The sequence below is a fragment of the Streptosporangium sp. NPDC006930 genome (genome assembly GCF_040635605.1).
Lineage (GTDB): Bacteria > Actinomycetota > Actinomycetes > Streptosporangiales > Streptosporangiaceae > Streptosporangium.
This window is the reverse complement of record NZ_JBEYID010000003.1, coordinates 1-230,686: the sequence shown is the minus strand read 5'-3', so window position 1 is coordinate 230,686 and position 230,686 is coordinate 1. Positions and strand designations below refer to the sequence as shown.

187 protein-coding genes, 1 tRNA gene, 1 other RNA gene and 2 pseudogenes (1 of these 191 cut by a window edge) are annotated in these 230,686 nt (G+C 69.5%); 82 read left to right on the top strand and 109 right to left on the bottom strand.

Annotated features, from left to right (window positions below; translation table 11 throughout):
• Positions 1–1,455, bottom strand: the 5' portion of a protein-coding gene (gene ctaD / locus ABZ664_RS07455; RefSeq protein ID WP_362505105.1) for a cytochrome c oxidase subunit I. 213 nt of this gene lie to the left of the window's left edge; 1,455 of the gene's 1,668 nt are visible here — the first part of the coding sequence; its start codon is at positions 1,453–1,455; its stop codon lies off the left edge, out of view.
• A 445-nt stretch (positions 1,456–1,900) separates the two neighbouring features.
• Between ctaD and ABZ664_RS07450 the strand changes: the two genes are divergently transcribed.
• The 6 genes from ABZ664_RS07450 (at position 1,901) to ABZ664_RS07425 (ending at position 8,318) form a co-directional block, all read left to right on the top strand.
• Positions 1,901–3,271, top strand: coding sequence for an NAD(P)/FAD-dependent oxidoreductase (locus ABZ664_RS07450; protein ID WP_362504459.1), 1,371 nt, complete (start codon positions 1,901–1,903; stop codon positions 3,269–3,271).
• 91 nt (positions 3,272–3,362) lie between these two features.
• The gene (locus ABZ664_RS07445) at positions 3,363–4,328 is read left to right on the top strand and encodes an LLM class F420-dependent oxidoreductase (RefSeq protein WP_362504456.1); all 966 of its coding nucleotides are present in this window, start codon (positions 3,363–3,365) and stop codon (positions 4,326–4,328) included.
• A gap of 249 nt (positions 4,329–4,577) precedes the next feature.
• The gene (locus ABZ664_RS07440) at positions 4,578–5,018 is read left to right on the top strand and encodes a hypothetical protein (protein WP_362504453.1); all 441 of its coding nucleotides are present in this window, start codon (positions 4,578–4,580) and stop codon (positions 5,016–5,018) included.
• Positions 5,015–6,226, top strand: coding sequence for a divalent metal cation transporter (locus ABZ664_RS07435; protein WP_362504450.1), 1,212 nt, complete (start codon positions 5,015–5,017; stop codon positions 6,224–6,226). The genes ABZ664_RS07440 and ABZ664_RS07435 overlap by 4 nt, the downstream gene beginning before the upstream one ends.
• A 31-nt stretch (positions 6,227–6,257) precedes the next feature.
• The gene (locus ABZ664_RS07430) at positions 6,258–7,088 is read left to right on the top strand and encodes a PRC-barrel domain-containing protein (protein WP_362504447.1); all 831 of its coding nucleotides are present in this window, start codon (positions 6,258–6,260) and stop codon (positions 7,086–7,088) included.
• Positions 7,089–7,169: 81 nt separating this feature from the next.
• A complete protein-coding gene (locus ABZ664_RS07425) occupies positions 7,170–8,318 on the top strand; it encodes an NAD(P)/FAD-dependent oxidoreductase (RefSeq protein WP_362504444.1) in 1,149 nt (382 codons plus the stop codon).
• A gap of 6 nt (positions 8,319–8,324) precedes the next feature.
• Here ABZ664_RS07425 and ABZ664_RS07420 read toward each other — a convergent pair whose 3' ends face one another.
• From ABZ664_RS07420 to ABZ664_RS07410, 3 genes are all read right to left on the bottom strand, one after another.
• A complete protein-coding gene (locus ABZ664_RS07420; protein ID WP_362504441.1) occupies positions 8,325–9,194 on the bottom strand; it encodes a sugar isomerase in 870 nt (289 codons plus the stop codon).
• A 97-nt stretch (positions 9,195–9,291) separates the two neighbouring features.
• Positions 9,292–9,921: a methyltransferase domain-containing protein gene (locus ABZ664_RS07415; RefSeq protein ID WP_362504438.1), complete on the bottom strand. Its 630-nt coding sequence runs from the start codon at positions 9,919–9,921 to the stop codon at positions 9,292–9,294.
• A gap of 239 nt (positions 9,922–10,160) precedes the next feature.
• Positions 10,161–10,736, bottom strand: coding sequence for a hypothetical protein (locus ABZ664_RS07410; RefSeq protein WP_362504435.1), 576 nt, complete (start codon positions 10,734–10,736; stop codon positions 10,161–10,163).
• A gap of 653 nt (positions 10,737–11,389) precedes the next feature.
• Between ABZ664_RS07410 and ABZ664_RS07405 the strand changes: the two genes are divergently transcribed.
• The 6 genes from ABZ664_RS07405 to ABZ664_RS07380 are packed head-to-tail and all read left to right on the top strand — an operon-like array spanning position 11,390 to position 16,566.
• The gene (locus ABZ664_RS07405; RefSeq protein ID WP_362504432.1) at positions 11,390–12,556 is read left to right on the top strand and encodes a glycosyltransferase; all 1,167 of its coding nucleotides are present in this window, start codon (positions 11,390–11,392) and stop codon (positions 12,554–12,556) included.
• Positions 12,553–13,872 (top strand): aromatic ring-hydroxylating dioxygenase subunit alpha, encoded by a 1,320-nt coding sequence (locus ABZ664_RS07400; RefSeq protein ID WP_362504429.1) that lies wholly within the window; start codon positions 12,553–12,555, stop codon positions 13,870–13,872. The genes ABZ664_RS07405 and ABZ664_RS07400 overlap by 4 nt, the downstream gene beginning before the upstream one ends.
• Positions 13,869–14,381, top strand: coding sequence for an aromatic-ring-hydroxylating dioxygenase subunit beta (locus ABZ664_RS07395; RefSeq protein ID WP_362504426.1), 513 nt, complete (start codon positions 13,869–13,871; stop codon positions 14,379–14,381). The genes ABZ664_RS07400 and ABZ664_RS07395 overlap by 4 nt, the downstream gene beginning before the upstream one ends.
• A gap of 7 nt (positions 14,382–14,388) precedes the next feature.
• Positions 14,389–15,615, top strand: a complete 1,227-nt coding sequence (locus ABZ664_RS07390; protein WP_362504423.1) for an MFS transporter — start codon at positions 14,389–14,391, stop codon at positions 15,613–15,615.
• Positions 15,612–16,016 (top strand): carboxymuconolactone decarboxylase family protein, encoded by a 405-nt coding sequence (locus ABZ664_RS07385; protein WP_362504420.1) that lies wholly within the window; start codon positions 15,612–15,614, stop codon positions 16,014–16,016. The genes ABZ664_RS07390 and ABZ664_RS07385 overlap by 4 nt, the downstream gene beginning before the upstream one ends.
• Positions 16,006–16,566, top strand: coding sequence for a hypothetical protein (locus ABZ664_RS07380; protein ID WP_362504417.1), 561 nt, complete (start codon positions 16,006–16,008; stop codon positions 16,564–16,566). The genes ABZ664_RS07385 and ABZ664_RS07380 overlap by 11 nt, the downstream gene beginning before the upstream one ends.
• Here ABZ664_RS07380 and ABZ664_RS07375 read toward each other — a convergent pair.
• The 3 genes from ABZ664_RS07375 to ABZ664_RS07365 form a co-directional block, all read right to left on the bottom strand.
• Complete coding sequence (locus ABZ664_RS07375; protein ID WP_362504414.1) at positions 16,509–17,165, bottom strand: NAD(P)H-dependent oxidoreductase; 657 nt, start codon at positions 17,163–17,165, stop codon at positions 16,509–16,511. The genes ABZ664_RS07380 and ABZ664_RS07375 overlap by 58 nt on opposite strands.
• 228 nt (positions 17,166–17,393) lie before the next feature.
• A tRNA-Arg gene (locus ABZ664_RS07370) sits at positions 17,394–17,468 on the bottom strand.
• Positions 17,469–17,709: 241 nt separating this feature from the next.
• A complete protein-coding gene (locus tag ABZ664_RS07365; RefSeq protein WP_362504411.1) occupies positions 17,710–18,129 on the bottom strand; it encodes a C40 family peptidase in 420 nt (139 codons plus the stop codon).
• A 1,206-nt stretch (positions 18,130–19,335) separates the two neighbouring features.
• Here ABZ664_RS07365 and ABZ664_RS07360 point away from each other — a divergent pair.
• Genes ABZ664_RS07360 through ABZ664_RS07350 form a run of 3 tightly spaced genes read left to right on the top strand, consistent with a single transcriptional unit; the run spans position 19,336 to position 22,182 of the window.
• Complete coding sequence (locus tag ABZ664_RS07360) at positions 19,336–21,282, top strand: hypothetical protein (protein WP_362504408.1); 1,947 nt, start codon at positions 19,336–19,338, stop codon at positions 21,280–21,282.
• Complete coding sequence (locus ABZ664_RS07355) at positions 21,282–21,875, top strand: hypothetical protein (RefSeq protein ID WP_362504405.1); 594 nt, start codon at positions 21,282–21,284, stop codon at positions 21,873–21,875. Before ABZ664_RS07360 ends, ABZ664_RS07355 begins: the two co-directional genes overlap by 1 nt.
• 4 nt (positions 21,876–21,879) lie before the next feature.
• A complete protein-coding gene (locus tag ABZ664_RS07350; RefSeq protein ID WP_350948481.1) occupies positions 21,880–22,182 on the top strand; it encodes a hypothetical protein in 303 nt (100 codons plus the stop codon).
• A 166-nt stretch (positions 22,183–22,348) separates the two neighbouring features.
• On the opposite strand, the gene ABZ664_RS07345 is transcribed toward ABZ664_RS07350, so the two are convergent.
• Positions 22,349–23,035, bottom strand: coding sequence for an SDR family oxidoreductase (locus ABZ664_RS07345; protein WP_362504402.1), 687 nt, complete (start codon positions 23,033–23,035; stop codon positions 22,349–22,351).
• Between the two features lie 85 nt (positions 23,036–23,120).
• Between ABZ664_RS07345 and ABZ664_RS07340 the strand changes: the two genes are divergently transcribed.
• On the top strand, positions 23,121–23,699 hold the full coding sequence (locus tag ABZ664_RS07340) for a TetR/AcrR family transcriptional regulator (RefSeq protein ID WP_362504398.1): 579 nt from the start codon (positions 23,121–23,123) through the stop codon (positions 23,697–23,699).
• A gap of 298 nt (positions 23,700–23,997) precedes the next feature.
• Here ABZ664_RS07340 and ABZ664_RS07335 read toward each other — a convergent pair whose 3' ends face one another.
• The 3 genes from ABZ664_RS07335 to ABZ664_RS07325 form a co-directional block, all read right to left on the bottom strand.
• The gene (locus ABZ664_RS07335; protein WP_362504395.1) at positions 23,998–24,483 is read right to left on the bottom strand and encodes a DUF5946 family protein; all 486 of its coding nucleotides are present in this window, start codon (positions 24,481–24,483) and stop codon (positions 23,998–24,000) included.
• Positions 24,484–24,837: 354 nt separating this feature from the next.
• On the bottom strand, positions 24,838–25,155 hold the full coding sequence (locus tag ABZ664_RS07330; RefSeq protein WP_362504392.1) for a hypothetical protein: 318 nt from the start codon (positions 25,153–25,155) through the stop codon (positions 24,838–24,840).
• Complete coding sequence (locus ABZ664_RS07325) at positions 25,152–25,445, bottom strand: hypothetical protein (protein WP_362504389.1); 294 nt, start codon at positions 25,443–25,445, stop codon at positions 25,152–25,154. Before ABZ664_RS07325 ends, ABZ664_RS07330 begins: the two co-directional genes overlap by 4 nt.
• A gap of 854 nt (positions 25,446–26,299) precedes the next feature.
• Here ABZ664_RS07325 and ABZ664_RS07320 point away from each other — a divergent pair.
• The 4 genes from ABZ664_RS07320 to ABZ664_RS07305 all read left to right on the top strand — a co-directional run bounded on the left by ABZ664_RS07320 (position 26,300) and on the right by ABZ664_RS07305 (position 29,275).
• On the top strand, positions 26,300–27,112 hold the full coding sequence (locus ABZ664_RS07320; RefSeq protein WP_362504386.1) for a GntR family transcriptional regulator: 813 nt from the start codon (positions 26,300–26,302) through the stop codon (positions 27,110–27,112).
• Between the two features lie 92 nt (positions 27,113–27,204).
• Positions 27,205–27,405 (top strand): DUF397 domain-containing protein, encoded by a 201-nt coding sequence (locus ABZ664_RS07315; protein ID WP_362504383.1) that lies wholly within the window; start codon positions 27,205–27,207, stop codon positions 27,403–27,405.
• 235 nt (positions 27,406–27,640) lie between these two features.
• A complete protein-coding gene (locus ABZ664_RS07310; protein WP_362504380.1) occupies positions 27,641–28,642 on the top strand; it encodes a serine hydrolase domain-containing protein in 1,002 nt (333 codons plus the stop codon).
• A 231-nt stretch (positions 28,643–28,873) separates the two neighbouring features.
• The gene (locus ABZ664_RS07305) at positions 28,874–29,275 is read left to right on the top strand and encodes a response regulator (RefSeq protein WP_362504377.1); all 402 of its coding nucleotides are present in this window, start codon (positions 28,874–28,876) and stop codon (positions 29,273–29,275) included.
• 120 nt (positions 29,276–29,395) lie between these two features.
• On the opposite strand, the gene ABZ664_RS07300 is transcribed toward ABZ664_RS07305, so the two are convergent.
• A complete protein-coding gene (locus tag ABZ664_RS07300) occupies positions 29,396–32,170 on the bottom strand; it encodes an AAA family ATPase (RefSeq protein WP_362504374.1) in 2,775 nt (924 codons plus the stop codon).
• Between the two features lie 168 nt (positions 32,171–32,338).
• Here ABZ664_RS07300 and ABZ664_RS07295 point away from each other — a divergent pair, with 168 nt between their 5' ends.
• Positions 32,339–32,959 carry a LysE family translocator gene (locus ABZ664_RS07295; RefSeq protein WP_362504371.1) on the top strand — a complete coding sequence of 207 codons (621 nt, stop codon included), beginning with the start codon at positions 32,339–32,341 and terminating at the stop codon, positions 32,957–32,959.
• Positions 32,960–33,053: 94 nt separating this feature from the next.
• On the opposite strand, the gene ABZ664_RS07290 is transcribed toward ABZ664_RS07295, so the two are convergent.
• Together ABZ664_RS07290 and ABZ664_RS07285 are read right to left on the bottom strand one after the other, a co-directional pair.
• Positions 33,054–34,514 carry an alpha/beta hydrolase gene (locus ABZ664_RS07290; RefSeq protein WP_362504368.1) on the bottom strand — a complete coding sequence of 487 codons (1,461 nt, stop codon included), beginning with the start codon at positions 34,512–34,514 and terminating at the stop codon, positions 33,054–33,056.
• A gap of 461 nt (positions 34,515–34,975) precedes the next feature.
• A complete protein-coding gene (locus ABZ664_RS07285) occupies positions 34,976–35,695 on the bottom strand; it encodes an alpha/beta hydrolase (RefSeq protein ID WP_362504365.1) in 720 nt (239 codons plus the stop codon).
• 110 nt (positions 35,696–35,805) lie between these two features.
• On the opposite strand from ABZ664_RS07285, the gene ABZ664_RS07280 reads away from it, so the two are divergent.
• On the top strand, positions 35,806–36,360 hold the full coding sequence (locus ABZ664_RS07280) for a TetR/AcrR family transcriptional regulator (RefSeq protein WP_362504362.1): 555 nt from the start codon (positions 35,806–35,808) through the stop codon (positions 36,358–36,360).
• 175 nt (positions 36,361–36,535) lie between these two features.
• Here the strand turns inward: ABZ664_RS07280 and ABZ664_RS07275 are convergent, their stop codons facing one another.
• From ABZ664_RS07275 to ABZ664_RS07260, 4 genes are all read right to left on the bottom strand, one after another.
• A complete protein-coding gene (locus ABZ664_RS07275; RefSeq protein ID WP_362504359.1) occupies positions 36,536–37,747 on the bottom strand; it encodes a hypothetical protein in 1,212 nt (403 codons plus the stop codon).
• Positions 37,748–37,778: 31 nt separating this feature from the next.
• Positions 37,779–38,165 carry a Rid family detoxifying hydrolase gene (locus ABZ664_RS07270; protein WP_362504357.1) on the bottom strand — a complete coding sequence of 129 codons (387 nt, stop codon included), beginning with the start codon at positions 38,163–38,165 and terminating at the stop codon, positions 37,779–37,781.
• A gap of 25 nt (positions 38,166–38,190) precedes the next feature.
• On the bottom strand, positions 38,191–39,300 hold the full coding sequence (locus ABZ664_RS07265) for an alanine racemase (RefSeq protein WP_362504355.1): 1,110 nt from the start codon (positions 39,298–39,300) through the stop codon (positions 38,191–38,193).
• 210 nt (positions 39,301–39,510) lie between these two features.
• Positions 39,511–41,034: an amidohydrolase family protein gene (locus ABZ664_RS07260; protein ID WP_362504352.1), complete on the bottom strand. Its 1,524-nt coding sequence runs from the start codon at positions 41,032–41,034 to the stop codon at positions 39,511–39,513.
• Between the two features lie 203 nt (positions 41,035–41,237).
• On the opposite strand from ABZ664_RS07260, the gene ABZ664_RS07255 reads away from it, so the two are divergent.
• The gene (locus tag ABZ664_RS07255; RefSeq protein WP_362504349.1) at positions 41,238–42,947 is read left to right on the top strand and encodes a glycosyl hydrolase family 8; all 1,710 of its coding nucleotides are present in this window, start codon (positions 41,238–41,240) and stop codon (positions 42,945–42,947) included.
• Positions 42,948–43,028: 81 nt separating this feature from the next.
• Here ABZ664_RS07255 and ABZ664_RS07250 read toward each other — a convergent pair whose 3' ends face one another.
• The 3 genes from ABZ664_RS07250 to ABZ664_RS07240 form a co-directional block, all read right to left on the bottom strand.
• On the bottom strand, positions 43,029–43,628 hold the full coding sequence (locus ABZ664_RS07250; protein ID WP_362504347.1) for a hypothetical protein: 600 nt from the start codon (positions 43,626–43,628) through the stop codon (positions 43,029–43,031).
• A 168-nt stretch (positions 43,629–43,796) separates the two neighbouring features.
• A complete protein-coding gene (locus ABZ664_RS07245; protein WP_362504345.1) occupies positions 43,797–44,498 on the bottom strand; it encodes a hypothetical protein in 702 nt (233 codons plus the stop codon).
• A 72-nt stretch (positions 44,499–44,570) separates the two neighbouring features.
• Entirely contained in the window at positions 44,571–45,725 is a 1,155-nt protein-coding gene (locus ABZ664_RS07240) for a hypothetical protein (protein WP_362504342.1), read from the bottom strand.
• A 330-nt stretch (positions 45,726–46,055) separates the two neighbouring features.
• On the opposite strand from ABZ664_RS07240, the gene ABZ664_RS07235 reads away from it, so the two are divergent.
• From ABZ664_RS07235 to ABZ664_RS07225, 3 genes are all read left to right on the top strand, one after another.
• Positions 46,056–46,286 (top strand): hypothetical protein, encoded by a 231-nt coding sequence (locus tag ABZ664_RS07235; protein ID WP_362504339.1) that lies wholly within the window; start codon positions 46,056–46,058, stop codon positions 46,284–46,286.
• Positions 46,283–46,600: a hypothetical protein gene (locus ABZ664_RS07230; protein WP_362504336.1), complete on the top strand. Its 318-nt coding sequence runs from the start codon at positions 46,283–46,285 to the stop codon at positions 46,598–46,600. Before ABZ664_RS07235 ends, ABZ664_RS07230 begins: the two co-directional genes overlap by 4 nt.
• Before the next feature lie 115 nt (positions 46,601–46,715).
• A complete protein-coding gene (locus ABZ664_RS07225; RefSeq protein WP_362504333.1) occupies positions 46,716–47,147 on the top strand; it encodes a hypothetical protein in 432 nt (143 codons plus the stop codon).
• A 139-nt stretch (positions 47,148–47,286) separates the two neighbouring features.
• On the opposite strand, the gene ABZ664_RS07220 is transcribed toward ABZ664_RS07225, so the two are convergent.
• The 3 genes from ABZ664_RS07220 to ABZ664_RS07210 all read right to left on the bottom strand — a co-directional run bounded on the left by ABZ664_RS07220 (position 47,287) and on the right by ABZ664_RS07210 (position 52,969).
• Positions 47,287–50,883, bottom strand: coding sequence for a DUF4153 domain-containing protein (locus ABZ664_RS07220; protein WP_362504330.1), 3,597 nt, complete (start codon positions 50,881–50,883; stop codon positions 47,287–47,289).
• Positions 50,884–51,105: 222 nt separating this feature from the next.
• Positions 51,106–51,795, bottom strand: coding sequence for a response regulator transcription factor (locus ABZ664_RS07215; RefSeq protein WP_362504327.1), 690 nt, complete (start codon positions 51,793–51,795; stop codon positions 51,106–51,108).
• Between the two features lie 193 nt (positions 51,796–51,988).
• The gene (locus ABZ664_RS07210) at positions 51,989–52,969 is read right to left on the bottom strand and encodes a GNAT family N-acetyltransferase (protein WP_362504324.1); all 981 of its coding nucleotides are present in this window, start codon (positions 52,967–52,969) and stop codon (positions 51,989–51,991) included.
• Between the two features lie 238 nt (positions 52,970–53,207).
• Here ABZ664_RS07210 and ABZ664_RS07205 point away from each other — a divergent pair, with 238 nt between their 5' ends.
• From ABZ664_RS07205 to ABZ664_RS07185, 5 genes are all read left to right on the top strand, one after another.
• A complete protein-coding gene (locus ABZ664_RS07205) occupies positions 53,208–54,056 on the top strand; it encodes an arylamine N-acetyltransferase (protein ID WP_362504320.1) in 849 nt (282 codons plus the stop codon).
• Between the two features lie 417 nt (positions 54,057–54,473).
• Positions 54,474–56,042, top strand: coding sequence for a serine/threonine-protein kinase (locus ABZ664_RS07200; RefSeq protein ID WP_362504317.1), 1,569 nt, complete (start codon positions 54,474–54,476; stop codon positions 56,040–56,042).
• Entirely contained in the window at positions 56,039–57,898 is a 1,860-nt protein-coding gene (locus tag ABZ664_RS07195; RefSeq protein WP_362504314.1) for a hypothetical protein, read from the top strand. Before ABZ664_RS07200 ends, ABZ664_RS07195 begins: the two co-directional genes overlap by 4 nt.
• Entirely contained in the window at positions 57,891–59,447 is a 1,557-nt protein-coding gene (locus tag ABZ664_RS07190) for a serine/threonine-protein kinase (RefSeq protein WP_362504311.1), read from the top strand. Before ABZ664_RS07195 ends, ABZ664_RS07190 begins: the two co-directional genes overlap by 8 nt.
• Positions 59,448–59,624: 177 nt before the next feature.
• Entirely contained in the window at positions 59,625–60,977 is a 1,353-nt protein-coding gene (locus ABZ664_RS07185) for a hypothetical protein (protein ID WP_362504309.1), read from the top strand.
• A gap of 74 nt (positions 60,978–61,051) precedes the next feature.
• Here ABZ664_RS07185 and ABZ664_RS07180 read toward each other — a convergent pair whose 3' ends face one another.
• Positions 61,052–61,972, bottom strand: coding sequence for a helix-turn-helix domain-containing protein (locus tag ABZ664_RS07180; protein WP_362504306.1), 921 nt, complete (start codon positions 61,970–61,972; stop codon positions 61,052–61,054).
• Positions 61,973–62,331: 359 nt separating this feature from the next.
• Here ABZ664_RS07180 and ABZ664_RS07175 point away from each other — a divergent pair, with 359 nt between their 5' ends.
• Positions 62,332–62,523 carry a hypothetical protein gene (locus tag ABZ664_RS07175; protein ID WP_350946588.1) on the top strand — a complete coding sequence of 64 codons (192 nt, stop codon included), beginning with the start codon at positions 62,332–62,334 and terminating at the stop codon, positions 62,521–62,523.
• Between the two features lie 201 nt (positions 62,524–62,724).
• Here the strand turns inward: ABZ664_RS07175 and ABZ664_RS07170 are convergent, their stop codons facing one another.
• Together ABZ664_RS07170 and ABZ664_RS07165 are read right to left on the bottom strand one after the other, a co-directional pair.
• Entirely contained in the window at positions 62,725–63,042 is a 318-nt protein-coding gene (locus ABZ664_RS07170; RefSeq protein ID WP_350946587.1) for a DUF3817 domain-containing protein, read from the bottom strand.
• A gap of 29 nt (positions 63,043–63,071) precedes the next feature.
• Positions 63,072–63,983, bottom strand: coding sequence for an SURF1 family protein (locus ABZ664_RS07165; protein WP_362504302.1), 912 nt, complete (start codon positions 63,981–63,983; stop codon positions 63,072–63,074).
• 137 nt (positions 63,984–64,120) lie between these two features.
• Here ABZ664_RS07165 and ABZ664_RS07160 point away from each other — a divergent pair, with 137 nt between their 5' ends.
• A complete protein-coding gene (locus tag ABZ664_RS07160) occupies positions 64,121–64,297 on the top strand; it encodes a hypothetical protein (RefSeq protein WP_350946585.1) in 177 nt (58 codons plus the stop codon).
• Positions 64,298–64,485: 188 nt separating this feature from the next.
• On the opposite strand, the gene ABZ664_RS07155 is transcribed toward ABZ664_RS07160, so the two are convergent.
• A complete protein-coding gene (locus ABZ664_RS07155; RefSeq protein ID WP_362504299.1) occupies positions 64,486–66,252 on the bottom strand; it encodes a gamma-glutamyltransferase family protein in 1,767 nt (588 codons plus the stop codon).
• A gap of 131 nt (positions 66,253–66,383) precedes the next feature.
• On the opposite strand from ABZ664_RS07155, the gene ABZ664_RS07150 reads away from it, so the two are divergent.
• From ABZ664_RS07150 to ABZ664_RS07120, 7 genes are all read left to right on the top strand, one after another.
• Positions 66,384–67,511, top strand: a complete 1,128-nt coding sequence (locus tag ABZ664_RS07150; protein WP_362504296.1) for a sensor histidine kinase — start codon at positions 66,384–66,386, stop codon at positions 67,509–67,511.
• Complete coding sequence (locus ABZ664_RS07145; protein WP_362504293.1) at positions 67,508–68,155, top strand: response regulator transcription factor; 648 nt, start codon at positions 67,508–67,510, stop codon at positions 68,153–68,155. The genes ABZ664_RS07150 and ABZ664_RS07145 overlap by 4 nt, the downstream gene beginning before the upstream one ends.
• A gap of 93 nt (positions 68,156–68,248) precedes the next feature.
• A complete protein-coding gene (locus ABZ664_RS07140) occupies positions 68,249–68,872 on the top strand; it encodes a Uma2 family endonuclease (RefSeq protein WP_362504290.1) in 624 nt (207 codons plus the stop codon).
• Positions 68,873–68,992: 120 nt separating this feature from the next.
• On the top strand, positions 68,993–69,511 hold the full coding sequence (locus ABZ664_RS07135; protein WP_362504287.1) for a sigma-70 family RNA polymerase sigma factor: 519 nt from the start codon (positions 68,993–68,995) through the stop codon (positions 69,509–69,511).
• Positions 69,508–70,713 carry a hypothetical protein gene (locus ABZ664_RS07130; protein WP_362504284.1) on the top strand — a complete coding sequence of 402 codons (1,206 nt, stop codon included), beginning with the start codon at positions 69,508–69,510 and terminating at the stop codon, positions 70,711–70,713. Before ABZ664_RS07135 ends, ABZ664_RS07130 begins: the two co-directional genes overlap by 4 nt.
• Positions 70,714–71,016: 303 nt before the next feature.
• Positions 71,017–72,189, top strand: a complete 1,173-nt coding sequence (locus tag ABZ664_RS07125; protein ID WP_362504281.1) for a sulfite exporter TauE/SafE family protein — start codon at positions 71,017–71,019, stop codon at positions 72,187–72,189.
• A gap of 295 nt (positions 72,190–72,484) precedes the next feature.
• Positions 72,485–73,894, top strand: coding sequence for a tetratricopeptide repeat protein (locus tag ABZ664_RS07120; protein ID WP_362504278.1), 1,410 nt, complete (start codon positions 72,485–72,487; stop codon positions 73,892–73,894).
• 94 nt (positions 73,895–73,988) lie between these two features.
• On the opposite strand, the gene ald is transcribed toward ABZ664_RS07120, so the two are convergent.
• Complete coding sequence (ald, locus tag ABZ664_RS07115) at positions 73,989–75,104, bottom strand: alanine dehydrogenase (protein ID WP_362504274.1); 1,116 nt, start codon at positions 75,102–75,104, stop codon at positions 73,989–73,991.
• Positions 75,105–75,208: 104 nt separating this feature from the next.
• Entirely contained in the window at positions 75,209–76,603 is a 1,395-nt protein-coding gene (locus ABZ664_RS07110; protein ID WP_362504271.1) for an aspartate aminotransferase family protein, read from the bottom strand.
• Positions 76,604–76,884: 281 nt separating this feature from the next.
• Between ABZ664_RS07110 and ABZ664_RS07105 the strand changes: the two genes are divergently transcribed.
• From ABZ664_RS07105 to ABZ664_RS07090, 4 genes are all read left to right on the top strand, one after another.
• Positions 76,885–78,231 carry a M20/M25/M40 family metallo-hydrolase gene (locus tag ABZ664_RS07105; RefSeq protein WP_362504268.1) on the top strand — a complete coding sequence of 449 codons (1,347 nt, stop codon included), beginning with the start codon at positions 76,885–76,887 and terminating at the stop codon, positions 78,229–78,231.
• A 243-nt stretch (positions 78,232–78,474) separates the two neighbouring features.
• Entirely contained in the window at positions 78,475–80,316 is a 1,842-nt protein-coding gene (locus ABZ664_RS07100) for a substrate-binding and VWA domain-containing protein (protein ID WP_362504265.1), read from the top strand.
• Complete coding sequence (locus ABZ664_RS07095; protein ID WP_362504262.1) at positions 80,316–81,047, top strand: hypothetical protein; 732 nt, start codon at positions 80,316–80,318, stop codon at positions 81,045–81,047. The genes ABZ664_RS07100 and ABZ664_RS07095 overlap by 1 nt, the downstream gene beginning before the upstream one ends.
• A 10-nt stretch (positions 81,048–81,057) precedes the next feature.
• Positions 81,058–81,804 carry a PspA/IM30 family protein gene (locus tag ABZ664_RS07090; protein ID WP_362504259.1) on the top strand — a complete coding sequence of 249 codons (747 nt, stop codon included), beginning with the start codon at positions 81,058–81,060 and terminating at the stop codon, positions 81,802–81,804.
• A 61-nt stretch (positions 81,805–81,865) separates the two neighbouring features.
• Here ABZ664_RS07090 and ABZ664_RS07085 read toward each other — a convergent pair whose 3' ends face one another.
• Complete coding sequence (locus tag ABZ664_RS07085) at positions 81,866–82,390, bottom strand: cysteine dioxygenase family protein (protein ID WP_362504256.1); 525 nt, start codon at positions 82,388–82,390, stop codon at positions 81,866–81,868.
• A 75-nt stretch (positions 82,391–82,465) separates the two neighbouring features.
• On the opposite strand from ABZ664_RS07085, the gene ABZ664_RS07080 reads away from it, so the two are divergent.
• The 4 genes from ABZ664_RS07080 to ABZ664_RS07065 all read left to right on the top strand — a co-directional run bounded on the left by ABZ664_RS07080 (position 82,466) and on the right by ABZ664_RS07065 (position 86,367).
• Positions 82,466–83,332 (top strand): LysR family transcriptional regulator, encoded by an 867-nt coding sequence (locus tag ABZ664_RS07080; protein WP_362504253.1) that lies wholly within the window; start codon positions 82,466–82,468, stop codon positions 83,330–83,332.
• A gap of 101 nt (positions 83,333–83,433) precedes the next feature.
• Positions 83,434–84,075, top strand: coding sequence for a heme ABC exporter ATP-binding protein CcmA (gene ccmA, locus ABZ664_RS07075; RefSeq protein ID WP_362504250.1), 642 nt, complete (start codon positions 83,434–83,436; stop codon positions 84,073–84,075).
• A gap of 80 nt (positions 84,076–84,155) precedes the next feature.
• Entirely contained in the window at positions 84,156–85,670 is a 1,515-nt protein-coding gene (locus ABZ664_RS07070; protein WP_362504247.1) for a DUF6297 family protein, read from the top strand.
• A 52-nt stretch (positions 85,671–85,722) separates the two neighbouring features.
• A complete protein-coding gene (locus ABZ664_RS07065; RefSeq protein WP_362504244.1) occupies positions 85,723–86,367 on the top strand; it encodes a LysE family translocator in 645 nt (214 codons plus the stop codon).
• Between the two features lie 142 nt (positions 86,368–86,509).
• Here the strand turns inward: ABZ664_RS07065 and ABZ664_RS07060 are convergent, their stop codons facing one another.
• Together ABZ664_RS07060 and ABZ664_RS07055 are read right to left on the bottom strand one after the other, a co-directional pair.
• On the bottom strand, positions 86,510–87,463 hold the full coding sequence (locus ABZ664_RS07060; protein ID WP_362504241.1) for an aldose epimerase family protein: 954 nt from the start codon (positions 87,461–87,463) through the stop codon (positions 86,510–86,512).
• Positions 87,460–88,431 (bottom strand): LacI family DNA-binding transcriptional regulator, encoded by a 972-nt coding sequence (locus ABZ664_RS07055; RefSeq protein WP_362504238.1) that lies wholly within the window; start codon positions 88,429–88,431, stop codon positions 87,460–87,462. The genes ABZ664_RS07060 and ABZ664_RS07055 overlap by 4 nt, the downstream gene beginning before the upstream one ends.
• 263 nt (positions 88,432–88,694) lie before the next feature.
• Here ABZ664_RS07055 and ABZ664_RS07050 point away from each other — a divergent pair, with 263 nt between their 5' ends.
• Positions 88,695–89,786, top strand: coding sequence for a Gfo/Idh/MocA family oxidoreductase (locus tag ABZ664_RS07050; RefSeq protein WP_362504235.1), 1,092 nt, complete (start codon positions 88,695–88,697; stop codon positions 89,784–89,786).
• A gap of 199 nt (positions 89,787–89,985) precedes the next feature.
• Here the strand turns inward: ABZ664_RS07050 and ABZ664_RS07045 are convergent, their stop codons facing one another.
• Positions 89,986–90,156 (bottom strand): hypothetical protein, encoded by a 171-nt coding sequence (locus ABZ664_RS07045; protein ID WP_362504232.1) that lies wholly within the window; start codon positions 90,154–90,156, stop codon positions 89,986–89,988.
• A 27-nt stretch (positions 90,157–90,183) separates the two neighbouring features.
• Between ABZ664_RS07045 and ABZ664_RS07040 the strand changes: the two are divergent.
• Positions 90,184–91,174, top strand: a pseudogene (locus tag ABZ664_RS07040) (transposase); the annotation flags it as partial.
• 222 nt (positions 91,175–91,396) lie between these two features.
• Here the strand turns inward: ABZ664_RS07040 and ABZ664_RS07035 are convergent.
• The 20 genes from ABZ664_RS07035 to ABZ664_RS06940 form a co-directional block, all read right to left on the bottom strand.
• A complete protein-coding gene (locus tag ABZ664_RS07035; protein WP_362504229.1) occupies positions 91,397–92,866 on the bottom strand; it encodes an aldehyde dehydrogenase family protein in 1,470 nt (489 codons plus the stop codon).
• Between the two features lie 265 nt (positions 92,867–93,131).
• Positions 93,132–93,677: a hypothetical protein gene (locus ABZ664_RS07030; protein ID WP_362504226.1), complete on the bottom strand. Its 546-nt coding sequence runs from the start codon at positions 93,675–93,677 to the stop codon at positions 93,132–93,134.
• A 97-nt stretch (positions 93,678–93,774) separates the two neighbouring features.
• On the bottom strand, positions 93,775–94,080 hold the full coding sequence (locus tag ABZ664_RS07025) for a hypothetical protein (RefSeq protein ID WP_362504223.1): 306 nt from the start codon (positions 94,078–94,080) through the stop codon (positions 93,775–93,777).
• Between the two features lie 298 nt (positions 94,081–94,378).
• Positions 94,379–94,951: a hypothetical protein gene (locus ABZ664_RS07020; RefSeq protein ID WP_362504220.1), complete on the bottom strand. Its 573-nt coding sequence runs from the start codon at positions 94,949–94,951 to the stop codon at positions 94,379–94,381.
• A gap of 92 nt (positions 94,952–95,043) precedes the next feature.
• Positions 95,044–101,079, bottom strand: coding sequence for a DNRLRE domain-containing protein (locus tag ABZ664_RS07015; RefSeq protein ID WP_362504217.1), 6,036 nt, complete (start codon positions 101,077–101,079; stop codon positions 95,044–95,046).
• Between the two features lie 216 nt (positions 101,080–101,295).
• Positions 101,296–101,523: a helix-turn-helix transcriptional regulator gene (locus tag ABZ664_RS07010; RefSeq protein ID WP_362505102.1), complete on the bottom strand. Its 228-nt coding sequence runs from the start codon at positions 101,521–101,523 to the stop codon at positions 101,296–101,298.
• Positions 101,524–101,577: 54 nt separating this feature from the next.
• Positions 101,578–102,324: a 3-deoxy-manno-octulosonate cytidylyltransferase gene (locus ABZ664_RS07005; RefSeq protein ID WP_362504214.1), complete on the bottom strand. Its 747-nt coding sequence runs from the start codon at positions 102,322–102,324 to the stop codon at positions 101,578–101,580.
• A 188-nt stretch (positions 102,325–102,512) separates the two neighbouring features.
• Positions 102,513–103,634 carry an adenosylhomocysteinase gene (locus tag ABZ664_RS07000; RefSeq protein WP_362504211.1) on the bottom strand — a complete coding sequence of 374 codons (1,122 nt, stop codon included), beginning with the start codon at positions 103,632–103,634 and terminating at the stop codon, positions 102,513–102,515.
• Positions 103,635–103,667: 33 nt separating this feature from the next.
• Positions 103,668–104,669 (bottom strand): NAD-dependent epimerase/dehydratase family protein, encoded by a 1,002-nt coding sequence (locus ABZ664_RS06995; protein WP_362504208.1) that lies wholly within the window; start codon positions 104,667–104,669, stop codon positions 103,668–103,670.
• A 31-nt stretch (positions 104,670–104,700) separates the two neighbouring features.
• Positions 104,701–105,540: an aminoglycoside phosphotransferase family protein gene (locus tag ABZ664_RS06990; RefSeq protein WP_362504205.1), complete on the bottom strand. Its 840-nt coding sequence runs from the start codon at positions 105,538–105,540 to the stop codon at positions 104,701–104,703.
• Positions 105,537–106,175, bottom strand: coding sequence for a histidine phosphatase family protein (locus ABZ664_RS06985; RefSeq protein WP_362504202.1), 639 nt, complete (start codon positions 106,173–106,175; stop codon positions 105,537–105,539). The genes ABZ664_RS06990 and ABZ664_RS06985 overlap by 4 nt, the downstream gene beginning before the upstream one ends.
• Positions 106,172–106,942, bottom strand: a complete 771-nt coding sequence (locus ABZ664_RS06980) for a phosphotransferase (protein ID WP_362504200.1) — start codon at positions 106,940–106,942, stop codon at positions 106,172–106,174. Before ABZ664_RS06980 ends, ABZ664_RS06985 begins: the two co-directional genes overlap by 4 nt.
• A complete protein-coding gene (locus tag ABZ664_RS06975) occupies positions 106,939–107,781 on the bottom strand; it encodes a class I SAM-dependent methyltransferase (RefSeq protein ID WP_362504197.1) in 843 nt (280 codons plus the stop codon). Before ABZ664_RS06975 ends, ABZ664_RS06980 begins: the two co-directional genes overlap by 4 nt.
• A gap of 34 nt (positions 107,782–107,815) precedes the next feature.
• A complete protein-coding gene (locus ABZ664_RS06970) occupies positions 107,816–108,334 on the bottom strand; it encodes a topology modulation protein (RefSeq protein WP_362504194.1) in 519 nt (172 codons plus the stop codon).
• 96 nt (positions 108,335–108,430) lie between these two features.
• Complete coding sequence (locus tag ABZ664_RS06965; protein ID WP_362504191.1) at positions 108,431–109,495, bottom strand: hypothetical protein; 1,065 nt, start codon at positions 109,493–109,495, stop codon at positions 108,431–108,433.
• A complete protein-coding gene (locus ABZ664_RS06960) occupies positions 109,480–111,204 on the bottom strand; it encodes a carbamoyltransferase C-terminal domain-containing protein (RefSeq protein ID WP_362504188.1) in 1,725 nt (574 codons plus the stop codon). Before ABZ664_RS06960 ends, ABZ664_RS06965 begins: the two co-directional genes overlap by 16 nt.
• Positions 111,205–111,209: 5 nt before the next feature.
• On the bottom strand, positions 111,210–112,154 hold the full coding sequence (locus tag ABZ664_RS06955; protein ID WP_362504185.1) for a thymidylate synthase: 945 nt from the start codon (positions 112,152–112,154) through the stop codon (positions 111,210–111,212).
• Positions 112,155–112,224: 70 nt separating this feature from the next.
• Complete coding sequence (locus tag ABZ664_RS06950) at positions 112,225–113,967, bottom strand: hypothetical protein (protein WP_362504182.1); 1,743 nt, start codon at positions 113,965–113,967, stop codon at positions 112,225–112,227.
• Complete coding sequence (locus tag ABZ664_RS06945; protein WP_362504179.1) at positions 113,964–114,665, bottom strand: HAD family hydrolase; 702 nt, start codon at positions 114,663–114,665, stop codon at positions 113,964–113,966. The genes ABZ664_RS06950 and ABZ664_RS06945 overlap by 4 nt, the downstream gene beginning before the upstream one ends.
• 42 nt (positions 114,666–114,707) lie before the next feature.
• On the bottom strand, positions 114,708–115,181 hold the full coding sequence (locus tag ABZ664_RS06940) for an ATP-binding protein (RefSeq protein WP_362504176.1): 474 nt from the start codon (positions 115,179–115,181) through the stop codon (positions 114,708–114,710).
• Positions 115,182–115,542: 361 nt separating this feature from the next.
• On the opposite strand from ABZ664_RS06940, the gene ABZ664_RS06935 reads away from it, so the two are divergent.
• Positions 115,543–116,355, top strand: a complete 813-nt coding sequence (locus ABZ664_RS06935; RefSeq protein WP_362504173.1) for an SDR family oxidoreductase — start codon at positions 115,543–115,545, stop codon at positions 116,353–116,355.
• 2 nt (positions 116,356–116,357) lie between these two features.
• On the opposite strand, the gene ABZ664_RS06930 is transcribed toward ABZ664_RS06935, so the two are convergent.
• A complete protein-coding gene (locus ABZ664_RS06930) occupies positions 116,358–117,740 on the bottom strand; it encodes a hypothetical protein (RefSeq protein WP_362504170.1) in 1,383 nt (460 codons plus the stop codon).
• Positions 117,741–118,218: 478 nt separating this feature from the next.
• Between ABZ664_RS06930 and ABZ664_RS06925 the strand changes: the two genes are divergently transcribed.
• Entirely contained in the window at positions 118,219–118,791 is a 573-nt protein-coding gene (locus ABZ664_RS06925) for a hypothetical protein (protein WP_362504167.1), read from the top strand.
• 103 nt (positions 118,792–118,894) lie between these two features.
• On the opposite strand, the gene ABZ664_RS06920 is transcribed toward ABZ664_RS06925, so the two are convergent.
• From ABZ664_RS06920 to ABZ664_RS06895, 6 genes are all read right to left on the bottom strand, one after another.
• A complete protein-coding gene (locus ABZ664_RS06920; RefSeq protein WP_362504164.1) occupies positions 118,895–119,617 on the bottom strand; it encodes a hypothetical protein in 723 nt (240 codons plus the stop codon).
• A 217-nt stretch (positions 119,618–119,834) separates the two neighbouring features.
• On the bottom strand, positions 119,835–121,421 hold the full coding sequence (locus ABZ664_RS06915; protein ID WP_362504161.1) for an acyl-CoA synthetase: 1,587 nt from the start codon (positions 121,419–121,421) through the stop codon (positions 119,835–119,837).
• 19 nt (positions 121,422–121,440) lie between these two features.
• Positions 121,441–122,592 (bottom strand): thiolase domain-containing protein, encoded by a 1,152-nt coding sequence (locus tag ABZ664_RS06910; RefSeq protein ID WP_362504158.1) that lies wholly within the window; start codon positions 122,590–122,592, stop codon positions 121,441–121,443.
• Positions 122,593–122,598: 6 nt separating this feature from the next.
• On the bottom strand, positions 122,599–123,618 hold the full coding sequence (locus ABZ664_RS06905; protein ID WP_362504156.1) for a thiolase domain-containing protein: 1,020 nt from the start codon (positions 123,616–123,618) through the stop codon (positions 122,599–122,601).
• Positions 123,619–124,530, bottom strand: a complete 912-nt coding sequence (locus ABZ664_RS06900; RefSeq protein WP_362504153.1) for an OB-fold domain-containing protein — start codon at positions 124,528–124,530, stop codon at positions 123,619–123,621.
• Positions 124,520–126,070 (bottom strand): acyl-CoA synthetase, encoded by a 1,551-nt coding sequence (locus ABZ664_RS06895; RefSeq protein ID WP_362504150.1) that lies wholly within the window; start codon positions 126,068–126,070, stop codon positions 124,520–124,522. Before ABZ664_RS06895 ends, ABZ664_RS06900 begins: the two co-directional genes overlap by 11 nt.
• A gap of 390 nt (positions 126,071–126,460) precedes the next feature.
• Between ABZ664_RS06895 and ABZ664_RS06890 the strand changes: the two genes are divergently transcribed.
• Positions 126,461–127,276 (top strand): crotonase/enoyl-CoA hydratase family protein, encoded by an 816-nt coding sequence (locus tag ABZ664_RS06890; RefSeq protein ID WP_362504147.1) that lies wholly within the window; start codon positions 126,461–126,463, stop codon positions 127,274–127,276.
• A 208-nt stretch (positions 127,277–127,484) separates the two neighbouring features.
• Positions 127,485–128,711, top strand: a complete 1,227-nt coding sequence (locus ABZ664_RS06885) for a cysteine desulfurase-like protein (RefSeq protein ID WP_362504144.1) — start codon at positions 127,485–127,487, stop codon at positions 128,709–128,711.
• A 148-nt stretch (positions 128,712–128,859) separates the two neighbouring features.
• Here the strand turns inward: ABZ664_RS06885 and ABZ664_RS06880 are convergent, their stop codons facing one another.
• The 4 genes from ABZ664_RS06880 to ABZ664_RS06865 all read right to left on the bottom strand — a co-directional run bounded on the left by ABZ664_RS06880 (position 128,860) and on the right by ABZ664_RS06865 (position 136,658).
• The gene (locus tag ABZ664_RS06880) at positions 128,860–132,201 is read right to left on the bottom strand and encodes a family 16 glycoside hydrolase (protein WP_362504141.1); all 3,342 of its coding nucleotides are present in this window, start codon (positions 132,199–132,201) and stop codon (positions 128,860–128,862) included.
• A 314-nt stretch (positions 132,202–132,515) separates the two neighbouring features.
• A complete protein-coding gene (locus ABZ664_RS06875) occupies positions 132,516–134,246 on the bottom strand; it encodes a hypothetical protein (RefSeq protein WP_362504138.1) in 1,731 nt (576 codons plus the stop codon).
• Between the two features lie 138 nt (positions 134,247–134,384).
• On the bottom strand, positions 134,385–135,500 hold the full coding sequence (locus tag ABZ664_RS06870) for a nitronate monooxygenase family protein (RefSeq protein WP_362504135.1): 1,116 nt from the start codon (positions 135,498–135,500) through the stop codon (positions 134,385–134,387).
• A gap of 243 nt (positions 135,501–135,743) precedes the next feature.
• The gene (locus tag ABZ664_RS06865) at positions 135,744–136,658 is read right to left on the bottom strand and encodes a DUF3068 domain-containing protein (RefSeq protein WP_362504132.1); all 915 of its coding nucleotides are present in this window, start codon (positions 136,656–136,658) and stop codon (positions 135,744–135,746) included.
• A gap of 112 nt (positions 136,659–136,770) precedes the next feature.
• Between ABZ664_RS06865 and ABZ664_RS06860 the strand changes: the two genes are divergently transcribed.
• Entirely contained in the window at positions 136,771–138,024 is a 1,254-nt protein-coding gene (locus ABZ664_RS06860) for an acyltransferase (protein ID WP_362504129.1), read from the top strand.
• Here the strand turns inward: ABZ664_RS06860 and ABZ664_RS06855 are convergent.
• The 8 genes from ABZ664_RS06855 to ABZ664_RS06820 all read right to left on the bottom strand — a co-directional run bounded on the left by ABZ664_RS06855 (position 137,945) and on the right by ABZ664_RS06820 (position 151,633).
• Complete coding sequence (locus ABZ664_RS06855; protein ID WP_362504126.1) at positions 137,945–139,081, bottom strand: DUF3068 domain-containing protein; 1,137 nt, start codon at positions 139,079–139,081, stop codon at positions 137,945–137,947. The genes ABZ664_RS06860 and ABZ664_RS06855 overlap by 80 nt on opposite strands.
• Entirely contained in the window at positions 139,078–143,391 is a 4,314-nt protein-coding gene (locus ABZ664_RS06850; protein ID WP_362504123.1) for an alpha-(1->3)-arabinofuranosyltransferase family protein, read from the bottom strand. Before ABZ664_RS06850 ends, ABZ664_RS06855 begins: the two co-directional genes overlap by 4 nt.
• On the bottom strand, positions 143,392–144,606 hold the full coding sequence (locus ABZ664_RS06845; RefSeq protein WP_362505099.1) for a glycosyltransferase family 4 protein: 1,215 nt from the start codon (positions 144,604–144,606) through the stop codon (positions 143,392–143,394).
• Between the two features lie 291 nt (positions 144,607–144,897).
• Complete coding sequence (locus ABZ664_RS06840; protein WP_362504120.1) at positions 144,898–145,029, bottom strand: hypothetical protein; 132 nt, start codon at positions 145,027–145,029, stop codon at positions 144,898–144,900.
• Positions 145,030–145,167: 138 nt separating this feature from the next.
• Complete coding sequence (locus ABZ664_RS06835) at positions 145,168–146,964, bottom strand: hypothetical protein (protein WP_362504117.1); 1,797 nt, start codon at positions 146,962–146,964, stop codon at positions 145,168–145,170.
• A gap of 23 nt (positions 146,965–146,987) precedes the next feature.
• A complete protein-coding gene (locus ABZ664_RS06830) occupies positions 146,988–147,758 on the bottom strand; it encodes an FkbM family methyltransferase (RefSeq protein WP_362504114.1) in 771 nt (256 codons plus the stop codon).
• A 110-nt stretch (positions 147,759–147,868) separates the two neighbouring features.
• Positions 147,869–150,094 carry an acyl-CoA dehydrogenase gene (locus ABZ664_RS06825; protein WP_362504111.1) on the bottom strand — a complete coding sequence of 742 codons (2,226 nt, stop codon included), beginning with the start codon at positions 150,092–150,094 and terminating at the stop codon, positions 147,869–147,871.
• A 228-nt stretch (positions 150,095–150,322) separates the two neighbouring features.
• On the bottom strand, positions 150,323–151,633 hold the full coding sequence (locus ABZ664_RS06820) for a hypothetical protein (RefSeq protein ID WP_362504108.1): 1,311 nt from the start codon (positions 151,631–151,633) through the stop codon (positions 150,323–150,325).
• 235 nt (positions 151,634–151,868) lie between these two features.
• Between ABZ664_RS06820 and ABZ664_RS06815 the strand changes: the two genes are divergently transcribed.
• Positions 151,869–152,981 (top strand): trypsin-like peptidase domain-containing protein, encoded by a 1,113-nt coding sequence (locus ABZ664_RS06815; protein ID WP_362504105.1) that lies wholly within the window; start codon positions 151,869–151,871, stop codon positions 152,979–152,981.
• A gap of 218 nt (positions 152,982–153,199) precedes the next feature.
• On the opposite strand, the gene ABZ664_RS06810 is transcribed toward ABZ664_RS06815, so the two are convergent.
• Complete coding sequence (locus tag ABZ664_RS06810) at positions 153,200–154,270, bottom strand: polysaccharide deacetylase family protein (RefSeq protein WP_362504102.1); 1,071 nt, start codon at positions 154,268–154,270, stop codon at positions 153,200–153,202.
• A gap of 343 nt (positions 154,271–154,613) precedes the next feature.
• On the opposite strand from ABZ664_RS06810, the gene ABZ664_RS06805 reads away from it, so the two are divergent.
• Both ABZ664_RS06805 and glpK read left to right on the top strand, forming a co-directional pair.
• Positions 154,614–155,444: an MIP/aquaporin family protein gene (locus ABZ664_RS06805; protein ID WP_362504099.1), complete on the top strand. Its 831-nt coding sequence runs from the start codon at positions 154,614–154,616 to the stop codon at positions 155,442–155,444.
• An 87-nt stretch (positions 155,445–155,531) separates the two neighbouring features.
• Positions 155,532–157,049 (top strand): glycerol kinase GlpK, encoded by a 1,518-nt coding sequence (gene glpK, locus ABZ664_RS06800; RefSeq protein WP_362504096.1) that lies wholly within the window; start codon positions 155,532–155,534, stop codon positions 157,047–157,049.
• 123 nt (positions 157,050–157,172) lie between these two features.
• Here glpK and ABZ664_RS06795 read toward each other — a convergent pair whose 3' ends face one another.
• Together ABZ664_RS06795 and ABZ664_RS06790 are read right to left on the bottom strand one after the other, a co-directional pair.
• Positions 157,173–157,541: a roadblock/LC7 domain-containing protein gene (locus ABZ664_RS06795; protein ID WP_350946534.1), complete on the bottom strand. Its 369-nt coding sequence runs from the start codon at positions 157,539–157,541 to the stop codon at positions 157,173–157,175.
• A gap of 283 nt (positions 157,542–157,824) precedes the next feature.
• Entirely contained in the window at positions 157,825–158,742 is a 918-nt protein-coding gene (locus tag ABZ664_RS06790) for a DUF4388 domain-containing protein (RefSeq protein WP_362504092.1), read from the bottom strand.
• Between the two features lie 478 nt (positions 158,743–159,220).
• On the opposite strand from ABZ664_RS06790, the gene ABZ664_RS06785 reads away from it, so the two are divergent.
• On the top strand, positions 159,221–159,589 hold the full coding sequence (locus ABZ664_RS06785; RefSeq protein ID WP_362505096.1) for a hypothetical protein: 369 nt from the start codon (positions 159,221–159,223) through the stop codon (positions 159,587–159,589).
• A 190-nt stretch (positions 159,590–159,779) separates the two neighbouring features.
• Here ABZ664_RS06785 and ssrA read toward each other — a convergent pair.
• The 5 genes from ssrA to ftsE form a co-directional block, all read right to left on the bottom strand.
• Positions 159,780–160,164, bottom strand: a transfer-messenger RNA (tmRNA) gene (gene ssrA / locus ABZ664_RS06780).
• Positions 160,165–160,480: 316 nt separating this feature from the next.
• The gene (locus ABZ664_RS06775; protein WP_362504089.1) at positions 160,481–162,370 is read right to left on the bottom strand and encodes a penicillin-binding transpeptidase domain-containing protein; all 1,890 of its coding nucleotides are present in this window, start codon (positions 162,368–162,370) and stop codon (positions 160,481–160,483) included.
• Between the two features lie 2 nt (positions 162,371–162,372).
• Entirely contained in the window at positions 162,373–162,840 is a 468-nt protein-coding gene (gene smpB, locus ABZ664_RS06770) for an SsrA-binding protein SmpB (RefSeq protein WP_344922291.1), read from the bottom strand.
• A 112-nt stretch (positions 162,841–162,952) separates the two neighbouring features.
• A complete protein-coding gene (ftsX, locus tag ABZ664_RS06765; RefSeq protein WP_350946531.1) occupies positions 162,953–163,861 on the bottom strand; it encodes a permease-like cell division protein FtsX in 909 nt (302 codons plus the stop codon).
• Positions 163,862–163,892: 31 nt separating this feature from the next.
• Entirely contained in the window at positions 163,893–164,582 is a 690-nt protein-coding gene (ftsE, locus tag ABZ664_RS06760; protein ID WP_012888192.1) for a cell division ATP-binding protein FtsE, read from the bottom strand.
• A 235-nt stretch (positions 164,583–164,817) separates the two neighbouring features.
• On the opposite strand from ftsE, the gene ABZ664_RS06755 reads away from it, so the two are divergent.
• The gene (locus ABZ664_RS06755; RefSeq protein WP_362504082.1) at positions 164,818–165,009 is read left to right on the top strand and encodes a hypothetical protein; all 192 of its coding nucleotides are present in this window, start codon (positions 164,818–164,820) and stop codon (positions 165,007–165,009) included.
• 272 nt (positions 165,010–165,281) lie between these two features.
• On the opposite strand, the gene prfB is transcribed toward ABZ664_RS06755, so the two are convergent.
• The gene (gene prfB, locus ABZ664_RS06750) at positions 165,282–166,400 is read right to left on the bottom strand and encodes a peptide chain release factor 2 (RefSeq protein ID WP_350946529.1); all 1,119 of its coding nucleotides are present in this window, start codon (positions 166,398–166,400) and stop codon (positions 165,282–165,284) included.
• Positions 166,401–166,465: 65 nt separating this feature from the next.
• Here prfB and ABZ664_RS06745 point away from each other — a divergent pair, with 65 nt between their 5' ends.
• Complete coding sequence (locus ABZ664_RS06745; protein WP_362504078.1) at positions 166,466–167,548, top strand: hypothetical protein; 1,083 nt, start codon at positions 166,466–166,468, stop codon at positions 167,546–167,548.
• 77 nt (positions 167,549–167,625) lie between these two features.
• On the opposite strand, the gene ABZ664_RS06740 is transcribed toward ABZ664_RS06745, so the two are convergent.
• The 3 genes from ABZ664_RS06740 to ABZ664_RS06730 form a co-directional block, all read right to left on the bottom strand.
• Positions 167,626–172,506 carry an NAD-glutamate dehydrogenase gene (locus ABZ664_RS06740; RefSeq protein WP_362504075.1) on the bottom strand — a complete coding sequence of 1,627 codons (4,881 nt, stop codon included), beginning with the start codon at positions 172,504–172,506 and terminating at the stop codon, positions 167,626–167,628.
• Positions 172,507–173,076: 570 nt separating this feature from the next.
• On the bottom strand, positions 173,077–173,280 hold the full coding sequence (locus ABZ664_RS06735; RefSeq protein ID WP_362504073.1) for a zf-HC2 domain-containing protein: 204 nt from the start codon (positions 173,278–173,280) through the stop codon (positions 173,077–173,079).
• Positions 173,280–173,819, bottom strand: coding sequence for a sigma-70 family RNA polymerase sigma factor (locus ABZ664_RS06730; protein WP_362504071.1), 540 nt, complete (start codon positions 173,817–173,819; stop codon positions 173,280–173,282). Before ABZ664_RS06730 ends, ABZ664_RS06735 begins: the two co-directional genes overlap by 1 nt.
• Before the next feature lie 309 nt (positions 173,820–174,128).
• Here ABZ664_RS06730 and ABZ664_RS06725 point away from each other — a divergent pair, with 309 nt between their 5' ends.
• From ABZ664_RS06725 to ABZ664_RS06705, 5 genes are all read left to right on the top strand, one after another.
• Complete coding sequence (locus tag ABZ664_RS06725) at positions 174,129–174,800, top strand: DUF4142 domain-containing protein (RefSeq protein ID WP_362504068.1); 672 nt, start codon at positions 174,129–174,131, stop codon at positions 174,798–174,800.
• Between the two features lie 5 nt (positions 174,801–174,805).
• Positions 174,806–176,320, top strand: coding sequence for a DUF1996 domain-containing protein (locus ABZ664_RS06720; protein WP_362505093.1), 1,515 nt, complete (start codon positions 174,806–174,808; stop codon positions 176,318–176,320).
• A 144-nt stretch (positions 176,321–176,464) separates the two neighbouring features.
• On the top strand, positions 176,465–177,304 hold the full coding sequence (locus ABZ664_RS06715) for a hypothetical protein (protein WP_362504065.1): 840 nt from the start codon (positions 176,465–176,467) through the stop codon (positions 177,302–177,304).
• Positions 177,301–178,758: an NADH-ubiquinone oxidoreductase-F iron-sulfur binding region domain-containing protein gene (locus ABZ664_RS06710; RefSeq protein WP_362504062.1), complete on the top strand. Its 1,458-nt coding sequence runs from the start codon at positions 177,301–177,303 to the stop codon at positions 178,756–178,758. The genes ABZ664_RS06715 and ABZ664_RS06710 overlap by 4 nt, the downstream gene beginning before the upstream one ends.
• A gap of 75 nt (positions 178,759–178,833) precedes the next feature.
• The gene (locus ABZ664_RS06705) at positions 178,834–180,354 is read left to right on the top strand and encodes an FAD-binding oxidoreductase (protein ID WP_362504059.1); all 1,521 of its coding nucleotides are present in this window, start codon (positions 178,834–178,836) and stop codon (positions 180,352–180,354) included.
• 219 nt (positions 180,355–180,573) lie between these two features.
• Here ABZ664_RS06705 and ABZ664_RS06700 read toward each other — a convergent pair whose 3' ends face one another.
• The 6 genes from ABZ664_RS06700 to ABZ664_RS06675 all read right to left on the bottom strand — a co-directional run bounded on the left by ABZ664_RS06700 (position 180,574) and on the right by ABZ664_RS06675 (position 187,770).
• Positions 180,574–182,553 (bottom strand): acetoacetate--CoA ligase, encoded by a 1,980-nt coding sequence (locus ABZ664_RS06700; RefSeq protein WP_362504056.1) that lies wholly within the window; start codon positions 182,551–182,553, stop codon positions 180,574–180,576.
• 238 nt (positions 182,554–182,791) lie between these two features.
• Positions 182,792–183,526, bottom strand: coding sequence for a haloacid dehalogenase-like hydrolase (locus ABZ664_RS06695; RefSeq protein WP_362505090.1), 735 nt, complete (start codon positions 183,524–183,526; stop codon positions 182,792–182,794).
• Between the two features lie 133 nt (positions 183,527–183,659).
• Positions 183,660–184,289 (bottom strand): HAD hydrolase-like protein, encoded by a 630-nt coding sequence (locus ABZ664_RS06690; protein ID WP_362504053.1) that lies wholly within the window; start codon positions 184,287–184,289, stop codon positions 183,660–183,662.
• A 360-nt stretch (positions 184,290–184,649) separates the two neighbouring features.
• Positions 184,650–185,156, bottom strand: a complete 507-nt coding sequence (locus ABZ664_RS06685; RefSeq protein WP_362504051.1) for a hypothetical protein — start codon at positions 185,154–185,156, stop codon at positions 184,650–184,652.
• A gap of 178 nt (positions 185,157–185,334) precedes the next feature.
• A complete protein-coding gene (locus tag ABZ664_RS06680; RefSeq protein WP_362504048.1) occupies positions 185,335–185,979 on the bottom strand; it encodes an HAD family phosphatase in 645 nt (214 codons plus the stop codon).
• 714 nt (positions 185,980–186,693) lie between these two features.
• Positions 186,694–187,770 carry a hypothetical protein gene (locus tag ABZ664_RS06675; protein ID WP_362504045.1) on the bottom strand — a complete coding sequence of 359 codons (1,077 nt, stop codon included), beginning with the start codon at positions 187,768–187,770 and terminating at the stop codon, positions 186,694–186,696.
• Between the two features lie 82 nt (positions 187,771–187,852).
• On the opposite strand from ABZ664_RS06675, the gene ABZ664_RS06670 reads away from it, so the two are divergent.
• Positions 187,853–192,478, top strand: coding sequence for an HAD-IC family P-type ATPase (locus tag ABZ664_RS06670; protein ID WP_362504042.1), 4,626 nt, complete (start codon positions 187,853–187,855; stop codon positions 192,476–192,478).
• A 66-nt stretch (positions 192,479–192,544) separates the two neighbouring features.
• Positions 192,545–192,670: a hypothetical protein gene (locus ABZ664_RS06665; protein ID WP_362504039.1), complete on the top strand. Its 126-nt coding sequence runs from the start codon at positions 192,545–192,547 to the stop codon at positions 192,668–192,670.
• Positions 192,671–192,702: 32 nt separating this feature from the next.
• On the opposite strand, the gene ABZ664_RS06660 is transcribed toward ABZ664_RS06665, so the two are convergent.
• From ABZ664_RS06660 to ABZ664_RS06630, 7 genes are all read right to left on the bottom strand, one after another.
• Entirely contained in the window at positions 192,703–194,079 is a 1,377-nt protein-coding gene (locus ABZ664_RS06660; protein WP_362504036.1) for a glycoside hydrolase family 3 protein, read from the bottom strand.
• A gap of 157 nt (positions 194,080–194,236) precedes the next feature.
• Positions 194,237–195,919 carry a phosphoenolpyruvate--protein phosphotransferase gene (ptsP, locus tag ABZ664_RS06655; RefSeq protein ID WP_362504033.1) on the bottom strand — a complete coding sequence of 561 codons (1,683 nt, stop codon included), beginning with the start codon at positions 195,917–195,919 and terminating at the stop codon, positions 194,237–194,239.
• The gene (locus tag ABZ664_RS06650) at positions 195,916–196,173 is read right to left on the bottom strand and encodes an HPr family phosphocarrier protein (protein WP_350946511.1); all 258 of its coding nucleotides are present in this window, start codon (positions 196,171–196,173) and stop codon (positions 195,916–195,918) included. Before ABZ664_RS06650 ends, ptsP begins: the two co-directional genes overlap by 4 nt.
• A gap of 28 nt (positions 196,174–196,201) precedes the next feature.
• Complete coding sequence (locus tag ABZ664_RS06645) at positions 196,202–196,873, bottom strand: HAD family phosphatase (protein WP_362504029.1); 672 nt, start codon at positions 196,871–196,873, stop codon at positions 196,202–196,204.
• Between the two features lie 71 nt (positions 196,874–196,944).
• Positions 196,945–197,400: a PTS glucose transporter subunit IIA gene (locus ABZ664_RS06640; protein WP_362504026.1), complete on the bottom strand. Its 456-nt coding sequence runs from the start codon at positions 197,398–197,400 to the stop codon at positions 196,945–196,947.
• 164 nt (positions 197,401–197,564) lie between these two features.
• Complete coding sequence (locus tag ABZ664_RS06635; RefSeq protein ID WP_362504023.1) at positions 197,565–197,801, bottom strand: glucose PTS transporter subunit EIIB; 237 nt, start codon at positions 197,799–197,801, stop codon at positions 197,565–197,567.
• Positions 197,802–197,865: 64 nt separating this feature from the next.
• Positions 197,866–198,900, bottom strand: a complete 1,035-nt coding sequence (locus tag ABZ664_RS06630; protein WP_362504020.1) for an SIS domain-containing protein — start codon at positions 198,898–198,900, stop codon at positions 197,866–197,868.
• A 159-nt stretch (positions 198,901–199,059) separates the two neighbouring features.
• Between ABZ664_RS06630 and ABZ664_RS06625 the strand changes: the two genes are divergently transcribed.
• The 3 genes from ABZ664_RS06625 to ABZ664_RS06615 all read left to right on the top strand — a co-directional run bounded on the left by ABZ664_RS06625 (position 199,060) and on the right by ABZ664_RS06615 (position 202,318).
• Positions 199,060–199,800, top strand: a complete 741-nt coding sequence (locus ABZ664_RS06625; RefSeq protein ID WP_362504017.1) for a GntR family transcriptional regulator — start codon at positions 199,060–199,062, stop codon at positions 199,798–199,800.
• A gap of 189 nt (positions 199,801–199,989) precedes the next feature.
• On the top strand, positions 199,990–201,510 hold the full coding sequence (locus ABZ664_RS06620; protein WP_362504014.1) for a PTS transporter subunit EIIC: 1,521 nt from the start codon (positions 199,990–199,992) through the stop codon (positions 201,508–201,510).
• A gap of 226 nt (positions 201,511–201,736) precedes the next feature.
• A complete protein-coding gene (locus ABZ664_RS06615) occupies positions 201,737–202,318 on the top strand; it encodes an Rv3235 family protein (RefSeq protein ID WP_362504011.1) in 582 nt (193 codons plus the stop codon).
• A 232-nt stretch (positions 202,319–202,550) separates the two neighbouring features.
• Here ABZ664_RS06615 and secA read toward each other — a convergent pair whose 3' ends face one another.
• Entirely contained in the window at positions 202,551–205,364 is a 2,814-nt protein-coding gene (secA, locus tag ABZ664_RS06610) for a preprotein translocase subunit SecA (protein WP_362504008.1), read from the bottom strand.
• 263 nt (positions 205,365–205,627) lie between these two features.
• On the opposite strand from secA, the gene ABZ664_RS06605 reads away from it, so the two are divergent.
• Together ABZ664_RS06605 and ABZ664_RS06600 are read left to right on the top strand one after the other, a co-directional pair.
• Positions 205,628–205,942 carry an HGxxPAAW family protein gene (locus tag ABZ664_RS06605; protein WP_362504005.1) on the top strand — a complete coding sequence of 105 codons (315 nt, stop codon included), beginning with the start codon at positions 205,628–205,630 and terminating at the stop codon, positions 205,940–205,942.
• Positions 205,943–206,176: 234 nt separating this feature from the next.
• Complete coding sequence (locus ABZ664_RS06600) at positions 206,177–207,370, top strand: crosslink repair DNA glycosylase YcaQ family protein (protein ID WP_362504002.1); 1,194 nt, start codon at positions 206,177–206,179, stop codon at positions 207,368–207,370.
• 87 nt (positions 207,371–207,457) lie between these two features.
• On the opposite strand, the gene ABZ664_RS06595 is transcribed toward ABZ664_RS06600, so the two are convergent.
• From ABZ664_RS06595 to mtrA, 6 genes are all read right to left on the bottom strand, one after another.
• Positions 207,458–208,162 carry a response regulator transcription factor gene (locus ABZ664_RS06595; RefSeq protein WP_362503999.1) on the bottom strand — a complete coding sequence of 235 codons (705 nt, stop codon included), beginning with the start codon at positions 208,160–208,162 and terminating at the stop codon, positions 207,458–207,460.
• A gap of 94 nt (positions 208,163–208,256) precedes the next feature.
• Positions 208,257–208,922, bottom strand: coding sequence for a ribosome-associated translation inhibitor RaiA (gene raiA, locus ABZ664_RS06590; RefSeq protein WP_362503996.1), 666 nt, complete (start codon positions 208,920–208,922; stop codon positions 208,257–208,259).
• Between the two features lie 537 nt (positions 208,923–209,459).
• A complete protein-coding gene (locus tag ABZ664_RS06585; protein ID WP_362503993.1) occupies positions 209,460–210,164 on the bottom strand; it encodes a phosphoribosyltransferase family protein in 705 nt (234 codons plus the stop codon).
• Positions 210,165–210,446: 282 nt separating this feature from the next.
• On the bottom strand, positions 210,447–212,192 hold the full coding sequence (locus tag ABZ664_RS06580) for an LpqB family beta-propeller domain-containing protein (protein ID WP_362503990.1): 1,746 nt from the start codon (positions 212,190–212,192) through the stop codon (positions 210,447–210,449).
• Positions 212,193–212,355: 163 nt separating this feature from the next.
• Positions 212,356–214,077 carry an MtrAB system histidine kinase MtrB gene (mtrB, locus tag ABZ664_RS06575; RefSeq protein ID WP_362503987.1) on the bottom strand — a complete coding sequence of 574 codons (1,722 nt, stop codon included), beginning with the start codon at positions 214,075–214,077 and terminating at the stop codon, positions 212,356–212,358.
• 27 nt (positions 214,078–214,104) lie between these two features.
• Positions 214,105–214,782 (bottom strand): MtrAB system response regulator MtrA, encoded by a 678-nt coding sequence (mtrA, locus tag ABZ664_RS06570; protein WP_030907316.1) that lies wholly within the window; start codon positions 214,780–214,782, stop codon positions 214,105–214,107.
• 341 nt (positions 214,783–215,123) lie between these two features.
• Between mtrA and ABZ664_RS06565 the strand changes: the two genes are divergently transcribed.
• The 5 genes from ABZ664_RS06565 to ABZ664_RS06545 all read left to right on the top strand — a co-directional run bounded on the left by ABZ664_RS06565 (position 215,124) and on the right by ABZ664_RS06545 (position 220,744).
• Positions 215,124–216,428, top strand: a complete 1,305-nt coding sequence (locus ABZ664_RS06565) for a hypothetical protein (protein WP_362503983.1) — start codon at positions 215,124–215,126, stop codon at positions 216,426–216,428.
• The gene (locus tag ABZ664_RS06560) at positions 216,413–217,054 is read left to right on the top strand and encodes a DUF4129 domain-containing protein (RefSeq protein ID WP_362503980.1); all 642 of its coding nucleotides are present in this window, start codon (positions 216,413–216,415) and stop codon (positions 217,052–217,054) included. The genes ABZ664_RS06565 and ABZ664_RS06560 overlap by 16 nt, the downstream gene beginning before the upstream one ends.
• Positions 217,051–218,343, top strand: coding sequence for a DUF4350 domain-containing protein (locus ABZ664_RS06555; protein WP_362503977.1), 1,293 nt, complete (start codon positions 217,051–217,053; stop codon positions 218,341–218,343). The genes ABZ664_RS06560 and ABZ664_RS06555 overlap by 4 nt, the downstream gene beginning before the upstream one ends.
• 110 nt (positions 218,344–218,453) lie before the next feature.
• Positions 218,454–219,377 (top strand): MoxR family ATPase, encoded by a 924-nt coding sequence (locus ABZ664_RS06550; RefSeq protein ID WP_362505087.1) that lies wholly within the window; start codon positions 218,454–218,456, stop codon positions 219,375–219,377.
• Positions 219,378–219,379: 2 nt separating this feature from the next.
• Positions 219,380–220,744 carry a DUF58 domain-containing protein gene (locus ABZ664_RS06545; RefSeq protein ID WP_362503974.1) on the top strand — a complete coding sequence of 455 codons (1,365 nt, stop codon included), beginning with the start codon at positions 219,380–219,382 and terminating at the stop codon, positions 220,742–220,744.
• 23 nt (positions 220,745–220,767) lie between these two features.
• On the opposite strand, the gene ABZ664_RS06540 is transcribed toward ABZ664_RS06545, so the two are convergent.
• The gene (locus ABZ664_RS06540) at positions 220,768–221,763 is read right to left on the bottom strand and encodes a stage II sporulation protein M (protein WP_362503971.1); all 996 of its coding nucleotides are present in this window, start codon (positions 221,761–221,763) and stop codon (positions 220,768–220,770) included.
• 37 nt (positions 221,764–221,800) lie between these two features.
• On the opposite strand from ABZ664_RS06540, the gene ABZ664_RS06535 reads away from it, so the two are divergent.
• On the top strand, positions 221,801–222,784 hold the full coding sequence (locus ABZ664_RS06535; protein WP_362503968.1) for an RDD family protein: 984 nt from the start codon (positions 221,801–221,803) through the stop codon (positions 222,782–222,784).
• Between the two features lie 156 nt (positions 222,785–222,940).
• On the opposite strand, the gene ABZ664_RS06530 is transcribed toward ABZ664_RS06535, so the two are convergent.
• Together ABZ664_RS06530 and ABZ664_RS06525 are read right to left on the bottom strand one after the other, a co-directional pair.
• Positions 222,941–224,272 (bottom strand): hypothetical protein, encoded by a 1,332-nt coding sequence (locus ABZ664_RS06530; protein ID WP_362505084.1) that lies wholly within the window; start codon positions 224,270–224,272, stop codon positions 222,941–222,943.
• 289 nt (positions 224,273–224,561) lie between these two features.
• Positions 224,562–225,977: a hypothetical protein gene (locus tag ABZ664_RS06525; protein ID WP_362503965.1), complete on the bottom strand. Its 1,416-nt coding sequence runs from the start codon at positions 225,975–225,977 to the stop codon at positions 224,562–224,564.
• Between the two features lie 403 nt (positions 225,978–226,380).
• Here ABZ664_RS06525 and ABZ664_RS06520 point away from each other — a divergent pair, with 403 nt between their 5' ends.
• Complete coding sequence (locus ABZ664_RS06520; RefSeq protein ID WP_362503962.1) at positions 226,381–227,043, top strand: DUF305 domain-containing protein; 663 nt, start codon at positions 226,381–226,383, stop codon at positions 227,041–227,043.
• Between the two features lie 441 nt (positions 227,044–227,484).
• On the opposite strand, the gene ABZ664_RS06515 is transcribed toward ABZ664_RS06520, so the two are convergent.
• Positions 227,485–228,000: a DUF305 domain-containing protein gene (locus tag ABZ664_RS06515; RefSeq protein ID WP_362503959.1), complete on the bottom strand. Its 516-nt coding sequence runs from the start codon at positions 227,998–228,000 to the stop codon at positions 227,485–227,487.
• Between the two features lie 450 nt (positions 228,001–228,450).
• On the opposite strand from ABZ664_RS06515, the gene ABZ664_RS06510 reads away from it, so the two are divergent.
• Both ABZ664_RS06510 and ABZ664_RS06505 read left to right on the top strand, forming a co-directional pair.
• Positions 228,451–230,220 (top strand): hypothetical protein, encoded by a 1,770-nt coding sequence (locus ABZ664_RS06510; RefSeq protein WP_362503956.1) that lies wholly within the window; start codon positions 228,451–228,453, stop codon positions 230,218–230,220.
• A 105-nt stretch (positions 230,221–230,325) separates the two neighbouring features.
• Positions 230,326–230,686, top strand: a pseudogene (locus ABZ664_RS06505) (hypothetical protein); the annotation flags it as partial.

Genomic DNA, 230,686 nt, shown 5'->3' with positions numbered 1-230,686 from the left:
GTACCAGAGGTTGTACAGGAACGGCAGCGTGGAGAGGCCGAGCAGGAGGGCGCCGATGGAGGAGATCAGATTGAGGGTGGTGAACCCATCGAGCGCGCTGTAGTCGGCGTAGCGGCGCGGCATGCCTTCCGCGCCCAGCAGGTGCTGGACGAAGAAGGTGACGTGGAAGCCGATGAACAGCGTCCAGAAGTGCAGCTTGCCCAGCTTCTCGTTCAGCATCTTGCCGGTCATCTTCGGCCACCAGAAGTAGAAGCCGGAGAACATCGCGAACACCACGGTGCCGAAGACCACGTAGTGGAAGTGCGCGACCACGAAGTACGAGTCGTGCACGTGGAAGTCCAGCGGCGGGGAGGCCATGATGACCCCGGTCAGCCCGCCGAACAGGAACGTCACCAAAAATCCCACGGCGAACAGTATGGGCGTGTCGAATGAGATGTGCCCCCGCCACATGGTGCCGACCCAGTTGAAGAACTTCACCCCGGTCGGGACCGCGATCAGGAACGACATGAACGAGAAGAACGGCAGCAGCACCCGGCCCGTGGCGAACATGTGGTGCGCCCACACCGTCATCGACAACCCCGCGATGGCGATCGTCGCGCCGATCAGGCCGATGTAGCCGAAGAGCGGCTTGCGGCTGAAGACGGGGATCACCTCGGTGATGATGCCGAAGAACGGCAGCGCGATGATGTAGACCTCCGGATGGCCGAAGAACCAGAACAGGTGCTGCCACAGGATCGGCCCCCCGGTCTGCGGGTCGTAGATGTGGGCGCCGAACTTGCGGTCGGCCAGCAGGGCGAGCAGCGCGGCGGCCAGCACCGGAAAGGCCATCAGCACCAGGACACCGGTGAGCAGCGTGTTCCAGGTGAAGATCGGCATGCGGAACATCGTCATCCCCGGGGCCCGCATGCAGATGATCGTGGTGATGAAGTTCACCGAGCCGAGGATCGTGCCGAGCCCGGACATCGTCAGGCCCACGATCCACAGGTCTCCACCGAGCTGCGGGGAGTAGGTCGCGTGGGAGAGCGGCGTGTACCCCGTCCAGCCGAAGTCGGGGGCGCCCCCGCCGGTGAGGAAACCGAAGCTCGCGATGATCCCGCCGAACAGGAAGAGCCAGAAGCTCACCATGTTGAGCCGGGGGAAGGCCACGTCGGGCGCCCCGATCTGCAGCGGCATGACCACGTTCGCGAATCCGGCGAACAGCGGCGTGGCGAACAGCAGCAGCATGAGGGTGCCGTGCATGGTGAACAGCTGGTTGTACTGCGCCGTGGTCAACACCTGCAGTCCCGGCTGGGCGAGCTCCCCCCTGATGACCATGGCCATCAGCCCGGCGAACAGGAAGAAGACGAACGACACCATCAGATACATGTAGCCGATGACCTTGTGGTCGGTGCTGGTGAGCCAGCGCACGACGATCGAGCCCGGCTCCTTCGCACGTGGCGCCAACGGTGAGGTCAGCGGCTCCTCGCGTGACTGTTCGGAGGTCGTCACGACCCACTCCCTTCGAGCCGGCTCGCCCTCGAACCCGCCCTCCCGGAAGACAGGCCATCCTCGGACCGGCCCATCCCCGAAGCGGACCCGCCCCCGAACCGGCCGTTTCAAGTCGGCCGATCCTCCAACAAACCGGATCATCCTCAAATCGGCGCGGCATCTGGATTCCACCGCCTTCTCCCGGCCATCCCCAGGGAAGGCGGCTCCCACTCGCCCGCCTCGCCATCTTGCCCGCGCGATGACCTGGCGATTAATCCTCCTTATCCGCTCCCCGATCATTCCGCGACCCGCGTCCCCCGCTCGCCGCGGCGTCCGTACGCGCCGCATGGGCAACATGGGACGGCCCATCACGCTTGACCCGGGGGCAGAGGGGGCACGCCGCTGGAAACGGAGTGCCGAAAGGAGCGACGTCATGGGTGAACGACAACGAGTCGTCGTGATCGGAGGAGGGTTCGCGGGTTTCACCGCGGTCCGTACCCTCTCCCGGATCGCGAAGGGCGCGATCGAGATCGTCCTGATCAATCCGACCGACTACTTCCTCTACCTGCCCCTGCTGCCGGAGGTCGCGGCCGGCATCCTCGACGCCCGCAAGGTGGCGGTCCCGCTGGCGGGCGACTATCCCGGCGTACGGTATCTGCTCGCCACGGCGGACAGCGTCGACATCGAGGCGCGCCGCGTGAAGTGCACCGACGCCGAGGGCAACCACCGCGAACTGGGCTACGACCGCCTGGTGGTCGCGGTCGGCAGCGTCAACAAACTCCTCCCCGTACCCGGGGTCGCCGAGTACGCCCACGGCTTCCGCAGCATCGTCGAGGCCCTCTACCTGCGCGACCACCTGATCCGCCAGGTCGAGCTCGCCGACGCGTCCGACGACCCCGAGGAGCGTGCGGCCAGGTGCACCTTCGTGGTCGTGGGCGCCGGGTACACCGGGACCGAGGTCGCGGCGCAGGGCCAGCTGCTCACGAACGCCCTCCGCAGGCACCGGCCGAGGCTGCGTGACCAGCCGATGCGCTGGATCCTCGCCGACATCGCCCCGCGTATCCTCCCCGAGCTGGACGAACGCCTGTCGCGGAGCGCGCACCGGACGCTGTCCGAGCGGGGCATGGAGATCCTCACCGATACGAGCGTGGCCGAGGCGACGGCTGAGGGGGTGAAGCTCTCCGACGGGGAGTTCGTACCGACCAAATCCCTGATCTGGTGCGTCGGCGTGCGCCCCGACCCGATGGTGGAGTCCCTGGGCCTGCCGACCGTGAAGGGGCGTCTGCGCGTCGACGAGTACCTGAGGGTGCCCGGCCACCCGGAGATCTTCGCCTGCGGCGACGCGGCCGCGGTCCCCGACCTCACCCGGCCCGGCGAGTACACGGCGATGACCGCCCAGCACGCCGGCCGCCAGGGCAGGCAGGCCGCCCGCAACATCGCCGCCTCCTACGGCCACGGACGGCTCAAGCCGTACAAGCACAGCGACCTGGGGTTCGTCGTCGACCTGGGAGGGACCGGTGCCGCCGCGAACCCGCTGGGCGTGCCGCTGTCGGGCATGGCGGCCAAGGTGGTCACCCGGGGTTACCATCTGCTGTCCATCCCGCGCAACCGGGCGCGCATCGCGGGAAGTTGGCTGCTGGACCTGCTGACGCCCCGCCAGACCGTCCAGCTGGACGTGGTCCGCGGCTCGGCGGTCCCGCTCAAGCACACCACCCCCGAGGCCCCTCACGCCCCGGACGGGGAGGCGTCGAAGGCGGACGCCTCACGAAAGGCGGGTGCCTCGTCGAAGGCGGGCGGCTCGTAGACGAGCGGCTCAAAGGCAGGCGATTCGTAAAGGACGGCGATGTTTTCGGCTCTTCCGGCGATGCTCGCGGAAAGCCGGGTAGGGGCGGAGTATGGCAAAGATCGGTTACACGATGATGTGTGAGCAGACGCCCGCCAGGCAGCTGGTCAAGGACGTCACGACGGCCGAGCGGGTCGGTTTCGACTACGCGGTCATCTCCGACCACTACTTTCCGTGGCTGGAGGAGATGGGCCACTCCCCGTACGCCTGGTCGGTGCTCGGCGCGGTGGCGCAGGCCACCCGGCAGCTGCCCCTGATGACGTACGTGACCTGCCCGATCATGCGTTACCACCCCGCGGTGGTGGCGCAGAAGGCGGCGACGATGGGCGTGCTGAGCGAGGGCCGCTTCACGCTCGGACTGGGCGCGGGGGAGAACCTCAACGAGCACGTGACAGGTCAGGGCTGGCCTTCGGCCGACACCCGGCACGGGATGTTCCGCGAGGCCGTGCAGATCATCAGGGAGCTGTTCGAGGGTGGGTACGTCACCTACCGCGGCGAGTTCTTCGACGTCGACTCGGCCAAGCTGTACGACCTGCCGGACCAGCCCATCCCGCTCGCGATCGCCGCCTCCGGCGGCCAGTCGGGGAAGATCGCCGCCGAGCACGGTGACGCGCTGGTCGCGACCGATCCCGACTCGGACCTGGTACGCCTGTTCGCCGGGGAGGGTGGCACGGGCAAGCCCGTCTACGGCCAGCTCGCCGTCTGCTACGACCCCGACGTGGAGGCCGCCAAGGAGCGGGCGCATCGGCTGTGGCGCTGGTCGGTGGCCGGATGGAAGGTGATGGCCGAGCTTCCGGGGCCCGTCAACTTCGCCGCCGCCACCGAGACGGTGCGGCCGGAGGACGTCGCGGCCAAGGTGCCGTGCGGCCCCGACGTGGACGCCGTGGTGGAGGCGGTGCGCGCCTACACCGACGCCGGTTTCACCCACGTCGCCCTCGTCCAGATCGGCCACGAGCACCAGGACGCGTTCCTCGACTGGTCGGAGAAGGAGCTCCTCCCCGCCCTGAGCAACCTCTAGCCACCGGTAGTCCCCTCCGATCCCCGACCACCGGCTTCCCGGCCCCTGGCCCGAGCGACCTCCGGTCACCGGCTCCCGCCCACCCCGGTTCCCCCTCCCTGGGGTGAGGGAACCGGGAGACAGGAATACGGCGGGTGTTCGGGGGCACAGGCTTCAGGTGATCGATGAGGGACTCGTGCTACTCATGGCGTGGGCGCAGCTGCTCGGCCTGCTGGGTGTGCTGGCCTACTTCCTGCTGCGGCCGGGCCGATGAGGAGGCCCGGCGCTCTTGGGACTCTCGGGATACTGGCGGCGCTGCTGGCGGGATGTGTCAGCCCGGCCTGGGACGACCACGACTACTCCCTGAAAGCCGCAGCGACCGCCGAGGCGGCCGCCTCCAGTCTGGAGATCGTCCGCCTCGCGGTCGCGAACGAGGCCAGGCTGACCACCCCGTACCTGAAGACGGTGCTGACCGAGGCAGCCGAGGAGACAGGAGGTCTCGGCACGCAGTTCGGCGGGGTGCAGCCGCCGACCGAGGCCGCCGACCGGGTCCAGGCAGAGGTGCTGGACCTGACCACGCGGGCCGAGGAGCAGGTGAGCGACCTGCTCGTCCAGGTCAGGCGGGACGGCGTCAAGGACCCCGCACGGGCCGCACGCGAGCTGGAGAAGCTGGCCGCGGAGCTGCGGAGGTTCGGGGAGGCGCACCGGTGAAGAAGCTGTTCGCCGTGACGCTGGGCATCCTCACCGCCTTCGGTGGTTTTGTCGACATCGGCGACCTGGTGGCCAACGCCCTGGTCGGGGCCAGGTTCGGGATGTCTCTCGCCTGGGTGGTGGTCGTCGGGGTGGTGGGCATCTGCCTGTTCGCCGAGATGTCTGGGCGGATCGCCGCGGTCTCGGGACGGCCCGTCTTCGACCTGGTCAGGGAGCGACTGGGACCCCGGGCGGGTCTGGCAAATCTGGGGGCGTCGTTCTTCATCAACGTCCTCACCCTCGCCGCCGAGATCGGCGGCGCCGCCCTGGCACTGGAACTGGCGACGGGAGTCAACTACCTGCTGTGGGTACCGGGTGTCGCGTTCGTCGCGTGGCGGGTGAAGTTCGAGACGATGGAACGGGTCTTCGGGCTGGCCGGACTCGCGCTGGTGGTGTTCGCGGTGGCGCTGTGGCAGCTCGGACCCGACTGGGGTGAGCTGGGTGCCCAGCTCACCCACCCGCCGCCCGACGAGGGCGTGCCCACCTACTGGTACTACGCGATCGCTCTGCTCGGTGGCGCGATGACGCCCTACGAGGTGTTCTTCTTCTCCTCGGGCGGGGTCGAGGAGCGCTGGACGCGCCGGGACCTGGTGACCGAGCGGGCCAACGTCTTCGTCGGCTTCCCGCTCGGCGGGTTCCTGTCGATCGCCATCGCCGCCTGCGCCGCGACCGTCTTCTTCCCGGTGCACGCCCAGGTGGACACGCTCGGGCAGATGCTGCTCCCGGTGGGACTCGGCCTAGGACAGGTGGGACTCGCCGCGGTGATCCTCGGGGTGTTCGCGGCCACGTTCGGGGCGACTCTGGAGACCGCGCTGTCGTCGGGTTACACCATCAGCCAGTACTTCGGCTGGCAGTGGGGCAAGTTCGTCCGCCCCCGGGACGCGGCTCGGTTCCACGCGGTCGTCCTGGCCGTGGTGATCGTCGCCACCGCGTTGATCCTGACGACCATCGACCCGATCAAGGTGACGGAGTACTCGCTGGTCTTCGCCGCCGCCGCACTCCCCCTCACCTACCTGCCCGTCCTGATGATCTCCAATGATCCCGACTACATGGGGGACCGGGTCAACGGCCGCCTCTCCAACACCCTGGGGACGGCGTACATGGTGCTGCTCCTCGTGGTCGCGGTGGCCGCGATCCCCCTGATGATCGCGACGAAGGCGGGACAATGACCTGGGCGACGGCTGCGAGGGGGGCGGGCCGATGACCGGAGCCAGGCGGATCCACGCCCAGCTGCACCTGCTGGACCGTCAGGTCGTACTGGCGGGCGACGGCCACCTGCTGTGCAAGGTCGACGATCTGGAGCTCGGCCACGACGCCGAGGGCCGCCCTTACCTGACCGCGATCCTGTACGGACCGCTCGCCCTGGGCCCGCGGATCGGAGGAGTCCCCGGACGCCTGATGGTCGCCGTGACCAGCCTGCTGAGACCCGAGACGCACCCCGAGCCCCAGCGCGTCCCGATGGTCCTGGTGACCGAGATCGGCAGCGCCGTCACCGTCGCGGGCCGGCAGGCGGAGCCCGCCCTGGAACGGTGGGCCAGGAAGAACATCATCGCCAAGATCCCCGGTAGCGGCGACGGGGACGGAGGCGAGGGCGGACGCGACGACGGGGACGACACCGGCCGAAGCGGGGGAGGTGGCCGGAGAGGCGGCGAAGGAGGCGAAGGCCGTCCGCCCAGGGTGAGCGACCTCATCGGCCGCCCGGTCGTCGACTCCGGCGGACGCCAGGTGGGCCAGGTCGCCGACGTGCGGTTCGACCAGGACGGGCCGCTGATCGAGGAGGTGAGGAACGCCTTCCGGCTCAACGGACTGATCGTGGTGCCCCGCCACACCGGCCGGTTGTTCGGCTACGAGCGAGGGCCCGGCGGCCGTGCCCCCTGGCTGGTCAGAGAGGTGATCCGCAGGCTGCACCGGAACAGCCGGTTCGCCACCTGGTCCCAGATCGCCACACTCGGCGGTGAGACCGTACGCCTGTCCGTACCCGTCGGCGAACTGTCGCCGCTCAGGGAGCTGTACGAACCCGACCCGAGCTGACCTCGCCCGGTCCCGCACGTACCGCCAGGAAGATCCACCGCGCGGCGGTTCCCCCCGGGCGTACGGGGAAGGCTCCCCGGGGTGGATGACGTCTGGGATCTGGTGGTCGTCGGCGGCGGGCCCGCGGGGGCGGCCGCGGCCCTGCGCGCGAGACAGCTCAGGCCCGAGGCGCGGGTCCTGCTGCTCGACAGGGCCGACTTCCCCCGTGACAAGGCCTGCGGTGACGGCATTGCCGCCCACGGGCGCGACGAGCTCGCCCTGCTGGGCGTTCCCGACCTCATCGCCGACTACCGGCCGACGCGGCGCCTGGCGGTGGTCTCCCCCGGCGGCGCCCGCGTCTCGGCCACCTCCGCCAGGTCCAACCACGTCGTGCCCCGCAAGGTCTTCGACGCCCGCCTCGTCGACGCCGCCCGCGCCCGCGGTGTCGAGGTCCGCCGTCACCAGGTCCGCGCGCTCGCCGCTCTCGGCGATCACGTGGTTCTCGACGGCACCGTCACCGCCCGCGCCGTGGTCGCCGCGGACGGGGCCAACTCGACCGTACGGCGCCTCATCGGCGTCTCCCCCTCCCCCGAGAAGCACACCGCGATCGCCGTGCGCGGCTACGCCGACGTGCCCGCCGACGACGACGTCCAGTCGATCTTCATGCAGCAGGACGGGTGGCCCGCGTACGCGTGGTCGTTCCCGATCGGCGACGGCACCGCCAACGTCGGCTACGGCATGCTCCTGCCCCGGCTGCACGCCACCGGCCTGCCGGGCAAGACGGTGCTGCACGGACGGCTCGCCGAGCTGCTGCCCCACGTGAACGCCCGTGACCTGCGTGCCCACCACCTTCCCCTCTCCCCCGGCCGCCCCGGGCCGGGTTCGGGGCGGGTGATGCTCGCCGGTGACGCCGCGGGTCTCATCAACCCGCTCACCGGCGAGGGCATCTTCTACGCGCTGCTTTCGGGCCGGCTCGCCGGGGAGGCCGCCGTCCAGGCGGCGGACGACCCGCTGCCCGCCTACCGGCGCGGCCTGAGAAAGGCCCTCGGCCGGCACCTGCGCACCACCGACGTGCTCGCCCTCGCCTCCCAGTCACCCGGCTTCATCGACGCCGCGATCGACACCGCCGCCCGCCGCAAGGAGGTGTTCGACCTGCTGGTCGACGTGGGACTGGGGGCGGGCACCGTACCGCTGCCGCTGGCGCTGGCCGTGGTCCGCCGCTGGCTGCTGAACGCCGCCCGGCGCCGCTGAGGGCGACTACCCGAGGATCACCGAGCGGGTCAGGTTGCGCGGGTTGTCCGGGTCGAGGCCGCGTGACCGGGCCAGCTCCACCGCGAGCCGCTGGGCCCGGATCAGGTCGGCCAGCGGGTCGAGGGTGGTGGCCGTGGTCAGGGCTCCGGTGCGGGCGACGTCGTCGAGCAGTTTCTCCTGACCGCCGAAGAACCACACCAGGCTGTTCTCGTCGGCGATGCTGATCGGCCCGTGCCGGTACTCCATCGCGGGGTAGGCCTCCGCCCAGGCGAGAGCGGCCTCCCTGAGCTTCAGCGCAGCCTCCTGGGCGAGGCCGTTGGTCCAGCCGCTGCCCAGGAAGGTGAACTGCCGCCGCGAGATCGCCCCCTCGGGGAGCGGTGTGGTGAGCGCGGTCTCGGCCTGGGCCGCGAGGTCGGCGGGGGCCTCCCCGACGTGCGCGCGGAGCAGAGCGAGAGCGCTGGTGGCGAACCTGGTCTGCACCACGGAACGCTCGTCGGCGAACTCCAGCGCGATCACCGTCTTGGCCAGGCCGGTCACCGGGGTCGCCGGGTCGGCGGTGATGGCGACCGTCGGGACGTCACCCGCCGCGTCGAGGGCGCGCAGCACCTCCGTCGTGGTCCCGGACCTGGTGATCGCGACCAGCCGGTCGTAGCGGCGCGCGGGCAGCTCGGAGGCGGGGAACGCGTCGGTCTCCCCCTGCCCGGAACGCTCGCGCAGCACCGCGTACGCCTGCGCCATGTACAGCGAGGTGCCGCAGCCGATCACGGCGACGCGCTCACCCGTCTCCGGCAGCCCCGCCGGACTCGCCGCGCCGAGATCCAGCGCCTGCCGCCAGCACGCGGGCTGGCCGGCGATCTCCTCCAGGACGTACGCCACGTGCGCCTCCTCATCGATGCCCGTTCACCCTCGTACCCCGCTCACGAGGGTCCAGCGCCTCACCGACGCCGGAATCGCACGGATGGACGGCGGCGGGTCACGGCCGGACGGCGAGCACCCGGAAGCTGACGCCGCGTGTCATCCGGGACACCGACTCGATCCGGAACCCCGCCTGCTCCAGGAACGGCCGGGGGTCGCGGGTGAGATAGTCGGCTTCGAACCGCACGAACAGCGGTTCCACCACCCGCATCCCGGCGCGGATGATCGGGTTGCTCGACGGCCCGTGCTCGGCCAGCACGAACCTGCCGCCCGGCTTGAGCACGCGGTATGCCTCGCGCGCCGCGGCCGCCGGGTCCGGGATGGTGCACATCGTGAACGTGGACAGCACGGTGTCCGCGTGGCCGTCGGGCAACTCCAGGCGCTGCACGTCACCCTGCCGCAACTCCACCCGTTCGCCGAGCCCTTCCCGCGCCACCCGCCGCCGCGCCAGTTCCAGCATCCGCTCGGACAGCTCGATCCCGACCACCGTGACATCGGCGTCGTACAGCGGCAGGTTGAGCCCGGTGCCGACCGCGATCTCCACCGTACGGCCGCGCGCCTGCCCGACGGCCCACTCCCTGCTCCCCGGAAACAGGCGCCGCTCCCAGACCCGCATCTGGTCGTCGTACCGATCCGCCATCCGGTCGAACACCCGCCGCACGTCGGCATCCGTGGTGGTACGACGCATCAAGACTCCTTCTGGAACGGGAACCCCGCGAGATCACTTCGTCGCCACAGGACGGCGAAGCACCGCCCTTGTCCGGGCGATGACCGTCATCCGGCCGAGACTCCGCCCGCCTGTCGTCGCACCCCGTCACCTCGGCCGGTCGCCTGGTTTCCCTGCCAACGAACCGGTCCCGGGTCCCGTTCCCGCGACATCCGCCGCGAACCTGGATCTTCGGTCCACGGCAATGCCCGAAATGCGCCCTACTGCACCCTGAACTTCTCCCAGGGGCCGATCTTCGAGCCGCGGGCGCGCAGCATCCCGTACTTGTCGCCCCTGTTGCCGAGTTCCGCCGACACGTAGTTCCGGGAGGGGACGGCGAGGTTCCTGATCGACACGCAGCCCGTCCCGCAGGAGGCGATGTGGAACCTTTCCCAGGTACCGGCCGAGGACGCGCGGGCGCGCAGCATCCCGCGGTCGCCTCCCGACCAGCCGAACTCCGCGGACACGTACCTGCCGTTCGCCAGGGACTTGATCGTGTAGTTGCGACCGTTGTAGCAGATCGAGAACCTCTCCCAGGGGCCGGCCTTCGTGGCGCGGGCGCGCAGCATCCCGTACTTGTCGCCCGGCCAGCCGAACTCCGCGGACACGTACCTGCCGTTCGCCAGCGACCTGATGCTGCGGGTCTGGCACTTCGCGACGGACGCCTCACCTCCCGTCGCCGTGACGAGCGACGACGCGGCCCCCGAGGCCGTCGACCGGGCCAGCACGGGCGCGGGCGCGGCCACCGTGCCGACACCGGCCAGGACGAGAGACGTGGCGACCATGAGCTTCTTCACAAAACCCCCTATTGATCGGCAAATGCCGTCGATCATTATGGGGCCCACCGGACCGGGACCGCCTCCAAGAGGTGAGCGCGGCCGAGGTGACGTCCACGGAAAGCCCTCACCCGGAACACGGTGAGGACCCCTTCCGTCACAGAGCGGAGGCACATTTCGGGCAGGTCTCCCACCCCTGCCGCGGAGAACGCCTGTGCTGCGGAGAACTCGCGTCGCCCTCGACCTCGCGACCCGATGTTCCGGGCTTCCCGCGCACCACCGCGGCGTGCTCCAGGCCTGTTTTCAGGAGTGTCTGAATCACATTACTCATCAGGAATGCCCTCCTTGATCAGGAGTTACCCCGAAAAACGTACAATCCCTATCAATTCATAAAATTCACGCCAAAAGCACGATTTAGACGTCGTTGACACGATGTGCCCCCTCGGCGATGGTGGGGAATGCATAGAGCTTCACAGCAGTGCCTGGACGTCGACGGTCCCTTTCGCCTGCCGGGCGTTTTCGCCTGTCCGGAAGCGGAGTTCCGCCGTTCGCGCGTCGCCGTCTCGACTCGTTTTCCGAAGGCAGGAGGATGTCGCGGTCGTAGCCGCTGTGGTGCATCCAGAGCCAGATTCTGAGTCGGCCTGGTCGTCTTCTTTCGATGGATCGGAGATTTGATGCGCGTTGCCCTCCTCACCACGACTCAGCACGGTCACCTGAACCCGTACATTCCGGTGGTCAATGCGCTCCGAACCGCCGGCAGTGAGGTTGCGCTGCTGCTGTTGTCCGCGGACGGTGGCGCGATCGACGAGCAGCGTCGCCAGGCCTTGGGCGAGACGCGGGTCCACACGATCGGGAAGGTCGAGATGGCGCCGTGGAGCGGCGACCCGGCGAAGATCGGCCCCATGCTCCAGTCGTCGCCGGTGGCGGAGCAGACGGCCAAGGCGCTCCGTGAGACGGCACCGGACTTCGTGCTCGTCGATTCGCTGCCGGTCACGGCGTCGGCCATGGTCGGCGCGGAGGCGTCCGGCGTGCCGTACGGGATGATCTGGGCCAACCTGGGCGGAGTATGCCCGAGCGAGCATCGACGAGGTCGCTGGCCGTACGACGAGCAGGTCGGCGCCTATCTGACCGGGCACGGGGTGTTGTGGTCGGCCCGGACCCATTCGGCGCGTTCGCCGATTCTCAACCTGATGCCGACGATTCCCGCTCTCGTCGGGGACGACGCGGTCACCGACGACGGTGTGCAGCTGGTCGGATTGCCGGGTGCGGCGGGGACCCGCGGCGACGAGGTCGCCTTCTCGGGCCTGGATCGGATCGACCCCGACCGCCCGCTGGTGTACGTCTCCTTCGGCACGATCTTCTACCGGCGGCCGGACCTGCTGCGCACGGTGATCACCGGGGCGGCGGCGACCGGTGCACAGGTGATCGCCGCGGTGGGAGATCTCGCCGAGGAGCTCGCACTGCCCGACGAAGTGCTCACCGCTCCCTATCTGCCGCAACGTGAGGTGCTCGAACGCGCCGACGTGTTCATCACCCACGGCGGCTACAACTCCGTGGCGGAGTCGATCCGGGCCGCGACACCGATGCTGGTGGTCCCGCTGGCCGTGGACCAGCCCATCCAGGCGTACTTCGTGGACAACGCGGGCTTCGGGACGATGCTGGAGCCGGCCGGCGTCACCGAGCAGGCGGTCGCCGACGCCGTCACCGATCTGCTCGATCCCGCCCGGGACTACCGGGCCCGGCTGCGCGCCGCGCAGCCGGAGTGCGGCGATTCCGCCGTGCGCACGGCCGAGCTGGTCATCGGCACGGTCGAGACGCTACAGCGAAAGAGGGAGCAGTGACGATCGAACCGCGGCGGCCGGTGGGCGACCCGATCGTGATCGATGATCTTGAGCGTCTCTCGTTCCGGGTGGATCGCCGCGCCTACACCGACGACGACCTGGCCGCACAGGAGATGGCCAGGATCTTCGATCGCTGCTGGTTGTACGTCGGGCACGAATCGGAGGTACCGGGGCCGGGCTCCTACGTGGCACGCGACGTCGGCGGGCGCCCGGTGGTCATGGCGCGCGGGTCCGACGGGGTGATCCGGGTGTTCGCGAACAGCTGCACCCACCGCGGTGCCCTGATCTGCTCGCAACCGGCCGGGCAGGCCAGATCGTTCCGGTGCCCGTATCACGACTGGACGTTCTCCAACCAGGGCGACCTGGTCGGGGTCCCGATCCCCGACGGGTACGGGCCGGGCTTTCGCAAGGCGGACTTCGGCCTGGCGCAGCACCGTAGTGACGGCTACCGAGGCTTCGTGTTCGTCACCTTCGATCCGGAGCAGCCGCGCACCTTGACCGAGTACCTGGCGGGTGCGACGGAGTACCTCGACCTGATCGACGACCAGTCGGAGGTCGGGATGGAGGTGATCCAGGGGGCGCAACTCCACGGGGCCCGGGCCAACTGGAAGCTCATGATGGAGAACAGCGTCGACATCTACCACTTCCGTGCCCTGCACAAGCGCTACGTCGGCTACATGGAGTCGCTGGGGTCGGTGCCACCACGACGACGAGGCGGCTTCGGCCGCGCCCTCGGACTGGGGCACGGAGCCAACGAGCTGCCACCGGCGGCGGCCCGTCCGCTCGCCTACTGGACGCCGATGTTCGGCACCGAGGTCCGGCCCCGGATCGAGGCGACGGCCGCGCGGTTCGTCGAACGGTTCGGCGCCGAACGCGCCGAACGGATCACCGGCACCAATCGCGCGGTGCTGATCTTCCCCAACCTGATGATCATCGACGCGATCGCGATCACGATCCGCAAGATCGACCCGGTCGGCGCAGGCCAGATGGCCATCACCTCGGTCGCCCTCGCCCCCAAGGACGAGGATCCGGACATCCGGGAACTCCGCAAGAGTCACTACCTGACGTTCCTCGGCCCCGCCGGCTTCGCCACCCCCGACGACGTCGAGATCGTCGAGTCGTGCCAGCGGGGTTATCTCAACCGCACGGTCCGCTACTCGGATCTGTCACGCGGCATGAACAAGGAGGTCCCGGAGACGACCGACGAGCTTCCCGCCCGCGAGTTCTGGCGGCAGTGGGACCGGTTGATGCACGGTGACGACGGTCACCTCGAAGTCGTTCACCGGGCCGAGATGCAAGGGGCGGAACCACGATGACCATCGAGCTGACGGTCGACGAAGCGGCCCAGGTGCGGTTGTGGCACCAGGTGAGCCGGTTCCTTTTCCGTGAGGCGCGACTGCTCGACGAGTGGCGCCTGCGCGAGTGGTACGACGAGATGCTGACCGGCGACATCCGCTACTCGGTGCCGGCCACCGACGTCCGCGGCGAGACGGCCGACGCGCTCGGGCTCATCGACGACGATGCCGCCCGGCTACGCCAGCGGATCGAACAGCTCCTCAACGGCGAGGTGTGGTGCGAGAACCCCCGGTCGCGGACAAATCGGATGATCAGCAACGTGGAGATCCTGACCGATCGGGGCACGCACCTCGACGTGGCGGCGAATGTCGTCGTGTACCGGTTCGGGCACGGACGCTCTGACACCTACGTCGGAAAATACCGGTTCGAGCTCGTCGTCGAGGGCGAGGCGTTCCGGATCAGGAGACGGGTCGTGGTGCTCGACCACGAGACGTTGTACGAGCACGGAAAGCTCAGCATCATCCTGTGATCGGACAGTGACGGCGGCCGGCCCCGGCAGCGTCCCACCCGTTGCCATCGCCCAGCCGAGTCTCCCCCGCGAGGTCTACGTCCTCAGTGTCGTCGGTGGCTGCGTCATGCTGGGCCTGGGACTGGTGCTCCCGTTGCTCCCGGTGTACGCGGCGACGTTCGGGGCCGGACCCACCCAGATCGGAGCGCTCGTCGCCCTGTTCGCGTTGACGCGGCTGGCCACCAGTCCGTTCTGCGGCCGGCTCGGAGTTCGTTTCGGGGAACGGCGGGTCCTCGTCGCCGGCCTGCTGCTGTGCGCGGTCTCCTCGGCCCTGACCGCGTTCGCCGGGTCCTACGGGCAACTGCTCGTGTTCCGCAGCCTCGGTGGCGTCGGCTCGGTGCTGTTCTCGGTGTCCGCACTGGCGACACTCCTGGCGATCGCGCCGACCGACCAGCGGGGCCGGGCCGGCGCCGTGTTCGAAGCGGGCTTCCTGCTCGGCGGGATCTGCGGACCGGCGCTGGGCGGGCTCCTCGCTCTCATCAGCCTGTCCGCGCCGTTCGTGGCGTACGCCATGCTGTTGCTCGCCGCCGCGATGCTGGCATCGGCGGTCCTCCACACCGGCCGAAGCGCCGGCGCGGAGCCCGGCCGTGACGTGGTCCGGCTACCGGTCCTGCTGCGGGACCGGCGCTACGTGGTGGCCTGCCTCGCGGCGTTGGCGCAGGGATGGGTCCTGTTCGGGCTGCGCGGCGCGCTGGTCCCCACGGTGGTCGTGGCGTGGCGACATGACGTGACGTGGGTCGGGTGGGCGTTCACGATATCCGCCGTCGTTCAGGCGCTGCTGATCATGCCGGCCGGCCGGGTCGTCGATCGGGCCGGCCGCCGGTCCGCCATGATCGCCGGCACCGGTGTGGCCGCGGCGGCGATCACGGCCCTGATGTTCGTGGACGGGTACGCCTGGCTCGTCGTCCTGCTCAGCGTGTACGCGGCGGGGTCGGCGCTGCTCAACGCCGCACCGGCCGCGCTGATCGGTGACGTCGTCGCCGGCCGGACCGGCAGTGGCGTCGCCGTCTTCTCGATGTGCACCGACGTCGGCGCCGTCGTCGGACCGGTCGTCGTCGGGCTCATCGCCGAGCGGGTGGGCGTTCCGGCCGCCTTCGGCAGCGGCGCCGCGCTGCTGGTCGTCGCCTTCGTGGCGTCGTGGACGTTGACAACTGTTCGACCGGTGTTCGACCAACACGAGGGAGTTGATCGATGAATCAGCCGTCTGCCCGGCACGAGCGGGGCGAGGCCATGTTCCAGCAGGTCTTCGGCCGCGAACCACGCCCGGGCTCCTACCCGGAGTTCCTGCGGATCACCGTCGACCACCTGTTCGGCGAGATCTGGACCCGCCCGCACCTGAGCGTCGAGGAGCGCGAACTGGTCGCGCTGACCGCGGTCGCGCTGGCGCGGACCGACTGGGAGTTGCGCGGCCACATCGGCGCCGCCCTGCACCTCGGGATGTCGCGGGAGAAGATCATCGAAGTCATCATCCAGCTCGCCTACTACGGTGGCTGGCCGGTCGCCAACAACGGGCTGCGCGTCGCCCAGGAGGTCTTCGCCGAACTGGACGACGCCACCGAGGACGCCGCCGGGAAGGACACGGACCATGACCGATGAACCGGCTCCTCTCGACCTGACTGAAATGTCTCCCCTCGACCCGGCCGAGAAGGTCGACCTGTGGCGCCAGCGGTTCTTCGAGGCCCAGGCGGCCGCGGAGGAGTTCATCCTGGGAGAGCACGGCGAAGAGGGGCTGACCGCGTGGATCCAGGCGAACTCCCGCATCACCGCTGAGCTACTGCGGGCGCAACGGCCCGCCGGAGTATCCGCCGCCGATCACTTCATGACCCGGCTGCGGCGTCAGCTGTTGCTGTACGACTCGGCGGTGACCAGTGAGCCCCAGCCCTCCGGAACCGTCCTGCGCAACGCCGACTGCGGCATCCTCCGGTACCGCAAACGGGCCGCCCGTGACGGCGTCGTACTGACGTTCCCTTCACCGTGCCCGTACTGCCAGGAACTCAACACCGCCATCGCCGCCCGCTACGTGGAACCGGACGTCACGGTGTCGTGCGAACAGGTGGGCGACGGGTGCACCTGGCGTGCCGAATCCCCTCACTCTCCGGGAGAGGACGCGGTCGGGTCACCGCACCGCGGACGAGCCGGTGACTGAACCAACGGCAGTGCCGTGCGGTCGTCGGCCGGCGACCGGCCGGCGTCGAGCGTCATGCCGAGTTGCCGGCCCACGGCCACGCACAGGTCGGGCGCCGCGGTGCGGGTCAGGTCCTGGTGATCGTTCTGGGTGAAGCACGCCGACGCCACGTTCTTGTTCCGTAGGCGCAGATACCAGGGGAACAACGACCCCAGGGCAGGCTCGGTCAGCATCGTGCGCGAATGCACGATCGTCCCCACCAGCAGGTTGCCGAACGGGCGTTGCCCGGCGTTCATGAAGCTCTTCAGGCGTTCCTGGAAGATCTTCAGCACCGCGGGCACGTTCCCCGCGTACACCGGCATGGCGAGCAGCATCGCCTGCGCGCCCTCGGCCAGACCGACGACGTGCTCGAAGTCGTCGTCGAGCGTGCACCGGCCCACCTCGGGATCGAGGCAGGTGTCCTCGCCCTCGCACATCGCGATGCGATGGTCGATCAACCGAATCCGCTGGATCTCCGCGTCACCGACCTCCCGGACGACGCCGGTGATCGCCGCCTCCAGCAGCTCGTCGGTCAGCGACGGGAGACGCTTCTGCGTGCAGGACAACGCAATGACCTTCATCCGAAGGGCCTCCCCTGTCCGCTCAGCGTCATCCAGGACCGGCCACCTGACGAAGCACCCACGGCCGCACACTGAGGCAGCCCTCAAACTACCCACAATCGACCACCACCCAAACGGGTTGAGCGCCGCTGGGCGAGGGCGAGACGGACTCCGCTGGAAGGACTCCGGAAAACAAAAAACGACCCGCGTCTCCGCGGGTCGTCTCCGGGTTTCCCTCTGATGGATCGCTGGTGCCCCCTGCAAGATTCGAACTTGCGCTCCCGGCTCCGGAGGCCGGTGCTCTATCCCCTGAGCTAAGGGGGCCAACGCGTGATTACATTACCAGCATCCTGGGGGGAACCGACACTCGGTTGGGCAGGCGAGTGATCTCCGAGACGGAGGCGAATCGAGTGCGGCCTGGGCCGGACGGGGCGAGTCGGCGCGCAGTGGAGCGGACGAGGCGGGGCGGACGGGGCGAGTCAGCGCGGGATGGGACGGATGAGGCAGGCCGGACGGAGCAATTCGGCGCGAGATGGGACGGATGAGGTAGGCCGGACGAGGTGAGTCAGCGCGGAATAGGGCGGACTGCGCCTCGGTAGCGGGAGAGATAGTAGGGCGAGGCGGTGAAGTCGATCGTCCTGACGACATCGCCGGTCTTGGGGGCGTGGACCATGACGCCGCCTTTGACGTAGACGCCCACGTGGGTGGGGTCTCCGCCACCTCCGCCGAAGAAGACCAGGTCTCCCGAGCGGAGCCGGGAGAAGGCCACTCGGCGGCCCTGTCTGAACTGGGTGCCGGTGTAGTGGGTGAGCCTGGCTCCCGCCCTGGCCCAGGCGTGCAGGGCGAGTCCGGAGCAGTCGAAGCCCCCGCCGGTCGGACCCGCGCTCGAACCGCCGCCCCAGACGTACGGCCTGCCGACCTGGCGGAGCGCGGCGACGGCCGCGATGCGGCCCCGCAGGCCCTGGGCACCTTCGCGCGAGGACACCGCTCTCCCTCTCGAAGGTGCCCGCCCACCGGAGAGGGCCTTCCCCCGGGAGGACGCCACCCCACGCGGGGGCGCCGCCCCACGGGAAGACGCCGCTCCGCGTGGGGGCACCGCCCCATGTGAGGACACCACCCCGCGATCGGAGGGCGTTTTTCGTCCCTCGGAAAGGCGCTGCGGCCGTTTGGCTCGCGACCGGGAGGACTCCGACCGGGAGGACTCTGGTCGGGAGGAGGTCCGGGGATCTCTCAGTCCCACCCAAGATGCCGGATTCATCCAGGAGGTCGAGGCGTCTCCCCTGTCACTTGAGTCGGCCACCGGCTCCACTGCCCCTCCCGCCTCCGGACCGGAAGGGTCAGTGGAGCCGGCATCCGCTCCCGGGAACTCGGGCGGCCATTCGCCGACCACACCCAGCACCGAGGCCAGGCCCGGATTCGAAGCCGAGGCAGGGAAGGGACCCTGCGCGGATGTCGATCGGCCGCCACCCGCATCCGGTGAGAGCGAGGCCCAGGGCGCGCAGATGGCGGCGAGAGCGGTGCGAATCTTCTCCGGCAGGAAATCCTCCTCCGATAGCCGGTGGTGGGTGCCGTCCGGCGGGGCGACCGGAGGAAAGGAGAGGAGGTGGCCCCAGGTCTCGCAGGCTTCCGGGGAGAGGCGGGGCGCGGGAAAGGGGGAGTTTCCCGCGAGGGCCGCCGAGAGGATGGTGACGGTGACGAGTGCCGTGATCACGCACGCCCTCCTTGGGCTCGATGAAGGATCGAGGTCCCAGGATCAGCGGGATGAAGCGATCACCAACGAGCCGAACCCGATTCTGGGGATAACTCGTGAAGCACCACCTCTCCGAGCATGGTGAAACAGTCCGTCCGAGCGGCGACACAAGCCGAGGACCTGTGAGTACTTGCACTCACTGGGCACCTATTTCAAAGCGGCACAATTATCAATTATGTCCATTTTAGGAAATATCTTTACGGGATAGATGGATTGAAATTAACATGTCCGCTGGAGCTGTCACCTTCACGGACCAAGCCGGAGTCCAGCGCCCCCATGACCCATCCGTATCCCACGCCCTCCCCCTCTCCCCAGTCCGCCCCTGAACTGCGGCCTCCCTCCCCACCGACCGACACCACCCAGCCGACCGGCACCGCTCAACCCGCTCCCGCTGTCCCCTCCCCCGCACCGCACAGAGCCCCGGCGACTCCGGCGCCGAGCGTGAACGGCGAGTACTCGGGGATCGACCCCGAGCGGATGAACGACTTCGAGCGAGGGCTCGGCCGGGCGCAGGACGCACTCGGACGCAACGAACCGCAGATCCGCCGCACCCTGCAACGGTTCGACCTGGACGCCTCGGGACTGGGCGCGCTGCGAGAGATGCAGAGCTGGATCGAGACCAGCCGCCCCGACCTGCGACGTCGCAACGAGACGATCAGCACCAAGCTCACCGAGTGGGGTGCCGCTACCGAGACACCCAGCGGGCTTGCCGCCTTCGACGAGGCGCTGTACGGCAAGGCCGGTCACAACCCGGACATCTATGCCGCGACCCTCGGCCTCGGCAAGACCGTCAAAGACGGCGAAATAGACGAGAAACTCCTGAAAGGGCTGGAGAAGCGGACGGGGGACGCGACGTTCGCCGCCGCGCTGATGAACACGCTGGGCACGGTGAGATTCCGCCAGTTGATGGTCGAGACCGCGAAGCGCAAGGACGACAAGAAAGCGAAGCGCCTGCAGGCCACCCTCGGAAAAACCCTGGGTACGGCGACCCCACGCTTGGGCGACGCCTGGTGGAAGGAACTCCTGTCCGACCTCGACGCCGCCCCGAAGGGAGGTTATGTCGGATGGGAGAAGGGCTACGCCGCCACACTGGCCCTCAAACACGGCACCTTCAGCACTGCCTTCCTCCTCGCCACCGCCAGGAAGATCGAGTCCATCGATCGCGAAAGGCCACTGGATCCGCGGGTCATGGCCACCCTGCTGGAAGGGCTCAGCCGTGATCCCGCAGCGGCCCAGGACTTCTTCGCGGGTGACCCGACCATGCTGAAACGCTTCATGACCGAGCGGGGCCTGAGCGACGACGGCGTGGCCCTTGGCGCGGCCCTGAAGGCCGCGACGCTCGTCTTCCGCGACCACGACGGCTCACCGCAGAACCCGTCACGCGGCTTCCTGTCCGCCAAACTCGCCTCGGAGCTCGTTCACCTGGAAGCCGTACGGATCAAGGACGGCAAATCCCCCGACTCTCCGGTGAGCCCCGCCGCGATGGGAAGCATCCTGGCCGGCTACATCAGCGACATCAACCGCGCCACTCAGGCGGGTGACAACACCGTCGCCCCAGGAGTCGCGGGAATCGACAATCCTGGCACACCCGGACCGGACCCCTGGGGCGCCCAGTTCAACAAGGGAGAGCTTCGTCAAGTGATGAAGGAGGCGTTCGCGGATTCTAAAGCATTTACCCCTGTTCTGACCGCTCAGACTGCGTTCACCAGTTTTCTCCTTGATCACGGAGCTGCGGAGATAGCTGCTGGACGGAGTGGCGAAACACTTCTAGCCAGCGCGAAAAGGATCGGGTCAGGTTTCGGAATGATCACTGATGCGGCAGGGTTAGCGAAGATCGAGGAAGGCAAGGATCTGGACGAGACCCAGCAGCGCAACATGAAGCTGCTCATGGCGGCGGTCAATACCGGTTTCGCCCTCCCACCGTTGAATGCCTGGTCAATCCCCGCCGATCTCGTTGGAGCCTGGAGCGGAATGGTGGAGGAAACAGCAAAGGGCAACGCGGAGGACAACGCCCGCATTGATGCCAATGCTGCCGTCGACAAGACCCGCGGACTCGTGCACGATCTCACTGCTCAGGCCATGCTCAAAAACGGACTCTTCGGTTCCGCCGAACCTGCCGACCGAAACCACCCCTGGGCCAGTCTAGAGGGCCTAAAGAAGGGGGATGACCCTCGTGACAACCCCAACAACTTCCTCAAGGATGACGGTCGAACTTTTATGACCATGGACGAGATGATCGACAAAACGGCGACAAACAGCACAGACCAGTATCGACGAGTTGAGGCCTACGATCGCTGGCTTTACGGGGGGCTATCAGGAAAACCTTGGCGTGAGACTTCGACTCTCCTAGACCAGGGCTTCTCTTATGGTTTCGCCCCATACCAATAATGATGAAAAACTCGCTCACCGTAATGGCCGCACTGGCTTTTGTTCTGACCATGTCAACGGCATGCCAGGGCAAGGAGGCTGAGGTCAATCGTAATCCGTTGCCGACAGAGGCCGCTCCGCCGTATATCTGCGATCACATTCCGTTGAAGGCGGTTGAGCTGATGACGGGGGTACGCAATCCCCAGGCTCGCGGCTCATTCGATCTCACCGCTGCTGGAGGCCTTGGCATTGGAAGCTGTGTGATCTCCCAGCGAGAGGGCGAGAAGCTAAATGTGCTGCTGGTCGACCTCACGCCGGGAGGACATCCGGGGCCGGTCGAGGAGCAGATCGAAGGCGGTGCCACACCCTTGCCGGAGATCCTTCCCGGGGTCACCGGCTACTACTTCAAACGGGCCAGCGGCGAAGACAACGCTGCATTTTCCACACTGGTGCGAAGCAAGGCGGAGATCAACATTCAGTTGGAGATCGGCGCCGAGGGGCGGGACAACGCCGCCGATGTGCTTGCGCTCATGAAGCTGATCGCCCCCAAGCTGCTCACCGACGCCAGCGCGCCGTCCCCGACACCGAAGTCCCCCACTCCGAAGAAGGACTGATCTGATGGCCAAGCTGGTGCCCAATCCGCTCCACGCGGCGTTGGGGGAGGCCCTCCGAACGGTCGAGCCGCTGGTCCAGGAGATCGAGAGCGGTATCGAGCCCCCGTACCGGGACTTCCACGAAGGCAGGGTGTGGACAGGACCGGCCGCCAAGAAGTTCGACGCCCAGCTCGTTCAGCACCGCACTCGGGTCCGGGGCGCGGGCGAGAAGATCATCTCCGACCTGCGAAGGACCTTGGCCGTCACCCCCCTCCAGGTGAGCGAGGAGGAGGCCAAAATGATCAAGCAGCGGTACGGCCTCCCCTGACGAGACCCGGAGAGCTCCGGGACCGGCCCCGCGACCCGTTGACTCGCCACCACTGAACCAGACCGGGCGTGCGAGCTCGACATGGACCCTGACAGCGCCTGGTAAGAGGCCGGGTTCCGAGTGATGCCACCAGGGACAACGCGTAACGGGCGCCGCGGGCTACGTCTCAGACCGGCGTCGGCGTCGCGGCCAGGTTCTGCTTGACCTGCCGGGTGATCTCGTCGGCGAGGATTTCGGGAAGGCCCTTCTCGATGGCGTCCAGGGCCTGGGCCGCGACCTCGGCCGGGTCGGTTTTCCGCTCGGCGGGAACGTCGGCGGCCATGTCGGTGTCCATGTACCCGACGTGCAGCGCCGAGACGGAGATGCCCCGGGGAGCCAGTTCCTCGCGGACCGCGTTGCTCTGTGCCCACGCGGCGGCCTTGGCCGCCGAATAGGCCCCGGAACCGGCCGGGTGCAGCCAGGACAGCACGGACAGGACGTTGAGCACGGCGCCGCCGCCATTGCTCTCGATGACCGGGGCGAAGGCCCGCGTCACGGCGAGCGGCCCGAAGAAGTTCGTCTCCATCTCCGACCGCACCGAGTCCAGGTCACCGGCGACCAGGGGGGTGCCGGTGAAGATCCCGGCATTGTTCACCAGCAGCGTCGCGTCGGAGGCGACGCGGGCCGAGGTTCGGATCGACTCCTCGTCGGTCACGTCCAGGCGGAGCGGGATAGCACCGGCTATGTCCACGCTCTCAGGGCGGCGGGCCGCCGCGTAGACCTTCGCTCCACGCTCCAGGAGCTGGATGACCAGCTGGCGACCCAACCCCCGGTTGGCGCCGGTGACCACTGCTACCGCGTCCTTCAGTTCCATGCTTGCTCCCAGCGTCGTGGACGGTTCCGATGACCGAGTCCTGAAATTAGATTACACCTATAATCTAAACCAAAGGGTAAGATAGATGTCAACCAACATCCAACTTGAGAGGTGGCCGATGGGCCGCGTGTCGCAGGCGCAAGCACAGGAGAACCGCAAGCGGGTCGTGGAAGCCGCCTCCCGGCTGTTCCGCGAACGAGGCACGCAGGTCAGCGTCGCCGACCTCATGAAGGAGTGCGGTCTGACCCACGGCGGCTTCTACAAGCAGTTCGCCTCCAAGGAGGCGCTCGTCGACGAGGCCACCGCCCACGCCTTCGACGAGTTCGGCCGGCGCCGCACGACAGGACCGGAGTCGCACGCCGCCCAGCAGGCGTTGATCGACACCTATCTCTCCATCGAACACCGCGACAACCCCGCGGACGGTTGCCCCGTCGCCGGGCTCGCCACCGACATGGCACGGGAGCTCGGTGATCGCGAGGCCCACCGCGTCTACGCCGAGGGCGTGAGCGACTTCGCCGAGCGGCTCGCCACCGAAGACCAGGACGGCCTCGCCCGGCTGTCAACGATGCTCGGCGCACTCGTCCTAGCCCGGGCCACCAAGGGCTCCCCTCTCTCCGAGGAGATCCTCACCGCCGCACGCGGGGCCTTGACGGCGAACAGCTGATCCCGGACACAGGGCCGGTCGGTACGCCGTGGCCATACGACCGGTTACCGACTCACGTCCAGGTCAGGCCGTATATGTCTACCCCTTGAAGGTCTTTGGCGGGGTGGCCACGAACGTTCACCGGGTAGCACTCCCGTCGCATTTTCATATGCGCACGTCGACTCCCAGGGTGGCCCTGGATAACGACAGGGCCGAGCCCGTGCTCGGTCGGCAAAGCCATTGGCAGCGACAACAACTCGATATCGGCAAGAGCGGCTGAAGCACTCGGCATGGATATACTCACACCGGCCTTCGAGCATCAGCTCTGAACGGATCTCCAGGACTCCACCGTCGCTTCGGCGATGGCTTTGATGTGATCCCCGTACGCCAGATGTCCGTCAAACACAAAACTGCCGTCCCTGAACGGCAACCCGCTGAACGAGGCGCGAAAGCCGGAAGGTTCATCCTTCGGGAGCGGCGCGTATGCCGCCAACAGTGTCATGTCGTAGCCCAGCCGTACCCGGTGGTTGTTTCGTGCCACCTGATGAGCCGACAGGCGGAGCAGCGCGTCAAGGCCATGCTCCACGTAGAGCTGCAACTGGCGAAACTGACCGTCGAGGTATTTCTCATGAGCTCTGGAAGGATGCTGCAGAAGGTACGTCATGACCACAGGCTCGTGCCACTTGTACATCTGCGGATCCGACTGCTCCTCGGCCAGGATCCCGTGGTAATAGTCCATGCACATGCCCAGTGGGCCGGCCGTCGCACCGCAGTCGCACCGATCCGTCATGGAGATATTCGCCATGGGCTGCAACATAGATGGCCGACCCCGACCTCGGCGACATGTTATCGGCGTCGGCTCGTGCTCTACCTACTGCCATGCGGAAATTCCCCATGAACGTGAACATCGATTTCAGACGGCAGGCTTCGGGCTACCTGACCGAACAGAAGATCCGCTGCGGCGCCCATAAGAGCGTCCGGGCTCTGGAGAAGAACATCCGCGCCCGGATCACCGACTGGAACGCCGACCCCTGGAGGGCGCAGGCGGGCCGGGCGGGCGACCCGCGTGACGCACCGCGGTTTCGTCCTCGCGCGGTAGGTCGTGGACGGCACGGCGGCCCCGGGACCGGGGAAGGGATGGGGCCGCCGTGCCCGTTCGTCAGAAGTGGCCGATGTTGACCGAGCTGGAGGTGAGCGCCCAGCGGTGGAGGACGGCCGTTTCGGCCTCGTACATCTGGGTCTTCAACCCCTCGAAGGTCCGGTCGCAGATGATGAGGGGTTCGGGGGTGGGCCAGGTGGCGATGGCGTGGAACAGGCGGCTTCCGGTGCCGTAGAGCACCGACCAGCCTGGGCGGGTGGCCTGCAGCATCGCGGCCTGGGCGCGGGCCTCGTGGTCCCAGGTGTAGCACGGGACCGCGATGACGGCCTGGCCGTCGCGGTGACGCCCCCGGGCGGCGGACAGACAGCGGCGGATCATGAGATCACCTGCCCGGCCTGCTCCCGCTCCGACGCCTGTCGCTCTCGCATCTGCGGTTCCCTCTCGTCCGGGGCAGGAGCCTGCCGCGTCCGCTGTTCGCGTGCCGCCTGCTCCTCCTCCGCTGCCTGCTCGTCCGCCTCCCGGGCGAAGGTCTCCTGGCGGTCGGTCTCGGCCCGCAACGCCTGCAGGTCGTCGGCGTCGACGGTCCGCTCGGCCCCGGCGTGGGTGGCCGCCAGGGAGAAGGGCTCTGCGCGGCTGGCCCACAGCCGTCCGGCGTCGCTGAGGATCAACCGCCAGCCGGGAATCGTCGCCGTGGAACCACTGGTGGGCTCTGGATGGGTGGAACTACCATCTGTCGCTGATTGGACCTCGATCCGATCAAGGGCCCGCCCGGTCGTTGGTAGCGTGGGGCGGGCCTGCCTCATGAAATGGAGGGGTTCGCCGTACCGGCCAGGTGACCGGCACGAAGACGGAGTGACCGCTGAGCGGTTCAGTGCGCAGGTGGTTCTTCGCCCGAAGCGGGACACCAGGTGGCGTCCACCCCCGAGCCGGGGCGGCCCGGTGAGAGCGGTCCCTGACGGCGACGCCGGGCGCGGGCGACAGGACCTCCGCCGAGGCGACGACACCGGTACGAGCCGTTCGGCGGCCGGGCTCCGCTCGGGACGACACCGCTCGGTTGTCGCCGCACCCCCCTCAACCGGGTCCGACCCGGCACACCGCCGAACGGATACCGACGCGACCACCTCGGCGGACCGCTGAACGGGGATCACGGCAGCCGAGGCCGCGGGGACGGGCTCGAAGCACGGCAGGGAGCGGTCTCCGGTACGACGGACCCGCAGCCGGACCTCCAGCAGGTCACCGGAGGGCTGGACGTACTCGTGATCGGCGGGCCGATCAGGGCAGCCGTGCGCGTAGGGGGCATGCCCGCAGGTCGCACACCCCATCGGCAGCGGCGGCGCCTCGGCGAAACAGCCGCAGCCGCTCTTCTCCAGCCGGTTGAGCACCGGAACGCCAGGATTGGTCACGGGCCGGAGAGCCTTTCTGATCAACGGCCTGTCCGGTGTGTTCCAGTGTCGGCCAGGCCTGCCGCAGAGTGTCGTACGACACTTGACGCCAGGGGATGCCAAGGTCAGCCGTTAAGAAAATGGCCTACGACACTTTGGGCATGGTGATGTACGTGCACATGGATTCGGATTCGCCCGCACGGCGTATAGCGACCGATCTGCGGGCTGATATCGCGGCAGGACGCCTGCTACCAGGTGAAAAACTGCCTTCTGTCCGAGATCTCGCCGAGCGCTACGAGGTATCCCGCACCACTGCGGGCAAGGTGTTGATCCTGCTCAAGACGGAAGGGCTGGTGACCACCCGACACGGCTCCGGCGCCTACGTACGTGAGTCGCACCCGATCCGGCGACTTGGTCCGGAGCGGTACGCGCGTCATCGCTGGGAACAGACCACTGTCCAGGCATTCGCCACCGAGGTCCCGGAGAGCGACACCACTCAGCAACAAGGGCACCAGACACAGGAAGTGTCCATAGTCGCCGCTGACGAATCTGTCGCTGCCGCGCTCGGCGTCGAGGTCGGGGCACCGGTGTACGAGCGGGCTCGCGTCGTGACCCGAGAGGGCAACCCCACCCACACGATGACCTCGTACTATCGCCCGGCCGATGTCGAGGGAACGCCCCTGGTCGACCCCTCACCGGGAATTGCCGGACAGGGCGGCGGATTTCGGGTGTTGGCCGATAAAGGGCTCTCCCCGCACGAGATCACCGAAGATCTTCGCGCTCGGATGCCGACCGCTGACGAGGCCCTGCTCCTCGACCTTCCACCTGGCGAACCCGTCGTCGAACTGTGTCGCGTCACCCGTACGGCCGACGGCCACGTGGTCGAATACGCCCGAGGTGTACACGCGGCGAGCCGCTTCGTCTGGTCCTACACCTTCGCCATCCCCAGCTGAGGTGGAACGGCTTCAACTAGATTTTTCACCGAAACAATCGGAGCCGTCCTTCGAGGAATCCGCGGCCTTCCTCGTCGCGGTGAGGAGCGAACATGATCTCCCCTGACCTGTTCGGTGCCGAGTTCCGCAAGAGCAGCTACTCGGGCACTGGCAACGACTGCGTCGAGGTGGCCACCAACCTGCCCGGCCTCGTCGCCGTCCGCGACAGCAAGGACCCGTCCGGCCCCGCGCCGACCTTCTCCCCGACCGCCTGGAAAAACTTCCTGACAGGCATCCGCAGCGGAGAAATCTAACTGAACAGTCGACTGCTCGTCACCGACACCCAATTCCCTCCTCCAAGCACCCAGCCCTTCGCCGAGAAAGGAAACTTCGCAGCCTACGAAGCTTGACCGTTCATTAAGAGAATACTCTCTCCCTTAATATTCGAATGGATAGCGCGAAGGTTAACCCAGGCAACCGGTGCGCATTCTGTAGCCGCAAGTTCGTATATCTATTGCCGCCAGGATGTGCGTCAATTATGGTTGACGAATGGACGACAGGCGATCAACGACCTCGTACGGTGACGAAACTCTCGCGGCGCGGCTCCGTGATCTCGTGGGTGACCGGCACCCCGTGATCGCGGTCGCGACGGTGTCCCCCAGGGGAGTGACGGTGGCGAGCCTGGACGCGTCCCTCAATGCGGATTTCGAGATCGGCTCGATCTCGAAGGGGGTCACAGGCCTGCTCTACGCCGACGCGCTCGCGCGCGGAGAGATCGGCCCGGCGTCGACCCTCGGCGAGTTCCTGCCGCTCGACGGGACGCAGGTGGCGGGGGTGACGCTGGCATCGGTCAGCACGCACCGTTCCGGCCTGCCGAGGCTGCCCAGGACGGCGGCGCCGTGGCGGCGAACCTTCGCGCTGTGGCGGTACGGGACGAATCCCTACGGTGAGAACCTTGAGCAGCTCCTCACCCAGGCTCAGGGGGTGAGAGTCGGCAAACCGAGACCCCGATACTCCAACTTCGGCTACGAGCTACTCGGCCACGCGATCGCACGCGCGGCCGGGACGAGTTACCGCGATCTCGTTCACAAGCGGGTCGCCGAGCCCTTGGGGCTCAACGTGTTCTACGTCCCCGCGACCCCGGACGAACTGCTTCCCGGCGCAGTCATCGGCAGGAACAGGTCGGGACGGACGCAGCAGCCGTGGACGGGCGAGGCGATCGGACCGGCCGGTGGCATCCGGGCGTCGATCGAGGACATGGCGCGGCTGACGTCCGCGCTGCTCGACGGCACGGCCCCCGGCATCGCGGCCCTCGACCCCGTGGCGGATTTCTCCGGCTCGGCGGTACGCATCGGCGCCGCGTGGATCACTCTCGAAGTGGACAAACGCCATGTCACCTGGCACAACGGCGGCACCGGCGGGTTCCGTACGTGGACCGGAGTCGACCGTGCGGCGGGGACCGGCGTGGTCGTCATGTCCGCGACCTCGGTCTCGGTGGACCGGCACGGGTTCGCCCTGCTGGCATGGCTCACCGGAGAAGAAGGCCGGTAGGCGCCGCAGCACCCTGGCTCACCGGAGAAGAAGGCCGGTAAGCGCCGCACCCCGGCTCTCGCAGCCGATACCCGAGGCTTCGCCCCGCTCTCCCGGTCTCCGCGATGTGTCCACAGAGAGCAGACCGTCGTTCCTCGCGCAGGAGAGGAAAACCCGTCACACGGTGACAGCTACGCGCACACATCTTCGGAAAGCCGCGCGTGGACGGGAGAGAGGAGTTAGCCTCACGCCGTGGGAGAGGTTCTGGGCAAGGTCTTGGTAGTGGACGATGACGACGTCATCCGGCAGCTCATCGCGGTCAACCTGACCCTGGAGGGGTTCCAGGTGGATACGGCCTCCGACGGGCAGGACTGCCTGGATCGGGTGCTGGACGTGATGCCCGACGTCATCACTCTGGACGTCATGATGCCCAGGCTGGACGGCTGGATGACGGCCACCAGGCTGCGGGGCGACGAGGGGACCAGCCATATCAAGGTGGTCCTGATCACCGCGCGGGCACAGGAGGACGACAAGCGGCGGGGCCTCGGAATCGGGGTCGACGCCTACCTCACGAAACCCTTCGACCCGGCCGAGCTGATCCAGGTCGTACGGGACCTCGCCCTGACCGCGCGCAGCGGCCAAGGCAGAACCTGACCTCACGGGACGGCGACGTCGCGGACCACGCCGGCCGTAGGTCACAGCAGCGCGAGTCACGACATCGGCCGGCCCTGCCGAGGCCACCTGAGCCATGCGGCCCACGCGGATCCACCCGGGTCAGACGAGACCGTCCCGGTGGGCCACGGCGGCGGCCTGGGTGCGGGAGGAGACGCCCAGCTTGCCCAGGATGTTGGAGACGTGCACGCTCACCGTCTTCTGCGCGATGAACAGTCTCTCGCCGATCTCACGGTTGGGCAGGCCCTCGGCCACCAGGGCGAGCACCTCCTGCTCGCGGGCGGTGAGCAGGGTCGACGACGTGGAGGTGAAGCGCGCCCTGCGTCCCAGCTCCGCCAGGGCCGCGCCGAGCGGCCGGGCGCCCAGTGACTCGGCGGCCTCGACGGCGAGCTTCCATTCTTTCAACGCGGCGGCGCGGTCGCCCTCGACGAGCAGCGCCTCGGCCAGCCGCCACCGCGAGCGCGCGACCTCGTAGACGAATCCGAAGTCGAAGGCCTCGACCACCGCTCGCCACGCCGCGACGTCGAAGCGGCCGTGCGCGCGGTGCCACTCGGCCTCGGCTTTGGCGAGCCAGGCCAGCCCCTCCGGACCGAGCGGGCCCCGCCGGACGGAGCCGGGGCCGACGGCGGCGGGCACCCTGGCCCGCTCCAGGAAGTCGTCGGCCTCCTCCGCGCGTCCCAGCTCCGTCAGCGCCCACAGGGCGGTGCCGCTGAGCCGGATCACGGCGGGGTCGTTGGGGAGGATGACGTCGAGTCCCACACGGGCGTGTTCGAGCGCCGACTCCGGGTCTCCGCGCCACAGGGCGTGCTCGGCGGCCAGGCCGCGGCTCATGGCGGCGATCGTCACGTCGTCCGGCCAGAAGGGCTCCAGCCACGACAGGCGGTCCTCGACGACGGGCAGGCCCCTGGCCACCTCGACGAAGAGCGCGAAGGACGACAGGAGTGCCTCCGAGGGGGTGCCGACGCGGACGGCGAACCCGGAGGCGACCTTCTCCGCCAGGTCCCACTCCCCCGCGACGTAGTGGATGAGGAGGCGCAGGAAGCGCAGGTCGGTGCCGTAGGTGCTCCAGTTGAGGCCGCTCTCACGTGCCAGCCGCAGCCCCCGGTCGGTGGTGGTCGCCGCCTCGGCGAGGTCACCGTTCTCGTACTGGACCCGGGCGTAGGTGAACATGGCCCGCAGGTCGATGGCGAGGTTGCCCGAGCTCTCCGCGGTCGCGCAGGCGAGCAGGTCCTTGGCGTGGGAGATGTCGTCGGCGAGCGCGGCGAGGGCGGCGAGGGTGATCAGCGCGCTGGTCTCGGCGTCGGCGGCGCCGCTCGCGCGGGCCGTCTCCAGGGCGCGCCTGGCCAGGGCCTCGACCTCGCCGTGCCGTTCGGTCCAGTAGAGCGAGCGGGCGTAGGTGGCGAGGGCGCGGGCGAGCACCGGGCCCTCCGGCGCCGCCTCGACGGCCGCGTACGCGGCGGCGATCGAACCCTCGACGTCCTCGGCGTCGATGAGGTAGTACGAGAGCCGCTCGTTGATCTCGGCGGAGGGCGGGAGACTCCGGAGCTGGGAGATCGCCCGGTGGTTGTCGCCGCTGTCGGCCGCCGCGGCGGCGCTGCGCGCCGCGAGGGCGATGTGGTCGATCCCGGCCAGCCGCTCGGCGTCGGGAACGCGGTCCCAGAGCCCAAGTGCCTGGCCGAAGTGGCGGTGTGCCTCGGCGGGTGCCCCCAGCCGCTCGGCCCTGCGCCCCGCCTCCACGGACGCGGCGAGCGCGCCCGGCAGGTCGTGGCCCGCCAGGTAGTGGTGGGCGAGTTCGGCCGCCGAACCTCCTCGGCCGGTCAGCAGGCGGGCGAACTCGGCGTGCATCCTGGTCCGTTCGCCGGGCAGCAGGTCGTTGTAGACGACCTCCTGGAGAAGCGCGTGCCGGAAGGCGTAGCCGTACTCCCCGTCGGGGCGGAGCAGGCCGCGCGAGACGATCTCCCGCATGCTCTCCTCGAAGGCGAGGTCGGCGAGGCCCGAGGCCTGCTGGAGCAGGTCGTGGTCGGCCCGGCGGCCCGCGACGGCCGCGCCGCCGAGCACCCGCTGCGCGGGGTCGGAGAGCAGCTCCGTGCGGGAGAGCAGCAGGCCGGCCAGGCCGTCGGGGATCGAGGAGCCCTCGGAGGCGGCGTCCAGCAGTTCCTGGGCGTAGAACGGGTTGCCCTCGGCCCGGTCGACGACCTTCCTCATCACGCCGGCGTCGGTGCCGCCGAGCGCGGCGAGGTAGTCGGTCATCTCGTGGCGGTCGAGAGGCTCCAGCTCCACCGGCGTCACCGAGGGGAGGCGCTTGAGCTCCGCGAGGACCCGGCGCAGCGGGTGGCGGCGGTGGAGGTCGTCGGTGCGGTAGGTGCCGACGAGGCAGACGCGCTCGGTCTGCAGCATCCGGCTGAGGAAGACCAGCAGGTCGCGGGTGGACTGGTCGGCCCAGTGCAGGTCCTCCAGGACGAGCAGCACGGGCCGCGTGGACAGGAAGCCGAGCATCGAACCGAAGAGCTGCTGCTGCGTCAGGCCCGACGTGCTCTCCCTGCCCTGGTCGGTGCCGCCGGGCAGCAGCCTGCCGAGTACGGGTCGCTCGTCGAGCGCCGCGCGCAGCTCACCTCGTGCCGAACGCAGGGCGTCGGCGAGCGGAAGGTAGGGCAGGGCGTCGCCGAGTTCGGCGCACTGGCCGACGAGCACGGCGAACCCCGCCGCCTCGGCCCGCCCGGCCAGCTCGGTGATCAGGCGGGTCTTGCCGATGCCCGCGTCGCCTCCCACGAGGGCGACCCCGGCCTGCCCCGCGGCCGCGGTGTCGAGCACCGCGGTCAGGCGATCGAGCTCCGCCGATCGCCCGATCAGAACACTCCGCGTGCTGTTCCACCCCACGTCGGCGAGTATCGCACGGGGTACCGACCGAATCGACATTCCACCCGAAGGGGACGAACAAGGAACGATTGGTACATCAACCGAGGGCGAACCTGGACCGATTGGTACACCAAAGGCTCCGCGCATTGGCCCTGACGGCGAGGGCCGGGACACCCCTATCGTCGGGGCATGGTCTCCCCGTCCACATTGCTGATCTTCTCGGTCGCGTCGCTGGCACTGGTCCTGGTGCCCGGCCCGAACCACATCTACATCATCGCCCGCGCCGTCTCCCAGGGCCGCGCCGCCGGGGTGGCGAGCGCGCTCGGTGTCGAGGTGGGCACGCTGGTGCACATCGCCGCCGCGGCGGCCGGTCTCTCGTACGTGATCGCACGGTCGGCGACCCTGTTCAACGTGATCAAGTGGGCCGGGGTGGCCTACCTGGTCTACCTGGGCATCCGGGCGTTGACGAGCAGGCAGGAGTTCGCGAGCCGGGAGACCCCGCCGCAGCCGCTTCGGGCGATCTTCCTGGAGGGCGTGGTCGTCAACGTGCTCAATCCCAAGGTGATCCTTTTCTTTCTCGCGTTCCTGCCCCAGTTCGTGGAGCCGGAGGCGGGTGCGGTGCCGCTGCAGATCGCCGTCCTGGGTGGAACCCTGCTCTTCCTGGGCCTGCTCTCCGACCTGATCTACGCGGTGGCGGCGGGCGCCGTGGGCGGGCGGCTGAGGAGCAGGGCACCTCTGATCGGCCACTTCAGCGGGATCGTCTACCTGGGCCTCGGCGTCGCGACCGCGCTCTCCGGCCGCTCCGTCTGAACGCGCGAACCACCCGAACACACAAGACCATCCGGACACACGGGACCGCCGCGACGTGACAGGACGGAGGTCGGCCCCGTCGCGGCGGCTCGGATCAGGCGGGATCCGCCGCGCAGGCCAGGTCGCGCACCGGGCGCTTCCCGGTGGTCAGGAACGTCGTCACCGCGGTGTCCGCGCACGCGTTCCCGCCGAGCAGGTAGACACCGTGGCCGCCCTCGTCGACCGTCACCATCCGGGCCCGGTCACCGAGCGCCCGCCGCATCTTCCTGGCGTCGGCCAGAGGTGTTCCCACGTCGCGGGTGAACTGCATCATGAGGATGTTCGACGGACCTCGGTCGTTGACGCGCACCGGCGGCTCGACGGGGCCGGACGGCCAGAACGCGCAGGGCCGGATGTTGGCCGCCGCCGCACCGAACATCGGGTACCGCTTCCGGTCGGCTTCGACGTCACGCTGGTAGGCACGAACAGACCTGGGCCAGCGCGAGTCACCGCAGACCACGTACTGATGGCTGGACAACGAGTTGTCCACGTCCGGCACGGGATCCTGCGCCGGCGGCGGCGACGGCGCCTGGCCGGTGTCGGCCATCTTCCAGAGATCGACCAGCGCGGGGAAGGTCGTGTCGCGAAAGAGCATGCCGAACGTGGTCATCCGGAACATCGGGCCGTCGAATCCGTGCACCGGTGTCCTGTCCAGCCGTTCGGCGAGTTCGAAGTACTTCTCGGTCACCTGCTCCGGTGTGTCGCCCAGCCCATGCTCGGGGTGGGCGGCGGCGTACTCGGCGAAGTCGGGGAGCCGGTCCTCGAAGCCCCGGGCGAACAGGCTCCTGTCCTCGTAGGTGATGCCACCGGGGGGCGTGTTGCTGTCGATCACGATCCGGTTGCCGCGCCGCGGGAACAGCGTGGCGTACACCGCACCGAGGTGGGTGCCGTAGGAGTAGCCGAGGTAGGAGAGTTTCGGCTCGCCCAGCGCCTCGCGGATGCGGTCCATGTCGCGGGCGGTGTTGGCGGTGGTGACGTACGGCAGCATCCAGGCTGTTTTCGAGGTGGCACACTGCCTGGCGACGGCCTTGACCTCCTTCGCCCGCTTCGCCACGTCGGCCGTGGTGACCGCGTACGGCGGGACGTTGCCCCGAAACTGCTGCTCCGGCGTCAGAGCGCAGGTCACCGGTGTGCTGCGGCCCACGCCGCGCGGGTCGAACCCGATCACGTCATAGGTGTCCAGCACGCTCCGGGGCAGGCCGGCGGTCACGAGATCGGCCGGGAACCGCAGGCCCGCCGCCCCCGGGCCGCCCGGGTTGAGCAGCAGCACACCACGCCGCCGCGCCTGGTCCTTGCTCGCCAGGCGGGATATCGCGACCTCGATTTTCCGCCCGTCCGGCTTGCGGTAGTCCAGCGGGACCTTGATCGTCGAGCACTCCAGGCCGGGCGCGGCGACGTCCTTGGGGCACGCCCCCCACCGCACCGCACTCGGTGCGGTCGCCGCCGTGGCCGGAACTCCCTGTAGGAGGATCGTCGCCACGGCGGCGACGGTCAGGGCTTTCAGGGCTGTTCGCATCTGATTCCTTTTGTGAACTATCGCTTGGTCGGGAGACGGGCGCGGGTGTGGACCGCCGTCGGAAGACGTGATCGGCGCGCGTCCGGGCTGGTCACCCGCCCCGGTGGCCGAGACGGCGGCCGGGGGGTGAGTGCTTCACACCGTCGATTACAGTCGTCGCGGCGCCTGTCCGGCAGTGCGGCCACGTCACGTCCTCGCCATGACATTTCCGCGGATGGCACCATGACGTGGCGTCATTGGTGTCCCGCGAAGCGATCTGGCATGGTGCGCCCGGAAGGGCGGCGGGTGCCGTCGGCGAGCGGCCGAGGAGCAGTGCCCCTGATCTGCCGCTTCAGCGGGGTCCTCCACCTGGATCTCGGCGTCGCGACCGCCCTCTCCGCCCGCTCCGGCCGGACGTACGAGAGCGACCGGACGTACGAGACCTCCGTGATGCACAAGGGGTACGAAGTCACCCGGACGCGTTACTCCGCCCCGGTGGGTGAACAGTGGTCCACCTGGTCGCACAGGTCGCCCACCAGCCTGGCCAGCGCTCCCGGCGCCGCCAGCACGCCCAGGTGCCCCCTGCGGGGGACGAGGATGAGCCGTCCGTTCCCGCAGGCGCGCAGGAAGGCGCGTTCGTGCACCCGGAACGGGTCCCGGGTGCCGTTGACCAGCCACACGCGTCCCGGGTAGGAGGCCAGGGCCGTGAGCTGATCCTGGTCGGCGACTGCGTCGACGGCCTGGGGCATCACCTCGCAGAAGACTCCCCCGGCCACCATCGCCTCCCCCACGGGTCCCGGCAGGAGACGGCGAAGGGCGTAGGAGCTGATCCGGTTCGCGAGCGACGGATTCCGGGCGGCGAGCGAGGCGGCGACCCGGTGGGGGCCCGCTGCCGAGCCGAGCGCGGTGCATCCGATCGCCATCAGCCCGGTCACCCGCTCGGGGAAGCGTTCCGCGGTGGCGATGCCGACGTATCCGCCGAGGGAGAGCCCGGCCACGAGCGCCCGGCCGCCAAGGGCGCCGACGGCGTCCGCGACCGCCGACGCCGCCGCGTCCATCGTGAACGGCTCGCCCTGGCGGGTGCCGTGGCCCGGCAGGTCCACGGCCGTCGCGGGACGCCCCAGGCGGGAGAGGTGGGAGATGACGGGGTCCCACATGGTCGCGCTGAGCCGGATGCCGTGGACGAGAACGACGGGGAGCATGGCACGCCTCCAGAGGGTCGTCCCGATCGGGGAGATGACCCGGCCGGGGAGCTGGCGTCGATTAAAACACAACGCACCGTTGCGTTGCTATGAGTCGCTATAGTCGGCCCATGGCACCGCGCAAGGAACAGCAGATCTTCCAGGCCACGCTCGAACTTCTCGCCACCAAGGGATACGAGGGCCTGACGGTGGAAGGGGTCGCCGAGCGGTCGGGGGTGAACAAGACCACGATCTACCGGTGGTGGACATCGAAGGCGGCACTGCTCGCCGCCGCCCTGGTCGAGGCCGACCTGCTCGCGATGGAGCCGCCCGATACCGGCGACCTCAGGGGGGATCTGGAGGCCTTGGTCGGCGGGGTCGCCGCCCTGCTCACCCGTCCTCCCGCCGCCGACGTCGCGGTCGCGGCCCTAGGTGCCGCCGTTCACCACCCCGAGCTCGCCGAGGCGACCCGGCGCTTCTTCGCCGACCGGTTCGCGCGGGAGCAGGCCGTCTTCGACCGTGCGCGGCGGCGCGGCGAGCTGCCCGCCGGGGCCGACCCCATGCTCATCGTCGACCTGCTCGCCGGAGCGGTCTGGCTGCGCGCGGTCTTCCGCGGCCTGCCCCTCGACGACGACTTCGCCGCCCGCGCCGTGAGCACCGTCCTGGACGGCGCCCGCGCCTCCTGACCCGCCCACTGACCCGCTCGTGAAACCGCTCATGAACCTGCTCGCGACCCCGCCCACGAACCCGCTCGTAGATCCGCTCGTGGACCCGCCGCAGAACCCGAGCCCCGCCTCGCGAAGACCCCCGGCCGACCAGACATCGGCCTCCTCCGGCCGGTCTCGCCGGACCAGGTCGGTCTCAGGTGGAGAGCGCGCCCGGGATGCGGTCCAGGATCGGGTAGGGCATGAGCCCGTACGCGTAGAAGTCGACCGCGTCGGCGCCCGAGGCCCGTACGGCGCGAACCTTGGCGGCGAGCCGGTCGGCCGAGTCGGTGTCGGGCAGGCCGGGGCGCAGGACGACCCGCAACTCCTTGTCCTTGCCCGTGGAACGGCGGTAGGCGGCGACGTCGTCGGCCACCCTGGCCACGTCCCGGGCGTAGGCGAGCACGCCGAGCGAGGGCACCAGGTCACCGAGGGCGACCAGGTCGACGCCGAGCTGCCAGGAGTCGTGCGCGGCGAACCCCGGCGAGGGCAGCCCGTCGGTGTACCCCTTCACCGCACCGGTCCCGTCGAGGAAGACGAGACGCGAGCCCTCGTCGGTGACGGCGGTGGAGACCTCGGAGACCAGCGAGGTCACCGTCTCCGAGCGGGCCCGCGCGTAGGCGACCACCTCGGGCCCCGCGTACGCGGTCAGGGCGGCGCGGGTCACCTCGCCCTGGGCGGGAGGATCGCCGTCGAACACGGCGCCCACGATCCTGGAGCACTCCTCGCGCGCCACCTCCGCGTTCACGCCCAGGTCGGCGGCGCGGCGCATGCAGAAACCGCAGAAGCACAGGCCGAGCAGGAAGGCGTCCATCGGCCCGAGCGGGACGAAGCTGCGCTCGTGGTGGTAGCCATGGCCGAAGGTTCCATAGTGCAACGCCTCGGCCACCACGCTGTCGACGCCCTGCCTGGCCACCGCCCGGCCCAGCGCGACCGCGTACCGGCGCACGTCGGGGTGGGAGGGGCACAGGTCGGCGGGCGAGCCGCGGTCGCCGAAGCAGTTGCGTACGGTCACGTCCGGGTTGGCCAGGCCGAGCGTGGTGTTCTGCAGAAAGACGGTCCAGCCGTGCAGGGCGAGCCCGCGTTCGGCGGTGGCCCCGCGCAGGGCGGCCAGCGGCTCGTCCTCGGCGCCGTCCTGGACGGGCGGCACCAGCCGCAGCCCGCCGAACAGGTCGGCGGGCGGCGTGAAGTGCGCGCCGTCGCTGCGGATCGTCACCCGGGGGCGGCCGTGCGGGGTGACGTCGCGGGCACGGTGGTAGGCCGCGGCCACGGTCACGCCCGTCACGCCGTATCCGGTGATCCGGTCGAGGACCGCCTCAAGGCCCTCCCCGCGCACGTCCTCGACGTAGACGTATAGCGAGCTGTCCAAGCCGCCGCCCTCCCACGAAGTCGGTCAGACTCTAACGCGGCTTGTAGGCCACGAAGTCGATCTCGACGAGGATGTCCATCAGGTCCGAGCCGACGGTCGTGCGAACCGGGTACGGGCGGGTGAAATACGACTTGTACACCTCGTTGTAGGCGGCGAAGTCACGCTTGAGGTGCTCCAGGTGCACGGTCGACTTCACCACGTCGTCGAAGCCCAGCCCGTGGGCCGCGAGGATCGCGCCGAGGTTGCGCATCACCTGGTGGGTCTGCTCGGCCACATCGGTCCCGACGACCTCGCCGGTCTCGGGGCTGAGCGGCCCCATGCCCGAGGTGTAGACGAAGTCGCCGACCACGAGACCCTGCGAGTACGCCCCGACGGGCGCCGCGCCCTCGCTCGTCCTCAGCTCCTGCTTGTCGCTCATCTCACCAATCCTCAGCGATGGAAATTTAGAAAAAGGTGTTTATCAGATCGACGACGACATACTCCTCGTCGACCACCGGGATGGTCCGCCACTTGTCGAAGGCGGTGCACGGGTGGGAGATACCGAACGACACCAGGTCGCCCGGCCGCACCGGCGAGCCGGGTGCCGGCCTCAGGAGCGTGTGCTGGTCCTGGACCTTGAGCACCGTCGCGTCCGCGACGGCTCCACGCGGGATCGGCAATCCCTCGTCGAAGGGGGCGTCGCGCTTGCCGAACCCGACCACGGCCAGGCCGGGCTCGGGGACGCTCAGCACGTGCGCCCAGATCTCCAGCGCCGCGCGTAGTTCCCCGTCGATCCGGGTGTACGGGGTGCGCTCGCGGTAGTAGCCGTCGTCGTGGGAGACGTACGCGCCGCTGCGCAGCATCACCCTCGCCTGGCAGGCGGCGAGCTCGCGGCCGATCACGTCGAACCACTGGCTGCCGCCCACCGACAGGATCGGGTCGCGCACCCGCAGGTGCTCCAGCGCCTCCAGCAGCCGGTGCAGGTAGGCCCGTACCTCCTCCGCCGACCCCAGCGAGCCCTCGTATCCCGCGACGCCCGCCAGCTCCACCCCCTCGGCCGCCTGCGCGGCCGAGGCGACCTCCAGCAGCTGGGCGAGCGTACGGCTGCCGCCGCGCCCGCCCTGGTGGCCGAGTTCGGCCAGCACGCGGAACGGCCTGGCTCCCGCGTGCCGGGAGAGCGCCTCGACCCCGGCCGTCGAGTCGACGAAGCACAGGAACTCGAACGCGGGATCCTCGTCCAGCCGGGCGGCGAGGGCGGCCAGCCCCGCCGGGTCGAAGACCTGGTTGGCGAGGACGATCCGGGAGACGCCGAACCCGCGCAGGGTGAGCGCCTGGCTGGGGGTGGCGACCGTCATTCCCCACGCGCCCGCGTCGAGCTGCGCCTTCACCAGCTCGGGCGACATGGTGGTCTTGGCGTGCGGGGCGAAGGTGAGCCCGTACTCGCGGGTGAAGGCCGCGAGGGTCGCGATGTTGTGCTTCAGCGCGCTGCGGTGGGCCACCATCACCGGGAAGGTGAACGCCCCGCCGAACAGTGAGGCTCCCAGCACCGCCCCGGGATCCACGATGCCCTTCACGTCCCGTCCCCCTCTGGTCGCCTGGTGGATTCGACGGCTCGTCGGCCGCCGGATCCGGGCGTGGGAGATCGCATTCCCCTTCGCCGCCCTGAGGACCCTATCCTCACGGCGACCTTTTCAGGGGCGTGCCCGAAGGGCTTCCGGGGGCGGCCCTGGAGAGGGCACCGTTCCTCGAAAGCCCGGCGTCTTACCGAGGGGTGACGCCGTTTCTCAGGGGCGTAGCGCTCTGCCGGGGGTGGCGCCGGTGAGCGCTCCCGCGGTGAGCACCGGGACCCCGGAGACGAGGACGTCGCCGATCCCGGTGGCCGGGGTGCGCGGGACGGCGTACGTGGCCAGGTCGGCGACCGCGGTGGCGTCCAGGACGACCAGGTCGGCGACCTGGCCGGGACGGACGAGGCCCCGCCCTTCGAGACCGAAGCGGCGGGCCGGGTGCGAGGCGAGGTGGACGACGGCCTGCTCCAGGGTCCAGTCGCCGGTCTCGCGGACGTGGTGGCCGAGCATCCTGGCGAACGCCCCGTAGCCACGGGGGTGGGGGTGGCCGCCGACGTAGATGCCGTCGGAGCCGCCGGTGTGGGCCGCATGGCGCAGGATCGCGCGGACCGACGCCTCACCCTCGGGGCCCTCGTCGGGGCGGGCCGCCACGCATCCGGCCTCCAGCCGGGTGTCGATCAGGATCCTGCGGCAGAACTCCCCCGGCTCCAGCCCGGCCTCGGCCGCGGCGTCGGGCAGCGTCATCCCCTCGGCCCACTCGGCACCGGGTACGTGGGAGAAGGTGATCCTCGGCCAGAGCGTCTCGTCCCACTGGATCGGCTCGGACTCCAGCACCTCCAGCGTGCGCTCGACGTCGGCGGCCGGGACCCACGGCGGCAGCGCGACCATCGCGAGGATCGTGCTGCCCCGCAGGTAGGGGTAGGTGTCGAAGGTCAGGTCGACCCCCATGAGCCGGGCCTCGTCGACGAGCGGCAGGAGCGTGGAGGCCGGGCCGTGGTAGTGCGAGACGTGCACGGCGGCGCCCGAGCGCCGGGCGATGTCGCTCACCTCGGCCATCCCGGCGGGGGCCGCCGCGCCGTACCCGCGCATGTGCGTCACGTACGGCAGGTGGTCCAGCGGTGCGCAGAGCGCGGCGATCTCGGCGGCGTCGGCGTAGCGGCCGGGGGCGTACTCCAGGCCGGTGGAGAGGCCGACGGCGCCCTCCGCCAGGCCGCGTTCGACGCGGGCCAGCATCGCGGCGAGTTCGTCGGCGGTGGCTGCCCGCTCGGCGGCGCCCATCACGTCGTGGCGGATCGTGCCGTGCGGCAGCAGGTACGCGGTGTTCAGCGCGGTCGCCCGGTCGTAGCCCGCGAGCAGCTCCGCCACGCCGATCGGCCCGTCGGCCGAGGGGTGGACGCCGTTGACGGCGGCGAAGTAGCGGGTCGCGTAGGCGAAGGTCTCCGGAGTGGTGGAGGGTGCGAAGGAGAGCCCGTCCTGGCCGAGGACGAACGTGGTCACGCCCTGGCGGAGCGCGGCGAACTGCACGTCCTTGTCGAAGACGAGGGCGTCACCGTGGGCGTGGCAGTCGACGAGGCCGGGCATGACGTGGCGCCCGGCGGCCTCGACGACGGTCGCGGCGTCCGCGCCCTCCAGGCGGCCCACGGCGGTGATCCGGTCTCCGTTGACACCGACGTCGGCCCGGTGAGCCGGAGCCCCGGTACCGTCGAGCACCCAGCCATCCCTGATCAACACATCGAACGACATGCGGGGATTCAATCACCCGAAAGGTCTGCGCCGCATCCAGCGCTCGTCTTCGTTCTCCCTGCCGCTGTCCCGGATTTCCCCGGTTCTAGGTATGGGAGGAATTTGGGCCCCCCATCCCCTTGACCGTAGCGTGTCAGGGATGGCGCCATCTTTCCCTAGTTAGGAACCTTTCCTAACTAGATGATCGCAGAGAGGGCACCCCTGTGCACGCGAGACCGCGCCTCGAACGCCTCCAACGCCCCTCGCCCGTCCTCGCCCTGGCACTGGCGTCGGCACTGATCGCATCGCTGTTCGTACTGGCGGCACCGGCCGGCTTCGCCGCCGACTCCCTGCTCTCCCGTGGCCGCCCGGCCACCGCCTCCTCCACCGAGGACTCCACCCTGCTTCCCGGCGCCGCCTTCGACGGCAACACCGCCACCCGCTGGGCCTCCGCCGAGGGCCAGGACCCCCAGTGGATCCGCGTCGACCTCGGCGCCTCCGCCACCGTCTCCCGGGTCAAGCTGACCTGGGAGGCCGCGTACGGGAAGTCGTACCGCATCGAGGTCTCGCCCAACGGCTCCACCTGGACGTCGGTCTACTCGACCACCACCGGCGACGGCGGCGTCGACGACCTGACCCTCTCGGGCACCGGCCGCTACGTGCGGATGTACGGGACCGCGCGGGGCACCGTGTACGGCTACTCGCTGTACGAGATGGAGGTCTACGGCAGCACGGGCGGCACGACCCCGAGCCCCACCCCCACGGCCACCCCGTCCCCCGGCGCCCCCGGCGTGCCGTTCGGCTCCCACAAGATCCCCTACGCGGCCGGGATGCTGCGCCCGACCGGAACCCAGGCGACGCTCGACCAGAAGGTGGTCGACTACTACCGGCGCTGGAAGGCCGCCTTCGTCAAGCAGAACTGCGGCAACGGCTGGTACCAGATCATCTCCCCCGACGCCGACCACCCGTACGTGGCCGAGGCGCAGGGCTACGGCATGGTCATCACCGCCACGATGGCCGGGGCCGACCCGGACGCGAAGAAGATCTTCGACGGCCTGGTGAAGTACGTCCTGGCCCACCCGTCGTCGATCACCCCCGGCCTGCTCGCCGCCGAGCAGAACACCGCCTGCCAGAGCGTCAACGGCGGCGACTCCGCCACCGACGGCGACCTGGACGTGGCCTACGGCCTGCTCCTGGCCGACCGGCAGTGGGGAAGCACCGGCACCTACAACTACCGGCAGCTCGCGATCAACCACATCAACGCGATCAAGGCCGGTGAGGTCAACCCGACCACCAAGCTGATGAAGCTCGGCGACTGGAGCAGCTCCGGCGACCAGTACTACTGGATCAGCCGCTCCTCGGACTGGATGATCGATCACTTCAGGGCGTTCCGCAAGGCCACCGGCGACACGACCTGGGACACCGTCCGCACCAACCACCAGAACCTGATCGCCTCCCAGCAGTCGACCTACGCGCCGAACACCGGCCTGCTGGCCGACTTCGTCGTCAACACCAACACCACCCCCAAGCCCGCGCCGGGTGAGGTCCTGGAGTCCGCCAACGACGGCAAGTTCTGGTGGAACGCCTGCCGTGACCCGTGGCGGATCGGCAACGACGCGGTGACCAGCGGCGACGCCAAGTCCCTCGCCGCCGCACGCAAGCTCAACACCTGGATCAAGGGCAAGACCGGCGGCAACCCGAACAACATCGCGATCGGCTACTCCCTCAACGGCACCCAGATCTCCAGCGGCAGCGCGCCGGCCCACTTCGCCCCGTTCGCGGTGGCGGCGATGACCGACTCCGGCAGCCAGGCCTGGCTGGACGCCCTGTGGAACAAGATGCTCAACACCCCGTTCACCGCGAACGACTACTACTCGACCAGCGTCCAGCTCCAAGTCATGATCACCGTAACCGGCAACCACTGGGTGCCCTGACCCTCACCCGAACTAAAGCGGCCCTCGCCTTCCAGCGAGGGCCGCCTACTAGCGCGGGCCGCGCAAACGCCCGCCACTGGTTCAGGGCAGGATCGCACACAGAGCGGTCGTGCGGACCGTGACCGGCCAGGTGTTGTGATTGCTGGCCCGATAGCCCCAGGTGTTTTCCAGTTTGCCGTCTTGGCCCATGCTCAAGCCCAGGTAGCCCACCGCCATGTTGTCCTCAAGGTACCAGTGGTCGGCACGCCCATACATGTACCCTCCGCTAATGGGCACTTTGCCTTCCGGGCAGGTGATTGTGGCGCTTTTCTGTGCACCGGCGGGGAACGTGACGTCGCGCGTGACTACCTCCAGCCCGGAGATACCCACTTCTCCCTTGGGTCCAGCCGGGCCGCTGTCGCCCGCCGGCCCAGCTGGACCGGCGGGGCCCGACTGGTTCCAGGAGATCTGCCGCTCAGTGGCCAGGCACCTGCCAGGGGACGCCGTAGTGGTGGGAGCGGGGGCGAGCATGGTCTCGCCGGGCGAGGGGGAGGCCGGCGGGATCCGTACCGCCCCGTTCGTGCTCACGCATGCTGTGATCACCTCGCTGGTGTCCGCCGCTCCCGCGACGGCGATCCCCGATCCGCCGACGACCAGCCCCAGCACCGCGCCGATGGCCAGTGACCCCTTGCTTACCCTCACCACTGTCTCCTTCCAGACGACGATGATCCGCCGCATTCGTGTCAAGGATCGTTCGGATCACTGGGAATCCTCTTGTGGCTGGCTGCAACGCCATCGAGACCCGGTAGACCCAAAACCCGGCCGTACCGGTCGGTAACTTGCGGGAACCTGCATGGGTGTAGCTCTTTCTCAGCGTGTTGTTTGACCTCCGAGATCACGTTTGGCTGTGAGGGACTTCGGTCGCTTGTTGACTTTCCCCAGTTCGTGGCGGGGAGCGCGGCGCTGGTTGCGGGAACCGGGCGGACGTCCCGGGCCGGGCTTGCCGGGTTTGGGCGCACGGGCCGGACATGACGTTGCCGGACGGATGTTGCGAAACCCCCGCCGTACCCGAGCCGGACTCAGCCGCCCGGGCAGGACAGGTCTCTCCCACGGACGGCGCAGGTCCTCCACCAAATACCGGGCCAGGCACAGTTGGGTGTAGACGGCGATGATCAGCCAGGTCCAGCGGTCGGCCGCCTCAGCGCTGCGGATCTTCGGCGCGGTCCAGCCCAGGGTCTGCTTGAAGAACCGGAACGTATGCTCCAGGTCGAATCTGCGCAGGAACGCCTGCCACAGCAGGTCGATCCGGGCGGCCGGCAGGCCCAGGGCCGAGGACCACAGCCACACCGGCCGGGGATGGGCATCGCCCGGCAGCCGTTCCACGCTCAGCCGGATCAGCGTGCCCTCGATGATCGGTAATTCGCCGTCGTGGTCGATCCAGGCGGCCCGGCGAGTGAGCTGATGATGCAGCCGGTCCCATGCGGTCGCGATCGCTGTGCCGTAGCGCGTCGCCCGGGTCGAGGTGGCCTGGTCCGGGCTGTGCCAGGTCGACGGGTCGACGAAGCGGAACACGCCGCCGTGCTTAGGCGGACGGCCCCCGGCGGGGCCGGCCAGAAAGTGCCACGCGGGTTTCGTTCGTGAGCCTTATGCGCAGGTCAGCACACGGCCCAGGTCCTGGGCCGAGTCCGCCAGCGTTGACGTCGGCCCCGTTCCGGCGAGCTCGATGCGGTCGGCGACACGGAGCAGCAGGTTGACCGTACGCGCCGAGGCGATCTCGCTCGCCTGTGCCATCACCTCCACGATGACCGGCTCGGCCTCCTGCCACGCTTGTGCGTGTACGAGGCCGTTGAGCAGTTGGGCCCCGCAGTTATAGCGAGAACGTCCCCGCGTCAGGTGATGCTCGTAAGCCTCCGTAAGCGGGATGACAGCCTTGCCCCACTCGCCCAGCTCCGCGTAGGCCATCCCCTGATGCCCGGCCAACTCGGCCTCGTCCATCCACCACGACCAGTACGGATCGCGAGCGCCGATGCTTTCGGTGAGCGCGGACCGTGCCCGATGGAGCGCTTCGAACCCCCGCGTCCCGTCACCCAGTGCGGCGAGCGCCCGACCTCGCCGTACCTGGAATATCGCTTCGACACGAGGAGGGAGATCACCACCGGCGAGCACGTCGTCGGCGATCCGCAACGTCTCGTGCGGGCGACGCTGGAACTGGGACAGCATCGAGAGATGGGCCAGTTCCAGCAGTTCCATACTGCGATCTCCCGCGAGACGGGAGAGCATCATCGCCTCGTGGATGATCTGACGTGAGACATCCTGCCGATCGGCGTCATGGGCCTGCCAGGCGGCGATCTCTCCGGCCTCTCCGGCGGCGGCTTCGAGGTCTCGCTCGACGGTCGCGGTGAAGTTTCCTGCGGCGAGTTTGGCACTGGCGGTTCGGAAGACCCGCACTGCGAGGGGGAAGATCTCGTTTCCCCCGTACGCGGTGTCCAGCGCGACAAGCGCCTGCCCGGTGGTCCGGAGCGTCATCACATAGTCCGCGTCGGCCGGTCGGCCGTCTATGACAAATGGATCAAGCGCCTCGATGCCCAGTGATGCCGATGCATCTGGACGAATAGGAACGTTCTCCTCAAACAATTCGGTTTCCCTGAAACCAAACACCCGGCAGTACAGCGTGAGATAAGGCTCCCTGGGCCGGTGTTTCCCCGCTTCCCATCCCTTGATCGATCGCACCAGCGACTCCCTGGTCGGGAGGCGCTCGCGGGTCCACTCGTCAGCCGCTTCGGCCAGGCGTTTGGCCATCTCTTTTTGCGACCAAAGCCGGGCGCACCGCTCTTCGCGGAGTCGAACAGCCCATACTGGAAGCTTTTTCATCACGCACCTAGGGCCGAAGGGAAACGCCGATCCCTTTATTTTCCCCCAGCACCACCTACCGATGCACAGGTTTACCGCGTGTGATGGACAGAGAATTCAAACAGGCGGGACCCGAAGGTGCTCAGCAATCACCCCGCCTTCGTACTGGCCATCCAGCCCGTACGGCATCCCCTCCGTGTCTTTGCCCACCTCATGAAACGGGCTCGTCCATCACTGCGAACGATCGGACAAGCCCGTTATCGGATGGAGGTCCAATCAGTGAACGAGGCCAAATCCACCCACCCTGTATCCACCATCCCCGGCTGGCGGTTGATTCTCAGTGATGCCGGGCGGCTATGGGCCAGCCGGGAGGAGCCCTTCCCTTCGGTCGCATTCCACGCCGGTGCCGAGCGGACCGTCGACGCCGACAGCCTGGAGGCCCTGCGGGCCGAGACCGAACGGCAGGAGGCCATCGCGCGGGAGGCGCAGGCCGGGCAGGTGATCTCATGATTCGCCGCTGCCTGTCCGCAGCCCGGGGGCGTCACCGCGACGGCCAGGCCGTCATCGCGGTCCCGCGCTACACCTGGGACCACGAAGCCCGAGCCGAAGCCGCGATGCTGCAGGCCACCCGCCCAGGCTGGTCGGTGCTCTACGGCACCGGAAGCCGCCTCTTCCACGCCATCGCCACCTGGCCCACCCCCGAACCTTTGATCATCTGCGACCGGACCCTGGAGGGGTTGAAGACCCAGATGTACGAGGCAGAAACGACCGTCCTCCACCGCTGGGCACTCACCTCCAGCTCAGCCAGCATCGGCCACTTCTGATGAACGGGCACGACGGCCCTCTCGCATGACTACCAAGAGAGCCGCCAACTAACGTCATGCTGTCTTGACGTCAAGGAGGCTTGACGTCAAGACAGCATGACGAAATACTCGACCCATGGCGACTCCAGAGGATCTTGAACGTCGGTTCACGCTGCTGACCGCGACCGTGCGCTACGACGCGCTACGCACCCGTGAGGCCCTGGCCGCACCGGCCGACGAGGACGACTCCGAGCTCGCGCCACTCGACCCCGGCGCCGAGCCCCTGACCCGGGGTGAGGCGCTGGAGCTCCTCGCGCTGGGTGAGGTGATCGCGCGGAAGGCGGGCTACGGACGTCAGCTCTCCGTACGCTCCGCCCGCCGGGCAGGCGCCTCGTGGTCGCAGATCGGTGCCGCGCTGGGGACCAGCAAGCAGGCCGCGTGGGAGGCCCACAACCGGTGGATCGACGAGCAGACCGGGGAACGCGACGGTCACTGGGGCTGGAACGAGGACGACGCGGCGGCCGCGCGCACGCTCGCCGGCGACCCGGAAGGCGCGGAGACGAAGTGAACAAGGCCGCCGTCCGCCCTTTCGTCCGTGACATCGCGTAGACCGACCTGGACGACCTGGCCCGCCCTGTCCGGCGACTCGCCGAACGGGTGCGGGCCACCGGTGGACGAATCGCCCGGCCCGGCGGCCCTCGAATCCCTCAGTCCTGGTCGGGGATCTCCAGGCGGGAGATCGTCTGCGGGCAGGAAACGGTGCTGAGCACCGGTCGCTGGGCCAGCAGGTCCCTCGCCTCGCGGCGGGCCAGGTTCCAGCCGTTCCACGAATCGGGTCCGGCGAGGTCGTTGGCCGCGACCACATCCCGCAGGACGCAACTGCGGGACGGCTCGGGCAGCCGGTCCAGGGCGGGCACGGCCTCCGCGCCGAGGTCGCCCAGGTATTCGAGGTCGACCCGCTCCACGCCCCGTACGGCGATCTGGGTCTCCGCGACCCGCAGGTCGGGGTTCCACACCGCGAACGCCAGCAGCGAGGCGCTCGTCATCAGCACCAGGGTTCTGGGCATCCAGCGCGCGTGCCCGCGCCCGGTGAGCCGGGCCGCGCCCGCGGCGAGGACCAGCGCGAAGACCCCGCCCAGCCACAGCACCGTCGCCGACACCGAGGCCCGCAGCCGGGAGAGCCCGTAGGCGTCCGCGTACAGGTCCAGGCGGTGCAGCGCGGAGAACAGGATCACCAGGGTGAGCACGCAGAGCACGCCGAGCAGTCCGGCCATCAGCCAGCGGTCGGAGCCCTTGAGATCCAGCGTCCCCGAGGCGACCGCGACGATGGCGAGTACGAACACGCTGACGACGACGAGCTGGAAGAACCCGGAACGCGCGTACTCCGCGTAGGTCAGCCCGGTGGCGGAGACCACCCACCGGGTGGAGCCGAACAGCACGGTGAGCTGCATCCCCACGAACGTGGCGAACAGCAGGTTGAGCGCCGTCAGCGGGGTCACCCAGAGACCGCGACCGACCGTGACCTTCAGGTCGGGAGCCTTCGGCTCGGCCACGGGTCGCAGCCCGACCAGCACGGCGGAGGCGACCACGCACGCGAAGACGACGAAGAGGAAGATACGCAGCGGTAGCGACTCCGCCCACTCCTGCGCGCTGAACACCCGCTCGACGGCCTCGGCGAAGACCGCGTCCGCCGAGACGAACAGCGCCCCGAACACCGCCAGCAGCACGACGGTCAGCCCACCCCCCAGCAGCAGGGGCATCACCCGGCGACGGGACGCGAGGCCCTTCAGCCTCGCCCCGAGGAACCACGGCACCGGCAGCAGGCCCAGGATCACCGACGCGCCGCCCCTGATCACCCCCAGCCAGCCGCGCCCGGCCCCCGACAGAGCGAGCGCGGCCGTCAGGAACCCGGCCAGCAGCAGGATGCCGACCAGCCAGTCCGCGTCCCTGAACATCACCGTCGCGACCAGCCCGTAGGCGATCGCCCCCATCCCCGCCGACCACGGGGTGATCCTCCTGCGCACCGCGGGGATCGTCGCCGCCCCCATCGCCGCGGACACCAGCACGAGCCCCAGCCCGGCCCTGCTGTACGGCACCGCGACCGCGGCGAGCAGTCCGACGGCGGCGGACACCGGCAGCACCCACCGGGGGGTGTCCGGCAGCTCGGGGCGGGGGAAGACCGGCGGCGCCTTGTACCCTCCAGGAGCCCCGGGGCCGTTGTAGCCTCCGGGCGCCCCGGGACCGCTCCCCCCGCCCGGCCGGGAGACCGCCGACGGACCCGTCGGTGACCCCGTCGGTGAGCCTGTCGGTGAGCCTGTCGCCCCTTCCCCGACTCCCGTCGCCCGCGCCTCGCCTTCCCGCCGGGGAGCTCCCGGGCCCGCTGCGCGTCGTGCGGTGGGCCTCCGCTCCTCAGGCCGGGGCGGGAGCGGTTCGACGGAGGCCAGGAAATCGGTGGTGGGGGTGGTGGCGCCGATGACCGTGCCGACGAACGCGCCGATGGCGAAGAGGACGGATCCGGCGAAAGCGGCCAGCAGGGCGTCGAGGGTCGCGAGGGCGATGCCCACGATCACCCCGCACACCAACCCCGCGATACCGCCGAGGAAGACCCCGGAGAACGCTCCCGGCCAGTTCCGCATCACGACCGGCCTCTGACGCGCGCTCTCGTCCCTGGCGAGCACGGGTCGTGGAGGGTACGGCTGCGGGGAGGGTCGTACGGGAGGAGGCGGGGCGACGGCTCCGAGGTCAAGGGCGGCAGGCGCCGGCCCCGACCCCGACCTTGGTCCCGGCCCCGACTCCGACTCCGACCCCGGTCCCGACTTCGACCCCGGTCCCGGAGAAGCGGGCACCTGTCCGGCCGCGACCGTCTCAGGGACTTCGGGCGTACGACCGCTCTCCACCGGTTCGACCGGCTCCCTGGATTCGACGGCCACGGAACCCTGATCGGCCCCGGACGCCCGACCGGCTTCCACCGGTTCGTCGGACACGACAGTCGCGGCGACCCCGGTGACCCCGGTGACCTCGGTGACCTCGACGGTCTCGCGGCGTCCGGACGACGGACCCGCCACGAGTGGGACGGACGACGTGGAGGCCACGAGCGACACCGACGGCGTACCGGCCACGGACGGAAGCGGCGGCGTGGAGGTCTCGGACAGGACCGACGGCGTACCGGCCGCGAGCGGGACCGGTGGCGCGGAGGCTGCGAGACCCGCGGGTTCTGCGGGCTCCGTGGGAGCCTCGCTCGAAGGCTCCTCGCCCCGGGCGGCGTCCTCCCCCGAGGGGATGGAGTCCTTGGCGGGGAGGGACGGGGGGTTCATCTCGATCCTTTCCGGAAGGTCGGCCACGATGTGGCAACCGACACCGTCGTCTACGTGGATGGAGCCGCCGTGGAGTTCGACGATCTCCTTGGTGATGGCCAGGCCCAGCCCGGCGCCGCCGTCGTCGGCGGCCCGGCCCGCGTCCAGGCGGGAGAAGCGCTCGAACGCCCGTGCCCGGTCCTCGACCGCGATCCCCGGTCCCTGGTCGCTCACTCTCAGCCGGACCCCCTCTCCCCTGGCCGTGGCCGCCAGCACCACCGCCCCGCCCGCGGGGCTGTGGCGCACCGCGTTGTCCAGCAGGTTGGCGAGGACCTGTGCGAGCAGGTCGGGATCGGCGCGCAGGCTCAGGCCCTCGGGGACCTCGCAGCGCGCCACCACCCCCTCCCGCGCGAGTACGGCCTCCCGCAGGGCCTGCTCGCACAGCGGACGCAGCTCGACGTCCTCGCGCTCGATGAGCCGTGCCCCGGACTCCAGGCGGGACAGGTCGAGCAGTTGCGCGACCAGGCGGCCCAGCCGCTCGGTCTGGGCGAGCGCGGTGCCGAGGGTGACGGGATCGGGCTCTGAGACCCCGTCGACCACGTTCTCCAGCACCGCACGGAGCGCGGTGATCGGCGTACGGAGCTCGTGGCTGACGTTCGCCACCAGCTCACGCCGCTGCCGGTCCACCTCCCCCAGGTCGGCGGCCATCGCGTTGAAGGCACGGGCGAGCTCGCCGACCTCGTCACGGGAGGACGCGGTGACCCGCAGGCCGTACCGGCCCTTCGCGATGGTCTGCGCGGCGGCGGCCATCTCGCGCAGCGGCTTGGTCATGCCCCGCCCGAGCAGCTGCACCATGATCAGCGCGAACACCACGGCCACCGCGACGCGCACGTCGCGCGAGTAGCCGGCGTTGATGCCGACCTCGTTGACGACGAACGCCGTCACCACGGCCAGCAGGATCACCATTCCGAGCTTTACCTTGATCCGGCCCAGGAAGTCGAGAGGTCTCAATGGTCGGCGCGTCCCGGTGTTGGAGTGGAAGGGCACATGAGTGTCTGAGTGACGGAGAGGGCGATCGGTTCTCCTCCGGGCGCGAGCACCGTTTCCAAGGCGCGCGGAAACCGCCGTTCTGGCCGTACACGAGCGTGGGTCCGTGGCACCGCGGAGATGCGCGGTCGCGGCCGGGCGCCCCTGTCGGACCGTGAACGGCCATCGGCGTGCCGGGACGACCGTTCACGGTTTGACGAGGGCGTAGCCGACGCCGTGGACGGTACGGACGACTCCGGGGCCGAGCTTGCGGCGCAGGGCCCGCACGTGGCTGTCGACCGTACGGGTGGCCGCGGCCTCGGAGAAGCCCCAGATGTCGGCCAGCAGCCGTTCCCGCTCGAAGACCTGGCCGGGGCGCTCGGCGAGGCGGCACAGCAGGTCGAACTCGGTCCTGGTCAGCTGGGCTTCGGCGCCCCGCACGTAGACGCGGCGCTCGGCGGTGTCGATCTCGACGTCGGCGAGGCGGATGACCGTGTCGGCCACGGCCAGCTGGGAGGCCCGCTCGACCCGGCGCAGCAGGGCGTGCACCCGGGCGACCAGCTCGCGCATGCTGAACGGCTTGGCCATGTAGTCGTCGGCCCCGACCCCGAGCCCCACGAGAAGGTCGGTCTCCTCTCCCAGCGCGGTGAGCATGAGCACCGGTACCGGCCTCGCGGCCTGCATCCTCCTGCACACCTCCAGCCCGTCGAGGCCGGGCAGCAGCCGGTCGAGCACCACCACGTCGGGTCCCGTCTTCGCGTAGGCGGCGAGTGCGGTCTGCCCGTCCCCGACGACCTGCACGTCAAAGCCCTCGGCGGCCAGCCTGTGGCGTACGGCCCGCGCGATCGTCTCGTCGTCTTCGACCACGAGGACACGGCGTTGCTGAGGGATTGCCATGCTCGGCAGCGTAGACCTGAGCCGTGCAGAAGACCTGTGGTGAATTGTGAAGGTTCTGCGCACCCGGCGACCGGCCGACCCGCCGGCGGGGCCCCGCGTACGAGGCCCCACCGGCGGGTGCGGCGCCCCCCGAACGGATCCGCAGGGCCTTCCGCGCGTGCGAAGACCCCGCGGATCCGGAGGGAGGCCGGAATCAGGCGAGGATCAGGCGACGGCCGGTGATCCGGTAGCCGATCCTGGCGAACGAGGCCGCCATGGGCGCGTTGCCCACATCGGTGTTGTCCTTCACCTCGGACTCACCCTCCGCGACGAAAATGTGCAGCGCCTCGGTGACCAGGTCGTCCGCGTAACCGCGGCCTCGGTGGACCGGGTCGACCCCGAGGTAGCCGATCGTGGCGTTCCTGGAGTTGCGCGTCGCCATCACGATGCCGACGAGCTCTCCCGACGCGTCGCGGGCGAGCCGCCACCTCCGGCGCCCTCCCGGCATGTCGGCGACCTCGGCCACGGTCCTCTCGGCCGTCGCCCTCGCACCCCGCTCGGCGAGGTTGCGCCGGTCCCAGTCGTCGAGGCTGCCCTCGGCGACACGGGCCAGCAGGTTCACCACCACCTCGTCGTCGTCGGCAGGGGCGAAGGTGAGCCGGGCCGACCTGGGCGGCAGACCGTACTCGGGGAGCCAGCGCAGGTTGAGCCGCTCGACGGACCGCCGCAGCCCGGCCTTCTCCGCGGCGGCGATCCGGTCGGAGGCGTCCGCGAACGCGTCGGGGCGCTCGTGCCAGTCGGCGGGCAGGAAGAGGTGGTAGTCGGGTCGCGCCCCGGACGGTGTGGCGTACCCGGGCGTGACCAGGGCCGCGTACGCGGCTCGCAGCAGGGCCGCTCCCACCTCGATCCGGCGCGGGCCGGAGCCGGGGTCGAACCAGTCGAGGCTGTAGGGATGTTCGGAGCCCGGCGGACCCCAGAAGGCGGCTCTGGCGACCACCTCGTCGCCCCGCAGCGCGACCCAGACCCATCCGGGCCGGTAGTCGAGCTCCTCGAAGGGCAGGTGGCGGGCGCCGACGCCGGAGGCCGGGAGCGGGCCGTAGCGGTGGAACAGGTCGAACTCGCCCGCTTCTAGCGGACGGAACCGCAGATCGGAGAGGTCGGAGGTGGACAGATCGGACAGATACGGCTCGGACAAGCGAAACTCCAGAAAGCAGGTGCGCTTCCCGGTCTCAGGCGGCCTGTCGCCCGGGGCGGGAGCGCGTGACCGAAACGGCGAACATGTGCTCCTCACCTCCTCACACTCGCGGGGACGGTCAGGCTACCGGCGTACCCGGCGCGGCCTCAACCGGATAATCCGGGCGCGCACCGTTCATTCCAGAGAAAGCGCATGTCCGAGGCTAGGTACGCGCCCACCTGGGCGTTAACGTGACAGGGTGATCGATGTCACCGCGTACCTCCGCAGGATCGGCGTGAAGGTCGACGGACCTCCAAGCGTGGAGTCACTGCACCTGCTGCACCGGGCACACATCGAGCGCGTGCCGTACGAGTGCATGGAGATCTGGCTGGGCCGTCCGACGACCGTCGACCCGGTGGAATCGGCGGCGCGGATCGTCCGGGGCCGTGGCGGCTACTGCTACCACCTGAACGGGGCCTTCTCCGAGTTGCTGAAGGCGCTCGGCTACCGGGTGACCCGGCATCGCGGCGGGGTGCAGGGCCGCGCCCAGGGCCCGGCGAACGTGGACGGCGGCCACCTCGTGCTCACGGTCTCCGGACTGCCGACCCCGGGCAATCCTCAAGGAGAGTGGCTCGTCGACCAGGGCCTGGGCGACGCGCTCCACGACCCGCTCCCGCTCGTCGAGGGCACGTACCGGCAGGGTCCCTTCACCTACGGCCTGCGTCCCTCCGAGGTGGAGCCCGGCGGGTGGCGGTTCGACCACGACCCGCGCGGCGACTTCCTCGGCATGGACTTTTGCGGCGCGCCCGCCGAGATGCGGGAGTTCGCCGCGATGCACGAGTTTCTCTCCACCTCGCCCGATTCGGGTTTCGTCCGCGTGGCCACGATCCAGCGGCGCGACGCGGGCGGCGTCGACGTCATGCGAGGGCTGATCCTGAGTCGTCGCGGCGACCGCGAGCACTCCCTGACCGCGCGGACCGAACGCGACTACTTCCAGATCCTCGCCGACGTCTTCGGCCTGCACCTGCCCGACGTCACCCCGCTGGAACGCGCCAAGCTCTGGCAGCAGCTGTGGACCGCCCACGAGAAGTGGTCCGACTCCCGCTGACTTCCGGCCCCGGCCCGGCTCTCAACCCGGCTCAGTTCAGCTCCCGGCTCCGACCCGGCCCAGCTCTCAACCCGGCCCGGTTCAGCTCTCGACTCGGCCCGACTCCGACCGGCTCGAAACTCCCGTACTCCCCGGTCGCGGCCCTTCGCCGCCCGTCACCGGTGACTGCTTCGGCTCCGTTTGAGGATCTTTCCCGGGGGGTTGCGGAGCAGCGTCTCGACGATCTCCAGGCGTTCGGAGAACTTGCGAGCAGTCCCCCTGCTTCCCGTTTCACCGCGCCCCAGGGGCATCATGAGGATGCTCGTAACACTACGAGAACAGAAGCCACGGGGCGATGGATGGGGCGGAATCATTGTTCATTGGTTCATGTGCCACTAAGTGACTATGTTGCTGTCCGCGATGGGATAAGCGAACGGGGTGAACGGGATCGACACTCGAGTGCTGGCGGGCCGTTACCGGCTGCTGAACCCTCTCGCCGAGGGCGGGGCGGGCACGGTCTGGCTCGCCACCGACGAGACGCTGGGCCGCGACGTGGCGGTGAAGGAGGTACGACTCCCGCCTGACCTCGATCCCGCCAGGCGACAGGAGATCTTCGCCTCGGCGCTCCGCGAGGCGAACCTCGCCGCCCGGCTCAAGCACCCCTCGATCGTGACCGTCCACGACGTGATCATCGATCGGGATCAGCCCTGGCTCGTCATGGAGTTGCTGTCGGGCGCCTCCCTGGAGCAGACCGTCCACGACCGGAGCCCGCTGCCCGCGCACCAGGTGGCGAGGATCGGCGTGGGCATCCTCAGCGCGCTCGGTGCCGCCCACACCGCCGGGGTGGTCCACCACGACGTCAAACCCGGCAACGTCTTCCTCACCAGGACCGGCAAGGCCGTCCTCACCGACTTCGGGTTCGCGGTCGCCGACGGCGAGGCCACCTCGGGCCGGACCGGCCACCTGGTCGGCTCACCCAACTACATCGCGCCGGAACGGCTGCGCGGCGAGCGCGGCGGTCCCGCCTCCGACCTGTGGTCCCTCGGCGCCACGCTCTACTTCGCCGTCGAGGGAGTGCCGCCGCACCCTGCGGAGAGCCCCATCGCGGCGATCGGCCGGGTACTCACCGAGCCGCCGAGGCCGCCGGAGCGCGCGGGCGAGCTGGGCGCGCTGCTGAAGCGCATGCTCGACCCGGTTCCCGAGACCCGGCCGTCCTTCGAGTCCGTCGCCCGCTCGCTGGGAGAGCTGGCCGCCGGTCGTACGGCGACCGGGACACCGGCCGCGCCGCCCGTCCCCCCGCCGTCTCCCGCCCCCGTCTCCGTACTGCCGCCCAAGCCGCGCCTGAGCCGTACGGCGCGGTGGGCCGCCGTCGAGACGGCCGGGATCGCGGTGGTCGTCGCGGTCACCTTCGGGGTGACGTTCCTGCTCACCTCGAACCCCACGGCCGCCGAGAAGAGGGTCAGGCTCAGCGAGAGTCCCGGCGCCTTCGCCACGCCGGTGGACGTATGCGCGCTCGTCCCCGGCTCCGTGGCCAGGCAACTGCTGCCCGCGCTGGCGGGCGAGGGCAAGCCGACCAACGACGGTGGCTGCCAGTGGGCCACCAGCGGCATGGGGCTGGAGGTGCGTCTCTCCGGCGCCGACCAGTGGGGCAAGAGCCCGCGGCAGGCCCACGAGCTGTTCGTGAACCGGCGCCATGAGGTCATACCGAGCGGGGAGAACGCCTGGAGCTGGCCGGAGATCCAGGCCGGTATCCGCTCCTCCCGCAGTACGGCGCCGATGGCGGTGGAACCCGTCGGGGACGAGGCGTTCGGTTACGACGTCTACGAGAATCGCAAGACAGGCAGGCTGGAGCAGAGCTACGTGGTCGTACGCGTGGACAACCTCGTCCTCGACGTCGGTTACACCGTGGTCGACGGCAGCAAGGACGGCCCGGCGATCCAGGCGGGCGCTCACACCACCGCGACATGGGTCGCGAACGCCTTGAACAAGCAGAAAGCGAGCGGATGAACCATCCAGACGTCCCTCGATCGCAGGGCAGGCACGCGGGTGCGCACGCCGCTCCCACCGCGCCGGGGCCCGGGATCGCCGGAGCCGAGGGCTCGCCGATGCTTGAACAGAGTTCACTGGAACAGGTGATCGCCCGGTTCGGGCCGATGTCCCCGCAGCAGGCCGCGGTGGTCGGGGTGGCCGTGCTGGACCAGCTCGCGGTGTCGCACCGGCAGGGCATGCTCCACGGCGACGTACGGCCGGGTTCGGTGCTGCTCGGCCCTTACGAGCAGATCGTCCTCGCCGCGCCGTCCCTGCCGTCCCCGCTCTTCACCTCCCCCGAGGGGGTGACCAGCCCCGCCGCCGACCTGTGGTCACTCGGCGCGACCCTCTACACCGCCGTCGAGGGCCGCCCGCCGTCGCCCGGCGGTTCCCTGGACAACGCGGGCCCGATCGCGCCCGTCCTGTTCCACCTGCTCGCGGCCGATCCCTCCCAGCGGCCCGACCCGATCACCCTGCGCGGCGCCCTGATCGAGGTCTCCCAGTACCGTCCAGGACCTCCGGCCACGCCGCCTCCCACCGGCGCGCTCCCTTCGACCTCGGGAGGTTTCGTCGGGGGAACCTCGGAGCCGGGAGCCTCCAGCCCCACTTCCTCTTCCGTTTCCTCCCCTTCCATCCCTTTCCCCCCCTCCGCTGTCGCGGCGACGGCGGCCTTCGGGCAGACCCCCCCTCCGGGCCCCGGCGCTCCCGGGGCCCCGGGAGCGGCCACCACGACAGGGCCGCAGAGGTACGAGGCGACCGCGCCCCTCGGAGGTCCCGGGGTCGCGGGCAGGCAGGAGGACGAGGCCGCCCCGTCCCGCCCGGGAGAGGAGACCGCGCCCTTCAGGAAGACCCTCACCGAGCAGATGTCCGACATCACGGCGAAGCTCCCCCAGCAGGACGTCCCCGTCCCCCCGCAGGTCGCGCTCTCCTCATCTCCGGGCACGCCGATCGCCTGGCAGAACCAGCCCTCGCCGCAGCAGCGGACCGCCCCCGGTCTCCCCCCGCAGGGACAGCCCCACCAGGGCACACCCCAGCAGGGACAGCCTCGCCCCGGCGCGCCCTTCCCTACCGGTCCCACACAGTCCCACCAGAGCCCGCAGGACGCCCCCACCTCGCGCGAGCCGGCCCCCCTTCCCGTTCCCACGCCACCGGGCGCGTCCGCGGAGCCTCCCGAGCGGACGACGGGGGTGCTCGTACCCCGGCCCGTCGTCGCGCTCACCGGCGCGCTGCTCTTCGGCATGGCGGTCACCATCGGCGTCCTCCTCACCTCGATCGTCACGAACGCCGACGACACCGTCGCCGCCGAACCGTCGGGCGCCAAGGGTCGCTTCGCCACGGCTCCCCGGGCCTGCGGCCTGCTCGACGACGACCAGGTGAGCCAGGTCGTGCCGGGATTCAAGAGCTCGGAGGTCGAGCACTCCGTCTGCAACTGGCTCAACCAGCACGACTGGCGCAAGCCCAACGTCGAGAAGTACGACCTGCGGGTCCGGTTGATCGCCCAGAAGCAGGACGGTTCCGAGGTCATGAGGGCGAGGGAGTATCTGGCGGGCAAGAAGAAGGATCTCGTCGACAAGGGCCAGTTCACCACCCCCAAGCCCCTCCCGCCCAAGGACCTGCGGGGCGTCGGCGAGGAGGCGTTCACCTCGGGCACGTACAACTCCATCAACCTGTACAACGGCTCCTACAAGGCGACCGTGGTCTTCCGGGTCAGCAACCTGATCGCCGAGGTCGACTACGAGCGGGGCGGCGTCAAGGAGGACCCCGACGGCAAGATCGCCGAAGGCGCGCTGCGGGTGGCCCGCTGGCTCAACGACTCCCTGAAAACCGATGACTGATCGGATGGCGGGCCCGCTGCCGATACTGGCGGGTCGCTACCGGGCCGTGGAGAAGCTCGGCGCGGGCGGGATGGGCGTCGTGTGGCGGGCCCGCGACGAGCTGCTCCACCGCGAGGTCGCGATCAAGGAGGTCAAGCTCGGCCCGCACCTGCCCGAGGCGCAACGCGTCGAGGCGCGGGAACGCACCCTGCGCGAGGCGCGTGCCGCCGCCCGGCTGGGACACCCGTCCATCGTGGCCGTACACGACGTCGTCGCGCAGGACGGCCGCCCGTGGATCGTGATGGACCTGGTCAAAGGCCGTTCGCTGGAACAGGCGATCCAGGCCGAGGGACCGCTCCCGCCCCGGAGGGTGGCCGTGATCGGCCTGGCCGTGCTGGACGCGCTCGCCCTCGCGCACAGCCGGGGCATCGTGCACCGCGACGTGAAACCGGCGAACATCATGCTCGCCGTGGACGGCGGGGTGCTGCTCACCGACTTCGGCATCGCCGTCCTGGAGGGGGACGTCCAGCTCACCTCCCCGGACGCGCTGATCGGCTCCCCCGGCTACATGGCCCCCGAGCGGCTGCGCGGCACCGACGACGGCCCGGCCACCGACCTGTGGTCCCTCGCGGCGACCCTGTACACGGCCGTCGAGGGCCGGAGTCCCTTCCGTCGCGACACCCCGGCCGCGACCATCGGCGCGATCCTCACCCAGGAGGTACCACCGCCCCGCAGGGCGGGGGATCTGACTCCGGTGCTCATGGCGGCCCTGAGCAAGGATCCCCGGCTGCGCCCGGGAGAGGCAGGACTGCGCACGGCCCTGCGGCAGATCTCCCAGGGGCTGCCCCCGCGGCCACTCTCCCCGGTCTCCCCGGTCTCCCCCGGCCCGGCCGTCTCGCCCCTCTCCACGCAGGAGACCGTGCCGGGAAGGCGGGTGGCCAAGCCTCGCCGTACCGCCCTGATCACCGGGGTCGCACTCGCCGCGGTGGCGCTCGCCACGACCGGGGCGGTGGTCCTGATGACGTCGAACGACTCTGAAGCGCCCGCGACCCCGTCGCCCACGGCCGGCGCCGGGCGGTTCGCCACCGTGCCCGACGCCTGCTCGCTGCTGGCGGACGCCCAGAGCCAGGCCGTGGTGCCCGGCGCGACCCCCGAGCCCGCGACGACCACATCGGCGGAAGAGGGGTCCTCCTGCGGCTGGGGCGGGCCGTCGGAAGCGCGCTGGTTGCGGGTCTCACTCACCCGCAAGGCCCCCGTGAACGCGAAGGCCGCCCCGGAGGTGGCCCACGAGTTCTTCGTCTCCGAACGCACCAGGACCATCGCCGACAGGGGGGAAGGCCCCTTCGGCACGACCGGTGCCGTCAGGAAGGCCGATCGGGTGGGCGCGGAGGCCTTCGCCTTCGACGTGACCGCGCTGGACCGGGTCCACTCCACGGTTCGTTTCCGGATCAGCAACCTGCTGATCGAGGTCGACGTGTCACAGAAGGGCGAGCGTCCGAACGCCGAGCTGCGCGGGCGGGCCCTTCGCGCCGCCCGCCAGGTCGCCGAGAAGCTGAACAACCTTGACTGAGCGCCCCCGTCCCGCGTTTCCCCCGGCGGCCCCTGGGCGATCGGCGCGGTTCGACGTCACCGCTCTCGGCAGACCCGCACAATCCGGCACCACCGCACCCGAGAGACCGGCACGGCTCAGCGCCGCCACATCCGAGAGACCCGCACGGCTCGACACCATCGCACCCGAGGAACCGGTATGAGCGACCCGAACCTGCTGGCCGGTCGCTATCGGTTGCTGGAGCGCCACGACCGGACAGGGACCACCTGGCGTTCCCGCGACGAACTGCTCCAGCGCGACGTCACGGTCACCGGGATGGCGCTCCCGCCGCCCGGCCCGCAGCGCGACGGGCTCCTCGCCAGGATCCGCGCCGCGGCGGACCTCAGACACCCGAACGTCATCGCCCTGCACGACGTCGTCTCCTTCCCCGACCAGGTCTGGCTGATCCTGGAGTCGGTCGAGGGCCGCTCGGTGCTGCAGACCGTCCGGGCCGAGGGGCCGCTCACCTCCGCACGGACGGCCGAGGTCGGGTTGCGCGTACTGGACGCGCAGACCGCCGCCCACGAGCGCGGCGTTCACCTTCTGGCAGGCCCGGAGAGCGTGCTTCTCACCCCTGACGGCAGGGTCGTGGTCACCGGCTTCGCCATGTTCGACGCCACCGACGAGCTGCGCGACCTGGGCGCCGTCCTGTTCACCGCCGTCGAGGGGCAGGCGCCGGACACCGGCCCCCGCCCGGCGGACGGCACCGCTCCGGCCTCTCCTCTGGGAGACATCGGTGAATCCGGCCCCGCCTCGGGAGGCACCGGCGCGGCGACTTCCGGCCCGCTCGCCCCGCTGTTGGAGAGTCTGCTCGCGGCCGACCCCGCCCACCGCCCGGACGCCGACACCGCCCGCACGATCCTGCGGGGGCTCACCCCCGGTCCCGCCGGATCACGCCGCACCCGCCTGCTCGTCGTGGCCGCCGCACTGGTCCTCCTGGCCGGTGGCGGTACGGCGTTCTGGCTCTGGTCCCGTCCCGCGTCCCAGCCGACGAACACGGCTCCGGCGCCACTGCCCACCTTCTTCGCGAAGGCTCCTGACCCGTGCTCCCTGATCTCGGAGGAACAGGCGGGCCGCCTCTACCTCGCGCCCTCTCCGTCGAGAGAGAAGACGACGTGCAAGTGGCAGGCGGCTGACGCGACCGCGCCCGGCAGTCTCAGGAACACGCTGGAGATCACGGTCGTCCGCGAATCGAAGGCGGCGCTCGCGCACGCGAAATACCTTCGCCTCCACGCACAGGACGCGAAGGACACACGGGCCGTGAGCGCTCCCGCCGATGTTCCGGGGCTCGGTGACGAGGCCTACGCCTACCAGATCAGCAACGGCCATTCGAGCGTCAACTCGGTGATCGTCATCCGTGCGGGAAACATCGTGACGGCCCTGCAGTATCACCGGTTCACCGTTCCGGACACCGATGGCAGGGGCAGTGCCGGAGCCCTCCAGGCGGCCCGCTGGACGGTCGACTCACTCCGCGTCCGGGAGACGCCCCCAGAACGGCCGCCCTCCGGGTAGCGAATCCCCGATCGCCGCCCCTCCGGTCGCGACCCCCCAGTGTCGTCATCGGAATGGTGAGCCCCGGACCGCCGTCACTCGGGGAGGATGAAGCGGACCTCGCGTCGCTGGAGCGGTCGGCCGCACGCCCTGCACAGCAGGACCGGCTGGAAGGTGGCGCCACAGAACGCGTGGGTGATCGACAGGGCCGAGCCCTCGGGGGCGGGGAACTCGCGCTGGGCCCAGTCGACGAGGAAGGCGAAGACCTCGAAGAAGGCGAGTCCCTTGTCCGTGAGCCGGTACGAGCCGTCGGGCCGGGCGTCGAAGACGCGCAGTTCGACGAAGCGGCGCAGCCGGTCGGTGAGCACCGAGGGCGCGATGCCGAGACCGGCCTGGAAGTCGACGAACCGGCGGATGCCGAGGAACGCCCCGGCCAGGACACTGGTGCTCCACCGGTCGCCGAGGATCTCCATCGACGTCGTGTAGTAGCCGATCAGGTCGATCGGGGTGTCGGAGCGGACCGTGCGGCGGTGCCGCCGCGGCGTGCCGATCCGGGAGAACGTGGCGAGCGGGCCGGGCTCGGTCCGGGTGTCGCGGGCACTCATCGGCCGCAGGCAGGAACCGCACCCGAGGTGCGGCTTGGCGTCCTGGCCGCACTGCTCGTGCAGCAGTGGCGGGCGCCGTTTCGGCTCGACCCAGTCTCGCTCCCACGCCTGGATCGCCACCAGCAGGGTCCACAACCGGAGCCCGCGCTCCGTCAGCCGATACTCGTAGCGGGTGCGACCGCTGCGGTACGCCGACAGCTCGAAGATGCCGTGGTCGACCAGTTCCCTGAGCCTGGCGGCGAGAACCGACTCGGAGATGCCCAGCGCGTCGTGCCAGCCGGCGAAGGTCCGGATCCGCAGCAGGAACGCCCGCTGCAGGATCAGCAGCACCCACCGGTCTCCCAGGATCGCCAGTGCCTGTCCGATCGCACTGAGCTCGCCTCGTACAGGCTCACGCTCAGTGCCGTCCACAGCCTGTCCTCCACATGGTCGCGTGATTGTTCTCACCGCCGGCGAGCGTGGTCGCGCCCGTCCGGTCCTCACTCCTGCGGTGGTGCCCGTCGCCGAACCCGGCACCGGCGAGCATGATCATGTCGGTTTCCGGTGGAACATGTTCACTCTCGTTCCCGGCGAAACCGCCAAACTACCAACCCGGCGCCGCCCGGACAGCCCGGTATGCCCTCCTGTCACACCCGTGGCAGGGAGCTGCCATCACAGGAAAATCGCGATATATCTCGGCTGGAACCACGGCGATGGGTTCACACGTTGGACGGGCGACGCACAATGAACTACAGACGGGGCGTCCGCCCCGCGTTCGGAGGATGTTGAGGATGTCGCCCGTCCAGAAGTACGCGATCGGCGCCGGAGCAGTGGTGTTCCTGTCGTGGCTGTTCCTGCCAGGTTTCCTGACGCTGCTGATCCTCCTGGGCGTCGTCGCCGCCCCGGTCGTCGGCTATCTGATGCTCGACCCGTCTCAGCGCGAGCGTCTCAAGCGTTCGCGTCGCCGGGGGCTCGGCCGCTGACGCGGCGACGCCCCCGCACGGCCCGGCCTCGCGATCCCGTTCCCGAGCCGGGCCGTTCAGACCCGCCTCCGGGCCGGACCGTTCAGGCGCACCGCGTGAGCCCGTCTCCGAACCCGGCCCGGGCCGGGTAGCCCGCCTCCGGACCTGGCCCGGTCCCGGTCGGACGCACCGTGAGCCGCCTCCGAACCCGGCCCGGATCGGTCAGGCGGTAGCGGCGGCGGTCGCGAGCTCCGATTCCACCCGGCGGGTCACCCTGCGCTCGAACACGAACGAGAGCAGCGGCACGGTGCCCGCGAGCATCACCCCGAGGATGTACTGCCACGTCCAGCGCGCCTTCATGCCCAGGTTCATCGTGGCCACGAGATAGAGCATGTAGAGGAAGCCGTGGATCGGAGAGACGATCTTCGAGGGCTCCTCGATACCGAAGCCGTACCTGAGCACGATGCAGGTGACCAGGATGAGCAGCATCACGCCGACGATGTAGGCCAGGATGCGAAAGGGCTTGAGAGCGGATTCCACGGTCGGTTACCTCGGTCTTGGGGTTCGGTTCACGGGGCGGTACGGGCCGGCAGGGCGGATGTCTCCGGTTCTCCACCGGCGCCGCCCCCGTGGGCGGCCCCCGGACCGGGGACGATCCCGGCGTCGGAGGCGGAGTCGGGAACGGCACCGGATTCGGCGTCGGTGGCGGTGTCAGTGGCGGTGGCGTCGGCGTCGGCGTCGGCGGGAGTGGCGTCGCTCTTCCGCGTGCCGCCGCGCAGCGCGTCACGAACGAAATGCCACCACATGAAGACCGCGAAAAGCCCGAAGATCCACCACTGGGCGGCGTAGGCGAGGTTGCGCCAGGTGAGCCCGCCCGGCTCGGTCGGCGGAGGGGCGCTCACCGGCCTGGCCGCGACCGCGGGAGCCGGTGACTGGGCGGTGGCGATCACGAAACCGTCGCGCAGCTTCGTGCCCCGCCAGAGGTTGACCAGTTCGGCCGACGACACGGTCAGCACCTGCCCCGGCGGCAGCTGCCTGGTCCGGCGCTGGACGCTGTCGGTGGACTCCGAGGGCCGCAGGCGCCCGCTGAGGGTCACCCGCCCCTCGGCAGGGGCCGTGACGGCGGGATCTCCCGCCGTGGCCACCCAGCCGCGTACGACCGGGATGGAGGTGCCGTCGCCGAGGTCCAGCGGAGCCAGCAGCCACAGCCCTCCGTCGCGCTCGGCCACCAGGAGCTGTTTCGAGACGTCGAAGGTGCCCTCGGCGGTCACCTGGCGGCTGACCGCGTCGGCCGTCATGTGCTTCCCCGGCGCGGTGAGGGTGGCGACCGCCACGGGGGCGGGATCCCGCAGCGACTGAGGCATGCCGGAATCCTCGAAGACGCCGAGCTGCCACCTGCCCAGCAGCCCGCACACGACGAGGGCCCCGACCGCGAGCAGGTGGAGCACCACCACGCGGGCGGAGAACAGGATCCGGAGCATGACACCACGCTATCCGCCCCGGTCGGCGGTCCGGCCCTCGGCCCTTGGCCCTCGTCCCTGGCCAGGCAGCGGAATCCGTCTCGTGAAAGTGGACAAATCAGTGTTGGGAGGTATCCCGTATCGCTACAGTCATCTCCATGTCTGATCCTCAGCAGATTGACCCCGCGGGCAACACCCAGGCGTTCCGCGCGTTCGCCCAGCGTAAGGACCCCGAGGCCGCCCCCGAGAAGCGGTCGCTCGTCCTGCCGATCACGGCGGCGGTGGTGGTCGGAGTGCTGGTCGTCGTCGCCGTGGCCGCGTACCTGCTGCTCTGACGACCGGGGAGTCCGCAGCGCCGACGGCATCGCCCTCGGCGCTTTTCGCGTTCCCGAACGTCCCTGGACGTCCTTAGGCGTCCCGCCGACGCCCCTTCGGCGTCCCCGGCGGCGCGGCTGAGACCGCGCCGCCGGGTCCGGTATCCGTTCGCGCCGTCACCGTACGTGCCGCCGCGAGTACGGGAACCCTATCTGCGCTCGCTCACCACCAGCGCGCTGCCTCCGCCGCGACGGGTCGGCTCCGCCACCGCCTGGAGCTTCCCGTTCCGCAGGAACTCGACCGCGGTGGCCGCGCCGATCTCGGGGTTGAGTACGAGGCTGTGGCCCCGTTCGGTGAGCTCGGCGCCGTAGCGGTCGATGAATGCCTGCTCCGCCTGGGTCTGGGGAGTGTTGCGCTGGGTGGCACGGGGCGCGGCGAGCGCCTCGGGGAGCGACATGCCGAGGTCCCAGCGGTTGACCAGGATCTGCAGCACGGTGGTGATGATCGTCGAACCACCGGGGGAGCCCAGCGCCAGCAGCGGCCTGCCGTCGTCCAGCACGATCGTCGGCGCCATCGAGGAACGGGGCCGCTTGCCCGGCGCGGGCAGGTTCGGGTCGCCGGGGGCCGGGCCGAAGGTGAAGTCGGTCAGCTCGTTGTTGAGCAGGAAACCCCTGCCGGGGACGACGATGCCGTTGCCGCCGGTCGACTCGATGGTGATGTTGTAGGCGACCACGTTGTTCCACCGGTCGGTGACCACCAGGTGCGTGGTCTCCGGCCCCTCGGGGGCCGACGGGGTGGCCTCCGCCGAGGAAGCGGGGGCGCACGGCCCGTACGTCCCGTCGGGGTTGCCGGGCGCGACCGGGCTCGTCAGCGCCCGCTCGCCGATCAGGCAGGCGCGCTCCTTGGCGAACCCGTCGGAGAGCAACTCCTCGAGCGGGACGCCCGGGATGTCGCCGACGTACTTGCCCCGGTCGGCGAAGGAGAGCCTGGAGGCCTCCAGATACTCGTGCTCACCGACCTTCGGCAGGACCTGAAGGATGTTGAGCGCCTCGCCGACCGTAGAGCCTCCGGAGGACGGCGGCGCCATGCCGTACACGTCCATGCCCTTGTAGGTCACCTTCGTGGGCGGCCGTTCGAGCGCCCGGTATGCCTTGAGGTCGGCCAGCTCCATCAGTCCCGGCCGCACGTTGCGGGTGGAGCCCGGAGTGACCGGCGGCTTCTTGACGGTGGCCACGACCTCGGCGCCCAGGGCACCGCCGTACAGCCACCCACCGCCCTGCTTGCCGAGTTTGCGGTAGGTCTCGGCCAGCTCGGGGTTTCGGAAGGTGGAACCGACCGGCGGCGGGGCGCCACCCGGCAGGTAGAGCTTGGCCGTGGAGGTGAAGTCCTTGAAACGGGCGGCGTTCGCGGCTGTCTGGTCGTAGAAGGTCTGGTCGACCTTGAATCCCCTGGACGCGAGCTCGATCGAGGGTCTCAGCGCCTGCTTCAGCGAGAGCGTGCCGAATTTGCGCAGCGCCAGCTCCCACTGGGCCACGCTGCCGGGCACCCCCGCGGACAGCCCGCTGGTCACGGCCTCCTCGAACGGGATGCCCTCCAGAGAGGTCGGCCCCATCGCCTTCGGAGCGGTCTCCCTGCCGTCGATCGTGTGGACCTTCTTGCGGCGCGCGTCGTAGTAGACGATGAACCCGCCCCCGGCCAGCCCGGCCGAGTAGGGCTCGGTCACCCCCAGGGCGGCCGCCGCGGCGACCGCCGCGTCCATGGCGTTGCCGCCCTGGCGCAGCACGCCCAGCGCGACCTTGCTGGCGTCGAGGTCTACGGTCGAGACCGCGCCCCCGTACCCCTCCGCGACGGGTTTCTTCTCCGCACCCGGCCGTACCGGTGACGCCTGTGGAGAGGCGGCGGCGGGTTGGACGAGCAGTAAGGAACTTCCCACCAGGACCCCCGCCAGGGGGGCGGCGATTCGACGATTGATCATGATGACCTCCCGCAGACAGCTTGACTCAGCCCGTAAGCCTTGTCAGCCCCTTCCCTACCGCAGGGGGTGTAGTACCTCATGCCTCACGAGATGGACGCGCCCTGCCTGTGGGCGCACGTACAGTGCTGAGCGTGCGTGCCAAACCCCGCTGGGCCGAGTTGCCGCTCCCGCTGCTCGTGGGGGTCTTCCAGGGCATGGTCACCCGCGGTGTGCAGTGGTGGCAGGTCCACGACCCCGGCATACTCAGGATCCCGCTCGACCCACTGGGCTGGGCGCTCCTGCTGGCCGGGCCGCTGGTCCTGATCGTACGCCGACGCCATCCGGTGCTCAGCCTGGCCGTCGCGGCGGGCTCCACAGTGATCTTCATCGGCCTCGGCTACCCCTACGGCCCGGTCTTCCTCAGCCCGATCATCGCGTTCCACACCGCCGTGGTCACCGGCCACCGGCGGGTGGCCTGGTCGATATGGGGCCTGGCCTACGTGTTCTTCGTGGTTTACACGTCCTGGTTCGCCCCCGTTCGTACGACCGGCTGGTTCCACGACCTCGCGGTGGCCGCGCTGATGGGCCTCGCGGTGGTGGCCGCGGAGTTCTCCCGGGCCAGGAGTGAGCGGCAGGCCGAGCACGCGCGGGTGGAGCAGGAGGAGCTACGGCGGCGGGCCAGCGAGGAGCGGCTCACCATGGCCCAGGAGCTGCACGACGTCCTCGCGCACAACATCTCCCTCATCCACGTGCAGGCGTCCACCGCGCTGCACCTCATCGACGACCACCCCGAGCAGGCGCGGACCGCGCTCACCACGATCAAGCAGGCGTCCAAGGACGTGCTGACCGAGATGCGGTCGGTGCTCAACGTCCTGCGCGACGGCGCCCCCCGTTCCCCCACCGCCGGGCTGGACCGGCTCGACGAGCTCGTCGAGCGCAGCGGGCTACAGGTCACCAAGGAGATCGTCGGCGAGGCCGGGCCGCTGCCTCCCGGCGTCGACCGGGCCGGGTACCGCATCGTGCAGGAGGCCCTCACCAACGTCACCCGGCACGCCCCCGGCGCCTCGGTCACGATCGTGCTCGACTACGCTCCCCACGCGCTCACCGTCCAGGTCACCGACTCGGGCGGCGACGCCCCCGGGGAGAGCCTGGGCAGCGGGAACGGCGTTCCCGGCATGCGGGAGCGGGCATCGGCGCTCGGGGGAACGCTCACCGCCACGCACCACGGCCGGGGCTTCCGCGTCGAGGCCCTGCTGCCGATCCCGGAGGAATCCCGATGATCAAGATTGTTCTCGCCGACGACCAGGCCCTCGTCAGGGCGGGGTTCCGTGCCCTGCTGGACGCGCAGCCGGGGATGACCGTGGTGGCCGAGGCCTCCGACGGGGCCCAGGCCCTGCGGCTCGCCGCCGAGCACGAGCCGGACGTGGTCCTGATGGACATCCGCATGCCCGGCATGGACGGGCTGACCGCCACCCGGGAGATGCCCGCCGGGCCGAAGATCATCATCCTCACGACCTTCGAGCTGGACGAGTACGTCTTCGAGGCCCTCCGGGGCGGCGCCAGCGGCTTCCTCGTCAAGGACACGGAACCGGCCGAGCTCATCCAGGCCGTCCGGGTGGTGGCCGCGGGCGACGCCCTGCTCTCCCCCGGCGTGACCCGTCGCCTGATCGCCGAGTACGCGAGCCGGGCCAAGGAGCCGCGCCACGCCCGCGACCTCGACCTGCTCACCGACCGCGAGCGCGAGGTCCTCACCCTGGTCGGCACCGGCATGACCAACGACGAGATCGCGGGCAAGCTCTTCCTGAGCCCCGCCACCGCCAAGACCCACATCAGCCGGACCATGATGAAACTCCACGCCCGCGACCGCGCCCAGCTGGTCGTCATCGCCTACGAATCCGGCCTCGTCCGCCCCGGCTGGATCTGACGCCCCACCTTCCGGTAAAGGCTCGCGCCGACCCACACCACTTGTGATACTCAACGTGTTCAGAAGAACACGAAGAGACATATCGTCATGCTCATGACATCGCGACGGAGCCACGCCAAGCTGTGCCCCTCCCCCGAGACCTCGTCCCAGCCCTTGCCAGGAACGGCGCGCGAACTCTTCGACGCGCTTCCGCAGCTTCCAGGACTGCGGGCCGAAATCATCGATGGGAGACTGGTAGTAAGCCCGATGGGCACCCCCGAGCACGCCAGGATCGCGATGCGCCTGTATCGCGCCCTTCTTCCCCTCCTTGAGGAGAAAGAGTGGGACGGCTTCAGCGGCAACGTGGACGTCTGCATGGACGGACCGCGTGACCCGATCGTCCCCGACTTCGTGCTGGCGCCCGAAGACTGCCCGCGCTGGGGCGCCCGCGAGTTGCTCTCCTCCGGCCTCCTCATGGTCGCCGAGATCGTGTCCCCGGGCAGCACCTTCGACGACCGCGACCGCAAGCCCGCCATCTACGCCTCGGGCGGTGTCCCCGTGATGCTTCTGATCGACCCCGTGGTCTCCCCCGCCACCGTGACCGTCCTGAGCGACCCCAAGGAGGACGAGTACCGGACCTCCACCCGGGTCGAGATGGGCTCGCGCCTGCACCTGCCCGAGCCGGTCGACTTCACCCTCGACACCTCGATCTTCGCGAACACCCTGAGCGCACCGTGAGGAGCGGGGCCGTACGCCACGGAAGGTAGGCTCCGCGGCCCCGATCGGCCGACAGGGCGGGGCCGCGATGACCGTGCCCGTCGAAGCAGCGGATCGGGAGCGGTACGCGTTCTTTAGGTCATGAACGGTGAGATAGTCGCTCGCGCGCCCGGACCACCAGGCGCCGAGACGATACTGGTCGGCCTGTATCGCGAGCACCGACTCGCCCTGGTGCGCTTCGCCGTACTGCTCCTCGGCGACAGGGAGGCCGCGGAGGACGTCGTACAGGACGTCTTCTCCAGGCTGCACGGCAGGCCCCCCGAGCCGCTCACCCTGACATACATCCGCGTCTGCGTGCTGAACGCCTCACGTTCCGTCCTGCGCAGGCGCGGTATCGCCGCCAGGGTGATGGTGGGGCGGCGGGAGGAGTCGGTGGACTCGGCGGAGACGGCCGCGCTGCTCGGCGAGTCACGGCAGGAGATGCTGGCCGCGCTCAACCGCCTTCCCAGGCGGCAGCGCGAGGTCCTCGTCCTGCGTTACTACCTCGACCTGTCCCACGCCGGCATCGCCCAGATGATGCGCGTCAGAGAGAGCACCGTACGGTCCACCGTTTTCAGGGCCCTGGAACGGCTTGAGCGCGAACTGGGAGGCAAGGCATGACCGACATCGAGGATCGGCTCAGGGACGCGATGACCGCCAGGGCGGAGGCCGTACGGGACGACGAGCGGTTCAGGACGCTACCCGCGTCACGTAGGTCGTCGCCGCTCTTCAGGTCGTGGGCACCGGTGGCGGTCGCGGCCTCCATCGCGATCGTGACGACGGCCACCGTCGTGGGAACACGTACGGTCGCGTCACCTACTCCGACGGTTCCGGCGGTTCCAACGGCTCCGGCGGCACAGCCGACGCCCTACGTCGGTCCCTTCGCGCCGCCGGTCAAGCAGGTCTGGCCGGGCGCGGTGCACGAGATCCCGACGAAGGCACCGGGGGGCCGGGTGTTCACCCCCGACGTGTTCGTCACCGACCGGGTCGTGGTGGGGGCGGGACTCACCGGGAACCGACCCGACGGGATCTGGTCCTACGACGTCGACAGGCGGAGGTTCACCCGGATCGCGCCGCTCACGAGTTCGAACGCGTCGAGCACGCTGGTCTTCGGCGACGGCTACCTGGCATGGTCCACGCTCAACGACCGCAGGACGGAGATATGGGCGGTGCCGGCCACGGGCGGCGTCCCGCGGCGGATCGCCTCGGTCAAGGCCGTGATCATCGACGACAGCTACAGCGGGATCGACCTGGCCGTCGCCGACGGCACGGCCGTCTGGTCGCCGGTCGACGGTGGCGGTGTCTACCGGGCTCCGCTGAAGGGTGGGAAGGCGTCCCTGGTCGACGGCACCAAAGGTTTCCACCTCGCCGACTGGCCGTGGGCCGAACGGCCTCGGCGAAGCGCGGAGGAGAGATCCGCTTCCCGCCCCGTGGAGCACCTGAAGAACGTGCTCACCGGCGAGGCCAGGGACGTGGTTCCTCCGGCCGGGCGGACGTCGTGGAACGACTGCGGGGTGACGTGGTGCTTCAACGACATCGAGGCGTGGCGACGCGACGGAACCGGGCGGCACGCGCTGCCGGGGACGGCTCGCGGGTATCTCCACTCGGGCCGCTTCGTCCTTCTCCACCAGAAGGACCGCGACGGCAGGGGGGCGAGTTCTGTGCACGACCTCGCCACGGGACGCACCGGCCGGCTGTTCCCGGTTCCGACGCGCCGGGGGGACAAGGCCGCTCCCACCCTGTATACGCACGAGGACATGCTCCGGTTCCGGTCGGGGTCGGGCACGCAGGTTCTCGTCGACCTGAACGCCGCCGCCCGCTGAGTTTCGCCATCGGCGGGATTCACCGCGCGCCGTGATGTCCATCGCACAGCGAGAACGCCCCGGAGGGGCACTTCCGGGTCGTCAAGGGACGCAGAAAAACGCCGAGGAAGGTGGACGTCCGGTAAGGACAGCGTGAGCGCTCGGTAAGGAAATATCACTATCGGTCATCCTCTGGCGAGATTACGTTGGGTCAGTGGAGATCGGGATGGTTACCGGGGATGTCCGCTGAGCGCGGGGCCGGCCGCGCTGTTCGCCGCCGGACTCGCCGCGGGACTGGTCGCGGGTACGGCCTCGTGCACGGCCGTGCAGGGTGGCCTGCTCGCAGGTCTCACCTCGCGTGACCTTCCTGCCCGCTCCCGCCGGCACCGCGAGACCCGCGAATGCGACGGGACCGACGAACCCGGCGGAGCCAACGAGCACTGCGGGACCGACGGAACCGACGAGCACCGCGGGAACGGCGGAGACGGCAAGGACGGCGGTGCCGGGACGGGGCCTTCGGGTCCCGTGGTCGTCGCGCTCTTCCTCGCCGGGCGCCTCGGTTCCCACGCGGTGGCCGGGGCGCTGCTCGGACTGGCCGGGTCCGCCGTGCTGCTCGGCCCTCAGGTCAGGGCCGCGTTGCTCGTCGCGGCCGGGATCGCGGTCGCGGGCTTCGGAATCCGCATGTTCGGTCGCGGACCGCGAACCGGATGCCACCCGGGCGTCGCATCGGGCGGGCGTACGTCCCGTCGCGGCGGCGTATCCGGGATCACCGGGATCACCGGCATCACCGGGATCACCGCCCCCGCTCCCAGGGCGCTCGCGCTCGGTGCCGCGACGATCCTGCTGCCGTGCGGGGTGACGCTCGGCATCGAGACGGTGGCGGTCTCCAGCGGGTCGGCGCTGGGCGGGAGCGCGGTGATGGCGGGGTTCGTGGTGGGGACGACGCCCGCGTTCGCGCTTCTCGGGCTGGTCCTGCGGCGGGCCGCGACCACCAGGCTGGCGGCGCTGACCGGGGTCGTCGCACTCGCGACGGGTCTGTGGACGATCTCCTCGGGGCTGAGCCTCGGAGGGTGGCTCCCCGGATCCGGCGGCCCGGCGATGGCGGCGGGCGCCCCGGCGGGGACCGCGCGGAACCCGATGGCGGGGGCGACGGACAGGGCAGGAGCAGCGGACGGTCTGGCGGGCGACCTCCCCGGCGGTCCGGCAGGGACGACGGGCGATCAGGCGCGGGCGGCCGTACGCTCCGGCGGCGTCCAGCGGATCGACATCTGGGCCACCGACCGGGGCTACCGACCGGGTGTGGTGACCGCCCGCGCGGGATTCCCCACGGAGCTCGTCTTCCACCTGGTGGGCGCCCCCGGCTGCACCCGGACGCTCACGATCGACGGCCGCGACGTGACACTGCCCGCCACCGTACGGCTGGGCGCGCGGGACGCGGGATCGCTGCGTTACGTCTGCTCGATGGGGATGTATGTGGGGTTCATCCGCTTCGTCTGACAGTGAGGATGGAGGTGAACGCCTCCCGGTGAGGTCTGGCTCGTCGTCTGCCTGACCGTGGTGTCTTCGACAGGATCTGCCGCCCCCGGCCGGGAGGCGTTCGTCCGCACTCACCGAACGTAGCGCCGCGATGACTCGACAGGCGTGCGGGCGGGATTCGTACGCCTCGTCCGAACACCCGAGCGGACCGGGGAGCAGGGCGGGTAGCGAAAGTCCGCGATTACCCTCCGTCACGGAGTGCTTACGTGTCACCCTGTGATCTGTCGGTTGGGCGCCGTCGGCGAGGAGTGTGATCATGGGGTGGCCTGACGACCCGGAGACGACCGCGGGGCTGGTACCCACCCCCCGCGGCACCGAGCACGAGAACGACATGGACGGCGAGACGGAGTTGCTGCTCGCCGCGCACGGCGGCGACGCGCAGGCCGCCCACCTGCTCGGCCGCCACTTCGCCCAGTGCGGTGACCGCTCGGCGGCGCGGCACTGGTGGGAGCGCGCGGCGGCCGCGGGAAACCTCGACAGCGCCTACAACCTGGGTATCTGGCACGAGAAACACGGCACCCCCGCGGAGGCCGCGAGGTGGTACGAGCTGGCGGCGAACGCCGGAGACGTCGAGGCGGCGGTGAACCTGGCGACCCTCCTGCTGGACCAGCACGGCGACGTCCCCGCCGCCCGGCGGTGGTTCGAGACGGCGGCCGGGGCGGGCTCCCGGGCGGCGGCCAGGCGGCTCGCGCTGCTCTGCGAGGACGGCGGCGAGGTGAAGGCCGCCGTGGAGTGGCATCGCAGGGCCGCGATGGACGGTGACCTCGCCTCGGCCCACGATCTCGGCTTCCTCGCCTACGCCGCCGGGGAGGAGGACGAGGCGCTGCGCTGGTGGGAGTCGGCCGCCCGGAACGGTCATGCCGACGCGGCCTACCATCTCGGGCTGTTCCTGCAGGCCAATCTCGATCCCGAGGGGGCGGAGGCGTTCTTCCGGCTGGCCGCCAGGCACGAGCACCCCGGCGCCGCGTCCCAGCTCGGCGGGATCGCGCTCTCCCTCGGTGACCTGCGCACCGCGCGTGCCTGGTTCGAGCGGGCGGCCTGCACCGGCAGGATCGACGACCAGCGAACGGCCGGGTTCGTGTGCGTGGAGATGAGCGACGCGCAGGGGGCCGGCCACTGGTTCAGCCGGGCCGCGGCGAGCGGCGACCCGGAGGCCGCCTTCAATTTCGGCCTGTTGCTCATCGCCGAGCACAGCGACCTGCAGGGCGGGCAGCACTGGTTCCGCCAGGCGGCACAGGCCGGGCACCACCGGGCCGCGGTCGAGCTGGCCGCGCTGCTGTCGGCCGCGGGTTTCTCCCGCGAGGCGGAACGGTGGCTGTCCGATCCGCCCTCTCCCCCGTGGGGCCGGACCACCGAGCCGGAGCTCGTCGCCCGCGCCGAGCTGGCCGCGGCCGCCGTCGCCCGGCGGGGCGGCGCCACCCTGAGGATCGCCGACCTGACCGAGATCCTCGGCACCTGGGATCTCGTCACCCGGCCGCTGCGCGACCACACCGACGTCACGACGTGGCTGGCCGAACGGAGCGGGCTGCCGTTGGGCGCGGTCGAGCACCTGGCCGCCGTACGGGCCGCGCTGTTGCGCCCCGGCGGCGCCCCCTGGCCGACGCCGGCGGAGATCGAACACGTCCTGGTCACCGCCCGCGCCCTGCGCCCGGGCCTGTCACCGTGACCGGCACCGACCGCGGTCTCACGAGCCGGTCCGGCCGGGCCTGTGGGTCCCGCACGTCCCGCACCCTGACCGCGCGGGACGTGCGGGGCCCGGCTCAGGCGGCGATGGCCTCGGAGACCGGCACGTACGGCAGTTCGAGGGCGATGGCGACCTGCTTGTTGGTGAGCCGTCCCGCGTGGGTGTTGAGACCCGGCGCGAGGGAGTCGTCCTGCTGGAGCGCTTCCTTCCAGCCCAGGCCGGCCAGCTTGACCGCGTAGGGCAGTGTGGCGTTGGTCAGCGCGTAGGTGGAGGTGTTGGCGACGGACCCCGGCATGTTGGCCACGCAGTAGAAGATCGAGTTGTGGACCTGGTAGGTCGGCTCGGCGTGCGTGGTCGGGCGGGAGTCCTCGAAGCAGCCGCCCTGGTCGATCGCGATGTCGACGAGCACGGAGCCCGGCTTCATGCGGGAGACCAGTTCGTTGGAGACGAGGGTCGGGGCCTTGGCTCCGGGGATCAGCACCGCGCCGATGACGAGGTCGGCCTCCAGGACCTCCTTCTCGATCGCGTACGAGGTCGAGACAAGGGTCTTGAGACGACCCTGGTAGATGGCGTCGATGAAGCGCAGGCGGTCGACGTTGAGGTCGAGGACGGTGACGTCGGCGCCCATGCCGACCGCGATCTGCGCGGCGTTGAGCCCGGAGACGCCCGCGCCGATGACGACGACCTTGGCGGGCGCCACTCCGGGCACGCCGCCGGGCAGCACGCCGCGCCCGCCGTTGAAGCGCATGAGGTTGTAGGCACCGACCTGCGGGGCGAGCCGGCCCGCGACCTCGGACATCGGGGCGAGCAGCGGCAGGGTGTTGCCGACCTGGACGGTCTCGTACGCGATGCCGGTGACCTCGCGCTCAAGGAGGGCCTCGGTGCACTCGCGGCCCGCCGCGAGGTGCAGGTAGGTGAAGAGCACCTGGCCGGGGCGCATGCGGTGGTACTCCTCCGCGATGGGCTCCTTCACCTTGAGGATCATCTCGGCCTGGTCCCACACCTCGTCGGCGGTGTCGAGGATCTTGGCACCGGCGAAGAGGTACTCCTCGTCGGTGAGGTGCGAGCCGAGGCCCGCGTCGCGCTGGATGTAGACGTCGTGGCCGTGACGGACAAGCTCGTGCACGCCCGCCGGGGTCGCGGCGACGCGGTACTCGTGGTTCTTGACCTCGGCAGGCACGCCGATCTTCATGGGATTTCCTTTCCTTGGTTCAACGGAGTGGCGCCGAGGTCTCTACGGGTGCGGCGCGGGTCACTCCGGCGGATCCGGCGCCCGGAAGGCGCGGACGTGCGCGCTCAGAGGCGGCTCCACGCCTCCGTCAGCACCGAGCGGAGGATGGACTCGATCTCGTCGAACTCCTTCGGCCCGCAGATGAGCGGCGGGGCGAGCTGGATGACGGGGTCGCCCCGGTCGTCGGCGCGGCAGTACAGGCCCGCCTCGTAGAGGGCGCCGGAGAGGAAGCCCCTGATGAGGCGCTCGGACTCCTCGGTGTTGAAGGTCTCCTTGGTCACCTTGTCCTTGACGAGCTCGATGCCCCAGAAGTAGCCGGAGCCGCGCACGTCGCCGACGATCGGCAGGTCGCGCAGACGCTCCAGGGTGGAGCGGAAGACCGGCTCGTTGCGGGTGACGTGGCCGAGCAGGTCCTCCCGCTCGAACAGGTCGAGGTTGGCCAGCGCGACGGCCGAGGACACCGGGTGGCCGCCGAAGGTGTAGCCGTGGGCGAACATCTCGGTGCCGTTCTTGAACGGCTCGAAGAGACGGTCGGAGGCGATCATGGCGCCGATCGGCGAGTAGCCGCTCGTCATGCCCTTGGCGCAGGTGATGATGTCGGGAACGTAGTCGAACTTCTGCCCGCCGAACATGGTGCCGAGGCGGCCGAAGGCACAGATGACCTCGTCCGAGACGAGCAGGACGTCGTACTCGTCGCAGATCTCGCGCAGGCGCTGGAAGTATCCGGGGGGCGGCGGGAAGCAGCCGCCCGCGTTCTGCACCGGCTCGACGAAGACGGCGGCCACGGTGTCGGGGCCCTCCATCTCGATGGCGCGGGCGACGCGCTCGGCGGCCCAGTAGCCGTACTGCTCGGGCGTCATGCCGGGCATGCCGGTGATCTCGTCGGCGCGGTAGTGGTTGGTGTTGGGCACCCTGACGGAACCCGGGACCAGCGGCTCGAACATCTGCTTGAAGGCCGGGATGCCGGTGATCGACAGGGCGCCCTGCGGGGTGCCGTGGTAGGCGATCTGGCGGCTGATGACCTTGTGCTTGAGCGGCCTACCGGTGATCTTGAAGTACTGCTTGGCGAGTTTCCACGCGGTCTCGACGGCCTCGCCGCCGCCGGTGGTGAAGAAGACGCGGTTGAGGTCGCCGGGGGTCTCCGCGGCGAGCCGCTGGGCCAGCTCGACGGCCTTGGGGTGCGCGTACGACCACAGCGGGAAGAACGCCAGCTCCTGGGCCTGCTTGGCGGCGGCCTCGGCCAGCTCGCTGCGGCCGTGCCCCGCCTGGACCACGAAGAGCCCCGCGAGGCCGTCGAGGTAGCGCTTGCCGTGCACGTCGTAGATGTAGGAGCCTTCGCCCCGCACGATCATCGGCACCTCGGCACCCTCGTACGAGCTGTGCCGGGTGAAGTGCATCCACAGGTTGTCCTGGGCGGCCTTCATGAGCGAGGTCACGTCGGTGTTTTCAGGGTGCGTCATCGCGATCTTCCCTCGTTGAGCTGGGCTTCCAACAGTCTGCCTGCCAGAACAGCGCTTGCCAAGTGAAAACGTGGCATTAAAGTGCGAGAACCTCGAAATCCGCAAAACCGCCGTGTAACAACGACGAAATCCGCGATCAGATGAGATGGCGGGCCGATCATTACCCAAACCCCGGTTCCACTTGGCGGAACCCTGATGTGCTGAAATCGTGCGCGAGAGCGGCCGTACTCACGGCTGTGATCCAATAGGACGCACCAGATATTGAGATGCGGGGGAAAGTCGTGACTCCTGACGAGATCGAGAACGCCGTCGCCACCGGCATGCCCCAGGCGGTGGCCGACCTCAAGCGGCTCGTCTCCATCCCCTCCGTGGCCTTTCCCGGCCACCCCGAGGAGCCCGTGCACGCGGCCGCCGCCGTGACCGAGGAACTGCTGCGCAGCACCGGCCTGCCGCACGTCCGGCAGATCCCCGTCGAGGGCAGTTTCCCCGCCGTCTACGCCGAGGCCCCCGCCCCGCCCGGCGCGCCGACCGTGCTCCTGTACGCGCACTACGACGTGCAGCCCACGGGCGACCTCGCACTCTGGCGCACCCCGCCCTTCGAGCCGACGGAGATCGACGGCGCGATCTACGGCCGTGGCGCGGCCGACGACAAGTCGGGCGTCATCTCCCACGTCGCGGCGCTCCGCGCCTTCCAGGGACGGTTCCCGGTCGGCGTCAAGGTCGTCGTCGAGGGCCAGGAGGAGTACGCGGGCGAGCGCCTGGAGGCCTTCGTCGCGCACAACCCCGAGCTGTTCCGCGCCGACGCGATCGTGGTCGCCGACACCGGCAACCCCCGCGTCGGCGACCCGGCGGTGACGACCTCGCTGCGCGGCACGGGCGCCTTCACCGTCGAGGTGCGCACCCTCAAGAAGTCGCTGCACAGCGGCTCGTTCGGCGGTGCCGCCCCCGACGCCCTCGCGGCGCTGATCCGGATGCTCGCCGCCCTGCACGACGACCACGGTGACATCCGCGTCCCCGGCCTGCCTCGCGGCAGCTTCCTCGGCTCTGGCCCGTCGGAAGAGGAGTTCCGCGTCACCGCGGGCGTGCTCGACGGCGTCTCCACGGTCGGCTCCGGCTCGCTCGCCGACCGCCTGTGGGCCTCGTACGCGATCACGGTCACCGGCCTGGACGTGCCGACGGTCTCCGGCGCGATCAACGCGGTGCAGGCCGTCGCGAGGGCCCGGGTGACCGTGCGGGTTCCCCCGGCCGGCGACCCGAAGACGACCGTCGAGGCCGTCGTCGACTTCCTGCGGCAGGTCGCCCCCTGGGGTGTCCAGGTGGAGGTCGGCGACTACACCATGGGCTCCGGCTACCTCGCCGACACCGGTGGCGCGGCCCGCTCCGCGCTGAACCGGGCCATGGAGCGCGCCTTCGGCCGTCCCCCGCGCGACGTCGGTGCCGGTGGCTCGATTCCGCTCGTCTCCACCCTCGTCAGGCAGTTCCCCGCCGCCACGATCCTGCTCTTCGGCGCCGAGGACGACGACGCGGCGATCCACGCCCCCAACGAGCGGGTGAACATCGAGGAACTGCGCCGCACCGCCACCGCCGAGGCGCTCTTCCTGCAGGAGTACGCCTCCATCGTGATCTGACAGGCTGTACGCCTCCGCGACGGTCCGACGACCGACATCCATCGGGCACTTCCGGTGATTACCGGGAGTGCCCTTGGCGTACGGGCCCCCTCCGATCGCCCTGTTTTTCCGGGGCTCGCGTCTCCGATCGCGGAGCGTTCCCTCCCCCGCCCGCTCCCGCGCCCGCGACGAACTCCGGTCGCGGAGAACTCTCGGGGCGGTTCGTTCGTCGGATAAGTACAGACATCCCCCCAGGAGGCAGGGTTGTACCAGCAACCGCAGCGACGGCGTAGGAACTTCGCCCCGTTCATCGTCGCGATCATTCTCGCCGGAGCTCTGATCGTCGCCCTGCGGATCTTCGTCGGCGGGAACGAACCCGGAGGAGCGGGGGCGTCAGGGGCGTCGGAGGCGCCGGGGACCGGCGAGAAGTCCAAGACGTGCGACGACGGCGTCACCCTCACCGTCGCCGCCTCGTCGGAGAAGGCCGAGCTGCTCAGGACGATCGCCTCCGACTACAACGGCAAGACCGTGCAGGGGCGCTGCGCCGACGTCGTCATCGAGACCAAGGCGAGCGGCGGCGCGATGCAGGCGCTGGCCAGGGGCTGGGACGAACGCCAGGACGGCCCCCGCCCCGACGTGTGGTCGCCCGCCAGCAGCGGCTGGATCACCCTGCTCCAGCAGCGCGCCGCGGGAAACGACTCCGCCTCCCTCGTCACCGCCGACAACCCGTCGATCGCCAAGACGCCGCTGGTCGTCGCGATGCCCATGCCTATGGCCCAGGCGCTGGGCTGGCCGGACAAGAAGCTCGGCTGGTCCGACGTGCTCGCCGTGTCGGCCGGATCGTGGGCGAAGTACGACCACCCCGAATGGGGGAGGTTCAAGCTCGGCAAGACCAACCCCAACTTCTCCACCAGCGGTCTGAACGCCACGATCGGCGCCTACTTCGCGGCGACGGGCCTGTCGGGCGACCTGTCGGAGAAGAACGTGGCCGACGCCAAGACCAGGGACTTCGTCCGAGACGTGGAACGTTCGATCGTGCACTACGGCGACACGACGCTGACGTTCCTGTCCAACCTGCAGCGGGCCGACGACGCGGGCGCGGGCCTGAGCTACATCTCCGCGGTCGCGGTGGAGGAGAAGTCGGTCTGGGACTACAACCAGGGCAACCCGACCGGTGACCCCGCGACGCTGGGCAAGCACGCCAAGCCCAAGGTGCCGCTGGCGGCGATCTATCCCAAGGAGGGCACGCTCTACTCCGACAACCCGTACGCGGTGCTGAGCGCCCCATGGGTCGACGACGCCAAGCGGGCGGTGGCGGCCGACTTCCTCGCGCACCTGCAGGCCCCTGAGCAGCAGGAACGGTTCGCCGAGTTCGCCTTCCGCTCCCACGAGGGCAAGCCGGGCAAGCTGATCACCCAGGCGAACGGGCTGCTGCCCGCCGAGCCGAAGACGACCCTCAGCCCGCCCGCGCCGAACGTGCTCGACAAGGTGCTCACCGGCTGGGCCGACCTGCGCAAGCCCGCGAACGTCCTCATGGTCATCGACGTCTCCGGCTCGATGGGCGCCACCGTGCCCGGAACCGGCAAGAGCAAGCTCGACCTGGCCAAGCAGGCCGCGATCAACTCGCTGCCCCAGTTCGCCGCGCACGACAAGGTCGGGCTGTGGATGTTCTCCACCAAGCGTGACGGCGACAGGGACCATCTGGAGCTGGCCCCGCTCTCCGCCGTCGACGACGCCCAGCGCGAGAAGCTGCGGGCCAGGCTTGAGGGCCTCACCCCCGACGGCGGCACCGGCCTGTACGACACCGCGCTCGCCGCCCACGAGCAGGTGCGCAAGCTGCGCGGCGGTGACGCGATCAACGCGGTGGTCTTCCTGACCGACGGCAAGAACGAGGACCCCGACAGCCTCTCCCTGGAGAACCTGCTGCCCGACCTGCGTACGGAGGCCGGCCAGGAGACGGTGCGGATGTTCACCATCGCCTACGGCCAGGACGCCGACCTCGACGTGCTGAAGCAGATCTCCGAGGCGACCGCCGCCGCCGCGTACGACTCTCGCGAACCCGGAAGTATCGACCAGGTGTTCACCGCGGTGGTATCCAACTTCTGATGGCACGCTTCGTCGACGAACTCAAGGACCCATGGGGGCTGCTGCTGGGCGCGACCGCCGGCGGTGCCGCGTGGGCCGTCAGCGTGCACCCGATCGCCGCGGGGTTCGTCGGTGTCGTCGTCTGGCTGACCAAGGCCGGGATCTCGGCGTTGTCGGAGCGCGGGGACCGCGACCGGCCCGCCGTCACCCTCGGCAGCCAGGAGGAGTACTGGCTCGCACGGGCCGGATCCGCCGCGCACGGATTCGGCGAGCTGAGCGCCTCGCTGGAGCGCGGCCCGCTCGCCGAAAGGATCGCACTGATGCGTCCCCAGGTGGACGACTCGACGGCCACGCTGGAGCGGCTGGCCGAGCAGGCATCGCTCACCGGCACCGCGCTGGCCAGGTTCGACCTCGACATGCTCGAACACGAGCGGGCCAGGCTGGCGCGGGCCCGGCAGGAGGCGGGACCCGGCCTGGCCCAGGACCTCGACCGTGCCCTCGCCTCGCTGGACTCCCAGCGGGCCGTGGTCGAGCGGCTCTCCGCGACCCGGCAGCGGGTGCTCGCCCGGATGGAGTCGAGCGCGATCGGCATCGAAGGGCTCCTCGCCCGGCTGGTGGAACTGTCCGCGGTGTCGGCGAACGGACCGCTGGAGCCACTGCGGGTGCTGGACGAACTCGCCGACACCCTCGAAGGAGTCCGCCAGGGCCTCCACGAAACCGAACAGATCACGCGCGACGCGCTGGATCGATAAGGAGTCCCCCATGTTCAAGGTCATCCGTCGGGCCTGGCGCTACCTGGTCTTCGCCCTCTCCGGGCGGCTGGACGAGCTGTCCGACCCCCGGGTCCAGATCGAGCAGGCCATCGCGGAGGCCAAGGAGCAACACCGGCGGCTGAGCCAGCAGGCCGCGGCGGTCATCGGAAACGAGCGTGAGCTGGAGATGAGGCTCGCCCGTTCCGTGGAGGAGACCGAGCGGCTCCAGGCCAACGCCCGCCAGGCCCTCCTGCTCGCCGAGCAGAGCCGGGCCGCGGGCGACGAGAGCAAGGCCTCGTCGTACGAGGACTCGGCCCGCGCCTTCGCCTCGCGCCTGGTGGCGGCCGAGAGCGCGCAGCAGGAGTCGCGGCTGGCGCACGAGCGGGCCGCGGGAGCCTCGGCCCAGGCGCGGGCCGCGGTCGAGACCAACGCGATGGCCCTGCAGAAGAAGATCGCCGAGCGGATGCGACTGCTCTCCCAGCTCGACCAGGCCAAGGTGCAGGAGGAGCTCAACAGGGCGATGGCCGACCTGTCGGGCCTCACCCCGGCCGGCGACACCCCCACCATGGACGAGGTCCGCGACAAGATCGAGAAGCGCTACGCCCGCGCCCTGGGTGAGGCCGAGCTGACCTCGGGCTCCGTCGAGGCCCGCATGATCGAGGTCGAGCGCGCCGCCATCGACGCCGAGGGCGCCGCCCGCCTGGACGCCATCAGGAAGAGCCTGCACCCGGACGGGAAGCCCGAAGTCGAGAAGTAGGCGAGAGCGCGGTTCCCTGCGTCGGCCCCTTCGGCTCACTCGCCGACGGGGCGGGATTCGTTCAGCGGACGGGCAGGTCGTAGACGCGGCGGACGCTGGTGGGAGCGGCGCCGAGGTCGGCCCCGTAGACGTGAAGCGAGATGGCCGTCTCGTCGCCCGTGTTGTGGACGCGGTGGATGTCACCGGGCGGGGCGAAACCGCTCACCTCGCCGGTCTGGTTGGCGGTCCTGCCGATCTCGGTGAGGTGGTCGCCATGGTCGCGGTAGAGGGTCTCGTACTCCACCCCCTGCAGCACGCCGAACACGCACCACGCGACGTGGTCGTGGATCACGGTCTTCTGTCCGGGCCGCCAGACCACGGCCACGACCGAGAAGGCATCCTCGGTGTGCAGGGTGTGGCCGACGTAGTGGTCGGGGTCGCCGAGGCGCTCTTCCTCGGTGAGGATCTCGGGGGACGGCAGCCGTTCACGCAGCAGCGCCGCCACGGCGAAGGCCGTCGCCCGAGGGTCGGCGGACGGGTCGGCGAGTTCCCGGACCCCCGCGACCAACTCGGCCAGGCCCGGGCGGGTGAGCGTCAAGGTTGTCATGCCTCAAGGATGCTCCGGAGGGATCCATAACGTCTAATGCCCATCTTTCCCGCCATTCATAGATAAAGTTGATACATGCTCGATATCGTGCGACTTCGCGTCCTCGCCTCGGTGTCCCGGCACGGTTCGGTGACCGCGGCGGCGAGGGAGCTGCACTACTCCCAGCCGTCGGTGAGCCACCATCTCGCGAAGCTTGAGGCCGAGACCGGGGCCAAGCTGATCCAGCGGGCCGGCCGGGGCATCCGGCTGACCGAGGCGGGCCGCCTGCTCGCCGAACGGGCCATCGAGATCATCGGCCGTCTCGACTCCGCGTCCGCCGAGCTGTCGGCGCACGTGGGCCTGCGCGCCGGACGGGTCAGGCTGGCGGCCTTCCCCTCCGCCCTGGGAACCTTCGTGCCCGAGGCCGCCGCCGCCCTCGCCGGGACGCACCCCGGCCTGGAGCTACGGCTGACCGAGACCGAGCCTCCCGACGCGCTGCGCATGCTCAAGGCCGGATACGTGGACGTGGCGGTCATCTTCCGCTACGACGACACCGCCCCCGAGGCCGACGGGATCCGGCTGCTCCCCCTGCTGGACGATCCCAGCTACCTCATCACCTCCGGTCCGGTCGGCGAGCTGATCTCGTACCGCGACTCCCGGTGGATCGGCGGCTGCGACCGGTGCCGCAGTCACCTGCTGGAGCTGTGCGCCAGGGCGGGCTTCGAGCCGGAGATCGCCTTCACCACCGACGACGTCGTCGCCGTCCAGGCCCTCGTCGCCGCCGGGGTGGGGGTGAGCGCCCTGCCGGGACTCGCCCTGCACGCCCACCGGCATCCGAAGGTCACCACGACCGAGCTTCCCGGCTCGACCCGCCATGTCTACGCCGCCACCTACGGCGAGCCTCCCGCCCCCCCGGCCACCACCGCCCTGCTCAGCGCCCTGACCTCGGTGACCTGCCCTTGACACGCCCGCGATCGGTCCCCGGCCGAACGCGCGGGCAGTCCGCCACGGGTCGCGGCGATCGTCGTGACCCGCGCGGGGCCGGCAGTGGCTACGCTCGAATGGTGTCCACAGCGATCATCACGGTGAGCGGTCTCAGCGTGGAGCTCGGCGGCAATCCCGTGCTCCGCGACATCGGCCTGACGGCGGCCCCCGGCGAGGTCATCGCCGTGATCGGCGCGAACGGCGCGGGAAAATCGACGCTGTTGCGCTGCCTGGCGGGGCTGCACCCCACGCCCTCCGGCGCGTTGCGCGTCCTGGGCGGCCCGCCGAGGGACGACGCCGGCTTCTGGCGTGACGTCGCCCTGGTCGGAGACGAACCGGCCTGGTATCCGGGTCTGACGGTGCGCGAGCACCTGGAGCTGACGTACGCCGTCCACGCTCCGGCCCGGCTGGAGGTCGAGGCGGCGCTGGAGTCGTTCGACCTCCGGGAGCGGGCCGACGCGTCGCCGCAGGCCCTCTCCACCGGTCAGCGGCAGCGGCTCTCGCTCGCGGCCGCCCTGCTCAGGCCGAGCAGGCTGCTGCTCCTGGACGAGCCGGAGCGTGGGCTCGACGAGATGTTCCGCGAGCGCCTGGCCACGATCCTCACGGACTACGCGGGCGCCGGCGGCACGGTGGTCATGGCGACCCACGACCACCGGCTCGCCGAGAACACCCGGGCCCGCCGGGTCGTGCTGGAGGCCGGACAGGCGACGAGCCGATCGTGAACGCGGAACACGACATGAACGCGGCGCCAGGTGCCAACACGGACCAAGGCGTACGCACGGTTGCGAACACGGCGCCGGGTGTGAGCGCGGGCCAGGGCGTGAGCACGGTCCGGAGCGTCCGCGCCTTCGTCGGAGCGCGCCGTGGCGCCCCCGCGAGCTGGCTGGACCGCTACGTGCGGCTGTTCGGACTCGCGATGCTGCTCGTGGTGCTGGCCCAACCCTTCTCCTCCGCGCTCGCCTCGCTCTCCCGGCAGGTGGACCCGTGGCGAGCGGGAGCCGGCCTCGCCCTGGTCACGTTCGCCTACGCCGGCCTTCTCCTCGCCGCCCGCGCGATCGGTCCCGTCGCGCTGCCGTCCGCCGACGCCGCCTGGCTGCTGTTGTCCCCGCTGCACCGCCGTGGTGTGCTGGGCCGGACGGCGACGATTCTCCTGGTGGGGTCCGTCCTGGCCGGGGTCGCGCTCGGGGTGGGTGCGCTCGCCGTCCTCGGCGCGCCGGACCTGCTCGCGCTGCGACTGGCCACCGCCGTGATCCTGGGTGTCTCGGCGAGTGTGGGCGGCATGGCACTGACCGTACTCGCCCAGTCGTCACAGAGCTGGCAGCCGTGGCTGAACGCGGTCGTCGTCGTGACCGCCCTGCTGGCAGCGGCGGCGGCGCTGTCGGCGGCGAGCGGCCCGACGCGGCGCTTCGTGGCCGAGATCGCGAACGCGCCCGCCTCGCACGGCGCGTCGGTGGCCGCCCTCGCCGCCGTGGCGGCCGCCCTGCTCGGGTGGAGGGCGTGGTCGGCCCTGGCCGGGATTCCGGCGCGGACCGTGCTCTCCGCCTCCACCCGGGCGGGTCGCGTGAGCACCGCCGCCGTCGGCATGGATCCGTCGGCCCTGACCTGGATCGCCGAGGACAACCACTGGCGGGGGCGCACCCTGCGCTCGCGCCCCTGGCCGCCGTTGCCCGCACCGCTCGCCCTGGCCTGGCAGGACTGGCGTCGCCTTGGACGGCGCCCGGGCCGCCTGGCCGCCCTGCTCGGGGGTGCGGCACTGCCCGCGCTGGCGGCGCTCGCGGCCGGTGAGGTCGGCGCGGTCGTGACGGGAGTCGTGTTCGCCGGGGCGCTGACCGCCGCGACGGCGGGCATCTCGGGCACGCGCCGCGACGGCGACAATCCGGCTCTGGCCCGGCTCCTCGGGGTCGGCGCCCGCGCGGCTCTGGCCGCCAGATCGCTGTTGCCGACGCTGCTGGGCGGCGCCTGGCTGACCGTCGCCCTCGCCTTCATGTCCCTGACGGGCGCGCTCGGGACGGGCCCGTGGTGGCTCTTCGGACCGCTCGCGGCCCCCGCGCTGGCCGCCGGAGGGTTGCGGATGGCCCGCCGGAACCCGATCGACCACTCCATGCCGGTCATCGAGACGCCGGGAGGGGCGATACCGACAGGCCCGCTCACCTGGGGTCTGACCGGCGTGGACCTCGCGGTGCTCGGGTGCCTCCCGCTGACGCTCGCTCTGGGTCTCCGGCCGTCCTCCCTCGCCGGTTTTCTCGCCGTCCAGGCTCTGGCCGGTACGGCCGTCCTGCTGGGCTATCTGCTCCGGGCGGGGTCCGTGCGGAGCTGACCGACGGTGAAAATGCGAGGCGCCGGGGAGTCGACGCCTCTACGATCCGGTTATGCCGGATTTGTCCACACTCGCGCTCTTCGCCGCCGCGACCCTCGCCCTGCTGCTCGTACCGGGGCCCGCGGTCCTCTACATCGTGACCCGCAGCGTCGCCCAGGGCCGGTCCGCCGGGCTGATATCGGTGCTCGGCATCCACCTCGGCTCGCTGGTCCACGTGGCCGCCGCCGCCCTGGGCGTCAGTGCCCTGCTCGCGGCCTCGTCGACCGGATTCATGATCGTCAAGTATCTCGGTGCCGCCTACCTGGTCTGGCTGGGCGTGCGCAAGCTCATGACCCGCTCGAACGGAGAGGACTCCTTCGAGCCGAGGATGGCGACGAGGTCCCGGATGTTCTGGGAGGGCTTCGTGGTCAACGTGCTCAACCCGAAGACCGCGATCTTCTTCCTCGCCTTCCTGCCGCAGTTCGCCGACCCGCAGGCCGGACCGATCGCCCCGCAGATCGTGCTGCTCGGCCTGATCTGGACGGTGCTCGGCATCGCGAGCGACGGCGCCTTCGCCCTGCTCTCCTCGGCCGTGGCGGGCCGCCTGCGCCGCTCGGCCCGCGCCCGCCGCCGCCTGGACGTCACCAGCGGCTTCGTCTACCTCGGCCTGGGAGCCGTCGCGGCCTTCGGCGGCGAGAGCTCCGCGGCCAAGGCCTGAGCGGGGCAGACACCCCGCCTCGGCCTCCTCCGCCCTCCCTTTTCCGGCCCGCCGAGGAGCCTGGCGGGACATGAGTCCCGAACCCTCGGAAGGACCTCCCTGCCCGGCCCTCCGGAAATTCTTCCGGAGGGCCCGGTGCCCGTCAGGTGAAGCGGTAGGTGGTGGTGGACTCGAACCGCTCGCCGGGACGCAGGACCACCGAGGGGAAGTGGGACTGGTTGGGCGAGTCGGGGAAGTGCTGGGTCTCCAGGCACAGGCCCGCGTGCTTCGCGTACGCGGTGGCGACGCCGTCCAGGAAGTTGCCCGTGTAGAACTGCACGCCCGGCTCGGTGGTGGTGACCTCCATCGTGAGCCCTCCGGCGGGCTCGCGGACCTCCATGCCACCGCGCAGGACGTAGCAGTGGTCGTAGCCGTCCCCGAGCAGCGGGTCGGCGATCCGCTCGCCGATCTCGTGCGGCGAGGTGAAGTCGAACGGGGTCCCGGCGACCGGGGCGATCTCCCCGGTCGGGATCTGCGTGGCGTCGACCGGCAGGTAGTGGTCGGCGTCGATACGGACCACGTGCTTGAGGACGTCGCCGCCCCCGGCGAGGTTGAAGTAGGAGTGGTTGGTGAGGTTCAGCACGGTCGGCGCGTCGGTGGCCGCGCGATAGTCCATCCGGATCGCGTCGGCGGTCAGCGTGTAGGTGACCGCGACGGTGAGCGTGCCGGGATAGCCCTCCTCGCCGTCCGGGCTCACGTACTCCAGGGTCACCGCGGTGTCCGAGGCGTGGGTGATCCGCCAGACCCGGGTGTCGAAGCCGTGCGGCCCGCCGTGCAGGCTGTTGGGACCGTTGTTGATCGGCAGCTCGTGGTCGCGGCCGTCGAGGGTGAAGCGTCCGCCCGCGATGCGGTTGCCGTACCGGCCGACCACCGCGCCGAAGTAGCGGCTGCGCGTCAGGTAGTCGCCGAGGTTGTCGTAGCCGAGGACCACGTTGACGCCGGAGACCTCCAGCGACTGCAGGATCGCCCCGTAGCTGAGGATCGCGGCACGCATCGGCCCGTTCGACAGCACGTGCCGTTCGACTCGCTCGCCCGACGGGGTGGTTCCGAAGCTCATTTTCGTGCCTCTCCGGTGGATTCACGGACGACCAGGCTGGTGTCCAGGGTGGCCAGGGTGGGGGTGGCGCCGGCGTCGAACGACTGCAGCAGCAGGTCCACGGCCATCCGCCCGGCGGCGGCCGTGGGCATGGCCACGGTGGTCAGTTTGGGGCGGTTCAGCCGTCCGGGAACGATGTCGTCGACGCCGACCACGCTGACCTCGTCCGGGACGCGTACGCCGCGCTCGTACAGGCCCTCGATGAGGCCGATGGCCACCAGGTCGTTGTAGGCGAGCACGCCCGTCACCCCTGCGGCGATCACCTCGGCGGCGACGGCGAGGCCGCCCTGCTCGGTGGGCGCGTTCGGGCCGAGGATCACCAGCTCGACGCCGTCCATCGCGGTCGCGGCGGCGCGCATCTCACCGCTGGTCCACGAGCCGGTCGGCCCCAGAAGCAGGGCGATCCTGCGGTGGCCGAGCCGGGTCAGGTGCTCGATCGCGAGGCGGGCGCCCTGGCCGACGTCCATCAGGATCGTCGGCATGCCTCTCACCCTGCGGTTCACGACCACGAACGGCACGTCGGCGCGGAGGCGCTCTATGACCCGGTTGGACAGCCGGGGACTGCAGAGCAGAACCCCGTCGACCTGCTTGGCGAGCGTCTGGATCAGCTCCTCCTCGACCAGCGGGTCCTCGTCGGTGTCGGCCACGAACACGTGGTAGTCGCGGGCTCTGGCCTGCGCCTGGGCGGACTTGATCAGCGGCGGGAAGAACGGGTTGGAGATGTCGGCGACGATGAGGCCGATGTTGTGGGTCCTGCCGGTGGTGAGTGCCCGCGCGGCACGGTTGGGCCGGTAGCCGAGCTCCTCGGCGACGGCGAGCACCCGGTTGCGGGTCTCGGCGTTCACCAGGTGCGGCGCGGAGAAGGTGCGGGACACCGTCGAGACGTGCACCCCCGACGCCCGTGCCACATCCCTGATCGTCGCTGCCACCGTGCTCCTTCGCCCTGGCCCACCATGGGGCCTTGAAGCACATTAGTGCAAGCGGTTGCGCGACTGTCAACGTCGAGATCGGACGGTCCGCCAAACGATACGGGAGCGATCGCGTCGCCCTGGCGATCGGAAATATCGAAAAACGCGCAGATGGGAAGCGCCTTACTAAATTGGGCCCTTGACGTTAATCGCAGATGTCATCAATGTTTCTTGCAACCGGTTGCAGGATGCCGGGGCCCGGGACCGCGATGGGAGATGGCGCAATGGAACCGGTTCGCGTGGTGCTCGCCGGAGCGCACGGGCACGGCTGGTGGCATCTGTCGAACGTGCGGCGGCTGACCGAGGCCGGGCTGGTGAGGCTCGCGGGGGTATGCGACGTGCGGCCCGTCGACGACCTGCCCGAGAGCGCGGAGTTCTCCGATGACCTGGTCGAGCTGATCGGGCGTACCGGTGCCGACGTGACGATCCTGTGCACCCCCATCCACACCCACGCCGAGCTGGCGGAGAAGGCGCTGCGCGCCGGGTCGCACGTGCTGCTGGAGAAGCCGCCCGCCGCCACGTACGCCGACTACCTGCGGATCGTCGCGGTGGCCGGGGAGACCGGGCTCGCCTGCCAGGTGGGATTCCAGAGCCTGGGCTCCGAGGCGATCCCCGCGATCCGGCGAATGGTCGCCGAGGGGACGATCGGCCGGGTCACCGGGATCGGCGCGGCGGGCGCGTGGGAGCGTCCCTACTCCTACTACGACCGGGTGCCGTGGGCGGGAAGGCGCGAGGCCGGCGGCGTTCCCACGGGCGACGGCGTCCTCACCAACCCGCTCGCGCACGCGACCGCGACCGCGCTCGCCGTCTCCGGCGCGGCGGTGGAGAACGTCGAGGTCGAGCTCTACCGGGCCAACGCGATCGAGGCGGACGACACCTCGTGCGTACGGGTGCGGATGGACGACGGGACGACGGTGACGGTCGCGGCCTCGCTGTGCGCGGACCGGCGGCATGAGCCGTACCTCATCGTGCACGGCGAGAGGGGGCGGATCCGGCTGACCTACACCGAGGACCGGGTCGAGTTCGACGGGACCTCGGTCGTCCACCCCAGGACCGACCTGCTGGAGAACCTCGTCGCGCACCTCCGCGACGGCGCCGAGCTGCTCGTACCCCTGGAGAGGACCGCGGGTTTCATGCGCGTCCTGGAGGCGGTACGGCTCGCGCCGGAACCGCTCGCCATACCGGACGTGTTCCAGGAGGTCGGCGACGAGCGCCGGGTACTGCCCAGGATCGCCGAGGTGACGGCGGCGAGCGCGGAACGGCTCGCGCTCTACTCGGAACTGCGGGTGCCCTGGAGCGGGCGTGTCCACCCCTGACCTGGGTGCGCCCGCTCCAGTACCAGAAAGACCACCGGGGCCGCACCAGCCTCCCCCCCTGACCAGTGAAGGAATCACCGTGAAACGAGCCGTCGCGCTCACCGCCTTGCTATCCCTGGCGGTCCTCTCCGCCCCGGCCGCGTCCGCCGCCACCCTGAGAACCGACGCACGGGAGTGAAGGCCCGCGCGAGAGTGCCCGCTAGGGCGCGACCGTGCCCTGACCTTCCTGGTCGCGCCACTCGGCCCACCAGGTGTAAGACACCAGGACGGCGCGTGGCTCCCCGTGCCGCTCCACGATGGTGGGTTCGCCGGTGAAGGGGGCGACGCCGATCCGGTGCCCCAGGTTGTCGCAGAGTTGTCGAACACTCATACGCTCCGTCATGGAACCATCGGTGCCGTGCAGCTTCGTTACCGGTACCGGCTCTATCCGGACGCCGCTCAGCATCAGGCGCCGGCGCGGGCGTTCGGGTGCGCGGGTGGTGTTCAACGACGGGCTGCGCGCCCGCCAGGATGCCCACCGGGCGGGCTTGGCCTACCTGTGTGACGGGGAGTTGTCCCGGCGGCTGAGCGCCGCGAAGGCGACGCCGGAGCGCGCCTGGCTGGGCGAGGTGTCGGCGGTGGTGTTGCAGCAGGCTTTGGCCGACCTGAACACCGCCTACCGCAACTTCTTCGCCTCCATCACCGGCAAGCGTCAGGGGCCGAAGGTCGGCTTGCCCCGGTTTCGGTCGCGTAAGGACAGCCGCCAGGCGATCCGCTTCACCCGCAACGCCCGGTTTACGGTCACGGCGGGTGGGAGGTTGCGCCTGCCGAAGATCGGCGAGGTGGTGGTGCGCTGGTCACGGACCTTGCCGTCGGAGCCGTCGTCGGTGACGGTGATCAAAGACGCGGCGGGCAGATTTTTCGCCTCGTTCGCGGTCGAGACCACCGAGGAGCCGCTGCCCGAGGTCACCGCCGAGATCGGCGTCGACCTGGGCCTCACCCACTTCGCGGTGCTGTCCGACGGCCGGAAGATCGACAACCTTCGATTCCTGCGCCGAGCGGCCAAAAAGCTCCGCAAGGCGCAGAAAGCCCTCAGCCGTAAGGCGAAGGGGTCGAACAACCGCACCAAGGCCGTCGTCAAGGTCGCCCGCGCTCACGCCCGGGTGACCGATACGCGCCGGGACTTCGCCCACAAGCTCTCCACCCAGTTGATCGGTGACAACCAAGCCGTCTACGTGGAGGACCTGTCGGTCAGGGGCCTGACCCGCACCCGGCTGGCCAAGAGCGTCCATGACGCGGGCTGGTCGGCCTTCGTCGGGATGCTGGAGTACAGGGCGAAACGCTACGGCCGCACCTTCGCCAAGATCAACCGGTGGTTCCCCTCCTCCAAGATGTGCTCGCAGTGCGGGGCCGTCGCCACCACCATGCACGCGGGGATCGGCGAGATCGGCTGAGAACGCGTCGGCCCGGCACCGCGGACCCGGACGACCCGTCGTTCACGAGCCGTCCGTTCCTCGGGTTCTCCCCTCGGGCCGGTAGAGCCGGCGCGCCGAAGAGGCATCGGCGAGGCCGGTGGGGGGCACGCCGCAACAAGGCGCCTCTCCGGCGGGTCCAGGAACCGCCGGGAGGCGTCAGGCGTGCCCCTCCACGAGGACTCCGTCGACCCGGCGGGGGATGCCGAGGGGGTTGTCGTCACGCAGCTCCGGCGGCAGAAGCTCGGCCGGCCAGTCCTGGTAGGCGGTGGGCACCAGCCACCTGCGGATCGCGGCGGCGCCGACCGAGGTGTGGGCGGCGGCCGTGCTCGCGGGCCAGGGACCGCCGTGGTGCATCGCCCAGCGGACCGCCACACCGGTCGGCCAGCCGTTCCAGATCAGCCGTCCTGCCTTCCTGAGCAGCACCTCGGCACTCTCGTGTGCCTCGGCGGGGTCGGTCGCGTGGACCGTGGCGGTGAGCGAGCCGTCCAGCCTCTCCAGTACGGCAGGCAGGTCGGCGGCGTCGGCGTAGACGACCACGACGGCGGCCGGGCCGAAGCACTCCTCCACGAGCTCCGGCAGGTCGGCGGCGAACGTCGCCAGGTCGGTGACGAACACCTGCGGGGTCACCGCGAACGCCCCCTCGCCGGGCCTTCCCTCGGCGAGCGGGGTGAGCCTGCCGAGCCTGGCCAGCCCGTGCTGGAAACCACCCCGCATCCGCTCGGTGAGCATCGGCCCGCCCACGGTCTCGGAGACCGCCTTGGAGATGGACGCCAGAAGGTCCGCGTCGTCGGGGACGAACACCAGTCCGGGGTTGGTGCAGAACTGCCCGGTGCCGAGGGTGAGCGAGGCGGCGAACCCCTGGGCGAGGCCGTCGCGGGCGGCCGAGGGCAGCACGACGACGGGGTTGACGCTGCCCAGCTCGCCGTAGAACGGGATGGGGTCGGGCCGCTCGGCGATGAGCGCCTGGATCGCCTTGCCCCCGGGAATGGAGCCGGTGAACCCGACGGCCGCGACGGACGGGTGCCTCGCGAGCCGCTTACCCGCGTCGAGTCCGCGGACCAGGCCGAGCAGTGCCGGGTCGGGCAGGGCGCCCCGGATGATCTGCCACGACAGCTCCGACGTGCCGGGATGCCCGTCGTGGGCCTTGACCACCACCGGGCATCCCGCCGCCAACGCGGAGGCCGTGTCGCCGCCCGCGACCGAGAAGGCGAAGGGGAAGTTGCTCGCCGCGAAGACCCCGGCCACACCGGGCAGGGGGTGGTTCATCCGCCGCAGGTCGGGGACCGGCGGCTGGGCCGTCGCGTGGTCGATCACCGCCTCCACGTGCCCGCCGTCCCGCAGCACCTGGGCGAAGAGCCGGAACTGCCCGGCGGCCCGCGCCACCTCCCCGCGCAGCCTGGTCTCCCCGAGCGCGGTCTCCGCGTCGGCGGCCCGCCAGAGCTCCTCGACGTTCGCCTCCAGCGCCGCCGCGACCGCCTCCAGCGTCGCCGCCCGGTCCGCGGAACGCCAGGCGGCCCCGGCCGCGAGAGCCGCACCGACGATCGCGTCCACCTCGTCGTCCGAGGTCAGCGGGAAGGGATCACCGAAGGACTCGCCGGTCCTGGGGTCGATTGAGTGGATCACCACGAAAGCCTTTCCTCAGCGGAGCCTGCCACGCCAGGCTACCCGCCCGACGGTAAGCGCTTTCCCTTCCGTCGACCGACCAACCGAAGCAGGTACAACATCACCTCTACCCTGGCCGGTCTGCTGCTCACCGGCGTGTACGCGTGCGCCCTGCCGGTCTTGCTCAGAACGCCGCCGCGACCGGCGCCGTGGGCCATTTTCCCGTCGCCGGGCCAGATAGCCACCTTTTCAAGCGCGCACCAAAAGGGTGAGTCAACGAGTCAGGAGATCATGGCATCCTGCACAGCAACCCTTGCGAGGAGAAGAATTCCTGATCGTAAAATCGCCCGGTGATTCTACCCATGATGATCAGCTCCTGCTCGAACTCCTCATCTTCCGAAATACGGTGAGTATAAATTAAATCCTCCCAGTACGGGGCGTATTCGGGAATATCGAAGAATTCAGCATCGGATTCACCATCGTAGGTGTAGGCCAGAGGGTAGAGCTCCTCGATTCCCCCAATATATGCAAGCTCGAAAACACGTCGGCGATTGAGACTAAGGACGTCTGAGTCCGGGCTTGCCCCACTTAGGGTGAGAATATGAGACCAGCCAGGCGCATGTCGAGTTATCCAGAACCATTGAACCCTGGGGTCGGGTTCACATGAACGCACAGCGGCCGGGAAGTCGCATACCTTTTTCACCGCTGGCGCGACTTCTAGGTGCGCGGCCACGGCATTGATGTCTTCGATGTCGACCCACGTTGCAAAGAACGAATCATAGAGGCCATAATCAACCACAAGATCTTTCTGCCCTTCGGCAGGGAAGGTTCTCACGTAGATGGGTCCATTCAGTCAGCTAGGCGCGAATTGGATTGCATGGTCCGACCTGTCAATTGTAACGATTGACACCTGGTACGGCAGCCGCCATTTGTTAGCTGAGCTGTGTGTATGCCGTGGCCAGGTGGGCGCGGCGGTGGAACCAGCGGGCGCATGCTTGGTGTCGCCGTCGCCAGGCTGACCAATGGGCGGTGTGTTCCAGCGATGATGTGCGGGTGGTCGCGGCGCTGAACAGGCGCTTGATCTCGGCGACCGTCAGCGGGATCATGCCAGGCTCGGCGGGTGGCCGCTGGTCGGGCCTGACCGGTGGCGGGGCCTGGGTATCGGTGCGACACCAGGCGTCGGCCGCGCTGACCGCGTAGATGGCCAGGGTGGCCATGACCAGCACGGTGTGACGCAAGATCGCCTCATACGCCAGCGCTTCGGTACGGAGACCTTCCTGGTGCACATCTGGGCTGCATACCGCAACGCGTGTCAGCATGGACCTCACGGCCACCGCCTTCATCGTGACGTCTTGGTGACGCGACGATGAGGCGGTGGCCACTTTCACGTCCGGCGTCCGAGCTGTCACAGCCTGGTATGGCCTATAACAGCAGATGTACGGGTCCGAAGTTAAACAACAAGCTCAAAGTGTTACAACGAGAACGGCTCCTAACTGCGGTCCCGCTGGTCAAGTTTTACGAAGCTATGTATTCCCCCTAAAGGGTGTCGACAGAAACAGTGTATTGAGGAGTGCTTAACCACTCTTTATTAAGATGAGCTCCAGTTCGTTTTTCAATAATAGCCATGGCGGTAGCGGAAAGTGTTGGCCAGCGACGTCGAGCGACTTGCCGCAGCAAGCCCATTTCTAAACTGATTATATCCACTCGAGGCCCTCTAGCCATCTTATAGTCGAAGTCAGGGATTTCAACTATTATTTCACCATCCCTGGCAACGCGAAGCTTTTTTTGGGCTGTACCAGTCCAAGAGACATGCCACACCTCAGCATTCTCACTGATAGCACCCAGAACGGATGGTTGCCCCACATAGGAGATAGCGTTGGCTTCGAATAACATTGTTGATGAATTAATTTGCCCGAGGGATACTTCGCCAAATATGCCGGTTCCAGATGTATACGCTGAGGTTGGGTCGAGGCCAAGACGGGCCACGACTTCTTCTAACGGAAGGATGTCACGGTGCGGCGTGATCACGGTCCACCCCATGCAAGGCCCAAGCCATTCAAGTTCGTTTATTAACGACTTATAGTGACTGATAGCCGACTGCACGTCCATAATGATCCTTTTCTAATTTTTAGAAGGCAGGGTGAAGACAAGCGCTCCTTGCCGTCGCCGAAGTTTCGGTGACGGCAAGGAACGCCATTAAGCTACGGAACCATTCCTGGTTTGGCGTATCGCGAATTTTGGTCCGCGGGCTTCCAACAAAGTTGGTCCATTGTCTCTATGTTGGGCATTTGAGGAGAAGAGAAGCGGTTGAACCAGCTATCTGCGCCCGCTCGCAAGACTCTTTCCCGACTGTAGAAGCGAGTGAGGTACGCTCCCGCCCTCTGGTTGGGCCCTGTTTCTCTCCCATCCATGGCGCAGACAGATAAGTGCCGATGCTTATCGCGGTCAGAGGTACGTTCCAGCGCGGTCGCGGGCGGGAATTCGTCACAATCTTGCGGAATGGGCGTCGCTTTGCCGTACTCTTTCCAGAGGCTCCTGCAGCGGCTTACCGCTCTACCTCTTGTTGTCTCGGCCTGTTTGTCGGTGCTTCGGGTGAGCCGATCACCTGGGCTGGGTATCGAATTTGTGGAGTAGTTATAGCAGCCTTTAATTTCCTTAGTCGGCTTCTTAGGATAGGTGTCTGCCTTGTCGTAACAGGCCTTCCACACGTGCTTATAGGCGATGTCGTAGTCGCTTCCGAGCTTCCATTCAATGGACGGAGAAACTGGCGCTACACATCCGCCAATGAACTGCTTGTTGATATATGCTGCGGAGTCGCAGCGGAGCTTGAAGTCTTGAGGAGTTGCCCCGTTCGACCATTCGGGTTTAATGGGATCGGACCATGTCCCTTCAGTTTTGATCCATGGCGAGAAATTGCAATTCGAGATGAGATCCGTTCCGTTCGTGTCTCCAGGAGCAGCACGAAATCGCCACGTAGCTATCTTTTCGTAATCTTCATCGGACGGGTGAGCAATTGTTCGGAGCTCTTCACCAGTCTTCATTGTATTATTGTGTTGCGGGTTACCTCCCCAATGAGTGATATGCCGGCAGGCAGTTTGATTTCGCGCAGGACTGAGGCCGACGGTGTATTCTCCCTCCAAGAAATCATAGTCGCTAAAGGTAAACTCCCGCGCATACACGTCGAAGTACATATCTCGACTTGTCTGCCCAGCTGCTTGTCCCTCAGAGCCGTTGAAGGTGCTAGCGATGAGCATAAGATAGAACCGACCTTGATCGGCTCCATCGGAGACGAATTTCACAATGTGTGTCTGGCAGGAGCTGAAGCGGTTCTTCGCCCAAAATGCCTTATTTTTGTTGTTCTCTTCGAACTCCTCCCAGCATTCCTCTGGTGTGATGCGATCGTACTTCATCGGTTCCTTGGCCACCGCTCTGATGGCTGAACGCGATGTGCTCTGGCTGCCAGCGGGAAGCTCTTCCCCAATAAGGCTGCCGTCCACCAGTTCATTGATTTCCGAGTCCGACAGCACCCGGTTGTAAACCCATACCTCGTCTAAGGTGCCAATCATGCTTGTGCCGAGGGTTAGCGGACCGGTGGAATTCCACGACGGGAAGCTGATCGGCACGGTTCCGATAACGTCCACATCATCGCCCTCCTCCGCCTCCGGCAACCCGATCGTGTTGCCGTTCAGGTAGAGCTTCACTGTGCTGGCCGTCTGGTCATACACGGCGGCGAGGTGGAACCATTCATTGGGGACGGGCTTAACGCCGGACATTACCCCTTCATGTAAAGCGCTCGCTGTGTCAGACGAGGCCAGGGTGAAAACCAAGCCCTTTTCGGGATCGTTACCCAGGCGGAATGGCGCAGTATGTGTACCCTTCTGCTCCAGAATGGTGTAAGTGCCGTTAGCGTCGTTCCATCTGACCCAGGCAGCGACCGTAAAGCTCTGGTCGGTGCGGATCACCGGCCCAGCGGTCTGGGCCAAGGGTTCCTCGCCAGGCTGGGGAACGCTGATAGTGAAGGACTGCCAGCTCGACCAGATGGACGTGGCGGTGGATGAGACCGCGCGGGCCCGCCAGCGTACCTGCCACCCGTCGGCCAGTTTGTCCGCTGGGACGGCGATGCTCGCCTGGGTGCCAGCCGGGACGTTGTCGGCGCCACCGGTCCAAATCTGGCCGCTGCCCTGCCCGATGGGTGCGGACGGGTCGTGCTCGATCTCGGCCTCGGCCCGCAATGGCTTGCCGGCTGGGTCGCTCACCTGAACCAACAGTGCCGGAGTGCTGGTGGGAGTGACGGTGGTGCCGCCCACTTCCTGGGACGGGATGACTTGAAGGGCGCCCACGGACGGTTCGGAGACCGGGTCGGGGACATCGATGGTCAGGGCCTGCCAGTCCGACCATGGTGAACCGACTGTGGTAGCGGTGTTCACCGCCCGGACCCGCCAGCGCACCTTCCAGCCGTCGGTCAGCTTCCCACCGGGGACGGTGATGCCGGCCTGGGTGCCGGAAGCGACGTTGTCGGTGTTGCCGGTCCAGATCTGGCCGGTGCCCTGCCCGGTGGCGGTCGGGTCGTGCTCGAGTTCGACCTCGGCACGCAGCGGCTGTGCGGCCGGGTCGTTGACCATGGTGCGCAGGGTGGGAGTCACGCTCGTGGTGACGGTGACGCCGTTCACGACCTGTGAGGGGGTGACCTGGAAGGCGCCGACCGTCGGGTTGGGTACGTCCATGGTCGCCGTCTGCCAGGCCGACCAGGCCGAGGTGGTGGCGGCGCCTGTGTTGGCCGCTCGGGCCCGCCAGCGGACCTTCCAGCCGTCGGTCAGCTTGGCGGCTGGGACGGTGACGGTGGCCGGGCTGCCGGAGGCCACCGCAGGCGAGGTGGCGGTCCAGATCTGGCCGGTGCCCTGGCCGGTGGCGGCCGGGTCGTGTTCGATCTCGAATTGGCCGGTCAGGGTGCCGCCGATGGTGTCGGAGACGGTGGCGGCGAGTTGTGGGGTGAGGGAGGTGACGGTCGTGGTGCCACCTGAGTTCTGGGCGGGGGTGATGGCCAGGGCGCCGATGGTCGGGGCTGAGGCCGGGCCGGTGGTGGTGACGGTCAGCGTCGGCGGGCTGTTGAACTCGAAGGTTTCCTCCGAGGCGGGAAACACTCGGTAGTTGTTGACGTTGGTCTCGGTCGGTGACTGCAGCACCAGGCCGTGGTTGGCCGCGCCGCCGGCCCAGTCCTGGGCGATGGCGGTGACCGGCCACTCCAGCGCGGTGGGATCGGCGCAGGCCGAGTCGTAGCCCGCCCTGTTGGTCTGGGCGTCCTCGGTGGTGGAAGTCGGCTTGTTGGCCCAGTGTAGGTTGTTCTCATCCCACGCACTGGTCAGGCGGCGCACTTGGATGCCCGCGCCGACCGTGCTCCCGCACCCCTGGGCGGCGATGTTCAGCAGCGACAGCTTGGCGTCGCTCACCGTGGCGCCGGTTAGACCGGCGGTGTCGAAGCGCAGGTGGACTCGGTACTTCAGGTTGCCGGTCTGGGTACCGGCCATCATGACGGGGCTGGTCGGGTCGGCCGGCCAGTCGGCGTCGTTGGTGGAGGAGACCTCCACGTCGTGGTTGAACGGCAACGTGGTCGTCGGATCCACCCGCACCGGATACCTCGTGGCCGGGTCGGACAGGAACGCGTGATCGGGCTTGAGCACCAGCTCCGTGCGACCGCCGGTGGTGACCACCTCAGTGGCGATCTTCGCGTGCCTGGCCCGCGGAAGACGGCCCTGGGCCAGGTGAGCCCCGGCGGAGGCGTCCCACATCACCGGCTGCGGCGCCGAGGCAACGAGTTTGTTGTCCTTACTCTTGTCTGTGCCGGTCGTACCGGCTTTGGTGTCGGTGAGCAGCAGGCGTCCCCCCTTACCCTCGGTAAGGGTCAGGCTGCCGGTGTCCACCCCGATTCGCAGTTCCAGTGACTTGGCGGGCCGCTCGCGCAGCACCACGTCGTGCCGGAACCCGGTCGGCAGCACAGTGACCACTAGATCGGCACCCTTGCCAGCCGCATCGGTGTAGGTGGCCACGTTGTCCTTGACCGTCGGTTTCGGGAGCGTGGTCGGCCAGGTCAGCGCGTACCGTCGCCCGTTAGTGGTCATCTTCACGAACGCGCCTGTGCCGCCGGTGGAGACCTCCATGTCGACTTCGGAGTCGATCACCTTAGGTTTGAGCGTCCCGCTCTGCTCGACCAACGAGGGGTCGATCGGCCTCCACACGCCACCCTGCCGGGTCCGCACCGGACCGGCCGCGATCTCGGTTTTAAAAGACTTTCCGTCAGGTTGAGCGTATGTGATGCTGGTCGCAGTCGTTGTTTCAGCGACCTCGACGGGCTTGCCCTTGGCAACAGCTCTCTGCGCTGCCGCTTGACGTGCTGGTTCAAGTCTCTGCCCAGCGCTAGTCTTCTCACCTGTTCCAGCAACGCTCACGTTCGACAGTGCTGAATTAGTGACCCCTGGTGTCCAGATAACATTGTCATTCACGGTCGCCTGGTGATCATTGCCAGACAAATCTGCAGCGACATTGCCAGTTCCTTCGGCAAAGGACCAGCGGGCAACAGTCCCGTCAACAGGTGCAAGAAGAGGCGATTGAAGGTCATCTGTCGAGATAGTGCTAGCGTCAGGTGAGTTCACCATTGCCGCTTCCATTTCCGCGGCAGTAACCGGCTCAGGCGACGGTTCAGTGGCTCGTAGGCGCCCTTGGGCGGCGAATGCCTCTAGTTCTTCCCGCGTGACTGGCGTTGACTCGCCAGGAGCCAAGAGCAGCACGGCCCTGGGGTGCTTAGGCTCAAAGTCGACCGTGAGTCTGGGGCCGTGGGCGGGGTAGCCGCTGGTCTGCTCGCGGGTTCGGTAGCGGCGCCAGTTGCGCAGTTCGGATTCGTCGCCGGCGCGAAGTTGGAATCCGTAGTTCGTCTCGCCGTCCGCCCAGTCCTGGACGATGGTGTCGACTGAGTGGATGAGGTCGTGCTCGTAGTTCATCGAGCCGGAGCAGTCGGGGCTGTAGGCCCCGTACTCGGTGTCCGCGCCCACGTTGGTGACCGACGGCTGGCTGTTCCACTGCAGGTCCAGATGGTCCCAGTCGGAGGTGACCCGTCGGGCGGTGATGCCGGATCCGACGAACTGGCCGCAGTCGTTTGACAGGTAGTTCCACAGCTCCAGGTCGGCGTTCTGAATTTCGGAGCCCCAGAACGGGTCGCTCGGCTGAGGAAGCGGGAACTGAATGTAGGCGCGCCAGCGCTTGGCGATGTTACTGGAGTAAGACTTGCCGACCCACATCTGGTCGCGGTAATGCATGTCCCAGCTGTCGGTGAGGTCCACGTCGTTGATGTACGTGTCCATCGGGTCGCCGGGAGGACAAGGTGTGCCGAGGGTGCACTCGTACCAGTCGTCGTCGACGGCGGCCATCGTCACCGGGAACGTCGTTGCCGGGTCGGCGAGGAAGGCCGGGTCGGGACTGTACACCAGCGCCGAGCCGTCCAGGCTCACCTGTGCCCTGCCGATCCGGACGGCGCCGAGGTCGGCGTTCGCATCGGCCGCGACCGCGTCCAGCAGCGCCGCGGGCCGGATGTCGAGGCTGTGCTTGCCGTTGTCGCTCTTCAGCGTCGGCTTCCCCTTGGCGTTCCTGCCGAAGGCGATGCCCTTGGGCAGATCCACCGGGACACGGAAGGTCACCGGTCCGGCAGGGCGTTCCCGGATGACGATCTGCTGGCGGAACCCGGTCGCGGTGGCGGTGACGACCAGGTCGACACTCTTGCCGTAGACGGAGGAGTAGGTGGCGGCGCTGCCGTTGAGCATGGGCTTGGGCAACGTGCGCGGAGCATCGATCCGGGCGGCGAGGCCGCCGCTCTTGCTCTTGATCGCTTCGGTGTTGCCGCCGGCGGACAGCGTCAGGTCGCCTTTGGCCGCCTTGGGCTTGATGACTCCGTCTGCCTCGACGAGGGTGGTGTCGATCGGGGTGAAGCCGCCGCCTGCATTCTTGACCCGGATGGGCTCCAGGTACTGCTCCATCCGCAGGGTCTTGCCATCGGGGTTGGCGTAGTAGGTGGCGGTCTCCGAACGCAGTGACTCGATCTCGATGCGCCGGTTGTCCTTCTTGGCCTGTGCCAACGCTTTGCCGGTGGGCGTGGCGGGAGCGCTCGGCGGCGTCTTGGGGGCGGGAGTGGTCGTGGGGGGTGGCGTGGGGTCCTGGGCGATCGCGGGCGCGCTCATCAGCGAGAGCGGCATGGTCAGGGCCACGATCAGGGCAGCGCGACGGCGCGTCCGGCCAGATAAGCCAGACGCTGTTTGTGATGGGTGCACTCGATCCTTTCGAACATATGCGCCAAAACAGAGTGATCATCACACGCTTCGCAACCATATGTAAAGATCCTTTTCAGTAACAGGAAAGACGGATTCCGTGACCGCCGAATCTGCGGAGTGAGCAGGGGATTTGCGCCTTGGTCACCAACCGGAGGCTGGCGGTGCATCGTCCGTGAGCGTCGTCGGAGGCAGCAAGGTACGTCTGCTGCAGAGCAGGCGCATCTGGCCATGACGGTTCCAATGAGGATCTGGCCCACATTTCGTGGCCGACTGGGTCATGCCCGCCGCGCGAGCCAGGTCGTTCTGGCTCCAGCCTCGCCCCTCGCGCATCGCCCGAACCGTTCTGCCCAGTTCGTAGGCGAGACGCATGGCTTCATATGCCTCGACCGCACCCGGCTCGGCTCCGCTCGCCCTCGTCAACCATTACTCCCTATCCAGAATGAGGTGTGCACGCCTGAGATCTTCTGGCGTATCCACGGACATACTGGCGTCTTCCACCAGAAGAACCCTGACCTCCATGGAGTGCTCGAGAAAGCGGAGCATCTCGACGCCTTCGGCCTGTTCGAGCACGCCTTGGGGCAGTGCACGGAATGCCTCGAGAGCTGTGGGGGTGAATCCGTACAGGCCCAGTTGCCGAACGTAGGCGGGGCGGGAGTCGCGGGGATACGGGATGGGCTGCCGGGAGAACATCAGGGCGGCGCCGTCGGCACGAGTGACGACTTTGACCACGTTGTGGTCCAGGACCGAGGCTACTTCCCGCAGAGGGGCACAAGCATTGACGGCGATGGCCGACGGACCCGACAGCGCCAGGGCAGTGGAAACCGCGTCGATCGCCGCCGGAGAGACGAACGGCTCATCGCCCTGGACGTTGAGGTAGCCGTCCGCCTTCAGGTAGCGAAGACATTCGGCGACTCGATCGGTGCCGGTGGGATGGTCTCGAGTCAGCAGACAGGCCATGCCGAGCCGGCGGCAGGACTCTTGAATGCGTGCGTCGTCGGTGGCGATGAAGGTTTCCGCGATGCGCTTGGCCTGCTGGCAACGTTGGTAGACATGCCACATCAAGGGCTTGTCGCCCAGAAGTGCGAGAGGTTTTCCAGGGAACCGGGTCGAACCGTATCGGCAAGGAATCACGGCGACATGGCGTGGGGTGACGCCTCCTGATGAGTGCATGGGGATGGCTCCTGGATAGAGAAGGTCTACGAGGACAGGAGGGTCGCGAGCTTCACCGCGACACCGGGTGAGGAGCAATCGGCGGGCTTCAACCAGCAATAACCACCGATCTCCTCGGGATGCAGGGTGATGTCGAGGCTAGGCATCGAGAATGGCGCGGATATGGTCGTGACTGACGGACATCTGGGTCACCCTTTGAAATAGCTAAGCCAGATCTCGGCGATGATCTGGCGTGCATCCAGGGAGAGTTCATGCAGGCCCGGGGCATGGTCCTCGCTGGTCAGAAGAGCGGTGATAGCGAGGATCTCGGCCTGCACGAGGTGGATATAAGGACCGACCGTCGCACCGTGCAGGAAGTTGACGGCGTTACCGTCGGCCAGGACGTAGAAGTAGTGGCCGGTAGTGGAGTAGCGGGTGAGATGGGGACCGACCTCGGCACGGCGGTAGAGAGATGCGAGGGCGGTCAGTTCGAGTTCGTCCTCAGAGGAAGTGACCGAGGCGATGTAGGCGCCGTTCGTAAGCACGGCGAAATCCTCATGCTTCAGAGCGAGGTTTCCCGTGGCGCACACGACGAGTCCGCAACCGCGGACGGCCTCGCCGCGGGTGTTCGAGACGCGGAAACCGTGGGAACGGGCCTGGACCCGTTTGACCGGGTCGTCGTCGTAAACGACGACCCGGACGTTCTTGGCGTGGAGCGTCCGGGCGATGGAGTTGCCCAGCTTGCCGTACCCGATGACGCAGGCGTCGAGGCTGCCGAGGATGTCACCACGCGAGCGAATCAGGGCTTCGGTGGAGAAGACGATCGAATGGCCGACCAGATGGTCTTCAGGTTCCTTGAGAGGGGAGCGGGCCACCGAGTAAATGGGGCAAGGCAGTTTGTCGAGCGCGAGGTAGCGCTGCAGACCGTTTTCCGTGTCTTCGATGACACCCCGGATCCGGCCGGAGAACTGCGCACAGATCACCTCCAGGCCAGCGGCGAAGTAGCCGCCAATGTCGAGAAGCAGCAGGTCCTGACCGGCGGAAGCCTCCTCCAGATAGTTCAGCGCGGCTGCGGGGTCAGCGAACCGGGCCCGGCTGAGCGAGTCGAGCGTGAAGTGCTTGCGGGCTTCCGCCGCAGCCGACTCGAAGATCGACTTGGGTTTGGGCAGCACCGCCGCGACGCGGGTCAGACGGGCCATGGCGTGGAGGAAGGCCGGGCGTTCAGCGAGCAAGTGCGTGATGATCACGGAGGAGGCCGACTCAGCGTCGGGGAAGTGCTCGGCAATGCGCCGGAAGAAGGCGTCCAGCCGGGCTTTCTCGAAGCTCTCCACAAGGAATTCCCCTGGTAGGCGGGTGACGTGTACTCAGACGGCGACGTGCTGAGAGGAGGCGAGCCAGTCCAGTTGCGCAGCCATTCCCGTGGCCAGGTCAACGCGGGGGCACCAGTTCAGCAGGCGTCGTGCGCTGCGGGGATCGGCATGGGTGGCGGGGACATCGCCGTTACGGGTGCTGGCCGTCTCGACCTGCACTGGTTTCCCGGTAAGTCGGCGAGCGAGGTCGATAACCTCGTTCAAAGAGGTGGTGACACCCCCACCAATATTGATCACGCTGTTGTCGGCAGGGGCCGTTGCAGCGGCGACGGTAGCGGCGACGATGTCGGTGATGTAGGTGAAGTCACGACGCTGGCTGCCGTTGCCAAAGAGCTGGACAGCCTTTCCGTTCAGAGCAGCGGTGAGAACGCGGTGCATGAACATGTCCTCGCGCTGGCGCGGGCCGAAGACGGTGAAGTAGCGCAACGCCACGACACTGGTAGCGCAGTCCGGACGAGCGGCATGTGCGAGGCAGAGTTGTTCCTCGGCGAGTTTGGTGACCGCGTACGGTGAGGCGGGCCGTGGGTGGTCGCTCTCTTTACTCGGAGTACCGTTGGTGGCCCCGTAGACGCTGGAAGAAGAGGCGACGACAAGCCGCGGGATACGGAGCCGAGTGGCGGCTTCCATGATCCTTTGGGTGGCGAGGATGTTACAGGCGACGTAGTCGCCGAACTGCGGACCCCAGGAAGGTCGGACGCCGGGGATGCCGGCGAGGTGGAACACCGCGTCCGCGTCGAGCAGGAGGGGTTCAATGGCGCAGGTGAGCAGGTCTGCGGTGATGGAAATGAACCCGGAGTGGTCATGCATGGCAGCCAGGTTCGCGGCGGCGGCATGGTCGGCTCCGGCACCGCGGCGATCCACTCCGATCACGGTCACACCGTGCTGAAGCAGAGCGAGCGCCAGATGGGAGCCAATGAAACCGGCGGTGCCGGTGACGACGGCTCGGCGCGGTGTTCGCAGGCGCACGCCAGAGAAAAGCGATGAGGCTTCGGGCATAAGAAGGTCTCCTGCTTAATGGATGACACGGTCAGAAGAGCTGGTCGAGCAGGGTACGGCCATGTGCGGCGAGCCGGAGATCACCGCTCTGGTATCCGCGAACCAGCGCGGTGAGCGCCTCGATGACACCGAACCGTGTGAGGAGGTCATGCTCGGGCTCATCCAACGACCGGCCATAGCCGTCGAAGAACGCCTGGCGCAGATGGGGGTTCGACCGCCAGTGGCGGTGTTCCAGCCGTGCGAAGTCCCGGATGCGGGCATCGAGCCGCGCATGCTCGAAGTCGAGCACGTGTACCCGCCCATCCGAACCGACGAGCCAGTTCCTGGGCTGGTAGTCCAGATGGCAGATCGCACTGTCCATGGCCGTGACGGCCAAGGCGTCGGCACAGGCGAGCAGTGTGCGCCGCTCGGGCGCGCTGATCAGGCCCGCGACACGCGCACGTCCGACCCACAAACGGATCCGTTCAGCCAGAAAGGCGGAGATGCCGTCCCCGGGGTTACCCGGCACGACCTGGTGAAGGGCTCGGAGGGTGGCCCCTGCGGAGCGATGAACGTCCCGCTCTGCTGATGTGCCAGGTGGGAGGTCGGCGGCGCCCAGCCCTGGAAGGAAGGTCAGCAGAAGTGAGCGAGTGCCCGGGTCCGTCGCAACCATTCGCGGGGCACGGTCACGCAGGTGAGGACCCACGGTGATGTAGGCGTGCGTCTCCTGCCTGAAGCGTCCTGAGTCGGTATGCCGCTTGACGACATAGTGGATGTCATGAACGTCAACGAGTGCCAGCAGATGCGGAGGCAGCCCAGGCATGGAGACAGCACTGACCGGACCGAGGGTCTGTCGGGCGAAGACGAGACGCGGGTCCTCGACAGCGATCACAGCGCCGCCAGGTGTGCGGTGTCGTTGTGACGGTCAAGCATCCAGCGGCGTTGCCCCAGCCGGTTTAGATGAAGTTGCCAGCGGTTCAGAGAGCCATGATCGACGGTGAATCCTGCTTCGGTCCCAGGGGGGAGGCCAAGCAGGAGAGTGTGCGCGGCAAGCACGGTCTCACCATGAGCGGCGAACAGGACGCGCTCACCGTCGTGACGCTCGATCAAACTGGTCAGGGATACTCCGGCCCGCCGCAGGTAACCATTCCACGTGTCGGATCCGATAGCCCAAGGCCGGCTGGGATGAGCGTGAGGGCCTCCGCCGAAGGCGGTCTTTACCTCGTGCCAGGGTCGGCCATCGGCGTCTCCGTGGATCGGCCCATCAAGACCTGGCTCGATGGTCAGTGGCAAGCCCAGAACTGCGGCGTATATCTCTCCGGTCTGCTGGAGGCGCAACCGAGTTCCGGCATAGATCGTGGTGAAGGGCACTTCCGCGTGCTCGGTGGCGATTCGCCGCGCGGTCAGGGTCGCTTGGCGCCGTCCCGGTTCGGTGAGGCCGGTGCAGGTGCGCGGGCCACCGACCAGGCCGTCAACGTTGCACCGAGCCTGCCCGTGCCGGGTGAACAAGAGCTCTGTAGTGATCATTCGTGTCCTTCCGGCTGGATGACGGGGCACATCTGCGACCAGAGATACCGGTAGCCGCCGCGTCCCAGGTAGGGGGCGGTGAGGATGCGGTGCAGCTCGGCGTGGCCGAGCAGTAGCGACATGCTGGTGCCTCCCAGGCAGGCGTCATGGCCCGCAGCTGCCCGGTTGTAGACGGCAAGCGCGTTCTGAATGACAGTCAGCGAGAGCGGGCCGTACGTCATGGCCAGGGTGACGATGAGCTTGGCGAGGTCGTAGCCGAACGGGGCGAGGGTGAGATCGTCGACATCAATGATGATCGGAATGCGCTGCTCGGTAATAAGGATGTTGCGCGGGTTGGTGTCCTTGTAGAACGTCACGGGTCCGATGGCGACGGCATGCAGGAGCCTTTTCGCGGCGGCCAGGTCTTCGTCATCAGTCAGGTGATGAGTACGACGCCGAGCGTCGAACGCGGCAAGGCGGGGAGCAAGGAAATCGGCCATCGTGTGACCTGCGTGCAGCGGATGGGGAATGTCCAGGCGTGCCCGGTGCAGGTCGCTCACCCAGGCGGCTCCGTGCGCGTCACCCAAGAGAGCGGCAAGCATCGGCAGGTCCCGCACGCCCGGGGGGCGCCCATCGACGTAGGTGAAGTCGATGGACGTTGCTCCGACCGCTTCGATGCGGGGCTGCCGGAGCGGACTGGCGTGCTCGGCCAGCCATGCGTGGTGCCGTACGGCCCGCGCGCGACTCTCCGTGGTTCGGTAGACCTTGGTGAAGACTGGGGTGTTCATCGCGCACCTCCCGGTTTCCGTGCGAGCAGATAGGTGACGATCGAGGTGGTGCTCACCGGCGCGTCCGACAGGCGAGCGCGCAGCGCGACGGCGATGGCGGCGGGGGCACCGTGTAACTCGGCCGGGAGGTGATACTTCGGGCTGGTGGCGAGGTATTCGGCGACGTGGCTCAGGTCAGCGAAGGTGAAACCGTGCTCTTCGTGTTCGAGGTGCTCGATGGGCAGCACCGGTTCGGTCAGGCCCGCCAGGTTCGCGCTGTGCGCCGCCGCGTACAGGCTTTCCCGATGCGGCGCGTCCGGGTCGAGCCCGGCGTTGGCGACAAGGACATCCAGGTCTCGGTAACTGTCAGCGGACTTGGTGACCAGAATGGCGATGCCGCCCGGAGCAAGGGTCCGGGCGATCTCCGTTATGACTGCCTCCGGCCGGGACGCGTGGTAGAGGCAGAACGCGGCGACGGCCACTGTGCACGTGCCGGATGGTACGGGCAGATGGTGAAAGTCCGCCTGGACGAAGGACGCCGCGTCGCCTGTGACTCCGAGCCGGGCGCGGGCGTCATCGAGCATCGCTGCTGAGGCGTCGATACCGATGAGTCGTCTCGGCCGCAGGCGCTCGGTCAGGACACGGCTGCTGGTCCCGCGTCCGCATCCTATGTCGATCACCAATGACGGCTGAGGGGCGAGCAGGTGTGCGGACGCCAGGTCGGCGATGACCTCGGCGACCGGACGGCCTCTGGTTTTGGCACGGTGTAGGGCCGAGGTACGGGCGGACAGTCTGGAGGCGTCCCGGTACAGCCCTTCTCGCACTGTCGCGTCGAGAAAGGGGTTGGTGGAAGCCGTCACCGGCTCCACCTCCTGAAGGAGGCGGCGAAACGTGTTATGTCTGGTGAGCGACTACCTGCTCCAGCCAGCGGCGGGTGTGACGTCGGCTGGTCAACAGCACCACGTCGGCGTGCCCGCCGTACTCTTCGATCTTGGCCAACACGCGAGGCCGCATCTTGCGCCGGTAGGTAGCCACATAGCGCAGCACGCCCCAGTGGATGCGGTTGTAGATCCCGCTGTCCCTGTCCTGGCCATGACCGTGCTTGAGCTGTCGGGAGAAGACTCCACACAGCGCCACCACGGTGGGCATGTCCATCAGGATGACGGTGTCGCAGAGCTCCAGCCGGACCTGGAGCGTGGAATTGTAGTTGCCGTCGATCACCCAGCGCTCGCCGCGCACCAAGTCGCGCTGGAGCGCCTCGAACTTCTCGGACGGTAATGGGTTCCATCCGTCGTCGTAGTAGACGGAGTCCAGGTGGGTCACCGGCGCATTCACGATCTTGCCCAACTCGCGGGCAAGATGGGACTTGCCACTGCCTCCGCAGCCGACGATGGCGACCCTCTGCATCTGCATGATGCTCCACGATAGTCAGACCGGTGGCTTGCGGCTGGACATCGACGCGGGCTCGTTCAAGTACGACGAGCCCGCCGCCCAGGGCACACGGAGGAATCACCCGAGTCCCCTTCCTGGACGGACCGCCTCTGCAAGATCGGCCAGCACTGCTTCGATAGTCCGGACCTGAGCGCTGAGCCGGAACAGCTCCAGGTGGCGCAGACACCCGGCGATCAGCTTCACATGCTCCCGGCTGCCCGCGATGGCACGCAGATGTACCAGCTTGTTGATCACAGTGGCTCCGTCACGGACGATCAGCCAGGAAGGCACGAACCGCTCGACGCGCCGGATGCCCGCAGGCGCAAGCGGCAGGCATCCGGCCAGGACCGCCTCAAAAATGCGCTGGGTCACCTGACCAGCCAGTGCGTATCGCTGAGGCAGGAGCAACACGGTCGCCAGCGCGCCACCGTAAAACTCGTGCACCTGAGGGAAAGGGATTCGCCCGAGAAAAGCGACGTGCGGCCAGCGGCTGGTGTCGGGCCACTTTCCGGCGACCTGGTGCGGGAACCGTGTGGCGGCGGGAGCGAGGTAGGTGTCGAACTCCTCATCGCGGTCGTACTGGTTGCCCACATAACCCAAGGTGATCGGCCTGGGAGAAGCCGCGAGGGCATGCGAATCGACGCCGTCCAGCAGTGCGTCATCAACGGGGAACAGCAGGCTGCGTGCTCCGGTGCTGGGCGCGAGGGCGGCCTCACACACGATCACGCCGGGCCGATGACGCCATGCGCTGCTGGTAGGCAGTTGCCGGTCCTTGTCCCAGATCACCGTCGGGATGCGCGAGGCGATGGTGTAGTGATCCAGAAGCTCATGCTGCCGGTGCAGGTCGCAGGTGTGCCCAGGAGTTCCACACGGAGTGGTGTTGCGGCCTGGAATGTTCCAGCGCCATTCCAGGAACAGCACGTCGATCTCGGGAAGTCCGCATGCGAAGGTGTAGCGACCGTCGAAGTCGTCACCGGCCTCCAACCGGTCGCGGTCGGCTTGGAGGAAGACCAGTTGATGTCCCTGCTTGATCAACGCGTCGACCAGGGGGCGGCGGTGGCTGCGTCCTCCATCGGGAGTGTCGGTGATCCCGGGTCCAAGAAAACCCCAAAAGCTGTAACCGATGATCACTTCGTCACCCACTTGCCTTCCAGGAGCAGCGCGTCCAGCCCGGAGACGGCCAGACACTCCAACGCCATCCGCGGCGTTCCGCAGATCGGCTTGCCCTTGATGTTGAGGGAGGTATTGATCAGGACGGGAACACCGGTCCGGCGGGCGAACGCCTCCAGTACGGCGTACATGAATGGGTTCTGGTCCTTGGTGACGGTCTGGAGGCGTGCGGTCCCGTTGGCATGGATGATCGCCGGGATCCGAGCACGGGCGAGATCGGTGACGCCGGAAGCCATGGACATGAATGGGGCGTCCTGCCCGAGGGTGAAGTAATCGGCGGCATAATCTGCCAGGACCATCGGGGCGAATGGCCGGAATGGCTCACGGAACTTCACCGTGGCGTTCAACCGCTCGACCACACCTTCGTTCAACGGGGAGGCGAGAATGGAGCGGTTGCCCAGCGCCCGAGGACCGGCCTCGATCCGCCCCTGGAAGAGCCCGACAATACGTCCGCTTACGAGCTGCTCAGCCAGGTGTTCGGCAAGGTCACCCGACACGTGTTTCAGCGTGAGAGTGGGCCATGGCGACAGGTCGAGTTCCGGATCGGGGAAGGACGGACCCAGGTAACAGGCTCCGGCGATGCCGGACAACGGCCGTTCACCCGCGTCAAGATGAATGGCCGCTGCCGCACCAATGGCGGTTCCCGCGTCTCCGGGAGCCGGAGGGACGAAAACCTCCTCGAAGATTCCAGCATCGATAATCCGGCCGATGCCGACGCAGTTGGTCGCCACTCCTCCACCGACGCACAGACGGCGTGACCTGGTCAAAGCCTGAGCACGACGGGCCAGGTGCACCATGACCACGTCGGTGCGCTCTTGCAGGGCGGCGGCCAGATCACGGTGAACCTGTTCGACGGGGGCGTACGAGTCGCGGGGCGGGCAGGTCTCGGCGACGAAGCGAGGCGACAGCCGCGGGTAGCCGGAGGACAGGACCCGGATCGGGAAAAGAGCCGGATCCAGGGTGAAGCCATCCGAGGTGAGGCGGATAGCCCGGATGAACAGGTCGCGGAAGCGTGCCGGGTCGCCGAGAGCGGCCAGCGCCATCACGGTGCCCTCCTCGTCTCCGCGCCGCCAGCCCAGGTGTTCGGTCACGGCGCCATAGGCGTAGCCGAGCGAGGCTGGATCGTGCAGGGCGTGCAGCGTACGAAGCTCAGGTCGGCCGGGAACGCGCTGGTGAGCGGTGGTGATCGTGGTGGTCTGTGTCTCGCCAAGGCTGTCCACGACGAGCACGGCGGCAGAATCCCAACCGGATGCGGCGAAGGCATACATCTGATGGGTCCTGTGGTGGAGGACCGGCCGTACGCGCGCACCGGGAAACATCCGGCCCAGGTCATGGGTACGGCGGGTCGTACGCAAGGCGACCTTGGCGAACCCGGCCGCCCGAGGCAGCGCCCGTTCCCGTGTTTCAGCCGAGCGCAGCAGACGGGCCGTGTCAGGAACGGTGGCCAAATAGTGAGGGGCATGAAAGTTGTAGGCGACTGCGTCCACGTCGGCGGCGGTGATGCCGGCTTCCCGCAACAGCCACCGGACGGCATGGTGTGGGTAGTCCCTCGTGTGCTTGATCTGCGACAGGCGTTCTTCCTCGACGAACCCGATCAGCTCGCCGCTCACCAGCAGCGCTGCGGCCGAGTCGTGGGTGTAGGAGCACAAGCCCAGCACGACCGAAAGGGGTGATGTCGTCACCGGGCTCACCTGCCCCCTTCCGTTATCGTCGCGCGCGACCGCAGTTCCTCGTACCAAGCGCGCAATGCCTCTCCCAGTGGCCCACGTGTCTGGTCCGCGAGATGCTGCGCTCCGAGACGGTCACCGCTTTTCCACATCCTGTAGCTGTGGAGCACTTCGGCTGCTGTGTCCCAGCCGGGATGGCCGGTCAGCTCTCCCGTCTGAGTCCGCGTCAAAAGCGCGTCGAAGCCGTGCCATGGCGTGGCCAGCGCGGGTAGTTCCGGCGCCTCGGGAATCGTCCTCAGCGCGGCGGCTTGATCGATGTCGCGTTCGTAGATGTGCAGGGAGTCGACGTGGTGGTGGTAGTCGCCGAGTTCGGCCCCCAGCCATCCGGCCATCAGCTCATGCAGGATGGTGGTGAAGAACAGGTCGTATGGCAGACCCACCCACACGTCCTGACCGCGCATGCTGGTGGACATGTGTAGCCGTCCCTTCCGCAGATGGAAGCGGAAGCCGAGAGTGCATGGGACGTCCCGGTGCCCGACGGCATCTTGGGTGGGGTCATAGAGCTGGACCACCGCACGGCGGGACTCTGGATCTGCCCTCAGGATTTCGATGACCCGTGCCAGTTGGTCGATCTGGCCACCCCATCGGCGCATCCGCGGGCCGTAGGCGCCACGCAGAACTCCCTCATCGGCGAACTGACGGAGCCGCCCGTTGAAGTCGAAGATCCATGGGGCGTCGGAGCCTGACAGAATCCACACGGTCTCGGCGATAGCGAAGGCCGGGTTGAGGATGCGGACCGGTGGAGCGAACAATAGCCTCGCCCGTGGCCGAGTCAGCCGGAAGTTCACATCCAGAACCTCCCTGGTGGCCATGCCGCGAGGGCTGACGGTCTGCCCGCCGTTCATGGTCAGAGCCACTGCCCCGCCGAACAACCCGGCGACGCTGTCGGCCGTCAAGGTCATCATCAGAATTTTCCTTTCTGGCTCGCGATCAGCTGAGCAGCTGGAGCGAGGCGTCGTTGTCAGGAGCACGTGCTCAGCTCGACGGGCTGAGGGCGAGCTTTGCGACGGCAGCAGCGGTCGCGCCGTCCCAGCGGCACACGGCGTCCTTCGCCCTACCTGGGACAGACCTTCGATAAGGGGAGGCGGCCAGGTGAGAGAGGGCTCTGACCACACCGGCCGCGTCTACGCAGGCACGGGCCACCTGATGTTCGGCCAGACCGAGGGTCTGTTCGCCGGGCAGGCGGAGCTCAAGCGCCGGCACGTCCAACAGCATCGCTTCAATGCCACATGTGGATGAGACCGTCACGAGGGCGTCGGAGCCGGCCAGGCAACCGCGTGCCCCTATCTCTGGATCGGCGAAGGCCACTCTCGGCCCATGAAGAGCCTTGACCATGTGGGGGTCCTGCGCTGGGTGGGGAGCGATGATCAGCCCCCAGTCCCCCTCCGCTTCTCGTATTCCTTTGAGAAGGATCTCCGCCTGCGCTCGCAGACGGCTGCGTGAGAACGGCTGGCAAGCCCAGACCGCGATCCGTTTCGGCGGTCTGCCGCCTTCTAAAGTGAACAGGTTGTCCAGGTATCGGCGTTGGCGTGGGCGATCCGCTGAAGCGAGAGCGTCGAATCGCGGCTGGCCCAGCACGTGGATCTCGGCGTCACCGCGCCGTGTCCATCCGGCGGCCAGGTCGGCGTCTCGCCCGCCCATGACGACGATGTGACGGCAGTGCAGGGCGGGCCAGGCCACCGATCCGGGAATCCAAGCTCCGTGCTGCACGTAGACGGTCCGCACACCGAGACGGTCGGCGACGTGTACGGCGAGTGCGCCGAGCGGGCTGGTGTCATTGCTGAGAAGCATCGTCGCGGGCCGAGTGGCGGCAAGGATGTCGTCCAGCCATGCTTCGGCGTTCACAGTGGCGCGCCAGGACGGCTGAGTGCATCCCGCACTGCGCTCCAGTAGGGAGGCGGCAAGATCGGCCAGACGATCGAGCAGGACCAGATGCTCGCCGATCAGCACGGATCGGCTGTCATCCGATTGCCGCGTATTTATGGAAAGCCCTCCGGGGGCGAGAAGACGGGTGCGTGGAATTCGATGAACCGTGATCAACGGATCCTCGACCTTCGGGCACCGTTGTGCGGGATCGGTGGCCAGATCCAGGAGAAGGCTCCGCTGTCTGTGACGGCTTATCTCCGACAGGACCGGCAGTAGCGTCCCGGCGTGGCGCGATGACCACGACAGGGCGACCACCGCCGCCGTCTGGGAGGTGATGGGAACGTCCTGGATCTCTACGCCGGTGCACGAGCAGTGTGACGACGGTGTCAACGCGGCAGGGATCTCCGCACCGAGGAGATAGGCGATTCCCGGCCAGGTGATCGTGTAGGAGCGGTACTCCTGTGAACTGCTGTCGCGTTCGCCGATGAGCCGCTGTCCGGGAGTAACCGTGATGGGACCGGAAGCGGTCGCGAACGGCGGCCAGGCCGACAGGACGAGCAGTTTGCGTACTATCTGAGAGACCAGCCGCCGCACCGGCACCTGGTGAACGTGCAACCACGAAGCGCCGCCCGGGGTCGTGGCGAGGTCCAGCGCAGGCGACCCGAGCGCGCTCATCACATGCTCGACATACCGCTTGATCTCGCCGGGATCGGCCTGATGCGCGTCGAGTTCCTCCATGTGAATGTGTGGTTTCATCGAAGAAGTCAGGCTGGCGGCGCACACCAAGCTCCAGCTCGGCGTGATTGACGGCTGTCTTGTGAGGATCAGCGCGAAATCGTCGGCCGTGGTCATCTGACGCTCCACGGAGGAGCCGATGATGCCGCAGGAGCTCGCAGGTTTCGTCCGATCTGAACAAGGCGAGTGGGAGTTTCCACAACCACGGGAAATGGTGTGGTGGGAGCTCCGTATCCCCACCCGGCATGGACATACCGCATGCCTGCGCGTAGGGCGGCCTCCTGGTCCACCGCCATGTCGCCGACGTAGACAGCCTGCGCCGGGTCCACTCCGAGCTCGACCAGAGCAAGCAACAGAGCATCGGGGGCCGGCTTGCCGCGTTCACTACCGGGAGTACGCACCGTACCGAACAAACAGTCCAGACGTTCCAGGAGCGGAGCCGCCCGGTTGAGCGGCTTCGCGGTCACCACCCCGAGCGACCAACCGTCCCGGGTGAAGGCATGCAACGCCGCCTCGATCCCGGGAAACGGTGGGGCGAGGTCGGCCCACTTGATGGAGGCCTCGTCGTAGGTGGCGTGCAGTAGCTCGACCTCGCGCAGACCGAGCTGTCGCATGATGTCGGGGAAGGGCCGACCGACGTGGCGCAGGTATTCCTCGAAAGGGACATCCACGTCGTGACGTTCCTGAACGACTTGCCAGGCCTTGCACATCACGACACGGGTGTCGAACAGAACGCCGTCCAGATCGAGCAGTAGCGCTCTGCGAGGTTCGGCGGCGGGCGATTCATCGTGGGAACGAGCGGGCGGGGCGCTCATGTCACGGCTCTCCTTTCTGAAGCGGATCAGGGGTGTCAGAAATCACGCGGAGTGCGCACTGTCGCGACGCAGGAAGGTGGTGATCCGCTTTCCGTTCGCGGCGACGGGAGCTGCGACCCATGACTGGGTGAGAGCCGCGACGATCTGTAGTCCGCGGCCGTTCTCCTGGTCGTCAAGAGCAGTCCGGGGTACGGGAAGGATCGGCGAGCCGTCCTGAAGGTGGATGCCCACGGCGTCCGGCCACAGCTCCAGAAGCAGAGTGACGGTCTCGATGTTCTGGACCGTGAGGCCGGTGAGTTCCTCCGGCCCTTGGCGGCGTGCGTGACGGAAAGCGTTGGTGACCAGTTCGCTGACGATCAGGACGGCATCATCGACGAGGTCCTGTTCTCCCCATGCCCGCAGGATGTCCGTGGTGAAGACACGTGCCCTTTTCGGAGTGAGCGAATCGACGGTCATCTTCAGCTGGGCGTACAGCGTCATGTTCGAAAGGGCGGCATCGTCGGTGACGTTCATCATGGTTGTCTCCGGTCAGCCGCTCCGGATGCGTCGTTCTGCCTTTTCGCGCAGCGAGAGCGCTGCGGGTACGACGGGCTGGGGACGCCGTCGATAGCCATGTCAGGCTCCTTCCTGGAGACCAGATGCGGGCACTCTGTGCTCGACCACCGTCACCGTCCGAAGCGATGCGGCGCCGTGCTCAGACAACCTCTTCAGCGGTCGTTCCGGAAGGATGCATCGGTGGTGTTTGTGGACACGCCGGGGTGCACGGAGGTTGTACGCCCCGCGTGGTGGGGCATAGCCGCAGGATCCCGCGGTGGTACATGCTCACCACGGACCATTCGGCGGGATCATGGGCGTTGACTCAGAGAGAGGACACGACATGAACGGCAGTCACATCGACCCAGCAGGGGGCACCGGGTTCGGCCTGGCCGGAAAGCGTGTCGTCGTCACGGGCGGATCGCGCGGACTGGGCGAGCAGATTGTGCGGAGGCTCGTCCTCGAAGGCTGCTTCGTGGCAGCGTGTGCCCGCAGCGAGAAACACCTACGTCAGCTTGCCGAGTCACTAAAGGTTCACGGTGAGAGCGCCCTGTTCATAACGTCCTTGGACGTGACCACTCCGGGACTATTGGAAGAGTTCGTCGCTGAAGCGGCCTCTCGATTCGGCGGGCTGGACGGCATCGTGGCATGTGCCGGTGGGGCGAGAGGCGGAGCACTGGGCTCGGCGACACCTCAGGACTGGACAACCACGTGGGAGCTGAATACCGGTCACTCGGCTCGGCTCATCTCGGCCGCCGCTCCGCACCTCCGCGCGTCAGGCGGTGGATCCGTCGTGATCGTCTCATCGATCTCCGGTTGGAAGCCGGGACCTCAGTCCCAGTACGGGGCTGCGAAGGCCGCGCAGATCCACCTGGCCACCTCGCTGGCCCGGGAGCTTGGGGCGGACGGGATCCGGGTCAACGCCGTCTCTCCGGGCTCCATGCTCATCCCAGGCAAGCGGTGGGATCGTATGCGCACCGAAGAACCAGAACGATTCGCCGCGTTCACCCGGGAGTTCCCCGCTAGGCGGCTGGTGGATCCGGCAGAGGTCGCCGCTGTGATCGCCTTCTTGCTCTCTGATTCGGCGAGCGGCATATCCGGAGCCAATATTCCTGTGGACCGGGCACAGAACGCACCGACCCCGGACGGCTACTGACCTCAGGCCGCCCCCAGAACGGGCCGCGCCTGCCGCTCGAACCGGCGTACCAGCGGCTCCGCGCGGTGTGGTTCCAGCCTGTGCCGGAAATCGCGCAGAGCCTGCACGGAACGTTCGGAATGAACCGTGCCCAGCAGGCTCAGGGCGGTGGTGGCCGCGTCTATGGCCTCGTCCAAACGCCGCTGTTGCAGATGTGCGGTGGCCAGGACGGACTGGCTGATGGCCTGGCGTCGGCGCCGGTCGGCATTGGCGCGCACCGAATCATCAGCGAGGTGCTCGGCCCGGCGAGCATCGCCCAGATCGCGGAAACAGTGGGCGGCTTCGGCCTCCAGGTAATGGTGATCAAGATAGCGAACCCAGGGCGACTCCTGCTCGGGTCCGTCGCTGGCGTCCAGGGCATCATCTGCCGCCTTCAACGAGGCTGCGGTCTCCGCTGAGCGCTTGAGAGCGGCATGCCCGCGAGCCGCCATCGCGTGCAGCCGCATCAGCCCGAGCGGGCTTCCCGCGCCCTTGGCGGTGACCAGCCCGCTGCGCGCGAGGGCGACCCCTTCATCGGGACGGCCGAGACTGGTAGCCAGATGGGACAGGCCTGCCAGGATCTGTCCGCCCAGCACTCGGTCCCCACCTTCGGCGCAGAGTCGCAGCGCCTGGATCATGTAGCGCTCGGCCAGGCCGTACTCGGCCGAGTCGTAGGAACTCCAGCCTGCCATCGCGGCCAGCTTCGCCGCCGCAGTGAACAATTGGCCGCGCTGCCGTTCGGGTGTCCCGGATCGATGGAGCATGGGGACGACCTCGCTGGTGAGGTAGTGCACAACGCTGGAGCGCACCTGTCCACCGCCGAAGCGGTTGTCCATCTCGTCGAACATCGCGATCATCGCGTGGACGCGCTCGGCGGGACCGCTGTTCGCGACAGCAGCCAGATGTGTGGCCTGATCGTCCTCAAGAAGCCATAGCAGCCAGCGACGCTGCGGGTCCATCAAGGCCGTGGCGACGAAGGGCACACTGCCAAGGAGCGCGCGGCGGGAGACATCGGTGGAGCCGAGTTCGGCAAGCGTACGCAGAGTTTCACCCACGTCCTCACCATAGGTGAGCGTGCGAGCCACGACAGGACGTTCAGGCTCTACCAGGAACCCGACATCGACCGGACCGAGCGCACGCCCAAGCCGTTCGGCCAGCGCAGCGGCTATGAATTCCGGGACATGGCCTCGCGGGTGCATTCCCTGTAGCCAACGAGTGACAGATGCCTTGTCATAGCGCGTCACCACTCCCTGACGTCCTGCCAGCTCGTTCACCCGACGCGCGAGCGCACCGTGGGAACACCCCGCCTCGGAGAGCAGCGCTGCCAGCGTCGCGTTGCCCCCAAGAATTGCTCTCTCGCCGCCCATACGTTGATGATGACTGCCCGAGGGCAGCCCGCCTCAGTATTTGGCCCCAGCTGGCCTCTGAATACAACCTTTCATACAACCGAACAACCCCTCATCCCTTGAAGCTACGTCGAGGCCTCGCTGGCAGGCACTTCACGGAGCTTGAGGTTCCCCGTGGTCCGGCCCCGGCTCAGCAGCGAGAACCGTTCTGCCCAGTTCGTAGGCGAGACGCGTGGCCTCATATGCCTCGGCCGCGCCCGGCTCGGCCATTCGACGGTCTCTGAGCTCTTGCCAGCTCTCCTGCTCGCTCACGCTGTCTCTTCTTCCTCGTCGACGGTGTGTGCCGGTTCGACACAGCGACGCATGGCTCGCCGAGCCCGCTCAACCTCACGGTCCTCACGCGCCCGCGTCTTGTGAAACACAGTCAAGAGCACGATCCGGCGATCCGCACCGGAAAGACGGGGTCCACAAGTCGCCATATGGTTCTCATACTGAGCGCATGCCCTTACTTTCGAGGTTATCTCGTGCGTTCGTCGCGGTCATGGTCGCCGCCACGGTCGTGATCGCCCCGGCCGGGCCGGCGTCCGCCGGAATCTGGCAGCTCACCGACAGTTTCGAGCTGGCGACGAACCCGGCGTCCCGGTGGAGCTTCACCACGAGCGGCACCTGCACCGGCCCCATCTTCAGTAATTCGATAAGCGCGCCCCGCACCGGCAGTGGCCTGGCCGCCATGGAGGCCCACAAGGGCGGCGACTGGTGCGCGCTCGGCCGGACCATCACCCTCACCCCGGTGAGCGCTCATCCCGGAGCCCGCTGCACCGCCGGCGTCTGGACGCAACTGTGGAACGCGTCGACCTCCTTCAACCTTGAGGTCATCGACCCCGACACCTGGAATTACATCGCCCTCAAGTCGGTCGTCCAGGACTGGTCGGAGGGCTGGATACTCCACACGGTCAGCTGGACCGCGCAACGCACCGACGTCGTGCTGCGGTTCGCCGTAGGCAAGCGGCACACGCACGTGTTCTCCGCGCACGTCGAACTCGACGACGTCGTCGTGCAGTGCGCCTACTGACCAGGCCGCCCAGGGCCGGGACACCACAGCCGTGCGTGTTCCCGGCCCTGCCCGGGCGGCGACGGGTGACGGATGCCCTGTCATGGCGCGTCACCGCTCGACATCAAGGAAGCACGGCCTCCCAGCGGGCGATCAAGGTCTTGCCTCCGGTGGTCACCGTCACGTTCTCCGCCGCCTTGCCCAGGGCGGTACGCAGCGCCGTCGCCTCGTCTCCCCGGTAGATCTCGGTGCCGAAGTTGCCGCCGGACGCGGCCTCGATCGGGGTGATGATCCCCTCGGGCCAGGTCGCCTGCCGCATCGGCCTGGTACTCGGGTCCTCGTACATCGTCACCGTGATCGGCGCGGTGACATCGGGCGTGCCGGTGGCGCGGATCCGCGCGGTCAGCTTCGAGAGGCGCTCGGTCGCGGCGACGACCGGGGCGTCCTCCGTCGTCGGCGTCCCCTCCAGCCGGGTCTCGTGGGTCCTCCCTGCGGGGTCCACCACGGTGACGACGGCGAAGGGCTGGTCGGTGGCTCCTCCCGTACGGTCGAGCGTGCCCTCCCTGCCGACCAGGGACTCGACCAGCCCGGCCCGCAGGTCGCGCAGTTCGGCCGCCGGGAGGGGGACGACGACCAGTTCCCCTTCGCGCAGTGAGCCGGCCCGTCCGTCGGCGGTGACGCTCATGCTGTCGCCGCCCTCGCACGTCATCCCGCCGCAGCTCATGAACCGGACGACGACGGCGTCCGGCCGTTCCCCGGCGGGCGCGGTGGTCTCGACTGCGACGGTGGTGGCCCCCGAGCAGCCGACCACGAGGAGGAGCGGGACGACGGTCCGCAGAAAACGCATCACCTCCCGGAAACGGATCGGGCGCCCGAGCGGTTCACACCCCACCGGACCATGCGCCCTTCTCCGTACCTCCCCGCATCCCTTCCCGAACCGGGAACCGCCGGCGACGACCGGCGACGACCGGGTCGACGGTCTTGACGGCCTCCGGCCGGGAGACCGGTGACGTTCGTGAACAGGAAGCGGGTGACGATCGGGAGAAGAGGGCCCGGTGAAACCGTCAGGGACGGGCGGCCTCGGCGGTCGTCCTGGCCCAGCGGTAGTCGGCCTTGCCCGCCGGGGAGCGGACCATCTCGTCGACGAAGGCGAAGGTCCTGGGCACCTTGTAGCCGGAGATCTTCTCCCGGCAGTGGGCGTCGAGTTCCTCGGCCGTCGGCGCCGTGCCGGGACGCGGCTCGATCACCGCCACCACGCGGGTGCCCCACCGCTCGTCGGGGATGCCGGTCACGACCGCGTCGAAAACCGCCGGATGGCCCTTGAGCACCGCCTCGACCTCCTCGGGGAAGACCTTCTCCCCGCCGGTGTTGATGCACGCGGCGCCCCGGCCGAGGATCGCGATGGTGCCGTCCGCCTCGACCTTGGCGATGTCTCCGGTGAGCAGCCAGCGGACGCCGTCCTTGTCCGTCACGAAGGTACGGGCCGTCTTGGCCTCGTCCTTGTAGTAGCCGGAGGCGACGCGGCCGCTCCTGGCCACGGTGCCCAGCTCGTCCGAGCCGGGCTTGACCGGTTCGAGAGCCTCGTTGAGCACCGCCAGGGTGGCCTGAGGGCTCGCCTGGTAGCGCAGCCCGGACTCGGGGGAGGATCCGGGAACCGCCGAGGCGGTGTAGCCGGACTCGGTGGAGCCGAAACTGTCGATGATCATCTTGCCGGGCAGCAGCTCCTCCAGCCGCTCGCGTACCGAACCGCTGAGGATCGCGCCGGTGGAGCTCAGCACGAACAGCGAGGACAGGTCGTAGGCACCGGTAGCGATCTCGTCGGCGAGCGGGCGGGCCATCGCGTCCCCGGTGATGTTGAGCGTGAGGACCCTCTCCCGCTCGATCGTCCGCAGCACCTCGGCCGCGTCGAACCTGCGGACGTACGCGATCGTTCCCCCCATGCACCAGGTGATGAAGGTGCCCATCTGGGCGGCGCCGTGCATCAGCGGGGCGGCGGCCATCATGGTCATCTCTCCCGCGGCCGAGGCCGCCTCGATCACCTCGCCGGGGGTGGCGCGCGGCTCGCCGTAGGGGTTGCCGCCGCCGAAGGCGAAGAACAGGTCCTCGGTACGCCACATCACCCCCTTGGGCATGCCGGTCGTGCCGCCGGTGTAGATGATGTAGAGGTCGTCGCCGGAGCGTTCGGGGAATCCGCGCGTCTCCGGCTGCCCGGCCAGCGCCTCCTCGTACGGCACCGCGCCCTCGACCTGGGACGGTCCTCCCACGGCGATCAGGTGCCGCAGGGCGGGGGCGTCGGGGGCGGTGGCCGCCACCCTGGCGTCGAACTCCACGTCGAACAGCAGGGCGACGATGTCGGAGTCCCGGTAGAGGTAGAGCAGTTCCGCCTCGACGTAGCGGTAGTTCACGTTGACCGGCACGGCGCGGATCTTGAGGGTGGCGAGCAGCCCGGCCACGTACTCGATGCCGTTGTACAGGTGTATTCCGACGTGCTGCCCGGCGCGCACTCCCCTGCTCCGCAGGAAGTGGGCGAGCCGGTTGGCGTGCGCGTCCAGCTCGGCGTAGGTCACGCGGCGGTTGCCGCAGACGACGGCCGTGCGGTCCCCGATCGCGTCGGCGAGTCCTTCGAACAGATCCGCGTGGTTGAACTCCATTCGCACCCCTCCTGGGGGATCAGGGTTTGTCGCTGCCGACCATCCACATCGCGAAGAACTGCGCGCCGCCCCCGTAGGCGTGCCCGAGTGCCCGCCGGGCGCCGTCCACCTGGTGCTCCCCCGCCATCCCCCTCACCTGGAGCGCCGCCTCGGCGAACCGGATCAGCCCCGAGGCACCGATCGGGTTGCTCGACAGCACCCCACCCGAGGCGTTCCACGGGATGTCGCCGTCCAGGGCGGTGGCCCCTGACTCGGTGAGCTTCCAGCCCTCCCCCTCGGCGGCGAAGCCGAGGTTCTCCAGCCACATCGGCTCGTACCAGGAGAAGGGCACGTACACCTCCGCCACGTCGATCTCCCTGCGCGGGTCGACGATCCCGGCCTGCCGGTAGACGTCGGCCGCGCAGTCCTTGCCACCCTGCGGGTTCACGGTGTCGCGGCCGGCGCGGAAGATCGGCTCGGAGCGGGTCGCCGCACCGAGCACCCAGGCGGGGGTGCTGCCGGTGAGCTTGTCCTGCGCGGCCAGCACCATCGCGCAGGCGCCGTCGGAGGACGGGCAGGTGTCGAGGTAGCGGATCGGCTCCCAGAGCATCGGGGTCGACTCGACCATCTTCCGGTCGATGCCGGGGATCCTCAGGTGGGCGTACGGGTTCTTCAGCGCGTTGCGCCGGTCCTTGACGGCCACGAGGTGGCCGATGTGCTCGGGGGCGCCGGAGCGGCGGATGTACTCGCGGATGTGCGGGGCGAAGTAGCCGCCCGCGCCGACGACGAGCGAGGCGCTGAACGGCAGGTGGGTGGACAGGGCCCAGGTCGCGTTGGACTCTGACTGCTTCTCGAAAGCCACCACCAGCACCCGGTCGTGCACGCCGCCCTGGATGAGCGAGGCGCCGACGAGCGCGGTGGACCCGCCGACCGAGCCCGCCGTGTGGACCCGCATCATCGGCTTTCCCGCGGCGCCCAGCGCGTCGGCGAGGTACGCCTCGGGCATCATCACGCCCTCGAACAGGTCGGGGGCCTTGCCGATGACGACCGCGTCGATGTCCTTCCAGGTCAGGCCCGCGTCCTCCAACGCGCGCAGGGCCGCCTCGCGGACCAGCCCGGCGAGGGAGACGTCGCGTCGCTTGGTCGTGTAGTGGGTCTGGCCGACACCGATGATCGCGCAGGGGTTACCCATGGTCGCTCACGCCTCCATCACGGTGACGAGGTTGTGTTGGAGACAGGGTCCGCTCGTGGCGTGCCCGAGGACGCGGCTCGCGGTGCCGTCCATGATCCGTGCGGCCGCCTCGCCGATCCTGATGAGGCCGGTGGCCATGACCGGGTTCGCGGCGAGGGGGCCGCCGCTCGGGTTGACGCGCGTGCCCTCACCGAGTTCCAGCGCCTCGCGCAGGATGAGCTCCTCGTGGCTGAACTGGACGTGCAGCTCCGCCACGTCGACGTCACCCTTGCCGGCCCCCGCCGCGCGTGCGGCATCGGCGGCGGAGGCCGACCGGGCGAGGTCCCTCATGCCCAGGTAGTGCGGCTCGATGCGGTGGGCGATCCCCGTTATCCACGCGGGCCGCTCGCACAGCTCCCTGGCCAGGTCTCCGGCCGCCAGCACCACCGCGGCGGCGCCGTCGGTGATCGGGGCGACGTCGTACGGCCGCAGCGGCGCGACCTCCGCGTCCTGCCCCGAGGGGTCCGGCAGGTCGAGAGCGTAGGGGTTCGCCCTACCGTCGGCCCGGCTGCGCCGTACGATCTCGTCGAGTTCGGCCCGTTTCGCCCCGGTGGCCGAGGCCTGCAGTGCGGCGAAGGAGACCTGGTCCAGTCCGAGGGGAGCCAGGTAGTACGGGTCCAGCTGGAGTGTCATGATCTCCCGCAGGTCCCCCTGGGAGGACTTGCCGAAGCCGTATACCAGGGCCGAGTCGACGTCGCCGTGCTGGAGTCTGACCCAGGCCTCGTACAGCGCCCAGGCTGCGTCCATCTCGACGTGGCTCTCCGAGATCGGCGGCCAGGCGCCGAGCGCGTCGAGCGCGGAGACGAAGGAGAACGGCGCGCCCGCCAGGTAGTCGCACGACCCCGAGCAGGTGAAGCCGAACCTGCGCAGCCCGGTCGTGGCCCTCACCTCCTCCAGCGGGGGCAGGATGAGCTCGGCCTCGCTCTGTCCCTCGTCGACGGCGCTGTGCCGGGTCTGCGCGAACGCGACGACCGCTATCTCCCGCATCTACAGCTCCACGTCCGGCTCGCCGGTGGGGGCGAACCACTTGATGTTCGACATGGACATCGTCCGCTCCTCCTGCGGCACCCACACGGCCCGCACCCGCATGCCCTGGCGCACCTCGTGGGCCGCGATCCCGCCGACCAGGGCGATCATCGGGATGTCGGTGCCGTCGAGCTGGATGTACGCCGAGACGAACGGCACCTCGGGGGCCCGCGGGTCGGGCAGGTTGTTGATGGCGAAGGTGGTGATCGTGCCGGTGTCCGGGACGACCGCCTCTTCGGTGATCGAGACCCCGCACTCGGGGCAGGAGAGCCGGTAGGGCACGTAGACCTTGTGGCAGGTGCCGCACCGGCAGCCGATGAGGACCCCCTCGGCGACCCCCTCCAGGAAGCGGCGCAGCGCGAGCCCCGGCGTGACCGTGTACTCGGCACGAACCTCGGAGACGATCCTGGTGACCTCGGGGACGAAGCTCTCGATGTCGGTGATGTACCCGGTGCGCTCGGCCCGCCAGCGGGGGCGCACCCGCAGCCCCGGGCGCATCGCCCTGACGTCTCCGGCGTCCACCGCGTGCACCAGCGAGGTGTCGGCGCCGTCCAGCCGGATCAGGGCCCAGGCGAACGGCCGGTCCAGCGGGTGGCCCTTCCTGGGGGTGGTCACCCAGGCCCAGCTCTCCACGGTGCCCGCGGGGCCGACCTCGACGAACTCCTCGGTCACCGCGTCGCCGGTCTCGGGGTCGTACTCCAGCGGCGGCACCAGTGTGCGTCCCGCCGCCGTGCGGACCCCGACGAGCCGCCCGTCGCGCAGTTCGGTGAGGAAGCGCCCGATCACCGGTCCCGTCGTGCGCGTGTACCCGCCGGGGAACTCCAGTACGTGCCGCGCCCGCAGCGGCGCCGGGGTGTCTTCGCTAGATGGCACGTTCACGTCCCTCCCAGTACGGGTCACGCAGCTTGCGTTTGAGGAGCTTGCCGTTGGGCTCGCGGGGCATCTCCGCGACGAAGTCGACGGATCTCGGCCACTTCATCTTCGACAGGCGGCCCCTCAGCGACTCGATGAGCTCGGCGGCGAACTCGGGTGAGGGGGCGACGCCGGGCGCGGGCTCGACCACGGCCTTGATCTGCTCGCCCCACTCCTCGTCGGGGATGCCGAACACGGCCACGTCCGCGACCTTGGGGTGGACCATCAGCTCGTTCTCGATCTCGGCGGGGTAGATGTTCGCCCCGCCGGAGATGATCATGTCGGCCTTGCGGTCGCAGAGGAAGAGGAAGCCGTCCTCGTCCAGGTAGCCGATGTCGCCGACGGTGAAGTGGTCGCGCAGCCGGTTGGCCTCGGTCTTCGCCGGGTCGCCCTTGTACTCGAAGCTGAGGCCCCGCATCTTCATGTAGACGGTTCCGGGTGTCCCCGCCGGTACGGGCTCCAGGTTCTCGTCCACGATGAGCAGCTCGCTGATCGGCCAGGCGGTGCCGACGGTGCCGGGGTGGCTCCTCCAGTCCCGCGGGGTGGCGATGGTGCCGCCGCCCTCGGTGGCCGCGTAGTACTCGTAGACGCAGTCACCCCACCACTCCAGCATCGCCCACTTGACGGGGACCGGGCACGGGGCCGCGGCGTGGATCATCCACCGCAGGGAGGAGAGGTCGTACTTCGACCTCACGTCGGCGGGGAGGGCGAGCAGGCGCTTGAAGTGGGTGGGGACGAGGTGCGAGTTGGTGACGCGGTACCTCGCGCAGAGCCGGAGTGTCTCCTCGGCGTCCCATTTGTCCATGTAGACGAGCGTGTGCCCCATGTGCAGGGCCGTCCCCCCGAACTGGGTGACGGCGGTGTGGTAGTTCGGCGAGGTGACCAGGTGGACGTTCTCCTTGCCGGGGGTGATGCCGAACAGTGTGAGCAGGAACGTCATCAGCTCGGCGCCGTCGTCCGGGTCCATGCCGCTGAGCGGGCGCCGCACTCCCTTGGGCCTGCCGGTGGTGCCGGAGGTGTAGTGCATGGTGGCGCCGGCCGTACGGCCGGCGGGGGTGGTGTCCGGCCGCCCCTCGGTCAGCTCGGAGACGGGCCGCACGCCCTCCACCCGCCCGAACGCGAAGACCCGCTCGGGGGCGATGCCCGACTCGGCGGCACCGCGCAGGCCCTCCCGCGCGTAGCGCTCGTCGACGAAGAAGGCCCGCGCCTCGCTGTCGGCGACGATGTAGCCGATCTCGGGGCCGGTGAGGTGCCAGTTGATCGGCGTGTAGTACCAGCCGGCCTGCAGGGCGGCGAGATAGAGGACGAGCCCGTCGGAGCCGTTGGGCACGAGGCCGCAGATGCCTTCGCCCGCCACCAGGCCGAGCTCCCTCAGGCCGTGGACGAGGCGGTTGGCACGGGCGAGGAGGTCACCGGCGCGATGTTCCGCGCCGTCGGGGTCGACGGCGGCCACCCAGTCGGGGTCCGCCTGCGCCAGTCTCCAGAAACCGAGCGTACCCATCGGACATCCTTTCGCTGGAAAGGCCCCGGCACACCGAAGTGCATCACGTTCTCTTTATCCCGACAAGCCCTGGCGGAACGGGGTATATGGAACAAGAATCTGTTCTTGTACGCATGGGCAGACTAACCTCGGAGGGTGCCCCTAGCAAGCGCTTGACTCAGTACGGGCCTCACCTTTTCAATGCAGGATCGGCCCTCCTCCGAGACGTCTCGCCCGGCGTCGCCGGAACCCCGACCCCATCCCGCGCGGGAGCGAAACGCCCCCGAGCGGCCAGACCGCGCGGAGAGCGACCAGAACCCTCGTTCACCCCGGGCGGCCAGACCGCGCGGGAGCCGATACGCGTCCAGAATTTCCCACCAGGCACCTGGTTGAACCAACGGAGGTCGTCCCGTGGAACTCCTGCCGATCAGCACACCGCACTGCCGGGTCGAGCGTGACGGTCACATCGTGGTCGTCACCATGGACCGGCCAGAGGCGAGGAACGCGCTCTCCACCGACATGCTGGTCGGCCTCGCCGACGCCTGGGCGTACGTCTCCGAGGAGCCCGAGGTCCGCGTCGCCGTCCTCACCGGCGCGCACGGGACGTTCTGCGCGGGCGCCGACCTCAAAGCGATGGGCACCCCTTCGCAGGACGCCCGGGTCAGGGAGCGCGCCACGGCCATCCCCGACTTCCACTGGAAGGGCCTGCTCCGCGACTCCGGCGCGCTGCCGACGAAGCCGATCGTCTGCGCGGTCGAGGGGTACGCCGTGGCCGGGGGCACCGAACTGCTCGTCGGCACCGACATGAGGGTGGTCGCCGAGTCCGCCACCCTCGGCCTGTTCGAGGCCCGCCGCGCCCTCTTCCCCATGGGCGGCTCCGCGATCCGCCTGCCCCGCCAGATCCCGTACGCCTTCGCGATGGACATCCTGCTCACCGGCCGCGCCGTCACCGCGCAAGAGGCGCTGGCCATGGGCCTGGTCAACCGGGTCGTCCCCGACGGCGAGGCACTGAGGACCGCCCTGGAGATCGCCGCCCAGATCGCCGAGTGCGGCCCCCTCGCCGTCCAGGCCATCCTCCGCACCTACCGCGAGACCCTGGGCCTGCCCGAGGCCGAGGCACTGAAGGTCTCCGACGCCATCGGCTGGCCGGTCATCGGCTCCCAGGACGCCAAGGAGGGTTCCCGCGCCTTCCGCGAGAAGCGCCCACCCGCCTACCGAGGCGAATGACCCGGGTTCTGTCCACGCTCCAAGCCCTCGTCCACGCGCGGACCAGCGCGTGCCCCACCTGCCACCGCGATATCCCGGCCCACCCCAGCCAGAACACTTCCTCCCCAAACCAACCTAACGAAGTACTCTGGCCACGTACCGCGAAAATCCGCTCCAATGGGGACGCCTGACAAGAACACCGATGGTCGGCAGCGGTCCTGGAGGTTTTGTGGCATACGACGTGACGGCCGTACGGGCGCACTTTCCCGCGTTGGGCGAGGGCGCGGCGCACTTCGACGGGCCAGGGGGGTCGCAGGTGCCCCAGCCGGTCGCCGAGGCCGTGGCCGGTGCGCTGCGGGCCGCCGTCTCCAACCGGGGGGCCGAGACCGCCGCCGAGCGCCGCGCCGACGGGATCGTGACCGAGGCGCGCCAGGCGATGGCCGACCTGCTCGGCGCCACCCCGGGCGGCATCGTGTTCGGCCGGAGCATGACGCAGCTCACCTACGACATGGCCCGCGCGCTCGCCAAGGAGTGGGGCCCCGGTGACGAGGTCGTGGTCACCACCCTGGACCACGACGCGAACATCCGGCCCTGGGTGCATGCCGCCGAGGCGCGCGGGGTCACGGTGCGCCGGGCCGACTTCGACCCGGAAAGCGGCGAGCTGGACGTCGACACGATCGCCCACCTGCTCGGCGGGCGCACCCGGCTGGTGGCCGTCACGGCCGCGTCGAACCTGCTGGGCAGCCGTCCGGACATCCCGGCGATCGCCGAACGGGTGCACGCGGCCGGGGCGCTGCTCTACGTCGACGGCGTTCACCTGACGCCGCACAGCCTGATCGACGTCGGACGGCTGGGGGCCGACTTCTACGCCTGCTCGCCGTACAAGTTTCTCGGCCCGCACCTGGGCGTGCTCGCCGCCGACCCCGGCCTGCTGGAGAGTGTCCACCCCGACAAGCTGCTCCCCGCCACCGACGCGGTGCCCGAACGCTTCGAGCTGGGCACGCTGCCCTACGAGTTGCTCGCCGGCACGACGGCGGCGGTCGACTTCCTCGCCGGGCTCGTACCGGGTGAGGGGACCAGGCGCGAACGCCTGGAAGGCTCGATGGCCGCGCTGGAGGAGCACGAGAGGGTCCTGCTCGGACGGCTCGACGCGGGTCTGGCCGAGATCGCCGGAGTGACCTTCTACGGCGCGGCGTCGCGCGCCCGCACCCCCACGACGCTGTTCTCCGTCGACCACGTCAGGTCCGCCGACGCCTACCGCTTCCTGGCCGAACGCGGCGTCAACGCCCCCGCGGGCAGCTTCTACGCGCTGGAGTGCTCCCGCCGCCTGGGCCTCGGCGACACCGGCGCCGTCCGAGCCGGAATCGCGCCGTACACCGACGAGTCCGACGTGGACAGGCTCCTCAAGGGTGTCCAGGAGCTGGCCGGGAAGGCGGCACGGCCCGAACCGGCGTGAACGGCACCGCTACGGGCGGAGCCCGGTTCCCGGGCGAACGGCTGGGAGGACGAGGGCGTCGCGGTGCGCTCACGGCCCGGCGGGTGGCCTCGCGCAAAGGGCAGGCCGCCCCGCGCGGAGAGCGGGACGGCCTGCTGAGCGGATGAGGTCAGGAGACGGGTTCGATCCATATGTTGCGGAAACGGGGGTTCTCGCCGGCGTCGCCGTGGTCCTGAAGGCGGATCCCGCCCGACGCCGCGCTCTCCGGGATGTGGTCGCCCGTGCCGCCGTCGACGGCCACGTCGTCGTGCACCACCACGCCGTTCCAGACGACCGTGACCCGCGCGTCGTCGACCTTCACTCCCGCGCTGGTGTACCGGGCCGCGCGGAAGGTGATGTCGTAGGTCTGCCATGTTCCCGAGGCGGTGGCCATGTTGCGGTCGGGCGCGCGCTTGTTGTAGATCGCACCCGCCTCGTTGGCGGCCGGCGTGGTGTCACCGTACGACTCCAGGACCTGGATCTCGTAGCGTTCCTGGAGGAAGACGCCGCTGTTGCCCCGCTGCTGCCCGGTCACGTCCGGCGGGTAGTCCGGCTCGTACCACTCGGCGTGGAGCTTGAAGTCGCCGAACGTCTGCCGGGTACGGATGTCGCCGCCGTAGGACTCCACGGAGCCGTTCGCGATCGGCCAGGTCGCCGCCCCGCCGGCCCGTTTCTCCCACGCCGCCAGACTGGACCCGTCGAACAGCGTGATCCGCTGCGCCTTCGACACGGTGATGTGGTCGAGGTTGACGTTGCCCGTGTCGCCGGAGTCGTACTTGTAGGCGATCGTGTTCGTGCCCCGGTTCAGGTTGAGCGGCTCCGTCTGGACGGCCCAGGCGTCCCAGCCGCCGGTGGCGGCCAGCCGCACCTGCCTGACCTTCTCTCCGTTGACGTACACGCTCACTGACCTGCCGGCGTCGGCCGCGTAGCGGAGCCCCACGTTGTGCGTGCCGGTCGAGTCCGACCACACGGAGAACGACGTGCTCGCGCCCTCGTTCCAGTAGCCGTCGACGAAGCCCTTGTAGGTGTAGCCCTGGTGGTTCTGGTTCGCCTTCGCGCCACCGCTCAGCGAGGCGTTCTCGGCCTCGAACACCCGCTGCGCGGCCACGGTGATGGAGTCCAGGTTGACGTTGCCCACGTCACCGCTGTCGAACCTGTAGGTGATGAGGTTGGCGCCCTTCTTCAACGTGAGCGGTTCGACCTGGGTGGCCCACAGGTCCCAGGTCTCCGTGGTGGGCAGCGGCACCTGCCTGACCTTGGTCCCGTTGACGTACACGCTCAGGGACTTGGTGCCGGGCGCGGGGTGCGGGCCGTTGGAGTAGCGCAGGCCGACGTGGTACGTGCCCTCCCTCGCCGCGTGCACGGCGAACTGCGTGGCCGCTCCCGCGGTCTGGTAGCCGTCGACGAAGCCGCTTCCCGAGTAGCTCAGATGATCGGTGTTCAGCTTCGCGCCGCCGCTGTGCGAGGCGCTCTCCGCCTCGTACACGGTGTCCGTCTCCGGACCGTCGATCATCGAGTTGAGCGTGTACCAGGCCTCGGTGCTCCACAGTGGCTGCCCCGACGCCGAGCTGAACGGGCGCGGCGACCGCAGGTGCACCACGCGCCCCGGCTTGAGGTTCGCGATCTTGAGCGTGACCTTCTTCTTGTTGGAGGACAGGTCCGCGGAGGTGACGGTCAGCGGCTCCTCGTCCACCTTGGGGCCGCCGTAGGTGGAGGACGCGGCGTACCGCCACTGGGTGGCCTGGTATTTGGCCGCCAGCGACGCGACGGTCTCGGCCGACAGCGGCTGGGTGTACTCCAGCTCGAAGCCGCCCGCGATCGCGCGCATCCTCAGGATGTCGAAGGCCTTGCTGTCACCGGGGGTCAGCTTCTGCAGTCCGTAGGTGAGCTTGCCCGTCTGGCCCCAGTTCCCGCCGGCGCCGAGACCTCCGGCGTAGACGGCGCCGTCGGGCCCCAGGCTGATCCGGTTGACCCCGGCCTCAAGGCCCTGGGTGAAGCGGAAGACCGCGCCCTGGTACTCGCCGTTGACCTTCTCCAGGTAGCCGCGCTGGATCCCGCCGTAGGTGACGTCGCCGAACAACATCTGCCCCGCGAACCTGCCCTGCTTCATGAGCAGTGGCGTGCTGGGGGAGTTGGCGATCTCGTTGTGCGGCAGCCAGAGCACGGGCGCGCTCACCGGGTTGTCGTCGAACCGGCCGTCGGGGTTGGTGTAGTGGTTGAAGAACCGGTCCTTCTTGACGTGCACCAGTTTCGAGGCGGGCAGCCAGCCGCCCTGGTTGTCCATGACGAACAGGTCGTCGTTCGGACCCCAGCCGAGCCCGTTGGGCGTGCGCAGGCCCCCGGCGATGTACTCGACCTCACCGGTGGCCTTGTCGACCTTGATGGTCGTGCCCCTGTCCGGCGCCGGCTGCGGGTCGGTGGAGGCGCCACCGTAGTTGATGGCGACGGAGAGATTGATGTGGAAGTGGCCGTCACGGTAGAGCATCCCGAACGCGAACTCGTGGAAGTTGCCGCCGAACGGCCAGGTCGCCACGGTCCTGAGGTTGTCGGCGACCTCGTCGCCGTTGGTGTCGTTCAGCTCCACCAGCCGGGACTTCTCCGACACGTAGAGCTTGCCGTCCACGTACTTGATGCCCATGGGCTCCTGGAGCCCACCGGCGATCTTCTTGGTGGTCACCTGCGCGGGTGAGGTCTTGCCCGTGACGTTGTCGAGCAGGTAGACCTCGCCGAGCCTGGTCTCCGAGCCACCCCACGTGGCGATCGCCAACCGGCCGTCGGGCAGCCAGTCCATCGCGGTCACCTGCGGCTGGAACCCCTCCGGCCGCAGGTCGGTGAGCGTGAAGTCGGGGTGTACCGACTCCAGCGGCAGCCCGTCGCCCGGAGAGTCTGCGCCGCTCTCACACTCCTTGCGCCCGGGGGCGGTGACCCGCACCACGTCCGCGTCCGTGCTCAGCACCGAGTTCGGCACGAGGGCGAACTCCGAGGATCCTGGTGGTTTCCACTCCAGCTTGAGCTGCTGGCCGTACAGGTGATCGAAGTGGTCGACGCGCAACGCGTGGTAGCCGGTGGTCAGGGTGATCGTGCCGTCCACGACGACCGGCCCGTGCCGCCCGTCGTTGGTGATCACGACGGTGTCGTCGATGCGCAACCGAGAGCCGTCGTCGCTGGTGAGCCGGAACTCGTACGTGCCCGCGGTGGCGATGGAGATGTTGCCGATCGCCTCGGTGACGAACATGTCGGTCAGGCCGAAGTCGGCGTCGGAGCTCCAGTCGATCGTGGGCATCAGCTTGTCCACGTTGGGTGTCTGACCGGGCTTGAGCGTGCAGAGCTTGGACAGTTCGACCTGGACGTCGTAGGTGCGCAGGGTGACGCCCGGCGCCTGTGGCGGCACCGCCGCGCGCGCTTGAGCGGGTACGACGAGCCATGAGAGGGCGGTGAGCAGTAAGACGGGTAACAGGGGGGATTTCCGCATAGCCGGTTCCATCTCGGTGGGGGTACCGCGTTCGGCGCGGTGTGGGGGGTGCGGCCTGGGGGTGCGGCACCGCCGATATGACTGATCGGATGGCGGATGCCGGACCTGATTCGTTGTGACAGGAAGGGGTTAAAGCCGCTCTGGCCGTAATCTAAAGCAAGATTTTCTACTTGCCCATATCTTTATGCCGAAAATCAACGAAAGTCGCGCCTGCCAAGACAAAAGCAGGTGATGCCGCGCTCCGGCGTGACCGCGCCACCGGCCGGCCCATCACCCGATCACCCGATCGCCGACCGGGCTTCGGACCCATCCCTCTAGCCCGGGACCGGGCCGCCGAAGAGGCCGCCGATCACGCAGACCTGGACCTCGGCCGACAGGACCTCCATCCGTACCGAGGTGCCGGGGGCGGTGAAGGGAATGTGGATCCTGCCGGTTCCCTGTTCGAGGACGATCTCGACCTCCTGCTCTCCTACCTGCACGTAGGCCGCCGTCCTGGCGGTGGAGCGGTAGTCGAGGCCGAGGACGACCATGCCGCCCTTGTGCGCGAGGGGGATCGAGATCGTGCCGCCCAGCTGGGGGAAGCAGCCGCCGGGGGCGGCGACGTAGGGACCGGTGAGGCGGGCCGGGACGAGGCTGCGCCCGGTGGGGTCGAGCACGAGCGGGGCGGCGGCGGGCCGGGGGTTGCGCATGAGGGCGGCGAGTTCGGGCGGGGCGAGCGGGCTGAGGGTGAGGTGGCTGAGCCCTTCGTCCCCGTACCCGAAGCCGAACTGGTCGTAGGGCGTCCGCTGGGGGTAGACGTCACTACCCGGCGGGGCGGAGGCGAGCGTGGCCCGCACCGAGGCGAGGTAGGAGCGGATCTCGGCCCGCCCCGGCTCCGTCCCCATCACGTATCTGTGCGCGGAGTAGACGGAGAAGACGGCGACTGTGGCCGCCAGCAGCGCGCAGCCGAACCCGGCGGCGCGGGCCGGGATCCGCCAGCGGTACGGGCGCGCCTCGCCCAGCAGCGGGAGCATCGCCAGCCCCAGACAGAGGGCGATCACCGGGGTCACGTCCGCGAGGTAACGGGCCTCCTCGCCCAGGGCGCGGTCCAGGGAGCGTCCGGCCAGGATCGGCACCATGAGGAGGGGCGGATAGAGGCAGAGGATCAGCCACGCCTTCCACGCTCCCCGCCTGAGGAGCAGGGTGACGGCGACGACCAGCGCGATGAGCAGCCAGGCCGCGCCGACCATCGCCTGCGGCGGCACCGCGTAGAACTTGTACCACCAGGGCCCGGGGCCCCCGGCCGCGAGCACCGGGAGGGTGACGCCCAGCATCCGCGCCATGGCCCGGCCGGCCACCTCGGACGAGGGCGCCCCGATCTCCTGGCCGTGCAGGCGGTCGAGCTGCAGGAGGAACAGGATCGAGTAGGCGCCCGCCATGACCGCGTACCCGCCGAACACCGTCGCCAGGGAGCGCAGGCGCTCACGGACGGGGAAGTACAGGACGGTGACCAGGACGAGCAGCAGGGGAATGGCGAAGACGGCCTTGAGGTGGAAGGAGCCGAGCCCGAACAGGAACCACAGTCCGGTCACGACCGCGTCCACGCCGCGCCCGGAGCGCAGGAACGTCACGTGGGAGGCGACCGCCATCGCGATGGCGATCTGCAGCGGCAGGGCCTGGACCGCCGCCGCCCACCAGTAGAAGGCGGGCAGGGCGAGCGGCGTGAACAGGTAGAGGGACAGGGGTACCAGGATCATCCAGCGGGCACCGAACAGCACGCGCAGCATGCGGTACACGGCGAGCGAGGCGGCGAGCTGGAAGAGCAGCAGCGCCGCCGCGGTCACCGTCCAGTCGTACGCGCCGAGCGAGGTGACGACCGTGTTGGCGATCATCCCGACCGGCATCACGTGCGCGGAGTAGACGCCGAAGAGGTAGTCGAGCCCGAAAGGTTCGGCCGCGGCCCTGCCCACCATGTTGAGGTCGTCGCCGAAGAAGCCGCCCCTGTGCAGGATCACGGCCCGCCAGGCGAGCTGGGCCACGATGAGGACGAGTGCGGCGCCGAGCACCCGCCGACCCCCGGGAAAGGACCGCGAAGGTCCTGTCGGGGGATCGGTGACACGGTCGGTGACCTGCGGGGACGCCATCATTCTCCAAACTCATCGGCTCTGATGAGTTCTTAGCCCATTCCTTCGGACATGAGCTACCTACTCACCGGTAATGCGACCCAATCGTTCCATTGCCTCGACGTACTGCTCGATCATGCCGAACACGACGTCCCTGGTGGACCTGACCTGGTTCATCGCGCCGATGATCTGCCCGGCCGGGAAGGTCGCCAGCTCGGTCGCGTCGGAACGGCCGATCCTGCGGAGCGCGTCGGAGATCAGCATGAACTGCAGCGGCATGGGGAGCGTGCCGGGCGACTCCTGGGACTCCCAGGCGTCGGTCCACTCGTTCCTGAGCAGCCGGGCGGGCTTGCCGGTCCACGACCGCGAGCGCACGGTGTCGCGCGAGGTCGCCCCCAGGATGCGGCGCTTGACCACCTCGGAGGTGTCGGCCTCCTCCACGGCGAGCCAGATCGATCCCGTCCACACGCCCTCGGCGCCGAGCGCGAGCCCGGCCGCCATCTGGCGGCCGTCGCCGATGCCGCCCGCGGCCAGTACGGGGACGTCGACGGCGTCCACGACCTGCGGGATGAGGACCATCGTGGAGATCTCCCCGGTGTGCCCGCCCGCCTCGGTGCCCTGGGCGACGACGATGTCCACCCCGACCTCGACCTGCTTGATCGCGTGCCGTGGGGTGGAGGCGAGCGCGGCGACCTTCACCCCCTTGGCGTGTGCCTGGTCGACCACGTCGGCGGGGGGCGGGCCCAGCGCGTTGGCGAGCAGTGCGATCGGGTGCCGCAGGGCCACCTCGACCTGCGGGCGTGCGGTGGCGTCGGTCCAGCCGAGCAGCACCTTCCCCGCGTCCGCGTCGGCCGAGAGCGGCGGCACGCCGTGGGAGGCGAGCAGGCCGTCGACGAAGTCCCTGTGGCCCTGGGGGATCATCCCCTGGAGCCGTCCCACGAGGTCCTCGGGCGAGTCGACGCCGAGGTCGGAGCCCGCGTACGAGGCGGGCATGACCACGTCGACGCCGTACGGTTTGCCGTCGACGTGGTCGTCGATCCACTTGAGCTCCATTTCGAGCTCCTCGGGGGTGAAGTAGAGGGCGCCGAGCACGCCCATCCCCCCCGCGCGACTGACCTCGGCGACGACGTCACGGCAGTGGCTGAACGCGAAGATCGGAAATTCAATCCCGAGCATGTCGGTAACACGTGTCCGCATGGTGCGACTGTACGACCGCGTCAAACTAACTGCAACGCGTTCTAGTAGAGAACCTTTCTTTCGACCGAAAACCTAAGCTACTCGCGAGTAATGAAGTGGGGAAAACGATGGAACGTGTTCCAGTGGCGCGTCCGGGGAACGGTGATTCACGAGGTTCGCGGCGAACGGAAAGGGAGGCCGCGGGCACGTGCCCACAGCCTCCCTCCACACGTTCTCCGTCGAGGGCCCGGCGCCCCCGGTCTCTCACATGTCCCCGCGGCGCCTCACGAGCACGGCGCCGGTGACGACCAGGGCGAGGCCGATCAGCAGGAGCACCAGCGGGATCATGGTCCTGAGCAGCATGATGCTGTTCCTGCCGTCGAACGCGTTCTTGACCAGGTCGTCCACGGTGTTCTGGGTCATCTTCACGTCGGCGACGAAGGCGAGCGAGCGCTCGACGCCGTCCTGGGTCTTGAGCACGTCGTGGCGCTGCTGTTCCTGCCGCACCGGCGAGCCGGTGGCCGGCTCGATCCAGAAGGTGTTGACGCCGTCATAGACGCGATCCGCCTTCACGTCGCCAGGATCGTCCATGCCGAGGATGGAGGCCGGGACGGTGACGGTGTCGATCTTGGTCGGCGGGACGGTCTGCTCGAACCGGTATACCAGCAGCCCTCCGACCTGCTCCTCACCGACGAACTTGGCGTCGAACGCCTTGCCGGTGGTCGCGTTGAACACGCTGTACGTCTTCTTCTCGACGTCGAAGGGCCACTTGTAGATCTGCCCCTGGAGCTGCACGGGGGTCTTGTCGATGTTGACGTTGCAGCAGTTCACGCCCTCGCCCGTGTACTTGTTGAACGCGCTGCGACGCTCACTGAACGAGATGAGGGGGTTCTGGTTGGTGACGTCGTTGACCGCCATGGCCTCCTCCCAGACGACCCGGTCGCCTTCGGCCGCGGTAACGTCCCCCCTGGTGGTGACGGTAATGTCGAGGTCGCCCTTCATCACCTTCAGGTCCCCGGGGCTGAAGTACTGGGCGTCGAGGGCCTCCAGCTTGCTGATGCCGTACTGGTCGGCGGGGGCGGCGATGAGACCGGTCGCCACCTGGAACCGCACGAGCGGCGCGAGAACGATGAGAAACGCGCCGAGTCCGATGAATATCAAACCGATGACGCGACGCATCGCTCCTCCTGGGGCCGCCCGCTACACATGTATCCCGCTCGCCCTATAACAAGTTCCATTTCGCGATATGTTAGTGCTGGCAAACATCTACAGTCACCAGGGATGCCAAAAAGTGACCGAAACAGGTTCTATGCCGGTTCACCAGGGGTCGACCGGCAGGGACGTGCGGGATCTTCCGGCGGTCGGCGGGCATCTCGACGCGATGGACGGCGTCCGCGCGGTCGCCTCCTTCGGTGTTCTTCTCTACCACGTGGCGAGCACGACGGGCGCCTCCCTCAGGGAGGGGTTCCTCCCCGCCCTGCTCTCCAGGGGCGACATCGGGGTGCCGATCTTCTTCCTGCTGTCGGGCTTCCTCCTCTACCGGCCCTGGGCCGGGGAGGTCGTGCGGGGTGAGGCGCCCCCCGGCGCCGGCGGCTACCTGTGGAAGCGCGCGCTGCGCATCCTGCCCGCGTACTGGCTCGTGGTCGCCGTCGCGCTGCCGCTGTGGTCGTGGCCTCAGGCGGCCGACCCGGTCAACTGGCTGCCCTTCCTGCTGCTGGTGCAGAACTACGTGCCGGAGCCGTGGTGGGCCGGCGCGAGCCCGCCGGGGCTCGGGCAGATGTGGAGCCTCTCGGTCGAGATGACCTTCTATCTCGCCCTCCCGCTCCTCGCCGTCGCGCTGCGCGCCCTCGCGCGGCGCGGCGCGGACCCTGTGGCCAGGGCCAAGCTGCTGCTCACCGGCATCTGCGCGCTCGCCCTGGTCTCCCCCCTCTGGGCGATCTTCAGCCACGTCCCGGCGCACCGCCCCGAACTCGGGCTCTGGCTCCCCCGGTCGATGCTCTACTTCGCGGCGGGCATGGCTCTCGCCGTCGTCTCGTTCTGGGCGCATGCCGAGACCGACCCGGACGCCCCGGTGCGGCGGCTCACCAGGGGGGTGCGCGAGTCGTGGGTGACCTGCTGGATCATCGCCGCCCTCGTCTACGCCGTCGCGGCCAGCCCCATCGCGGGAGGCCGCCTCTTCGAGATCCAGGACCTGTGGACGGACATCTTCGAGATGACCCTCTACACGGTCTTCGTCCTCGCCCTGCTCTCTCCCGTGGCCCTGCAGACCCCCGAGCCCTCGCCGCTGCGCTCGCTGCTCGGCAACCGGGTGATGCGCTATCTCGGCCGCATCTCCTACGGCGTCTTCCTGTGGCAGTTCGTGGTGATCGTGGGCTGGTACGAGCTGACCGGGCAGGAGACCTTCGGCGGCGATCTGCTCACGACGCTGGTGGTGTGCACCGCGTTCACCGTACTGCTCGCCGACCTCAGCCATCGGCTGGTCGAGGCTCCGGCGCTGCGGCTCCGGAGCCGAGGCCGGGGTCGGGGGCGGCGCCGCCGCCACTGACCCCGGCACCGCCTCTGACCCCGCCACCGTCGTCGAGGCCGTCCGCACCACCCGCGACGCCCTCATCGCCCGCGCCTCCGCTCCCGGCAGCGGGATCACCGGAGGTGGGAGCGGGAGCGACGGAGGCGGCGGAGGCGGCGGAGGCGCGACTCTGCAGGCGCAGGCCCGCGACCAGCAGCAGCACGCCGAGTACGGCGCACGACAGCGGGATCACCCGGTTGACGAGTGTCGCCCAGCGAAGGAACTGCCGCGCCTCCCCCGCGTTCCACCGCTCGTCCCCGGTGCTGGTGCGCATGTCGGCGGCGAGCGCGACCAGCCGTCCCCCACCGTCGTCGGTGCGCAGGGTCTTGACCAGGTTCTCCCTGACCCCGATCACCATCCCGCTCTCCGGTTCCACCCAGAAGGTACGGGTCCCATCGAGGTAGGCGTTGACGGGGAACGTCTTCCTGCCGCCCAGCCCGAGAACCGTCCCCGGCAGTTCCATCGCCTGCTGGACGAGCCGCTCGTTGACCAGACGCTGCGCGTAGCGGTTGACCCGGACGCCGTACAGGGTCTCGATCCCCTCGAAGCGGGCGGCCACCGGGCGCCGGACGAGCGGGTCGTAGACCTGGTAGGCGACCGGCCCGGCTCCGAAGGGCCAGCGGAACACCAGCCCGCGCGGGGCGGGATTGCCGTTCTCGTCGACGTAGTTCTCGCAGCAGTTGACCGCCTGCCCCGTACGGCGGTCGAACGCGACCCGCCGCTCGTGGTAGTCGATGCGCTGCCCGTCGCGGGTGGCGAGGGAGACGAACTCCGTCCACACGGCAACGTCCGGCGTGGACCTGACCGTGTCCCCGTATCTGGCCACGGCCGTCTCCAGCGGGACGCCCCGGTGCGTGCGCAGGGTGGCGGCGTCGAAGTAGGAACCGGACTCGGTGGTCAGCTTGGTGATCCGGTCCTGCTCCGCGGGCAGTACCAGGCCGCTGGGATAGATGTAGAGGTGCACCAGCGCGGCCAGCGTGATCAGGAAGGCGCCGGCGACCAGGACCAGCACACCGCGCAGTCTCCGGTCGATCATCGTCGCTCCGTGGGTTGGAGGGGACCGTCCTTCTCCCACGCCCGCAGCCAACGGCGGGGCGACCTCGACACGCGCGCCGCGGCGAACAACAGGCCCACGGCGACCAGGGAGAGATACTGCGCTCCCACCGCCCCCGTCTCCTCGCCGTAGCCGAGCGCGAGACCGGCCGCGCCGAGCGCCGCCACCACCGGGAACGGCGTGAGCAGCACCCGGCCGATCCTGTACAGCCGGCCGCCCGCGCTGTGCTCGGCCCCCGCGATACCCCGCAGCCACAGGGCGAGCACCGCCACCAGACCGGTCAGGGCGGCACCGGCCCAACCCTCGGCCACCAGGCCCAGCACGAGGGCCGGCGGCCACAGCCAGGCCGCCCGCAGCACCGCGGGCGACGACGCGGGAAGCCCGCGGAGCGGGCGGCGGGGGCGGACCAGGGCGAGCGCGACGACCAGCGCGACCAGCACCCATCCCACGATCAGCGACATCCGATACAGGCCGTCGGGGGCGTACGTCATCACGACGGTCCCGCTCCCGGGGGGCAGCAGCCACGCCTGCCGCCACCCGTCCAGCCTCGCCGGTTCCAGCACGCGTCCGTCGAACGACGCCTGCCAGCCCCTGTTGAAGTTCTCACCGAGCGCCAGGTAGGAGGGCTCCGCCGTGGAGACCCTCACCCGGCGCTCCCCCGCCTCCCAGCTCTCGACGGTCGCGGGCCGCAGGATCACCTCCGGCGCCGCGGCGTTCCCGGCGTTCCCTGCGTTCCCGGTGCTCTCGGTGCTCTCGGTGCTCTCGGTGCTCTCGATGGTCCCGGCGCCGCTTCCGTTCGGGCTCTTCGGGCTCTCTGCGGCGTCCTTGGCGTCGTTCGCGGCACCGTCGCCGTTCCCCTCGCTCCTCGTGTCGGCGGCGCGCAGGACCATCGAGTCCACCCGGAAGCCCTGGAGCGCGGCGGCGCGCACCCGCAGCGTGCCGTCCCGCGTCTCCACCGCCTCGCAGGCCCGGTAGCCGACCGGACGGCCGTTGAACAGATCGCCCAGGGTCCCGCTGTGGATCTCGGTGGGCGTCGCGACCCCGTTCACGGTGAGCGTCGGACCGAACCCGCAGGGCATCCTCACCGGCTGCGTGTCCGGGGTGGGCAGCGGCGCGACCCCCGGGATCGCCACCCCGAGCACCTCCATCCGCCAGGAGCCGAGGGCGGCGAAGGTGAGTTTCACCCGGCTCGCCCTCATCGGCGCGAAGCGGATCCACCCGTCCTTCGAGGCCCAGGCGTACCGGACGCCGTCGTCGGTCGTGACGGTGACCCGGACCGGCGGAGCGCCCAGCCTGGTGTCGGGGAAGTCGACGCGCAGCCGGGACAGGTTCACCTTCCTGCCCAGTTCGAAGGAGAGCGAGGGCTCCAGGTCCTTGTCCCCGGCGTACCAGATGGTCCTGCGGTCGTCGTCGAAGGCCGCGTAGGCGCCGGTGGCCGGGATGTCGCTCGCGGTGGAGGAGGCGCTGGCGCGGGGGAAGCTCCCTTCCGGCATCAGCACGGTCTCGGCCACCCGCCGGTCGGTGAGCACGGCCCTGCCCTCCAGCGTCTGCCTTCCCTCGGCGACGGGGACCAACCTGTCGAAGGCGTAACCGTCCTCGCCCACGAAGCGCAGCCTGTCCGCGCAGGTCCAGGCGTAGGAGCCGAGCATGCAGCCGGGGGCGGTGTCCGTCCGGCTGGTCACGACCGTCTGCCCCGGCGACGCGGGGTCGGCCGAGGAGGCGGACGAGGAGACGGGGGGCACCACGAGCGTGCGTTCCGGGCGGACCCCGGGAATGGACAGCTCGGTGATGCCGACCCGGGGGTTGGGGTCACGCAGGACGCGGGTGACCCGGATCCGGATCCGGGACGTCTCGCCCTGCGGAACGTTCAGACGCTCCCACAGCGAGGTGAGGCCGAGCCGGGTGCGCACCCTGCCGGTGTCGGTCTCGACCATGACCTCGGAGACCGTCACCGTCTCCTCCGAGCGTTCGAAGACCGCCTGGATGAAGGGCACCGAGGTCGGTTTGGCGAGCTGTACCTCCAGCCACTGCTCGGTGGCCGGCTTCCAGCCGGTGGAGCGCCAGCCGGTGCGCAGGTCGAAGTCCACCGCCGCGTACGGCTGCTGCCCGCTGTCGCGGGTTCCCGGGGTCGCCCCGAGCCTGGACTGCGAGGAGGAGGCGGTCACTCCCTTGATCCCGATGAAGGCTGCGACGGTGGTGGGATCGGACCAGCCGGGGTCGGTGAGGTCGTAGGCGGGCCCGTAACCCTCGTAGGGCTCGTCAGGCGTCAGCGTCTCGCCGTACGGCCTGCGCAGGTCGCTCACCACCAGCTCGCGCCGCCGCATGGTGTCGGTGAGCACCGTGTCGGCGGCGGGGATCGCGTCCGCTCCGGGGTCGTCGCCGAGGATCACCGGCCGGTCGTCTTCGAGGACCCCCTCCTCGGCCATGGTGAGCAGCGCCTCGGGACCGCCGGAGACCCGCAGCGGCCGCTGCGCCGCGACCGTGCCGACGACGGGACGCGCCCCGGTGACCTCGTAGATCTCCAGGGACGCGTACGGCTGGTCGAGCCAGCTCGCGCCGGTCTGGGAGTCCTCGAAGCCGACCGTGGGCCCGAAGCCACGCACCCGGCTCAGGCCGGGAGAGCGGTCCAGCGCCTCGTGTACGCGGGCGGGCCACGCGTCACCGAAGGCGACCCTGTCGAGGTCGTTGCGGATCAGCAGGTAGCGCACCCCCATCCGGCGCAGCGTCCGGGTGAGCCCTTCCGATCCCTGCCCGTTGGCGAAGCGGTCGTCGATCGCCTTGACGAGCCGGTTGGAGCCGGCCGTACCCCACGGCACGATCGTGTTGCTCACCCAGCGGGCCTTCTTCAGCAGCGGCTGGAACGGCTCGTCGAGCGGGCGCCCCCAGGTGTACTCGCCTCGCCGGGCTCCGGGCAGGACCAGCACGGTGCCCTCCTCGGCCCGGTCGTCCAGCCAGGAGGCCGCCTGCCGCCAGTGCTCGGGGACGTCGGCGAAGGCGCCGCTCGGGGCGATGCCCGCGGTGGCGACGGGGACGAGGGTGAGGCCGACCAGCCCGGCCCCCACCACCGCGGCGGGGAGGCGGACGGCGGGCCTGCGCGCTCCCACGTAGGAGACGAACGCGGCGAGTCCGAGCACCAGCGGCAGCCGTACGAGCGCGTTGAACTTGTGCAGGTTGCGGAACGGCGCGAGCGGGCCGTCCAGCAGCGCCCTGAGGGGGTCGGCGAGCGGCCCGGCGTGGCCCGCGACGAGGACGGCGACGCCCACGAGCGCGGTCAGGATCAGGAAGGTCCGCTCGGGCGTGCGCGCGAGGGTGAGCCCGGCCAGTCCCAGCCCGGCGACGAGCGCGGTGACCAGCACGAGCCAGGGCACGGTGGCGTGCTCGTAGGCGGCGGGCAGGAAGGGGCGCCCGTCCACCGGCAGGAAGGCGACCCAGCTGTTCATGCCGCGCAGCACGTTGGTGAGCGAGCCCACGACCGTGGTCGTCCACGCGTTCTCGGTGAAGGGCATGAAGGAGAAGACGTAGCGGCCGAGCATCACCAGGGGGACGAGCCACCAGAACGACACGGCGGCGATCGCGGCGAGCCACCAGGCGATGAGCCGCCGCTTGCGCGGGCCGCGCGCCCGGGTGAGCAGGTAGATCATCGGTACGACGAGCACGGCCAGTTCGGCGGCGGCGTTGATGCCGCCCGCGAACAGGAACACGAGCGCCGACAGGCAGGCGGCCCCGCGTGGGCTCGTCTCCCCCTGCGCGCCCCTGACGAGGAAGAGCAGCACCCAGGGCAGGACGGCGCTGGGGGCGAACTCCACGGAGTTGAAGCCCATGAGCGCCTGCGCGTGCGGGGCGAGCGCGTAGGCGAGACCGGCCAGCACCCCGGCGAGCTGCCCGCCGATCCGCAGCGCCCTGGCCACCTGGGCGACGCCGACGAAGGCGACGCACAGGATCAGCGTCACCCAGAGCCGCTGCACCACCCACGGGGGCATGCCCGCGTTGATCAGCAGGGTGTAGAAGGGCCCCATCGGGAAGATGTAGCCGTACGCCTGGTTCTGCAGGTGTCCCAGATAATCCTGGTCCCACATGCTCAGCGCCTGGGAGAGGAAGCCGATCGGGTTGATCGGCATGTCCAGCTTCGTCTCGGCGATGAGCATGCCCGGCGCCATGTGGAAGGCGACGGCGGCGAGGAAGAGGCACCCGGCGAGCAGCCTGAGCCTGCGGCGAAGCCCGGTGTCGGAGGCTCCGAACTCGGAGGGAGGTGCGGAAAGGCGGGTGATCCACGCCTCGGGGATCACCGTCACTTATGGCGGATCGGTCTCACCCGCGGCGAGACAGAGATCGGATACATGAAGGTGGCGGCCGTTTTTAGATAGTTCTGTGGTGATTAGTCCGGTCATCGTAGCGCCCGTTCTCCCCCAGGTGAATTCGGCCGCCCAGAGCCTGCACGCCTGCTGGATCTCCTCGCGCCTGGCCGGGTCCGACAGTTCCCGCAGCGCGCGGTCCACCACGTCGGCGAGCGCCTCACCATCCCCGACCAGCCAGCCCGTGACACCGTCACGCACCGAGTCGCGCAGTCCCGCGACGTCGTAGGCGACAGTCGGGACGCCGAGCGCGGCGGCCTCGATCACGGTCAGCCCCCAGCCCTCGAACTCCGAGGCGGTGACGTTGACCCGTGCCGCCCCCAGGATCGCATTCTTGGCGGCCTCGGGCAGGAAGCCGTGCAGGTGGATCCGGTCCTCAAGGCCGCGGCGGGCGGCGTGTGCCGTGAGCCGCTCCTGCTCGCAGCCACGCCCGATGACGTGCACGTGGATGCCCGGCCACGCCTCTTCGAGGTCTCCCACGAGGTCCACCACCCGTTCGACGCGCTTGTGGCCCACGAGCCTGCCGAGGTAGACCACCGAGGGGTCCCCCGTCACGCCCTCGCCGCTCGCGACCAGGCGCGCCACCGGGCTGCCGTTCGGGATGATCTGGATCGGCGCGAGCCAGCCGAGCCGCTCGCGCAACTCCTTCCTGGAGGACTCGGAGACCGTGACGGTCGCGCGGCGCCGGTAGACCAGCCGGGCGACCGGCCCCTCGATGAAGCAGCCGATACGGGCCAGCCAGCGCGGGAAGAAGGCGTAGAACTGGCGGTCGTGCACGTGGTGCACCAGGGAGATGACGACCGTGCGCCGTCCGGTGACCAGGGGGGCGAAGAAGGGGATGCCGTTCATGCAGTCGATGACGACGTCGAAGCGCCGGCGCCGCAGCAGCATCCAGAGCGGGACCAGCAGATAGACCAGGAACGGGTTGCCCATCCGCCGCAGCGCGATGCCGTCGCGCGCCTCGGCCGAGGACTGCCCCGCCTCCCTGGAGGTGACGAAGGTGACCGACGCCCCCTGCCCCACCAGGTGGCGGCTCACCTGCCAGGCGTACTCCTCGGCGCCCCCCGCCACCGACTGCAGCGGCTCGCGGAAGTTCAGGACGGCGACGCGCACCCCGCGCAGCAACGGCCGCTGCCGCGCCGTCGCGGCCACCAGGCCCGCGGGGGACGGGCCCGACGCCCGGCGGGTCGCCCTGGCGCCCTGTCCGGCCACGACCACTCCTATCTCCGAACTCTCCCGTGCTCCCCGTACGCTCCGCGCTCTCCGGACGAGGTGTCACTTTATGCGGTGAATGTCGCTGTCTGACGTACGAGAACGACGGCGCCGAGGGTTTTCGCGCATGCTGCGGCCAGGCCCTGTCTCGTCGACGTGATCCGGAGCGGGTCTCCCCGCCCCGTGGGCCGGATGCTCAGGTGAGCGCCGGAGCCGATCGGTGGCCTTCGCGCGTCACCTGCTGCCGTAGTTGTAGAGCGGCCTGTTGGGCGGCTCGGGGGTCGGCGCCGCGACGTTCACGACGGCCACCGAGGCTCCGATCGCCAGCACTGCCCCTACCGCCAGAGCGGCAACCACTCGCAACACCCGAGTCTCCCTCCAACGCGCGGTCGTGCGGTCTGCCTGACAGTAGAACCTGATACAGGTAGTCAGCTAGTCAATCGGGGAAAATGTGTGGAAAATGCTACTAGCTGGTAAACCTTGTTGTGGTCGCATCTCAGAGGATCAGATGCGGTACAGGACGAGCTCCTGACCAGCGAAGATCAGCCGTGCGCCGGGGAGTCTGGAACGGAACAAGTTCTCGCTCGACCTCTGGATCAGCACGTGGCTGATCCCCTCCGCGGCCAGCGGCCCGGTCAGCGGGCCGGCCCCCGCGAGGATCGCGCCGACCCTGCGGGCCCTCGGATCCTCGCCCGCGAGGACGAGTGTACGACCGTCTCCCAGCCCGACCGGCAGACCGTCGTTCCAGACGACCTCGCGCCGGAAGGACTTGACGGCCGGGTCGAGCACCACCCGGCCCCCGTTCCAGCCGAACGCCCGGTAGGCCCCCCACGGCAGCGTCAGCAGCGCCCCCGGCGCGGGATCCGCGTCCACGACGCTCCGCACCCCGGACCAGTCCCGGGGGTAGTCGACCGCGACCAGCCGGCCGAACGCCCCCATCGCGAAGGTGGGCAGCACCAGCAGGGGCAGCACGAGCATGCCGGGACGGATCACCGGGGACAGGCGCGCGGTCACCGCGGCCAGGCCGACCGCCTGCAGCAAGGCGAAGGGGGCGAGATAGAGCTGCCCGTCGCGGAGCGGCCCGAAGCCGGGCCACAGCCCGACCAGCGTCTCCACCGCCCCCGGCAGGAAGGCCCCGGCACACGCCACCGTCAGCCCCGCCACCGAGGCGACCGTCAGCCCACCCCAGTACGCGGGCCGCCCACCGTCCCGCCCCTCGTCGGCGACCCGGCGACGTCCCCCCTCCGCGCCCGGCCCACCCCCGAGCGGGCCCCGTCCGTTCCCCGCATCCGGCCCACCTCCGAGCGGGCCCCGCCTGTTCCCCGCGACCGGCTCGCCTCCAGCCGTACCCCGTCCGCTCTTCGCGACCGGCCCGCCCCCGGCCACGCGGCCCGCCGGCGGCCACCCCCTCGCGAGGAGGGCGTACCCGGTCACCGCCGCCACGGCCACCGCGAGCCGGACGAGGGCCGACCACCAGGTCTCCTGTCCCGGTACGGCCGCTCCGGAGTTCCACACGCCACCGAGGGTGAACAGGCTGCCGAGGGTGCCCAGCGGCCCGTCCGCCCGTGGTGCGAAGGCCCGGACCCCGGCCGGATCGGTGACGGCGGAGCTTCCCAGCGCCGGAACCAGCCACGGCAGGCTCAGCACGGCGACGGCGAGCAGGGCTCGCGGCGCCCGGCGGCCCGCCACGGGCACGACCGACATCGCCGAGACGAGCATCGCCTGGAAACCCCCGATCGCCGCGGGGATCAGCGCGAGGACCGTCCTCCACATCCCCCCTCGGGTGACCGCGCGCACCGCCCACGGCAGGCCCGCGTACCCGAGCAGCAGCGCCCACTGGCCGAGCAGCAACCGCTGGGCCAGGTAGACGTTCCAGGCGTAGAAGACCGCGGCGACCAGCCGGGCGACCCGGCGCTCCCCCGGCACCAGGGCCGCGGCGCCCGTCGCGGCGAGCACGAAGATCCCCAGCAGGATCGCCTTCTGCACGATCTGGCCGGGAAGGACCGAGGAGAGCAGGGCCACCACGAGGTCGCTCGGCACGGCACGGGGGAAACCGCCGCTCTGCGCCGGGATCGGCGGGTCGGGCACGAACACCATGTCGTAGCGGAGCACGAAACCGGGACCGAGCGCGGGCCAGAGCGCGAGCGTTCCGAGGGCGAGCCCCACCAGGGCCGGAACCAGGAACGACGCGAAGACGTGCCCCGCGGCCGGGTGCGGGACGGGGGTGCGGGGGACGAGCGCGCGGGAGGCGAAGGCGCGGAGGGCGGAGGCGCGGGAGGCGCTGGCGCGGGGGGCGGACACGCGGGGGGCGCGAGGGGCGCGCACTACGGGACGAGGGGACGGAACAGCACCATGTTCACGTACTCGCCGCCGGGCCTGACGAGACGGGAGATGAAGCTTCGCTCCACCTCGCCGACCGCCGCCGCCTGGTGGGCGGCCAGGTCGAAGCCGTCCAGCGGAACCCAGGTGCCGCCGGTGAGGACGGAGCCGGTGTAGCCCCACTCCGCGAGCTGGTCGACGACCAGGCCGATGTCCTGGTGTCTGGTCTCCAGCTCGACCAGCAGGACGGGCCGGTCCCGGTGGACGGTCCGCGCGGCGCCGCGCAGCGCGGCGAGTTCGTGGCCCTCCACATCGACCTTGATGAACCGGACGTCCTTCAGGTCCAGCTCGTCGATGGTGACGGTCGGGATGTCCACCGGCGCCCCCTCCCCCTCGCCGTGGACGAGCGAGGCCGTGGCCTCCGCTCCCCGCCCGCCGCCTGGTATCCACAGCCGCGCCGTGCCCGAGCTGTCCGAGGCACCCGCCGCGATCACCCGGACGTCGGGAAAGGTCCGCCCGAGCAGGGCGGCCAGGCGGGGGTTCGCCTCGATCGAGACGACGTCGCAGCCGAGCCGCCGAAGCCTCGCGGTCCACGGCCCGTACCAGACGCCCACGTCGACGGCGGTACCGCCGCGTGGCACGAACTCCTCGGCACGGGCCAGTTCGGCGTCCAGCCGGGGATAGACCCGGCGGATCACGGCGCCGAACCAGCGCAGCGGGATCGCGCCGGCCACGGCGCTCCGGACGACCACACCTGGCCGGAACCGCATTGACATGCGCGAAGCCTAACCGAAGGGGTCAAACCCGACCTGTACTGAAATAACCAGTCTTGACCTGCGGTGCCCGCCCGCAGGATCACGGGCGGGCGAGAACGCACCCCCTCAGCTCACTTTCCCGGCTCGGGGTCGCGGGGCAGGCCGAGCATGCGTTCGGCGATGATGTTGAGCTGCACCTCCGTGGTACCGCCGTAGATCGTCATGGCCCGGGTGGAGAGCACCGCGCGGTTCCAGTAGCCCGCGTCGCCGAGCTTCATGTCGGCGGCGATGACGGCCGAGGAACCGAGCAACGAGACCGCGCACTCCGAGACGTGCTGGGCGTGCGAGGTGGACAGGAACTTGCGGACCGAGGCGTCGGCGCCGGGCTCCTGGCCGGTCAGCTGCTTCAGGGTCACCCGCAGTCCGAGCGCGGCGATCGAGTGGCCCTCGCAGACCACCCGGGCCAGTTCCTGACGCTCGGCGGGGGTCAGCCCCCTGCCGAGGCGCCCGGTCAGGCCGAGCAGGTCGGGGACGGACGATCCGGTGCCGCCGGAACCGGAGGAGAGCGAGACCCGCTCGTTGGACAGCGTGTTCCTCGCGACCTTCCAGCCCTGGCCGACCTCGCCGACGACGAGCTCGTCAGGGACGAACACGTCGTCGAGGAAGACCTCGTTGAACAGGTTCTCCCCCGTCATCTCGGTGAGCGGCCTGACCGTGACGCCGGCCCCCTTCATGTCGACCAGGAAGTAGGTGATGCCCTCGTGCTTGGAACCCTCGGAGGAGTTGCGGGCGATGCAGATGCCCCACTCGGCGAAGTGCGCCACCGAGGTCCAGATCTTCTGGCCGTTGAGCCGCCAGCCTCCCTCGACCTTCTCGGCCTTCATCTGCACGTTCGCCAGGTCGGAGCCCGCACCGGGCTCGGAGAAGAGCTGGCACCAGATCATCTCGCCGCTCAGCGTGGGCGGCAGGAAGCGCTCCTGCTGCTCGGGGGTGCCGTACGTGACGATCGAGGGCACCACCCAGGCACCGATGATCATCTGGGGCAGTCTGACCTTCGCGGCCTTGAGTTCCTGGAAGATGAGGACCTGCTCCAGCGGCTTGGCGTCGCGCCCCCAGGGCCTGGCCAGGTGCGGCATGACGTATCCGGCGCTCGCCAGCGCCCGCTTCTGCTCCTGGCCCTCCAGCGCGGCGATCCCGGCGATCTCGGTCCGGATGCTCTCGCGCAGCTCGGCGGCCTCGTCGGGCAGCTCGATCTCCAGCTCCCGGCTCACGCCGTTCAGTGCCAGCTCCGCGACCTTCTCCGCCCACTCCCCCGAGGAGCCGAGCAGGGCGCGCAGGGTGAGCGCGCGCCGGTAGTACAGGTGGGCGTCGTGCTCGTAGGTGTAACCGATGCCGCCGAAGATCTGGATGGCGTCCTTGGCGCAGAGCACGGCCGCGTCGGGGGCGACCACACCGGCGATCGCGGCGGCGTACGCCCGTTCGTCGGCCGACACCTCGGTGCCGCCCGTCACCTCGACGGCGCGGACGGCGTCCCACACGGTCGCACGGGCCTGCTCCAGAGCGACGAGCATCCGGGAGGCCTTGTGCTTGACCCCCTGGAACTGCCCGATCGGGCGGCCGAACTGCACGCGCACCTTGGCGTACTCGGCGGCGGCGGTCACGCACCACGACGCGACGCCCGCGGCCTCCGCGCCGAACAGGATCGCGGCCAGATCGAGGACCTGCGAGCCCCGCAGCCGGTCGAGGACCCGCCCCGACGGTACGGTGACCGCGTCCAGCTCGACCTTGGCCACCCCCCGGGTGAGGTCGAGCGACCTGACCGGGGTGACGGTCGCCGCGGAGGCGTCCACCGCGACCCACTCCTCGCCGCGGTCGGTGCTCACCGGGAGCACCAGGACGTCGGCCGACGCGCCGCCCAGGACCGGCTCGGCGACGCCGGCGATCGTGAGGGTGCCGTCCTTCGCGCGAGTGCCGGTGATGGAGGCGCCCAGCGCGACCGCACCGGTCAGCGTGCCGTCGGCGAGACCGGGCAGGAGCTCGGCCTGGGCCTTGCCGTCGGAGGCGAGGATCACGGCGCCGGCGAGCACCGTGGGAACGTACGGGCCGGGGGCGACGCGCTCGCCGAGGGCCTCGACGGCGACGGCGGTCTCCAGCAGGCCGTAGCCACTGCCGCCGTGCTCCTCTGGGATGTGCAGGCCGAGCAGGCCCTGGTCGGCCAGTCCTGCCCAGAAACCGGGGCGTTCCTCACCCTCCGCCGCGACGGCGGCGCGCACGGTCTCGGACGGGATGTTGCGCTCCGCCCACCTGGTCACCGACTCCCGGAGCGCCTCGTGCTCCTCGCTCAATCCGATCGCCATGACAGCCTCCAGACAGGGTTCAATGACAGAACCATATTCTAGAAGGTACTTCCATCACAACGCACGAGATCATCTTCCGGGCACGCGATCTCGCGCCGTGGACAATCGGCGAAAATCTCGCCCGCCAAGGCCCTCGACCTCCGACTCCCCGCGAGCCGGGCGGACGGCGCCCGTACTGTGCCCGCCCGTCGGTCTCCCCCGTGAGCCGGGGACGGACGCAGAAGAGTGTCAGAGGGCGCGGACGCTCGCCATCAGCGGAGCGATGTCGGCCCAGAGCCGCTTGCGCCCGTCGGGCACGGTCACGAAGAGCATCGAGGGCTTGCGACGGCCGACGTCGATCACGGCGAGCGCCGCCTGCGAGGTGCGCTTCTTGCCGTTGACCTCATAGGTGACCTTGTAGGCGAGCAGCCATCCCTTGCCTCCGGCGGGCCGCTGCGAGGCGGTCCAGTCGACCTTGCTCCCCGCGGGGTGGTGGCTGCGGATCGTCCACCTCACCGCGTTCAGCGCCGCCCTGCGGTAGTCGGCGTCGCTCTTGAGCGCCTTGGCCGGGGTGGCGCCGGGCAGGGGCCCCGAGGCGATGACCGTGCGTGGCAGACGGGTCACGCCGACCTGCTGACCGGCCGAGAAAGACGGCACGGCCTTGCTCTCCCACGGCGCCCCCAGGCTGGCGTAGGTGAGCGCGGACCTCGTGTCGGTCACCGCGCCCAGCACCGTACTCGGCGTGCCCGGCAGGACCCGCAGGGCGGTCGCGCCCGGCAGGGCCGGCAGTGTGATCGGCGAGACGGTCGGCGAGGGCTTCGCGGCGGGCATCACGGCCCTGCCGACCCCCGCCGGGTCCTTGGGCTGGTCACCGGAGAACAGGACGAAGATCAGGGCCACGATGACACCGGTGAGGACGGCGGCACCCAGGCTGTAGGCCAACCGGATCGGGATGTCGCCGATCCGCATCAGCAGGCCGCCGGGCCTCTTCGTCCCACCCCGCGCCTGTGACCCGCTCTGCGCCTCCGGCCGGTCCTGCGCGCCGGACTCCGCGAACACGCCGGGCCGCCGCGCCGCGCCGGGCCACCCGGCCGCCGTGCTCTGCCCGTCGCTCTGTCCACCGTCCTGCCCGCTGCCGCGCCGGTCGCCCTGCCCCGCGCGCTGCCCCCCGGCCGCGCCCGCCAGAGCCCCTCCACCTGGCCGGCCGGGCATACCGCTCCGATCAGGGCGCCAGAGCCCCGCGGAGCCGCCTACCTGCCTGACCGGGATCGTCCCGAGACCGCCTGACTCGCGCACCTGGTCGGCGTCCTCCTGCGGCTCGTCCCGCCCGTCGCCCGACGCCGTGCCCGGCGAGGATTGAGGACGAGGGAACGATCCAGGAGACCCGGAGACCAGAACGGTCTCCTCGCCGTCGCCGATGGGAAACCTCCGGGGCACCCGGGGGCTGATGATCGAGCCGTCTTCGGCGGGTATGGCGGGTATGGGAGCCGTGGGCGCCTCGTATGAGGGGATGTATCTCTCATGAGAGCGCCCGGAGGAATTGCCGCCGACGTCCGCCATACGCGCCAGGTTATGTCACCTCGGAAAGATTCGACGCATCGTCGTTTATTACGCTTCGGCCACGGGAGGCACATCCGCCCAGGTGACCGCCTTTTCCGCTCCATGAACAGAATGTCACTCCGCTGGTCCCGGCATGGGGTGCGCGAGGGGTCGACGCGCCCACGATCGGGCGAGCTTAGCCGCGACAACCCTCACAAGGCGTATCTTCCTCCCTGAGCTGGGCAAATACCCTTGCATGGGGGGATCAAAGACAGGCGTCGCGCTACTGGCCGCCGCCGTTACACTCGCGGGCTGCGGTCAGAGCCCGGAACTGCGAACATCCCGGACGGTCGGCTCACCCGGCGCTCCCACACAGAGCGCGCCGGCGAGCACCTCCGCCGAGGCATCCCCGCCGGGCTCTCCCGAGCCCACGTACGTTCCGGACGCCCTGGAGGCCGCGTACGAGCGGACGATCGCCAAGGTACTGCCGTCCATCGTGCAGATCACCACCGACAACGGCCTCGGCTCGGGGGTCGTCTACGACGACGCCGGGCACATCATCACCAACGCCCACGTGGTCGGGAACGCCAGGCGCTTCGAGGTCACGCTCGCCAGCGGTGGCGCCCCGCGCACGGCGAGGCTGGTCGACTCCTTCGAGCTGGGCGACCTGGCCGTGATCAAGGTGGAGGACCCGACCGGGCTGAGGCCCGCCGTCTTCGGTGACTCCTCCAGGCTGCGCGTCGGTGAGATCGTGATGGCGATGGGCAACCCGCTGGGCCTGTCGGGCAGCGTCACCGACGGGATCGTCTCGGCGCTGGGCCGCACGATCACCGAACCCGGGGGCGAGGGCTCGCCGGGCGCGACGATCACCGGGGCCATCCAGACATCCGCTCCCATCAACCCGGGCAACAGCGGCGGCGCCCTGGTCAACCTCAGGGGCGAGGTCGTCGGCGTGCCGACCCTGACCGCCGTCAACCCCGAACTCGGCAACGCCCAGGCCCCCGGCATCGGCTTCGCGATCCCGGCCAACACCGCCAAGGACGTCGCCACGCAGATCATCAGGGACGGCAAGGTCACCAACACCCGCAGGGCCGCGCTCGGCGTCGTCGTACAGACCGTGATCGACATGAACGGACAGCCCGCCGGCGTCAGCGTCGTGCGGGTACAGAGGAACAGCGGCGCGGAGAGGGCCGGACTCAAGGCCGGAGACCTGATCGTCTCGGTCAACGGCACCCCCACCCCGTCGACCCAGGAGCTGGCGACGGTCCTCGCGCAGCTCAAGCCCGGCGACGACGCGAAGGTGGAGACCCTGCGCCCCAACGGTTCGACGACCACCGTGGCGGTTCCCCTCGAAGAACTCCCCGGCTGATCCCGGTGCCCCGCGGCAAACCGCGGGACACGCCCGGATCCTGCTCGGCCACCTCGGGGGCACGACGGGGACACCTCGGAGACACGTCGACCGCCTGGCCGAGGATCGGCAGCCCGATCCTCGGCCGGTTCAGGTCGGTTCGGGATGATTCAGGTCAGTCCGGGCTGACTCTGGCCGTTTCCGGGCAGGCCGGTCCGGGACGGGCAGGCCGGTCCGGGTCAGTAGGGCAGGACACGGTCGGTGAAGGACTTGGCCACGAAGGGGGCCTTGAACTTGGGGAAGGCGACCGTCTTCACGTCGCCGTCGGAGGTGTAGCGCTCGTCGGCGTTCGCCTTCAGCCAGTCGAGCCAGGCCACGGAGCAGAACTTCGCGCAGTCGCCCTTCTTGTCCATCGAGCGGATGCGCGGGATGCCGAGCGGGTCGAACTTCTTGTTGAACGGTGACATCGCCGGGGTGTAACCGGCGAGGAAGACGCCGCCGTAGTCGTAGGAGACGTCGCCCGAGGAGCCCTTGCGTCCCCACTCCTTGCCGTCGGGCTGGTTGCCGTACGGCAGGGCGAGCGTGACCGGCGGCACCTTGATCAGGTCGGTGATGAGCCGGTGGCCCGACGCCACCTCCGCGTTCACCGCCTTCTTCGGCTTGCCACCCAGGCTGAGATGGTCGCGGGTGTGGTTGCCGATGTCGAAGCCCTTCTCGGCGAGCCAGAGGAGCATCTGCGCCCCCTCCTCGGGCGTCGCCTTGCCGAACATGTCGCGCGTCACATAGAACGTTCCAACCCCGCGGAAGCCCGGGCGTGCCTTGGCGACCTCCTGGAGGATCGCGACGGCGGTGTTCGGCTTGGGCAGGCCCATCCCGTCCAGATCGAACTGCGAGGGCGAGGAGTCGTCGAAGGTGAGGACGACGGGGTGCTTGCCCGCCGGGATGTCGATGCGCCCGGTGACGAACTCGGCCGCGGTGATCGCGACGTAGTCCTCCTTGGCGAGCCGCTCCAGCTCGGTGCGGAACTGCTTGGGTGTGCGGTCGTCCTGGGTGGAGGGTTTGTCGACGATCCGGTGATACATGAGGACGGGCACCTGCCCGAGCTCGTTGGCCTTGACCTTGGCGGCGGCCTCCGTCTTGGCCTTGAGGAGGTTGGCCTGCGAGGCCGCGGCGGCCGACGCCTTCGCCGCCGCCGCCACCCTGGCCTTCTGTTCGTCGTTCTCATCCGACCCCGTCGATCCGCATCCGGCCAGCACGGCTCCCGTCGCGACGACGGCCACACCGGCCCTGCACATTTTGAGACGGCCCATCGAATTCCTCCAAGCGCATGAAGATACGCTTCTCATCCCCCTCTGACCTGCGAGTTGACCTCCGTACCCGGCAAAGGTTCCCGCCTGAGCGGCCCTTGGCGGCACCTTGGAGCACGGTGCAGCCCGGGAAAAACGAGGGCATTCTCACGTGGGGTCCCGGAAGGTGACGGGATTCTTACCCGATGGATACATCGCAAGTAGAGGCATAGGGGCATGTTTCGGTGACGTTGCCAATTACTTAGATTGTTGACCAAAAGTCAACAATCTCGTCAGGAAATCGTTGACTGCCCTGGAATTCGTGCCTACCGTCCGAGCATCCGGAGCGGCGCCGTGAGGGGGAGATATGGCAGAACGCCGGAAAAACCGGGATCTTCTTGGTGAGATGGCAGCCGAGTTCGTGGGCACCATGATCCTTATCCTGTTCGGGGTGGGGGTGGTGGCCCAGGTCGCGGCGGCCGAGATCGGCGACCACGACAGCATCGCGTGGGCGTGGGGACTCGGGGTGACCCTGGGCGTCTACGTCGCGGCACGCACCAGCGGAGCCCACCTCAACCCGGCCGTCACCGTCGCCCTCGCCGCCTTCAAGGGTTTCTCCTGGCGCAAGGTCCTGCCCTACGCCCTGGCGCAGACCGCGGGGGCGTTCGTGGCGGCGCTCATCGTCCGCTTCAACTACAGCGAGGTGCTGCAGAAGGCCGACCCCGGGCTCACGATCAAGACCCAGGGCGTCTTCTCGACCCTGCCGGGCAACGGGACCCTGCCCATCGGCACCTGGGGCGCCTTCCGCGACCAGGTCATCGGCACCGCGATCCTGCTCCTGCTCATCCTCGCCGTCTCCGACGCGCGCAACTCGGCGCCGATGGCCAACCTCGCCCCCTTCGTGATCGGCCTGATCGTCGTGGCCATCGGCATGGCCTGGGGCACCAACGCGGGGTACGCCATCAACCCCGCCCGCGACTTCGGGCCCCGGCTTGCCTCATACCTCACCGGGTATGAGACCGCCTGGCAGGATCAATACGGCCAACTCTACTTCTGGGTGCCGATCGTGGCGCCGGTGATCGGAGGACTGATCGGGGCGTTCCTGTACCAGGTCCTGATCTCCAGGTTCCTTCCTCCCGAGGAGGCCGAGCCCGAGGTGGGACGGATGCCGTCCGACGAGAAAGCCGACACCGCCTGAACGGGAGCGGAACGACAACCACGGCCGAGAACCGTTACGGGGAGAGCGGCAGATCTCCCGGAGAGTCTCACAGAGGAGGCACCATCCATGCCCGACTTCGTCGGAGCCATCGACCAGGGAACGACGAGCACCCGCTTCATGATCTTCGATCACGGCGGTAACGAGATAGGCCGCCACCAGCTCGAACACGAGCAGATCCTGCCACAAGCCGGGTGGGTCGAGCACAACCCCACGGAGATCTGGGAGCGCACCAGGGCGGTGATCGAGACCGCGATGAACAGGGCGGGACTCTCCGCCTCCGACCTCGCCGCGCTCGGTGTCACCAACCAGCGCGAGACCGCGGTGGTCTGGAATCGCAGAACCGGGCGCCCGTACCACAACGCGATCGTCTGGCAGGACACCCGTACCGACCGGATCGCCTCAGCCCTGGACCGCGACGGCAGGGGCGACGTCATCCGCCACAAGGCAGGCCTGCCCCCGGCGACGTACTTCTCCGGCGGAAAGATCCAGTGGATCCTGGAGAACGTCCAGGGAGTGCGCGAGGCGGCCGAGGCCGGAGACGCGATCTTCGGCAACACCGACTCGTGGCTGCTGTGGAACCTGACCGGCGGCCCCGACGGCGGCGTGCACGTCACCGACCCGACGAACGCCAGCCGCACGATGCTGATGGACCTGGAGACCCTCGACTGGGACGACGAGTTGCTGTCGTTCTTCGGCATCCCCCGCCAGATGCTGCCGGCCATCGCCCCCTCCTCCCACCCCGGCCTGTACGGCACCACCCTGGCGAGAGGCCCGCTGGGAGGCGAGGTCCCGCTCTCCGGCGACCTCGGCGACCAGCAGGCCGCCACCGTCGGCCAGGTCTGCTTCGGCGTCGGCGAGGCCAAGAACACCTACGGGACCGGCAACTTCCTGCTGCTCAACACCGGCACCGAGCTGGTGCGATCCCAGAACGGCCTGCTCACCACCGTCTGCTACCGCTTCGGCGAGGAGCCTCCGGTGTACGCGCTCGAGGGTTCCATCGCGGTGACCGGCTCCGCCGTGCAGTGGCTGCGCGACCAGCTCGGCATCATCTCGGGGGCGTCGCAGAGCGAGGCGCTCGCCCGGCAGGTCGAGGACAACGGCGGCGTCTACTTCGTCCCCGCCTTCTCCGGCCTCTTCGCCCCGTACTGGCGATCCGACGCCCGGGGCGCCATCGTCGGCCTGTCGCGCTTCAACAACAACGCCCACCTCGCGCGGGCCACCCTGGAGTCCATCTGCTACCAGAGCCGCGACGTGGTCGAGGCGATGCGACAGGACTCGGGCGTCGCCCTCGACGTCCTGCGCGTCGACGGCGGCGTCACCGCCAACGACCTGTGTATGCAGATTCAGGCCGACATACTCGGCGTGCCCGTCTCCCGGCCCGTAGTGGCGGAGACGACCGCCCTCGGTGCCGCGTACGCGGCGGGGCTCGCCGTCGGCTTCTGGAAGTCGACCGACGAACTCAAGCAGAACTGGCAGGAGGGCCGCCGCTGGGAGCCCCAGTGGTCGGACGAGCAGCGGGCCGACGGCTACGCGCACTGGAAGAAGGCGGTCGAGCGCACCCTCGACTGGGTCGACGTGTCCTGAACGACCGGCCCCCGGTCGCGGGTACGACTTCGCTCGCCGACGGGACCCCGGTCGCGGGTACGGCTCCGGCAGTGAGCGGGATCCCGGTCGCGGGTGGAGTCCCGGTCGCGGGTGGAGTTCCGGTCAGGTGGCGACGAGGAGCGCGCCCAGCCGCTCGACCGTGGGCCGGGACTCCACGTGCAACCGGGAGACGTCCAACCCCTCGTCGGCGAGCACGACGAGCAGCGCCTCCTGACGCACGGCGTAGACGACGATGTACCCGCTGCGACAGCGGGTCACCACCTCACGAAGCTCCCCCATGCCCACCTCGTAGCCCGTCCGCTTGCCCAGGCCGAGCGTGGCGGCGGCCAGTGCCGCCAGCACCTCCGGCCTCGGCCCCTCGCTGTCGGCCGCGACGAGCAGCCCGTCCACGGACGCGACGGCCGTCTCCATCACGCCGGCCACCTGATCGCGCAGGATCTTCAGCTCGGCGAGCACCGCTTGCCTGGTCATCGTGTTCCTTTCAGCGTGGAGAACCCCGCCTTTAGGCGTGGGAAGAAAACGCGGCAAGACACCGCACGGGTTGTCGGCATGTGCGTGCGGTGGCGATAACCAAGCCGCCGCACATATGACCCGCACCACCCTCGCCGCCGGGCAGGCGGAGAGGAAAAACGCCTGTGGGGCTGGTGTAAGACCTCAATGGGGAGAGTTTTCCTCCTGGCGGGCAACCGGCGACGAAGCAGGAAACCCGACCCGTGAGGGTTGGAATCCCCTGACTTCAACCGTGGGGAGAAAATCAATCACCCTCCGATTCCCGGGAGGGCGGAGACGAGGGCAGCGGCAGGGACCGGAGGGCGAGGAGTGGCCGGGAGGGGATCGGTCCTCCCCCGGCGGCGGCCAGCATCTCATTGATCTTGCTGTTGCCCGGATGGCGGCGCGGCAGCCGGGAGGCCGGACTCTCGTCCGGGTCCTCCGCCGCGGGCTCGGGAGCGGGCGTCACCTCCCCCGCCGGGGAACCGCCGAGGTCGAGCACCCCCTCCTCGACCATCCTCGCGATCTCACTCATCACCGCGAACAGGCCCTTGCCCAGGACGAAGGCGATGTCCCGCGGCGTCCGGCGCCCGTTCGCCCGTTCCAGGACGGCACGGCGGATCCGGTCCGCGCCGAGCAGCGTGGGAACGGAGACGGCCGGGGGCACGGGCCTGACGCGCATGGACAGGCCCAGCCGTCGCCAGGTCTCCACGTACCCCGTGCGGCGCGCGGTCTCCCGTGCCAGCCGTTCGTGCCCGATCCCCGGCAGGACGGGCAGCAGCGGCTGGCGGTCGCCGGGTCCCACCGGTTCGGCGGCGCATGACTCGACGCCGTACAGGACCATGGCGAACACCGCGTCGAAGAGCGCGGCCAGACACACCGCCTCCAGACCCGCCTCGCCGATGACGCCGCGCTCGGCGAGTTCGGCGGCGAGCCGGTCGGAGGGGGCGCCGGTCGTGTACGCGTCGGTCCAGTCCTTCTCCGACACCCTGCCCGAGCGCAGCAGCAACGATTCGGGGCCGGGGGCCGCCGGGGTCGTGGCGGCCACCACGAGGCCGTCCCGCACCCACAGCGCTCCTCCCGGGCCTCCTTCGACGCGGAGCACGCCGGAGAACCTCTCGCGGGAGAGCCGCTGCAGGCATCTCCCGATCTCGCCCAGGACCTCCGGCTCCCCGGCGGTCACGCCGTCATCCTGTTCAGGGAAGGGGAGCGGCCGGCCGCTCCACGAGACGGCATCGGCTGGATAGCGGCCGACGACGGCACAGGGTCACCTCTGGTTCTGCTCGCTGAGGGTGAGTCGTTCACGAACGGAATGTGGGCCGGTCTTCACCACCGGATGTCTCCCTCGGCTCTTTCACGGGCGCTCGGACGGGAGACGACGCGATCCCGGCGCCCGCGCACTCCGGACGAGCCGGGAGACGCCCGGACGCGGCACGACACCCCTGACTCCATGGGACGGGACAGGTCATGCCCCCGGCCACGAACTCCGGATATCTCCCCTAATGAGCTGTTCATCCGCTACTAGACCATATTGCACTTCACTAACGGTAGTAGTTAAGTGTACTTTACGTATCGACAGCCACAAACTGCCCCATCTGTATGTCCGATAAGTCCCCTCCTCGGCGAGGCGCCGGGGTGCGGTCGCTCGCCCGGGAAAGAAGATCATGAACATCGAAACCGCCCTCAAGGAGACCATGGCGATCGACGGCGCGGTCGGCGCGGCGCTGGTCGACTACGAAAGCGGCATGTCTCTCGGCACGATCGGTGGAGGCCGCGACCTCGATCTGGAGGTGGCCGCCGCGGGCAACACCGAGGTCGTCCGGGCCAAGGTGCGGACCATGGCCGCGCTGAACATCAACGACTCCGTCGAGGACATCCTCATCACGCTGGCCAGGCAGTATCACATCATCAGGCTCCTGTCCGACAGCGGCGGCCACACCTTCCTCTACCTGGTGCTCGACCGCGACCGCTCCAACCTCGCCCTGGCCAGGCACCACCTCAGGCGCATCGAGTCCGCGCTCACCATCTAGCCGCGAGAGCCACGGGACGGCATCACCACCGGAAGGCGAGTTCACCCGGCGACGAAGGCTTCCGAAGAGCGACCCCGCTGCGGCCAGGAAAAGATGCTGTGGCCAGGAAAAGACGAAGGGCGGCCGAGGCGGCACTGGGCCGACTCGACCGCCCTTCGGCGATCTGTTCCGCGCGGTCGGCGCGGAACGGGGGTGGAGGTGGCGGGAATCGAACCCGCGTCCTTCAACTCCAGGACAGGGCTTCTCCGGGTGCAGCCTGCTGTGCTTTTCTCAGCCCCGGCAATCACGCAGGCAAGTTGCCGACGGGCTCAGCCACTGTAAGATTTCCCGATCTTCCCCGTGGCCGGGTCGATCGGTTGAGCCTCCTAGCGATGCCGGATCCGGGCCGGAGGCGCTCCCGGGCCGGCAGAAGTCACTCGCTGCTTAGGCGGCGAGTGCCAGGTTGCCCTGGCTGACTTCGGAGTGCGTCTTATTGGCACTTGTTGGTCGCGGTCACAGTGTTAACGAGGTTATGTCCGCAGTCCTCGACCCGCTTCACCTGGCTTGAAAAGCCAAAGTCGAAACCAGTCACCCCCTGTTGAGTTTTCAACGCGACCCCGAGGGGTCGAGCCATCCGAAGATACCTCCTACAACACGGCCGACGCGAATCGAATTCCCGCGCGGCGTCAGGAGCCCCGAACGCCGAAACCCCGGGGACACCCGCGAATCGCGAGCGTCCCCGGGGTCGACCGGCAGGGTCGAGCCGGTTCTGACGGCAGGGCTTCCCCCGAGATGAAGCCCTGTCCCATCACTGCGACCGGGTCCGCAACCCCCCGAGCGGGCCCGGTCACTTAGAAGGACGCCAACAAGACACCCAATGGTTGCTCAGGGTGAAAAAATCAGTGCGGAACGTCACAACCCCGCGTGAAGCCCCTGGAAGAACCTCCCCGCGACGGCCGCACCGGCCGTGGCGTCCGAGCTCTGCGTCAGCACGGCGACGGCGACGTCCCCCTGCCACCCCACGAACCAGGCGAGCGGCTTGCGTTTCTGCGAGGCGACGGCGGTGATGCCGTGGACGGGGTCGCCGGGTGCCGCCGCGGCACGCGCGGAGCCCACCGTCACTCCACTGCGCATGAAGGTGCGGAGGGTCTCGACCGTCTTGTCGTCCAGCTTGACCGGGTCCGGCGCCTTGGACGGCTTGGCGTCGGGTGTGGAGTCGGCGACCTCGGGCTCGGTGACCAGGACCGGCGGGCGCCAGGTGCCCGAGGAGACGGCTCCCGCGACCAGCGCCATGGACAGCGGGCTGACCAGGACGTTCTGCCCGGCGATCGCCTTGGCCGTGGCCGCGTCGTTCTTCAGCGGTTTCATGGAGCCGCTGAACGACCTCAGCGGGAGCGTCCACGGCGCCCCGATGCCGAACTTCGCGGCGTCGGCCGCCAGCTCCGCGCCGTCGATCCTGCGGGCCAGCGCGGCGAGCGCGGTCACGCAGCCGGTGGCGAAGTTGGCCTGGATGCTCGGCGAGCTCCCCGCGGGCGCACCCTCCTGGTGGAACGCGGCCCCCCCGACGGACCTGTCGGCCGGACAGGCCATCTTCTGCCTGGGGTCGATCTTCGCCTTGAGCATGCCCCCGACGGTCATGATCGAGAAGGCGGTCCCCGCGGGGAACCTCCCCGCGAGGGCGTGCCTCTCCTGGTCGTACTGCTCGGTGCTGGACACCGCCAGGATGTCGCCGGTCGAGGCCTGGACCGCGACCAGCATGCCGGGAGCCCCACCGCCGAGCAGCGCGCTGTCGGCCGCCTTCTGGTGGGAACGGTCGAGCGTGGTCTGCACGGGCGAGGTGGAGCGGTCGGGCCGCCACTTCTTGAGCTCGGTCACCTTGAGCGTCTTGAGATCGACGATGATCACACGTGTGTCGGTCGAACCGGTCAGATGCTCCTGGTACGCCTTCTGCAGACCGGCCCTGCCGACCGTGTCCCCGGCCCGCTGCGGGCCGCCGAGCTGCTGCTCGCTCTCCGGGGTGACCGCGGTGACGGTGCCGACGATCTGGGTGGGCGAGGCGGGGGCGACCGCCTGCTCCTGCGCGGAGAGGGTGATCCCGGGGATCGCCTCCAGCTGCGCGCGCAACTGCCCGAACTTCGTACGACCGAAGGTGACCAGGGGGACCTGGAGGTTGGGCGGCGCGGAGCGGATCCGGCTCAGCAGGCGGTCCTGGGGGAAACCTGTGATCTTGGAGAGCTTCTCGCAGAGCTCGTCCGCCTGGCCGCTCTTCAGGGTGGCCGGGACCACGCTCGCCACGTGCAGGACGGCCTTCTCCTGCAGCGGGTCACCGTTGCGGTCGAGGATCGGCTGACGCCCCTCGGGGGTGACCTTCACGGCGAACCGCTCACCCTCGCGCAGCTGGGGGTGCAGGACACTGGGCGACCAGCGCACCTTCCATCGGCCGTCGACCAGGTGGAGCGGCAGCACGCCCTCGTACTCCCACAGGGGGTTGTTCTCCCCCAGGTCGACCTCGGCGTCGAAGTCGGCCTCGACCTCGTCCGCCGCGCGCCGCATGCTCGTAACGTCGAAACGGAACGAGGCCGCGTCGAGCTGGAGCTTGGCGTCCTCCAGCGCCCGGCTCACCACCTTCTCGTCGCCGTCCGTGCGCCTGGCCGCGGCGGCGTAGTCGCCCGTCTGCCAGCCGATCAGGAAGTCGCGCACCGCCTCGTGAGCCGAGGGCTCCTCTAGGCACGCGGACAACATGGGAGTCGTCACCGCCAGCGCGAGCGCCGCGGCGGTGGCTCGCCGGGCCTTGCCCCTCACGATCACCTGTTCCTGTGCCTGAGCGCGCGCGCCATCTCCCGCTTGGCCTGGTTCTCGGCCAGCGTCTGCCGCTTGTCCCAGTCTTTCTTTCCCTTGGCGAGGCCGATCTCTATCTTGGCCCTGCCGTCCTTGAAGTAGATGGCGAGCGGCACCAGGGTGAGCCCGCCCTCCTTGGTTTTGGAGACCAGCTTGTCGATCTCCTTGCGGTGGAGCAGAAGCTTGCGGGTTCGGCGCGCGGCGTGGTTGGTCCAGGTCCCCATGGTGTATTCGGGAATGTGGACGTTGATCAGCCAGGCCTCGCCGTCCTTGATGACGGCGTACCCGTCGAGGAGGGAGGCACGGCCGAGCCGCAGCGACTTGACCTCCGTGCCCTGGAGCACGAGGCCGGCCTCGTAGGTGTCCTCGATGTGGTAGTCGTGCCAGGCACGCTTGTTCTGAGCGATTACCTTCCGCCCGGTCTCACGTGGCATGTCTGGAGCCTACCGGTGACCGGGGTGTCGGGCCGCGCCCGCGAGCGCGGGCGAGGCCCGGAGCGACGTACGGACGCGCCACGCCCGCGGGGCGTACGAGGACACGGGAGCGTCACACCCGCAGGTAGCGGCGGAGCGTGACGAAGGACGCCAGAACACAGATGAGCACGCCGAAGATCATGGTGATACTGATCACCGAGGCGACCGTCTCCCAGGACAGCTGGCTGTTGGGAGAGAGGTAGAGCTGCACCCCGTCGAAGAGGAAGACCTTGCTGATGATCAGCAGTATCGCGGCCATCACACCGCCGATCAGACCGGCGATGACGCCCTCCATCACGAAGGGCAGCTGGATGTAGAGGTTGGAGGCCCCCACCAGCCGCATGATGCCGGTCTCACGCCTGCGGTTGTACGCCGAGAGCCGCACGGTGTTGCCGATCAGCAGCGTGGCCGCGAAGACCAGGATGATGGCCACCACCAGGGCCGCCCAGCGGAGCTTCTCCAGCAACCCGAAGAACTTCTCCAGCAGCTCCCTCTGGTTCACCACGTTGGAGACCCCGGGTGCGCCCTTCACCGCCTCGATCACCGCCGCGTAGGCGTCGGGGTCCTTGAGCTTGACCCGCAGCGACTCTGGCATGTCCTCGACCTGGATGGCGGAGAGCAGCACGGTGTTGTTGGCGTTCTGTGCCCGGAAGTTCTTGTAGGCCTGGGCCGCGTCCTCCACGTCGACCTTCTCGACCTGGGGCATGGCCTCGATGTCCCCCTTCAGCGCGGCCCGCTCCTGGGCGTTCACGCCACCGCTGCCCTTGCACTGCGGGAAGGGGTCGTCCTTCTTGCACAGGAAGACCGAGACCTCGACCTTGTCCGCCCAGAAGTCCTTCATGCTGGAGATCTGGGAGTTGATCATCAGACCGACGCCCAGCAACGCCATGCCGATCGCCACGGTCACGATGACCGCGATGGTCATCGTGAGGTTGCGGCGGAGGCCGATCCAGACCTCGGAGAAGATGAAGTTTGCCCGCATGCTCTTCCTGTCGCTCTATCCGGTCCTGGTGTCAGTACGCCTGGCCGTACACGCCTCGCGACTGGTCACGGACGATCTTGCCGTCCTCCAGTTCCACCACCCGCTTGCGCATGGAGTCGACGATGGCCGCGTCGTGCGTGGCCATGACGACCGTGGTGCCGGTCCGGTTGATCCGGTCGAGCACCTTCATGATGCCGATGCTCGTCGCGGGGTCGATGTTTCCGGTCGGCTCGTCGGCCAGCAGGATCATCGGCCGGTTGACGAACGCGCGGGCCATCGCGACCCGCTGCTGCTCGCCACCGGACAACTCGTCGGGCATCCGATGTGCCTTGCCCTCAAGGCCGACGAGCTCGACGACCTCCGGGACCACCTTACGGATGAAACGCCGGGGCTTGCCGATGACCTCCAGGGCGAACGCGACGTTCTCGTACACGTTCTTGTTCGGGAGCAGCCGGAAGTCCTGGAAGACACATCCGATCCGGCGGCGCAGGTGTGGAATCTTGAAGTTGGACAGTCGGGCGAGGTCCTTGCCGGCCACGTGGATCGCGCCCGAGTTCGGGCGCTCCTCCTTCAGGACCAGGCGGAGAAAGGTCGACTTCCCGGACCCCGAGGGGCCGACGAGGAACACGAACTCGCCCTTGTCGACATCGACGCTGACGTGGTCCAGCGCGGGCCGGTTCTGGTTCGCGTAGACCTTGGTGACATTATCAAAATGGATCACGGGCGCATCACGGCATGCCAGTCTAGGGGTTAGGACGGTCGCAGGAGTGGCAGAGGGCCACTTCCGCCTCTCGCCGGCCGGGGGGCGCCGGTCTTTGCTCTTGATCGACGTTCCGGTTGGCCGGAGCCCAGTCTAGGGGGAAGACTGACATGGAAAGCCCATAACGGAAACAAAACGATTCGGCGCCCGGTAACGACCGCATAAAGTAGTTCTGACCTCGACGAGGGAGGACATCATGAGCTGTGAAGACCTGGTCTGCGCGGGGTGCGCCCACCCCGTGGCCGAAGGCCGCTGCCCCCGCTGCCGCGCGTACCGCGAGCGGATGCACCAGCACACCTTCGGGGGCATGACCCCCGCGCTCCTGTCGCTGGTGCTGATCGCGCTCTTCTTCCTCACCCTGGCCTTGAAGCACCTCAGCGGCGCCTGACACGCCCGTCCGAGGCCTTTTCCCGGCTCGCGCGGGAGAACCGCCTCACGGGCGCTCAGAAGCGCCCGTGAGCGAGGACTCCGACCTGTCCGGGGCCGGAACACGGTCTCCCTGCCGACTCCCGGCTCACCGGGAGTTCCCGCGGGCGTCCGTCCTTCGGGGACGAGGGCCCCGGATGCCGGCGAGCAGCCGTTCCCGCTCGTCCATCCCCCGGGGACGAAGACCGAGGGTGTCCGCCCGTGTCCGGCCCTCGGGGACGGGAGAAGAACGTCCTAGTCGTCGGCGCCCGACTCCTGGCGGCGGGTCCAGCGGATCTCGGCCTCGATGAAGCCGTCCAGGTCGCCGTCGAGCACCCCGCCCGGGTTGCCGTCCTCGGCGCCCGTCCGCAGGTCCTTCACGATCTGGTACGGGTGGAGCACGTAGTTACGGATCTGGGTGCCCCACGACGTGGTCGACTCGCCCCGGATCTCGTTCAGCGCCGCCTTCTCCTCCTGGCGCTTGCGCTCCAGCAGCTTGGCCTGCAGGACCGCCATCGCGGTCGCCTTGTTCTGCAGCTGCGAGCGCTCGTTCTGGCAGGAGACCACGATGCCCGTGGGCAGGTGGGTGAGGCGGACCGCGGAGTCGGTCGTGTTGACGCCCTGGCCGCCGGGCCCCGAGGAGCGGTAGACGTCGACGCGCAGGTCGTCCTCGTTGATGTCGATGTGGTCGGTCGTCTCGACGACCGGCACCACGTCGACGCCCGCGAACGAGGTCTGCCTGCGCCCCTGGTTGTCGAACGGGCTGATGCGGACCAGCCGGTGGGTGCCGTGCTCGCCGCGCAGCGTGCCGTACGCGTAGGGGGCCTTGACGGTGAAGGTCGTCGACTTGATGCCCGCCTCCTCCGCGTAGGAGGTCTCGTAGATGTCGGTCGGGTAGCCCTTGCGCTCGGCCCACCGTAGGTACATCCGCTGGAGCATCTGGGCCCAGTCGGCCGCGTCCACACCGCCCGCCTGTGACTGGATCGTGACGACCGCCTCGCGGGCGTCGTACTCCCCGGACAGGAGGGTGCGGACCTCCAGGGCGCCGATGTCGCCCCGCAGGGACTCCAGCTCGCGGTCGGCCTCCTCCCGCGTGTCGTCGTCCCCCTCGTCGGCGGCGAGTTCGTACAGGACGGAGAGGTCGTCCAGCCGCTGCTCCAGCGACTCGATCCTGTTGATCTCGCCCTGGAGATAGGAGAGCCTGCTGGTGACCTTCTGCGCGCGCTCCTGGTCGTTCCACAGGTCGGGGGCGGCGGCCTGATCCTCCAGCTCCTCGATCTGCTTGCGCATCGCGCCAAGGTCGAGCACATCCTGGATGCTGTTCAGCGTCCCGGTAAGCTCGTTGATCTGTTCTGCCGGATCGATGAGTGCCACGTCTGTAAAGGGTACGCGACCTCCGAACCCCATCGTGTACGGCAGGCTCCCCCACCATGGCTAGCATGGCCCGCATCGGGGAGTATCGGGAGGTGTACGTGCGCGAAAACGGGCGGCAGGGTGTGCTCGCACTCGCGCTGGCGTTGATCACCGCGACCGCGGCGTGCTCGGGTTCCGGCGACGGCCGGCCCGAGCGGAGCCCTTCGGCCGACGCCGTCACGCCGACCGCCCGTCCCACGGCCACCCCCTCGCCGCCCCCGGTCACGCTCGCCGAGGCGAAGAGGGCTCTCGCGGGCGTCGTGGGCGCCGACGGGGTGCTGGGGGCGGCGACGCCGCACCTGGACGCCGACCGCAGGCTCATGCTGGAGCAGACCCGCGACGGGCAGGAAGCCCTCACCATCGCGGCCTTCAGCGGCTCCGCCGAGGACCTTCCCCACTACACGTGGGGCACTCCCCGGCTGCTCGTCCCGCGCAACCAGCAGGGTCCGCTCTGGTTCGCCGCGTTCGTGGACCGCGAGGAGTCCTCGGGCGAGGTGCGCACCGCCGTGCTCACCCTGATGCGGCAGGGCGGTGAGGACTGGCGGGTCAGCTCGACCTCCCTGCTCGACGAGGGCGTCCGGCCCCCGGAGGTCGTCACGGACACCGAGGGGTACGCGACGGCGCTGGGCGAGGAGGACGCGACGGTGGCGATCAGCCCGCGCCTGATGGCCCCGCTGCACGCGACCTCGGCGGAGGAGGGCGAGCGGGGGTTCGCGACGGGGCTGATCGAGGAGGGCCCGCACACCACGGGGCTCGCCGACGAGATCACGAGGAGGCGCGCGGAGGAGAAGAACAACTGCCTGGGCTACGACTCGATCTTCGCGGCGAGCGACTACCCGGTTCACGCGCTGCGCACCGCCGACGGCGGCGCTCTCGTCCTCTACTCCCTCATCAGGACGACGACACGGTCGATCAAGGTCACGCCGTGCGGATCGGACACCCGTATCCCGCCCGAGGCCAGGAAGCTGACGAAGGAGCGGTTCATCCTCAAGGAGTTGCGCACGGTGGAGACGCAGCTGTACGTGAGCACGGTCCCGGCCAAGGACAGCGGCCACGCGGCCAAGGTGATCGGCTATCTCGGCGGCCTCACCAAGGTCATCGTGAGTTAGGGAGCCGGCCGGGCGACCGTGTGGCGCGCCGCGTGACCGGGCCCCCGGTGAGGAGGCCCGGCCGGGCGGCGGGCGGGTCAGGCGTCGGCGCGCGGGAGGTTGATGGTGGCCACCAGCGTGCGGATCGCGCGCAGTGCCACCGAGAGGGTCGCGAGGTCGAAGTTGTCGCTCTCCCAGATCTCCGACAGGGTCTGCCGCGCCCGCGAGACCGCCGCCGAGTTCGCCTCGGTCCAGCGTGCCAGCCGCTCCTCCGGCGACAGTCCGGGGGTGCTGTGCGTCAGGACGCCGTGGGTGAGCGCGGCGTGCGCGGCGTAGAGGTCGTCACGGAGCGCGGCCCGCGCCATGGAGTTCCAGCGGCTGTCCCTGGGCAGCGCGACGACGCGCTCGCGCAGCCTGGAGAGCTGGAGCCGGTCGGCGAGGTCGAAGTAGACCTCGGCGACGTCGTGCACGGGACGGCCGGTGCGTGCGGCCACCTCGACCAGGTCGAACGTGGAGTAGGCGGGCACCATCGCCGCGACGCGCTCGGCCAGCTCGTCCGGGACGCCCCGGGAGACGAAGCCGTCGCGCCGCTCCTCGAACGCGGACAGGTCGACCCCGGTCAGCAGCTTGGGCAGGTGCGGCAGCAGACCGTTCATCCCCTTGGCGAAGAAGCCGACGGTGGAGGCGAGGTCGAGCGGCGGGCGCCGGTTGCCCAGCAGCCAGCGGGTGCCCCGCTCGACGAGCTTGCGGGCCTCCAGCTCCATCGCGATCTGGGTGGGGGTGTCGACCTTGTTGTCCAGCTCCTCGATCTGGCGCCAGAGGTTGGGCATGTCGAAGACCTCGCGCGTGACCAGGTAGGCGCGGGCGATGTCGGGGGTGGACGCGCCGCTCTCCTCGCCGATGCGGAACAGGAAGGTGGTCCCGCTGGAGTTGACCAGGTCGTTCACCACCCCGGTGGTGATGATCTCCCTGCGGAGCGGGTGGGTGTCCATGTAGGTGCGGATCCCGGCGTCGCGCAGCGCGGAGGGGAAGTAGGACACCAGCCAGGAGGCGAGGTAGGGGTCGTCGGGCAGGTCGGAGGCGAGGATCTCGGCGTCGGTCACCAGCTTGGTGTAGGCGAGCAGCACCGAGAACTCCGGCGCGGTCAGCCCGAGCCTGGCCTGACGCCGCTCGGCGAGCATCTTGTCCGACGGCAGGAACTCCAGCTCCCGGTTGAGCAGCCCGGCCCGCTCCAGCCTGCGCAGCTGGCGCGCGTGGACGTGCAGCATGTCAGGGGCCTGCGCGCGGGCGGCGGCCAGCACCACGTTCTGGTCGTAGTTGTCGCGCAGGACGAGCTCGGCCACCTCGTCGGTCATGTCGAGGAAGAGCTGGTTGCGCTGTTTGTCGGTGAGCTCCCCGTCGCGGACGGCCCGGTCCAGCAGGATCTTGATGTTGACCTCGTGGTCGGAGGTGTCCACCCCGGCGGAGTTGTCGATGAAGTCGGTGTTGACCAGGCCGCCGTTGAGCGCGAACTCTATCCGGGCGAGCTGGGTGAAGCCCAGGTTGCCGCCCTCGCCGATCACCTTGCAGCGCAGCTCGCCGGCGGTGACCCGCAGGCCGTCGTTGGCCTTGTCTCCGACGTCGGCGTTGGACTCGCTCGACGCCCTGACGTAGGTGCCGATACCGCCGTTCCACAGCAGGTCGACCGGGGCCCGCAGGATGGCGCTGATCAGGTCGCCCGGGGCGAGCGACGTCACGTCGGCGTCGATGCCGAGCGCGGCGCGCGTCTGCGCGGAGACGGGGATCGACTTGGCCGTACGGGGCCAGACGCCGCCTCCGGAGGAGATGAGCGAGGCGTCGTAGTCCTCCCAGGAGCTGCGGGGCAGCGCGAACAGCCGGGCGCGCTCGGCGTAGCTCACCGCGACGTCGGGCCGGGGGTCGACGAAGATGTGCCGGTGGTCGAACGCGGCGACCAGCCGGATGTGCCGGGAGAGCAGCATGCCGTTACCGAACACGTCACCGGACATGTCGCCGATTCCGGCGACGGTGAAGTCGGTGTTCTGGATGTCGACGCCGGTCGTGCGGAAGTGGTACTTGACCGACTCCCAGGCGCCCCTCGCGGTGATGCCCATCGCCTTGTGGTCGTAGCCGATCGAGCCGCCGGAGGCGAAGGCGTCGCCCAGCCAGAAGCCGTACTCCTTGGCCACGGCGTTGGCGATGTCGGAGAACGTCGCGGTGCCCTTGTCGGCGGCGACCACCAGGTAGGTGTCGTCGCCGTCGTGCCTGACGACGTCGGCGGGCGGGACCACATCGCCGTTGACGAGGTTGTCGGTGAGGTCGAGCAGGCCGGAGATGAACATCCGGTAGCAGGCGATGCCCTCGACCAGGGTGTCCTCCCGCGACCCCGACTTCGGCGGATTTTTCACGACGAAGCCACCCTTGGAGCCGGTGGGGACGATGACGGTGTTTTTCACCATCTGCGCCTTCACCAGCCCGAGCACCTCCGTACGGAAGTCCTCCATCCGGTCCGACCAGCGCAGCCCGCCCCGCGCGACCTTGCCGAAGCGCAGGTGCACGCCCTCGACCCTGGGCGAGTAGACGAACACCTCGTACGCGGGCCGGGGCAGCGGCAGCACGCTGATCGACGGCGAGTCGAGCTTCAGGCTGATGTACGGCTTGCGCTCGCCGTCGACCCGCTGGAAGTAGTTGGTCCGCAGGGTGGCCCCGATCATCTCCAGGTAGGCCCGCAGGATCCGGTCCTCGTCCAGCGAGACCACGTCGTCCAGGGCTGCGAGGATCTCCTCGTGCAGCGCGTCGGACAGGTCGGCGCGGACCTCGGCCGGGCGCCGGGGGTTCAGCCTCGCCTCGAACAGGCGCACCAGCAGCCGGGCGAGCCGCACGTTGCCCGTCAGCACCCGCTCGATGTACTCCTGGCTGAACGCGGTGCCCGCCTGGCGCAGATACCTGGCGTACACGCGCAGGATCTCGACCTGCTCCCAGGTCAGCCCGGCGACCAGGACGAGCCCGTTGAACCCGTCGTTCTCCACCCGCCCGGCCCATAACGCGCCGAACGCGTCCTGGAAGAGCCGCTTGAACTCATCCCTGTCGACCTCGGGCGAGGGCGTGTAGCGCAGGCCGAAGTCGTAGATCCAGGCGTCCTTGGTCGCCGGGTCCCCGTCGCGGTCGACCTCGTACGGCCGTTCGTCGACCACCTCCACGCCCATCCGCTGGAGCAGCGGCAGCACGTGCGACAGGTATACCGGCGCGCCGAGGCGGTAGAGCTTGAAGCGGCGCTCACCCTCCGTCGCGTCGTGCGGCTCGTAGAGGTTCATCTCGATCTCGCCCGAGGAGGCGGCGAGCTCCTCCAGGCGGCGCAGGTCGGCGACCGCCATCCGGGCGGGGAAGTCGGCCTTGTAGCCCTCGGGGAACGCCGGGACGTAGCGGCGGACGAGCTTGGGAACCTCGTCCTCGGGGCACAGCTCGGTGATCGCGGAGACCAGGTCGTCCTCCCAGGACCTGGTGGCCGCGGCGAGCCTCGCCTCCAGCTCCTCGACGTTCACCGTGTCGACGCGCAGCGGCCTGCCACGCTCACCGCGTACGACCACGTGCAGCCTGGCGAGTGCCGACTCTCCGATCATCGCGCTGTAGTCGAAGGTGCCTGCGCCGAGCGTCCTGAGCAGGATGTCCTGCAGCTTGATACGGATCTTGGTGGTGTAGCGGTCGCGCGGCAGGTAGACCAGGCACGAGACGTAGCGGCCGTAGTCGTCCGGACGCAGGAAGACCTTGACCTGTTTGCGCTCGCGGAGCCTGAGCACGCCGAGGGCGATCGGCAGCAGCTGCTCCACCGAGGTCTGGAAGAGCTCGTCCCTGGGGAAGGTCTCCAGGATCTCGATGAGATCCTTGCCGTCGTGGCTGTCGGCGGTCAGCCCGGCGAGCACGAGCACCTCGGCCAGCTTGCGCCGGAGCACCGGGACGCGCGAGATCGACTCGCTGTAGGCCACGTGGGTGAAGAGGCCGAGGAAACGCCGCTCGCCGACGACCTCGCCCGAGGCGTCGAAGAGCTTGACGCCCACGTAGTCGAGGTAGGCGGAGCGGTGGACGGTGGCGCGGCTGTTGGCCTTGGTGACGATCAGCATCTGCTGCTTCTCGCGGGCCTTGGCGCGCAGGTCGGGCGGGAGCGCGGCGAAGCTGCCCGAGTCGGCGCTGTCGCCGCGGAGGATGCCCAGCCCCGTCCCGGGAATCGGGTGCAGCCTGTCGCCCTCCTCGCCCACCTCCAGGCGGTACTCGCGGTAGCCGAGGAAGGTGAAGTGCCCGTCGGCGAGCCAGCGCAGCAACTCCAGGCTGTCCTCCACCCCCGCGGGGTCGAGGGGCGGCGGGTTGACGGAGACGTCCTCGGCGGTCCGCAGGGCGAGCGCCCGCATCTTGGCGAAGTCCTCGACGGCGCCGCGCACGTCCTCCAGGACACGCTGCAGGTCGGTCTCGATCGCCTTGAGCGCGGCCTCGTCGTTCTGCCTGTCGATCTCGAAGTGCATCCAGGACTCGGCGAGCACCTGCCCGGTGACGTCCTCCTCGTCGCGGCCGAGCAGCTTGCCCGTCATGTCCCTGCGCACGCGCATCTGCGGGTGGACGACCAGATGGATGCCGACGCCGTGCCGGTTGAGCTCCATGGTCACCGAGTCGACGAGGAAGGGCATGTCGTCGGTGACGATCTCCACGACGGAGAACCCGGGTGCCCAGCCGTGCTCCTCGGGAGCGGGGGTGTAGGCGCGCACCAGGGCGCGGCCCTGGGGGCGTTGCTCGGCGAGCCGCCGCTGAACCATCGCCGGGCCGTACACGTCGACCAGGTCGCGGCCGAGCAGGTCCTCGGGGGCGACATGCCGGTAGTAGAGCCGCAGGAAGGCGAGCGCCTCCTCCACGCTCACGTGATCACTGCCCGGTGTGCGCGCACACGTCTCCGCGGCACTCCTCAGCAGCTCGTCCTTGGCCTCGTCGAGCGGCATGTCGCTCTCACTCCTTTGTGAGGGGTTTTGCATAGTTGGGTGAGACTCCAGGATGGAATCTCATAGGTTCCGCGGAAATGGTGCCCGGCGGAGAGAAAGTGATGTCGCCCGCGCCCTCGGGGATGCGGTGCTCTCGCTGCCCTCGCCCTGCAGCCCGTTTCCGGCCACATTCAGCTCCCCGGGAGCGGGGGCACGAAACGCCCACCACGGGGTGATCGTCTCTTCACGGGTGATCGGGATCGCAGCCAGGCGCCACGACTCGTCATGGGAACCGCGGTCTCTCGCCGCTGCCAACGGGGAACGGAAGGGCTCCTGGTCGGAGACGGCGGGTTCTCCCCACGAGGTGGCGGTGGGGCAATCATTCCACAGGGTCGCCTCGGAAGGGCTACGGCGCAGCCGGGCGAGTCTGGCCTCGCCCCGGACGCCTCGCCCGGCGATCGGGGTCGACCGACCCGCGCTCCGCCCATCGGGCATGGCCCGCGGCACGACACCTCCAGTGGCCGTCTGTCCCGATCCTCGTTGACCGGGACGTACCACCGTTCCTGATATCACCCCAAAAGCAGCTAAACGTCAATGTGGCGTGCGGTCATCGTCCAGGGCATTGGAGCGGTCCCGCTTCACCGCATCGAGAAGTCCGGGAACCTCGCTGAGTTCCCGGAGCTCGACCTGGCACTCCTCGCAGGTCATGAGATGGCGTTGGAACGTCTCGTGATCCTCTTCGTCGAGCACCCCGAGGGCGTACGCCGCCACGTCATGATGCGGGGAGGGCAACATCAGCTCGCGACACCTCTCTCCTTCAAGACTTTTCGGAGAGCCCGGATCCCGTAGTAGAGCCGGGACTTGACCGTACCCGGCGGTATCCCGAGGATTTCCGCCGCCTCGTTAATCGTACGGTCCCGTAGGTAAGTGTGCTCGATGACTTCGCGGTGTTCTGGGGACAGTTCTCGCAGCGCCTCGGCGACGACCATCGCCTCCAGCGCGCGATCGGCCCCGTCGGGAACGGGCACGGCGTTCGCGTCGGCGGGTTCGACCTCCTGTGGTCGGATGCCTCGTCTACGACGACCGTCGATGACGATACGACGGGCGACTGTCAGGAGCCAGGCCCACAGAAGGCCGGGCTCTCGTTGCAACCTTCCTGCGTTGCGCCAGGCACGGACGAGCGTCTCCTGGACGACGTCCTCTGCCCACTGCAGATCGTTACCGGTGGCCTTACGCACATGGCGGAGCAGGGGTACACCGAACTCTCGGTACAGATCTTCTACCAGGAGGACATCGGTGTCCGCGCTCTCGAACCGACTGTCGAGTTGACGCACGGGCACATCTTTACACCTTCGTTATCCGTCCCGTCTGCAACTCTGGCAACTCCAATCATTTCTAACTATCTCATCACTTCTGCTGAACCACCCCGGGCAGCGCCGCGTACCTCCCACCAAGTGCGCCCGCATCGGCGGGCCCCGGGGAAAGGAAACGACATGGCGGTGCGGCATATCCCGTGGCCGGTCGGAACTGTCCTCCTCCTCCTCACGCACCCGGCCCCTCACGGGTCGGGCGGCACGTTCGTCACCGCGCCGGGCGCCGAGAAGGCCCCGATGGCGGCCAGTCTCTGAGAGCGGGGCCGGGCCATGTTCAGATCACTGTTCCGCCGCTTCAAGAACGGCGAACCCCTGCTGTTCGGGGTCTTCATCGCGATCGCCGCCGTGGCGGTCGTCCTGATCACCCCTCCCGGCGGCGGTGCACTGGCCGATCAAAGCTGGGTCCAGACCCCGCAGGGCCCCCTGGGCCCGGCCGATCGCGACCTGCTGGTCAAGGTCCGCCTGGCCGGACTCTGGGAGATTCCCAGCGGCCAGCAGGCCCAGCAGCGGGCGGCGAGCAAACGGGTGAAGGAGGTCGGCATGCACCTGATGACCGACCACCTCAAGCTCGACGAGGAGGTCCGCGCCCTCGCGGCCAAGCTGAACGTGCCGCTGCCCGACCAGGCCAACGCCGACCAGCAGTCCTGGATGGCGCAGCTGACGGCGGTGAAGGCCGGCGCCGAGTACGACCTCCTGTTCGCCCGGCTGCTGCGCCAAGCCCACGGAAAGGTCTTCGGGGTGGTCGCCGGCGTACGAGCCGGCACCCGCAACGACCTGGTCAGGACATTCGCCCAGCGAGCGGTCGAGGTGGTCATGAAGCACATGACCCTGCTGGAGAGCACGGGGCTGGTCGACTACTCGGACCTGCCCGAGCCTCCGATGCCCGCACCGCCGCCGCCCGTCTCCGCTCTCGACACACCTGTGAGGAGAGAAATCGCTTGAAAATCATGAAACGCTCGCTCGTCTCCCTGTCGGCGCTGGCACTGGCCGCCAGCACGCTCACCACCGTCACGTTCACGGTGGCGGTCACGACCCCCGCCTACGGTGATCACTGCGACCCCGCCGAACAACAGAACCAGAACCAGAACCAGCAGAACCAGCGAAGTCAGCAGGACCCGAACCGGCAGAACCGGAATCAGAGCCAACAGGATCAGGGCCAGAACCAGGACCAGCCCGCGCAGGACACTCCTCCGCAGGACCAGCCGGCCCAGGACCAACTCCCACAGGACGCTCCCCCCCAGGACCAGCCCGCCCAGAACCAGCCGGATCAAGACCAACCGGCTCAGAACCAGCCGGCTCAGGATCAGCTCCCTCAGGACCGGCCCGCCGACGCGCCTCCCGCGGGCGGAAACCTCATCCAGGCCTCTCCCACCGAACCCGCCACCCCCGACGAGTTCGCCGACCAGGAGGCACAGACCCTGGGCGGCAACGGTAACGACTCCAACGCCCGCCGCCGGCCGAACCAGGCGCCCTCGCAGAACCCCGACCAGCCCCCCGCCGACACTCCGCCGACCGACGCCCCGCCCGCCGACCCGCCCGCGAACCCGGCTCCCGGTGAGACCTCCGCTCCCCCGCCCGGCGGCGAGGAGGCCGAGTGCGCCGACCTCGGGCCGTTCCCCGAGGACTTCATCGACATCCGGCGAGTCCCGCGCAACTTCCAGGACGTCCGGACCCGGCGCGGCGGCTCCGGCGGCGTCTTCACCTCCCGGTGCGGCACGAACAGGAACGGTCACCACAACTCCGACAACTTCATCGTGGCCCCCGGCGTGTCCAACGGCGCCCACCACATCCACGACTACGTCGGCAACCTGTCGACCGACGCCTTCTCCACGGACCAGTCACTGGCCGCCGCGGGCACCACGTGCGCGTTCAACGACCGCTCGACCTACTTCTGGCCGGTCCTTCGCGACCGTACGAGCGACGCCAACGCAGGCGACCCGGACGGCAACGTCGGCACCATCATGCGGGCCCGCCAGGTGAACCTGCAGTTCCGCGGGAACCCGGTCTCCAGGGTGAGCCCGATGCCGCGCTTCATCAGGATGCTCACCGGCGACGCCAAGGCCGCCACCAACGGCGGCGCGAACGCCCTCGCCAAGTGGACCTGCACCGGGTTCACCAACCGGATCACCACCAAGTACCCGCTCTGCCCGCGCGGCAGCCTGCTCGTCCGGATCCTGGACTTCCCCAGCTGCTGGGACGGCCAGAACAACGACAGCGCGAACCACCGCACGCACGTGGTGTTCCCCGACGCGAACGGCGCCTGCCCGTCCGGCACCAGGGCGATCCCGCAGCTACGGATGAGCTTGTTCTACGCCACACCGCGTACCGCGTCCTTCGCGCTGGACGCCTTCCCCGAGCAACGGCACAACCCCGTCACCGACCACGCCGACTTCGCCAACGTGATGCCCGACCGGCTCATGAGGTTCGCGGTCGACTGCATCAACAGGAACCGTCGCTGCTGACGGAATCCCTCCCGGGACCGCCGCTCCCCGTCTCCGCGCCTCTTCCACACCCCGCGGAGACGGGGGGCGGCATCTCGCGATATCAGAGTCCATCCCCCTCGAACGCAGACGTCGTTCGAGCCGCTTCGCAGACAGGAGCAACAGGTGGGTAACAGACGGACTCCGAGGCACACCCGGTCCGAGGCCGGGATCAGCCTCGACCAGAGGCCCGCCAGGATCGGCCTCGGTGTCACGATCACGGTCTCCGTGGTCGGCCTCCTGATGCTCGGGCGTACGGCGCCCGGCATGGAGGTGGCCGCCGCCGTCCGCGGCGTCTTCTCGTTCTTCTCCGGCGTGATCGCCCTCGTCTCGCTCACCGTGACCGTGGCGTTCGGCCTGCTCTCCGCCGACCGGATCGTGCTGCCCGTCCTGGGCAGGATCCGGTCGCAGTTCGCCCACCGGGCCACCGCCATGGTCGGCATGGGCTTCCTCGCCATCCACGTCACGATGAAGATCATCGAAAGCAGGACGTCTCTCCCCTCCGTCGTGATCCCGCTCTCGGCGAGCGGCCAGGGCCTGTACGTCGGCTTCGGCGCCATCGCCTCCGACCTGATGATCCTCGTCTTCCTCACCGGGGTCGCCCGTGCCAGGTTCGCGGAGAACAGCAGGCCGTGGCTCTGGCGCATGCTGCACGGCTCCGCCTACCTGGCGTGGCCGATGGCGGTCCTGCACGGGCTGACCGCGGGCCGCGCACCCGCCGAGTGGGTGACCTGGAGCTACGTGGTCTGCCTGGTCGCGGTGGGAGCCGCCCTGCTGATCCGGGTGATCTCCGAACTGCAGCCCAAGCCGATCTTCGTGCCCGAGGAGGCGCCGGTGGCGGTGCCCGTCGCCGCGGAGACGACCTCGCCCACGAGCCTGACCCCGCCCACGAGCATCGTCGGCCGCATCCCGCGCATCGTCCGTGAGGAGCAGCCGGAGCTTCGCCGTATCGGAGGTGTCGGATGATTCCCTACCGTGTCCCCCCGGTGCGCCGGCTGGGGCCGGCCAGGCTGACCGCCGGGCTCGACGACCGCCGCAGGATGGACCTCGCGGAACACCGCGACATGCACGGCACCGCGCCGACCATGTCCGGTGAGGAGCTCGCGGCGCTCGCCGACGAGGTGGACATGCGCGGGCGGGGCGGGGCCGCGTTCCCCTTCGCCCGCAAGGTCCGCGCGGTGATGGGCAAGAAGGCCGACAAGATCGTCCTGGTCAACGCGGCCGAGGGCGAGCCCGCGAGCAGCAAGGACACCATGCTTCTCACCAGGACTCCCCACCTGGTCATCGAGGGCGCCCTCCTCGCCGCGGACGCGATCGGCGCCAAGCAGGTCGTGATCGCGACCGTCGAGGGCGGCATGGGCCAGTCGTCCGTGGCCGCCGCGGTCGAGGAGCGGGGCATCGCCGACCGGGTCCGGGTGGTCGGCATCGTCGAGAGGTTCATCTCCGGCGAGGGCGGCGCCCTGGTCCGTTCGGTGAACGGCCAGGTCGGGGAGCCGCCCGGCCGCAAGGTGCGGGCCGTGGAGAGCGGCGTGAACGGGCTGCCCACCCTGCTGTCCAACGCCGAGACGTACGCCCAGCTCGCGGTCCTCGCCACCCTGGGAGCGGAACGGTACGCCGACGTCGGCACGGCACGCGAGCCGGGGACGGTCCTGCTCACCGTGGGCGGCTCGGCCAAGGCCCCCGCCGTGGTCGAGGTCGCGACCGGCACCCCGCTGTACGCGGTCCTGGACGCCTGCCAGGCCTCGACCGGCGACGGGGTGCTGGTCGGCGGCTACCACGGCGCGTGGCTGCACGCGGACGCCGCGGCCGTGGCGACCGTCTCCCGTCAGGGCATCGCGGAGGCGGGCGGCCAGCTCGGAGCCGGGATCATCGTGCCGCTCGGCGGGGAGACCTGCCCGCTGGGCGAGACGGTCAGGGTCGCGAGATACCTCGCCGCCCAGTCGTCGGGGCAGTGCGGCCCCTGCCGCCTCGGGCTCCCGGACGTCGCGCAGTCGATGGCCGAGCTCGTGAACGGGTCCGCCTCCGCCCTGGACGAGTTGCGAAGCAGGTCCGCGAGCGTGAAGGGCAGGGGAGCGTGCTTCCACCCCGACGGAACGTCCAGGTTCGTGCTGTCGGCGCTCGACGCCTTCCCCGAGGACATCGAGGAGCACCTGCTGCGCGGCGGCTGCGGGCGCCCGGTGCTCGGCGTGCTCCCCCTGCCCCCGCAGGAGAACGAGCCGGAGGTGAAGCTCACCGTGGACTGGACCCGCTGCCAGGGCCACAGCCTGTGCGCGCAACTCGCCCCCGACCTCGTCCACCTCGACGAGCACGGCTACCCGGTGTTCAGCCGCGACACCGTACCCGCCCAGTTCCGGCGGATGGCCCGCAGGGCCGTCGAGATGTGCCCGGCCCTCGCGCTGCGCGTGGTGCAGAGGACGTGATGCGAACGTGATCAACCTGAAGGGCGGTGTGGCCGTCCTATCAGGCAGGTGACACCGAATCTCGGGAGTAAGAACATGCCGACCCCCCCGGACAGGCGGGCATTCCTTCGAACCGGCGGCCTCGCCGCCCTCACGCTGGGCGCTCAGGGCGTATCCCCCCTGGGCGCCGTCGGCATGAACGGCGCCCAGGCCGACACCACCGCCAGGGGCGCCGCGGGCGCGCCACGGCCCGCCGACTGGCGAGCGCTCGCCGACGGACTGGACGGCAAGCTCATCCGGCCCGGCGACGCCGCGTACTCCGGCGCCAGGAAGCTGTTCAACCCCACTTTCGACGTGATCCGGCCCGCGGGGGTGGCCCTCTGCGCCAACCCCTCCGACGTCGCCGAGTGCGTCGGCTTCGCGCGCCGGTTGAAACTGCCGCTCGCCGTACGCTCCGGCGGGCACTCCTACGCGGGCTGGTCCACCGGGAACGGTCTCGTCCTCGACGTGTCCCGGATGAACAAGGTCGCCCACTCCTCGGGGCGCGCGACCGTCGGGGCGGGCGCCAAGCTGATCGACATCTACGACAAGCTGGCCGCGAGCGGGGTCAGCATCCCCGCAGGGACCTGCGCGACGGTCGGGGTGAGCGGGCTGACCCTGGGCGGCGGCATCGGCGTGGTCTCCAGGAAGTACGGGCTGACCTGCGACGTGATGGAGTCGGTCCAGATCGTCACGGCCGACGGACAGCTGCTGACCTGCGACGCGAACCACAACGCCGACCTGTACTGGGCCTCACGGGGCGGCGGCGGGGGCAACCTCGGCGTGGCGGTCTCCTTCGAGTTCCGCACCCACCCCACCCGCGAGGTCACGGTGTTCTTCCTGCACTGGCCGTGGTCGAAGGCGGTGAAGGCCCTGCGCGCCTGGCAGGCGTGGGCTCCCTCGGCTCCCGACGCCATGTGGTCGGGGATGCACCTGAGCCGCAACGGCGGGACGGACGTGGAGGTCGTCGGGCTCTACCTCGGCGGCAAGGCCGGCTGCGAACGGCTGCTCGACCGGCTCGCCGACGCGGCCGGGTCGCCGTCGTCGAGTTCCGTCACCCAGACCTCCTACCGCCAGGCCATGCTCATCATGGCGGGCTGCGCCTCACGTTCGGTCGCCGAGTGCCGTCTGCCCGCGACCCTGCCCGGACAGGCCCGGGGCGGGCGGCTGTCCAGGGGCAACTTCACCGCCAAGTCACACATGGCCTACCGTCCGCTCTCCGAGGCCGGGGCCAAGGCCCTCGTCGCCCAGGTGGCCCGCCCCGGCGAGCACACCGTGCTGCTGGACGCCCTCGGTGGCGCCGTCGCCAGGGTCCGCCCCGACGCCACGGCCTTCCCGCACCGGACCGCCCTCTACAGCGTGCAGTACTACGCCCACCGCCTCGGAGCGAAGGCCTGGACCAGGACCGCGCGCACGGCGATGCGGCCCCACTTCGGCGACCACGCGTACGTCAACTACGTCGACCCTGAGCTCGGCGGCTGGCGCGCCGCCTACTACGGGGGCAACGCCACCAGGCTCGCCCAGGTCAAGGCCGTCCGTGACCCGGGCCGCCTGTTCCGCCTTCCCCAGGGGATCTGACCTCCGAAGACCGCGTGACACCGCTCCCGTGGGGCGGCCACCGTCGTACGACGCCGCTCCCCCGGAGGCCGGAGCGGCGTGACGCCGCTCCCGAGGGGCGGCCGGTGCCATGTGACACCGCTCCCCGGGAGGTCGGTACCCTGTGGCACCGATCCCTGAACGGTCGACGCCGCGTGGCTCCGGGGCGGTCGGCGCCGCGTGCCTGTGATTCCTGGGAGGTCAGTGCCGGGTGACGTCGGCTCCCGGTACGAAGTAGGACAGGACCTCGGGGTTGGCCATCGCGTCGAGGTTGGCGGCCATCGTAGGGGCGGCGCCGAGGAGGATCTTGCGGACGGGGACCTCCAGCTTCTTGCCGCTGAGGGTGCGGGGGATACCGGGAACCTCGATGATCTCGTTCGGTACGTGTCGCGGCGAGAGGCCTTCCCTCAGCTCCCTGCGCAGGCGCCCGACCAGATCGTCGTCCAGGTGCGACCCCTCGGCCATGGTGACGTACAGCAGCAGGCGACCCTCCTGACCGAGCTGGCCGGTGTCGATCACCAGGCTGTCGGTGATCTCCTCGAAGCGCTCCACCACGCGGTAGAACTCGCTGGTGCCCATCCGAACACCGCCCCGGTTCAGGGTCGAGTCGGAGCGGCCGTAGATCACGCAGCCACCGTCGGGAAGGATCTTGATCCAGTCGCCGTGCCGCCAGACGCCCGGATACTCGGAGAAGTAGCTGTCGCGGTAGCGGGACCCGTCGGGGTCGTTCCAGAACATCACCGGCATCGAGGGCATCGGCAGGGTCAGCACCAGCTCGCCCACCTCGCCGACCACCGAGGCGCCCGACGGGTCGAAGGACTCGACCCTCGCCCCCAGGCACCGGCACGGGATCACCCCCGCACGGACCGGGAGCAGCGGTACGGCGCCCACGAAACCGGTGCACACGTCGGTGCCGCCGGAGAACGAGCCGAGCTGGACCTCCGGCATCACGTCGTACACCCAGGCGAACCCCTCGGGCGGCAGCGGCGAGCCGGTGGAGCCGAGGCCACGCAGCCGGTCGAGACCTGACGGCTCCAGACCGGCCTTCATGGACGCGATCACGTACGGAGCCCCCGTACCGAAGTAGGTGACCCCTTCCTCCGCGGCGAGCCGCCAGAGCGCGCCGGTCTCCGGGTAGGTCGCCGCCCCGTCGTAGAGCACCACCGCCGAACCGACCAGCAGGCCGCCGACGAGGTAGTTCCACATCATCCAGCCGGTCGTGGTGTACCAGAAGAAGACGTCGCCCTCGCCCAGGTCCTGGTGGAAGGAGAGCGCCTTGAGGTGCTCAAGCACCACACCGCCGTGACCGTGCACGATCGGCTTGGGCAACCCGGTGGTACCCGAGGAGTAGACGATCCAGAGCGGGTGCCCGAACGGCACCGGCTCGAAGTCGAGCGGTCCCGCGACGGCGCGTACCTCCGCCCAGCTCACCGTACGGACGCCGTCACCGGTCACGGCCGCGTCCTGCGCCGTACCGGAGGTGTCGGCGCCGAGCGCGTCCTGGGCCGGGACACGCACCCGCGCCACCAGGGTCGGCAGCTTGGCGGCGATGTCCTGGACGACCGCGCTCCGGTCGAAGCGCCTGCCGTTGTAGTCGTAGCCGTCGACCGCGACGAGCACCTTCGGCTCGATCTGGGTGAAACGGTCGATCACGCTGGGCGCGCCGAAGTCGGGCGAGCAGGAGGACCAGACGGCGCCCAGGGAGACGGTCGCGAGGAAGGCGATCAGCGCCTCGGGGACGTTCGGCAGGTAGGCCGCCACCCGGTCACCGCGCCCGACACCCAGCGCGGCGAGCCCCGTGCGGACCCGCGCCACCTCCTCGGCGAGTTCTCCCAGGGTGAGCGCCCGGCGCCCGCCCGCCTCGTCGCGGGAGACCACCGCGAGCCGCCCTGGGTCGGACGCGGCCCCGCGCAGCGCGTTCGCCGCGTAGTTCAGCGTCGACCCGGCGAACCACTCGGTGCCGGGCATCCCCCCCGACATGACGGGCCCGTCGCCGCGTTCCCCCACCACCCCGAAGTAGTCCCAGATCGACGTCCAGAACTCCTCAGGCGCGTCGACCGACCACCGCCACAGGGACTCGTAGTCACCGGACCGGCCCAGCCATTCCGCGTAGCGGGTGACCTTGGCGTTTCTCACGATCTCCGGGGACGGCTCCCAGAGCGGCGCACCTTCCTCAACCATGACTCCATCCTCTCGGTGCCCCACCCGAATGTCATCCCCCGGGGCCACACACCCTCCGGACCTCCAGTGTGGGGCGCCCACGTACGGACCTCTCGAAGGGAACGAGCGGCATCGGGCCGGGGACATGGATCGCCGTCGGACATGTGGGGCCGATCGGCGACGACGGGCAGCGACGGACAGCGACGGACTCCGCGTGACTCGCCCTCGTACGGCCGTTGGTCGCCGCCGGGGCCGGAGGTCAGCGGTCCGCGGGGAAGTGGCCGGCACGCCGGGCCGGAGAGGTGAGACCGGCGACGGCGGCGACGACCTCGGAGGGGTTGGAGAGGTCGGGCAGCACCACGTCGGCTCCCGCCTCGTGCAGTTCGGCGGGGAGGGAACGCCCCGAGGCGACCCCGATCATCGCGGCCCCGGCGATCCTGGCTGCCTGGACATCCCTGGCCGAGTCGCCGACCAGCACCGTGTTCCGCCCGTCGAAGGTCGCCCCGTACTTCCGCTTGGCGCGTCCCTGCGCGACCTGCAGGAGGGTCGCCTTGGGGTAGACCTCCTCGCCGTAACCGCCGATCTCGAAGTCGATGTGCCTGTCGAGGCCGAACGCGGTCAGCTTGTGCACCGCGTTGCTCTTGATCGTGCCGGTGAGCACCGACTGGACCACGCCGTCGAGCCTCGCCACGGCCTTCAGGGCGTCGCGGGCGCCGGACATCATCCGGCCCTCCTTGGCCAGGCGCCTGCGCCGGGCTCCGAAGGATTCGGCGAGCGCGTCGAGGAACCTGGGGAGATGGTCGTCTTCGGCGACGATCCCGTTGATGGCGAGCATCTCGAACACGATCTCCGAGTCGGGACGCCCGTTGGCCTGGGTCAGTTTGACCAGGGGCCTTCCGGTGACGGCGCGGAACGCCTCCGCGTATGCCTCACGGGTGACGATCGACACGTCGACCAGCGTGAGGTCGATGTTCCAGAGAACGAGGCGGTTGATCGGGGGCCTCCCGGAATGGGGGTGGATGCCCAGGGTAAGGCCCCGGGGGTACGGTGACCGCCTTCGATACCGAAAGGATCCGTTCGCCGGTTCTCGTGAGGTCGTGTCAGTGTCCTCAGCGCCCTCGGTGCCCTCAGGCGTGGTCGAGTGCGTTTTCCAGGGTGTCGACGACCGGGACGCCGAAGGCCATCAGATCGGTCCGGCTGGTCATGCCACCGGTGTAGAGGACCGCGCGCGCCCCGACGTGCTGAGCGGCGTGCGCGTCGTCCAGGCTGTCGCCGATGACGAGGACATCGGCCGGGTCGACGCCGAGGGCGGCGAGATGGGCCACCATGGATTCGGCCTTGTGGCCGCCGGGGACACCGCGCAGGCCGTCGATCCGGGTGAAGTGGTGGTCGATCTCGAACTCCGCGATCTTGGGAACCAGCCGTTCGTGCGCCCACATGGACAGCAGAGACTGCTTGCCCCCCGCGCGTTCCCAGCTCCGCAGGGTGGAGAGGGCGTCGGCGGCGAGCCCGCACTCCAGCATCAGCCGGTGGTAGTTCTCGTGGAAGTTGAGGTCGAGCCTCTCCCACTCGCCGTCCTCAAGGGCACGGCCGAGCATGCGCTCGTAGGCGGTCCAGATCGGGCGCGTGTAGACCGCGCGGAAACTGTCGGCATCGTAGGAACGCCCGTAGGGCTCGAACACCGCGTTCGTCGCACCGACGACGGCGTCGATGTCGTGAAACAGCGTGCCGTTCCAATCCCAAACAATGTGTCTCATATTGCCCTCCAGAATAGCGAAATTTCCCGCCGGATCGGCGCCGCGACAGGGAAGCCGGCCCGCTCGACGGCCCCTCGGAGGTGCTCACGACAGGGGAATCTCCCTCGGGCCCCGGGGCCCGAGGGAGAGGACGCGAGACTCCGGAAGCCGCGCCCCGGACGCCACGCTTCAGACGCCGCACCCGGGCTCCGCACCCTGGAATCTGCGCTTCGGACGCCGCGCTTCGGACACCGCACCCCGGACACCGCACGCACCCCGGGCTCCGGGCTTCGGGCTCCGGGCTCCGGGCTTCGGGCTTCGGGCTCCGGGCTTCGGGCTCCGGGCTTCGGGCTTCGGGCTTCGGGCTTCGGAGGAAGAAGGTCAGCCGACCAGGTCGGGGATCTCCTGGGTGGCGTACCACAGGAGTTCGTTCGCCTCGGCGCCGTCCACGGTGAAGCGGGCGTCGTCGTCGCCGCGATCGGCCGCGGGCAGCGCGGCGAGAGCGGCCTCGACATCCTTCACCGCGGGCAGGTCGTCCACGTGGACCGCGGCGACCAACTTCAGCGGGACCGCCGCGGCGAGCCGCACCTGGGCGCGCGCCTCCAGGTCGGTGCTCGCGCTCACGTCACTCTCCGGCACGTCGACGGCGATGACCACCCGCCGCGCGGCGACCTCCACCCCGTCGGCGCGGTCGGCGGCGAGCATCCGCAGGGAATGCCTGGCCGCCTCGGTCAGGGCGACGTACTCCAGTTCCTCGGTGTCACCCGAGGCGTACCACTCGGTCAACGCGGGGGTCACCGCGTAGCCGGTCAGCGGGGCCGGACCCAGCTCCCCCACGGTGGCCACGCGGGCCAGCGCCGGAAGCGTACACGGCAGGTAGACGCGCATCCATGCCTCGATCTATCTCTCCGACATCGGCACCGGTTCGGCGCCGATTCACGCATCGAGTGTGCCAGCATCGGCGCCCCCCGGTGTTACCACCCGCGCGGAGCGGCACGATCCGAGGACGGCGACCCGCGGCCTGGGCATCGGGCACGGTGACAGGGTGAGAGGTGAGCGGGACAGGTCAGCGCAGCGAGACCTGGAGCAGGGTCTCCAACTCGGCGATGGTCAGCTCGGGGTCGCGGTGGTGCACGCCGACGATTCCGAGCCGCCGGGCGGCCTCGATGTTGGCCTTGACGTCGTCGACGAACACGCACTCCTCCCCGGCCAGGCCGATCCTGCCGAGCGCGTGCTCGAAGATCCTGGGTTCGGGCTTGCGCATGCCGATCTCCCCCGAGATGACGACCTCGTCGAAGAAGTCATCCCAGCCCTCGCGGGGATACTCGTTCGCCCAGGAGTTGGAGAGCAGGCAGGTGCGCAGCCCCGCCGCGCGGGCCTCACGGAGCATCTCGTACATCGGCTCGACCCTGTGAAAGCGGGAGAACATCCTGTTCAGCAGCCCCTCGGCGGCCGGTGGCACGCCGTCCGTCGTGATCAGTCTGGCCGCCAGGTCACGTTCGAAGTCCAGGCCGGAGATCTCTCCGCGCTCCAGGGCGTGGATGGCGTTCTCGCCGTTCTCCGTGTTCTCGTACGCGTGAACGATGAGTTCACGCATCACCTCGCGGTAGTGGGCCTCATCGAGTCTCTCCGCGACGATCCACTCGGCGACCGCCTCGGTGAGATCGACGGTGAGCACACCGCCCCAGTCGATCAGCACGCCCTTCAGCATCTCTCCTCCTTGCCGTAACGGTTTCCAGGTTAGGCGCGGACCGATGGACACGGGCGACCGCCTCTGTCGAGGTCGTCGCTCCGAGGACGGCGCGCGAGGCCGTCGACCGCGCCATCCGGGTCCGTGGTGGCACGGGATCGTCCGACGACGCCTCGCTCTCGGCACTGTAGGAGTGAGTCCGCGCGCCGCGCGCCTTCGACGATCCGGCCGTGGTTCACGAACCGTCGCCCACTGCGAGCTCAGCTCGCATATCTCCTAAAACATCCCTAAGCAGACAGAGCGCGATCACGAAGGGCCGGAGATTCCTCCCCTAACATCCGATTCAACGGCCGTTACGCGTTTCGCAGCCTCAATACGAGGAAGATTACGAGAATGGCACTCAGGCCATATAACCGCACGTAGAAGGCATGATCGACCTCCTGCGGGCTCCATTTGCAGCTTCCCTCGGTTCCCATGAGGAGGGATCATGGCAGTAGCTCAGGCGAGCCGGTCGCGCGCCCGTACGGCACAGCGACCGACCACATCCGCGACGTCCACCACGCATGCCCAGGCAGGCAGGAAACAGGACGGCAAATCGTTAACGCTCAAACTTCCGATGATGACCGTGCAGCTGCGGCCTCCGCATGTTCACTTGCCGCATGTCAGCAGGCAGGAGGCGGGACAGGCCATGGACACGGCCAGGTCCTTCCTCCCACCGGCCGAGCGCATCGCCTACTACGGAGGACTCGGCGCTCTCGCGGTGGCTGGATTGCTCGAATGGCCGGTAGCGGCGGCCATCGGGGTCGGAACGCTGATCGCGCAACGTGCGCGCGGGAAGAACGGGTCGTCGAGCCCGGTCTCCAGACCCTCGACATCCGCCTCCTCGTCCGGAGGCGCCACGTCCCCGACGACGCGTTCGACATCCCGGACCCGGACGACCGGTACCACATCCCGTTCTCGCACGGGAGGCACCACCTCACGGACCCGGACGACCGGTTCCACGTCTCGGTCTCGCACGGGAGGCACCACGTCCCGGACCACACCCTCCCGTACGGCGGCGTCCGCGTCACGCACCGCCTCCAAGGCCGCGAGCACCGTCTCCCGAGCCGCGGGCACCGCCGCGTCACGTACCGCGAGTGCCGCGTCCCGGGCAGCCGATACCGCGACCCGCACGGCGGGCACCGCCGCCTCACGCGCGACCCGCACCGCCTCACGCGCGGCGGGCGCCGCGTCCCGGGCCACGAGCCCCACCTCACGGACCCGCACCACCACGAGCCGCACAGGGAGCAGCGCCTCACGGACCGCGAAACCAACATCCCGCGCGAAAAGCACCACCTCACAGACCCGTAGCGCCGCGTCACGCACCGCGGGTGCCGCGACCCGCGCGGCGGGCACCGTCGCCTCACGCGCGACCGGTACCGCCTCACGCGCGGCGGGTGCCGCCTCGCGCGCGACCGGCGCCGCGTCCCGGGCGGCCGCCTCGGCCTCCCGGGCCACGAGCCCCACTTCGCGGACCCGCACCACCGCGAGCCGCACGGGAAGCACCACCTCACGAACCACGAGCGGAGCTTCCCGCACCGGCACGTCCGCCTCACGCTCACGGACCGCGAAGCCCGCGTCCCGGGCCGCGAAGCCCGCGGCACGGACCACTAAACCGGCATCACGGACCACGAAGTCCACGTCGCGACGGGCCGCGACGCCCACTTCGCGGGCTCGCGCGTCGGCGTCCACTTCTCGCACCGCGAGCTCCGCGTCCCGGGCGACACCGTCCGCCTCTCGCTCGAAGGGGTCGACCTCCGGGAAGTCGTCCAAGTAATCGCAGCGATGGGGCCGATCGGGCCACGCGTCAACAAAGGCTTGATCGGCCCCGTCATCTTGTCTGCTGGAGATCTGAATGTTCGTGCCCCGCCTGCTGTCCGTTCCCGCGGAAACCCTCTGGAGCGTCGTGCCCGGTGCGATCAAGGTCGTACCCGGCGCGGTCAGAAACGCCCTGCCACGTTCGCGTGGGAGGCGTGTCTGTTCCGGAGGGCTCCATGTCGATCTGCGCGTGATCGGCGCTCCGGGGAGCGACTCCAAGGCCCGGCGGCTGGAGAACGCCCTGCTGAAGCTGGAGGGGGTCGAGCGAGCGGAGGTCAACGGTGTCCTCGGCTCCGTCTTCGTGGGGTGTGACAGGGGTCTGGTCGACCTGGAGAGGCTGATGGCGATCATCGACGCATTCGACGACGAGGGTGCGGGCGACGATCTGACCGACGACCTGACCGACGATCTGGAACTGGAAGAGGAAGCCGAGGAGGAAGAGGACACCGATTCCGACGAGACCTCGTCTCCGGCACTGAGGTTCGTCGCCTCCAGGCTGGCGGAGCACCATACCTCCAGGCTGGTGGAGCGGCACACCCGTGCCGGCATCCGGCTCGGCGCGAACCTGATCGGGGCGGGCGTGGCGTTCGCCGGGCAGGCGATGCGCGCCCCGTCGATCCCACCGATCTTTCCCGCCCTGCTGGGCCTGGCCGAGTCCACCCCGAGAGTCCGCCACGAGGTGGAGCGCCGCATCGGTGCTTCGGCCACCGTCAACCTGTTCGCGACGGCGAACATCATCACCCACACGCTGGCGCTGCGCCGGGTGGAGATGCTCGTCCAGTCGATCACCGCCGCCGGCCGCTACGCCGAGGCGCGCGACACGCGGCGGGCCTGGGAGGCGCGCCAGCACGAACTGGCGTCGAGAAAGGGCTCCTACCGCCACATCCGTACCGCGAGGAGACCTCGTCCCGCGCCCATGACCCACAGCCCGGTGGATCGGTTCGAGCGTGTCGGGAGCCCTGTGGCGGCCGGCGCCTCCGGGCTGACGTACCTTCTCGGCGACGGCCACGCGCGTGCCGTCGCCATGCTCACCGCGACGACGCCCAAGGCCGCGAAACTGGGCCGCGAGTTCTTCGCGGTCGCGATCGGGCGCGCCATGGCGAGACGCGGTGCGATCGTTCTCAACAATCGTGCCCTGCGCCGCATGGACGGCATCGACACGGTCATCCTCGACGCCGACGTGTTCGGCACCGGTTCGTGGGAGATCGACCGCATCATCCCCCTCGGTGACGCGGACTCCGCGAACGGCGAGGGTCTCGACGTGCTGCGTGCGCGGTTGCTCACCCTGATCGACGTCGACGACCCCGGCGCGCGGAGGGAGCGCGACACGTGGAAGGCCGAACCCCTCGCGGGTCCCGCCGGGCTCGTCACGGAGGATGCCAGGGACTGGGAGGTCCGGGGGATCCGGGCCGTTCGCGTGACGAGGAAGGGCGTTCCCGTCGCCCTGGTCGGCATGGCGCCGCAGGTCGACCCGCTCGCCGACGCGATCGTCGCCGCGGCCAGGGGTGCGTGCGCCGTGGCGCTCGCGGGAGGCGACGCCGAACTCGGCCTGCGGCTCGGCATCGACGAGATCGTGCCGGGCGGTTCCCGGCTCGCCCGGTCGGTCCGCGCCCTCCAGGCGGCGGGTCACGGGGTCGCCGTGGTGTCGGAGCGCCGCATGGCCGCGCTCGCCCAGGCCGACCTGGGTATCGGCGTGCTGCGCCGCTCGGGCCGGGTGCCCTGGGACGCGGACGTGATCGCCGATCTTGAAGAGGTTCACCTGCTCCTGAGCTGCCTGGGGCCCGCGAGGAGGACGAGCGAACGCTGTGTGTGGCTCACCACCGCGGGAACCGTGGCCGGAGGCGTGTTGACGACCCTCGGACCGGCGGAGAACTCCCAGAACAAGGCGCAGCTCGCGAGCAGTTGCACGTCACTGGCCGCCCTCGTCGCGGGCGGGTGGGCGGGCTGGCACGCCGGGCAGGAGACGCCGCCGGTCCTGATCGACACGACCCCCTGGCACGCGATGCCGGCCAAGGAGGTCCTGGCCCTGCTGGGCTCGTCGGCCGAAGGGATCAGCGAGGCCGAGGCCAGGCGGCGCAGGTCCGCCAAGGGGTCGGGAGAGCCCAAGGGCCCCGATTCGCTGCTCCACGTGTCCGCCGAGGAGCTGGCCAACCCGCTCACCCCCGTTCTGGCGGCCGGGGCGGGCCTGTCGGCCATGGTCGGATCGGTCTCCGACTCGGTGATGATCGGCACGGTCGTGCTCGCCAACGCTCTCATCGGAGGAAGCCAGCGATACAGGGCCGATCGGGCGCTGCACCGCCTGACCGAGGCGGTGGCGATTCCCGTACGGCTGCGCCGCCCCCAGGATCAGGCGAACGCGACCGCCAAGGACCTCGCACCGGGCAAGCGTGCGAGATCGGCTCCACCTTCCGATCCCGGCCCTCACGAGAAGGCGAGCGCCGCTCACCCCCACAAGCAGGTGAACGCGACCATCGAGGACCTCGTACCCGGCGATGTGATCGAGCTGCGCGCGGGTGACACCGTGCCGGCCGACTGCCGCGTGCTCAAGGCGCTGGGCCTGGAGATCGACGAGGCCCCCCTGACCGGCGAGTCGCAGCTCGTCACCAAGTCGCCGAAGCCCGTCAACGCGCCCGCCGTCGCCGACCGGACCTCGATGGTCTATGAGGGGACGACGGTGGCGGCCGGCAGCGGGCTCGCCGTGGTGGTCGCGGCGGGCGAGTCGACCGAGGCGGCGAGGACCGCCAGGCTCGCCGCGGAGCAGCCTCCGGCCTCGGGTGTGCGGCTGCGGCTGCGGGAGCTGAGCCGGCGGGTCCTTCCTGTCGCGGTCGGATCCGGCGTCGTCCTGCTCGCCGCCGACCTGTTGCGCGGCAGCCCCGCGGCGCAGGCGCTCGCGCCGGCGGTGAGTCTCGCCGTCGCCGCCGTACCCGAGGGGTTGCCGTTCGTCGCCTCGGTCGCGGAGCTCGCCTCCGCGCGGCGGCTGTCGACCCGCAAGACCCTGGTGCCCAATCCCTCCACGATCGAGGCACTCGGCCGGGTGAACGTCCTGTGTTTCGACAAGACGGGAACCCTCACCGAGGGGCGCATCAGCCTGCGGTGCGTCTCCGACGTGCAGGACGAGCGCACCGTGGAGGACCTGACGCCCGAGCTGAGGTACGTCGTGACCGCGGGGGTGCGCGCCTGCCCCAAGCACGGCGAGGGGCGTTCCGTCCCGCATCCCACCGACCGTGCCGTGCTCAAGGGGGCCGAGCAGTTGGGCGTGACCGAGAAGGGGACCGGGAGCTGGGAGCGGATCGACGAGCTCCCCTTCGAGCCGGGGCGCGGCTACCACGCCGTACTCGGCAAGGGCGGCTCCGGCCCGCTGCTGAGCGTCAAGGGCGCTCCCGAGGTCGTGGTCACCCGGTGCACGTCCATTCTTCGCGACGGCCAGGTGGTCCCCCTCGCGGACCATCTCGTGGCGGAGATCGAAAAAGAGCTCGACCAGCTCGCCCGGCAGGGCTACCGGGTGCTCGCGGTCGCGGAGCGCCCCGCCTCCAACCGCCGCGATCTCGACGAGTCCCGCATCCAGGAGCTGTGCTTCCTCGGGTTCCTCGGCCTCGCCGACCCCGTGCGGCCCACGGCCGCCGAGAGCGTCGGCCGCCTCACCAGGGCGGGCGTACACGTCATCATGATCACAGGCGATCATCCGAGCACGGCCGAGGCGATCGGCGTCGAGCTGAACGTGCTGAACGGCGGGCAGGTGATGACGGGGCCCGAGCTGGACGAGATGGACGACGACGCCCTGGTGGGGGCGCTGCCGGAGGTGACGGTCTTCGCCAGGACCACTCCGGCGCACAAGGCGCGGATCGTCGGCTGCCTGCGCCGGACCGGCAAGGTGGTCGCGGTCACCGGCGACGGCGCCAACGACGCCCCCGCGATCCGGGTCGCGGACGTGGGAATCGCCCTCGGCTCCCGTGCCACCCCGGCGGCGCGGGCGGCGGCCGACATCGTCGTGACCGACGACCGCATCGAGACGATCGTCGACGCGATCATCGAGGGCAGGGCGATGTGGAGTTCGGTCCGCGACGCCCTCAGCATCCTGCTCGGCGGCAACATCGGCGAGATCGTCTTCGCGGTCGGGTCCAGCCTGATCAGCGGCGGGAACGTGCTGAACGCCCGGCAGCTGCTGCTGGTCAACCTGCTCACCGACATGCTGCCCGCGATGGCGGTGGCCTCCAGACCTCCGACGGCCACCAGCCCGGAGAAGCTGCTCGACGAGGGGCCCGAGGCCTCGCTGGGGGCCTCTTTGACCCGCGACATCTACCTGCGTGCCGCCACCACGGCGAGCGCGGCGGGTCTGGCCTGGTCGATCGGCAGGGTGACCGGTACGCACGGGCGGGCGAACTCCATGGGGCTGGTCGCGCTCGTGGCGTCGCAGCTGCTGCAGACCCTGGCGATGGGCAGCCGGGATCGCATGGTCGTTCTCGCCTCGCTGCTCTCCCTCGGCGTCCTGGGTGCGGCGGTCTCGGTCCCGTGGCTCTGCCGGTTCTTCGACTGCCGCTACCTGGGGCCCGTGGGGTGGACCGTCGCCCTGGGGAGCGCCGCCGCCACGACCGCGGCCGGGGTGGCCTTCCAGGCGTCGAGGCGGGGGTTGTCACCGAACGTTCACCAAACGGTAACCTCATGACTGGTGACTTGTACTCCTTTGGTATGAATTATCGCATTAAGACCCCTTTCTCCCTGTGAGGTTGCTATGTACGGATTCATCTCCACCGTAATCGCGAAGGCCGCCGTCATGCTGATCGAGGCCCTGCTCACGCGCATCATCCAGTCGCTCGTCGTCTCGCTGGCCAGGACCGGCAACCTCCAGGTCGCCTGACCCACCCCTGACGGCACGCCTCGGGATCCCGCTCAGCGGGCTCGTGAGGTGATGAGCCGGGCGACCTTGAAATGCTCGGCCGAGCGAAGCACCCGCTCGGCCTTGACCGGGTCGGCGACCGGCGCCTTGTTCAGCAGGCCGCGAGCGGCCTTCAGCTTCAGCAGTCGCCGGACGGACTGATCGAGCCGCGCCTCGGAGATCTTTCCGGACGCCACGGCGGCGAGCAGTGCCCGACGGGCCTCGCGGTAGTCCGGCGGCATGAGCAGCAGGTCCACCCCTGCCTGGATCGCCCGTACCGCGACCTCCCCGTCGCGATACTTCTTGCGCACCCCCGCCATGTCCAGTGCGTCGGTCGAGACGACCCCGTCGAAGCCGAGCTTCTCGCGGAGCAGCCCGGTCAGGATCGGCTTGGAGAGGGTGGCGGGGTCCCCCGAGGGATCGAGCTTCGGCATCACGACGTGCGCGCTCATGATCGCGTCGACGTCCTTACCGATCGCCGCAGCGAACGGCGGAGCGTCCAGCCTGTCCCACTGGGACCGGGAGTGCTTGATCACCGGCAGGCCGGTGTGGCTGTCGACGCCGGTGTCGCCGTGACCGGGAAAGTGCTTCGCCGTCGCCCCGATTCCCGCGTCGTGGAAGCCCTGCACGGCGGCGGCGACCATCGGCGCCACCTTCTTCGGGTCGGAGCCGTACGCGCGCGGGCCGATCACCGGGTTGCGCGGGTTGAGGTTGACGTCGGCGACGGGCGCGAAGTCGAGGTTCACGCCCAGGGCGCGCAGTTCGGTGCCCGTCACCCTGGCGGCCCGGCGTGCCAGCGAGACGTCGCCGGTCGCGCCGATGACCGAGGCCCCGGGCAGGGGGGTCACCAGGGGGGCGAGACGGGAGACCTTGCCGTTCTCCTGGTCGGTGCCGATCAGGAGCGGGATCTCGGGAGACGCCTTCTGCAGCCCGTTGGTCAGCGCCACGACCTGCCGCACATTCTTCACGTTGCCCGCCCAGGGAAAGAGGATCACCCCGCCGGGGCGATAGCGGGCGACCATCTTCGCCGGGGTGTCCACGCCGAACCTCGCCTGGTTCTCCCCCGACGCCGTGTCGGCCGACGGCCCGTACAGCACGGGCATGAACAGCTGGCCGACCTTCTCCTCCACACTCATCGAGGCGAGCACGCCCTCCACGCCCGGCGCCTCCGCCGTCGCGGAGGCCGCGGGGGGAGCGGAGGGATCTGGGGTACCTGGGGTCTCAGGGGTCACAGCGGCCCCGGGGGTCACAGCGGTCGTGCCGGTGGGTGCCGCCGCGTCGGCGTTCGCGGAGGTCTCGCCCGCCCGCGTGGCACCGGAGGTGGGTGGAGCGGCCGTCCCCGCCTCGGCACATCCCGCCATCATCGTCGCGATCACTGCGATACCCGTCACACGTGTCCACCGAGCCATGCCGCTTACGCTATCCGGGCTCGCGCACCGCTGCCTCCGCATCCCCTCGGTCACCACCGGTCACACGCCCCTCACCTGCCGGGTCCCCGCCGCGCGTTCCATCCCGTACTCCACCATCCGTGAAGGGGATCCGCCCACGTCAGAGGCCGAGATCGGCGAGGCCGGGCAGGTGCGAGCGCGCCTCGGCGCGCGCCTCCCCCGCAGAGGAGGCGGCCCGCGCCGCGACGGCGGCGAGGTGGCACTGTTGCCGCGTGTGGCGCGCCAGCGCGGCCCGTACGGCGGGCAGCGCGGGGGCGGACATCGACAGCGAGGTGACCCCGAGCCCGACGAAGACGCAGGCGAGGGTGGGATCGGCCGCGGCCTCACCGCAGACCCCGCACGGCCTCCCGCGCTCGGCGGCGCCCGCCGCGGCCAGGGCGACCAGGTCGAGCAGCGCGGGCTGCCAGGCCTCCTGGAGCCCGGCCAGCGCGCCCAGCTGCCGATCGGCGGCGAGGGCGTACTGGGCGAGGTCATTGGTGCCGATGGAGAAGAAACCGGCACGGACCGCCAGGTCGGCGGCGCGCAGGGCCGCCGACGGGATCTCGATCATCACACCCGCCGACGGCAGCCCCGCCGCGTCGCAGGCGTCGGCGAACCAGGCGGCCTCCTCGGCGGTGGCCACCATCGGCGCCATCACCTGGAGCCTCGCCGACGAGCGTGAGGCCGCCGCGGCCAGCGCGGCGAGCTGGGTGTCCATGATCTCCGGGTGCGTCCTGAACAGCCGCACCCCACGCTCCCCCAGCGCCGGGTTGGGCTCGTGCGCTCCCGGCGGCAGGAAGGCGAGGGGCTTGTCGGCTCCCGCGTCGAGGGTCCGCACGACCACCCTGCCGCCGGGGAAGGCGTCCAGCACCTCCCGGTAGGCGGCCTCCTGCTCCTGCTCGGAGGGCGCCTCGGCCCGGTCGAGAAAGAGGAACTCGGTCCGGTAGAGCCCGACCCCCTCGGCCCCGTGTTCCAGCGCGGCGGCCACGTCGCGCGGCCCGCCGACGTTGGCGAGCAGCGGCACGGCGTGCCCGTCGGCGGTCCTGCCCGGCCCCTTGGCGGACGCCTGTCCCGCCTTACGCGCGGCGGCGGCCTCGCGCGCCCGGAGAACCTCGTCGTCGGAGGGCGCGGGCCGTACGAGGCCCGAGGCCCCGTCGACCAGCACCGGCGTCCCCGGAACGATCGAGGTCACCCCCTGGCAGGCCACCACGGCCGGCACCCCCAGGGCGCGGGCGAGGATCGCGGTGTGGCCGGTGGGCCCGCCCTGCTCGGTGACGAAGGCCGCCACCACGCCGGGAGACAGCAGCGCCGTGTCGGCGGGCGCCAGGTCACGGGCGACGAGGACGTACGGCTGCCCGGTGCCGGTGGGCACGCCGGGCATCGACCTGCCTTCGATCACCGCGACGGCACGGTCCCTGATGTCGTCCAGGTCCGCGACGCGCGCGCCGAGGTATCCCCCGGCCGCGGCGAGCAGGTCGCGGTAGTGGCCGAACGCCTCGTAGACCGCGCGGGCCGCGGAGGTGCCCGCCTCGACCAGCCTCGCCACCCCGTCGGCCAGGCCGGGGTCACGAGCCATCATGGCCTGCGCCTCCAGGATCTCCCTCGCCTCGCCTCCGACGCGGATCCCCCGCTCCTCCAGGTCGGCGGCGACCCGCTCCAGCGCCCGCCCCGCCCTGGCCAGCTCCGCCTCCGCGTCCCCGCCGTGCCGGGAGTCAGGGGCGGGGACGGTCGCCTCGTACGCGAGCACGTGGGCGGGGCCGACACCGACCCCGGGGCTGACACCCACCCCGGTGAGTGTGCTCACGGCGCCGACGCGATGTCGGCCAGCCGGTCGACGAGCTCGTCGGCTCCCTCACCCTCCGCCCTGATCACCACGGTGTCACCCTCCCTGACGTCGAGCGAGAGGACCCCCAGGATGCTCTTCGCGTTCACCGGCTCGCCGCCCCCCTTGGCGACGGTGACGTCCAGGGACGCCTTGGCGGCCGTCTGGACGAACGTCGCGGCGGGTCTGGCGTGCAGGCCGACCTCCGACTTGACGATGACTTGGCGCTCGGCCACGTGTTCCTCCCGAGAGTCCTCCCGCGGTCTAGACCACGAGATCGTTGGGCGACAGAGGCCAGGCGACCCCCGTCAGGTCGGTGACCACGAGATCGGCCCCGGCCAGCTCAGTGCCCGCGTGCGTGGTCGCTATGCCCACGCACGCCATGCCCGCCGCCTTCGCCGCCGTGATCCCGGCAATGGAATCCTCAAACGCCACACAGTGTGCCGGATCGACCGACAGGCGTGCGGCGGCGAGGAGGAACCCCTCGGGGTCGGGCTTGCCCACGGTCACGTCGTGGGCGGACACGATCGTCTCCAGCAGGTCGCGGACGCCGACCTGCGCGAGCCGTTCCTCCGCCCAGTCACGGTCGGCGGAGGTGACGACCGCGACCGGCGAACCGTGCGCCGATACCCTGCGGACCAGCTCGGCGGCGCCCGGCACCGGCACGATGTCGGGCAGACCTGGATGATCCTGGAAGGAGAAGACCTCCTCGATCAGGTCGTCGATCCGCTTGCCGGGAAAGAGATGGGCACGCTCCGTCAGGACGTCGCGCCCACGCCGTCCCATGAATCCGCGCAGCACGATCTCGTCGTGGACCACCCCGTGGCTGTCGAGCAGCATCGACCACATGGCCATGCTCCGCCGCTCGGTGTTGATCAGCGTCCCGTCGAGATCGAAGAGCGCCGCCTTCACGGGCGGTCTCGCTGTCGTCGCCACTTCTCGTCCCCACTCTCGGCTCCGCGGCCGGTGTCGCACGGCCGGTGTCTCGTGGTCGCTTCCGCGAGCGCTCAGACCGGATCGTCCCACTCGAAAAGGTCGTCCCCGGCGTCGACGACCCCCGTGGCGAGGCCGGTGACGGCGTTCGCGGCGGCGTCGAGCGCCACGACCGGGCAGATCGGGCAGCGCCCGCCCGCCTCGATCCCGGCCGGATCCCACGCCACCACCGGCTGCCCCGCGCTCACCCGGTCACCCTCGGCGGCCAGTATCTCGAAGCCCTCGCCCCTGAGTTCGACCGTGTCGATGCCGAGGTGGACGAGGACCCCTCGGCCGTCGTCGCCGACGACCACGAACGCGTGCGGGTGCAGCTTGACGATGGTGCCCGCGATGGGAGAGAGCACCCTGCCGGGCGCCCTGTCCGGCTCGATCGCCACACCGGGCCCGACCAGCCCCTCGGAGAAGACCGGGTCGGGCACCGAGCCGAGCCTCACGGCCACCCCTGCGACCGGTGCCAGAACTGTGGTCACCGTCCCCCCCTCGGCCTGCCGCCACCCGCGAGGGCGGCCCGTCCGTGCCCCTGCCGCCCCTGCCGCCCCTGTCGCCCGTGCCGTTTGGGCACACCTCCGCCGTGAGAGCGTCCGCCCCTGCCCCGATCGGCCCATGCCCATGCCCATGCCCACGTCGGTCGTGTTCAGCCGATGATGTCCTCGATGTCGCTGGCGATCGTGTCGGCCTCGGGGCCCACCACCACCTGGACGACGTTGCCCGCCGCCATCACACCGTGCGCGCCGGCCGCCCGCAGGGCGGCCTGGTCGACCCTGGAGGCGTCGCGCACCTCGGTGCGAAGCCGGGTGATGCACGGTTCGATCTCGATGATGTTGTCCGCCCCACCGAGTCCAGCGATGATCGCGTCGGCGTCGGCCGCCATGTCGCCCTCCAGATGTGATCACCCTGTCCCCAAGGCTATGACCAGGCTAAAGGACATGTCACGATCAGTCGGTCTGGGTCACCTTGTTGAGACCTCGGGGAGAGTCGGGGTCGATCCCCAGCCTGCGCGCGAGCGCCTCGGTGAGCAGCTGACCTGGGACGATGAGGCCCAGCGGTGCGACCCACTCGGGAAGGTCGGGGCCGTTCAGCGCGGCGGTGGCGACCGAGGAGAGCGCATCGCCGCCGCCGACCGTGTACGCCGAGGCCCCCGCGCCGGTCACCCTCTCCGCGAGCGTCACGGTGCCCGCCAGGGTCGGGCCCTCGCCCGCCGCGACCAGGATGGCCGGGGTGTCGGAGTCGACCACGGCGATCGGGCCGTGCAGCAGGTCGGCGTACGACAGGCCCATCGCGTGCAGGTAGCAGGCCTCCTTGAGCTTGAGCGCCACCTCCAGTGCGGTGGAGAAGGCCAGACCCCGGCCGGAGACCACGACGCCCGGCTTGTCGGCCAGGCCCTCGACGATCGCCTCCAGGTCGCCCGGGTCGCCGATCAGCTTCTCGACCGCGTCCGGCACCCGCCGCAGGTCGGCGGCGTCAACGTCCGCGCCGAGCCCGAGGGCGAGCACGGCGAGCGCGGCGAGCGCGGTGGTGTAGGTCTTGGTGGCGGGAACGGCCTTCTCCTCACCCGCGACCGTGCACAGGGCGAGGTCGGCGGCCTGCGCGAGGGGAGTCCGCTCGCCGCCGTTGGTGATGGCGACGGTCTTGGCGCCGCAGTCCTTCGCCCAGGCGAGGGTCTCGACGATCTCCTCGGTCCTGCCCGACTGTGAGAGGGCGACGGCCAGCACACCGTCGAGGTCCAGCCTGCGCCGGTAGGTCGTGGCGATCGAGGGAGCGGCGAGCGTGGAGAGCCTGCCCGTGTGCGTCTCGGCGAGATAGCGGCCGTAGACCGCGGCGTTGTCGGAGGTGCCGCGGGCGATGAACAGCAGCTGGCGGGTCTGCCCGGCGAGCCGCTCCACCTCCCCGACCCTGGGGAGAAGTGCGTCGAGCGTGGCTCGCAGCGCGGCGGGCTGCTCGGCGATCTCGCTGCGCATCTTGGTCGTCATCTCGCGCTCATCCTTCGGTTCGGACGGACGAGACCGGGCCGTTACCGATCCGTCTCCGGTCCGTACGTTGACACCCTTTTCCGGCCTGTGGTCTAGTCCGGACTAGACCAGTACGAACCATAACTCATGAGGTATCTCAGATCGAGAGGGGAGGGTCCTGTGGCCCGGATCGATCCGGACAGCCCGGTGCCCAAATACTTCCAGCTCCGGGAGATCCTGCTCGATCTCATCGAGAACAACGAGCTGGCGATCGGCACGGCGATCCCGTCGGAACGCGAGCTCTGCCAGCGCTTCGGACTGTCCCGCATGACCGTGCGGCAGGCCGTGGACCACCTCGTCTCCGAGGGCAGGCTGCAGCGGGTGGCGGGCAAGGGCACCTTCGTGGCCCGCCCCAAGATCGAGATGTCCCTGCGGCTCACCTCCTTCAGCGACGAGATGCGCGCCAGGGGCATGGAACCCGGCTCCCGCGACCTGGACCGGCGGGTGGTCAGGGCGAGCGCGCACCTGGCGAGAGAACTCGGCATCCAGCCGGGCGACGAGGTTCACTTCATCGAACGGCTGCGGACCGCGGCCGACGAGCCCATGTGCATCGAGCGGGCCCACATCCCCGTCTCCCTCGCGCCCGACCTCGACACCCACGATCTGACGGGCCGCTCTCTCTACGCCCTTCTGGAGACCCGCTACGGCCTGGTCCTCGACGCCGGAGAGCTCACCATCGACGGCGGCATCGCCGATCCCGGTGACGCCGACCTGCTGAAACTGCCGCGAGGCGGGGCCGTGCTGCTACTCCAGCGGCGCTCCTTCGCGGGAGGCGTCTGCGCGGAACTCGGGGTGTCCACCTATCGCGCCGACCGCTACCAGCTCCGTACGATCCTGGAGATACCGACCCGCCGTACCTGACCCCCCCGACCACATCCGAGACCCGCCACCGACCTCGACTTCCCGCGCACGTCCCGTCCACCGCCGACCTCGCCTCCCGACCTCGCCCCCCGACCCCGTCCCATCCGCCGTGCCCGCACCGCCACCGTCACACCCCGCCCACCGCCCCCTCGCCGCCCTCCTCCCTTCCAGCCTCTGGAGGAAAGCCCGATGAGCCCTCTCTCGGCGGACGCGGGCCCGCCCGCCGCCCACCCGCGCGGGTCCACAGCGATGAGCGTGCTCCAGCGCCTGGGACGGTCCCTGATGCTGCCGATCGCGGTCCTGCCGGCCGCGGGTCTGCTGTTCAGGCTCGGGCAGGACGACCTCCTCGGCCGGACCGACAGCGCGCCGCTCGACGACGTGGCCCGTGTCGTCGGCACCGCGGGCGGCGCCCTGTTCGACAACCTGCCCATCCTGTTCGCGATCGGCGTCGCCATCGGGTTCGCCCGCAAGGCCGACGGCTCCACCGCCCTGGCGGCACTCGTCGGCTACCTGGTCTTCCACGCCGTGAGCATGAACATGTTCTTCATCCTCTTCGACGCCGATCTGAGGGGGCCCATCACCACGGAGGTGTTCGACAGGGGCAACCCCGGCGTCCCCGACACGGTGCTGAACCTCGGCGCGCAGAACCCGACCCGGGTGCTCGGGGGGATCGTCATGGGGCTGGTCTCGGCCCTGCTCTGGCAGCGCTACTACCGCACCAAGCTGCCGACCTGGCTCGCCTTCTTCGGCGGGCGTCGCCTGGTGCCGATCCTCACCGCCTTCGCCGGGCTCGTGATCGGCGTGCTCTTCGGCTTCGTCTGGCCGTTGCTGGGCGGCTGGGTCCGCGCCTCGGGGGCCTGGCTCGCCTCCAACAGCGAGCTCGGCGCCGGGATCTACGGCATGATCAACCGCGCCCTGCTCCCCCTCGGCATGCACCACATCGTCAACAACGTGATCTGGACCCAGGTCCCCGAGTGCGTGGTCGACGGCAAGAAGCTCGCCGGGGACCTGATCTGCTTCAACAACGGCGCCGTCGGCTACGGCGGTTTCGAGGCCGGCTTCTATCCGGTCCTCATGTTCGGCCTGCCCGCCGCCGCGATCGCCATCTGGCGGGCCGCGCCGCCGCACCGCCGCACCGCGGTCGGCTCGATCATGATCTCCGCGGCGCTCACCGCGTTCCTCACCGGGATCACCGAGCCGATCGAGTTCGCCTTCATCTTCGTGGCGCCGGTCCTGTTCATGATCCACATCGTGCTGACCGGCATCTCCATGGCCGTCGCCTCCGCCCTGGGCGCCAAGCTCGCCTTCAGCTTCTCCTCCGGCCTGATCGACCTCGGCCTGTACGGGACCGCACCCAACGCCCGGGGGATACCGATCATCATCGTGATGGGGCTGTTCTACGCGGTGATCTACTACACCGTGTTCAGCTTCCTGATCAGAAGACTGAACATCATGACCCCCGGCCGCGAGCCCGAACCCGACGTCGACTCCGGGGAGTCCTCCGCACCGGTACGGGAAGGCGCGGACGGTGGCCGGGCAGCAGAGAACGCGGACACCGGCCGGATACGGGGAGACACGGACACCGGCCGGGCGCGAAGCCGGGCGGACGACGATCAGGCACGGGGAAACGCGGACACCGACCGGGCTCGGAGAGACACGAACACCGACCGGGCTCAGGGAGACACGAAGAGCGGACCGCCCCTCTCCTGAGAGGTGCGCCGAGTGATTTTCGGCCGTCCGTCTGCGATCACGGCTCTGGCCACAACCCGCCTCATCACGGGAGGTGACCGCTCCAACCTGAGGCGACCTTCTCCGCCCAACAGGACGAAGCGACCGCGATTTCCGGGAAGTTGGCGGGCCACGTATCTGGACAGCGGGCCGGAAACTCCCTGATGTGTTAATTTCTCCGCCCCCGGACCAGCAAATCGGAGCCCTCATGTCGCCCCCACGACGCCCGGCAGCACTCCCCAGAATCGCCCCCTCCCCCGCCGCGGAACCGCCCTACGACGACGACCGCCCCACCGGGAACACCCCGGCCATACCGCCGTACGTGCAGGGCACCCTCGCTCTCGCCCTCGATCCCCGAGAGCCTGGCTCCTCGGCCAGGAAACCGCTGGTCTGGGGCCCGCCCGGCGCGGTCCCCGACGAGCGGAGGCTGCGGGCCCTCGCGCAGGCCGTCGCCGAGATCCTGTCCGGCAGGCGTCCCCCGGCGAGCGTCTCCTGTCACCTGACCGGCAGGGTCCAGGCCGAGCTGACCAGGAGCGGGAAGGTCATCCACAGTGCGCGCCCACCCCAGGTCGGCAGGGTCCACGTCTCCCAGCCGGAGGACGGGATCGTGGAGATGTGCGTCGTGGTCGACTGCGGCGACCGCTCGCGCGTCCTGGCGTTGAGGCTGGAACGCAGGGGCGTGCGCTGGCTGTGCACCGAGTTCGAGACGGCCCCCGACCGCGTCCCGCGCCGAGGGCCCGCGACGCCCAGGCCCACCGCCGCATCCGCCGCTCGTCCCCGGAGGCCGTGAAGCCGGTGACACCCTGACCGGCCCGCTCGCAACAGAGCCCGCCACGCGCGTCGCTCGTTCCAGGAAATCGTGGCCGGCCGCTCCCGCGCGGAGCCCGTCACACCCGTGACCGCTCGTTGTCGGAGTCCGTGCAGCCCGCCGCCCCCGGCCCGTGGCGCTCCGCCCGGGAGCGGAGGAGATCCGGACACGCCGGAGGGCCCGCACCGTGCTGGTGCGGGCCCTCCGGCGACGGTCAGACCTCGACGTTCTTGGGGTCTCCGTGGCAGCGCTTGTACTTCTTGCCGGAGCCGCAGGGGCACGGGGCGTTGCGCTCCACGTTGCCGTACGCGTCGCGCTGTGCCTTGGTGCTGACCCGGGTGTGCTCCACCTCGCCGCTCTCGCCGGGAGCCGTGTACTCCAGCTCGGCGGGACGCTGCGGGCCGCGCAGGCCACGGGCGATGATCGAGCGGGTCTCCGCGAGCGCGGCGTCCTCGGAGTGGTCGTGCTCCTCGACGATCGGGTTGCTCTGGACCTCGACCTCAAGGTTGAACAGGTAGCCGACCGACTCCTCCTTGATGCCCTCAAGCATCTGGGTGAACATCTCGAAGCCCTCGCGCTGATACTCGATCAGCGGGTCGCGCTGGGCCATCGCCCGCAGGCCGATGCCCTCCTGGAGATAGTCCATCTCGTAGAGGTGCTCGCGCCACTTGCGGTCGAGGACCGACAGGATGACGCGGCGCTCCAGCACCCGCATCGCCTCCGGGTCCATGGCCTGGGCGTTGATCTCCTCTTCGCGACGGTCGTAGGCGGCCATCGCGTCGGCCTTGATCCGCTCGTCGAGGAACTGGGCGGTCAGCTCCTCGCGTCCCCCGGCCTCCTCGACGAGCTGCTCGGCGGTGATGCTGATGGGGTACAGCTGGCCGAGGGCCTTCCACAGCTTGTCGAGGTCCCACTCCTCGGCGAAGCCCTCGGCGGTGGCGCCCGCGATGTACTCGTCGATCACGTCGTTGACGAAGCCGCGGATCTGCTCGTGCAGGTCCGCGCCCTCCAGCACCCGGTGACGCTCGGCGTAGATCACCTTGCGCTGCCGGTTCATGACCTCGTCGTACTTCAGAACGTTCTTGCGGATCTCGAAGTTCTGCTGCTCGACCTGGTGCTGGGCGGAGGCGATGGCCTTGGAGACGATGCCGGACTCGATCGGGACGTCGTCGGGGATGTTGAGACGCGTCATGATCATCTCGACCCTCGCCGAGTTGAACAGGCGCATGAGGTCGTCTTCGAGCGAGAGGTAGAAGCGCGACTCGCCCGGGTCGCCCTGACGGCCGGAACGACCGCGGAGCTGGTTGTCGATGCGCCGCGACTCGTGCCGCTCGGTGCCCAGGACGTAGAGGCCACCGAGCTCGGTGACCTCGTCGTGCTCGGCCTGCACGGCCGCCTTGGCCTTCTCCAGCGCCTCGCCCCAGGCCTTGTCGTACTCCTCCGGGGTCTCGACCGGGTCGAGGCCGCGGCTGCGCAGCTCCAGGTCGGCGCGGAAGTCGGGGTTGCCGCCGAGCATGATGTCGGTGCCTCGACCGGCCATGTTGGTCGCCACGGTGACGGCGTGCTTGCGGCCCGCCTCGGCGATGATCGCCGCCTCACGGGCGTGGTTCTTGGCGTTGAGGACCTCGTGCTTGACGCCCTTGCGCTTGAGCTCCTTGGCCAGGCGCTCGGACTTGGCGACGCTCGTGGTGCCGACCAGGACCGGCTGGCCCCGCTCGTAGCGCTCCTTGATGTCCTCGACGCTGGCCAGGAACTTGGCGTCCTCGGTCTTGTAGACCACGTCGGCCTGGTCCTTACGGATCATCGGCCGGTTCGTCGGGATCGGGACGACACCGAGCTTGTAGGTCTGGTGGAACTCGTTGGCCTCGGTCGCCGCGGTGCCGGTCATGCCGGAGAGGGTCTCGTAGAGGCGGAAGTAGTTTTGCAGCGTGATCGTGGCGAGAGTCTGGTTCTCGTCCTTGATCTTGACGCCTTCCTTCGCCTCGATGGCCTGGTGCATGCCCTCGTTGTAGCGGCGTCCGTGCAGGACTCGACCGGTGAACTCGTCGACGATCAGGACCTCGCCGTCGACGACGATGTAGTCCTTGTCCTTCTTGTAGAGCTCCTTGGCCTTCAACGCGTTGTTGAGGAAGCCGACCAGGTGGGTGTGCTCGGGCTTGTAGAGGTTTTCGATGCCGAGCCAGTCCTCGACCTTCTCCACGCCGGACTCGAAGATGCCGACCGTGCGCTTCTTCTCGTCGACGGCGTAGTCGCCGGTGTTCTCCTCGCCGTCCTTGCCCTCGGTGCCCCTGCGAAGCCGGGGGACGATCTTGGCGAACTCGGCGTACCACTTGCCGGACTGCTCGCCGGGACCGGAGATGATCAGCGGCGTCCTGGCCTCGTCGATGAGGATGGAGTCGACCTCGTCGACGACGGCGAAGTGGTGGCCGCGCTGGACGCACTCCTCGAGCGACCACGCCATGTTGTCGCGCAGGTAGTCGAAGCCGAACTCGTTGTTCGTTCCGTACGTGATGTCGGCGTTGTACTGCTTGCGACGCTCGTCGGCCGGCATGTTGGCCAGGATCACGCCGACTTCGAGACCGAGGAAGCGGTGGATACGGCCCATCTCGTCGCCGTCACGCTTGGCCAGGTAGTCGTTGACCGTGATGACGTGGACGCCCTTGCCCGAGATGGCGTTGAGGTAGGTGGGCAGCGTACAGGTGAGGGTCTTGCCCTCACCGGTGCGCATCTCCGAGATGTTGCCCATGTGCAGGTTGGCCCCGCCCATGATCTGCACGTCGAAGTGACGCTTGCCCAGAACCCGCCTGGACGCCTCACGAACCGTGGCGAACGCCTCGGGAAGCAGATCGTCGAGGGATTCACCCTCGGCGTAACGCTGCTTGTAGTCGTCGGTGAGCGCGCGCAATTCGGCGTCGGTCAAGCTCGTGAAGTCGTCTTCGATGGAGTTGACCTGGTCGGCGATCCGCTTGAGCTTACGCAGAAGCTTGCCTTCGCCGGCGCGAAGAATTCTATCGAGAAAGGCTGGCACTTTAGGTAAAGCTCCTCGCAGGTCTTCCGCGGCCGGACCGGCCCGGCTGAGGACGAGACATGGTTCTCCGCTGCCATCGTAGGCGGTTCCGCCACCAGACACAGCCACCCTCAAAGACGCTCTTGTGGCCCTGGGAGTTCCTTGCCCGCTTCTTTGAGAGAGTACGACCAGCTTCATAGGGTATGCCGTTCTTTGTCGCGTCCGCGAGGGATTCGCGCGGGCGCGTCGCCATGCCTGGTCACTGCCTGGGAGGAGGAGTCGTGATGACGGACGACACGCGTCCGGCGAGTGGCGGGACCCACGAGGGTCAGGGGGGCGACGGCGGTCCCGCGCTCCACAAGGGCTCGGGGGGCCACGGTGGAAGGGCGTCGTCCTGGCTCGCGGTGACCGTGATCCTGCTGGGCTTCACCATCGCGGGGGTCGCCCTCTGCCTGGGCCCCAACTGGTTCGTCTTCTGGATGGGGGCGGCGGTCTGCGCCATGGGTGGCGTTCTCACCCTGGTCTTCCGCGTCTTCCAGGACATCGTCGTCGAGGCCCCCCGCAGGATGAGCGGGACCGGCCGGAGCGTCCTGGACTGACCACCCGGTGCGGCGGGGTACATCCCGGCTCACCCCTGCTCACTCCCGCCCCGGACACGGCGGGCTTCACCCCGACCCGTCCCGGACGCGGCGGGCTTCACCCCGACCCGTCCCGGACGCGGCGGGCTTCACCCCGACCCGTCCCGGACGCGGCCCCTGACACCGGCATGGCCGCCTCGTCGGTGTCAGGCGCTAGCCTCGGCCCACGACGTGTTGTCTCCCCCTGGGGCGGTCATGCAGCTCTCCCTTTCCTCCGACGAGGCCCGCCGTGTCATCCTGCGCGCCCAGGGGTTCCTGGGCGCCGAGTCCCGGCGAGGCGGCGCCCCCGCCACCCTGCGCCGCCTCGGCGCCGTCCAGCTCGACACGATCTCCGTGCTGGCCCGCTCCCACGAGCTGGTCGCGTACGCCCGCCTCGGCGCCGTCGGCAGGCAGGAGGTCGAGCGGGCCTACTGGGACGAGCCCGCGCGGGCCTTCGAATACTGGTGTCACGCCGCCTGCATCCTGCCGATCGGCGACTGGGCGCTGTACGCCTTCAGACGGAGATACTTCCGCGCGAGGAAGTTCCGCTGGCACGAGGTCCCCGACAGCGTCGACAAGGTGCTGAACCTGGTCCGTGAGAGCGGCCCGGTCACCACCGCCGACATCGGCGGCGCCAAGAAGGGCGGGCCGTGGTGGGACTGGTCGGACTCCAAGATCGCCATTGAGTGGCTGCTCGACACCGGCGAGGTCGTCTGCACGCGCAGGGTGGGCTGGCGCCGCGTCTACGACCTGGCGGAGCGCGCGGTCCCCGCGGACCTGCTGGCCGAGGAGTTGTCCGACGCCGAGTGCGTCACCCGTCTCGCCGGGATCGCCGGGGCCGCGCTCGGCGTGGCCACCCGCGCCGACCTCGTCGACTTCCTGCGGCTGAAGGCCCCCGAGGCACGGCTGCTCGACGCGTGCCTGCTCGACGGCTCCACCGGGCTGGTGCCCGTCCGGGTCGCCGGGTGGCCCGAGCGGTCCGCCGACGCCTGGGCCGACCCGGCCGCGCTGGAGACCGAGCCCAGGGGCCGTCACCGCACGACCCCGCTCTCCCCGTTCGACTCCCTGGTCTGGGATCGCGCCCGCACCGCCCGCGTGTTCGGCTTCAACCACCGCCTTGAGGCGTACGTGCCCAAGGAGAAGCGTGTCCACGGTTACTTCACGATGCCGGTCCTCGCCGGGGGCCGGCTGATCGGGCGGATCGACCCGGCCCGCGAGGGGTCCACGCTGGTGGCCCGTCAGGTGAGCCTCGAACCCGAGGTCACACCGGCCAGGGGCGCCGCCTCACTGGCCGGAGCGCTCTGGGAGGCCGCGAGCTGGGTCGGTTGCGAGGCCGTCCGGGTCGAGCGCGTCGATCCTCTCCTGGCCGGCCCCCTGCAGGACGCCCTGAAGGATGGCGCCCAGGACTGAGCACGGTGACCTCGCGGCCTGGCCCGCGAACGTGGCGCCCGGAGCCGGGCGCGGTGACCGCCGGGCGGTCACCGCACCGGGCACGCGTCAGGTGATCTCAAGCATCCGTTCGCGGACCGCGTAGACCACCGCCTCCATCCTGGAGTGAAGCTGAAGCTTGTCCAGGATGTTTCTGACGTGGTTCTTCACGGTGTTCTCCGAGATGAACAGCTGCTTGGCGATCTCGCGGTTGTTCATGCCCTTCGCGACGAGGCGGAGCACCTCCATCTCCCGTTCGGTCAGGCGCGGGACGGGGAGTTGCGGGGGGCGCTCGGCCTCCTTACGGCTCATGTTGGCGAACTCGCTGATGAGTTTGGCGGCCATCGCCGGATTGATCAGCGACTGTCCCTCGTGGACGCCGCGGACGGCCTCCGGGACCTCGTCGAGTTGGACGTTCTTCAGCAGATAGCCGGTGGCACCCGCCTTGATCGCCTCGAAGAGATCCTCCTCCTCGTCGCTCACCGTCAACATGATGATCCGTGTGCTCGGCACCGAGGCCTTGATCTCACGAGTGGCCTCGATACCGCTCCTCCGTGGCATCCGGACGTCCATGAGCATGACATCCGGGGTGAGGCGGTCGGCGAGTTCGACCGCCTCCTGGCCGTCGCTCGCCTCGCCGACAACCTCGATGTCCGTCTCCGCGGCCAGCGCCATCTCCAGACTGCGGCGGATCAACGCGTGATCGTCAACGATCAGCACGCGGATCGGTTCGCCGTGTCCGGTCGGGCCGGTTGCGTCGTCGGGTTCCGTCACGCCTCCTCCTCGGGGGGCCAGAGCCGGTGGACCGCCATGATTACACGGGTTTCATGGTCCTCGGTTGGTCGGAGAGGATCTTCGAACGCGTTCTTCAGGGCTCAACGAGCCGCAGCACGCCGTAGTTGTACCCCTGTCGGAGGTATACGACGCTTGGCTGCCCGCTCTCCTTGTCACGGAAGAGATAGAAATCGTGTCCCACGAGTTCCATCTCAAGAAGAGCCTGATCGACGGTCATCGGATCGGCCTCGTGGAACTTCTCCCTGACCATCAGCGGACCGTCCCCGTCCATCTGGATCGGGATGATGCTCTTGTCCTCCGCGACGTCGGCGTCGGCCTCGCTCTTGGACTCGGCCGGCAACTGCTCGGTGAACAGATGAGCCGGGGCGGTGTCGAAGGATTCGGCGAGCGCGGTGGCCGTCAGTTCGGCGACCGAGGGCGGGCAGTGGTTGCCGTGATGGATCTTCCTGCGGTCGGCGAGCCGCCGCAGCCGTCCTTCGAGCTTGCCGAGCGCGATGTCAAGGGCGGCGAATCGGTCGTCGGCCGAAGCCTCCGCCCGGATCGCGGGACCACGTGAGTGAATGGTGAGCTCGACGCGCTCTCGCTGGTCGACGATGCGGGGATTACTTTCCTTGGACACCTCCACGTCAACGCGGATGAGCTTGTGGTCCAAACGCTCGATCCTGGCCAGCTTGGTATTCACGTGGTCGCGGAATCGGTCACTCACTCCGGTGTGCCGACCCTTGACGATGATCTCCATGCACAGCCCCCCTTCGAACCTCGACGGTGGTATTGCGACACCCGCTCGGCCGACCTGGTCTTCGTCCCCACATCCGCCTGCTGAGGGTTTCGCAGCTCTTTGCCACTACATGCCCTTCTCTTCTGGCAAGGAACATCTGGCTCCCTGGGAAGGCAGGACTTACCTCTAAGCCGCACCGTGATCGATCGACGAGAAGTCGTCTTACGTGGACCGTTTCGCCTGCGGCTGGCATCGGCTAGCCGGGCCGGCCTCTTCGCGGAGGTCGGTCCGGCGCAACCACGGACCCGAGCGGGTGCCATGGCTCAGACGCTATCCGCATCCCGGCCGAATGTCAGCCTGACCATCGACCAAAGGATCACTTTGCGTAATCCAGGACCGGCCGACCGGCTCCGGGGCTCCCGCTTCCGGGGGGTGACGGCGGGAGCGGTAAGGGCCTCTCATGTTCTTGAGCAGCCATGAAGGCATCCTCGAGACGATCAGGACAGTGAGGTGTGGCGCCGAGGTGACCCCGAAATCGGGTCACCACCTCACCCTGCGTCACGATCCGTCGCGATCACCGGTTCTCGATCTCCGGCGTGTCGCGGCGACCGTGGCGGCGAGGGAGGGCGTGACCCCCGCCTCGCGCATCGCCCTCGCCGCCTCCGCGAGCGTCGCACCGGTGGTGACGATGTCGTCGACCAGCACAATCGCCTCCGTACCGCCCCAGGAGCGCGGCACAGGCGCGTTGCGGCCGATCGTGACCGTAAAGGCGGAGGAGAGATTGGCGGCCCGCTGGAGGGAGCTCAGCCCCGCCTGATCGGCGACACGGCGGCGCTGGGCGAGCACCCGTGCCACGCTCGCGGGCCAGCCGGCCTCGCGGAGGTAACCGGCCGCCAGCGTCGCGAGCCGGGTCACCGGGTCGTGCCCGCGGCGCCTCAGGACCGGGCGGGCGCTGGGCACCGGCACCAGCAACACCGGCCGCTCGCCGGCCGCCGTCGCCACCGCGAGGGCGAGGGCCCCGGCCAGCGGAGGGGCGAGGGCCGTGCGACCGCGCTCCTTGTAGGCGATGATCGCTCGCCGCACGGCGGGGGTGTATTCGGCAGCCGACCAGCACTCGGGCAGGCCTGGCGGAACGGGGTCCGGCATCCGGAGGGCGGGCGCCCCGTGCAGCTCCTTCGCGCAGCGGGAACAGACGAGGGCGCCCAACGCGTCGCATCCGGCGCAGCGGGGCGGCAGGATCAGGTCGAGCATGGCGGTCGTCACGGATCCAAGGTTGCATATGGCACCGACAAAAAAGCCCAGCCCACGGTACCGGAGGGGGGTTCGGTCCCCCGCCGGAGGCGATGGCCGGCCCTGCCAGGGCCGTGACAGGGACGTGACAGGGACGTGACAGGGCGCACGGGAGAACGCCTCACCCCGGGGTGAGGCCGCATACGCCGCATGTTCACCACGGCCGTCGCCCTCACGGCGCGAATCGCACGGCCCGGGCACCGCACCGCGACAAACCGCGGGAAACCTGGGGAAACCCACTCCCGAAGGGGTCGCTCAGCTCAGGGGGAAGGCCGGGAAGGCGGGACCGTTCTCCGTGAAGTCCGTGGTCCCGGTCTCGTTCTTGACCAGCGACTCCCACCTGGTGGAGTTCCAGAACAGGACCTGCCGGGCCCCCTGCTCGTCCCTGGCCCCGGCGAGCAGGGTGCTGTCCAGGGCGGTGATGCTCTCGATCCGAGAGTCGAAGGGCAGGGACTTGGGCTCGGCGGAGACCGAGGCCTCAAGCAGTTCCGACTTGCCGGTGAGCGCGTACAGGGTCTTGCCGTCCTTCCAGGCGATGTCCTTGATCGTCCGGTTGCCGTCGGCGTTGACCACGGTCTGGAGGTTGGTGACGCGGGTGTTCTCCCGCTCTCCGATGACGGTGCCGACCTGGACCTGCTCGCCCAGCCCGTCCTTGACGATCACGGCGACGTGCACGCCGTCCCGCGCGACCTTGAGCGACTTGATGTACAACGTCTCCAGGTCCGGGGCCGACACCCGGTACCGGTGCTTGTTGTCGCCGTCGTGCCGGGTGATGACCGAGGCGTGGTCGTTGGGCCGGTCGACCGTCCAGAGCGTGTGATAGCGGTCCCAGGCGGGCGGGGCGAGGGAGACCCCCGTGATCCAGTCGCGCCACTCACCGCCCGCGGCGAGCGGCGCGACGGAGACGCTCCTGCCGTCTCCTGAGAGCACCGCCACCTGCTGTACGGGCTGGCCACTGATCGCGGGGTGGGTCCCCGCCCCCTTCTGACCGGCCCTGCCGGGCACGGGCCGCCCGACGTTCTCCTTGTCCAGCAGCCGCAGCGCGCCGCCCGCGAGATAGAACGGGTAGACGGCGTCGGGGGTCGTCCAGGGGTCGAAGTTCGAATGCTCCTGAGCGTCGATCTGAAGGGACGCGTCGGGATAGTACGACTCGCCGTTCACGGTGACCTCGAAGCCCCAGCCGCCCTTGGTGAGCGCGGCGAGCGTCGCGGCGAGCTGGGCCGACATCGGGTCGATCAGGTCGGAGTCCACCCGCCTGGTCAGGTCGACGACGACCCGGTTGTTCTCGATGGTGACGTCGATGAGCTCGGTGCCGGTGAAGGCGGTGCGCACCGCGTCCTTGAGGGAACTGCTCGGCCCCCTGATCAGCCGCTCGACCGTCGTCTTGGCGAAGTTGGCGGCCGGGTCGATCGGCACCCGTACCTGGTCGACCACCAGGCCCTTCCACTGGGAGTCGAGGAAGTACAGGTCGACGGGCAGGTAGCCGCGGGCGACGTCGGCCTCGGACAGCAGGAGCCCGTCGGGGGCCGCGCTGATGCGCCACTCGCCGTTCCCGTCCATGGCGAGCGTGAAGGACTGGTTCAGGGGGCCGCCGCTCGGGCGGTATCGGCCATCCTGGTCGATGATCCCGGTTTTGCTGCCCTTGAGCGTTACCTGGGCTTGCTTGTCCTCGTCGCGGAGGGGCGCGAACTTCTCGTACGTGCCCTGCCGGTAGACCGTGACGCCGCTGCGCGGGTTCCACTTGGCGGCGAAGTCGCCGGTGAGGTATTCGCGGGCGACCTGGAAGGCGGGGTCGTCGAGACTCGCCATCGCCGCGCGGAAGCCGGTGACGACCTCCTCCGGCGACCAGCCCGCCTTCGGCGGCATCGCGATGACCCGCGCGTACGGGTCGCCCAGTGGGTTGCCCTTGCGCTCGTTGTCGACGGCGACGACGGACTTGCCCCCTGTGGGGATGACCGAACAGGCGCTCACCGCGTAGACGAGGGCGATCGCGAGGATCACCGTCCCCGCGTTCCGCGCGCCTCCCCTCAGCGCCGCGTACCGCCTCCCGCGGACACCGGTCCGCGCGGCGCCCCCGACCGGCTCGGGTTGTCGCCGTGCCCTTCCGCCCCCGACCCGCGTCGCGCTTCCCACAGGCTCCGGCCGGCGTCGCGCGCCTCCCGTCCTAGTCCGCATCGCGCCCCCCGTCGGCCGCCGCCGGTGACAGCACCGGCGTCATGTGCCCTCGCCATGTGCGCCGCATCTCCACCTCCGGGGGTACGAGCGGCAACGGCGAGCCCCTCAGCACCGCCCCCGCCACCCTGGGCAGCGAGAGCCGGAACTGCGAGCCCTCCCCGTGCGAGCCCCACGCCTGCAGCCAGCCGCCGTGCAGGATGGCGTCCTCGCGGGAGATGGCGAGCCCCAGGCCCGTACCGCCGATCGTGCGCGCCCGGGACGGGTCGGCCCGCCAGAAACGGTCGAAGACCAGGTTCTCCTCGCCGGCTCTCAGTCCCACCCCGTGGTCGCGTACGGCCACCGCCACCGCGTCCCTGTCGGCGGCGACCGAGACGACGATGTCGCGGCCCTCTCCGTGCTCGATCGCGTTGAACAGCAGGTTGCGCAGGATGCGCTCGACCCTGCGGCTGTCCATCTCCGCCATGCACGGCTCACCGGGAAGGCGCAGGTCGAAGCGGGTGGAGTGGCGCTCGGCCAGCGCCTCGGAGTCGGCGACGGCACGCAGCACCACGTCCCTGACGTCCACGGAGTCGACGTCGAGGTCGGCCGCGCCCGCGTCGTAGCGGCTGATCTCCAGAAGGTCGGTGAGCATCGCCTCGAACCGGTTGAGCTGGTTCTGCATCAGCTCGGCCGACCTGGCGGCCATCGGATCGAAGTCCTCGCGGGCGTCGAAGAGCAGGTCGGCGGCCATCCGCACGGTGGTGAGCGGGGTGCGCAGCTCGTGCGAGACGTCCGAGACGAACTGGCGCTGGACCTGGGAGAGCTCCTCCAGCTGGTGGATCTTCAGCGCCAGGTTGGCGGCCATCTCGTTGAAGGAGGCGGCCAGGCGGGCGAGGTCGTCCTCGCCGCGCACCTTCAGCCGCTCGTCCAGGCGCCCGGCGGCCAGCCGTTCGGCGGCCTGCCTGGCCAGCCGCACCGGCGTGACGACCTGGCGGGTGACCAGGGAGGAGATCACGGCCAGCAGCAGCACGAGGCCGGCGCCGACAAGGATGATCATCTGCTGCACCGAGGCGAGGGTCTGCTCCTCCTTGTCCAGCGGGATGAGGTGGTAGATCTCGTACGACGAGTCGAGGCGGGTGCCGATGATCATGCCGGGCACGGGCTGCTCCGGCTGCCCCTTGTAGTACAGGGGGGTGTACCAGGTGCTGTCCTCGCCGGCCTCCTTCTTGAACAGCTCCTCACGCTGCCTGGGCGGGATGCTGACGGGGTCGATGTCCGTGGTTCCGTAGAACGCCCCCGGCAGTGTCTCGTTACGGATGATCACCGAGTAGCGGCTGGCCGAGCCCGCGCGCCGCGCGAGCGCCTCCGTGGCCTGGCTGAGCGGGCTGCTTCCCGCCGGCTGCAGCGCCTGGCCCGGCTCCGCGGCCTGCTTGGCGGCCTCGGCCGCCGGCTGGCTGAGATAGCCGAGCACCGCGTTCCTGTCGGCCTGCGCCTCACTCTTGGCCGCGCTCTCCCTGGTTTCCAGGGTGGTCCTGATGATCTGCTGCATCAGGAAGACGCCGAGCACGGCGACGACCACGATGGAGATGACCATCGTGCTGGTGACCACGCGCAGCTGGAGCGAGCGCCAGAAGACGCGTCGCGCCCGGCCGGCGACGCGCCGGACACGACGCCGGACACCCCGCAGCAGCTGGCGCGGGGTGCGACGGCGTTTCTTCGGTGCGGGAGGCATCTCGGGGGTCCGGGGGAAGAGGGGCGGCTAGGCCGGTCCGGCCTTGTACCCGACCCCGCGGACCGTCACGACGATCTCGGGGTGCTCGGGATCCTTCTCGATCTTCGCCCGGAGCCGCTGGACGTGCACGTTGACCAGGCGGGTGTCGGCCGCGTGGCGGTAGCCCCAGACCTGTTCGAGCAGGACCTCGCGGGTGAAGACCTGGCGAGGCTTCCTGGCGAGGGCGACCAGCAGGTCGAACTCCAGCGGGGTGAGGTTGATGGTCTCCTCCTCCCGCTTCACCGAGTGCCCGGCGACGTCGATCGTGATGTCGCCGATCTGCAGGATCTCCGGCGTCGGCTCGTCGGTGCGGCGCAGCCGGGCGCGGACCCTGGCGACGAGTTCCTTGGGCTTGAAGGGCTTGACGATGTAGTCGTCGGCCCCCGACTCCAGCCCGAGCACCACGTCGATGGTGTCGCTCTTGGCCGTCAGCATGACGATCGGCACCCCGGACTCGGCCCTGATGCGGCGGCAGACGTCGATCCCGTCGGCCCCCGGCAGCATCAGGTCGAGCAGGACCAGGTCCGGCCGGGTGTCGCGGAACGCGTCGAGTGCCTTGTCGCCGTCGGAGACGAAGGAGGGTTCGAAGCCCTCTCCGCGCAGCACGATACCGAGCATCTCGGCGAGAGCCGCGTCGTCGTCGACGACCAGCACGCGTCCTTTCATGGCCCCTCATTCGTTTTACGCAGTTCGGGAGTTATCGTGATAAATCGGTCGATCATCGAAGATTACCCTCGCCCGCCTACTGGATGACACCGGCCGACGACGGGGCGTCCAACTGACGAATTTTAGGCGCATTCAACGTAAAACGCGCAGTTACGCCCCCCACGGCCGCCACCGACCCGGTGACTGCGGGCACCGGGCGGTGATGACCACGTTCACAGTCTGCGGTAAACCACGGTGTCTCGGCCATCCCTCCGGCATCTCCGCCCTCGCTGTGAGGGATGAAACGTTCGCGTGATCACCCGATCACCACGGATGGTGTGTCCACATGCCAGGATTGGGATATGTCAGACGGTCACGGCTCCAGTCCCGGCGATCCCGGCACGCCCTCGGGCTGGGCGTCCAACCAACCTCCGCCGTACGGCAACGCCCAGGGATCCCCGTGGACCGCCCCCGGCCCCGCGCCCGATCCTCCCGCGCCGCCGCAGGGGCCCCCTCAGGGGCCCTGGCAGCCCCACGGCCAGGCACCGCACCGGCAACCGCCGTACCAGCAGCCGTACCAGCAGGGCCCCTACGGGCCGCCGTACGGCGCGCACATGCCGCCTCCCGCGATGCGGCCCGGCATCATCCCGCTGCGTCCGCTCGGCGTGGGCGACATCCTCGACGGGGCGATCAAGCTGATGCGCTCCAACCCCAGGAGCGTCCTGGGTCTGTCGGCGATCGCCGCCGCGCTGGGCGCGATCCCCCTCGCGATCGGGCAGGTGATCGCGCTCGACTCCATCACCCCGATCCTGGAGAACCCGAACGCGACCCCCGACGAGGGGAGTTTCCTCTCCCAGTACGGCGGCACCCTGCTCTCCTACGCGATCCAGTTCGTCGCCGTGACGCTGCTCACCGGCGTGGTCACCCGCATCCTGGGCCGCGCGGTCTTCGGCGGCAGGATGACGGCCGGCGAGGCATGGACGCTGACCCGGAGCCGGGTGCCCACGCTGTTCGGGCTCGTCGTCGTCAACCTCGTGATCCTGCTCGTCCCGATGGCCATGATCATCGGCATGTTCTTCGCGCTCGGCTCGGCGGGGGCCGGTGTCACTGTGGTCGCGACCGTGGGCGTGGTGGCGGTGCTGGCCTACGTGGTCTACGCCCTCTTCGTCAACACCCGGCTGGTGCTCGCCCCCGCGGCCGCGGTGCTGGAGCGGCGCGGCGTCGTCGACTCGTTGCTCAGGTCCTGGCACCTCGTCTCCGGCGGCTTCTGGCGGACGCTCGGCATCGTGATCCTCACGCAGATCATCGCGTTCCTCGTCGGCCAGCTGCTCTCCTTCCCCTTCGTCCTGGGCGGGAGTTTCCTCGTCCTCCTCGGCGAGAGCTCAGGCGGCGCGCGGATCGCCGCGGCGATCCTCATCGCGGTGGGCGTCACCCTCGGCTCGATGATCACCTATCCCCTCCAGGCGGGGGTGAACGGCCTGCTCTACGCCGACCGGCGGATGCGCTCCGAGGCGTTCGACCTGGTGCTCCAGACCGCGGCGATCGAGCAGCGGCGACAGGGCTGGGTCCACGCGTCGGCCGACGATCTGTGGGACCCCTCCATCACACCCGCGGGCCCCGCGCGGCATGAGCCCCCCGGCCAGGGAGCCCCGTGGTCCCATTCCTGACGTCCCCCGTCGACATCGGGCGCGAAGAGGCTCGGCGCCAGGCGATCCAGGAGCTGCTCAGATCCGAGTACGCCAAGGAGTCCCTGGTCGACCGCGTCTGGCGCAACGTCAACCAGTTCCTCGGCGACCTGCTCGACCAGGAGTCCATGGGCACCGTCGGCAGCCTGGCGGCACGGGCGGCCCTTCTCGTGATCGTGATCGGGATCGTCGTCGCGCTGCTCCTGGTCGCCCGCAGGACCGCCGGGGGCGGCGGCACCCGCGAGGGCGGGATCTTCGGCGACCGCCGCCTCAGCGCCGCCGAGCACCGCGAGGCCGCCGAGCGGCTGGCGGCGGAGGCCCGGTGGGCCGAGGCGGTCCGCGAACGGCTCCGGGCCGTCGCCCGTGACCTGGAGGACCGCGTGATCATCGACCACACGCCCGGCCGCACCGCCGACGAGCTCGCCGCCGAGGCGGGCCGAGCCCTGCCCGCGCTCGCCTCCGAACTCGCCGCGGCGGCGCGGGTGTTCGACGACGTGACCTACGGCGAGGTGCCCGGCACGCCCGAGGCGTACGGGATCATGCGCGACCTCGACGAGCACCTGCGCACGGCCCGCCCCGCGCCCGTCGTACGGACGGACGCGCCATGAGCCTCGCCCCGCCGGGAAAGACGGGATCGACCTCCGCCGAGGACGCGGGTGGCACCAAAAACCCCGAGAACGCTGGGAACCCAGAGAACGCCGGGAGCGCGACGCGGACCTCAGGGCACGCCGGTGCGCGGGTCTCCGCGACGACCTCCACCTCCCCGACCGCGGGCGGCCTCTGGCGCGGCGGCAGGGGCATCCTGCTGGTGGCGCTCCTCGTGGTCGCCGTCGCCGTCGCCGGCGTGCTGCTCGGAGGCTCCGGCGGACCGGAAAGACCTCTCGACCCCGCTGACACCTCGCTGTCGGGAGGCAAGGGCCTGGCCCGGCTGCTGCAGGCGAACGGAGTGCGGGTCACGCGGGTCACCTCGGCCGCGGAGGCCGCGTCGCTGGCCGAGCAGGCGGGCCCCGCGGGCAGCACCCTGCTGGTGAGCCGGACCTTCCCGCTCGACGAGGACGAGGCGGAGCGGCTCGCCGCCGCACCCTCGGACCTGCTGGTGGTGGGCGTACCCGAGCACCTGGACCTGCTCGCGCCCGGGGTGGCCCCGGTGGGTGAGGCGCGGGCGCGATCCCGCGAGCCCCGGTGCGCGCTGCCGGCCGCGACGAGAGCGGGCAGCGCCTACAGCGGCGGCGTGACACTCACCCTGCCCGCCGGGGCGATCGGCTGCTACCCGGCGAGCGGGAAGCCCACCCTGGTCTCCCACAGTGTGGGGGACCGGACGGTCACCGTCGCGGGCGACGCGCAGTTCATGACCAACCTGCGGCTCGCCGAGGACGGCAACGCCGCGCTCGCGACGAACCTCGCCGGCGGGCGGCCCACCCTGCTCTGGCTCACGCCTCCCGAGGCCACCCCCCAGGCGGGCGACCGTGGGGAGGGTTTCTACGACCTGGTCCCCGAAGGGGTCAAATGGGCCGTGGTACAGGTGTTCCTCGCGGTGCTGCTGCTCGCGCTCTGGCGGGGCCGCAGGCTCGGTCCCGTGGTGGCCGAGCGGCTGCCCGTCGTCGTGCGGGCGGCCGAGACCGTCGAGGGACGTGCCAGGCTCTACCGGGCGCGGCGGGCCCGCGACCGGGCCGCCGCGGCCCTGCGCGCGGGCTTCACCGACCGGGTCACCCCCCGCCTCGGGCTGCCCCCGGGGACCGGCCCCGACGCGCTGGTGAACGCGATCGCCGAGCGGACCGGCCAGGCGGCGTCGCACGTCGGCGCCGCCCTGTACGGACCTCCGCCGGTCGACGAGGCGGGGCTGGTAGCCCTCGCCGAATACATGGACATCTTGGAAAGGCAGGTCGGAAAGTCGTGACCACACCACCGGGGAACGACGGTCTCACCGAGGCGGTCTCCGTCGCGAGGTCCGCGCCCGGCGCATCCGCCGTACCCGCCGCGCAGAGCGCGGACCAGGCCAGGGAGGCGCTGGGAGCCCTGCGCGCCGAGGTCTCCAAGGCGGTCGTCGGCCAGGACGCCGTGGTCACCGGGCTGGTGATCGCGCTGCTCTGCCGGGGCCACGTGCTGCTCGAAGGCGTGCCCGGCGTCGCCAAGACCCTGCTCGTCAGGACACTGTCGGCGGCGCTCTCACTCGACTTCAAGCGGGTGCAGTTCACCCCCGACCTCATGCCGGGCGACATCACCGGCTCGCTGATCTACGACGCGAAGACGTCGGAGTTCGAGTTCCGCGAGGGGCCGGTCTTCACGAACCTCCTGCTCGCCGACGAGGTGAACCGCACGCCGCCGAAGACGCAGGCCGCGCTGCTCGAGGCGATGGAGGAGCGTCAGGTCAGCGTGGAGGGGGCGGCGCGCGCGCTGCCCGACCCGTTCATCGTGGCCGCCACCCAGAACCCCGTCGAGTACGAGGGCACCTACCAGTTGCCCGAGGCGCAGCTCGACCGGTTCCTGCTCAAGCTGACCGTCCCGCTGCCGCCCCGCGACCAGGAGATCGCGGTGCTGGAGCGGCACGCGCTCGGCTTCGACCCTCGCGACCTCTCGCACGTCAAGGCCGTGGCCACCGCCGCCGACCTCGCCGCGGGACGTGCGGCGGTCGGCAAGGTCCACGTGGGCCCCGAGGTGCTCGGCTACATCGTGGACATCGCGAGGGCGACCCGCCAGTCGCCCTCGCTCCAGCTCGGTGTCTCCCCGCGCGGCGCCACCGCGCTGCTCGCCGGGGCGCGGGCCTGGGCGTGGTTGTCCGGCCGCACCTACGTGACGCCCGACGACGTCAAGGCGCTGGCCAGGCCCGCGATGCGGCACCGGATCCAGATACGTCCCGAAGCCGAGTTGGAGGGCGCGACCGCCGACGGTCTCATCGACGCCATCCTCGCCTCCGTCCCCGTCCCCCGCTGACCATGGCGCTGACAGGACGGGCCGCGCTGCTGGCGCTGCTGGGCACCCTGGTCGTGCTGTTCGCCCCCCGGCCCGGGCTCGCCGTGGCAGGGGTGGCGCTGCTGATCGTGGCGCTGGTCGCGGTCGACCTGCTGCTGGCCGGGAGCGTGCGCCCGCTGCGCTTCACCCGCTCGGGCGAGCGGCTGGTACGGCTCGGCGAGTCGGTCACGGTCGAGCTGATCGTGGAGAACCCCGGCCCCCGCAGGGCGCGCGGCGTGCTCAGGGACGCCTGGCCGCCCTCCGCGGGCGCCACGCCCCGGCACCTGCCGCTGGACGTTCCCCCCGGCGAGCGCCGCCGGCTGGTCACGACGCTCACTCCCACCCGCAGGGGCGACCGCGAGGCGGTCACGGTGACGGTGCGGACGCTGGGCCCGCTGGGTGTGGCGGCCCGCCAGGGCTCACACCGGGTGCCCTGGTCGGTCAGGGTGCTGCCCCCCTTCCTCAGCCGCAAGCACCTGCCCGCCAAGCTGTCCAGGCTCAGGGAGCTGGAGGGCCGGCACCCGTCGATGATCCGGGGGCAGGGCACCGAGTTCGACTCGCTGCGGGAGTACGTGGTCGGCGACGACGTCCGCTCGATCGACTGGCGGGCCACCGCGCGCCGCGACGACGTCGTCGTCCGCACCTGGCGGCCCGAGCGCGACCGTCGGGTGCTGATCGTGCTCGACACCGGCCGTACCTCGGCCGGACGGGTGGGCACCGCCCCGATTCCGTTGGCCGGGGAGGTGCCGAGGACCGGCGCCGGAAGCGGGGCGCGGGTCGTGCCCGGCTGGCCCCGCCTCGACTGGTCGATGGACGCGGCGCTGCTGCTGGCCGCCCTCGCCTCCCGTGCGGGCGACCGGGTCGACTTCATGGCCCACGACCGGAGGGTACGCGCCTGGGTGTCCGGCACCGGCCGTACGGAGCTGCTGTCGTCCCTGGTCAACACCATGGCCCCGATCGAGGCCGAACTGGTCGAGGCCGACTCCGCGGGGATGGTCGCGGCCGTCATGGCGCGGGCCAGGCGACGCTGCCTGGTCGTCGTGCTGACCGACCTCAACCCGGCGGCGCTTGAGGAAGGGCTTCTGCCCGTCCTTCCCCGCCTCTCCTCGCGGCACCTGGTGCTCCTGGCCGCCGTCTCCGACCCCCAGGTGGCCGAGATGGCCGCCGGGCGCGGCACCTCCGAGCTGGTCTACGGCGCGGCGGCGGCCGAGCACCTGCGCGCGGGACGGCGCAGGATCACCACCCTGCTGCGCCGCCAGGGTGTGGAGGTCGTGGACACCACCCCCGACCAGATCGCCCCGGCCCTCGCCGACGCCTACCTGGCGCTGAAGGCGGCCGGGCGGCTCTGAGCCGCCCCGGCGCTCACCGGTGCTCAGCCGGCGCTCGGAGCCAGGTCGGGGGCGCGTTCCATGTCCCCGCTCTCGCCCGCGGCCACGGCGCGGCGGCCGAAGAAGATCACGTAGGCGAGGAACGCGACCTCCGCGACCACCCCGATGCCGATCCGCGCCCAGGTGGGCAAACCCGAGGGAGTGACCAGGCCCTCGATCAGCCCGGAGACGAACAGCACCACGATCAGGCCGAGGGCCACGCTCATCACGGCTCTGCCCTGTTCGGCCAGAGCCTCCGTGCGCCTGCGCGGGCCGGGGTCGACGACCGTCCAGCCGAGGCGCATGCCGACGGCCGCGGCGAGGAACACCGCGGTCAGCTCCAGCAGGCCGTGCGGGGTGATCAGCCCGAAGAAGATGTCGAGCTTGCCGCGCGAGGCCATCAGCCCGGCGGAGACGGCCACGTTGAGCGCGTTCTCCCACAGGACGTACGGGATCGGCAGGCCGAGCAGGACGGACATCATGATGACCTGCATCGAGACCCAGGCGTTGTTGACCCAGACCTGTCCGGCGAACGAGGTCGCCGGGTTCTCCGAGTAGTAGTCGGCGAAGTCGTGCTCGACGAGTTGGGTGATCTCCTCGGGGGTGGCGATCGCCGCCTGGACACCGGGGTTCTCCCCCACCCAGACCGCGACGACCGTGGAGACCAGCAGGAACGCGACGCCCGTGGCCAGCCACCAGCGACGGGCCCGGTAGGCGACCACCGGGAAGGAGACGGTGAAGAAACGGACGAACTCCCGCCAGGCCGGGGTGTGCGCCCCGGTCACGGCGGAGCGGGCCCGGGCGACGAGCGCCGACAGGCGGCCCACCAGGATGGGGTCGGCGGAGGCCGAGCGGACGAGGGACAGGTGCGTGGCCACCCGCTGGTAGAGGTCGACCAGCTCGTCGACCTCGGCACCGTCCAGCGAGCCGCGACGCCGGACCAGATCCTCAAGACGATCCCAGGCGGGCCGGTGCGCGGTGACAAAGGCGTCGATGTCCACGCGATCAGCCTATCCAGTCGAAGGTAGGGTGCTGGTTGTGTCCGATGTCGTAACCGGCGAGGCCGTGGTCGTCGAGGTCCGCGTGGCCCAGCTCCCGAGCAGGGCCGCGGCACTGCTGATCGACATGGCGATCCAGGTCGTGACGCTGCTGGGGGCCTCCCTCCTCGTCGGCAACCTGGGATTCCTGGACGATCCGGCGCTGACGACGATGGTCTACATCGTGCTCACCGTGCTCGTGGTCGTCGGCTACCCGGTGACCTTCGAGACGCTCACGCGTGGGCGCAGCCTGGGCAAGCTCGCGCTGGGGCTGCGGGTCGTCAGCGACGACGGCGGTCCCGAGCGGTTCCGGCAGGCCCTGTTCCGCGGGCTGGCGGGGGTCCTGGAGTTCTGGATGCTCAGTGGTGCCCCCGCGCTGATCAGCTCGCTGATCTCGGAGAAGGGCAAGCGGCTCGGCGACATCTTCTCCGGCACCATCGTGATCTCCGAGCGCGTCCCGCGGCAGTACGGGCCGCCGCTGGACATGCCGCCGATGCTCGCCCCGTGGGCGGCGACGCTGGAGCTGTCGCGGCTGCCCGAGCAGGTCGCGGCCACCGCGAGGCAGTACCTCATGCGCTGGCACGACCTCGCCCCGGCCGTCCAGCACGAGATGGGCGTGCGCATCGCCACCGAGATGTCGGCCTTCGTCTCCCCTCCCGCCCCGCCGGGTGTGCCGCCGTTCGCCTACCTGACCGCGGTCCTGGCCGAACGCCGTCGCCGCGAGCAGGCGCGCCTGGCCCAGCGAACCGGCGGGCACCGGCCGGAGCGGCAGTGGACAGGTCAGCCGCACCCTTCCGCTCCGTACGTCCCCGTTCCGTACGCGCCCCCCGGATCGGCGCCTCGGCCCGACTACCGGCCGTCGCAGCCGCGGATCCCCCTGCCGCCTCCGGCTGGGCCGCCCCACCCGGCACCTCTCCCGCCCACGTCCCCGCCCCCCGCGCGGCGGCCCGACTCCACGCCCGGCGGTTTCGTCCCTCCCGCCTGACAGGCCCCCGCACCCTCACCTCCCCGTAGGCGAGCACTCACGCCGGTGAAGAGCGTCGTGCCGGAGCACGCAAAAGGGGCGGTGGGAAGGCCCACCGCCCCTCACGTACGTCTCGCGGGCGACCGCGTCTCCTCGGAGGACGGGCCGCTCGGACGGTCAGTGGTGGCCGTGCTCTCCGTAGGAGGCCTGGGTCTGCACGTTCAGCCGGTCCGTACGGACACTCTTGGCCGGGTCGGTGCGACGGTCGTCGATCTTGAGGACGTCCAGCCCTCGGTGGAAGTCGCTGGCGTAGACATAGCCGTTGTAGTAGTACGCCGACCAGATGCCGCCGCTTCCGCCGTTGGGCTCGGGACCGCGCTCGAAGTAGCCGATCTCCTTCGGACGGGCCGAGTCGGTGAGGTCCACGAAGGAGACGCCGCCCTGGTACCAGGCCTGGACCATGATGTCCTTGCCCTTGACCGGGATGAGCGAGCCGTTGTGCGCGACGCAGTTCTCGGCGTCGGCCTGGTGGCGAGCGATCTTGAAGTAGCTCTTGAAGACCAGCCTGCCGCGCTTGATCTCGTAGATGGCGTCGGCGCCGCGGTTCGGGCCGATCGCCTCGTTGCAGGTGGCCGCGCCGCCGCCGCCGAGCTCGTCGGTGAAGATGACCTTGTCGCCCCTGTTGTTGAACGTCGCCGAGTGCCAGAACGCGAAGTTCGGGTCGGTGGTCCGCGCGGTGATCACCGGGTTCTCCCGGTCGGAGATGTCGAACAGGACGCCGTCACCCATGCAGGCCCCGGCCGCGATGTTCTTCTCCGCGTAGACGGTGATGTCGTGGCAGCCGCTGGTCGGCAGCAGCAGGCCCGGCTGCGTCTCGTTGCCCCCGTCGGGGAAGATGACCGGCGTCTTGACCACGGCGGCGGCGGTCGGGTTGCGCAGCGGCACCTTGATGACCGAGATCTTGTCGTGCGGTGGCAGGCAGTCGGGGAACGTGTCACTCGGATTGTAGGAGGAGACGTAGAGGTAGACATTCTTTCGGTCCCCGGTCTTTCCGGGAACAAGGGTCAGGGTGTGGGAGCCACAGTTGGTTTCGACCGACTTGATGTACTTGGGGTTCTTCTTGTCCTTGATGTCGAAGATTCGGACCCCCTCCCACGATTCCTTGACGCTGGCCGGCTGGCCGACGCTGTTGCAGGAGTCGTCGCTGCGGGAGTTGTCGACCGCGGCGAACAGCAGGTCGTCGTGGACCGACACGTCCATCTGGGAGCCGGGGCACAGGACACCGCTGACGAGCTTGGCGCGCTTCGGGTTGCTGATGTCGTAGATCGAGAAACCGCCGTAGTTGCCGACGTAGGCGTAGTTGCCCTGGAAGGCGATGTCGCTGTTGACGGTGCTCTCAAGGCCGGGAAGCTTGGGCAGGGTCCCGACGTGCGTCACGTTGGGGCTGGTGACGACTTCGCCGGGCGGAGGAATGTCGGCGGCCTGGGCCGAGACCGTGGACATCAGCATCGCGGCGGCCGTGGCCACCACCGCCAACGCCCGGACGACCCTTCGGGGAGCGAACACTGCGGGTGCCTCCTTGAAGCGGACATAAGGCATGCATAAATTAGCAAACCGTCCGCCCCGAAGACCCGAGTCAACATGACGTGACTTTGTCACAATAAAATTTGATTCAACCTCTTTACCTGAACTCCAGAAAAGTTTACTGTTACCCCTTTTTATGGCTCGCCGGGTGGTTCCGGGGCGAGTGACGGCCGTCGGGTGCCGGACGGGCGCCCGACGACCGTCACGTCAAAGGTCAGTGACCCTTGTTGTCGGGCTGGTAGGAGTCCTGGGTCTGCGGGTTCAGGTCCTTGAACTTGACCTTGTCCGCCTTGTCGAGGCGCTTGTCATTGATCTTCAGAACGTCAAGACCAAGGTTGAAGTCGCTGCCGTAGACGTGACCGTTGTAGTAGTACGCCGACCAGAAGCCACCGCTGAGCCGGTTGGCGCTGTCAGGGCCGCGCTCGAAGAAGGCGATCTCCTGCGCGTTGGCCGAGTCGGTGAAGTCGACGACCGAGATGCCGCCCTGGTACCAGGCCTGGACCATGATGTCCTTGCCCTTGACCGGGATGAGCGAGCCGTTGTGCGCGACGCAGTTCTCGGTGTCGTCCTGGTGGCGGGAGATCTTGAAGTAACCCTTGAAGGCGAACTGGCCGTCCTCGATGTCGTAGTAGGCGTTGGCGCCGCGGTTCGGGCCGATCGCCTCGTTGCAGGTGGCCGCGCTGCCGCCGCCGAGCTCGTCGGTGAAGACGACCTTGGTGCCCTTGTTGTTGAACGTCGCCGAGTGCCAGAACGCGAAGTTCTCGTCGTCACGGACCGTGGCGGTGACCTTCGGGTCGACCGGGTTGGAGATGTCCATCATGATGCCCTCGCCCATGCAGGCTCCGGCGGCGATGTCCTTCTCCGGGTAGGCGGTGATGTCGTGGCAGCCGCTCGTCGCCGAGGTGCGGTAGGGGTACGGCAGGCTCTCGCCGGGGTTGCCACCGTCCGGGAACAGAACCGGCGTGGCGACGACCGCGGCGGCCTCCGGGTTCTTCACCGGCACCTTGATGATCGAGATCTTGTCGTGCGGCGGCTGGCAGTCGGGGAACGACGCGCTCGGGCTGTAGGAGGAGACGTAGACGTAGACGTTCTTCTTGTCCCTGCCCTTGCCGGGGACGAGAGTCAGGGTGTGCGAGCCACAGTTGGTCTCGACCGCCTTGACGTACTTGGGGTTCTTCTTGTCGCTGACATCGAAGATCCGGACGCCCTCCCACGATTCCTTGATCGCGGCGCTCTGACCGACGCTGCTGCAGGAGTCGTTGTTGCGTGAGGAGTCGACCGCGGCGAAGAGCAGGTCACCATGGACGGACAGGTCCATCTGGCCGCCGGGGCAGATCACCGAGCTGACCACCGAGGTCTTCTTCGGGTTCTTGATGTCGTAGATCGAGAAGCCGCTGTAGTTGCCGACGAAGGCGTAGTCGCCCTGGAACGCCATGTCGGTGTTGATGTCTGTCAGGCTGGCCGGCTTGGGCACGTTGGTGACGTGCTCGACGTTTCCGCTCTTGGCGATCTCGCCCGGCGCCGGGATGTCAGCGGCCTGCGCGGGTACCGCGGCCAGAACCGTGGCGACGGCGAGGCCGGCCACGAACAGAAAGCGGCCGGTCAGACCCTTCCCTGGGGGGGTGGACACTTTGTACCTCCTAGCTACATGCACTGATAAAGCGTGCATAAATGTCTGAATCGTTCATCCTGAACGGCCGGCCAGGCAAGCCGTCACAGTGTCAGCAACTGTTTCCGACATGAGGCCTTTACGAACGCGGCCCGGAGGGGCTACGGTCTTGCGGCACTGGACATACAGCCCGAAACATCCCACATCTCCCGTGCGAGGCCTCTCTCCTCACGTCAGCCCGACCCGTTAGGGTTGGGGTGTTCCGCGGCGGACACGATGGACGTGGCGTTCCTGACGGGACGGGGCGTGCCGTGTTCGCCTGGATGCTCGCGTGGAGCTTTGGGCGTGCCCGACCCGCGGATCGAGGGATCCGACCGGGGCCGGAAGCCGATATCCCCGGCTCGCAGGCCGCGGAAGGACGTTAATGGACATTCACGAAGGAGGCCGGGTGCGCGTCGCGCTCATCGCCGTGGTCGCCGCCCTGTCTCTCAGCGCGTGCACCTCGGAGCCGGATGCCCCCGCACCCCCCGAGGCCGCCCAGGCCTCGGTGCCGGTGATCGTCCCAGGCAGGCCGGGCGAGGTCGCCAGGACCGTCGACCCGAGTGAGGTCGCCACGCTCGTGCCCTCGCCCACCGTGAACGCGGCCGACGTGAAGTACCTCCAGGACATGATCGTTCACCACCGCCAGGCCCTCGACATGGCCACCCTCGCCCCGACCAGGGCCGAGCACACCAGGCTCAAGGGCCTCGCCTCCCGCATCAAGGACGCACAGGGGCCGGAGATCCAGTTCATGACCACCTGGCTCCAGCAGCAGGGGCAGCGGGTTCCCGAACACCATGCCGGGCACGGCGACATGCCCGGCATGGCCACGCCGGAGCAGATGAAGGCGCTCACGGCCGCCTCGGGCAAGGACTTCGACCGGCTCTTCCTCCAGCTCATGATCGCGCACCATCAGGGCGCCCTCGCGATGTCCGAGCAGGTCCTGACCTCCGGCTCACACGTGCGGGTCGAGGAGCTGGCCAACGACATCTCGGTCACCCAGAGCGCGGAGATCCGCAGGATGCGGGAGATGCAGGCCGAGCTCTGACTCGCCCCTCTTGCGTGGACGGCTCGCGAGGATCGCGCCGTCCTTCGCCTCCGCCGGGCGCTCACCCCTGATCAGGCACCCGGCGCGGACCGCCGTCGTCATGACCGTACGTCGTAGCCCCGCCGCAGGGTGTCCGGCGCCTCGACCGGGTCGATCCCGGCCTTGGGGCGACATGGGACAGGCATGAATCAGCGAATCGCCCGTCCCGACAATTAGGACGACAAAGGATGACTTTGTCGCGACAAAATTTGATTCAGCCCTTTACCTTGATCTTCGGAAAAGTTTACAGGACACCTTCTTTCCTGTTCGCCGCCTCTCGGGCGACGGTGAACAACAAAGACCGGCGACCGTCGCCCCTGTCGTCAAAGCAGCCGCCCGTCCGCGCTTTTCTCACCTCCCCTCCCCGAGCGAACGCGTCCCGGCCGAAAGGGAAACGGCGCGTCAGCCGGAAGCGGGGCCGCCCAACTGGGCGAGGAGCTTCTGCATGCGGTCGATCTCGATGCGCTGGTCGGCGTCGACGTGGGAGGCGTAGGTGAAGATCTCCGTTTCCTGGCCGCCACCGTCGCCGAACAGCTTCTCGACCATCTGGAGCGCGCCCGTGTGGTGGGTGATCATGTACTGCACGAAGAGCCGGTCGAAGTCCTTCTCCGTGGCCTTCTTCAGCTCGGCGAACTGCTCCTCGGTCAGCATCCCGGGCATGAGCTCCCCACCTGCGCCGGAGTGATCGTGGTTCGCGTCCGGCACCTTCTGGTCGCGGTCCTGGAGCCAGCGTCGCATCAGCGCGATCTCGTCCTCCTGGGACGCCTGCATCCGCTGGGCGATCAAAGTGATGTCCCGGTTCTTGCTGCGGGAGGGCACGAGGTCGGTCATCCGCAGCGCCTGGGCGTGGTGCGGGATCATGCCCTGCATGAAGAGCACGTCGGCGGCGGTGAACTGGGTGTCTGCGACCGTCGGCATCGAGGAGGCGGCGAGCGTCTGTCCGCGATCGCCCGGGGCTCCCGGTTGAACGATCACTGGAGCGGCCGACGCCTTGGGCGACTCCGTGGTACATCCGGCGATCATGCCGACGGCGATTACAAACATGCTTACATTTCGCCATTTGGGCAGTGAAGTCATTATGTGAACCTCTTGCACCCTTCTAGGTAGCGGTCATCCGGAACAGTAGATATGTCAGGGTATAGAACATCAAGGCCGCTTCCGTTACAGTTCGCGTGTAACACCAAAGTGGATCTCCCCCCAGCTGGCGTCACAAAGAGGCACCGGCAGATCCCGGGTCGCCCTTCGCGATAGATCACCTAGGGAGGGGATGCCCGAAAGAAAGGGAAACGGCCCGTGAGAGGTAGCCGTTCGGCGCGTGGGGGACGTGCCAGACTACAGAAGCTCGGGATCATCGCGATAGGTGCGGTGTTGGCAGGACTACTGCCGACCATGGCCTCCGCGGCGGCCGACGTCGACCCCCGCATCGGTCTTGGTGCCGGATGGTTGGACGCCCAGGAAGCCATCAGCAACCTGGAGAAGACCGCACACCTGGACAGGCCGGAGGGCTTCTACAACCCCTCCAGCCCAGGTAGCGGCTCGTATCTCAACTCCGACCTGGCGTTCAGTGGGAACTACGCGTTCTCCGGTAACTACAACGGTTTCAACATCTACGACATCTCCACGGGCAGCACGCCCGTTCTGAAGACTTCGGTGGTCTGCCCCGGTGGGCAGGGCGACCTGTCGGTGCAGGGGAACCTGCTGTTCTTGTCGGTCGAGGAGACCCGCGGTCGGATCGACTGCGGCACTCAGGGGGCCACCGGAACCGTCAACCCCGACCGGTTCCGCGGCGTCCGTATCTTCGACATCAGCGACATCGAGCACCCGACGCAGGTGGCGGCGGTGCAGACCTGCCGTGGTTCGCACACGCACTCGCTGGTGACGAGCAAGAACGAACCGGAGAACCTGTACGTCTACGTCTCCGGCACCTCCAGCGTGCGCTCCGGCCAGGAGCTCGCGGGCTGCGCCAACACGGCGGCGACCGACCCGGCCACCTCGCTGTGGCGGATCGACGTCATCCGGGTTCCGCTCGCCGCCCCGCAGAACGCCTCGGTCGTGAGCAACCCCCGGATCTTCACCAACGAGGAGACCGGCGCGATCAACGGGCTGCAGAACACCCCGCCCACCCCGCAGCACCCGGCCGGCACCAACTGGTCGCCGTCACCGGTCACCAACCAGTGCCACGACATCACGTCGTACCCGGAGATCGGCCTCGCCGCCGGCGCCTGTGCGGGTAACGGCATCCTGATCGACATCTCGGACCCGACGAACCCGAAGCGGATCGACGCGGTCTCCGACCCCAACTACGCGTACTGGCACTCGGCCACCTTCAACAACGACGGTACGAAGGTCGTCTTCACCGACGAGTGGGGCGGCGGCTCCGGTGCGCGCTGCCGGACCACCGACCTGCCGTCGTGGGGCGCGAACTCGATCTACGACATCGTCGACGGCAAGCTCGTCTTCAGGAGCTACTACAAGCTCCCGGTGCCGCAGACGACGGCGGAGAACTGTGTCGCGCACAACGGGTCGCTCATCCCGATCCCCGGCCGTGACGTCATGGTCCAGGCCTGGTACCAGGGTGGCCTGTCGGTGTTCGACTTCACCGACTCCGCCAACCCCAAGGAGATCGCGTTCTTCGACCGCGGTCCGGTCAACGCGTCCTCGCTGGTCACCGGTGGCTTCTGGTCCGCCTACTGGTACAACGGCCACATCTACGGCAACGAGATCGTGCGCGGTTTCGACGCCTTCAAGCTGAAGCCGAGCGAGTCCCTCACCCAGGCCGAGATCAACGCGGCGGCGGCTGTGAAGAGCGACAGGATCAACCCGCAGAACCAGACGAAGTTCACCTCCGGCCTCTCGATGGCCCTCACCACGCAGGCTCGTTGTGTGGGTACCACGGCGCACCTGGCGGTCACGGCCGTCAACAACGGCACCGTGCCCGCCAGCATCACCCTGACCACCCCCTACGGCTCCAAGACGTTCGCCGACGTCGCCCCGGGCAAGCAGGCCTACCAGTCCTTCAACACCCGGACCGCACAGCTCGCCGCCGGCACCGTGACCGCCGCGGGCGCCGCGACCATCGGCGGCCAGGCGATCACCGCCGACCACAGCACCGCCTACAACACGCTCAGCTGCAGCTGACCCGACCTCAACGGCGACACAGCACACACCTCTGAACGTCGCCACTTTCAACCGGGGCCGGCCGACATGCCGGTCGGCCCCGCCCCCCATAAACGGAGCAAGCCCATGAAGACCACCCGCACCACCCGGGTCATCGCCGCGTCCCTGCTCGGCCTCGCCCTCGCCGCCACCGCCGCCCCCGCGATGGCCTCCGCCGACCCCGACGAGGGCATCGAGGTCTCGGTCACCATCGACCCCATCCGCACTCCCGGCGAGGTCTCCATGACCGTCGCCGACAACAACGGCGTCACCCTCACCGAGAACGGCACCAACGCCGCCGCCCGCCAGTTCACCGGCACCCTGCCCACCGTCACCGTCACCGACACCCGCCTGCCCGAGGAGATCCCCGCCGGGGACTTCTGGGCCGTCGTCGGCCAGGCCAGCCAGTTCACCGCCACCGGCGGCGGCACCGCCACCATCGGCCCCG

Excerpts from the sequence above, each read along its gene's own strand:
- ABZ664_RS07450 (WP_362504459.1), top strand. The coding sequence starts at position 1,901 with ATGGGTGAACGACAACGAGTCGTCGTGATCGGAGGAGGGTTCGCGGGT.
- ABZ664_RS07445 (WP_362504456.1), top strand. The coding sequence starts at position 3,363 with ATGGCAAAGATCGGTTACACGATGATGTGTGAGCAGACGCCCGCCAGG.
- ABZ664_RS07440 (WP_362504453.1), top strand. The coding sequence starts at position 4,578 with ATGAGGAGGCCCGGCGCTCTTGGGACTCTCGGGATACTGGCGGCGCTG.
- ABZ664_RS07430 (WP_362504447.1), top strand. The coding sequence starts at position 6,258 with ATGACCGGAGCCAGGCGGATCCACGCCCAGCTGCACCTGCTGGACCGT.
- ABZ664_RS07415 (WP_362504438.1), bottom strand. The coding sequence starts at position 9,921 with ATGCGTCGTACCACCACGGATGCCGACGTGCGGCGGGTGTTCGACCGG.
- ABZ664_RS07405 (WP_362504432.1), top strand. The coding sequence starts at position 11,390 with ATGCGCGTTGCCCTCCTCACCACGACTCAGCACGGTCACCTGAACCCG.
- ABZ664_RS07395 (WP_362504426.1), top strand. The coding sequence starts at position 13,869 with ATGACCATCGAGCTGACGGTCGACGAAGCGGCCCAGGTGCGGTTGTGG.
- ABZ664_RS07385 (WP_362504420.1), top strand. The coding sequence starts at position 15,612 with ATGAATCAGCCGTCTGCCCGGCACGAGCGGGGCGAGGCCATGTTCCAG.
- ABZ664_RS07380 (WP_362504417.1), top strand. The coding sequence starts at position 16,006 with ATGACCGATGAACCGGCTCCTCTCGACCTGACTGAAATGTCTCCCCTC.
- ABZ664_RS07375 (WP_362504414.1), bottom strand. The coding sequence starts at position 17,165 with ATGAAGGTCATTGCGTTGTCCTGCACGCAGAAGCGTCTCCCGTCGCTG.
- ABZ664_RS07355 (WP_362504405.1), top strand. The coding sequence starts at position 21,282 with ATGATGAAAAACTCGCTCACCGTAATGGCCGCACTGGCTTTTGTTCTG.
- ABZ664_RS07350 (WP_350948481.1), top strand. The coding sequence starts at position 21,880 with ATGGCCAAGCTGGTGCCCAATCCGCTCCACGCGGCGTTGGGGGAGGCC.
- ABZ664_RS07345 (WP_362504402.1), bottom strand. The coding sequence starts at position 23,035 with ATGGAACTGAAGGACGCGGTAGCAGTGGTCACCGGCGCCAACCGGGGG.
- ABZ664_RS07340 (WP_362504398.1), top strand. The coding sequence starts at position 23,121 with ATGTCAACCAACATCCAACTTGAGAGGTGGCCGATGGGCCGCGTGTCG.
- ABZ664_RS07335 (WP_362504395.1), bottom strand. The coding sequence starts at position 24,483 with ATGGCGAATATCTCCATGACGGATCGGTGCGACTGCGGTGCGACGGCC.
- ABZ664_RS07330 (WP_362504392.1), bottom strand. The coding sequence starts at position 25,155 with ATGATCCGCCGCTGTCTGTCCGCCGCCCGGGGGCGTCACCGCGACGGC.
- ABZ664_RS07320 (WP_362504386.1), top strand. The coding sequence starts at position 26,300 with ATGGCCTACGACACTTTGGGCATGGTGATGTACGTGCACATGGATTCG.
- ABZ664_RS07315 (WP_362504383.1), top strand. The coding sequence starts at position 27,205 with ATGATCTCCCCTGACCTGTTCGGTGCCGAGTTCCGCAAGAGCAGCTAC.
- ABZ664_RS07310 (WP_362504380.1), top strand. The coding sequence starts at position 27,641 with ATGGACGACAGGCGATCAACGACCTCGTACGGTGACGAAACTCTCGCG.
- ABZ664_RS07295 (WP_362504371.1), top strand. The coding sequence starts at position 32,339 with ATGGTCTCCCCGTCCACATTGCTGATCTTCTCGGTCGCGTCGCTGGCA.
- ABZ664_RS07290 (WP_362504368.1), bottom strand. The coding sequence starts at position 34,514 with ATGCGAACAGCCCTGAAAGCCCTGACCGTCGCCGCCGTGGCGACGATC.
- ABZ664_RS07285 (WP_362504365.1), bottom strand. The coding sequence starts at position 35,695 with ATGCTCCCCGTCGTTCTCGTCCACGGCATCCGGCTCAGCGCGACCATG.
- ABZ664_RS07280 (WP_362504362.1), top strand. The coding sequence starts at position 35,806 with ATGGCACCGCGCAAGGAACAGCAGATCTTCCAGGCCACGCTCGAACTT.
- ABZ664_RS07270 (WP_362504357.1), bottom strand. The coding sequence starts at position 38,165 with ATGAGCGACAAGCAGGAGCTGAGGACGAGCGAGGGCGCGGCGCCCGTC.
- ABZ664_RS07260 (WP_362504352.1), bottom strand. The coding sequence starts at position 41,034 with ATGTCGTTCGATGTGTTGATCAGGGATGGCTGGGTGCTCGACGGTACC.
- ABZ664_RS07240 (WP_362504342.1), bottom strand. The coding sequence starts at position 45,725 with ATGGCCAAACGCCTGGCCGAAGCGGCTGACGAGTGGACCCGCGAGCGC.
- ABZ664_RS07230 (WP_362504336.1), top strand. The coding sequence starts at position 46,283 with ATGATTCGCCGCTGCCTGTCCGCAGCCCGGGGGCGTCACCGCGACGGC.
- ABZ664_RS07225 (WP_362504333.1), top strand. The coding sequence starts at position 46,716 with ATGGCGACTCCAGAGGATCTTGAACGTCGGTTCACGCTGCTGACCGCG.
- ABZ664_RS07215 (WP_362504327.1), bottom strand. The coding sequence starts at position 51,795 with ATGGCAATCCCTCAGCAACGCCGTGTCCTCGTGGTCGAAGACGACGAG.
- ABZ664_RS07195 (WP_362504314.1), top strand. The coding sequence starts at position 56,039 with ATGAACCATCCAGACGTCCCTCGATCGCAGGGCAGGCACGCGGGTGCG.
- ABZ664_RS07190 (WP_362504311.1), top strand. The coding sequence starts at position 57,891 with ATGACTGATCGGATGGCGGGCCCGCTGCCGATACTGGCGGGTCGCTAC.
- ABZ664_RS07185 (WP_362504309.1), top strand. The coding sequence starts at position 59,625 with ATGAGCGACCCGAACCTGCTGGCCGGTCGCTATCGGTTGCTGGAGCGC.
- ABZ664_RS07175 (WP_350946588.1), top strand. The coding sequence starts at position 62,332 with ATGTCGCCCGTCCAGAAGTACGCGATCGGCGCCGGAGCAGTGGTGTTC.
- ABZ664_RS07165 (WP_362504302.1), bottom strand. The coding sequence starts at position 63,983 with ATGCTCCGGATCCTGTTCTCCGCCCGCGTGGTGGTGCTCCACCTGCTC.
- ABZ664_RS07160 (WP_350946585.1), top strand. The coding sequence starts at position 64,121 with ATGTCTGATCCTCAGCAGATTGACCCCGCGGGCAACACCCAGGCGTTC.
- ABZ664_RS07155 (WP_362504299.1), bottom strand. The coding sequence starts at position 66,252 with ATGATCAATCGTCGAATCGCCGCCCCCCTGGCGGGGGTCCTGGTGGGA.
- ABZ664_RS07145 (WP_362504293.1), top strand. The coding sequence starts at position 67,508 with ATGATCAAGATTGTTCTCGCCGACGACCAGGCCCTCGTCAGGGCGGGG.
- ABZ664_RS07140 (WP_362504290.1), top strand. The coding sequence starts at position 68,249 with ATGACATCGCGACGGAGCCACGCCAAGCTGTGCCCCTCCCCCGAGACC.
- ABZ664_RS07135 (WP_362504287.1), top strand. The coding sequence starts at position 68,993 with ATGAACGGTGAGATAGTCGCTCGCGCGCCCGGACCACCAGGCGCCGAG.
- ABZ664_RS07130 (WP_362504284.1), top strand. The coding sequence starts at position 69,508 with ATGACCGACATCGAGGATCGGCTCAGGGACGCGATGACCGCCAGGGCG.
- ABZ664_RS07120 (WP_362504278.1), top strand. The coding sequence starts at position 72,485 with ATGGGGTGGCCTGACGACCCGGAGACGACCGCGGGGCTGGTACCCACC.
- ald (WP_362504274.1), bottom strand. The coding sequence starts at position 75,104 with ATGAAGATCGGCGTGCCTGCCGAGGTCAAGAACCACGAGTACCGCGTC.
- ABZ664_RS07110 (WP_362504271.1), bottom strand. The coding sequence starts at position 76,603 with ATGACGCACCCTGAAAACACCGACGTGACCTCGCTCATGAAGGCCGCC.
- ABZ664_RS07095 (WP_362504262.1), top strand. The coding sequence starts at position 80,316 with ATGGCACGCTTCGTCGACGAACTCAAGGACCCATGGGGGCTGCTGCTG.
- ABZ664_RS07090 (WP_362504259.1), top strand. The coding sequence starts at position 81,058 with ATGTTCAAGGTCATCCGTCGGGCCTGGCGCTACCTGGTCTTCGCCCTC.
- ABZ664_RS07085 (WP_362504256.1), bottom strand. The coding sequence starts at position 82,390 with ATGACAACCTTGACGCTCACCCGCCCGGGCCTGGCCGAGTTGGTCGCG.
- ABZ664_RS07080 (WP_362504253.1), top strand. The coding sequence starts at position 82,466 with ATGCTCGATATCGTGCGACTTCGCGTCCTCGCCTCGGTGTCCCGGCAC.
- ABZ664_RS07065 (WP_362504244.1), top strand. The coding sequence starts at position 85,723 with ATGCCGGATTTGTCCACACTCGCGCTCTTCGCCGCCGCGACCCTCGCC.
- ABZ664_RS07060 (WP_362504241.1), bottom strand. The coding sequence starts at position 87,463 with ATGAGCTTCGGAACCACCCCGTCGGGCGAGCGAGTCGAACGGCACGTG.
- ABZ664_RS07050 (WP_362504235.1), top strand. The coding sequence starts at position 88,695 with ATGGAACCGGTTCGCGTGGTGCTCGCCGGAGCGCACGGGCACGGCTGG.
- ABZ664_RS07045 (WP_362504232.1), bottom strand. The coding sequence starts at position 90,156 with ATGAGTGTTCGACAACTCTGCGACAACCTGGGGCACCGGATCGGCGTC.
- ABZ664_RS07020 (WP_362504220.1), bottom strand. The coding sequence starts at position 94,951 with ATGGACGTGCAGTCGGCTATCAGTCACTATAAGTCGTTAATAAACGAA.
- ABZ664_RS07015 (WP_362504217.1), bottom strand. The coding sequence starts at position 101,079 with ATGCCGCTCTCGCTGATGAGCGCGCCCGCGATCGCCCAGGACCCCACG.
- ABZ664_RS07010 (WP_362505102.1), bottom strand. The coding sequence starts at position 101,523 with ATGCGTCTCGCCTACGAACTGGGCAGAACGGTTCGGGCGATGCGCGAG.
- ABZ664_RS07005 (WP_362504214.1), bottom strand. The coding sequence starts at position 102,324 with ATGCACTCATCAGGAGGCGTCACCCCACGCCATGTCGCCGTGATTCCT.
- ABZ664_RS06995 (WP_362504208.1), bottom strand. The coding sequence starts at position 104,669 with ATGCCCGAAGCCTCATCGCTTTTCTCTGGCGTGCGCCTGCGAACACCG.
- ABZ664_RS06985 (WP_362504202.1), bottom strand. The coding sequence starts at position 106,175 with ATGATCACTACAGAGCTCTTGTTCACCCGGCACGGGCAGGCTCGGTGC.
- ABZ664_RS06980 (WP_362504200.1), bottom strand. The coding sequence starts at position 106,942 with ATGAACACCCCAGTCTTCACCAAGGTCTACCGAACCACGGAGAGTCGC.
- ABZ664_RS06970 (WP_362504194.1), bottom strand. The coding sequence starts at position 108,334 with ATGCAGATGCAGAGGGTCGCCATCGTCGGCTGCGGAGGCAGTGGCAAG.
- ABZ664_RS06955 (WP_362504185.1), bottom strand. The coding sequence starts at position 112,154 with ATGATGACCTTGACGGCCGACAGCGTCGCCGGGTTGTTCGGCGGGGCA.
- ABZ664_RS06950 (WP_362504182.1), bottom strand. The coding sequence starts at position 113,967 with ATGACCACGGCCGACGATTTCGCGCTGATCCTCACAAGACAGCCGTCA.
- ABZ664_RS06945 (WP_362504179.1), bottom strand. The coding sequence starts at position 114,665 with ATGAGCGCCCCGCCCGCTCGTTCCCACGATGAATCGCCCGCCGCCGAA.
- ABZ664_RS06940 (WP_362504176.1), bottom strand. The coding sequence starts at position 115,181 with ATGATGAACGTCACCGACGATGCCGCCCTTTCGAACATGACGCTGTAC.
- ABZ664_RS06935 (WP_362504173.1), top strand. The coding sequence starts at position 115,543 with ATGAACGGCAGTCACATCGACCCAGCAGGGGGCACCGGGTTCGGCCTG.
- ABZ664_RS06930 (WP_362504170.1), bottom strand. The coding sequence starts at position 117,740 with ATGGGCGGCGAGAGAGCAATTCTTGGGGGCAACGCGACGCTGGCAGCG.
- ABZ664_RS06925 (WP_362504167.1), top strand. The coding sequence starts at position 118,219 with ATGCCCTTACTTTCGAGGTTATCTCGTGCGTTCGTCGCGGTCATGGTC.
- ABZ664_RS06920 (WP_362504164.1), bottom strand. The coding sequence starts at position 119,617 with ATGCGTTTTCTGCGGACCGTCGTCCCGCTCCTCCTCGTGGTCGGCTGC.
- ABZ664_RS06915 (WP_362504161.1), bottom strand. The coding sequence starts at position 121,421 with ATGGAGTTCAACCACGCGGATCTGTTCGAAGGACTCGCCGACGCGATC.
- ABZ664_RS06910 (WP_362504158.1), bottom strand. The coding sequence starts at position 122,592 with ATGGGTAACCCCTGCGCGATCATCGGTGTCGGCCAGACCCACTACACG.
- ABZ664_RS06905 (WP_362504156.1), bottom strand. The coding sequence starts at position 123,618 with ATGCGGGAGATAGCGGTCGTCGCGTTCGCGCAGACCCGGCACAGCGCC.
- ABZ664_RS06895 (WP_362504150.1), bottom strand. The coding sequence starts at position 126,070 with ATGGGTACGCTCGGTTTCTGGAGACTGGCGCAGGCGGACCCCGACTGG.
- ABZ664_RS06880 (WP_362504141.1), bottom strand. The coding sequence starts at position 132,201 with ATGCGGAAATCCCCCCTGTTACCCGTCTTACTGCTCACCGCCCTCTCA.
- ABZ664_RS06870 (WP_362504135.1), bottom strand. The coding sequence starts at position 135,500 with ATGCGGACACGTGTTACCGACATGCTCGGGATTGAATTTCCGATCTTC.
- ABZ664_RS06865 (WP_362504132.1), bottom strand. The coding sequence starts at position 136,658 with ATGCGTCGCGTCATCGGTTTGATATTCATCGGACTCGGCGCGTTTCTC.
- ABZ664_RS06855 (WP_362504126.1), bottom strand. The coding sequence starts at position 139,081 with ATGATCGACCGGAGACTGCGCGGTGTGCTGGTCCTGGTCGCCGGCGCC.
- ABZ664_RS06830 (WP_362504114.1), bottom strand. The coding sequence starts at position 147,758 with ATGTCAATGCGGTTCCGGCCAGGTGTGGTCGTCCGGAGCGCCGTGGCC.
- ABZ664_RS06825 (WP_362504111.1), bottom strand. The coding sequence starts at position 150,094 with ATGGCGATCGGATTGAGCGAGGAGCACGAGGCGCTCCGGGAGTCGGTG.
- ABZ664_RS06820 (WP_362504108.1), bottom strand. The coding sequence starts at position 151,633 with ATGGCGGACGTCGGCGGCAATTCCTCCGGGCGCTCTCATGAGAGATAC.
- ABZ664_RS06815 (WP_362504105.1), top strand. The coding sequence starts at position 151,869 with ATGGGGGGATCAAAGACAGGCGTCGCGCTACTGGCCGCCGCCGTTACA.
- ABZ664_RS06810 (WP_362504102.1), bottom strand. The coding sequence starts at position 154,270 with ATGGGCCGTCTCAAAATGTGCAGGGCCGGTGTGGCCGTCGTCGCGACG.
- ABZ664_RS06805 (WP_362504099.1), top strand. The coding sequence starts at position 154,614 with ATGGCAGAACGCCGGAAAAACCGGGATCTTCTTGGTGAGATGGCAGCC.
- glpK (WP_362504096.1), top strand. The coding sequence starts at position 155,532 with ATGCCCGACTTCGTCGGAGCCATCGACCAGGGAACGACGAGCACCCGC.
- ABZ664_RS06795 (WP_350946534.1), bottom strand. The coding sequence starts at position 157,541 with ATGACCAGGCAAGCGGTGCTCGCCGAGCTGAAGATCCTGCGCGATCAG.
- smpB (WP_344922291.1), bottom strand. The coding sequence starts at position 162,840 with ATGCCACGTGAGACCGGGCGGAAGGTAATCGCTCAGAACAAGCGTGCC.
- ftsX (WP_350946531.1), bottom strand. The coding sequence starts at position 163,861 with ATGCGGGCAAACTTCATCTTCTCCGAGGTCTGGATCGGCCTCCGCCGC.
- ABZ664_RS06755 (WP_362504082.1), top strand. The coding sequence starts at position 164,818 with ATGAGCTGTGAAGACCTGGTCTGCGCGGGGTGCGCCCACCCCGTGGCC.
- ABZ664_RS06745 (WP_362504078.1), top strand. The coding sequence starts at position 166,466 with ATGGCCCGCATCGGGGAGTATCGGGAGGTGTACGTGCGCGAAAACGGG.
- ABZ664_RS06740 (WP_362504075.1), bottom strand. The coding sequence starts at position 172,506 with ATGCCGCTCGACGAGGCCAAGGACGAGCTGCTGAGGAGTGCCGCGGAG.
- ABZ664_RS06735 (WP_362504073.1), bottom strand. The coding sequence starts at position 173,280 with ATGTTGCCCTCCCCGCATCATGACGTGGCGGCGTACGCCCTCGGGGTG.
- ABZ664_RS06725 (WP_362504068.1), top strand. The coding sequence starts at position 174,129 with ATGTTCAGATCACTGTTCCGCCGCTTCAAGAACGGCGAACCCCTGCTG.
- ABZ664_RS06720 (WP_362505093.1), top strand. The coding sequence starts at position 174,806 with ATGAAACGCTCGCTCGTCTCCCTGTCGGCGCTGGCACTGGCCGCCAGC.
- ABZ664_RS06710 (WP_362504062.1), top strand. The coding sequence starts at position 177,301 with ATGATTCCCTACCGTGTCCCCCCGGTGCGCCGGCTGGGGCCGGCCAGG.
- ABZ664_RS06705 (WP_362504059.1), top strand. The coding sequence starts at position 178,834 with ATGCCGACCCCCCCGGACAGGCGGGCATTCCTTCGAACCGGCGGCCTC.
- ABZ664_RS06700 (WP_362504056.1), bottom strand. The coding sequence starts at position 182,553 with ATGGTTGAGGAAGGTGCGCCGCTCTGGGAGCCGTCCCCGGAGATCGTG.
- ABZ664_RS06690 (WP_362504053.1), bottom strand. The coding sequence starts at position 184,289 with ATGAGACACATTGTTTGGGATTGGAACGGCACGCTGTTTCACGACATC.
- ABZ664_RS06685 (WP_362504051.1), bottom strand. The coding sequence starts at position 185,156 with ATGCGCGTCTACCTGCCGTGTACGCTTCCGGCGCTGGCCCGCGTGGCC.
- ABZ664_RS06680 (WP_362504048.1), bottom strand. The coding sequence starts at position 185,979 with ATGCTGAAGGGCGTGCTGATCGACTGGGGCGGTGTGCTCACCGTCGAT.
- ABZ664_RS06670 (WP_362504042.1), top strand. The coding sequence starts at position 187,853 with ATGTTCGTGCCCCGCCTGCTGTCCGTTCCCGCGGAAACCCTCTGGAGC.
- ABZ664_RS06665 (WP_362504039.1), top strand. The coding sequence starts at position 192,545 with ATGTACGGATTCATCTCCACCGTAATCGCGAAGGCCGCCGTCATGCTG.
- ABZ664_RS06635 (WP_362504023.1), bottom strand. The coding sequence starts at position 197,801 with ATGGCGGCCGACGCCGACGCGATCATCGCTGGACTCGGTGGGGCGGAC.
- ABZ664_RS06630 (WP_362504020.1), bottom strand. The coding sequence starts at position 198,900 with ATGACGACCAAGATGCGCAGCGAGATCGCCGAGCAGCCCGCCGCGCTG.
- ABZ664_RS06620 (WP_362504014.1), top strand. The coding sequence starts at position 199,990 with ATGAGCCCTCTCTCGGCGGACGCGGGCCCGCCCGCCGCCCACCCGCGC.
- ABZ664_RS06615 (WP_362504011.1), top strand. The coding sequence starts at position 201,737 with ATGTCGCCCCCACGACGCCCGGCAGCACTCCCCAGAATCGCCCCCTCC.
- ABZ664_RS06605 (WP_362504005.1), top strand. The coding sequence starts at position 205,628 with ATGACGGACGACACGCGTCCGGCGAGTGGCGGGACCCACGAGGGTCAG.
- ABZ664_RS06600 (WP_362504002.1), top strand. The coding sequence starts at position 206,177 with ATGCAGCTCTCCCTTTCCTCCGACGAGGCCCGCCGTGTCATCCTGCGC.
- raiA (WP_362503996.1), bottom strand. The coding sequence starts at position 208,922 with ATGGAGATCATCGTCAAGGGTCGGCACACCGGAGTGAGTGACCGATTC.
- mtrB (WP_362503987.1), bottom strand. The coding sequence starts at position 214,077 with ATGCCTCCCGCACCGAAGAAACGCCGTCGCACCCCGCGCCAGCTGCTG.
- mtrA (WP_030907316.1), bottom strand. The coding sequence starts at position 214,782 with ATGAAAGGACGCGTGCTGGTCGTCGACGACGACGCGGCTCTCGCCGAG.
- ABZ664_RS06565 (WP_362503983.1), top strand. The coding sequence starts at position 215,124 with ATGTCAGACGGTCACGGCTCCAGTCCCGGCGATCCCGGCACGCCCTCG.
- ABZ664_RS06555 (WP_362503977.1), top strand. The coding sequence starts at position 217,051 with ATGAGCCTCGCCCCGCCGGGAAAGACGGGATCGACCTCCGCCGAGGAC.
- ABZ664_RS06545 (WP_362503974.1), top strand. The coding sequence starts at position 219,380 with ATGGCGCTGACAGGACGGGCCGCGCTGCTGGCGCTGCTGGGCACCCTG.
- ABZ664_RS06530 (WP_362505084.1), bottom strand. The coding sequence starts at position 224,272 with ATGCTGATGTCCACGGTCTCGGCCCAGGCCGCCGACATTCCTCCGCCC.
- ABZ664_RS06520 (WP_362503962.1), top strand. The coding sequence starts at position 226,381 with ATGGACATTCACGAAGGAGGCCGGGTGCGCGTCGCGCTCATCGCCGTG.
- ABZ664_RS06515 (WP_362503959.1), bottom strand. The coding sequence starts at position 228,000 with ATGCCGACGGTCGCAGACACCCAGTTCACCGCCGCCGACGTGCTCTTC.